This window comes from Acinetobacter sp. WCHAc010034, from assembly GCF_001696615.3.
Taxonomy (GTDB): Bacteria; Pseudomonadota; Gammaproteobacteria; order Pseudomonadales; family Moraxellaceae; genus Acinetobacter.
Window position 1 is genome coordinate 1,710,987 of the sequence record NZ_CP032279.1, and the last position, 230,686, is coordinate 1,941,672.

At 50.8% G+C, this 230,686-nt stretch carries 187 protein-coding genes, 4 tRNA genes, 6 rRNA genes, 2 pseudogenes and 1 riboswitch (2 of these 200 only partly in view); of the genes and pseudogenes, 82 read left to right on the plus strand and 117 right to left on the minus strand.

The window, feature by feature from the left end:
- From mdtD to BEN74_RS09890, 9 genes are all read left to right on the plus strand, one after another.
- Positions 1-1,381, plus strand: partial view of a multidrug transporter subunit MdtD gene (mdtD, locus tag BEN74_RS09850; RefSeq protein ID WP_068907992.1) — the 3' portion only. Its footprint begins 11 nt before the window's first position; only the last 1,381 of its 1,392 coding nucleotides appear in the window; its start codon lies off the left edge, out of view; it ends in the stop codon at positions 1,379-1,381.
- A 78-nt stretch (positions 1,382-1,459) separates the two neighbouring features.
- Complete coding sequence (locus BEN74_RS09855) at positions 1,460-2,245, plus strand: GH25 family lysozyme (protein ID WP_086374328.1); 786 nt, start codon at positions 1,460-1,462, stop codon at positions 2,243-2,245.
- Between the two features lie 124 nt (positions 2,246-2,369).
- A complete protein-coding gene (gene dinB / locus BEN74_RS09860; protein ID WP_068908094.1) occupies positions 2,370-3,425 on the plus strand; it encodes a DNA polymerase IV in 1,056 nt (351 codons plus the stop codon).
- Positions 3,419-3,613, plus strand: a complete 195-nt coding sequence (locus BEN74_RS09865; RefSeq protein WP_068907988.1) for a hypothetical protein — start codon at positions 3,419-3,421, stop codon at positions 3,611-3,613. The genes dinB and BEN74_RS09865 overlap by 7 nt, the downstream gene beginning before the upstream one ends.
- 471 nt (positions 3,614-4,084) lie before the next feature.
- Positions 4,085-4,813, plus strand: a complete 729-nt coding sequence (creB, locus tag BEN74_RS09870) for a two-component system response regulator CreB (protein WP_068907986.1) — start codon at positions 4,085-4,087, stop codon at positions 4,811-4,813.
- Positions 4,814-4,823: 10 nt separating this feature from the next.
- The gene (creC, locus tag BEN74_RS09875) at positions 4,824-6,290 is read left to right on the plus strand and encodes a two-component system sensor histidine kinase CreC (RefSeq protein WP_068907984.1); all 1,467 of its coding nucleotides are present in this window, start codon (positions 4,824-4,826) and stop codon (positions 6,288-6,290) included.
- 168 nt (positions 6,291-6,458) lie between these two features.
- Positions 6,459-7,871 (plus strand): cell envelope integrity protein CreD, encoded by a 1,413-nt coding sequence (gene creD, locus BEN74_RS09880; RefSeq protein WP_068907982.1) that lies wholly within the window; start codon positions 6,459-6,461, stop codon positions 7,869-7,871.
- A 56-nt stretch (positions 7,872-7,927) separates the two neighbouring features.
- A complete protein-coding gene (locus BEN74_RS09885) occupies positions 7,928-8,146 on the plus strand; it encodes a hypothetical protein (RefSeq protein WP_068908092.1) in 219 nt (72 codons plus the stop codon).
- Positions 8,147-8,207: 61 nt separating this feature from the next.
- Positions 8,208-8,564 (plus strand): RidA family protein, encoded by a 357-nt coding sequence (locus tag BEN74_RS09890; RefSeq protein WP_068907980.1) that lies wholly within the window; start codon positions 8,208-8,210, stop codon positions 8,562-8,564.
- A gap of 62 nt (positions 8,565-8,626) precedes the next feature.
- On the opposite strand, the gene BEN74_RS09895 is transcribed toward BEN74_RS09890, so the two are convergent.
- From BEN74_RS09895 to BEN74_RS09905, 3 genes are all read right to left on the minus strand, one after another.
- Positions 8,627-9,166 (minus strand): DUF2726 domain-containing protein, encoded by a 540-nt coding sequence (locus tag BEN74_RS09895; protein ID WP_068907977.1) that lies wholly within the window; start codon positions 9,164-9,166, stop codon positions 8,627-8,629.
- Between the two features lie 422 nt (positions 9,167-9,588).
- Positions 9,589-12,000, minus strand: coding sequence for a YgiQ family radical SAM protein (locus BEN74_RS09900; RefSeq protein ID WP_068907975.1), 2,412 nt, complete (start codon positions 11,998-12,000; stop codon positions 9,589-9,591).
- A 233-nt stretch (positions 12,001-12,233) separates the two neighbouring features.
- A complete protein-coding gene (locus BEN74_RS09905) occupies positions 12,234-13,937 on the minus strand; it encodes a GGDEF domain-containing protein (protein WP_068907972.1) in 1,704 nt (567 codons plus the stop codon).
- A gap of 1,230 nt (positions 13,938-15,167) precedes the next feature.
- Between BEN74_RS09905 and omp33-36 the strand changes: the two genes are divergently transcribed.
- Positions 15,168-16,052, plus strand: coding sequence for a porin Omp33-36 (omp33-36, locus tag BEN74_RS09910; RefSeq protein ID WP_068908089.1), 885 nt, complete (start codon positions 15,168-15,170; stop codon positions 16,050-16,052).
- A 72-nt stretch (positions 16,053-16,124) separates the two neighbouring features.
- On the opposite strand, the gene BEN74_RS09915 is transcribed toward omp33-36, so the two are convergent.
- Positions 16,125-18,095: a BCCT family transporter gene (locus BEN74_RS09915; RefSeq protein ID WP_068907969.1), complete on the minus strand. Its 1,971-nt coding sequence runs from the start codon at positions 18,093-18,095 to the stop codon at positions 16,125-16,127.
- A gap of 169 nt (positions 18,096-18,264) precedes the next feature.
- Entirely contained in the window at positions 18,265-18,957 is a 693-nt protein-coding gene (locus BEN74_RS09920) for an ion channel (RefSeq protein ID WP_068907966.1), read from the minus strand.
- 252 nt (positions 18,958-19,209) lie between these two features.
- Here BEN74_RS09920 and BEN74_RS09925 point away from each other — a divergent pair, with 252 nt between their 5' ends.
- Positions 19,210-19,590: a hypothetical protein gene (locus BEN74_RS09925; RefSeq protein WP_162898168.1), complete on the plus strand. Its 381-nt coding sequence runs from the start codon at positions 19,210-19,212 to the stop codon at positions 19,588-19,590.
- Between the two features lie 84 nt (positions 19,591-19,674).
- Here the strand turns inward: BEN74_RS09925 and BEN74_RS09930 are convergent, their stop codons facing one another.
- Together BEN74_RS09930 and BEN74_RS09935 are read right to left on the minus strand one after the other, a co-directional pair.
- Positions 19,675-21,390 (minus strand): cation acetate symporter, encoded by a 1,716-nt coding sequence (locus BEN74_RS09930; protein ID WP_068907962.1) that lies wholly within the window; start codon positions 21,388-21,390, stop codon positions 19,675-19,677.
- A gap of 1 nt (position 21,391) precedes the next feature.
- Entirely contained in the window at positions 21,392-21,724 is a 333-nt protein-coding gene (locus tag BEN74_RS09935; RefSeq protein ID WP_068907960.1) for a DUF485 domain-containing protein, read from the minus strand.
- 184 nt (positions 21,725-21,908) lie between these two features.
- Between BEN74_RS09935 and BEN74_RS09940 the strand changes: the two genes are divergently transcribed.
- The gene (locus tag BEN74_RS09940; protein WP_068908087.1) at positions 21,909-25,400 is read left to right on the plus strand and encodes a PAS domain-containing hybrid sensor histidine kinase/response regulator; all 3,492 of its coding nucleotides are present in this window, start codon (positions 21,909-21,911) and stop codon (positions 25,398-25,400) included.
- Positions 25,401-25,823: 423 nt separating this feature from the next.
- Positions 25,824-26,591 (plus strand): hypothetical protein, encoded by a 768-nt coding sequence (locus tag BEN74_RS09945; RefSeq protein ID WP_068907957.1) that lies wholly within the window; start codon positions 25,824-25,826, stop codon positions 26,589-26,591.
- A 64-nt stretch (positions 26,592-26,655) separates the two neighbouring features.
- Here the strand turns inward: BEN74_RS09945 and BEN74_RS09950 are convergent, their stop codons facing one another.
- Complete coding sequence (locus tag BEN74_RS09950; RefSeq protein ID WP_068907955.1) at positions 26,656-27,306, minus strand: response regulator; 651 nt, start codon at positions 27,304-27,306, stop codon at positions 26,656-26,658.
- Positions 27,307-27,682: 376 nt separating this feature from the next.
- Here BEN74_RS09950 and msuE point away from each other — a divergent pair, with 376 nt between their 5' ends.
- The gene (gene msuE, locus BEN74_RS09955) at positions 27,683-28,414 is read left to right on the plus strand and encodes an FMN reductase (protein WP_068907952.1); all 732 of its coding nucleotides are present in this window, start codon (positions 27,683-27,685) and stop codon (positions 28,412-28,414) included.
- Between the two features lie 310 nt (positions 28,415-28,724).
- On the opposite strand, the gene BEN74_RS09960 is transcribed toward msuE, so the two are convergent.
- The 10 genes from BEN74_RS09960 to BEN74_RS10005 all read right to left on the minus strand — a co-directional run bounded on the left by BEN74_RS09960 (position 28,725) and on the right by BEN74_RS10005 (position 36,917).
- Positions 28,725-29,144 carry a F0F1 ATP synthase subunit epsilon gene (locus tag BEN74_RS09960; protein WP_068907949.1) on the minus strand — a complete coding sequence of 140 codons (420 nt, stop codon included), beginning with the start codon at positions 29,142-29,144 and terminating at the stop codon, positions 28,725-28,727.
- Positions 29,145-29,170: 26 nt separating this feature from the next.
- Positions 29,171-30,565, minus strand: a complete 1,395-nt coding sequence (gene atpD, locus BEN74_RS09965; protein WP_004684425.1) for a F0F1 ATP synthase subunit beta — start codon at positions 30,563-30,565, stop codon at positions 29,171-29,173.
- Between the two features lie 26 nt (positions 30,566-30,591).
- Positions 30,592-31,461: a F0F1 ATP synthase subunit gamma gene (atpG, locus tag BEN74_RS09970; RefSeq protein ID WP_068907947.1), complete on the minus strand. Its 870-nt coding sequence runs from the start codon at positions 31,459-31,461 to the stop codon at positions 30,592-30,594.
- 88 nt (positions 31,462-31,549) lie between these two features.
- Positions 31,550-33,094 carry a F0F1 ATP synthase subunit alpha gene (gene atpA / locus BEN74_RS09975; protein ID WP_068907945.1) on the minus strand — a complete coding sequence of 515 codons (1,545 nt, stop codon included), beginning with the start codon at positions 33,092-33,094 and terminating at the stop codon, positions 31,550-31,552.
- A gap of 44 nt (positions 33,095-33,138) precedes the next feature.
- On the minus strand, positions 33,139-33,675 hold the full coding sequence (locus BEN74_RS09980) for a F0F1 ATP synthase subunit delta (RefSeq protein ID WP_068907943.1): 537 nt from the start codon (positions 33,673-33,675) through the stop codon (positions 33,139-33,141).
- Positions 33,676-33,687: 12 nt separating this feature from the next.
- Complete coding sequence (locus BEN74_RS09985) at positions 33,688-34,158, minus strand: F0F1 ATP synthase subunit B (RefSeq protein WP_068907941.1); 471 nt, start codon at positions 34,156-34,158, stop codon at positions 33,688-33,690.
- Between the two features lie 38 nt (positions 34,159-34,196).
- Positions 34,197-34,442 (minus strand): F0F1 ATP synthase subunit C, encoded by a 246-nt coding sequence (gene atpE / locus BEN74_RS09990; RefSeq protein WP_004750052.1) that lies wholly within the window; start codon positions 34,440-34,442, stop codon positions 34,197-34,199.
- A gap of 85 nt (positions 34,443-34,527) precedes the next feature.
- The gene (gene atpB / locus BEN74_RS09995) at positions 34,528-35,403 is read right to left on the minus strand and encodes a F0F1 ATP synthase subunit A (RefSeq protein ID WP_068907938.1); all 876 of its coding nucleotides are present in this window, start codon (positions 35,401-35,403) and stop codon (positions 34,528-34,530) included.
- 105 nt (positions 35,404-35,508) lie between these two features.
- Positions 35,509-35,907, minus strand: coding sequence for an ATP synthase subunit I (locus tag BEN74_RS10000; protein WP_068907934.1), 399 nt, complete (start codon positions 35,905-35,907; stop codon positions 35,509-35,511).
- 170 nt (positions 35,908-36,077) lie between these two features.
- Positions 36,078-36,917 (minus strand): metal ABC transporter solute-binding protein, Zn/Mn family, encoded by an 840-nt coding sequence (locus BEN74_RS10005; protein WP_068907932.1) that lies wholly within the window; start codon positions 36,915-36,917, stop codon positions 36,078-36,080.
- A 139-nt stretch (positions 36,918-37,056) separates the two neighbouring features.
- On the opposite strand from BEN74_RS10005, the gene BEN74_RS10010 reads away from it, so the two are divergent.
- Genes BEN74_RS10010 through znuB form a run of 3 tightly spaced genes read left to right on the plus strand, consistent with a single transcriptional unit; the run spans position 37,057 to position 39,119 of the window.
- Entirely contained in the window at positions 37,057-37,551 is a 495-nt protein-coding gene (locus tag BEN74_RS10010; RefSeq protein ID WP_068907930.1) for a transcriptional repressor, read from the plus strand.
- On the plus strand, positions 37,536-38,315 hold the full coding sequence (znuC, locus tag BEN74_RS10015; protein WP_416240770.1) for a zinc ABC transporter ATP-binding protein ZnuC: 780 nt from the start codon (positions 37,536-37,538) through the stop codon (positions 38,313-38,315). The genes BEN74_RS10010 and znuC overlap by 16 nt, the downstream gene beginning before the upstream one ends.
- A 3-nt stretch (positions 38,316-38,318) precedes the next feature.
- Positions 38,319-39,119, plus strand: coding sequence for a zinc ABC transporter permease subunit ZnuB (gene znuB, locus BEN74_RS10020; protein ID WP_068907926.1), 801 nt, complete (start codon positions 38,319-38,321; stop codon positions 39,117-39,119).
- A 95-nt stretch (positions 39,120-39,214) separates the two neighbouring features.
- Here the strand turns inward: znuB and BEN74_RS10025 are convergent, their stop codons facing one another.
- Positions 39,215-39,742, minus strand: coding sequence for a hypothetical protein (locus BEN74_RS10025; protein ID WP_162898169.1), 528 nt, complete (start codon positions 39,740-39,742; stop codon positions 39,215-39,217).
- Positions 39,743-39,764: 22 nt separating this feature from the next.
- A pseudogene (locus BEN74_RS10030) lies at positions 39,765-40,377 on the minus strand (LysE family transporter).
- Between the two features lie 164 nt (positions 40,378-40,541).
- On the opposite strand from BEN74_RS10030, the gene BEN74_RS10035 reads away from it, so the two are divergent.
- Positions 40,542-41,462: a Dyp-type peroxidase gene (locus BEN74_RS10035; RefSeq protein WP_068907922.1), complete on the plus strand. Its 921-nt coding sequence runs from the start codon at positions 40,542-40,544 to the stop codon at positions 41,460-41,462.
- Positions 41,463-41,645: 183 nt separating this feature from the next.
- Here BEN74_RS10035 and rrf (BEN74_RS10040) read toward each other — a convergent pair.
- The 8 genes from rrf (BEN74_RS10040) to def form a co-directional block, all read right to left on the minus strand.
- Positions 41,646-41,760 (minus strand): 5S ribosomal RNA (gene rrf / locus BEN74_RS10040).
- A gap of 197 nt (positions 41,761-41,957) precedes the next feature.
- Positions 41,958-44,851 (minus strand): 23S ribosomal RNA (locus BEN74_RS10045).
- Between the two features lie 365 nt (positions 44,852-45,216).
- Positions 45,217-45,292, minus strand: a tRNA-Ala gene (locus BEN74_RS10050).
- A 50-nt stretch (positions 45,293-45,342) separates the two neighbouring features.
- Positions 45,343-45,419: transfer RNA gene (locus BEN74_RS10055), tRNA-Ile, on the minus strand.
- A gap of 61 nt (positions 45,420-45,480) precedes the next feature.
- Positions 45,481-47,018, minus strand: a 16S ribosomal RNA gene (locus BEN74_RS10060).
- Together the 16S, 23S and 5S rRNA genes with 2 tRNA genes alongside form the textbook arrangement of a ribosomal RNA operon.
- 758 nt (positions 47,019-47,776) lie before the next feature.
- The gene (locus tag BEN74_RS10065; protein ID WP_068910211.1) at positions 47,777-49,822 is read right to left on the minus strand and encodes a TonB-dependent copper receptor; all 2,046 of its coding nucleotides are present in this window, start codon (positions 49,820-49,822) and stop codon (positions 47,777-47,779) included.
- A 68-nt stretch (positions 49,823-49,890) separates the two neighbouring features.
- Positions 49,891-50,340 carry a DUF2946 family protein gene (locus BEN74_RS10070; protein ID WP_068910214.1) on the minus strand — a complete coding sequence of 150 codons (450 nt, stop codon included), beginning with the start codon at positions 50,338-50,340 and terminating at the stop codon, positions 49,891-49,893.
- 96 nt (positions 50,341-50,436) lie between these two features.
- Positions 50,437-50,967 (minus strand): peptide deformylase, encoded by a 531-nt coding sequence (gene def, locus BEN74_RS10075; RefSeq protein ID WP_068910217.1) that lies wholly within the window; start codon positions 50,965-50,967, stop codon positions 50,437-50,439.
- 119 nt (positions 50,968-51,086) lie between these two features.
- On the opposite strand from def, the gene BEN74_RS10080 reads away from it, so the two are divergent.
- From BEN74_RS10080 to BEN74_RS10090, 3 genes are read left to right on the plus strand one after another with little or no spacing between them, the layout of a single operon-like run.
- Entirely contained in the window at positions 51,087-52,241 is a 1,155-nt protein-coding gene (locus tag BEN74_RS10080) for a LysM peptidoglycan-binding domain-containing protein (RefSeq protein ID WP_068910220.1), read from the plus strand.
- 19 nt (positions 52,242-52,260) lie between these two features.
- Entirely contained in the window at positions 52,261-53,397 is a 1,137-nt protein-coding gene (gene dprA / locus BEN74_RS10085; RefSeq protein WP_068910223.1) for a DNA-processing protein DprA, read from the plus strand.
- Between the two features lie 45 nt (positions 53,398-53,442).
- A complete protein-coding gene (locus BEN74_RS10090; protein ID WP_068910226.1) occupies positions 53,443-54,012 on the plus strand; it encodes an L-threonylcarbamoyladenylate synthase in 570 nt (189 codons plus the stop codon).
- Between the two features lie 395 nt (positions 54,013-54,407).
- On the opposite strand, the gene BEN74_RS10095 is transcribed toward BEN74_RS10090, so the two are convergent.
- Positions 54,408-55,316 carry a DMT family transporter gene (locus BEN74_RS10095; RefSeq protein ID WP_068910318.1) on the minus strand — a complete coding sequence of 303 codons (909 nt, stop codon included), beginning with the start codon at positions 55,314-55,316 and terminating at the stop codon, positions 54,408-54,410.
- 129 nt (positions 55,317-55,445) lie between these two features.
- Between BEN74_RS10095 and BEN74_RS10100 the strand changes: the two genes are divergently transcribed.
- From BEN74_RS10100 to BEN74_RS10115, 4 genes are all read left to right on the plus strand, one after another.
- On the plus strand, positions 55,446-56,225 hold the full coding sequence (locus BEN74_RS10100) for a helix-turn-helix transcriptional regulator (protein WP_068910320.1): 780 nt from the start codon (positions 55,446-55,448) through the stop codon (positions 56,223-56,225).
- 265 nt (positions 56,226-56,490) lie between these two features.
- Entirely contained in the window at positions 56,491-57,036 is a 546-nt protein-coding gene (locus BEN74_RS10105) for a glutathione peroxidase (RefSeq protein WP_068910322.1), read from the plus strand.
- A gap of 155 nt (positions 57,037-57,191) precedes the next feature.
- On the plus strand, positions 57,192-57,761 hold the full coding sequence (locus tag BEN74_RS10110; RefSeq protein WP_068910228.1) for a hypothetical protein: 570 nt from the start codon (positions 57,192-57,194) through the stop codon (positions 57,759-57,761).
- Between the two features lie 114 nt (positions 57,762-57,875).
- Positions 57,876-58,319, plus strand: a complete 444-nt coding sequence (locus tag BEN74_RS10115) for an AAA family ATPase (RefSeq protein WP_068910324.1) — start codon at positions 57,876-57,878, stop codon at positions 58,317-58,319.
- A 7-nt stretch (positions 58,320-58,326) separates the two neighbouring features.
- Here the strand turns inward: BEN74_RS10115 and BEN74_RS10120 are convergent, their stop codons facing one another.
- Positions 58,327-58,629, minus strand: coding sequence for a hypothetical protein (locus tag BEN74_RS10120; protein ID WP_068910325.1), 303 nt, complete (start codon positions 58,627-58,629; stop codon positions 58,327-58,329).
- A 189-nt stretch (positions 58,630-58,818) separates the two neighbouring features.
- Between BEN74_RS10120 and BEN74_RS10125 the strand changes: the two genes are divergently transcribed.
- Positions 58,819-59,751: a chromate resistance protein ChrB domain-containing protein gene (locus BEN74_RS10125; protein WP_068910230.1), complete on the plus strand. Its 933-nt coding sequence runs from the start codon at positions 58,819-58,821 to the stop codon at positions 59,749-59,751.
- Positions 59,748-61,118 (plus strand): chromate efflux transporter, encoded by a 1,371-nt coding sequence (gene chrA, locus BEN74_RS10130; protein WP_068910232.1) that lies wholly within the window; start codon positions 59,748-59,750, stop codon positions 61,116-61,118. Before BEN74_RS10125 ends, chrA begins: the two co-directional genes overlap by 4 nt.
- A 161-nt stretch (positions 61,119-61,279) precedes the next feature.
- Here chrA and acs read toward each other — a convergent pair whose 3' ends face one another.
- A complete protein-coding gene (acs, locus tag BEN74_RS10135; protein ID WP_068910234.1) occupies positions 61,280-63,223 on the minus strand; it encodes an acetate--CoA ligase in 1,944 nt (647 codons plus the stop codon).
- Positions 63,224-63,560: 337 nt separating this feature from the next.
- On the opposite strand from acs, the gene BEN74_RS10140 reads away from it, so the two are divergent.
- A complete protein-coding gene (locus tag BEN74_RS10140) occupies positions 63,561-64,526 on the plus strand; it encodes a mechanosensitive ion channel family protein (protein WP_068910236.1) in 966 nt (321 codons plus the stop codon).
- On the opposite strand, the gene BEN74_RS10145 is transcribed toward BEN74_RS10140, so the two are convergent.
- From BEN74_RS10145 to prfB, 5 genes are all read right to left on the minus strand, one after another.
- The gene (locus tag BEN74_RS10145) at positions 64,512-65,219 is read right to left on the minus strand and encodes a 16S rRNA (uracil(1498)-N(3))-methyltransferase (protein ID WP_068910238.1); all 708 of its coding nucleotides are present in this window, start codon (positions 65,217-65,219) and stop codon (positions 64,512-64,514) included. The two genes, BEN74_RS10140 and BEN74_RS10145, sit on opposite strands and share 15 nt — an antisense overlap.
- Before the next feature lie 118 nt (positions 65,220-65,337).
- Positions 65,338-66,618: a 3-deoxy-D-manno-octulosonic acid transferase gene (locus BEN74_RS10150; protein WP_068910240.1), complete on the minus strand. Its 1,281-nt coding sequence runs from the start codon at positions 66,616-66,618 to the stop codon at positions 65,338-65,340.
- Between the two features lie 86 nt (positions 66,619-66,704).
- Positions 66,705-67,796 carry an alkene reductase gene (locus BEN74_RS10155; protein ID WP_068910244.1) on the minus strand — a complete coding sequence of 364 codons (1,092 nt, stop codon included), beginning with the start codon at positions 67,794-67,796 and terminating at the stop codon, positions 66,705-66,707.
- Positions 67,797-67,826: 30 nt separating this feature from the next.
- Positions 67,827-68,126 carry an ArsR/SmtB family transcription factor gene (locus tag BEN74_RS10160; protein ID WP_068910246.1) on the minus strand — a complete coding sequence of 100 codons (300 nt, stop codon included), beginning with the start codon at positions 68,124-68,126 and terminating at the stop codon, positions 67,827-67,829.
- 156 nt (positions 68,127-68,282) lie between these two features.
- Positions 68,283-69,378, minus strand: a protein-coding gene (gene prfB, locus BEN74_RS10165; RefSeq protein ID WP_100249731.1) for a peptide chain release factor 2 whose coding sequence is annotated in 2 segments (ribosomal slippage) — positions 68,283-69,305 and positions 69,307-69,378 — 1,095 coding nt in all. Because the reading frame shifts where the segments join, the coding sequence is not laid out codon by codon here.
- Positions 69,379-69,923: 545 nt separating this feature from the next.
- Here prfB and BEN74_RS10175 point away from each other — a divergent pair.
- Positions 69,924-70,709 (plus strand): putative porin, encoded by a 786-nt coding sequence (locus BEN74_RS10175; RefSeq protein WP_068910251.1) that lies wholly within the window; start codon positions 69,924-69,926, stop codon positions 70,707-70,709.
- A 71-nt stretch (positions 70,710-70,780) separates the two neighbouring features.
- Here the strand turns inward: BEN74_RS10175 and recJ are convergent, their stop codons facing one another.
- From recJ to BEN74_RS10230, 11 genes are all read right to left on the minus strand, one after another.
- Entirely contained in the window at positions 70,781-72,484 is a 1,704-nt protein-coding gene (recJ, locus tag BEN74_RS10180) for a single-stranded-DNA-specific exonuclease RecJ (protein ID WP_068910253.1), read from the minus strand.
- Positions 72,485-73,141: a pyridoxamine 5'-phosphate oxidase gene (gene pdxH / locus BEN74_RS10185; protein WP_068910255.1), complete on the minus strand. Its 657-nt coding sequence runs from the start codon at positions 73,139-73,141 to the stop codon at positions 72,485-72,487. It abuts the gene before it with no gap.
- An 11-nt stretch (positions 73,142-73,152) separates the two neighbouring features.
- Positions 73,153-74,484, minus strand: coding sequence for a phosphoglucosamine mutase (glmM, locus tag BEN74_RS10190; protein ID WP_068910257.1), 1,332 nt, complete (start codon positions 74,482-74,484; stop codon positions 73,153-73,155).
- 128 nt (positions 74,485-74,612) lie between these two features.
- Positions 74,613-76,079 carry an IMP dehydrogenase gene (gene guaB, locus BEN74_RS10195; protein ID WP_068910259.1) on the minus strand — a complete coding sequence of 489 codons (1,467 nt, stop codon included), beginning with the start codon at positions 76,077-76,079 and terminating at the stop codon, positions 74,613-74,615.
- A 136-nt stretch (positions 76,080-76,215) separates the two neighbouring features.
- Positions 76,216-77,028: an MBL fold metallo-hydrolase gene (locus BEN74_RS10200; protein WP_068910261.1), complete on the minus strand. Its 813-nt coding sequence runs from the start codon at positions 77,026-77,028 to the stop codon at positions 76,216-76,218.
- A gap of 275 nt (positions 77,029-77,303) precedes the next feature.
- Entirely contained in the window at positions 77,304-77,669 is a 366-nt protein-coding gene (locus BEN74_RS10205) for a YkgJ family cysteine cluster protein (RefSeq protein ID WP_068910264.1), read from the minus strand.
- 95 nt (positions 77,670-77,764) lie between these two features.
- Complete coding sequence (locus BEN74_RS10210; protein ID WP_068910266.1) at positions 77,765-78,562, minus strand: MBL fold metallo-hydrolase; 798 nt, start codon at positions 78,560-78,562, stop codon at positions 77,765-77,767.
- A gap of 184 nt (positions 78,563-78,746) precedes the next feature.
- Positions 78,747-79,322 carry a TMEM165/GDT1 family protein gene (locus BEN74_RS10215; protein WP_068910269.1) on the minus strand — a complete coding sequence of 192 codons (576 nt, stop codon included), beginning with the start codon at positions 79,320-79,322 and terminating at the stop codon, positions 78,747-78,749.
- A 17-nt stretch (positions 79,323-79,339) separates the two neighbouring features.
- A riboswitch (yybP-ykoY riboswitch) is annotated at positions 79,340-79,541 on the minus strand.
- A gap of 139 nt (positions 79,542-79,680) precedes the next feature.
- On the minus strand, positions 79,681-81,633 hold the full coding sequence (locus tag BEN74_RS10220; protein WP_068910271.1) for a 2-oxo acid dehydrogenase subunit E2: 1,953 nt from the start codon (positions 81,631-81,633) through the stop codon (positions 79,681-79,683).
- A 2-nt stretch (positions 81,634-81,635) separates the two neighbouring features.
- Positions 81,636-84,338, minus strand: a complete 2,703-nt coding sequence (gene aceE, locus BEN74_RS10225) for a pyruvate dehydrogenase (acetyl-transferring), homodimeric type (RefSeq protein ID WP_068910273.1) — start codon at positions 84,336-84,338, stop codon at positions 81,636-81,638.
- A gap of 316 nt (positions 84,339-84,654) precedes the next feature.
- A complete protein-coding gene (locus BEN74_RS10230; protein ID WP_068910275.1) occupies positions 84,655-85,344 on the minus strand; it encodes a M23 family metallopeptidase in 690 nt (229 codons plus the stop codon).
- A 109-nt stretch (positions 85,345-85,453) separates the two neighbouring features.
- On the opposite strand from BEN74_RS10230, the gene BEN74_RS10235 reads away from it, so the two are divergent.
- Complete coding sequence (locus BEN74_RS10235; protein WP_068910277.1) at positions 85,454-85,894, plus strand: DciA family protein; 441 nt, start codon at positions 85,454-85,456, stop codon at positions 85,892-85,894.
- Positions 85,895-85,991: 97 nt separating this feature from the next.
- On the opposite strand, the gene lpxC is transcribed toward BEN74_RS10235, so the two are convergent.
- The 7 genes from lpxC to murG all read right to left on the minus strand — a co-directional run bounded on the left by lpxC (position 85,992) and on the right by murG (position 94,100).
- Positions 85,992-86,894 (minus strand): UDP-3-O-acyl-N-acetylglucosamine deacetylase, encoded by a 903-nt coding sequence (gene lpxC / locus BEN74_RS10240; RefSeq protein WP_068910279.1) that lies wholly within the window; start codon positions 86,892-86,894, stop codon positions 85,992-85,994.
- A 126-nt stretch (positions 86,895-87,020) separates the two neighbouring features.
- Positions 87,021-88,208 (minus strand): cell division protein FtsZ, encoded by a 1,188-nt coding sequence (ftsZ, locus tag BEN74_RS10245; protein WP_068910281.1) that lies wholly within the window; start codon positions 88,206-88,208, stop codon positions 87,021-87,023.
- Between the two features lie 160 nt (positions 88,209-88,368).
- Positions 88,369-89,631, minus strand: a complete 1,263-nt coding sequence (gene ftsA, locus BEN74_RS10250; protein WP_068910283.1) for a cell division protein FtsA — start codon at positions 89,629-89,631, stop codon at positions 88,369-88,371.
- A gap of 68 nt (positions 89,632-89,699) precedes the next feature.
- A complete protein-coding gene (locus tag BEN74_RS10255; RefSeq protein WP_068910286.1) occupies positions 89,700-90,554 on the minus strand; it encodes a cell division protein FtsQ/DivIB in 855 nt (284 codons plus the stop codon).
- A 3-nt stretch (positions 90,555-90,557) separates the two neighbouring features.
- Positions 90,558-91,487, minus strand: a complete 930-nt coding sequence (locus tag BEN74_RS10260) for a D-alanine--D-alanine ligase (protein ID WP_068910288.1) — start codon at positions 91,485-91,487, stop codon at positions 90,558-90,560.
- Between the two features lie 54 nt (positions 91,488-91,541).
- Positions 91,542-92,990: a UDP-N-acetylmuramate--L-alanine ligase gene (gene murC / locus BEN74_RS10265; RefSeq protein WP_068910290.1), complete on the minus strand. Its 1,449-nt coding sequence runs from the start codon at positions 92,988-92,990 to the stop codon at positions 91,542-91,544.
- Between the two features lie 12 nt (positions 92,991-93,002).
- Entirely contained in the window at positions 93,003-94,100 is a 1,098-nt protein-coding gene (murG, locus tag BEN74_RS10270) for an undecaprenyldiphospho-muramoylpentapeptide beta-N-acetylglucosaminyltransferase (protein WP_068910292.1), read from the minus strand.
- A 546-nt stretch (positions 94,101-94,646) separates the two neighbouring features.
- On the opposite strand from murG, the gene ribBA reads away from it, so the two are divergent.
- From ribBA to BEN74_RS10365, 18 genes are all read left to right on the plus strand, one after another.
- Positions 94,647-95,768, plus strand: a complete 1,122-nt coding sequence (ribBA, locus tag BEN74_RS10280; protein WP_068910297.1) for a bifunctional 3,4-dihydroxy-2-butanone-4-phosphate synthase/GTP cyclohydrolase II — start codon at positions 94,647-94,649, stop codon at positions 95,766-95,768.
- Positions 95,769-95,779: 11 nt separating this feature from the next.
- Complete coding sequence (ribE, locus tag BEN74_RS10285) at positions 95,780-96,250, plus strand: 6,7-dimethyl-8-ribityllumazine synthase (protein WP_068910300.1); 471 nt, start codon at positions 95,780-95,782, stop codon at positions 96,248-96,250.
- 4 nt (positions 96,251-96,254) lie between these two features.
- Complete coding sequence (gene nusB / locus BEN74_RS10290) at positions 96,255-96,704, plus strand: transcription antitermination factor NusB (protein ID WP_068910301.1); 450 nt, start codon at positions 96,255-96,257, stop codon at positions 96,702-96,704.
- Between the two features lie 17 nt (positions 96,705-96,721).
- Entirely contained in the window at positions 96,722-97,639 is a 918-nt protein-coding gene (thiL, locus tag BEN74_RS10295; RefSeq protein ID WP_068910303.1) for a thiamine-phosphate kinase, read from the plus strand.
- A gap of 22 nt (positions 97,640-97,661) precedes the next feature.
- On the plus strand, positions 97,662-98,138 hold the full coding sequence (locus BEN74_RS10300) for a phosphatidylglycerophosphatase A (RefSeq protein ID WP_068910305.1): 477 nt from the start codon (positions 97,662-97,664) through the stop codon (positions 98,136-98,138).
- A 21-nt stretch (positions 98,139-98,159) separates the two neighbouring features.
- Complete coding sequence (gene glmU, locus BEN74_RS10305; RefSeq protein WP_068910307.1) at positions 98,160-99,524, plus strand: bifunctional UDP-N-acetylglucosamine diphosphorylase/glucosamine-1-phosphate N-acetyltransferase GlmU; 1,365 nt, start codon at positions 98,160-98,162, stop codon at positions 99,522-99,524.
- A 13-nt stretch (positions 99,525-99,537) separates the two neighbouring features.
- A complete protein-coding gene (gene glmS, locus BEN74_RS10310) occupies positions 99,538-101,376 on the plus strand; it encodes a glutamine--fructose-6-phosphate transaminase (isomerizing) (protein WP_068910309.1) in 1,839 nt (612 codons plus the stop codon).
- A 152-nt stretch (positions 101,377-101,528) separates the two neighbouring features.
- A complete protein-coding gene (locus BEN74_RS10315; protein WP_002132325.1) occupies positions 101,529-102,362 on the plus strand; it encodes a heteromeric transposase endonuclease subunit TnsA in 834 nt (277 codons plus the stop codon).
- Positions 102,346-104,436: a DDE-type integrase/transposase/recombinase gene (locus BEN74_RS10320; RefSeq protein WP_068910311.1), complete on the plus strand. Its 2,091-nt coding sequence runs from the start codon at positions 102,346-102,348 to the stop codon at positions 104,434-104,436. Before BEN74_RS10315 ends, BEN74_RS10320 begins: the two co-directional genes overlap by 17 nt.
- Positions 104,437-106,083 carry an AAA family ATPase gene (locus tag BEN74_RS10325; RefSeq protein WP_068910313.1) on the plus strand — a complete coding sequence of 549 codons (1,647 nt, stop codon included), beginning with the start codon at positions 104,437-104,439 and terminating at the stop codon, positions 106,081-106,083.
- Positions 106,084-106,096: 13 nt separating this feature from the next.
- The gene (locus BEN74_RS10330; RefSeq protein WP_068910316.1) at positions 106,097-107,620 is read left to right on the plus strand and encodes a TnsD family Tn7-like transposition protein; all 1,524 of its coding nucleotides are present in this window, start codon (positions 106,097-106,099) and stop codon (positions 107,618-107,620) included.
- A complete protein-coding gene (locus BEN74_RS10335; RefSeq protein ID WP_228200340.1) occupies positions 107,613-108,878 on the plus strand; it encodes a hypothetical protein in 1,266 nt (421 codons plus the stop codon). The genes BEN74_RS10330 and BEN74_RS10335 overlap by 8 nt, the downstream gene beginning before the upstream one ends.
- Positions 108,879-108,901: 23 nt before the next feature.
- A protein-coding gene (locus tag BEN74_RS10340) for an IS3 family transposase (RefSeq protein ID WP_228200337.1) occupies positions 108,902-110,052 on the plus strand; the annotation gives its coding sequence in 2 pieces (ribosomal slippage) (positions 108,902-109,142 and positions 109,142-110,052; 1,152 coding nt in all).
- On the plus strand, positions 110,043-110,450 hold the full coding sequence (locus tag BEN74_RS10345; RefSeq protein WP_228200341.1) for a Tn7-like element transposition protein TnsE: 408 nt from the start codon (positions 110,043-110,045) through the stop codon (positions 110,448-110,450). Before BEN74_RS10340 ends, BEN74_RS10345 begins: the two co-directional genes overlap by 10 nt.
- 105 nt (positions 110,451-110,555) lie before the next feature.
- Entirely contained in the window at positions 110,556-111,818 is a 1,263-nt protein-coding gene (locus BEN74_RS10350; protein WP_068908913.1) for a DNA cytosine methyltransferase, read from the plus strand.
- Positions 111,808-114,201 carry a sensor histidine kinase gene (locus BEN74_RS10355; RefSeq protein WP_213072359.1) on the plus strand — a complete coding sequence of 798 codons (2,394 nt, stop codon included), beginning with the start codon at positions 111,808-111,810 and terminating at the stop codon, positions 114,199-114,201. Before BEN74_RS10350 ends, BEN74_RS10355 begins: the two co-directional genes overlap by 11 nt.
- A complete protein-coding gene (locus BEN74_RS10360; RefSeq protein ID WP_068908909.1) occupies positions 114,198-114,884 on the plus strand; it encodes a hypothetical protein in 687 nt (228 codons plus the stop codon). The genes BEN74_RS10355 and BEN74_RS10360 overlap by 4 nt, the downstream gene beginning before the upstream one ends.
- Position 114,885: 1 nt before the next feature.
- The gene (locus tag BEN74_RS10365) at positions 114,886-115,533 is read left to right on the plus strand and encodes a hypothetical protein (protein ID WP_068908907.1); all 648 of its coding nucleotides are present in this window, start codon (positions 114,886-114,888) and stop codon (positions 115,531-115,533) included.
- A gap of 4 nt (positions 115,534-115,537) precedes the next feature.
- Here the strand turns inward: BEN74_RS10365 and BEN74_RS10370 are convergent, their stop codons facing one another.
- Positions 115,538-115,750 carry a helix-turn-helix domain-containing protein gene (locus BEN74_RS10370; RefSeq protein ID WP_068908905.1) on the minus strand — a complete coding sequence of 71 codons (213 nt, stop codon included), beginning with the start codon at positions 115,748-115,750 and terminating at the stop codon, positions 115,538-115,540.
- 89 nt (positions 115,751-115,839) lie between these two features.
- On the opposite strand from BEN74_RS10370, the gene BEN74_RS10375 reads away from it, so the two are divergent.
- A complete protein-coding gene (locus BEN74_RS10375; RefSeq protein ID WP_068908903.1) occupies positions 115,840-116,322 on the plus strand; it encodes a hypothetical protein in 483 nt (160 codons plus the stop codon).
- 226 nt (positions 116,323-116,548) lie between these two features.
- Positions 116,549-117,919: a phosphomannomutase/phosphoglucomutase gene (locus BEN74_RS10380; protein ID WP_068908900.1), complete on the plus strand. Its 1,371-nt coding sequence runs from the start codon at positions 116,549-116,551 to the stop codon at positions 117,917-117,919.
- Positions 117,920-117,965: 46 nt separating this feature from the next.
- Here BEN74_RS10380 and galE read toward each other — a convergent pair whose 3' ends face one another.
- The 20 genes from galE to tviB all read right to left on the minus strand — a co-directional run bounded on the left by galE (position 117,966) and on the right by tviB (position 142,117).
- Positions 117,966-118,985 carry a UDP-glucose 4-epimerase GalE gene (galE, locus tag BEN74_RS10385; RefSeq protein WP_068908898.1) on the minus strand — a complete coding sequence of 340 codons (1,020 nt, stop codon included), beginning with the start codon at positions 118,983-118,985 and terminating at the stop codon, positions 117,966-117,968.
- Complete coding sequence (gene pgi / locus BEN74_RS10390; protein ID WP_068908896.1) at positions 118,978-120,648, minus strand: glucose-6-phosphate isomerase; 1,671 nt, start codon at positions 120,646-120,648, stop codon at positions 118,978-118,980. Before pgi ends, galE begins: the two co-directional genes overlap by 8 nt.
- A complete protein-coding gene (locus BEN74_RS10395; protein ID WP_068908894.1) occupies positions 120,645-121,898 on the minus strand; it encodes a UDP binding domain-containing protein in 1,254 nt (417 codons plus the stop codon). The genes pgi and BEN74_RS10395 overlap by 4 nt, the downstream gene beginning before the upstream one ends.
- A 15-nt stretch (positions 121,899-121,913) precedes the next feature.
- Complete coding sequence (galU, locus tag BEN74_RS10400) at positions 121,914-122,789, minus strand: UTP--glucose-1-phosphate uridylyltransferase GalU (protein ID WP_068908892.1); 876 nt, start codon at positions 122,787-122,789, stop codon at positions 121,914-121,916.
- 18 nt (positions 122,790-122,807) lie between these two features.
- Complete coding sequence (locus BEN74_RS10405) at positions 122,808-124,682, minus strand: polysaccharide biosynthesis protein (protein WP_068908890.1); 1,875 nt, start codon at positions 124,680-124,682, stop codon at positions 122,808-122,810.
- A 129-nt stretch (positions 124,683-124,811) separates the two neighbouring features.
- A complete protein-coding gene (locus BEN74_RS10410; RefSeq protein ID WP_068908888.1) occupies positions 124,812-125,981 on the minus strand; it encodes a DegT/DnrJ/EryC1/StrS family aminotransferase in 1,170 nt (389 codons plus the stop codon).
- A 30-nt stretch (positions 125,982-126,011) separates the two neighbouring features.
- Positions 126,012-126,668: a NeuD/PglB/VioB family sugar acetyltransferase gene (locus BEN74_RS10415; RefSeq protein WP_068908886.1), complete on the minus strand. Its 657-nt coding sequence runs from the start codon at positions 126,666-126,668 to the stop codon at positions 126,012-126,014.
- Positions 126,661-127,272 carry a sugar transferase gene (locus BEN74_RS10420; protein ID WP_068908884.1) on the minus strand — a complete coding sequence of 204 codons (612 nt, stop codon included), beginning with the start codon at positions 127,270-127,272 and terminating at the stop codon, positions 126,661-126,663. Before BEN74_RS10420 ends, BEN74_RS10415 begins: the two co-directional genes overlap by 8 nt.
- 3 nt (positions 127,273-127,275) lie before the next feature.
- Positions 127,276-128,487, minus strand: a complete 1,212-nt coding sequence (locus tag BEN74_RS10425; RefSeq protein ID WP_068908881.1) for a glycosyltransferase family 4 protein — start codon at positions 128,485-128,487, stop codon at positions 127,276-127,278.
- Positions 128,484-130,280 carry a heparinase II/III domain-containing protein gene (locus tag BEN74_RS10430; protein ID WP_228200342.1) on the minus strand — a complete coding sequence of 599 codons (1,797 nt, stop codon included), beginning with the start codon at positions 130,278-130,280 and terminating at the stop codon, positions 128,484-128,486. Before BEN74_RS10430 ends, BEN74_RS10425 begins: the two co-directional genes overlap by 4 nt.
- 8 nt (positions 130,281-130,288) lie before the next feature.
- A complete protein-coding gene (locus tag BEN74_RS10435; protein ID WP_068908877.1) occupies positions 130,289-132,427 on the minus strand; it encodes a bi-domain-containing oxidoreductase in 2,139 nt (712 codons plus the stop codon).
- A 10-nt stretch (positions 132,428-132,437) separates the two neighbouring features.
- The gene (locus BEN74_RS10440) at positions 132,438-133,433 is read right to left on the minus strand and encodes a glycosyltransferase (RefSeq protein WP_068908875.1); all 996 of its coding nucleotides are present in this window, start codon (positions 133,431-133,433) and stop codon (positions 132,438-132,440) included.
- Positions 133,433-134,497: a glycosyltransferase gene (locus BEN74_RS10445; protein ID WP_068908873.1), complete on the minus strand. Its 1,065-nt coding sequence runs from the start codon at positions 134,495-134,497 to the stop codon at positions 133,433-133,435. The genes BEN74_RS10440 and BEN74_RS10445 overlap by 1 nt, the downstream gene beginning before the upstream one ends.
- 7 nt (positions 134,498-134,504) lie before the next feature.
- The gene (locus tag BEN74_RS10450) at positions 134,505-135,002 is read right to left on the minus strand and encodes an acyltransferase (protein ID WP_068908871.1); all 498 of its coding nucleotides are present in this window, start codon (positions 135,000-135,002) and stop codon (positions 134,505-134,507) included.
- The gene (locus BEN74_RS10455; RefSeq protein WP_068908869.1) at positions 134,999-136,129 is read right to left on the minus strand and encodes a glycosyltransferase; all 1,131 of its coding nucleotides are present in this window, start codon (positions 136,127-136,129) and stop codon (positions 134,999-135,001) included. Before BEN74_RS10455 ends, BEN74_RS10450 begins: the two co-directional genes overlap by 4 nt.
- The gene (locus tag BEN74_RS10460; protein WP_068908867.1) at positions 136,122-137,318 is read right to left on the minus strand and encodes a hypothetical protein; all 1,197 of its coding nucleotides are present in this window, start codon (positions 137,316-137,318) and stop codon (positions 136,122-136,124) included. The genes BEN74_RS10455 and BEN74_RS10460 overlap by 8 nt, the downstream gene beginning before the upstream one ends.
- 2 nt (positions 137,319-137,320) lie before the next feature.
- Entirely contained in the window at positions 137,321-138,430 is a 1,110-nt protein-coding gene (locus BEN74_RS10465; protein ID WP_068908865.1) for an O-antigen ligase family protein, read from the minus strand.
- Complete coding sequence (gene wecC / locus BEN74_RS10470) at positions 138,427-139,689, minus strand: UDP-N-acetyl-D-mannosamine dehydrogenase (protein ID WP_068908863.1); 1,263 nt, start codon at positions 139,687-139,689, stop codon at positions 138,427-138,429. The genes BEN74_RS10465 and wecC overlap by 4 nt, the downstream gene beginning before the upstream one ends.
- Before the next feature lie 15 nt (positions 139,690-139,704).
- Positions 139,705-140,829, minus strand: coding sequence for a non-hydrolyzing UDP-N-acetylglucosamine 2-epimerase (wecB, locus tag BEN74_RS10475; RefSeq protein ID WP_068908862.1), 1,125 nt, complete (start codon positions 140,827-140,829; stop codon positions 139,705-139,707).
- Between the two features lie 10 nt (positions 140,830-140,839).
- Positions 140,840-142,117 (minus strand): Vi polysaccharide biosynthesis UDP-N-acetylglucosamine C-6 dehydrogenase TviB, encoded by a 1,278-nt coding sequence (gene tviB / locus BEN74_RS10480; protein ID WP_068908860.1) that lies wholly within the window; start codon positions 142,115-142,117, stop codon positions 140,840-140,842.
- A gap of 437 nt (positions 142,118-142,554) precedes the next feature.
- Between tviB and BEN74_RS10485 the strand changes: the two genes are divergently transcribed.
- From BEN74_RS10485 to ahr, 12 genes are all read left to right on the plus strand, one after another.
- Positions 142,555-143,634 (plus strand): polysaccharide biosynthesis/export family protein, encoded by a 1,080-nt coding sequence (locus tag BEN74_RS10485; protein ID WP_416240776.1) that lies wholly within the window; start codon positions 142,555-142,557, stop codon positions 143,632-143,634.
- The gene (locus tag BEN74_RS10490) at positions 143,634-144,062 is read left to right on the plus strand and encodes a low molecular weight protein-tyrosine-phosphatase (protein ID WP_068908856.1); all 429 of its coding nucleotides are present in this window, start codon (positions 143,634-143,636) and stop codon (positions 144,060-144,062) included. The genes BEN74_RS10485 and BEN74_RS10490 overlap by 1 nt, the downstream gene beginning before the upstream one ends.
- 18 nt (positions 144,063-144,080) lie before the next feature.
- A complete protein-coding gene (locus BEN74_RS10495; protein WP_068908853.1) occupies positions 144,081-146,273 on the plus strand; it encodes a polysaccharide biosynthesis tyrosine autokinase in 2,193 nt (730 codons plus the stop codon).
- Between the two features lie 213 nt (positions 146,274-146,486).
- Positions 146,487-147,200: an FKBP-type peptidyl-prolyl cis-trans isomerase gene (locus tag BEN74_RS10500; RefSeq protein ID WP_068908851.1), complete on the plus strand. Its 714-nt coding sequence runs from the start codon at positions 146,487-146,489 to the stop codon at positions 147,198-147,200.
- A gap of 55 nt (positions 147,201-147,255) precedes the next feature.
- Positions 147,256-147,948, plus strand: a complete 693-nt coding sequence (locus BEN74_RS10505; protein WP_068908849.1) for an FKBP-type peptidyl-prolyl cis-trans isomerase — start codon at positions 147,256-147,258, stop codon at positions 147,946-147,948.
- Between the two features lie 184 nt (positions 147,949-148,132).
- A complete protein-coding gene (locus BEN74_RS10510) occupies positions 148,133-148,873 on the plus strand; it encodes a dienelactone hydrolase family protein (RefSeq protein WP_068908847.1) in 741 nt (246 codons plus the stop codon).
- 56 nt (positions 148,874-148,929) lie between these two features.
- Entirely contained in the window at positions 148,930-149,289 is a 360-nt protein-coding gene (locus BEN74_RS10515) for an HIT family protein (RefSeq protein WP_068908920.1), read from the plus strand.
- Between the two features lie 202 nt (positions 149,290-149,491).
- Positions 149,492-150,520, plus strand: coding sequence for an A/G-specific adenine glycosylase (mutY, locus tag BEN74_RS10520; protein ID WP_068908845.1), 1,029 nt, complete (start codon positions 149,492-149,494; stop codon positions 150,518-150,520).
- A 56-nt stretch (positions 150,521-150,576) separates the two neighbouring features.
- On the plus strand, positions 150,577-151,119 hold the full coding sequence (locus tag BEN74_RS10525) for a M23 family metallopeptidase (protein ID WP_068908844.1): 543 nt from the start codon (positions 150,577-150,579) through the stop codon (positions 151,117-151,119).
- Between the two features lie 16 nt (positions 151,120-151,135).
- Entirely contained in the window at positions 151,136-151,381 is a 246-nt protein-coding gene (locus BEN74_RS10530; protein WP_068908842.1) for a hypothetical protein, read from the plus strand.
- Positions 151,382-151,399: 18 nt separating this feature from the next.
- Positions 151,400-151,972, plus strand: coding sequence for a DNA-3-methyladenine glycosylase I (locus tag BEN74_RS10535; protein WP_068908840.1), 573 nt, complete (start codon positions 151,400-151,402; stop codon positions 151,970-151,972).
- Positions 151,973-151,987: 15 nt separating this feature from the next.
- Positions 151,988-153,010 carry an NADPH-dependent aldehyde reductase Ahr gene (ahr, locus tag BEN74_RS10540; protein ID WP_068908838.1) on the plus strand — a complete coding sequence of 341 codons (1,023 nt, stop codon included), beginning with the start codon at positions 151,988-151,990 and terminating at the stop codon, positions 153,008-153,010.
- Here the strand turns inward: ahr and BEN74_RS10545 are convergent.
- Positions 153,007-154,440, minus strand: a complete 1,434-nt coding sequence (locus BEN74_RS10545; protein ID WP_068908836.1) for a PLP-dependent aminotransferase family protein — start codon at positions 154,438-154,440, stop codon at positions 153,007-153,009. The genes ahr and BEN74_RS10545 overlap by 4 nt on opposite strands.
- A gap of 99 nt (positions 154,441-154,539) precedes the next feature.
- Between BEN74_RS10545 and BEN74_RS10550 the strand changes: the two genes are divergently transcribed.
- Entirely contained in the window at positions 154,540-154,947 is a 408-nt protein-coding gene (locus BEN74_RS10550) for a hypothetical protein (protein WP_068908918.1), read from the plus strand.
- A gap of 29 nt (positions 154,948-154,976) precedes the next feature.
- Here BEN74_RS10550 and BEN74_RS10555 read toward each other — a convergent pair whose 3' ends face one another.
- Both BEN74_RS10555 and dapB read right to left on the minus strand, forming a co-directional pair.
- Entirely contained in the window at positions 154,977-155,621 is a 645-nt protein-coding gene (locus tag BEN74_RS10555) for an START domain-containing protein (RefSeq protein ID WP_068908915.1), read from the minus strand.
- A gap of 59 nt (positions 155,622-155,680) precedes the next feature.
- Positions 155,681-156,502: a 4-hydroxy-tetrahydrodipicolinate reductase gene (dapB, locus tag BEN74_RS10560; protein WP_068908834.1), complete on the minus strand. Its 822-nt coding sequence runs from the start codon at positions 156,500-156,502 to the stop codon at positions 155,681-155,683.
- Positions 156,503-156,711: 209 nt separating this feature from the next.
- Between dapB and BEN74_RS10565 the strand changes: the two genes are divergently transcribed.
- Complete coding sequence (locus BEN74_RS10565; protein WP_068908832.1) at positions 156,712-158,361, plus strand: PglL family O-oligosaccharyltransferase; 1,650 nt, start codon at positions 156,712-156,714, stop codon at positions 158,359-158,361.
- Between the two features lie 57 nt (positions 158,362-158,418).
- Here the strand turns inward: BEN74_RS10565 and dnaJ are convergent, their stop codons facing one another.
- The 4 genes from dnaJ to BEN74_RS10585 form a co-directional block, all read right to left on the minus strand.
- Positions 158,419-159,534, minus strand: coding sequence for a molecular chaperone DnaJ (dnaJ, locus tag BEN74_RS10570; RefSeq protein WP_068908830.1), 1,116 nt, complete (start codon positions 159,532-159,534; stop codon positions 158,419-158,421).
- 105 nt (positions 159,535-159,639) lie between these two features.
- Positions 159,640-160,017, minus strand: a complete 378-nt coding sequence (locus BEN74_RS10575) for a hypothetical protein (RefSeq protein WP_068908828.1) — start codon at positions 160,015-160,017, stop codon at positions 159,640-159,642.
- Between the two features lie 133 nt (positions 160,018-160,150).
- Positions 160,151-163,294: an efflux RND transporter permease subunit gene (locus tag BEN74_RS10580; RefSeq protein WP_068908825.1), complete on the minus strand. Its 3,144-nt coding sequence runs from the start codon at positions 163,292-163,294 to the stop codon at positions 160,151-160,153.
- Positions 163,291-164,403 carry an efflux RND transporter periplasmic adaptor subunit gene (locus BEN74_RS10585; RefSeq protein ID WP_068908823.1) on the minus strand — a complete coding sequence of 371 codons (1,113 nt, stop codon included), beginning with the start codon at positions 164,401-164,403 and terminating at the stop codon, positions 163,291-163,293. Before BEN74_RS10585 ends, BEN74_RS10580 begins: the two co-directional genes overlap by 4 nt.
- Before the next feature lie 150 nt (positions 164,404-164,553).
- Between BEN74_RS10585 and BEN74_RS10590 the strand changes: the two genes are divergently transcribed.
- The 7 genes from BEN74_RS10590 to BEN74_RS10630 all read left to right on the plus strand — a co-directional run bounded on the left by BEN74_RS10590 (position 164,554) and on the right by BEN74_RS10630 (position 174,377).
- Positions 164,554-165,168, plus strand: coding sequence for a TetR/AcrR family transcriptional regulator (locus BEN74_RS10590; protein WP_068908821.1), 615 nt, complete (start codon positions 164,554-164,556; stop codon positions 165,166-165,168).
- A gap of 147 nt (positions 165,169-165,315) precedes the next feature.
- Positions 165,316-168,000, plus strand: a complete 2,685-nt coding sequence (gene ppc, locus BEN74_RS10595; RefSeq protein WP_068908819.1) for a phosphoenolpyruvate carboxylase — start codon at positions 165,316-165,318, stop codon at positions 167,998-168,000.
- Between the two features lie 298 nt (positions 168,001-168,298).
- Positions 168,299-169,603 carry a solute carrier family 23 protein gene (locus BEN74_RS10600; RefSeq protein WP_068908817.1) on the plus strand — a complete coding sequence of 435 codons (1,305 nt, stop codon included), beginning with the start codon at positions 168,299-168,301 and terminating at the stop codon, positions 169,601-169,603.
- 567 nt (positions 169,604-170,170) lie between these two features.
- Positions 170,171-170,548, plus strand: coding sequence for a hypothetical protein (locus BEN74_RS10610; RefSeq protein ID WP_068908812.1), 378 nt, complete (start codon positions 170,171-170,173; stop codon positions 170,546-170,548).
- Positions 170,542-171,717 carry a CsgG/HfaB family protein gene (locus tag BEN74_RS10615; RefSeq protein WP_068908810.1) on the plus strand — a complete coding sequence of 392 codons (1,176 nt, stop codon included), beginning with the start codon at positions 170,542-170,544 and terminating at the stop codon, positions 171,715-171,717. The genes BEN74_RS10610 and BEN74_RS10615 overlap by 7 nt, the downstream gene beginning before the upstream one ends.
- A gap of 83 nt (positions 171,718-171,800) precedes the next feature.
- Positions 171,801-172,418 carry a hypothetical protein gene (locus tag BEN74_RS10620; protein WP_068908807.1) on the plus strand — a complete coding sequence of 206 codons (618 nt, stop codon included), beginning with the start codon at positions 171,801-171,803 and terminating at the stop codon, positions 172,416-172,418.
- 567 nt (positions 172,419-172,985) lie between these two features.
- On the plus strand, positions 172,986-174,377 hold the full coding sequence (locus BEN74_RS10630) for a glutamine synthetase family protein (protein ID WP_068908803.1): 1,392 nt from the start codon (positions 172,986-172,988) through the stop codon (positions 174,375-174,377).
- A gap of 389 nt (positions 174,378-174,766) precedes the next feature.
- Here the strand turns inward: BEN74_RS10630 and BEN74_RS10635 are convergent, their stop codons facing one another.
- From BEN74_RS10635 to BEN74_RS10685, 11 genes are all read right to left on the minus strand, one after another.
- Positions 174,767-175,054 carry a chorismate mutase gene (locus tag BEN74_RS10635; RefSeq protein WP_068908801.1) on the minus strand — a complete coding sequence of 96 codons (288 nt, stop codon included), beginning with the start codon at positions 175,052-175,054 and terminating at the stop codon, positions 174,767-174,769.
- Positions 175,035-176,357, minus strand: a complete 1,323-nt coding sequence (locus BEN74_RS10640; protein ID WP_068908799.1) for a hypothetical protein — start codon at positions 176,355-176,357, stop codon at positions 175,035-175,037. Before BEN74_RS10640 ends, BEN74_RS10635 begins: the two co-directional genes overlap by 20 nt.
- Before the next feature lie 72 nt (positions 176,358-176,429).
- Complete coding sequence (gene ilvD, locus BEN74_RS10645) at positions 176,430-178,115, minus strand: dihydroxy-acid dehydratase (protein WP_068908797.1); 1,686 nt, start codon at positions 178,113-178,115, stop codon at positions 176,430-176,432.
- 161 nt (positions 178,116-178,276) lie between these two features.
- Positions 178,277-181,201 carry a DUF11 domain-containing protein gene (locus BEN74_RS10650; RefSeq protein ID WP_068908794.1) on the minus strand — a complete coding sequence of 975 codons (2,925 nt, stop codon included), beginning with the start codon at positions 181,199-181,201 and terminating at the stop codon, positions 178,277-178,279.
- Position 181,202: 1 nt separating this feature from the next.
- Complete coding sequence (locus tag BEN74_RS10655; protein WP_068908792.1) at positions 181,203-182,282, minus strand: OmpA family protein; 1,080 nt, start codon at positions 182,280-182,282, stop codon at positions 181,203-181,205.
- A gap of 3 nt (positions 182,283-182,285) precedes the next feature.
- Positions 182,286-188,327, minus strand: a complete 6,042-nt coding sequence (locus BEN74_RS10660) for an SdrD B-like domain-containing protein (protein WP_068908790.1) — start codon at positions 188,325-188,327, stop codon at positions 182,286-182,288.
- 97 nt (positions 188,328-188,424) lie between these two features.
- Positions 188,425-191,232, minus strand: coding sequence for a DUF11 domain-containing protein (locus BEN74_RS10665; protein ID WP_068908788.1), 2,808 nt, complete (start codon positions 191,230-191,232; stop codon positions 188,425-188,427).
- Between the two features lie 42 nt (positions 191,233-191,274).
- Entirely contained in the window at positions 191,275-191,769 is a 495-nt protein-coding gene (locus tag BEN74_RS10670; RefSeq protein WP_228200343.1) for a hypothetical protein, read from the minus strand.
- A 677-nt stretch (positions 191,770-192,446) separates the two neighbouring features.
- Complete coding sequence (locus tag BEN74_RS10675; protein WP_067668587.1) at positions 192,447-192,590, minus strand: methionine/alanine import family NSS transporter small subunit; 144 nt, start codon at positions 192,588-192,590, stop codon at positions 192,447-192,449.
- A gap of 1 nt (position 192,591) precedes the next feature.
- The gene (locus BEN74_RS10680; protein WP_068908784.1) at positions 192,592-194,079 is read right to left on the minus strand and encodes a sodium-dependent transporter; all 1,488 of its coding nucleotides are present in this window, start codon (positions 194,077-194,079) and stop codon (positions 192,592-192,594) included.
- A gap of 345 nt (positions 194,080-194,424) precedes the next feature.
- Positions 194,425-194,991 (minus strand): DUF1287 domain-containing protein, encoded by a 567-nt coding sequence (locus tag BEN74_RS10685; RefSeq protein ID WP_068908782.1) that lies wholly within the window; start codon positions 194,989-194,991, stop codon positions 194,425-194,427.
- A gap of 198 nt (positions 194,992-195,189) precedes the next feature.
- Here BEN74_RS10685 and BEN74_RS10690 point away from each other — a divergent pair, with 198 nt between their 5' ends.
- Entirely contained in the window at positions 195,190-195,882 is a 693-nt protein-coding gene (locus tag BEN74_RS10690) for a TIGR04219 family outer membrane beta-barrel protein (protein ID WP_068908779.1), read from the plus strand.
- Between the two features lie 316 nt (positions 195,883-196,198).
- On the opposite strand, the gene BEN74_RS10695 is transcribed toward BEN74_RS10690, so the two are convergent.
- From BEN74_RS10695 to BEN74_RS10720, 6 genes are all read right to left on the minus strand, one after another.
- Positions 196,199-197,560 (minus strand): MFS transporter, encoded by a 1,362-nt coding sequence (locus tag BEN74_RS10695; RefSeq protein ID WP_068908777.1) that lies wholly within the window; start codon positions 197,558-197,560, stop codon positions 196,199-196,201.
- Between the two features lie 536 nt (positions 197,561-198,096).
- A 5S ribosomal RNA gene (rrf, locus tag BEN74_RS10700) occupies positions 198,097-198,211 on the minus strand.
- A 197-nt stretch (positions 198,212-198,408) separates the two neighbouring features.
- Positions 198,409-201,302 (minus strand): 23S ribosomal RNA (locus BEN74_RS10705).
- 423 nt (positions 201,303-201,725) lie between these two features.
- Positions 201,726-201,801 (minus strand) — tRNA-Ala (locus BEN74_RS10710).
- 50 nt (positions 201,802-201,851) lie between these two features.
- Positions 201,852-201,928, minus strand: a tRNA-Ile gene (locus tag BEN74_RS10715).
- Positions 201,929-201,989: 61 nt separating this feature from the next.
- Positions 201,990-203,527, minus strand: a 16S ribosomal RNA gene (locus BEN74_RS10720).
- 98 nt (positions 203,528-203,625) lie between these two features.
- On the opposite strand from BEN74_RS10720, the gene BEN74_RS19420 reads away from it, so the two are divergent.
- Entirely contained in the window at positions 203,626-203,937 is a 312-nt protein-coding gene (locus BEN74_RS19420) for a hypothetical protein (protein WP_162898171.1), read from the plus strand.
- An 819-nt stretch (positions 203,938-204,756) separates the two neighbouring features.
- Here the strand turns inward: BEN74_RS19420 and tyrS are convergent.
- Entirely contained in the window at positions 204,757-205,989 is a 1,233-nt protein-coding gene (gene tyrS, locus BEN74_RS10725; RefSeq protein ID WP_086374373.1) for a tyrosine--tRNA ligase, read from the minus strand.
- 63 nt (positions 205,990-206,052) lie between these two features.
- On the opposite strand from tyrS, the gene BEN74_RS10730 reads away from it, so the two are divergent.
- Positions 206,053-207,180, plus strand: coding sequence for an anhydro-N-acetylmuramic acid kinase (locus BEN74_RS10730; protein ID WP_068910517.1), 1,128 nt, complete (start codon positions 206,053-206,055; stop codon positions 207,178-207,180).
- A gap of 386 nt (positions 207,181-207,566) precedes the next feature.
- Here BEN74_RS10730 and BEN74_RS10735 read toward each other — a convergent pair whose 3' ends face one another.
- From BEN74_RS10735 to BEN74_RS10750, 4 genes and pseudogenes are all read right to left on the minus strand, one after another.
- Entirely contained in the window at positions 207,567-208,859 is a 1,293-nt protein-coding gene (locus BEN74_RS10735) for a lytic murein transglycosylase (protein WP_068910516.1), read from the minus strand.
- 627 nt (positions 208,860-209,486) lie between these two features.
- A pseudogene (locus BEN74_RS10740) lies at positions 209,487-210,611 on the minus strand (5-(carboxyamino)imidazole ribonucleotide synthase); the annotation flags it as partial.
- Positions 210,612-210,622: 11 nt separating this feature from the next.
- Positions 210,623-211,135, minus strand: a complete 513-nt coding sequence (purE, locus tag BEN74_RS10745) for a 5-(carboxyamino)imidazole ribonucleotide mutase (RefSeq protein ID WP_068910514.1) — start codon at positions 211,133-211,135, stop codon at positions 210,623-210,625.
- A gap of 273 nt (positions 211,136-211,408) precedes the next feature.
- Positions 211,409-211,747: a DMT family protein gene (locus BEN74_RS10750; RefSeq protein ID WP_068910513.1), complete on the minus strand. Its 339-nt coding sequence runs from the start codon at positions 211,745-211,747 to the stop codon at positions 211,409-211,411.
- A 255-nt stretch (positions 211,748-212,002) separates the two neighbouring features.
- On the opposite strand from BEN74_RS10750, the gene mpl reads away from it, so the two are divergent.
- Positions 212,003-213,370, plus strand: a complete 1,368-nt coding sequence (gene mpl / locus BEN74_RS10755) for a UDP-N-acetylmuramate:L-alanyl-gamma-D-glutamyl-meso-diaminopimelate ligase (RefSeq protein ID WP_068910512.1) — start codon at positions 212,003-212,005, stop codon at positions 213,368-213,370.
- A 48-nt stretch (positions 213,371-213,418) separates the two neighbouring features.
- Here the strand turns inward: mpl and BEN74_RS10760 are convergent, their stop codons facing one another.
- From BEN74_RS10760 to BEN74_RS10770, 4 genes are all read right to left on the minus strand, one after another.
- Positions 213,419-214,171, minus strand: a complete 753-nt coding sequence (locus BEN74_RS10760; RefSeq protein ID WP_228200344.1) for a hypothetical protein — start codon at positions 214,169-214,171, stop codon at positions 213,419-213,421.
- 36 nt (positions 214,172-214,207) lie between these two features.
- On the minus strand, positions 214,208-214,336 hold the full coding sequence (locus tag BEN74_RS19815; protein WP_265936563.1) for a hypothetical protein: 129 nt from the start codon (positions 214,334-214,336) through the stop codon (positions 214,208-214,210).
- A 102-nt stretch (positions 214,337-214,438) separates the two neighbouring features.
- On the minus strand, positions 214,439-214,723 hold the full coding sequence (locus BEN74_RS10765; protein WP_068910511.1) for a GNAT family N-acetyltransferase: 285 nt from the start codon (positions 214,721-214,723) through the stop codon (positions 214,439-214,441).
- A 335-nt stretch (positions 214,724-215,058) separates the two neighbouring features.
- A complete protein-coding gene (locus BEN74_RS10770) occupies positions 215,059-215,340 on the minus strand; it encodes a GNAT family N-acetyltransferase (RefSeq protein WP_068910520.1) in 282 nt (93 codons plus the stop codon).
- Between the two features lie 445 nt (positions 215,341-215,785).
- Here BEN74_RS10770 and BEN74_RS10780 point away from each other — a divergent pair, with 445 nt between their 5' ends.
- Positions 215,786-216,751 carry a TerC family protein gene (locus BEN74_RS10780; RefSeq protein WP_068910509.1) on the plus strand — a complete coding sequence of 322 codons (966 nt, stop codon included), beginning with the start codon at positions 215,786-215,788 and terminating at the stop codon, positions 216,749-216,751.
- Between the two features lie 51 nt (positions 216,752-216,802).
- Here the strand turns inward: BEN74_RS10780 and BEN74_RS10785 are convergent, their stop codons facing one another.
- Positions 216,803-217,438, minus strand: a complete 636-nt coding sequence (locus tag BEN74_RS10785) for a nucleotidyltransferase family protein (protein ID WP_068910508.1) — start codon at positions 217,436-217,438, stop codon at positions 216,803-216,805.
- A 186-nt stretch (positions 217,439-217,624) separates the two neighbouring features.
- Between BEN74_RS10785 and guaD the strand changes: the two genes are divergently transcribed.
- The 3 genes from guaD to BEN74_RS10810 all read left to right on the plus strand — a co-directional run bounded on the left by guaD (position 217,625) and on the right by BEN74_RS10810 (position 220,096).
- Positions 217,625-218,956, plus strand: a complete 1,332-nt coding sequence (gene guaD, locus BEN74_RS10795) for a guanine deaminase (protein WP_068910506.1) — start codon at positions 217,625-217,627, stop codon at positions 218,954-218,956.
- A 177-nt stretch (positions 218,957-219,133) separates the two neighbouring features.
- The gene (gene hpt / locus BEN74_RS10805; protein ID WP_068910504.1) at positions 219,134-219,661 is read left to right on the plus strand and encodes a hypoxanthine phosphoribosyltransferase; all 528 of its coding nucleotides are present in this window, start codon (positions 219,134-219,136) and stop codon (positions 219,659-219,661) included.
- Positions 219,662-219,838: 177 nt separating this feature from the next.
- Positions 219,839-220,096 carry a GlsB/YeaQ/YmgE family stress response membrane protein gene (locus BEN74_RS10810; protein WP_068910503.1) on the plus strand — a complete coding sequence of 86 codons (258 nt, stop codon included), beginning with the start codon at positions 219,839-219,841 and terminating at the stop codon, positions 220,094-220,096.
- 467 nt (positions 220,097-220,563) lie between these two features.
- Here the strand turns inward: BEN74_RS10810 and BEN74_RS10815 are convergent, their stop codons facing one another.
- Positions 220,564-221,265, minus strand: a complete 702-nt coding sequence (locus BEN74_RS10815) for a DsbC family protein (protein ID WP_068910502.1) — start codon at positions 221,263-221,265, stop codon at positions 220,564-220,566.
- A 99-nt stretch (positions 221,266-221,364) separates the two neighbouring features.
- Positions 221,365-222,342, minus strand: coding sequence for a CDF family Co(II)/Ni(II) efflux transporter DmeF (dmeF, locus tag BEN74_RS10820; RefSeq protein ID WP_068910501.1), 978 nt, complete (start codon positions 222,340-222,342; stop codon positions 221,365-221,367).
- 55 nt (positions 222,343-222,397) lie between these two features.
- Between dmeF and BEN74_RS10825 the strand changes: the two genes are divergently transcribed.
- Positions 222,398-222,664 (plus strand): metal/formaldehyde-sensitive transcriptional repressor, encoded by a 267-nt coding sequence (locus BEN74_RS10825; RefSeq protein ID WP_068910500.1) that lies wholly within the window; start codon positions 222,398-222,400, stop codon positions 222,662-222,664.
- A 120-nt stretch (positions 222,665-222,784) separates the two neighbouring features.
- A complete protein-coding gene (locus BEN74_RS10830) occupies positions 222,785-223,966 on the plus strand; it encodes an MFS transporter (RefSeq protein ID WP_068910499.1) in 1,182 nt (393 codons plus the stop codon).
- 47 nt (positions 223,967-224,013) lie between these two features.
- Here BEN74_RS10830 and BEN74_RS10835 read toward each other — a convergent pair whose 3' ends face one another.
- The 6 genes from BEN74_RS10835 to rpmH form a co-directional block, all read right to left on the minus strand.
- A complete protein-coding gene (locus tag BEN74_RS10835) occupies positions 224,014-225,204 on the minus strand; it encodes a Fic family protein (RefSeq protein WP_068910498.1) in 1,191 nt (396 codons plus the stop codon).
- 446 nt (positions 225,205-225,650) lie between these two features.
- Positions 225,651-227,006: a tRNA uridine-5-carboxymethylaminomethyl(34) synthesis GTPase MnmE gene (gene mnmE / locus BEN74_RS10840; protein WP_068910497.1), complete on the minus strand. Its 1,356-nt coding sequence runs from the start codon at positions 227,004-227,006 to the stop codon at positions 225,651-225,653.
- 92 nt (positions 227,007-227,098) lie between these two features.
- Positions 227,099-228,862 (minus strand): membrane protein insertase YidC, encoded by a 1,764-nt coding sequence (gene yidC / locus BEN74_RS10845; RefSeq protein ID WP_068910496.1) that lies wholly within the window; start codon positions 228,860-228,862, stop codon positions 227,099-227,101.
- Positions 228,863-228,867: 5 nt separating this feature from the next.
- Positions 228,868-229,188 carry a membrane protein insertion efficiency factor YidD gene (gene yidD, locus BEN74_RS10850; protein ID WP_086374374.1) on the minus strand — a complete coding sequence of 107 codons (321 nt, stop codon included), beginning with the start codon at positions 229,186-229,188 and terminating at the stop codon, positions 228,868-228,870.
- 9 nt (positions 229,189-229,197) lie between these two features.
- Entirely contained in the window at positions 229,198-229,590 is a 393-nt protein-coding gene (gene rnpA / locus BEN74_RS10855) for a ribonuclease P protein component (protein ID WP_068910495.1), read from the minus strand.
- A gap of 29 nt (positions 229,591-229,619) precedes the next feature.
- Entirely contained in the window at positions 229,620-229,754 is a 135-nt protein-coding gene (gene rpmH, locus BEN74_RS10860; protein ID WP_000831329.1) for a 50S ribosomal protein L34, read from the minus strand.
- A 661-nt stretch (positions 229,755-230,415) separates the two neighbouring features.
- Between rpmH and dnaA the strand changes: the two genes are divergently transcribed.
- Positions 230,416-230,686 carry the beginning of a chromosomal replication initiator protein DnaA gene (gene dnaA, locus BEN74_RS10865; protein WP_068910494.1) on the plus strand. Its footprint extends 1,109 nt past the window's final position, so 271 of the gene's 1,380 nt are visible here — the first part of the coding sequence; its start codon is at positions 230,416-230,418; its stop codon lies off the right edge, out of view.

The following is a 230,686-nucleotide window of genomic DNA, read 5'->3' on the forward strand; positions in this document are numbered from 1 at the left end:
CACTTCACATCAAGCGCTGCAGCCGGAATTCAGGCTGCTGGTGCTGCTGGTTTCCATCGGCTTTTTCATGCAGGGCCTGGACACCACCATTGTCAATACCGCCATTCCCGCCATGGCCGCAAGCCTGCATGAAGACCCGCTGAACATGCACAGCGTGGTGGTGGCCTATGTGCTGTCTGTGGCGGCCTGCATTCCGCTCAGCGGCTGGCTGGCGGACCGCTTCGGCGTGCGCAACACCTATTTCGCCGCCATCATCATTTTTACTCTGGCCTCGCTCGGCTGCGGCCAGTCCGGCAGCCTGAATGAGCTGCTGCTTTACCGGGTTCTGCAGGGCATCGGCGGCGCGCTGCTGCTGCCGGTCGGCCGCCTGGCCATGCTGAAAGTGATTCCGCGCAGCCAGTTCCTGTCCGCCATGAGCCTGATGAGCCTTGCCGGCTTAATTGGCCCGCTGATTGGCCCCACGCTTGGCGGCTGGCTGGTGGAAGCCGCCACCTGGCACTGGATTTTCCTGATCAATATCCCGATGGGCATTCTGGGCTGCCTGATCATCTTCAAAGCCATGCCGAATGTGGCTGAACCCAGCGTGGCGCGCTTTGATTTTCTGGGATTCCTGCTGCTGGTCATAGCCATGGCGGGCCTGTCTTTAGGCATTGAGAACTTTGCCGGCGCGTCTGATTCGCTGTACTGGGGCATTGGCCTGACCGGTTCAGGCCTGCTGGCCTGCCTGCTGTATGCCCTGCATTCGCACAGCAGCCGCAATGCGCTGTTCCGCAGCCAGCTGTTTCAAAACCGGGTGTATGCCATAGGCATCCTCGGCAATTTTTTTGCCCGGCTGGGCGGCAATGCCATGCCGTTTCTCATGCCGCTGATGCTGCAGGTGGCATTCGGCTTTCAGCCCTTTGTCACCGGCCTGCTGATGATTCCGACTGTTTTAGGCTCGCTGGCCTCCAAGCCGCTGATCCGCCCTATTATCCAGCGCTTCGGCTACCGCCGGACGCTGCTGGCCAATACCCTGCTGGTCGGCGCCTGCATTGCCAGCTTTGCCCTCAGCTCGGCGGATACGCCGGCATGGCTGCGCGCGCTGCATTTCTTTGCCTTCGGCATGCTGAACTCCCTGCAGTTCGTCGCCATGAATACCTTGACCCTGAAAGACCTGCCGCAGCAGGATGCCAGCAGCGGCAACAGTTTCCTGTCGATGATCATGATGGTATCGATGAGCATTGGCGTGGCTTTGGCGGGCACCCTGGTGAATGCCTTCAGCGCTTATTTCGGCGCCGGGCAGACCACCGCCGCCTTTCACGCCGCCTTAATCTGCCTCGGCTGCATCAACCTGATCGCAGCTGCGGTTTTCTGGCGGATTCCTGAAGATGCGGCAGCTTAAGCGCGGCGCAGAAACGCCATAGTTTAGCCCGCCGGTTCGCGCTATCATGAAGCCCGGACATCCACCTGTATGCTGCACATGAAAAAACGCCAGCCGGCCCCTTCCGCTTTAAAGACCTACAGCCCTTTGATTGGGCTGCTGGGCTTTGCAGCCGCCGCGCTGCTGGCCTATGCGCTGCTGATGCCGCACCGCTTTGCATCGGCGGAAGAATATCCGGTCAAAGGCTTTGATGTCTCGCATCATCAGGGCGATGTGCAATGGCGGGAAATTTCCCCGCAGGCCTACCGCTTTGTGTATCTGAAAGCCACTGAAGGCGGCGATTTTAAGGACACTAAATTTCAGGACAACTGGCTGCAGGCGCGTGAACAGGGCTTTTTAGTCGGCGCCTATCATTTTTACCGGCTGTGCCGCGGCGGCGCCATTCAGGCGCAGAACTTCATTGAAACCGTGCCGAAAAAGGACGACGCCCTGCCGCCGGTGATTGATCTGGAATATGACAGCAAATGCATCAACACCTACAGCAAAGAGCAGCTGCTGCAGGAAATTCAGGCCATGCATGACCGGCTGCAGCAGCATTACGGCAAGCAGCCGATTTTCTATATTTCCAAATCCTTCTACAATATTGTGCTGGCCGGAGAATTTAAAGCCACCCCGCTTTGGGTGCGCGAATACCGGGGCAAGCCGGATTTAAAGAACAATCCCGACTGGCTGTTCTGGCAGCATACCAATCAGGGCCAGATTCAAGGCATTGCTAAAGCTGTGGATTTGAATGTCTTCAATGGCGCTGAAAAAGACTGGCAGGCCTTCCTGCTGCGGAACGGCTTAAGCCCGGCCGCGCCGGCGGAACAGGCCGCGGCGCAATAGCCGGAGCTGTTGCCCAAGCAGCTTTAGCCAGTCAGCCTGTGTCGCGCCAAATACAATGCCGCTGACCTCTGCCGGCAAGCTGTGCGATACTGCGTGCATCAACCTATTCCGGCCATGCCGCTGCATGAGAAAAATCATTCATATTGATATGGATGCCTTTTATGCATCTGTAGAACTGCGCGAGCGCCCTGAGCTGCGGCATCTGCCTGTGGTGGTGTCCTCGCACCATCCGCGCGCGGTGATTTGCGCTGCCTCCTACCCTGCGCGCGAATTTGGCCTGCGTTCCGCCATGCCGATGAGTCAGGCCCGCAAGCTGTGCCCGCAGCTCACGGTCATTGAGCCGGATTTTGAAAAATACCGCGCCGTTTCCGCGCAGATTCATGCGGTGTTCCAGCGCTATACCGCGCAGATTGAGCCGCTGTCGCTGGATGAAGCCTATCTGGATGTGACGGAAAACCTGCAGAACATCGCCAGCGCTACCGAAGCCGCCATGCGCATCCGCGCAGAGATTTTTCAGGCCACCGGCCTGACCGCCTCCGCCGGCGTGGCGCCGAATAAATTCCTCGCCAAAGTCGCTTCGGACTGGAACAAGCCGGACGGCATCTGCGTGATCAAGCCCTCCAAAGTTCAGGCCTTCATTCATGGCCTGCCGCTGCATAAAATTCCCGGCGTGGGCAAAGTCACGCAGCGGAAGCTGCACAGCATGCAGCTGCAGACCTTGGGCGATTTGCAGGCGATTGAAGAAGCCGTGCTGATCCAGCATTTCGGCAAATACGGACGGCAGCTGTTTCTATATGCGCAGGGCATTGATGAGCGCCCGGTTCAAACTGAGCGCGAACGCCAGCAGATTTCCAAGGAAACCACCTTTGATGATGACCTGAGCCTGGCGCAGTGCGCCGCCTATTGGGACAGCCTGATTGAGCGGGTCTGGCTGAGCCTGGAAAAAAAGCGCCTGCAGGCGCGCGGCGTAACGGTCAAGCTTAAGCTTAAAAATTTTCAGGTTCTGCAGCACAGCAGAAGCTTTAAGCAGGCGCTCAGTTCGCAGCAGGAAATGATTCAGGCCGTGCAGATGCTGCTGAAGGAAATGCAGATTCCCGCGCAGGATCAGTTCCGCCTGATTGGCGTCGGGCTGTATCAGCTTGCAGAACAGCAGGATGAAGCGCAGCTGCTGCTGTGGTAAAGCTCAAAAATATGATGCCAGGCTTTGGCTGCAGCCCCTGCATTATTCATGCTGAAAGCCCGCTTTGCCGTATAAGCGTCATGCCGGATTCGGCCAGCGTGATGGGCGGCAGGGATGCCGCCGCTGGACTGGGGGATAAGGACATCCCCTCAGTCCAGCAGAAGATTTTTGTTACTTTTCATCTTTGAAAAGTAAGGCATGGCCTGCGCAAACCCGGTAAAAACCCTGCGCTGCATTTGCGGCTGCGCCTATTCACCTTGCTATTTGCCTAAGCGCACATGCGGCCGCAGCAATTGCATGAAAATAAAAACAATCTGAACGATTTGAGTGTTTTTTAGGCAAAAGCTCATCCTTCGACTAAATACTTACCCATCTGCTCAAAAAATAGCGTAATCTAGTCCGCGCAATGCATTACCCATGCAGCTGCCGAGATGCCGCAAGTCACCAATACTTGTAGCATGCTGTCCTGTAATTGGCGTGACGATCAAATCCGAATATTGCAGGGCGCTCAAACATCAACATGGGTAAGCGCCCGCTTCAAATCTTCCCACCTCCCCCCGCAGCCTTCATAAAGCGCATACAGACTTCACTTAAAGTTCATTCGCCTAAAAAAAATAATTTAAGTACACTGCAATAAATTCCAGCAAATTCACAGGCTCATGAATAACAAAAGACAAATTCTGTGCGTAGAGGATGACGCCGCAATTCTCATGCCCCTGCGCTATGCCCTTGAGCGTGAAGACTGGCAAGTCAGCTGGGCCAGCGCCGGCCTGCAGGCCATTCAAATGCTGCAGCAGCAGGACTTTGACTTTATTATTTTAGATGTCGGCCTGCCGGATCTGAACGGCTTTGAAGTCTGCAGGAAAATCCGCAGCTTCAGCCACACGCCGCTGCTGTTCCTCACCGCGCGCGATGATGAAATAGACCGGATTGTCGGGCTGGAAATCGGCGCCGATGATTACTGCGCCAAGCCGTTCAGCTCGCGTGAAATTGTTTCACGCATCAAGGCGATATGGCGCAGGATGGAACTGCAGGCGCAGGCTTCGCCCCTAGGCCGCATGAGTCTGGCTGAAGCGGAGGGTGTGCAGGCGGCAGCCAAAACATGGCGCTGCCTTGATGAATCACTGCAAATCCATTTTCTCGGCACCGCCCTGCAGCTGACCCGCTACGAATACCGCCTGCTTAAGCTGCTGATTGACCACCCTGAACAGGTCTTCAGCCGCCAGCAGCTGATGGACCACATCTGGGAACATCCGGAACACAGCCTGGAGCGCACCGTCGATACCCACATCAAAGGCCTCCGGCAAAAACTCAAGCAGGTTTCAGCCGCCCAGGACCCGATTGTGACGCACCGCGGTTTCGGCTACAGCCTGAAGCGGCTGGATTAGGCCAGCCGGCATGTCAATCTTCATCCGCATCTGGTTCTTCTTCGGCCTGGTGATCCTGCTCGGGCTCTGGTTCATGTCCTATGCCTTCAACCAGCAGGTCAAGCCGAATGTGCGCCAGGTGGTGGAAGACACCCTGGCCGAAAACGCCAATATCATCGCCATGCTGGTGGCGGAAGATGTCTATGCGCAGAAGGTCGCCACAGCGCAGTTTGATGAAAAAATTCAGAATGCGCTGAACCGGAAAATCAACGCCAATATCTGGCAGCATAATAAAAAGGAAATCAACCAGCAGATTTACATTACCGATGCGCAAGGCAGAGTAATTTATGATTCCCAGGGGCTGGCGGCTGGCCAAGACTATTCCCGATGGAATGACGTCTACCTGACGCTGCAGGGCAAATACGGCGTGCGCTCAACCCGCAGCAATCCCTATGACGCCGGCAGCAGCACCATGTACATCGCCGCCCCGATCTACCATCAGCAGCAGCTGATTGGCGTGGTCAGCATCGGCAAGCCGAATATTTCCGTGCAGCCGTATATCCAGCGCGCCGAAGACAAGCTGTTTCAGCAGGCCATCTGGATTGCCCTGCTCAGCCTGTTTCTGGCCAGCCTGGTGGCGTACTGGCTGAAGCACAGCATTGACCGGGTGCGCAGATACGCGCAGGCGCTGGCGCCGGTAAATCAGACGCCGCATTTCCATTCCGCAAAGGAGCTGAATCAGGTGGCGCAGGCAGTTGAAACCATGCGGGAAAAACTTGAAGACCGCGCCTATGTGGAACACTATGTCAACACCCTGACCCATGAGCTGAAAAGCCCGCTCAGCGCGATTCAGGCCAGCGCAGAACTGCTGAATGAAGCGCTGCCGCTGCAGGATCAGCAGCAGTTCGCCGCGCATATCCATGAGCAGAGCCAGCGCCTGAGAAGCCTGATTGACCGCATGCTGCTGCTGACCCGGCTGGAAAAATCCAAGCATCCGCTAGACCTGCATGAATTTGATTTGGCGCAGCTGATGCAGCAGGTGCTGGATCAGCAGGCCAGCCGGATGCAGAACCGGCGGATTGACTGCCGGCTGGAGCTGCAGCAGCCCTGCCGCATTCAGGCGGACCGCTTCTGGCTGCAGCAGGCGCTGTCCAACCTGCTGGACAATGCCCTGGATTTTTCCGCCGAAGGGGCGAAAATGCTGATCCGGCTGCGCGCCCAGCCAAACCGGACGCTGCAGATCCAGATTTTCAATGAAGGGCCGTGGATTCCTGAATTTGCCTTAGATCAGCTGTTTGACACTTATTTTTCCCTGCCCCGGCCGGATACCCGGCAGCGCAGCTCCGGCATCGGGCTGAGCATTGTCAAGCAGGTGACTGAACAGCATCACGGCCAGATCCAGATTCAGAATATCGATGCAGATCAGCTGCATGAACTTCGCCCGCACCTGCAGGGCGTTGCGGTCAGCATGCAGCTGCCGCAGTTGCAGCACCCTTAAGCCCGCCGCTTAAAGCCAAGGCTGTTCCTGCTGCCCGCTTCCTGAGCCGAAAAAACAGGGCTACCGGCGGCTTCACCGAAACTTCACAGAAAAATCAACGCCGGTTCAAATAAAGCACACCGCCCTTGCGCACACTGTTCCCATCAGCAGCACATATAAGGAACAGCAATGCGCGCAAGCTTTCTCAGCATCAAACTCATCGCCATCATTATTCTGATGGCGCTGTTCTGGGTCGGCCTGATTTTCATCTCAGGGCTGGTTTCAGAGCGGCAGGGCTATCAGCAGGCCTTCCTCAGCGATATTGCCCAAAGCAGCATCAGCCCACAGGCGATTATTTCACCCTATATCCGGGTACCCTATCAGGAGCAGAGCACCTGCCTGAATGAAAAAAATCAGCAGTATGCCTGCACCCTGAACCGTTTTGCGCTGATCGGCGCAGACAGCACCGACTGGACCGCGGCATTCAATGTGTCGGATCAGGCCTACAAGCGCACCATTTACCGCGCCGTCAGCTATCAGGCGGATTTAAACGCGCAAGGCGTGTTTCAGAAGCCGGAAATCGCCGGCCAGCAGTATCAGTGGGATAAAGCCGAAATCGTGCTGCCGGTGCATGATCCGCGCGGGCTGGACAGCAATCCCAGCATTAAAATCCTGAATAAAAGCTATCAGTTTGAAATAAGCCCGCAAGGCAGCGCCGGCTCAGGCTTTGATTTCATGGCCATCTCGGTGCAGCAGCGCCCCGAACTGCTGAGCGCTATTCAGAACGGCTTTAAATTCAGCCTGCAGGTCAACAGCGCCGGCTTGGGGAAATTCACCCTGATTCCGGCCAGCCGCCAGGTCACTTACGCCGCCCAAGGCAACTGGGCGGATGCCAAATACGACGGCCAAAGCCTGCCTTATGAAAAAACCAGCAGCCCGCAGCGGTTTACCGCGCAATGGAAGAATATCGCCTTAGGGCAGCAGAACCTGAATAAGCTGGCCAGCTGCAGCAGCAATGACTGCATCCGCCAGCTCGGCAATGCCAATGCGGAGCGCGAATCAGCCTACAGTGAAGGCCGCGCGGACAAAACCGGACTTTCCACTGAGTTTCTGGAGCCGGTGAATGCCTATACCCTGACAGACCGCGCCCTGAAATACGGCATTGTCATCATCCTGATCACTTTCGGCTGCTTCTTCCTGTTTGAAGTCCTGAAAGGCCTGCGCATTCACCCGGTGCAATATTCCCTGGTGGCGATGGCGCAGGGCATCTTCTTTGTGCTGCTGCTTTCCATCAGCGAATACTATGCCTTCGCCTGGGCCTATGCGGCGGCCGCCGCGGCCTGCGTCAGCCTGATGACTTGGTACCTCTGCTTTGTCATGAACGGCATAAAAAACGCTGCGCTGTTCGGCATCATCCTCAGCGCGCTGTACGCGGTCATGTACCTGCTGCTGCAGTCTTCAGGCAAAACCTTCCTGATCGGCTCGGTGATTTCCTTCATTGCGCTGGCAGCCGTGATGTTCCTAACCCGCCATGTGGACTGGTATCAGCTCAGCAGCCGGCCTGAGCGCGGGCCGAAGCCTGATGCGCAGCAGCAATCCTGACCGCCAACCCGCGGATGCCGGTTCAGACATCCGCCATTTCTGCAGAGGCCGAAAAAATGCATCTCCATCCGCCATCCAGCAATGCCCTTCTGGCCTTAGAGCAGGCCTGCCCAATGCACAGCTCAATTGCATTCTGCCTGAACCGGCTCAGGGCAGCGCATATTCAGTTTCTGAATCTGGGCAATCTGATCATCTGCCCCAGCCATAACGGCCTGATTATTTTCCAGTCCCGCCTGCGGGTCCGGATTGAAGCGCTGGCGCCGCAGCAAAGCTGATTTGCAGAACCGCCCTGATCACGTAAACTTAGCGCATAGCTTTTAAAACTCAGGATTGATCATGACTGTACAGCGACTGCATGTAGAAAAACGCTTTTCGGAAATCGCCATTTCCGGCAATTTGGTGCATTTGGCCGGCCAGCTGGCTGCAGACACCAGCTTGGATATTCAGGGCCAAACCCGGCAGACGCTGGACATCATTGACCGCTTTCTGGCGGATGCCGGCACCGACAAAAGCCATATCATGTCGGTGATGATTTTCCTCAAGGACATTGAACAGGACTATGCCGGCATGAATGAAGTCTGGGATGCCTGGGTCAGCGGCATGAACGCCCTGCCCCGCACCTGCGTTGAAGCCAAGCTTTATGCGCCGGATGTGCTGGTTGAAATGACCGTGGTTGCGGTCAAGCCTGAATAAAGCCCAGGCTGCGCCCGCAAAAAAAAGCATGCCGTTCCGGCATGCTTTTTCATTTCAGCTTCTCAGCTGAGCAGCTTGACCTTTTTGCGTTTCAGATCTGAATAAAGGTGGTACTTCTTCAGGCCGCTTGCCGGCGCAGCCGGCAGCAGTTTGGCATGCTCAGGCAGAAAATCTTCCCGCAGCTGATAATACTCAGGCACATCCTCATAGCGGATGACGCGGTAGCCGGCCATTTCCAGCAGCGCATCCTGATACTGCGCGCGCTGCGGGCGCTTCAGCACCATCGGGTCATCCAAAGCGACAATCGCAGCCACCTGCTGGTTTTTATCCAGCACCACAAAGTCCGCCACCATATTCCGGTACTTATTGCGCGTGCGGTAATATTTGGTAGTCAGCAGCGCATCAAAGGAAACATGCGCCAAAATCATATGGCCGGGCAGAATCTCCTTCAGGCGCGTATAGGTCCGCTGCTCATTGATATTGAAAATAGCGCGCTGCTTCAATGCGCTATCCTGCTGCCTGGCGTTATTTTCCAGACTGCTCCAAGCCATTATGAGCATGCAGCCAAGTAAAATACTCGCGATCACAATATAAATTGCCATCTCTCATAATCCTTTATCTTTCTTATAATCGTTTTTTAGCCGTAAACTTATGACTTGCTCCAGTATACAGCGGGTCTTATTGTTAAAATTTTCAATTAAAAAAATTCCCCTCAAGCTTACACCAAACATGCGTCAAAATTGACAATTCGCTGCACAGCAGCCGCCATCTCTGGAATGTCCGATGCTTCAGGGCAATAGCCCATCATCGGCTATTCCGGCTAATGTATGCCATCCGCGGAAAAGCTGGCAAGGCCGTTTCTGACCGCTGTCAGCCAATTCCGATAAGCTGTTACTGTTTTAGCATTATTCTGTCCCTGAATGCCGCCTAAATTGCTGCAGTTTATGTAAATTGGCGCTTCACGCCGCGCAGCGCAAAAAAAAGGATGCCTGCGCATCCTTCTTCTTCAATCATCCCGCTTCAGTCAAGCGCGGGATTTCGGCCGGGCTTTGCCTTTCGGCTTGGCGCCGCCAAACGGCTTTTTATCGCCGGTTTCACGCGGCGGCAGGCCGGTATGCTGGGTCAGCAGCTGGCCGCGCTCCGGGCGCTTCTTGCTGTTGGATGGGCGGGACTGATTTTTCGCTTGCTGATTGCGGCTCTCTCCATTCCGCTTTTGCGAATCGCCGTCAACCGTGGAGTTTTTCTTGCGCGCCGACTGATACTGGCCTTCGGCTGCGCCTGCAGGCTGATAGGTCGGAATCAGGTGCTGCTTCGAGTTGCCGATCAGGTCGGCGCGGCCCATGTCTTTCAGCGCCTCGCGCAGCAAAGGCCAGTTGTTCGGATCATGATAGCGCAGGAAGGCCTTATGCAGGCGGCGGCGCTTTTCGCCTTTGACGATATCGACATTTTCCGTATAGCGCGCCACTTTCGCCAGCGGGTTTTTAGCGCTGTAGTACATGGTGGTTGCGGTCGCCATCGGCGACGGGTAGAAGGTCTGCACCTGATCGGCGCGGAAGCCGTTCTTCTTCAGCCAAACCGCCAGATTCATCATGTCGTAGTCGGTGGTGCCCGGATGCGCGGCGATGAAGTACGGAATCAGGTACTGCTCTTTGCCGGCTTCCTTGCTGAAGCGCTCAAACATCTGCTTGAAGCGGTCATAGGTGCCGATGCCCGGCTTCATCATCTTGGACAACGGGCCTTTTTCGGTATGCTCAGGGGCAATCTTCAAATAGCCGCCGACATGGTGCTGCACCAGCTCTTTGACATATTCGGGGTTCAGCACCGCCAGGTCATAGCGCAGGCCGGAACCGATCAAGATTTTTTTAATGCCCTTGATCGCGCGCGCCTTGCGGTACAGCTGGGTCAATGGCGCATGGTCGGTATGCAGGTTCTGGCAGACGCCCGGATAGACGCAGGACGGCTTGCGGCAGTTCTTTTCAATTTCAGGGTCTTTGCAGTGCAGGCGGTACATATTGGCCGTCGGGCCGCCCAAGTCTGAAATAATACCGGTAAAGCCCGGCGCGGTATCGCGGATTTTTTCCACTTCGCGCAGGATGGAATCTTCAGAACGGTTCTGAATAATCCGGCCTTCATGTTCGGTAATGGAGCAGAAGGTGCAGCCGCCGAAGCAGCCGCGCATGATGTTCACCGAGAACTTGATCATGTCGAATGCCGGGAAGCGCGCTTCGCCATAAGCCGGATGCGGCAGGCGCGCATACGGCAGGTCAAACACATAGTCCATTTCTTCCGTAGTCAGCGGAATCGGCGGCGCGTTCAGCCAGACATCGCGCTCGCCGTGCTTCTGCACCAGCGCACGCGCATTGCCCGGATTGGTTTCCAGATGCAGGATGCGGTTGGCGTGCGCATACAGCACCGGGTCAGCAGCCACCTCTTCAAACGCCGGCAGGCGGATCACCGCCAGCTCACGCGGCGGCAGCTTATGCTTGATGGCTTTGGAGGCCGGCTGCAGCTGCACAATCTGGGTATCGGCATCCAGATTGTCGCCTTCACGGACAATAGGGTTGGCCACCAGTTCTTTCTGGAAATTCTGATACTGGGTTAAGGAATTGCCTTTGTCTTTTTCAATTTCGCAGCCGTCCAGATCTTCCGTCATCACATAAGGGTTGATAATTGGGTCGACGCGCCCGACGGCATCCACATCATTGGAAGCGATTTCCACAAATTTGGCTTTGGAGGCGCGGTTGTTTTTATTGACGATGAATGCGGTGCCCCGCACATCGGTAATTTCGTGGATTTTCTGGCCTTTGGCCAGGCGGTGCATGACTTCAACAATCGAGCGCTCGCCATTGCCGTACATCAGCAAATCAGCCTTGGAATCCATCAGCACCGAACGGCGGACTTTGTCTGACCAGTAGTCATAATGCGCGATGCGGCGCAGCGAGGCTTCAATGCCGCCCAGCAGCACCGGCACATCCGGAAAGGCTTCGCGGCAGCGCTGGCAGTATACTGTCGCCGCGCGGTCCGGGCGCTTGTTCGGCACATTGTCCGGAGAATAGGCGTCATCCGAGCGGATTTTGCGGTCAGCCGTATAGCGGTTGATCATCGAGTCCATATTGCCCGCGGTCACACCCCAGGCGATATTCGGCTTGCCCAGCGCGCGAAATGCTTCAGCATTGGTCCAGTCCGGCTGCGCGATAATGCCGACGCGGAAGCCTTGCGCTTCCAGGGTGCGGCCGATAATGCCTGAACAGAATGAGGGATGATCGATATAGGCGTCGCCGCAGACCAAAATAAAGTCGCAGCTGTCCCAGCCGAGCTGATCCATTTCTTCACGCGACATCGGCAAAAATGGCGCAGGATCAAAACATGACGCCCAATATTTGTCGTAATCAAACAGCGCTTTAGGCGCTGTCTGCATGGTATAAGCAGTAGACATGGCTAGCAATTCTCGGCTGGCAGATGAAAGGCCTGAATATCAGGCCTAAGATGAAAGCCGATCATTTTAACATGAATTTCATTCATCTTGCTTGACTATAATTTATGCAAGTCCAGCGCATTCATAATGGCTTTGCGCGGATACAGCGCTGAAGCGCCTGGGCAGGCTTCAAGCCTTTTGCATTGCTGAGCGGCCTGCGGCGCGCAAAAGCGCCCTTCAGCAGGCGGGCCGGATCAGCTCGAAACCGTATTCTTGCCTTTCGCCTTCGCCCTGAACAGCGCCTCATCGGCTTTTGCCAGCAGCGCCATCCAGCTGGCCGCGCCAACCGCGACCCCCGCGCTGATTGACACATTCACATCGGCCAGCTCTTCGCACTGGAAAATCTCCGACGCCAGAACGCTCTTGCGGATTTTCTCCGCAATTTTCAATGCCGTTTCCAGGCTGATGTTTTCCATCAGCACCAGAAATTCATCGCCGCCATAGCGCACCAGCAAATCAGACGCGCGCACGCTGCTTTTCAGGTTTTCCGCAACCGCCTGAATCACCTGATCGCCGACGATATGCCCGCAGCTGTCATTCACCCGCTTAAAGTTATCAATATCAATAATCATCAGGCAGGATTGCTTAAACTGGCTGGGCTGTTTTTCTAAAAGCTTAATGTATTCATCCAGCGCAAAGCGGTTGGCTATGCCGGTTAATGAATCTGAATGCGCAATATGCTTCAGCTGGAACTCCAAAGCTTCGCGCTGCTGCAGCTTTTTCTGCAGGCGGCTGATGGCGTCAAAAATGCTGGAGCCCTGCCGGTGCCGGCTGCTTTCCGCGGCCGGCCGGTCCTCCAGCTGCGCCAGCTCAAACAGCTGCCGGCGGGCGGCGATTAAAGGCTCAAACACCCATTTCCGGGCATAAATCATGGTCAGCACCACCGCCAGCAAAGAAACCAGCACCATTAAAATGGCATATACCAGATTTTTCTTCGCCTGCCGCTGCTCATGCTGCGCCGCCTCTACGCTGTACTGCAGAATATAGTCCTGCAGCGCCACCACGGTGCTGAATTTGCCCACAATCGCCTGCGTCAGCTCCGGGCCGGTCATACTGTACGGCTGCCCCTTCAGGCTTTCATCCACTAGGCCGGCAATAATCGGCAGGCCCTGATCCAGAAACTCGCTTTTTACCCGCCGGTGCAGCGCCTGAAACTGCGGCGTTTTATCATGCTCCGGCTGCACCACATTGACCAGCTGCCATAAATACTGCGTTTGGCGCTGGGTCTGCATGAAGCGCGCCAGATTTTCCTCCGGCACCGGCTCATTGAAGGTCACGGCCGCCATGATATTCGACGCCGTCCTTCCGGCCTGATCACGCAAATCGGCCAACAGCAGGATCAGGGTATAGTAATTGGACAAGGCCGTATCCTTGCCCTGGGAGCGGCTTACCACATGCTGCAGCACCTCATGGCTTTTATCCCAGGCCATGAACATTGAGGCAATCGCCTGATCCAGCTGCTGCGGCCGCCGCTGCTCATCAGGCAGGGCAATATAGCCATCGACCGCCCGGCGTCCAAACGCCAGAGCCGGCTTGAGATTCCGCTCCAGCTCCAGCGCTGCAGGCGCAAAGCCGCTCCGCTTCAGCACCTCTGCCGTGCGCTGAATCTGCAGATCAACTTCTGCGCGGTATTCCCGCAAGGCCTGCAGCTGCTCCGGCAGCGCTGCCCGCGGGCTGGACATGGCATTATTGGCCGGCGCGCGCTCTCTGGAAATTTTATTGGACAGCTCCGCCAGCATTTTCAGGCTTTGAATTTCCTGCAGCGCTTCCGCGCTGCTCCGGTAGCTGCGGTAGCTGCCGGCAATCAGCGGCAAGCTAATCAGAGCCACAGACAGCACGATGACCAGCATCGCCAGCCATAGGCGCCTGCTGAGCTGTTCAGAGCGCAAAGCATTCATGGTTCTTTTTACGCTCCACACTCAAACTGATGCATGCCTCAAAGGCGCAGCCTTGGCGCCGGGAGCGCAGGCATTGACGCATCTTTTAATTCTTCTAAGCGCCGCCTGCATTAAAAAATGCAGATCGGCACCGCCAATTCAAAGCCGGTATCATGCATGGCGGATTCCGCCTGCGCAGATGCAGATGCAGATGCAGATGCAGATGCAGATGCAGCGGAGCAAAGCGCCGGTTAAATCAGCCTGCCATAGCCTCTCCCCCTTGCCGCGCTCAGTATATGCAATTGCCCCAGAAAAGGCATTAGCCGCTACATAATTTTTTTACCTTATATTTCATTTAGATACAAAAAATTGAACTATTTTTCATACAGCTGCCGAAGAACATATTTACACACGCCACAATTCAGTGCATAATGCACCTCATTAGGGCATTCTAAAGTTTTCCTCAGCAGAAACTTTAGATTTCCCGCAAATTTTGGCAGGAAAATCCCGGTTTTGCATAAAAACCGGGATTTTTTTTGCCTAAATTCAGCTAAGCTCAGAATTCTCAAGGATAAACCGCACCATTAATGTGCGTATTTTGCGCCATTTTTTCCAAGCCGCAGGAAGCGCTGTCCAGCCGAATTCCGGACAAAAAAAAGCCCAACCTTGGGGAAAGCTGGGCGGATAAAACAAAAATTGTGGAGAACCAGTCAGCGTTCACAAAATACGCCTGATCTGATAACTGGATTATGAGAACTATTGCAGAATAAGTAAAGTATATTAATTTACTATGTTTTGAACTGAATCACAGTTTTTCATATTTTTTGCAAAAAAAGCCGCAATAAAATAAAAAGAATGGCTTTTTTATAATCAATTTTCATTTTTTTAAACAGCTGGTTCGGCTTATTTTCAGGGAACTGCACAGTAAAGCGCAGTTTTTGCGTTTAGATTACTTAATCTATAATTGTTATTTAAACTCAAATAACACATATCAATTGTTTTTTACAATCAACAATCCGCCCTTCCAGGCTGCGGATTTGCAGCTTTTTGAGTAAAAGCCCCACAGAGAGTCATTGTTATGAATCAACTTTTTTCAGGTTGACAGAGTTTTTACCTTTCAGTAAATATTTGAACAAAAAATAAGCTTGTTACATATCTATAAAATAATCGCCTTTAAGATCATTGACTTAATAAAATGTTACAATACAATGCTCAATGTTTAATCCATTTGCAATAGAACTGGTATTTATCATGAAAAAACTCGGTTTAGCCTCCGCTTTACTTTTAGCCATGACCGGTGCACAAGCGTACCAAGTAGAAGTACAAGGTCAGTCAGAATTCATTGACAACACTGTAAATGACAAAAACTTCACTGGCGCGGTTCAGGGTACTTACTACTTTAAAAATGTTGATGCATCTAAAGGCCCATTGGCTGAAGCAGCTTTCTTAAACCAGGCTTCCAGCGCATCTTTAGCTTATAACTACGGCGAATATGACGTTGATGCAGACAACAATGCCAACTTCACTTCGCACACTATCGGCGCTAAAGCTGAAGCTTATGTACCGACTAAATTTGTTCCTGTATACGCCAGCGCGTCTTACAGCAACACAATTACAGACAAGAAAAATAACCGTGCAGATGACCACGGCGACCGCTATGCAGTTGAAGTCGGCGCGGTTGTTGTTCCTAACTTCCTGGTTGCAGTCGGCTACACCAGCGTGCCTAACCAAGTGTCTTATGACGCTTTCAACATTCTGGCGAACGGCGTTGTCAAAGCCGGCCTAGAATCAGATACAATTGCCCGTGACCAAGACGCAGTTACTGCGCGCACCAAATATGTAGGCGCGATTGACGGCACCAATATGGCTATTGGCTTTGAAACCAACCTGCTGTTCGCTGAATACAAAGCTTACGGCTTGAAAACTGATTTATTTGTAAACCCTCAGTTAAGCGTTGGCGCATCTTATGCGGAGTCAAGCTTTAAAGAATCTCCAAACAAAGCTTGGGGCGCGAATGTCAACTACTTCATCACTCCAGCTGTTGCAGTAGGCGCTTCTTATGTAAACGCCAATGCTGAAAAAGGTTCTGTATACGATACAGAAACTGTTGGCCTAAATGCTAAATTCCGCTTCTAATTCATTTAGCAGCCGGATTTAAAAAAGGACGCTGAAAAGCGTCCTTTTTTAATGGCCTTGCGCAGCTGAAATTTACTCCGGCAGGCGCACCAGATTTAAGAAATGCAGATGGCGCTCATACTGGTCAATAATGTCCTGCAGCAGGTCTTCCTGCGTCCATTCCATCACATCATAGTTTTGCCCGCCTTCTTTTAAAAACACTTCGGCCTGGTAGTATTCCGCGCCCTTAGCCTGCAGATCCGCCATAAAGCTCGGCGGCAAGGTTTCCCGCGCAATAACCTGGTAAATGAAGTTAATTTCATTGTGGTGATCAACCCGGAGCTTGAGGCCTTCATCCAGATCAATAATTTCAACGGTCAGTTCACGGCGTTCAAATTCTTTCTGAATGCTGCGGAAAGCCCTTAAAACCTGCTCCTGGATAAACTGCTCCACTTCGGCTTTTGAATGCGGATAATGCATAATCAGGCCCAGCCGCTGCTGCCAGCTGCGCGGATTCTGAATGGCCCTGGGCGTAATGCGCGCCGCCTGCAGGGCCTGCATTTTCACCACATCCAGGCGCAGCGCTTTCAGCAGCCCCCAACAAATCAGCAGCATAATCAGGGTGAACGGCAGGGCGCTGAGCATGGTTGCAGACTGCAGCGCGCCCAAGCCGCCTGCCAGCAGCAGCACAATCGCCAGCAGCGCCATCAGCACCGTCCAGAACAGGCGCTGCCAGACCGGAGAATTTTCAGACTTGGAGCTTAAGTAATCGGTAACCAGCGCGCCGGAATCGGCCGAAGTGACAAAGAACAGCATCACCAGCACAGTGGCCAGCAGGCTCATCACCCCGGAAAACGGCAGCCCGTGCAGAAATTCAAACAGCGCCACCGAAGAGTCGCGCTGCACCGCAGCCACTAAGCCGGCATTGGCTTCATGCAGAATGCTGTGCAATGCGGCATTGCCCATAAAGCCCATCCAGATCAGGGTAAATCCCGATGGAATCAGCAGCACGCCGACAATAAACTCGCGGATGCTGCGCCCTTCCGAGACCAGCGCAATAAACATGCCGACAAATGGCGACCATGAAATCCACCACGCCCAGTACATGATGGTCCAGCCGCCAATCCAGCCATTCGGCTGATAGGCATACAGGTTGAAGGTCATGCTGAATAAGTTGGAGATGTACTGGCCGGCATTCTGAATAGTGGTCTGCAGCAGGTAAATGCTGGGGCCGGCGAAGAATACAAACAGCAGCAGCGCCAGGGCCAGCATCAGGTTCAATTCGGACAGGCGCTTGATGCCTTTGTCCAGGCCCAGGAAGATTGACAGCGAGGCCATGGCGCTGACCGCAATAATCAAAATAACCTGGGTCTGGGCCGACTGCTCAATGCCGATCAGGTAATTCAAGCCGGAGTTGATTTGCGTCACGCCAAAACCCAGCGTGGTGGCCACGCCAAACACCGTGCCGATGGTGGCAAAGGTGTCGACAGCATCGCCGATCGGGCCATGAATTTTCTTGCCGATCAGCGGATACAGCGCCGAACGGATTTTCAGCGGCAGCTGATGCCGGTAAGCGAAATAAGCCAGCGCCAGGCCGACTATGGTGTAAATGGCCCAGGCATGCAGGCCCCAGTGGAAAAAGGTGACGCGCATGGCCTGCTGGGCAGCTGAAATAGTTTCCGGTTCGCCTGCAGGCGGCGAAACATAGTGCATCACCGGTTCCGCCACCCCGAAGAACATCAGGCCAATGCCCATGCCGGCGGTAAACAGCATGGCAAACCATGAGGCGTTGCTGTAGGACGGCAGGCTGTGGTCTGGCCCCAGCTTGATTTTACCCATGTCAGAGATGGCGATATAAATCAGCAGGATCAGGAAAATCGCCACAGACAGCACATAAAACCAGCTGAATGAGTCGGTCACCCAGCGGTTCAGCTGCTGGGTAATCAGGTCAAATGAGTTCGGCGCCAGAATGACAATGGCCAGAAACACGCCAATCAGCATGACCGTACTTAGAAACACGCTTGGATTCACATTGGAATACCAAGATGCAGATTTGGAAGACATAAAGACCCCATCTTCATTATTTTGTTTATCAGACAGACCCGGAGGTCAGGAAGCATTCACGCGGAGTGAACAAAAAGACGAGTTCAGTAAATAGAAAAGACTCAGCAGTATTTTAAATTAATGATAAAAATAAATATGTTAGGCTCATGTTACTTTATCGTAACACGGCTCAGCGCTCTTTATCCTGCGGCTTGGGCAAATGCGCAACGTAATTCAGGGCAATCAACCGGGACACAATCACCGCCAGATACATCACGCCGCAGAACATCTGCAGCACCGCCAAAACCCGCGCCGGCGGGCTGACCGGCATCAGATCCGATAGCCCTGTCGCCGACTGCAGGCTGAAGCTCAGGAACAGCAGATCCAGCCATGACTGCTGCCCCGGAACCGCCGGATTGTAAAAGCTGCCGGGATACATCAGCTGGCACACGCCGTAAAGGAAGGCGAAGCCCCAGGCGATTAAAGTGAAGACCGCGCCGGCAGCAAACAGCTCATCGCGGGTTAGGTAGCGGTCTGCAAACATGTAGCGGAGCAGGCCGTAGGCTGCGCTGAAATACGCCAGCGCTTCAAAGCTGTGCGCAATCATTTGAATCTGCGGGTCGGCAGCGCCAAGAATCATCATGGTGGAAAAAATGACCGCGCCGCCGACAAAGCTTAATCCTAAAATAGTGAACATCGGCGTCTGCTGGATGACTTTGGCGATCAGCAGCAGTACCAGCACGCCCAGCACCCAAAGCAGCGCGCGGTACGTCAGGCTGGAATCCGGCACAGCGGTCAGTACCAGAACCAGCAGCTGAAGCAGCAGCAGCCACGCTGACGGCAGCATCTTAAAGCCTGTCCAAAAATCGCTGAATGCCTGCATGCCGCCCTTCCTGCGCGCTGTCTGCAGCCGCGCTGCTGTATTTATTGCAGCCCCTCATCAGCCAAGCGGGCCGCATGAAACTGCGCCGGCTTTTGCTGTTCCTTCCTTCTAACTTAACATGAAGGCGCCGCGCTGCGGTGAATAAATTTGCAGGCCCGGACGGATGAATTACAAAATCTGAAGCAAAGCCTGCTGTAAATTACACAGCAAAAGCGCACATTGGAAATCATTCCTGCGCATTTGAGTCCGCCCATGAATATCCGCCTGCTGTTTCTTGCGCCGCTCTGCGCCCTGCTGATCAGCGCCTGCACGCAAACCGATCCCCTGCTGGAAAACCGTCAAAGCTATGTCGGCGCATGGAAAAATGAGCAAAGCGAGTTGATCATCAAAGCCTCCGGCGAAGTGCTGTATTCGCATAGAGAATCTGCTGCACATCACCGCGCCAGAGAAGCCGGCAGCAGCAGCGCTTCGGTCTTCATCAAGGCCAATATCAGCAGCTTTGATGATCAAAGCTTCAGCATCGGCCAGGGCCAGGGCGAGCTGTCAAAGCGCTTTGCCATTGACCGTGCGCCTTACCGCGACAAAGGCCAGTGGAAAATGACCCTCAACGGCGAGCATTTTATCCGCCAGTAGCGCAGCGCTGCCTGAAGCCGGAAAAAGCGCCGGCAATAAAAAAAGCCCCTTGCGGGGCTTTCCTGTTTCAGCTTAATCGGCAGATCAGTGATCTGATGCGCCGGAGATGCCGATGCCGGTTTGTGAGCGTACAAACTGCGCATCGAAAGCTTTGCGTTCAGCATGCGCCTGCGCAGAGCTGTCTGTTACTGAGAATAACCAGCAGCAGAAGAATGACAACGGCATTGCAAAGATCGCCGGGCCATTGAATGGGTTAATCGGGGTTTCAGAAATGCCCAATGTATCCACCCAAACCGCTTTCGCAAGCACAATCAATGTTACTGCAGTCACCAAGCCCACTACGCCGCCAACTACTGCGCCGCGGGTGGTTAAGCCTTTCCAGAACATTGACAGTACAAGCACCGGGAAGTTTGCGCAGGCAGCCACAGAGAATGCCAAGCCAACCATGAAGGCAACGTTCTGCTTCTCGAACAGAATGCCCAGGATCATTGCGAAAACAGCAAGGCCCAAAGTTGCGATTTTAGACATGCGCAGTTCAGATTCAGGCGTAGTCTGGCCTTTCTTGAATACGTTGGCATACAGGTCATGCGAAATTGCAGATGCGCCAGACAGCGTCAGGCCCGCTACAACCGCAAGGATGGTTGCGAATGCCACTGCTGAAATGAAGCCCATGAACAGGTCGCCGCCCACTGCGTCAGACAGGTGAACCGCAGCCATGTTGTTGCCGCCCACCAGTTCCAGCTTGCCGGTAACCGCCATTTTCGCAACGTCAATGAATTGCGGGTTGTTGGATACGTAAAGGATCGCGCCAAAACCGATGATGAAAGTCAGCAGGTAGAAGTAGCCGATGAAGCCGGTTGCAACCACAACAGATTTGCGCGCTTCTTTTGCGTCTTTCACGGTGAAGAAACGCATCAGGATGTGCGGCAGGCCGGCAGTACCGAACATCAATGCCAGGCCTAAAGAAATCGCGTCAATCGGGTTTGCCGCCAGTTTGCCCGGGCCCATGATGTTGGCCGCTTCAGTCAGGCCGATATCATGCACTTTAGAGAATACCTGAATCGACTGCTCAAACATGTTGGTGAAGCTGAAGCCCACGCCTTTCATTACCATGAAAGCCATGAAAGTTGCGCCGGACAGCAGCATCACCGCTTTGATGATCTGCACCCAAGTGGTCGCCAGCATGCCGCCGAAGATCACGTAGGCCATCATCAGCAGGCCGACAATCACCACCGCGATGTTGTAGTTCAGGCCGAACAGCAGCTTGATCAGCTGGCCTGCGCCAACCATCTGCGCGATTAAATAGAATGCCACTACAACCAGCGAACTGACCGCAGCCAGAGTACGCACTGGCTTTTCTTCCAGGCGGAATGAAACCACGTCAGACAAGTTGTATTTGCCCAGGTTGCGCAGGCGTTCCGCCACCAGGAACAGCACGATCGGCCAGCCGACCATGAAGCCCAGCGAGTACAGCAGGCCATCAAAGCCTGAGCTGAACACCAGTGCGGAAATGCCGAGGAAAGACGCTGCCGACATATAGTCGCCGGCAATCGCCAAGCCGTTCTGAAAGCCGGAAATGCCGCCGCCGGCAGTATAGAAGTCCTGCGTGCTGGTGGTTTGGCGCGCAGCCCATTTGGTGATAAACAGCGTCAGGCCCACAAAAATTGCGAACATGATGATCGCATGCCAGTTGGTGGCCTGCTGTTCAGCTGCGCCTAAATCCGGGCCGGCCATCGCCATGCCTGACATCAGCAGCGCCGGGGCTGCCAGCGCTTGCGCTTTCAATGAATTCCATTTCATCTTAGTGCTGTCCTTTTCCTTGAGTAATCGCTTCAACTTCGCGCATTGCTTCTTCATTCAGCGGATCAAGCTTATTGTTTGCAATATACGAATAAACACCGCATAAAAGGAAAGACAATACAATAATGCCCAAGCCTAATGGCATGCCGATGGTGGTCACGCCGCCGCTGAATGAACTCATTAAGAATTCTTTGTTGTAGCCGACTAAAAGCATGAAGCCTACATAGACAATCAGCATGACGCTTGTCAATGTCCAGCTCAGCCTGCTTTTTCTGTTGACCATTTCTTTAAATTTTGGATTCTGTAGAATACGATCTACCTGTGCTTCATCCATAACCCTGCTCCTGTTAACACCCAGCCGTGGGCGCAATTTTTTAATTCGAATTATTTCGTTCCTAAAGTTACCAATCTTGCAGGGGTTTTGTAATTTAGACTTTGGTCGTTAAATTTTGATCAACCCCGGCAGCATGCAGGCGGATAAGGTATCATGGGCCGGAGATTCAACTGCTGCGGGCACTATGAACAGCTGGCTTATCATGGGGGTGCTGGCCCTCTATATCGCATTACTCTTTATCTGCGCTTTTTTCGGCGAAAAGCACGCCAGCCGGCTCAGCACCCGCGGCCGCATGCTGCTGTTCAGCCTGACGCTGGGCGTATACTGCTCATCATGGACCTTTTACGGCGCCACCGGGGCCGCCGTGCGCGAAGGCATTATTTTCCTGCCAATTTACCTCGGCCCGCTGCTGTTTGTCGCGCTCGGCTATGACATCTGGCGCCGCCTGGGGCGCGTCCGCCAGCATCACGCCATTTCCTCGATTGCCGACTTTGTGGCGGCCCGCTACGGCAAGAGCGGCCCGCTGGCTTCGCTGGTGACCATTCTGGCGGTAATTGCGATCATTCCCTATCTGGCGCTGCAGCTGCGCGCCATTGCGCTCAGCGCGTCGGTGATTCTCGATCCGGCCGCCGGCATTACCGGCACCACCAACGGCGTGCTGTTCCTCACCGGCATTCTGGCGATACTGGCAATGATGTTCGGCACGCGGCAAATCGCCAACACCGAACAGCACGGCGGCCTGATGCTGGCCGTAGCCTTTGAGTCCTTTGTCAAACTGTTTGCGCTGCTGGCGGTGGCGTTTTTCTTTGTCTTTGAAGCGCCGCAGAACCTGCACCAGATCAGCGCGGACATCAGCTCAACCTTCCATGACGTGCAGCTGTTCGGCGTGCCGGAAAGCTTCTGGATTCAGACCCTGCTGGCCGCGCTGGCGATCATCTGCCTGCCGCGCCAGTTCCATGTGGCCGTGGTTGAGCTGCGCGATGAAAAGCATATCCGCGGCGCGCGGCGCTGGTTCGCCGTTTATCTGATTCTGACCATTGTGGCGATTATCCCGATTGCCAGCTGGGCTCTGCACGCCGCGCCGCAGTATCTGGCGATACCCGATGTCGCCGTGCTGTCGCTGCCGCTGAGCTACAATCAGGACTGGCTGACCCTGCTGGCTTTCCTCGGCGGCTTCTCGGCATCCACCGGCATGCTGCTGGTGTCTTCGGTGGCCCTGTCGATCATGCTCAGCAACGACCTGATCATGCCGGCGCTGTGGCGCAGCAACCTGCTGTCGCGCCATGACAAGCGCCTGCCGCTGGTGCTGAAATTCACCCGCCGCGTCTGCATTCTGGCGGTGATGCTGCTGGGCTTCCTGTTCTTTCACTTCTTCAACGATATTGACCAGCTTTCGGTCTTCGGCCTGCTGGCCTTCAGCGCGGTGGCGCAGTTCTCTCCGGCGCTGATCGGCGGCCTGTACTGGCGCGGCGGCAGCAAGCAGGGCGTCTACGCCGGCCTGCTGACCGGCTTCGCGCTGTGGGCCTATACCCTGCTGCTGCCGACCGTGCTGCGCAGCCTGCCGGATCAGTTCAAGGCCTATACGCAAAGCGTGCTGGATTTCGGCCCGCTCGGCATTGGCTGGCTGCGCCCGGAAGCGCTGCTGGGCTTTGAGTCCTTTGATCCCCTGACCCACGGCGTGGTCTGGTCGCTGGGCCTGAACATCATTCTGTACATCTGGATTTCGCGGGTGTTCCGCCCCAGCATTGCCGAGCAGATTCAGGCGGAAAGCTTTTTCTACTATGAAACCAAGCCGCTGCCGTCGCACAATACCTCCAGCGACATCAACTACCTGCACCATGACGTTGCGCGCCTGAAAGTCGGCGACCTGATCACGCTGGCCAAGCGCATTACCGGCGAAGGCGCCGCCACCCGCGCCTTCCAGCAGTTCTGCATGCAGAACAATGTCAGCCTGAATGAAAACAGCAGCGCCAACGGCATGTGGTGGCGCTTTACCGAGCAGTATCTGGCCGGCACCATCGGCGCGGCTTCCGCCCGCACCCTGCTGACCACCGCAATGGTCAATAACGGCTTGGCGCTGGGCCAGGTCGCCAACATTCTGGATCAGGCCTCGCAATGGCAGCGCTTCAACCAGAACCTGATCATGACCATGATTGACCATATGACGCAGGGCGTCAGCGTGGTCGATGAAAACATGTGCCTGGTGGCATGGAACAATCAGTATTTGAAGCTGTTTGACTATCCTAAAGACATTGTCTATGTCGGCTGCCCGATTGCCGACCTGATCCGCTACAATGCCGAACGCGGCGAATGCGGGCCGGGTTCGGTCGAAGAGCATGTGCGCAAGCGCATCCACTGGATGCAGGTCGGCAGCTCGCATGAATTTGAACGCATCCGCAAAGACGGCCGGGTGATTCAAATGCGCGGCAACCCGATTGAAGGCGGCGGCTTCGTCACCACCTTCGCCGACATTACCGCCTTCCGCGAAAATGAAGCCGTGCTGGAAGCGCGCGTGCAGGACCGCACCCAGCAGCTGGCCAATGCCTTGGCCGAGCAGCAGCTGGCGCGGGAAGCGGCCGATAAAGCCAATATGTCCAAGAGCCGCTTCATCGCCGCCGCCAGCCACGACCTGCTGCAGCCGATGCATGCCGCCCGCCTGTTCAGCACCGCGCTGGAGCAGAGCGTGCAGAGTGAAGAAGACCGCAAGACCCTGCAGCAGCTGGACCGCGCGCTGCACGGCGCGGAAAGCATGCTCTCCGCCCTGCTGGATATCGCCCGCCTGGAAGGCGGCACCATTCAGCCCAAGCGCCAGTCTTATCCGCTGCATGACCTGCTCAGCGACCTGGAGCTGCAGTTCAAATCCATCGCTGCTCAGCGCGGCATTAAATTCAGCGTGCATGACGCGCAGTTCTGGATTGACACCGACCCGCAGTGGATCCGGCGCATCATTCAGAACTTCGTCAGCAATGCGCTGCGCTATACCGCCCGCGGCCGGGTGATTGTCGGCGTGCTGCGCTGCGCAGCCAAGCCGGATCATATCCGCATCGGGGTCTGGGATACCGGACCGGGCGTTGCCGAAGAGCAGCGCATCAAACTGTTTCAGGAATTCGAGCGCTGCGGCCACACCTCGCCTTGGGGCGAACAGGGCCTCGGCCTCGGCTTGGCGATTGTGCAGCGCATGACCAGCCTGCTGGACTATCCGGTGCATGTCTATTCGGAACTGGGCAAAGGCTCCTGCTTCATGATTGAAGTGCCGGTCGTCGAAGCGCCGAAAATCACCGCTGCGCCGGTGCAGGCGGTGCCGCTGAAGGCCAAGGCCTATAAGATTTTGTGCCTGGACAATGATGAAACCATTCTGGAAGGCATGTCGACCCTGCTGAGCAAATGGGGCTATCAGGTGTTCAAAGCCACCGAACCGGAACAGGCGCTGCAGATGATTCAGCAGGAAAGCATACAAGTCTGGCTGGTCGATCAGCACCTGAATGACGGCAAGGCCGGCCTGGACTTTATTTTGGCCAGCCGCCAGGAAAAAGTGCCGGTGGCGCTAATTACCGCAGACTCCGATCCGGAACTGCCGCAGCGCCTGAAGGAGCTGAATATTGTGCTGCTGAAAAAGCCGCTGAAGCCGGCTTCGCTGCGCTCCTGGCTGTCCGGGCTGAAAATCTCCGGCAGCTAAAATCCGGCGCAGAACGCCTAAAACCCGCCCATTTCATTCACATGAAATGGGCTTTTTTTATGCCGGGCCAATTGCCGCATTTTTCCAGCTGGCCATTTATTCCGGCGCATAGGCAAAATGCCTCAGAAATAGCGCCATAAGGCGCTGAAGGGTTGGCCAAAAAGATCAAATGCGTTTTGCCTATGGCAAAAGCTGACCATTGTTTAAGTGAACATTCGTATACTTAGTTACAAATTAAAAAAACATTGTTTTTAATAAAAATAATATGATTAAACCCGCAAGCTATAACTTTAGTCGTATTTTTATTCACCGCCAATTCAGCCTAAAAATAGGCCATGAAACGGTCAGTTTCCCGCCGCTTTAACAGCGCATGCTCCATTTGAGAAGCGAAGCTGATCTGAATGCCTCAACCGGAGTTTGATTATGAATATTTATGAAACTGTCCCGCAAGGCGCCAGCAGCACCCAGCAATTTCACCGCGAATACGGCGCCAATGCCCTATTGCCGGATATTGACTGGACCAGCGCCTTTAAATACAGCAGGCTGAATGACACCCACCTGCAGGCGCTGGACGCCCTGTATCAAAGCGCCGTGCCCCTCGCCCTGCAGGTTTTTGACGAACTGGAATTTGATGTTTTCGCCCCATCGGCCTATCAGCCGCATGGCCTGGGCCTGTTTGAGCGCTTGGCGCAGCAGGAGGAAAAGCTGCTGAGCCGCCTGGACGCGGAAGCTCAGAACCTGAGTGAGGCGGCGCGCCATCAAATCTGGAGCATGCTCCTGCGCGGCGGCGCGGTACTGGTGTTCAAGGCATGGCTGGGCAAAGTCAAAACCGGCCAAGACCAGCTGGATACCTCGCAGTTTGATGAACTGTCGGATCTGCTGTTTATTAAAACCTCGCCTTTTGAACTGGCGGAGCGCCTGGATATTGACCCCGAATCGGCGCAGGATCATATTTTCCTGATGCACGGCAATGAAGTCTACCTCGACCGCTTCAACAGCCTTGAAACCGCCGCCCTGTTTGTCGATCTGGGCGTCTATGACGCCGCTTTCCTGAGCCTGCGCGACGACCGCGTGGCGGAATACCTCACCCGCAAAGGCTATGTCACTGCAGAGCAGATTGATGAGCTGCAGTGCGCCTTGAACCCGCTGTTCTGCACAGACTTAACCCCTAAGCAGGACTGCATCGCCTAAGCCGCAGAAACAAAACGCATAAAGAAGGCCTCAAATGAGGCCTTTTTTTAACGCTGCGCGCAGCTTACATTTTCTTTTCTTCAATATTCAAGGCATTAATCGCCAGCACGGCCTGCGTGCGGTTCTGCACGCCCAGCTTGCGGAAAATCGCCGTGACATGCGCTTTAATCGTGGCTTCAGAAACATCCAGCTCATAGGCAATCTGCTTGTTCAGCAGGCCTTCAGCCACCATCATCAATACCCGGAACTGCTGCGGCGTCAGAGACTGAATGCGTTCCGCCAGCGCGGTTTCATCGGCTGCCCGCGGGTCAAAGCTGACATTGGCCGGCAGATTCGGCGGCAGCCAGATCTCGCCTTCCAGCACCTGGCGGATCGCTTCGCCGATATGGCTCGGATGCGCGGATTTCGGAATATAGCCCATCGCGCCGTGCGCAATCGCGCGCTGAATAATCGAGGTTTCTTCATGCGCGGAAACCACAATAATCGGCAAGGACGGATACTGCGCGCGCACATGCACCAGTGCGGAAAAGCCCGATGCGCCCGGCAAGTTTAAATCCAGCAGCACAAGATCCGGTTCCGGGCCATTTTCCAGGCGTTCATAAAACTCATTTACCGCCGCCGTTTCATTAATCTGGGCTTGCGGCAGGCTGTAGCGGACAGCTTGAATTAAAGCATGGCGGAACAGCGGGTGATCATCAACGATTAATATATTCATAAGCAGCGTGAAAGATCTTGTGCACAGTGGCCCTATTTTAACCACACATGCTGCCTTAAGGATATGCAAGTTATAACTATTTTTTAATTAATCTGCAGCTTTGCAGCAGAAAATATTGGCTTTCCCTGATTTTCTGCAATTGTTCAATTCAAATCACTTTTTCATATAAATTTTAGCTGCGGATGGAACAAGCTTATCTGCATCTGAGATAAATTTAAAATTCAATCAATTAGATACAAGTAGGCATTCAATATTTCACATAATTCCATATAGCTTAAAAACAGATAAGTTCCGGCATTTTGCTTATTTTACAGCAGCCAGCGCGCTCGGGATTAATACAAGGCATTCCCCTTAACCCATATTTCAGGTTGTAAAAATGTCTATTTCAAATCAGCAGAAGCCGCTGAATATCGTTGCTGTTTCAGGCGGACTTAATCACCCTTCAAAAACCGAAGCGCTGGTGCAGGCCATTATTGACGAGCTGGCTGAAGCCACGCCGGTGCATGTGCATTTCATCAAATTCAGCGAAATTGGCCCCCTGCTGGGCGGCGCCATTTACCGCAGCCAGCTGCCGCAGCGCGTGCAGGATGACCTGGCCGCGGTTGAAGCCGCCGATGCCCTGATTGTCGGCACGCCGGTTTACCGCGCGTCATTTACAGGATTATTCAAGCATTTTTTTGACTTTGTGGAGCAGACTGCGCTGGCGGATGTGCCGGTGCTGCTGGCCGCTTCCGGCGGCAGCGACCGCCATGCCTTGGTGCTTGAGCATCAGCTGCGCCCGCTGTTCAGCTTTTTTCAGGCGCAGACCTTGCCGATTGGTGTATATGCCACAGACCGCGACTTCACTCCGGAATACAGCATTCACAGCCAGCTGCTCCGCGACCGCATCACCTTAGCGGTGGCCCGCGCGCTGCCGATTGTGGAATGGGCGCCGGCCAAAGGCCAGCGTGCGGAAGCCGTGAAAGAGAAATCGCAGCAGGCCAGCCAGAATCTGGGCATCAATAGGCAGATTGAGCAGGATGAAGTGCTGCCATCGGCTGCGGTGCCAAGCCTGAACGCTGCCGAAGCGCGCCTGCATCACAACAAGCCGAAAAGCCACGTAGCGTAAACCCTGCCGCATCTAAAGGGTGCGGATATGCCGCGGCTGAGCCAGAAGATTGCGGAGCGCATTATTAAACTGAAAGCAGCGTGCTGCCCGTACTGCCGCCGCCAAATCCGCCTAAGCTTTTATTTAAGCGGATTTCACGAAAGACCATAATAGCCATAACGCAGGCAGCGGCTGTTTTCCCTCAAGGCTCGGCTTGGGGGATTTTTTATTGCCCGGATGAAGTGCAAAGCTGCATCAGGCTGCCTTAATCCTGTATTTTTTCTATAAAAAAACCGCCCTTTCGGGCGGTTTTTCAATCTCGAACCGTCTCTTACTGAGCGCGGTTTTTGATTTTGCGGATGGTTTCCAGCTGTGCAGCAGTTTCTGCAAGAGCAGCAAGCGCAGCAGCAGAGTCCAAGTCGCTCTTTTGATTGGCCAGCAATTGTTCAGCGTGTTTACGCGCTTCAATAATTGCAGCTTCATCCAAGTTTTCTGCACGGACTGCTGTATCAGCAAGAACCGTAACAACATGCGGCTGAACTTCTAGAACACCACCAGATACATAGATCAACTCTTCTGTACCGTTTTCAAGCAGGACGCGGATTGCGCCCGGCTTGAGTAAAGTTACCAGCGGCGCGTGGCCAGGCATAATGCCCAGCTCGCCGCCTGCACCTTTAGCAATTAGCATCGTTACCGCGCCAGAGTACAAAGACTCCTGGACACTTACAACATCACACTGCATAGTCGACATGAGAATCTCCTAAATTAGGTAACTAATTAAAGTTTCTCAGCTTTAGCAATAACTTCGTCAATACCGCCAACCATGTAGAACGCTTGTTCCGGGATGTGGTCGTATTCACCAGCTAAAAGACCTTTAAAGCCACGAATCGTTTCTTTAAGCGGTACAAGTTTACCAGGCGCGCCAGTAAACACTTCAGCTACGTGGAACGGTTGAGAGAAGAAACGCTGGATCTTACGTGCACGGTATACAGTAAGCTTGTCTTCTTCAGCCAATTCGTCCATACCAAGAATTGCGATAATGTCTTTCAATTCTTTGTAACGCTGAAGAACGTTTTGAACTGAACGGGCGATTTCGTAATGCTCAGCACCTACTACAAGCGGATCCAGCTGACGTGAAGTTGAGTCAAGCGGATCGATCGCTGGGTAAATACCAGAAGATGCGATGTCACGGCTCAATACTACAGTTGCGTCCAAGTGAGCAAATGTTGTTGCAGGCGATGGATCTGTCAAGTCATCGGCAGGTACGTATACCGCTTGGATAGACGTAATCGAACCAGACTTAGTCGATGTAATACGTTCCTGAAGAACACCCATCTCTTCTGCAAGCGTAGGCTGGTAGCCTACAGCAGACGGCATACGGCCTAGAAGCGCTGATACTTCAGTACCTGCCAGTGTATAACGGTAGATGTTGTCTACGAACAACAGTACGTCACGGCCTTTGCCGTTTTCGTCTTTCTCGTCACGGAAGTACTCAGCCATCGTCAAACCAGTCAACGCTACGCGTAAACGGTTACCCGGCGGCTCGTTCATCTGACCGTAGACCATTGCTACTTTGTCTAGAACGTTTGAGTCTTTCATCTCGTGATAGAAGTCGTTACCTTCACGGGTACGCTCACCAACACCAGCGAATACAGATAAACCTGAGTGCGCTTTAGCGATGTTGTTGATCAACTCCATCATGTTTACAGTTTTACCAACACCGGCACCACCGAACAGGCCAACTTTACCGCCTTTAGCGAACGGGCATAGTAAGTCGATGACTTTAATACCAGTTTCTAAAAGGTCAGTAGAAGCTGCTTGTTCAGCATAAGAAGGCGCTTGACGGTGAATCGGCAAACGCGCTTCAGTCGCAACTGGACCAGCTTCATCGATAGGACGGCCTAAAACGTCCATGATGCGGCCAAGAGTCGCTGTACCTACTGGTACAGAGATTGGTGCGTTAGTATTCGTTACGTTCAAACCGCGCTTAAGGCCTTCAGTAGAACCCATTGCAATAGTACGAACTACGCCATCACCAAGTTGTTGCTGAACTTCTAATGTAGTTTCAGTGCCATCAACGTGGAGAGCGTCATAGATCTTAGGAACGCTGTTACGTTCAAACTCGACGTCGATAACCGCGCCGATGATCTGAATGATACGACCGCTACTCATTGCTGTCTCCTCAATTCAAAATAATGTTAAACGGCAGCGGCACCACCAACGATCTCAGAAATTTCCTGAGTAATCGCGGCTTGACGCAGCTTGTTATAAATAAGTTGCAGGCTCTTGATGAGGTCACCCGCGTTATCCGTTGCAGCTTTCATTGCAACCATACGCGCTGACTGCTCACATGCGATGTTTTCAATCACGCCTTGATACACCACAGACTCGATATAGCGAACCAGCAAGCCATTTAAAAGCTCTTCAGCTTCAGGCTCGTAGATGTAATCCCAACCGTATTGACGGTTAAGAGTCTTGTCTTCTTCAGCAGCGGCTAAAGGAACAAGCTGTTCGATTTTCTGATCTTGAGTCATGGCATTGACAAAGCCGTTTGACACGAGATAAATGCGGTCTAACTCGCCTTTATCAAACGCATCCAACATCACCTGTACAGAACCAGTTAACTGTTCAAGGCTTGGCGCATCGCCGACATTTGTCGTAGCGCCCAGCACTTTACCGCCGTAGTTTTTAAAAAACGAAACCGCTTTTTGACCAATTAAAGCAAATTGAACTTCAATTGACTGCTCTTGTTGCTGCTGTACGTGTTTTACCACTTTTTTGAACAGGTTAATGTTCAAACCGCCAGCAAGGCCGCGATCCGAAGACACAATAATATAGCCAACGCGCTTAACCGGGCGTTCAACCATATAACGGTGCTTGTATTCAGGATTCGCTTGTACCAAATGAGCAATTACACGGTGCATATTTTCGGCATACGGACGGCCTTGAGCCATGCGCTCTTGCGCACGACGCATCTTAGAAGCTGCTACCATTTGCATCGCGCGAGTAATCTTCTGCGTGCTCTTGATACTAGCTACTTTGGCGCGAATTTCTTTTAAATTTGCCATACGCTTAACCTAGTATTCGAAAGCCCTTTCGAGCTTTCGAAGGTTGATCCGTGAACCAAACCAGAACTAAATCCAACTCAGTTGAATCTTAGTAAGTTTGAGTCGCTTTAAAGCTTTCAATACCTGCTTTGATTGCAGCTTCGATGTCTTTGTTGTAATCACCAGTTTCATCGATTTTTTGCATTAACGCAGCATTTTCTGAACGGAAGTAAGCGATCAGCGCAGCATCAAATGCAACGATTTTCTTCACTTCAACGTCAGCCATGTAGCCTTCGTTAGATGCATAAATTGAAACAGCCTGGTCAGCAATTGAGTAAGGAGCATATTGCTTCTGCTTCATTAACTCAGTTACACGCTGGCCATGCTCAAGCTGCTTGCGGGTCGCTTCGTCAAGGTCAGAAGCGAACTGAGCAAACGCTGCCAATTCACGGTATTGCGCCAAAGCAGTACGGATACCGCCAGACAATTTTTTGATGATCTTAGTCTGCGCTGAACCACCAACACGGGATACAGAGATACCCGCGTTCACAGCAGGACGGATGCCCGCGTTGAACAATGATGTTTCAAGGAAGATCTGACCGTCAGTGATCGAAATTACGTTCGTCGGTACGAATGCAGATACGTCACCCGCTTGAGTTTCAATGATTGGTAATGCAGTTAATGAACCAGTTTGGCCTTTAACTTCACCATTCGTGAATTTCTCAACATAGTCAGCAGAAACGCGCGAAGCACGCTCAAGCAGACGGGAGTGAAGATAGAATACGTCGCCTGGGTATGCTTCACGGCCTGGTGGACGGCGTAATAGCAATGAAATTTGACGGTAAGCAACAGCTTGCTTAGACAAATCATCATAAATAATTAGTGCGTCTTCACCGCGGTCACGGAAGTATTCACCCATTGTACAGCCAGAGTATGGAGCCAAGTACAACATTGCTGCTGGATCGGCTGCAGCTGCTGCTACAACAGTGGTATACGCCATAGCGCCAGTTTCTTCTAGCTTGCGTACAACGTTAGCAATAGTCGATTGTTTTTGACCAATAGCTACGTATACGCATTTAATGCCGGAATTTTTCTGAGCGATGATCGCATCGATCGCCATCGCTGTTTTACCAGTTTGACGGTCACCGATGATCAGCTCACGCTGGCCGCGGCCTACAGGGATCATTGTATCTACTGATTTATAACCAGTTTGTACAGGTTGATCCACTGATTGACGCCAAATTACGCCTGGTGCTACTTTTTCAACAGCATCAGTTAATTTTGCATCAATTGGGCCTTTACCATCAATTGGGTTACCCAAAGCATCTACTACACGGCCTAAAAGTTCTGGACCAACCGGAACTTCTAATACACGACCTGTGCAGCGCGCTTTTTGACCTTCTTGAAGGCTTAAGTAGTTACCTAAAACAACGACGCCCACTGAATCCTGTTCTAGGTTCAGTGCCATACCGTATAAGCCGCCGTCGAATTCGATCATTTCACCGTACATTGCATCAGCAAGGCCGTGAATACGCACAATACCGTCGGAAACCATAACAATGGTCCCTTCGTTCTTAGCGGTCGCGCTGGTGTCCAGATCGCCGATACGCTGTTTAATGAGCGCACTGATCTCGGATGGATTCAGTTGTTGCATTGCGCTATACCTCAATCTTTTTTAAGTTCAGTCTTCATATGCAATTAAGCCAGAAGACGAGTCCGCATTTTTTCAAGCTTGTTAAGCGCAGAATCATCTATCACTTGGTCGCCTGCACGAATAACCACGCCAGCAATTAGCTCTGGCTTAACTTCTACAGAAACATTTACCGCTGCTTCGAATTTCTTCTCTAATGCATGCGCAAGCAATTGTTCCTGTACAGAAGTCAACGGGAATGCTGATTCAATCACAACATCCACAGTATTGTTATTCTGTGATTTGAGCTGTTCGTATTCTGCAGCGATTTCAGGAAGAAGCGCCAAACGGCCGTTTTCAGCCAGCAATGTCAAAAAGTTTGACACTGCCTGAGTCTGGTCTTCACCTAAAATTTTCGCAAAAAGACTTACCTGCTCAGCAGGAGTAAGCTCAGGGCGATTTAAGAAAGCTGAAAATGCTTCGTCTTGCACCGCAGCACTGAGCAATTCAAGCGCTTGTGACCAAGAGTCAGCTGCGCTTTGCTCAGAAGCGTAAGCAAATGCTGCTTTAGCGTATGGGCGTGCCAACGTCAAGAGTTCAGCCATAATCCGCCTCTCTTAAAGTTTAGCAGCCAGCTGAGTCAGCATGGCATTGTGAGCTTCTGCGTCAACTTGCTGGCTAAGAATTTTCTCAGCGCCAGTCACTGCCAGGGCAGCCACTTGTTGACGTAATTCTTCGCGGGCAGCATTGATTTCAGTATCAACAGCTTCTTTCGCCTGTTGACGGATGCGCTCACCTTCAGCAGATGCCTGAGTGCGCGCTTCTTCTACCAATTGCGCACCGCGACGGTTCGCTTGTTCGATCAATTGAGCCGCTTGCGCTTTCGCCGCGTCCAATTCAGCTTTCACTTGAGCCTGCGCATCCGCTAGGTCAGCTTTGGCTTTTTCAGCAGCATTTAAGCCATCAGCGATTTTACGCTGACGCTCACTAATCGCATTGATTAGTGGTGGCCATACAAACTTCATGCAGAATGCGACAAACACCGCAAATGCAATCGCTTGGCCAATCAATGTGAGGTTGATATTCATTGCTATTCCTCAATAGTTTAATTTAGGAATTAAGCTGATTAACCTACAAATGGATTAGCGAAGATGAAGAACAAGCCAATACCAACACCGATCATAGGCACAGCATCAAGAAGACCCGCGATTAAGAACATACGAGTTTGTAATTGCGGAGCCAATTCTGGCTGACGAGCAACAGCTTCAAGGAAGCGACCACCCAAAAGACCAAAACCAATCGCAGTACCAAGAGCACCAAAAGCGATTAAGATTGCAGCAGCAATTGCAACTAAACCTGGAACGATAGACATGAAAAATTCCTCAGAGGTTAGGTTTATACCAAATTAAATTAAAAAATTATGAGCCCAACCGCCCATCGGCAGTTAGGCAATACTATTAATGCTTTTCGCTTGCCATGCTCAAGTAAACGATGGTCAGCATCATGAAAATGAATGCCTGCAGCGTAATAACAAGAATGTGGAAGATCGCCCAAGGCACAGACAACGCCCATTGGATCCAGAACGGCAGCAGCGCGATAAGGATGAAGATCAATTCACCCGCATACATGTTGCCGAACAGTCGAAGAGCCAATGAAACTGGACGTGCAAGGAAAGTTACCAATTCAAGAATCAAGTTCACTGGAATAAGCAACGCTTTTGCAACTGGGTTACTTGGGTTAAATGGGTTCAGTGCCAACTCACCGACGAAGCCGCCAATGCCTTTTTCACGGATGCTGTAGAACAAGATCAGCGCAAATACGGACAATGACATACCAAGGGTAATGTTAGGGTCAGTAGATGGAACAATCTTGAAGTAAACGTGATGAGGATCCATGCCAAACACATTTGCGCCAATCAGTTGAGCCGTATACGGGATAAAGTCAACCGGGATTAAGTCCATCGCGTTCATGAGGAAAATCCACACGAAGATGGTTAATGCCAAGGGCGCAATTAAGCGTGATTTGCCATGGAAAGTGTCGCGGACACTTGAGTCAACAAACTCGATGATCATTTCGATTGCAGACTGGAACTTGGTTGGAACACCAGAGTTTGCGGCTTTAGCCACACACCAGAACAGCAAGCAGAAAATCACGCCAAGCGTAATTGACCAACCCATTGAATCCAAGTGAATAGCAGTGAACCCCATCTGTTGAGCTTCATCAGCAGTCTCAGCCAATTTCCATGAACCGTCCGGCATTTTGCCATAGGTCATATTGGTCAAGTGGTGCTTGATATACTCGGTCGAAGTAAGGGCATGTTCTTCAGCAGCCATAAATCACACCTGGTCAATGTCAAAAAACTAAATGGAACTTACGAATATCGCGTGCTGCCTGATATCTCGCCGGTTCCTGAAAAAACTTTTCAATTTCCGCTGCGCTTAAACCCGCTTCTGTAGACGTGACGCCCAAAATGGAGCGACCCACGTCATGGCCTGAACGAGGATAAAGCCGCAAAACAATGCCGCCGGTGACAGAGGCTTGACATTGCTTAAAATTAAAATGAATCCAACAATCACTATTGCAAACTTGCCCATCATGCCACGATACATATTGGCCAGCACCTGCTTGGTGGCCCGGGCGCCAGCGGCCCGGAATGACTGCCATGTAAAATAGCAGTTTGCCAGCCAGCATACCAGCGCACCCAAGGCTGCGCTCAATGCGGCGGCTGCGTCCTTCAGGACCCATCCAATCAAGGCTGAAACAGGAATCATTAATGCTTGCAAGATGATCAAAGCTTTCGCTAATCGTCGATCAATCAAGCGACTAGTTCGGCTCATTTTTGTACACTCACAGCAATTATGCTTGACAAGTTTAGCTGATGATTATTTTTAATCGCAGGCATTATAGAGTTACACCCCTGAACATGCAATCTTTTCCCGACCTAAGTCGGGTTTTTTTCAATGATTAAAGCGCTTTTAAACGCCGCAGCCGCTGCTTATTTTTTGCATTATTTCCGTGCATTTAGCACACAGTTCTGCGTTTGCTCCGCCAGCGTTTTCCAGGCATGGATAAAACTGGCCTCCGCGTTCATGCTTTCATCGACCGGCTGGAAAGCGATCGGATTCAGCTTCTGGTACTGGCTTTTGCTGGCATGGCCTTCCGCCAGCAGGCACATTTTCGCGTTTGGCCGGCTGTCCTGCAGGTATTTGATTTGCGCAATGGTCGGCGCGGCGTGCGGGTCATCGGTCAGGGCGCCGGCGAATTTCAGGTTCAGCGGGCGCTCAAGGTACTGATAGGCGTCATGATAGGACCAGTACGGCTGCGCCTTGGCGCTGACATTCAGCTTCTGCGCGGTCAGCAGCAGGCTGTGCGCAAAGGCCCGGGCATTGGCCCAGTAGCGCTCGCGCTGCGCCGGCATCTGCTGCGAGCGCAAAGCCGCGATAAAGAAGCCGATGCGCACGGCATTATTCGGCTCCAGCCAGACATGGGTATCGACCGTATTCGGCAGGGCCTGCCCGCGCGGATTGCGCAGCGGCAACGTAGAAACAATGCCTGAATCCAGCAGCGCAATGCTTTTCGGGCTGCCGGCCAGCAGCTTTTCCAGCGGCGCTTCATGCGCCTTGCCCAGCCAGATCACCAGATCCGCATCCTGCACCATTTTGCGGTGCATCGGCGTCAGGCTGACATCATGCCCGGACTGATGCTGCAGCAGCAGCGCCGGCTGCTCCACCCCTTTGGTGACTTCCTTCGCAATCAGGTAGATGGGCTGCGTGGAAACCACTAAGCCTTGCGCCCAGCTGGCGGCGCTGAACAGCGCAAAGGCGCAGAATGCAAAGAAACGGGACATGCCGGGAAATCACCAAAAACTGAATGGTGTTATAGTATAACAAATTCGCAAAAATGCCTACGCCTGATCGAAACTTGCTGCGCTTCATGCTAAGCTTTACAGTCTTTTTCTTTTTGCAGTTTCGTACTTGAGGTGAGTAATGAGCTCTTGTTCGCACGGACATCACAATGCATTGCATGGCGTACATGACCATCCGAATGCGGCGCAGCGCCTTGCCGAAGCTGAAAGCCTGTGCTCGGCGGCCGGCGCGCGCCTCACCCCTTTGCGCAAGGAAGTGCTGGAGCTGATTTTAACCGCGGCCGGGCCTATGGGCGCCTATGACCTGCTGGCTAAAATTAAAAGCGAATCAGACCGACCGGCAGCGCCGCCGACGGTGTACCGCACGCTGGATTTCCTGCTGGAAAAAGGCCTGATTCACCGCCTAACCTCAATTAACGCCTATATCCCCTGCTGCCATCCGCGTGAAGGGCATCAGGCTGCCTTCCTGATCTGCACCGAATGCAGAACCGTGAAGGAGGCATCCGCGCAAGGCCTTTTGCAGCAGCTCGATGAATTGTCCGCTTCCGACCATTTCACCGCGCAGCACAGCATTATTGAAATTTCAGGAATCTGTCAGCAGTGCAGCAAGCCCTAAATGCAGCCGGCTTAATTGAGCTGAAGAATATTTATGTCCGCATCGATCAGCGCGACATCTTGAAGAATATTGATTTCACCCTGCATGAGCGTGAAATTGTCACGCTGATTGGCCCGAACGGCGCCGGAAAATCGACCCTGATTAAAGTCCTGCTGGGCATTTTGAAGCCCAGCTCAGGCCAGATCATCAGCGCGGGAAAATTGAAGTTTTCCTATGTGCCGCAGAAATTCAACCCTTCGCACAGCCTGCCTTTGCGGGTCTGCGACCTGCTGGCTTTAGAAAAATGCCAAGCTTCTGTAAAGGAAGAGATTATCCGCGACACCGGCATCGCCAGGCTGCAGCAGGCCAAAGTGCAGCAGCTGTCCGGCGGCGAGCGCCAGCGCGTGCTGATTGCGCGCGCCCTGCTGCGCCAGCCGGATGTGCTGGTGCTGGATGAGCCGATGCAGGGCCTGGACATTCAGTCTGAAGCCGAACTGTATGACTATGTGCGCAGCCTGCCGGAAAAGTACGGCTGCGCTGTGCTGATGGTGTCGCATGACCTGCAGTGGGTGATGCAGGGCACGCACCGCGTGGTTTGCCTGAACAAGCACATCTGCTGCAGCGGCCTGCCGGAAAATGTGCAGCAGCATCCTGAATATCAGGCGATCTTCGGCACCAACCGCGCGTTCTATCAGCATCACCATGACCACTGCGCGCACGGTGACTCCGCTGCCCCATGCCAGCATGATTCCCGCCCGCACATTCACCCCGAACCGGAAGCTTAAGCCATGATGGAATGGTTACAACTGCTGCTGCCAGCATGGATTATGGGAACGCTGCTGGTGTTTCTGACCGCGCCTTTGGGCTGCCTGATGCTGTGGCGCCGCATGTCGTTCTTTGCCGACACCATGGCGCACGGCACGCTGCTTGGCGTCGCGATTGCCGGCGCGCTCAGCCTGCCGCTCTGGGTCGGGGTGACGCTGCTGGCCGTGATGCTGGTCGGCATTCTGTGGATTCTGCATGATCCGCGCCTGCCGAATGATGCGCTGCTGGCGCTGTGCTCAGCCTCCCTGCTCTGCTCAGGCCTGCTGCTGATTCAGCACTTGCCGGATTTGCGCCCGGAACTGCTCAGCTATCTGTTTGGCGACCTGCTGACCATTTCATGGGCCGACCTGCCGGTTTTCGCAGCCGTGATTATCGGCGCTTTGGCCGTGCTGCATAAGTACTGGCAAGCGCAGATTCAGATTGCGATTGACCCGGATATTGCGGTCAGTGAAGGTATTAACGCCAAATGGCAGCGCTTGATTTTCATGCTGCTGCTGGCGCTGTTTACCGTATTGGCCTTGCGCGCGGTCGGCTCTTTGCTGATGGGTGCGCTGCTGGTCATTCCGGCCTTAACCGCGCGCCTGATGGCGCACTCGCCTAAACAGATGGTGCTGTGGGCATTTGGCTTTGCGCAAGTCGGCATTACCGTCGGCTTGTGGTCCAGCGCCGGCCTGAATGTATCGACCGGCTTAAGCATTGTGCTGACCATGGCGATGCTGTTTGCCGTAATTTTTACGCTGCAGAAATTCAGCAAATCAGCTTAACAAATTCAGCTTGAATGAAAGCCATGCTGCGGCATGGCTTTTTTAACAGTATGCCCCCTAAGTAAGTGTCTAACTCCAAATATCGGACGCCCTTTTTAATGCTGAATAATGCGCTTATTTTGCTGCTGTAAATAATCCTCTAGAAGTACGGCTTCAAGGCGCTTGTTCGATTTAAAGCGGATCCAGCGTTCGCCATCCCAGCCCTCTGGAAAGATGCCAAAACCCAGCAGGCAGTCATCTTGAGTAAATTCCGGATACAGCGCCATCACAATTAACCTATAGCGGCTATAGTCATCATGCGGATCAGCGTACGGCAATACTTCCTTATACGAAAGATCAAAGGGCTTAATGAATAAAGCATAATCGCCATGATCAGTCTGAATCAGATCGGCAGGCATTTTATTAAAGCGCTGCTGAAACTGTTTTCTTGCAAAAGCTTTAAAATTCATCCGGGTTTCAGCTGTACAGGATTCCTCCTTAACTACATGAATATCCTTCATAATAAAATTATTATCAAAAGGCTCTATAAACTCTCCGGCGCCAGCCTGCAGCGGCGCACCACCTAACATCAAGTTAAAACACAGCATGCTGTAAAAACTCATGCTAAATACAGGTTTTTTCATTTTGAACTATCTTACTGTTAAGTTACTGATACACCAAACTGAGCAGTCCGGCAGCGCAGCTGAACAGCACCGCAAAAGCCCGGTTCATGTATTTCTGCTGCCGCGGCGATTTAAGCAAGCGCAAAACTTTAGCAGCCAGTCCGGTATAGCCCGCCATGACAATCAAGTCAATGCTGATCATGGTCACAGCCATAACCGCATACTGGGGCCACTGCGGCTTGGATAAATCCAGAAACTGCGGCAAAACTGCCAGCAGGAAAACGATGGCTTTAGGATTGCTCAGGTTGACCAGAAAGCCGTACAGCGCCAGCTTCGCGCGGGACTTCTGCTGAACATCCTGCTGAATTTCAATAACCTGAACAGGCGCGCGCCACTGCATGCAGGCTAAATACAGCAGATAGCCCACGCCAAACCATTTCACCAGCAGAAATGCCCAAGGCGTAGAGGCAAACAGCACCCCTGCCCCGGCAGCCACAATGCCGATCTGCACCAGAAGCGCCAGCTGCAGGCCCAAAGCATTCCAATAGCCGCGCTTAAAGCCGTAATTCAGGCCGCTGGACATCGACGCAATTGCACCGGCGCCCGGAGAAAGACTGATGAGCCAGCATATAAGCCAGCCAAATTTGGAAGGACATAAAACCAATGCTTTTTAGAAGGGATATGAATTATATGACATTTACAGCTTTTAAGCGGGACGGAACTGCAGATTAAAAATGCAGATTCAGACTACCCAGTGCACGGCCGATAAGGCACAATAGCAGCAGCTACGCAAAAAATACCAATATTTTAGGAGCCATGAATGACCGCCCAATCTGTAATTTTGCCATTACCTTCAGATCATGCCCGCTTTATTGTCCTTCGCTTAAAAGACTTAACGATTGAAGAATTAAAAGAAAAACTCGCGGATCTATTCAGCACGCGCGACCGCTTGATCACCCAGCATCCGCAGGCGCAGATTAAAACAGCCGTGGCCTTTGGCCCCGAACTTTGGGCAAAGCTTTACCCTCAGGCGCCAGAAGGCTTTAAGCAGCTGATGCCGATTGCAGGCTCTTTTGAAATGCCGGCTGTTCCTGCCGATGTGCTGATTCACATCGCCGCCCAGCGCGCAGACATCTGCTTTGCGCTCAGCCAGTCATTCTTTGAAGGCATTCAGGACAAAGCTGAAGTTCTGGATGAGCGGGTTTGCTTCCGCAACTTTGACGGCCGCGACCTGACCGGCTTCATAGACGGCACAGAAAATCCGCAGTTCCCGGATGACCGCGCGGAGACTGCGCTTTTGGCTGAAGATGCGGGCGTATTTGCCGACGGCTCATTCATTTTTGCGCAGCGCTATGCGCATAATTTAGACAAATGGAAAAAACTGAAAGTCGATGCGCAGGAACAGGTGATGGGCCGCACAAAACTTGAATCGATTGAGCTAGATGATGAAGTAAAACCGGAAAATTCCCACGTTGCGCGCACCGTAGTTGAAGACAGTGAAGGCGAAGAACTGGCGATTCTGCGCCACTCGCTGCCTTATGGCGACGGCCGCGGCGATCAGGGCCTGTTCTTTATCGCCTACACCAATGACTTAAGCATCATCGACAGCATGCTGCTGCGCATGTTCGGCACCAGCGGCGACGGCATTCATGACCGCCTGCTTCATTTCGTAACGCCAATGGATGGCGCCTATTACTTTGCGCCAAGTGAAGAATTGCTGGAAGAAGTTTTGGAAGGTTAAGCAGAAGGGGCTCCGGCCCCTTTTTTAATCACCGCCAATCAAGCGCCAACATCTTGATTTAAAAAATTATTCCGCATGAAAACGATAACGCTCGATGCGGCATAGGCATTTTTCCAGCCTTTTCTATTTTTTATACGCATAAAAAACCCCCTCCGATTTTATCGGAGGGGGTTTTGAATAATGAGCTGGCGATGACTTACTCTCACATGGGTAACCCCACACTACCATCAGCGCAAAGAGGTTTCACTTCTGAGTTCGGGAAGGGATCAGGTGGTTCACTCTCGCTATTGTCGCCAGCACAACTGTTATGGATACTCGCTTGGTCTTATCTGTTCACTTTTCAGTGCATGCCAAGGTTTTTTCCAAATGAGTTATTAACAGGTATATCTGAGTTTATGCAATTTGTTCAATTTTACTTAGCTTTTCAACTAAATCAAGTTTGATCGTTTGATTTCGAATCAATTGATGCTTCGTATACAACTGCTTGGGCGTTGTATAGTCAAGCCTCACGAGCAATTAGTACTGGTCAGCTTCATGCGTCGCCGCACTTCCACATCCAGCCTATCAACGTCGTAGTCTTCAACGGCTCTTTAGAGGAATAAATTCCTAGGGAAATCTTATCTTGAGGTAGGCTTCCCGCTTAGATGCTTTCAGCGGTTATCCCTTCCGAACATAGCTACCCGGCGATGCGACTGGCGTCACAACCGGTACACCAGAGGTTCGTCCACTCTGGTCCTCTCGTACTAGGAGCAGATCCTCTCAAATTTCCAGCGCCCACGGTAGATAGGGACCGAACTGTCTCACGACGTTCTAAACCCAGCTCGCGTACCTCTTTAAATGGCGAACAGCCATACCCTTGGGACCTGCTTCAGCCCCAGGATGAGATGAGCCGACATCGAGGTGCCAAACACCGCCGTCGATATGAACTCTTGGGCGGTATCAGCCTGTTATCCCCAGAGTACCTTTTATCCGTTGAGCGATGGCCCTTCCATACAGAACCACCGGATCACTAAGACCTACTTTCGTACCTGCTCGACTTGTGGGTCTCGCAGTTAAGCGCGCTTTTGCCTTTATACTCTACGCGTGATTTCCGACCACGCTGAGCGCACCTTCGTACTCCTCCGTTACTCTTTAGGAGGAGACCGCCCCAGTCAAACTACCCACCAGACATGGTCCTCGTCCCGGATAACGGGACAGAGTTAGAACCTCAATATTACCAGGGTGGTATTTCAAGATTGGCTCCACCGGGACTAGCGTCCCGGCTTCAAAGCCTCCCACCTATCCTACACAAGTAAGATCAAAGTTCAATGTCAAGCTGCAGTAAAGGTTCACGGGGTCTTTCCGTCTAGCCGCGGGTACACCGCATCTTCACGGCGAATTCGATTTCACTGAGCCTCTGCTGGAGACAGCGCCCCCATCATTATGCCATTCGTGCAGGTCGGAACTTACCCGACAAGGAATTTCGCTACCTTAGGACCGTTATAGTTACGGCCGCCGTTTACTGGGGCTTCGATCAAGAGCTTCGCTTACGCTAACCCCATCAATTAACCTTCCAGCACCGGGCAGGCATCACACCCTATACGTCCACTTTCGTGTTTGCAGAGTGCTATGTTTTTAATAAACAGTTGCAGGGGCCTGGTTTCTGTGGCTGCCGGCAGCTCAGGAAGCAAGTTCCATCACCGCCAGCAGCGTACCTTCTCCCGAAGTTACGGTACCATTTTGCCTAGTTCCTTCAGCAGAGTTCTCTCAAGCGCTTTGGTCTACTCGACCTGACCACCTGTGTCGGTTTAGGGTACGATTCCAGTATAACTGAAGCTTAGAGACTTTTCCTGGAAGCATGGTATCAGCCACTTCACTGCACAAGTGCAGCTTGCTGTCAGTTCTCAGCATAGAGTACCCCGGATTTGCCTAAGATACATGCCTACAACCTTTCACCTGGACAACCAACGCCAGGCTGACTTAACCTTCTCCGTCCTCTCATCGCATTATACTGAAGTATTGGAATATTAACCAATTTCCCATCGACTACGCCTCTCGGCCTCGCCTTAGGGGTCGACTCACCCAGCCCCGATTAACGTTGGACTGGAACCCTTGGTCTTTCAGCGAACGGGTTTTTCACCCGTTTTGTCGTTACTCACGTCAGCATTCGCACTTCTGATACCTCCAGCAGACTTCTCAATCCACCTTCATCGGCTTACAGAACGCTCCCCTACCACTTGCAATAAATTGCAAATCCGCAGCTTCGGCATATAGTTTTAGCCCCGTTACATCTTCCGCGCAGGCCGACTCGACTAGTGAGCTATTACGCTTTCTTTAAAGGGTGGCTGCTTCTAAGCCAACCTCCTAGCTGTCTATGCCTTCCCACATCGTTTCCCACTTAACTATAATTTTGGGGCCTTAGCTGGCGGTCTGGATTGTTTTCCTCTTGACTACGGACGTTAGCACCCGCAGTCTGTCTCCCGGATAGTACTCATCGGTATTCGGAGTTTGCATCGGTTTGGTAAGTCGGGATGACCCCCTAGCCGAAACAGTGCTCTACCCCCAATGGTATTCGTCCGAGGCGCTACCTAAATAGCTTTCGGGGAGAACCAGCTATCACCAAGTTTGATTAGCCTTTCACCCCTATCCACAAGTCATCCCCTGGCTTTTCAACGACAGTGGGTTCGGTCCTCCAGTTAGTGTTACCCAACCTTCAACCTGCTCATGGATAGATCACCTGGTTTCGGGTCTACACCCAGCAACTAAGCGCCCTATTAAGACTCGGTTTCCCTACGGCTCCCCTATGCGGTTAACCTTGCTACTGAATGTAAGTCGCTGACCCATTATACAAAAGGTACGCAGTCACCGGACTAAGCCGGCTCCCACTGCTTGTATGCATGCGGTTTCAGGATCTATTTCACTCCCCTCACAGGGGTTCTTTTCGCCTTTCCCTCACGGTACTGGTTCACTATCGGTCAGTCAGGAGTATTTAGCCTTGGAGGATGGTCCCCCCATATTCAGACAAGGTTTCACGTGCCCCGCCCTACTCGACATCATCATATAAGCCCTTTCGCGTACAGGACTATCACCTACTGCGGTTGCGCTTCCCAGAGCATTCCGCTAGAACTTATATGACTTAATGGGCTGTTCCCCGTTCGCTCGCCGCTACTGAGGGAATCTCAATTGATTTCTTTTCCTAAGGGTACTGAGATGTTTCACTTCCCCTCGTTCGCCTCGCAACACTATGTATTCATGTTGCGATACCTGCCTTATGGCAAGTGGGTTTCCCCATTCAGAAATCTCCGGATCACAGGATATTTGCCGCCTCCCCGGAGCTTATCGCAGGCTATTACGTCTTTCATCGCCTCTGACTGCCAAGGCATCCACCACATGCACTTAATTACTTGACTATACAACCCCAAACAGTCGCTAATACTTACAAGTAGTATTTCGCGTCGCAAACTTAATTGCCACAGTTAGAGTTTCGTGAACTTAATCACTGTACAGCTTCAATTAGATTCATATACCAAAACGCTTGATTCAGTTAATTTCGCTAGTAACTCATTTCATTCAGCATTAACAATTGCTTGTTAAGCTGGCTAAAACGAGTATGAACAAATTATTTCAACTCAAATATATTCTGTTAATGATTCACTGCATCCTCGTCGGACTGCAGTCAACTGTGATAAATCACAGAACTTAATAAACTAAAATCAAATGATCTTATTTACTAAATTCTATAATCTAACTTCTCAGCTTAATCACTCTAAAGTGATGGTGGAGACTAGGAGAGTCGAACTCCTGACCTCCTGCGTGCAAAGCAGGCGCTCTACCAACTAAGCTAAGTCCCCAGCTTATCATAAGGCCAATGTTTCTGATTCTCTGTTTCAGTTTGCAGATTTGGTGGGTCTGACAAGACTTGAACTTGTGACCCCACGCTTATCAAGCGTGTGCTCTAACCAACTGAGCTACAGACCCTCAGATACATCGTCATGAAGAACAACTTGTTGTGGATTCTTACCGATCGTCAATCTTTCGTTAAGGAGGTGATCCAGCCGCAGGTTCCCCTACGGCTACCTTGTTACGACTTCACCCCAGTCGTCGGCCACACCGTGGTAAGCGTCCTCCTTGCGGTTAGACTACCTACTTCTGGTGCAACAAACTCCCATGGTGTGACGGGCGGTGTGTACAAGGCCCGGGAACGTATTCACCGCGGCATTCTGATCCGCGATTACTAGCGATTCCGACTTCATGGAGTCGAGTTGCAGACTCCAATCCGGACTACGATCGGCTTTTTGAGATTAGCATCCTATCGCTAGGTAGCAACCCTTTGTACCGACCATTGTAGCACGTGTGTAGCCCTGGCCGTAAGGGCCATGATGACTTGACGTCGTCCCCGCCTTCCTCCAGTTTGTCACTGGCAGTATCCTTAAAGTTCCCGGCTTAACCCGCTGGCAAATAAGGAAAAGGGTTGCGCTCGTTGCGGGACTTAACCCAACATCTCACGACACGAGCTGACGACAGCCATGCAGCACCTGTATGTAAGTTCCCGAAGGCACCAATCCATCTCTGGAAAGTTCTTACTATGTCAAGGCCAGGTAAGGTTCTTCGCGTTGCATCGAATTAAACCACATGCTCCACCGCTTGTGCGGGCCCCCGTCAATTCATTTGAGTTTTAGTCTTGCGACCGTACTCCCCAGGCGGTCTACTTATCGCGTTAGCTGCGCCACTAAAGCCTCAAAGGCCCCAACGGCTAGTAGACATCGTTTACGGCATGGACTACCAGGGTATCTAATCCTGTTTGCTCCCCATGCTTTCGTACCTCAGCGTCAGTATTAGGCCAGATGGCTGCCTTCGCCATCGGTATTCCTCCAGATCTCTACGCATTTCACCGCTACACCTGGAATTCTACCATCCTCTCCCATACTCTAGCTTCCCAGTATCGAATGCAATTCCTAAGTTAAGCTCAGGGATTTCACATCCGACTTAAAAAGCCGCCTACGTACGCTTTACGCCCAGTAAATCCGATTAACGCTCGCACCCTCTGTATTACCGCGGCTGCTGGCACAGAGTTAGCCGGTGCTTATTCTGCGGGTAACGTCCACTCATCCTAGGTATTAACTAGAAGAGCCTCCTCCCCGCTTAAAGTGCTTTACAACCAAAAGGCCTTCTTCACACACGCGGCATGGCTGGATCAGGGTTCCCCCCATTGTCCAATATTCCCCACTGCTGCCTCCCGTAGGAGTCTGGGCCGTGTCTCAGTCCCAGTGTGGCGGATCATCCTCTCAGACCCGCTACAGATCGTCGCCTTGGTAGGCCTTTACCCCACCAACTAGCTAATCTGGCTTAGGCTCATCTATTAGCGCAAGGTCCGAAGATCCCCTGCTTTCCCCCGTAGGGCGTATGCGGTATTAGCGTTCCTTTCGAAACGTTGTCCCCCACTAATAGGCAGATTCCTAAGCATTACTCACCCGTCCGCCGCTAGGTTATGTAGCAAGCTACATTTCCCCGCTCGACTTGCATGTGTTAAGCCTGCCGCCAGCGTTCAATCTGAGCCATGATCAAACTCTTCAGTTTAAAATCAATAGTGCTTTATTCAAAACACCAAATCTGGCTCATCAATTTTCTGACATTAATTTCTCAAATAAACTTCGAGTAATTTCTACCATCAATCAATGAAAATTATTTCGATCGATCAACCGGTAAAAATCCACACAAGTTGTTCTTCATATTCTCTTAATGATCTTCTCAATGCTTCGTCAGCATCAAGCTAGGTCGGCTATATTACTCTCTTTCAAAAGAAAGTCAACTGGTTTTGATGATTATTTTTAAACTCATTCAAGATTCAGAAATTTAACCAATCTAGCTAAATCCTTGTTTCTCAACAAGTTTTAATCAACATCACCGCCGATGGATGTGCATTCTACAGCATTTTTAATCCCTTGCAACACTTATTCAGAATAAATATTTCCGTGTGTTTGTTTTTCAAACCACTAAACATTTAAATATCTAATTTATAATTAAACTTTATTTTAGATATTTTCCATTTTTTAATTTCAAAGCTGATCAGCACCACAATAAAACACACAAACCATTGATTAATAAAAATTTAATAAAATCATTAGCTTCCAATATGCGAATTTTGATTATTCAGCACCCGCTTTATGCTTTATTTTTCAGCAATAACTGCATATTTTACGCAAAAACCCGTTTTATCCCTTTATATCAAAACTTTTACATGATGCGGCGCTTCCTGAAAACTTAATTCCTTAAACACAAAGGCCACAGTTAATTCAACTATGGCCTTTGGCTCATTTAATTTAAATTTTCTGGATTTAGAACTTCATGCTGATGCGCGCCCAGTAATTGCGGCCAGCATTATTGAACTGCTGCTCACTGGCGAAACCGAAGCCGGCGCTGCCCGCTTTATTCAAATGCTCGGTATAAGTCTTATTCAAAACATTATCAACCCCCACCGAAAGGTCTACATCGGACTGTATATGGTAGGTTCCATTTAAGGCTAAAGTGCCAAAGCCTTTGCTTTCCTTCATATCATAGCCCACGATATTGCCTTGATGAACGCTGATGCGGCTTTGACTGTCCACAACGCGCCATAATGCGCCCAGGGTGTATTTGTCCTGCACATAGCGCAGGTTTACACGCGCTTCCAAAGGCGCAATCTGAGGCAGCGCTTTGTCATCGTCAGTATTTTTGCCCCATGCATACATCGCGCTGACATCCGCTTGAATAGCATCTGTAAATTGATAGCCTAGCCCAGCTTCTGCTCCTGCAATCACGGCATCGACATTTTTAGCGCCGGCGCTGAAGCTGCTGCCATGACCGCCTGCACTTGGATGATTATGATAGCTCATCAGGATGTAATCATTGATTAAGCCGGCATAGGCGGAAGCCCAGGAACTGAATGCGCCATGCTCATGCTGATAGCCCATATCCAGCTGCAGGGTTTTCTCAGGATTAATGCCGTTGAATGAATTGCTGCTGCCGGCATTGCCGTGCGCGGTGCTGAACAGCTCCCAATAGTCCGGCATGCGCTCTACATAGCCCAAGCCGATATAGCTTTTCGCATCATGATTTGGATAATGGCTTTCCAGGCGGATAAAGGCGCTTGGCAGGGTTTTATCCAGTTCCCGGTTATACCCTTTGTCTAAAGAAGCTGCGCGCAAGTCCTTAACATTCACCTGATCGGCGCGGATTCCGCCAACCCATTTATGCTGTTCGCTCAATTGATAGCTCAGTTCGCCAAAAGCGCCATAAGAGCGGAATTCCATATCCTTAACGCGGGCCTGATCCTGATACGGTTTCACTGAATCGCCGCTGCGCTTAGAATGTTCATTATTTTGACTGTCTAAACCCGCAACAAGCTGCAGCTTGTCCCATTCGCTGGTGACAGCCATGCGCGCATTCAAAGTTTTACGGGCAACGTTGGTTGCCATTTTCATTGCGCCCGGCTTGCGCAGGCTGTAGTTGTCCATCACATGGTCATTAAAGTTATAGTTCAGCTGCGCTTCAATTTTCTTGACTACATCGGTGAGATTGCTCTTCTCGGCGCGCAAGCCCAGGCTTTCACGGGCAAACATTGAGCCGTCCATCTTACGGCCGGCATACACCGCTTCGCCGTCCGCTTTGCCTCCGGTCAACTCCAGCCAGGTGTTTTCATCCGGCGTCCAGCCCAGCGCCAAATCAGCATTCCAGCGCTCCCAGTCAGACGGCACAGTCACGCCGCTGCCGTCTTTATAGCTGTCCGCCACGGAGCGGCCGGCATTCAAGCGGATATATTTCTGATCATCCCCGGCCGCAGCCTCAAGATTGTGATCCAAGCGCCCAAAGGAGCCCAGCAGCACGCTGGCCTGGCCGCGGTACGGCTGCTCCTGCGACAGCTGTTCAGGCTTGCGCTCGAAAATCACCGTAGCCGCTGAACCGGTATTGGCATACCGCACAGTTTGCGGGCCTTTAATCACCGAAATGCGGTCATAGCTTTCCGGCGAAATGTAAGAGGCCGGATTATCCATGCGGCTTGGGCAGGCGCCCAGATTTTCTGTGCCGTCAGTCAGAATTTTAATGCGCGAGCCGAACATGCCGCGGAAAGTCACATCACCATTCGTCCCTGCACCGCTGTTCACCGAACTGAAGCCAACAATGCTTTGCAGGTAGTCTGCGCCATCGCTTGCCGGAACCGGCTGAATCGGCTGCTTAGGGTCTGCATGCACAATCAGGCCGCTGGCAGCATTGCCCTGCTGGGCGGTGACAACAATAGGCGCTAAGGTTTGCATGCCGTCATGGCCGGCAGCAGCGGAAGCGGAATAGCAGGCGACACAAATCGCGGCCGACAGCGGCTGTAAAAAGAATTTTGGCTGAGCCATATCAATCTCTCTGAATACATAAATAGAACTGCGCCCAAGCGGAAATACTCAGGCGGAACAAAGCGTATTTATGCAAACAGCGGCGGCGCGCGCCCTTGCGGCATCAGGAACAGCCGCTGCAGGACAAACCAGACATAGCTGAATGCCTGCTGAAACGCGACCAGGCGGATCTGAATGCGGTCCAGAACCTGCTTCACCTCAAGTTCCGGCGGCAGCACCAGATTGCCGTATACGGTACAGTACTGGCACTGATGGCTGGCGTCATGATGACCGTGCGCATGGCTATCCTGCTGTTCAGCCTGATGCTGCTGCAGTGCGGAATGCCGGGAAGCGGAATCATGTGCGGAATGCTGCGCGATAGAAGAATGCGCAGCCGGTGCAGGGAGCAAAAGCGCACGCGCAATGGTTTCACAGACCGGGGCAATCTGATACTGCGCCGGAAGCAAAGGCTGTAAAAATACAGCAATCTGTAAAAATACCGCTGTAAAAGACAGCAGCAGGCCACTACGCAAAGGCAAAGGCGCCCCCTAAAATTTATCGGCGCAAGTATAGCAAAGCCCAATCAGAATTGGGCTTCGGGCTGCGTATTTTTTTAATAAAAATCAAAGCTGCATTTAGCGCTTCACGGCGACTTTTTCTTTTTGGCGCTGGCGTACGGTTTTCTCCACCTTTTCACGCGCGCGCTGGCGCTTTAATGGCGATAAATAATCGACAAACAGCTTGCCGTTTAAGTGATCCATTTCATGCTGAATGCAAACAGCGAGAAGCCCGTCAGCTTCCAGCTCAAATGACTTGCCTTCAAGACTGAGCGCTTCAATTTTTACGCGTGACGGGCGCGAAACTTTATCGTATATTTGAGGCACTGACAGGCAGCCTTCTTCATAAGGCTGCGTCTCTTGCGTCAATGGCGTAATTTTGGGGTTAATAAAGACCATGGGCTGATCTTTTTCTTCAGACAGATCCATGACAATCAGCTGAATATGCTGATCGACCTGTGTCGCAGCCAAGCCAATGCCCGGCGCTTCATACATGGTTTCCAGCATGTCCGCCGCCAGCTGGCGAATGTCATCAGTGACTTCTTCGACTGGTTTTGCAATGGTGCGAAGACGGGGATCCGGGAAACTTAAAATAGGTAATAAGGCCATACGGTATCCTCACTTATGCCATTGATCAAAAAACAGAATGAAGGAATGCTTCATCAAAAAATTGTGTGTAATATCGTTATTATAACGCAACTGCATACATAATTTTAGGAATTATGATAATGAAAAAGGTTTTGAAGGGCACGCCGGCTTTGAGTGCCTTGGGGTTTAAAAAACAATTATTGGCGCTTGCCGTCTGTGTAAGCATTGGGGCTGGCCTTGCCGGCATGGCTGAAGCAGCGCCTGCCCGCAACATCAATCCGCCGGCGCTGAAAGCCGGAGCGCCGCAAGTTTATGTGGTGAAAAAAGGCGATACCCTGTGGGATATTTCCAAAAGATTCTTAAAAAACCCGGTGCGCTGGCCTGAAATCTGGGCCAGCAACAAGCATGTGAAAAACCCGCACTGGATTTTTCCCGGCGACCGCCTGCTGATGTGCACCTACAATGGCCAGCCGATTATCGGCAAGGATGAAGGCGACGGCTGTGAAGGCATCATCCGCCGCTATGCCGGCGGCACCAAGCTGCAGCCGCAGGTGCGGATTGAGTCGCTGAACAATGCGATTCCGGTCATTCCGCTGGAATACATCAAGCAGTGGCTGGAACGCAGCATGGTGATTGCGCCGGATGCGCTGCAGGGCACGCCGTACATTTTAGGCACGGCCGATCAGCGCGTGCTGGCCGCTAAAGGCCAGACGGTTTATGCGCGCGGCGGCGGCATGGAAGTAGGCCAGCGCTATGCGGTCTACCGTGAAGGCGAACCGTACATGTTCATGGACGCCGCCGGCAAAAAATTCAATGCCGGCCTTGAATTGACCCAAGTCGCTTCAGGCGTTGCGGTGCGCGGTGAAAATGACATCACCACGCTGGAGCTGACCAGCACCTACAACGGCGAAGTCCGCCGCGGTGACCGCGTCCTTCCTGAATATGACCCGATGCTGCCGACTCTGTTCTATCCGACCAGCGCTGAAAACATTACCGCAGGCGGCAGCATTGTCCGCGTGCTTGGCTCTATCGGCACGGCAGCGGCGCACAGCGTAGTGACCATTGACCGCGGTACGCTTCACGGCGTGCAAACCGGCCATGTATTCAGCGTCAATCAGAAAGGCGAAACCGTTACCGATCCGAAAACCAAAGAGCGCATTCAGCTTCCGGGCCAGCGCATCGGCAGCGTCATGGTGTTCAAGGCTTTTGACAATCTGAGCTACGCCTATGTGCTGGACAGCGAACTGCCGATTAAAGTGGGCGCAGGCATTCAGCCGCCGCTTTTGGATGAATGACCTGAGCTAGGCGGCCTGTATGCTGAATCCGTTATCACAAGCGCAAATTGAAGCAATTACCTTGTGGCATCTGGTTCAGCATTCGCTGGCCGGCTTCCGCAAAATTCAGGCGCATTACCCCAGCCTTGCCGATGCGCTGCAGGCCGGCCAGTTGCCGGTTTGGCAGGCTTTAGGCCTGCATAAAAGCCATCTGCAGCGCTTTCAGGAATTCCATACCGCGCAAGGCCGGCAGCAATTCCAGCGCTGCCTGCAGCAGATTCAGCAGCAGAGCGACTTTGTGCTGACCTGCGCCGATGCGGATTATCCGCAGCAGCTGCTCCCCTATTGCGACCGGCCGCCGGTGATTTTCGGCCAGGGCGATGCGCAAGCTTTGCTGCAGCCTCAAATTGCCATTGTCGGCAGCCGCAAGCCCAGCCCGCACGGCTGCCAGACCGCCTATGACTTTGCTTTCTATTTAAGCGAACAGGGCTTTTACATCTGCAGCGGCCTGGCGCAAGGCATTGACCAGGCTGCCCATCAAGCCGCGCTGAAGCACCGGCGCACCATCGCCGTGATGGGCACCGGGCTGGATCAGACCTATCCGCCGCAGCATCAGGGCTTAAGGCGGGACATTCAGGAGCGCGGCGGCGCCGTCATCAGCGAGTTCCTGCCGCAGACCCGGCCTCTGCCGCAGCATTTTCCGCGCCGCAACCGCATTGTCAGCGGGCTGAGCCTGGGCGTAATTGTCGCCGAAGCCGGCTTGAAAAGCGGCTCCCTCATCACCGCAAAGACCGCAGCCGAACAGGGCAAAGCAGTTTTCGCCATTCCCGGCCATATTTACGGCGAATTTCATCAAGGCTGCCATCAGCTGATCCGCGAAGGCGCAATCCTGATTGACCATCCGCAGCAGGCGCTTGAAGATTTGGCGCTGCCGGCGCAATGGCAAGCGGCGCAGCTGCAGGCTGCAGAGCCCGCCGCGGCGGACGAGCCGGATGTTCCTGAACACCTGCACGAACTGCATCAGCAGCTGGACTGGACAGGCCAGACTTTGGACCAGCTGGCGCAGCGCACGCAGCAGGATGCGCCGGCTCTGACCGCGCAGCTGATGGAATTGGAGCTGCTGGGCCTGGCCCTGCAGCAGGCCGGCTGCTATCTGCGTTGCCGTGCAGGCAAATAAGGTTCACAATAGCTTTCCACTGAATCCGCCTAAGGTACACGCCCCATGATTACCACCTCTGTTGCCGAAGCAGCAGCCTGCCTGAAACAGGGCCAGGTTCTGGCCTATCCTACAGAGGCTGTTTGGGGATTGGGCTGCGACCCTTTCAACGAGCGCGCATTCCGCGAAATTTTAAGCTTGAAGCAGCGCCCGGTTGAAAAAGGCGTCATCCTGCTGGCGGCCCATATTGCGCAGGTTGAGCATCTGCTGGCTGCGCTCAGCCCTGCAATGCGCCAAAAAGTGATCGAATCGTGGAGCGGGCGCGCGCCGACAGAGCGCGCCACTACATGGCTGCTGCCGGCAGGCGAAGAGATTCCCGGCTGGATTAAAGGCAGCCACCCGAAAGTCGCTGTGCGGGTCACGGCGCACTCGCTTTGCGCGGCCCTATGCCACGCCTTTAACGGCTTTATTGTTTCGACCAGCGCCAATCCGGCCGGCCTGGAGCCGGCGCGCTCGCTGCAGGAAGCCAGCCGGTATTTCGGCGCTGAGCTGCATTACCTGAACGGCGACCTCGGCCTCAGCCAGCAGCCCAGCCGCATCATTGATGCCGAAACCGGCGAAGTGATCCGCGCCTAGGCGCGGGTTTCCCTGCATTGGGCGGAAATTGGGAAAAAAAAAGCCCAGCCATATAGGGATGGCTGAGCATAAAAAAGGATGTGCATAAATCACATCCAGAGGGTCTTAAATCTCTGCGAAAATAAGCAAGAAATTATTAAGAATTTCTTCATCATTTTCAGAGCGCTTATTATGCGGCAAAGCGCATGATTAGACAAATAGATATTTCCTATTAATATAAATCCTTCAAATATTAATTAAAGATAAAAAACAGTATTTTATTAAATATATCTTCCTATTTTTGATCATTTTCTCAGAAAATAAAGATTTTATTCGTCTATATCGCGCGATGATATTTAATAAATAAAAGCTATATTTGATAAAAAAATATTTTATCTGTCCTGCTTATCCTTAACTTATTCTGCAATTTCGCGGCGCAGCCCCGGCTTTTTCTGCGCCAGCAGCACGCCCGCGATGGCCAGCGCCGTGCCGATGCTGTGGTAAATGCTCCACTGCTCCGCCAGCCAGAAATAGGCCATCACGGCGGTGAAAATCGGCATTAAATTCATGAAAATGCTGGTCCGGTTCGGCCCCAGCTGCTGCACCGCAATCATCCAAACCAGCGGCGCGGCCAGTGAGGGGAAAATGCCGGCATACAGGACGCTCCATCCATTCTGCGCATTGATGCCGTCCAGGCCAAGCCAGATGACGAAAGGCAAATGGTACAGCAGCGCAAAAAAGATCTGCACATACAGGCTGATGAACAGGGGAATCTGCAGCTGCCATTTTTTCAGAAATACCCCGTAAAAGGCGTAAAAGAACACCGCCGCCACCATGATGACATCGCCGGAATGCCCGCCCAGCGCCAGCAAATTGGCAAAGTCGCCCCTCGCAATCACCAGCAGCAGGCCCAGAAAGGAAATCAGGCAGCCCGCCAGCGCAAAGCGGCTGGGCCATTCCTTTAAAATGAAAATCGACACCACAATGGTGAACACCGGAATAAACGCATTGATGATGCCCATATTGGTTGCGCTGGTATAATGCGCGGCGCTGTAGCTCAGCCCCTGATACAATACCATGCCGAAGGCGGCCAGAACCGCCAGCTGCTTCCAGTGCGCCAGCACCAGCGCGCGCTGGCGCAGCAGCTGCGGCAGCATGAACGGCGTCAGCAAGGCAAACGCGATCAGCCAGCGGTAAAAGCTGATGCTGACCGGAGAAATAAATTCCGCCACATAGCGCGTCACCGCAATATTCAGCGACCAGATGAACACCGCGGTCAGCGGCAGCGCGGCCGCCCATTTAGCCATTTTAGGGTTCAGTTCCATCATTTCATTCTTTACGCAATGCCAGCAGACATTCTGCGCAATGTCCGATATAAATTAAATATTGATTTTCAGACAAATGTATTGCATCGCCGACACGGCCGGGCAATAGCGGATGCGGAGCGGCGCGGAATGACTGCAGGCCTGGAGCAGCGGATAGAAATTACCGAGCTTTTTTATGAAAAGGATGATGTCATCTATCCGCACAGCGGGCTGTGGGGAGATTTCAATTTCTGCCTGAACGGCATTCTGGAATATGAAGCTGCAGGGCAAATTCACTGGTCGCCGCCCAGCTACGGGCTGTGGCTGCCGCCGCATACCGCCCATCACTCGGTGGCGCTGGATGAGCACACCACCCACTATGTTGCGGTGCGCCTTGACCCCGCGCTCTGCCGGGGCTTTTCCGCGCAGGTGGAAGTGCTGAGCATTGCGCCTTTTTTCCGCCAGCTGATTCAGGAAACGCTCCGGCTCTGGCAGCAGGGCAGCTTGAGCCATTACCGCCATGCGCTGCAGATGGTGCTGGATCAGCTGCAGGCCGCGCCAAAGCATGACCATTACCTGCCGCAGTCGCGCCATGCCGTGCTGCAGCCGATTCTGGCGGATCTGGCTGCGCCCGCGCTGTTCACGAAAAGCCTGCAGCAGATTTTAGCGCGCTACGCGCTCAGCGAGCGCCAGCTGCTGCGGCTCAGCCAGGCCGAACTGCAGCTGAGCCTGTCCGAATGGCGCAGCCGCGCCAAAATCCTGCATGCTGCGGCGCAGCTGCGCCAGGGCATTTCAATTAAAGCGCTGGCGGCTGAACTGGGCTATCAGCACAGCTCCAATTTTATTGAATTCTTCAAGCGCTACACCGGGCAGACGCCGGCGCAGCTGAAAGCCGGCGCGACGCTAAGGCGCAGTGCGCCTCACCGTTAAACCTGTTCATTTTATGCACTTAAACAGCTTTCGTCGCAAAAATAGTCCATTTCAAAGACCACTGCTTCGCCTTGCACTGTAAAAAAAGCGGTGCTTTGTTTTACCGCTTCGCCTTGCGCTTTGCAGCTGCGCACTTGATCAAAGCATTCAAGCCCTGAAAAAGCCGGCATACAAAAATTAGCAAAACCCGGCCCGCCGGCACTTGCCGGCGCCGCCGTTTCCGGCTAAAACATTCAGTCAAATCATCAATAATCCGAGTATTTTCATGGCAGCTTCCGTATACAACATTCCGGTCAAGACCATTGACGGCAAAGAAACCACACTGAATCAGTATCAAGGCAAAGCGCTGCTGATTGTCAACGTTGCCTCCAAATGCGGCCTAACGCCGCAGTATGAAGGCCTGAAAAAGCTGTATGATGAGAAAAAAGCTGAAGGCCTGGAAATTTTGGGCTTTCCAGCCAACAACTTTCTGGAGCAGGAACCCGGCTCAGATGAGGAAATCCAGCAGTTCTGCTCGCTGAATTATCAGGTGGATTTTCCCTTATTCGCTAAAATTTCCGTAGCCGGCGCTGACAAGCACCCGCTGTATCAGGCATTGACCCGCGCCATTCCGGAACGCGCCGGCGAAGGCCCGTGGAAGCAGGACCTGATTGACTACGGCCTAACCCCGAATGAGCCGCCTGAAGTGCTGTGGAACTTTGAAAAATTCCTGGTAAATAAAAACGGCGAGATTGTCGCCCGCTTTGCGCCGGACATCACCGCCGACGACCAGCGCCTTGCCGGCGCCATCAGCGCTGAACTGGCGAAATAATTCCGAAAAGAAACAGCGGCCTGACAGCCGGAGAGCGCTTAGGCGCTCTTTTTATTGGCCTTTTTGTTGCTGCTTTGCAGCAATCTATTTTTAATTCACATTCCGCCCCTATATTAATTTTCAAGACACCAGATATACAGAGACAGACTGAAGATATGAAAAAATTCCTGCAAGGCGCGCTGCTCCCTTTCGGCATTTTTGCGGCCGGCATGGCGCTGCTGGGCTGCGAACAGGCCGTTCAGGCTGACGCTCAGGAAACTGAAGGCCGGCAGGCGGAAGCGGAAGCTGCGCCTCAGGCTGAACTGAAAAGCGGCAGCATGCTGTACATGATCCGCGACGTGGCCGACCTGCAGCTGAAAGCCGGCAGCTATGCCGAACAGCTGCAGCAGAGCAAAAGCGAGCTGCAGGATGCGCTGGACCAGCAGGATCACGCCAAGCTGCAGCAGGCCGCAGCCCAGCTGCAGCAGCAGCTGCAGGGCTTCAATCAGGCGCTGAACAGCGTGAACCTGACAACGCAGGAAATTTCCGGCATCCGCCAGAAGCTGCTTGCGGCCAATGAGCAGGCGCTGGCTTCGCCCCTGCTGAATGGCCAGGCCGGCTTCAGCCCAGCCGATTTTAAGAAAATTGAGCAGCAGATCGGCTCGATTCAGTCTGAGATGGTTAAATTGGCCGGCATGCTGATGCAAAGCGGCGGTGACGGCGCTGAATCCGCCAAGAGTTCTTAATCCCCACCGCGCCTTGGCCTGCGCATGGCCAGCCGCGCTTTCAGCAGGATGAAATTGCAGCGCAGTCTGCCGCATGCTTTAATGCTCAAAGCGCAGCCCACCCCCTATTCTGCCATGCAGCTGATTATTTTTACCGGCATTCAAGCTTCCGGAAAGTCGACTTTCTACCAGTCTTATTTTTACAGCACGCATCTGCGGATTAATTTAGACATGCTGAAAACCCGCCACCGTGAAAACATAATTTTTGAAGCGGCGTTGGCCTCTAAAACCAGAATGGTGATTGACAATACCAACCCTGACCGCGAAGCGCGGGCGCGCTATATGCAGCGCGCGAAACAGGCCGGCTTTGAAGTGATTGCCTATTATTTTGACACCGATTTAAGCAGCGCCTTGGCCAGAAACCGCCAGCGCCAAGGCAAAGCCAATATTCCGGAAGCCGGCGTCCGCGCCGCCTATAAAAAGCTGCAGCTGCCCAGCCTGGATGAAGGCTTTGATGCAGTATTTCAGGTCAGAATTGCCGAAAATGGCGGGTTTTCAGTCCATCCGCTTGGCGCATAAGCCGCGGCTAAGGCCGGCGGCTGTCCTGCCACACCTTAAAGGCCGCCTGCATCGCCTGCCGTTCATAAGGCTTCACCAGGCGGCTTTCCATATCTGCAAAGTCCCCTTTATAGGCGGCAGCCACCATGGCTTTCGCCAGCTCCTGGATGCTGGCGCGGCCCCGGTGCTCATAAGCTAAAATCTCGTCCTGAGTCAGGGCCAAGTCCCAGCAGGACACCACCGAGCTCATATCCACCGCAATGCTTAAATAATAGCGCTCAAAATCTTGATAAAGTTCCCAAAAATGCGGCTGGTGTTCAATCAGGTTCATCATAATTCATTAAACTGAAAACTGGACCGGTTTAACATACAGCAAGCGCGGGCTGCAAAGCTATGCCACTTTAGATAATGCGCCCGGCCTTATGCGCGCCAGGAATATGCTTTGCATAAATTGAACTTTACTGCTGTGCGCGGCAGATATAATGTAATAACTATTACTTTTATGTAGAAAACTCTACAAATGAAATACCTGATTCTGATTCTTTCATTGCCGACGCAAAACGCCGCAGCGCGGATGCGGATCTGGCGCGCCCTGAAAAGCTGCGGCGCGGCTGCGCTGCGCGATGGCGTATATGCCCTGCCGGACAGCGCCGGCAGCTCCGCTGCGTTCAAGCCCATTCAGGATGAAGCCGCTGCCGGCGATGGAACCGCCTACGTGTTTCAGGCTGAACCGCCGCCGGATTTAGAACTGGCAGGCCTGTTCAGCCGCGCCGCCGAATTTGCAGCGCTGTCCGTCCGGATCGCGCGTCTGCGCCGGGAACTGGCGGAAGATCAAAAAGACCAAGCTCTAAAGCAGGCCCGCAAGCTCCGGAAGGAACTGGAGAATTTAATCGCCATCGATTTCTTCCCGGAAGCGCCGCAGCAGCAGGTCAGCCATGAGCTGGCTGACCTGGACCGGAGCATCGCCCGGCTGGGAGCGCCGGATGAGCCGGCCTTTATGCCGGGCAGCATTGCTACGCTGAATCTGGCGGATTTTCAAGGCCGGCGCTGGGCCACAAGGCAGCGCCCATGGGCCGACAGGCTGGCTTCAGCCTGGCTGATCCGGCGCTTGATTGACCCTGCTGCTGAAATTCTCTGGCTCAGCGCGCCGCAGGACTGCCCGGCGGATGCGCTTGGCTTTGACTTTGACGGCGCAGCCTTCAGCCACATTGGAGACTGCGTGACCTTTGAAGTGCTGATGCGCAGCTTTGCGCTGGAAACGCCGGCCTTAAAGCGCCTCGCTCATATTGTGCATTTTTTAGATGCCGGCGGCGTTGAGCCGGCGGAAGCTGCCGGCGTGGAAGGCGTGCTGCAGGGGCTGCGCAGCGCCATCAGCGATGATGATCAGCTCCTGCAGCTGGCCGGCCATGTCTTTGACGGCCTGCTGGCCAACTTTCAGAGGGAAAGCGCATGAATCAAACTTCAGGCCTGAATGCGCCTGCGCAGGAAAACCCGGATTCTCCCTTGCCGGTAAGCTTCCGGCAGGCCCTGCGCTTCTGGCTGAAATTAGGCTTTATCAGCTTTGGCGGGCCCGCCGGGCAAATTTCCATCATGCATCAGGAGCTGGTGGAGCAGAAGCGCTGGATCTCTGAAAAGCGCTTCCTGCACGTGCTGAATTACTGCATGCTGCTGCCCGGCCCTGAAGCCCAGCAGCTGGCGATTTATATTGGCTGGCTGATGCACCGCACGCCCGGCGGCATTGCGGCCGGGGTGCTGTTTGTCCTGCCCTCGCTGCTGATTCTGATCTTTTTATCCTGGCTGTATATCGCCTTTGGCCACCTCAGCTGGGTCGCGGGGCTGTTCTACGGCATTAAGCCTGCGGTGACCGCGATTGTGTTCCATGCGGCCCACCGCATCGGCACGCGCTCCTTGAAGAATAAAGCGCTGTGGGCAATCGCCGCTGCCTCGTTTACCGCAATCTTTGTGTTCAATGCGCCTTTCCCGCTGATTGTGCTGGGCGCAGCCATGCTGGGCTATGCCGGGAGCAAGCTGGCTCCGCAGCTTTTCCAGCTCGATGCCGCGCATGGCCAAGGCAAGGCGTCGGCCGCCCGCGCGCTCATTGATGATGATACCCCTGCGCCGGCGCATGCCCAGTTCCGCTGGCGCAGCTTAGCCGTCCTGCTGCTGGCGGGGCTGGCCTTATGGGCCGCGCCGATTGGCCTGCTAACCGCCGCCTGCGGCTGGCAGCATCCGTTTACCCAAATGGCCTGGTTCTTCACCAAAGCCGCGCTGCTGACCTTTGGCGGCGCCTATGCGGTGCTGCCTTATGTCTATCAGGGCGCGGTCAGCCACTACGGCTGGCTCAGCCCGGCGCAGATGATTGACGGCCTGGCCTTGGGCGAAACCACGCCCGGCCCGCTGATTATGGTGGTGGCTTTTGCCGGCTTTATCGGCGGCTATACTCAGGCGGTTTTTGGCGCCGAGCACCTGTTTTTAGCCGGGGCAGCCGCGGCGGTGATTGTCACCTGGTTTACCTTCCTGCCGTCCTTCCTGTTTATTTTCGCCGGCGGCCCGCTGATCGAGTCAACGCATAACGACCTGAAATTCACCGCGCCGCTCACCGCCATTACCGCGGCGGTGGTCGGGGTGATTTTAAATCTGGCGCTGTTCTTCGGCTATCATGTGCTGTGGCCAAAGGGCTTTGAGGGCAGCTTTGAATGGGTCTCCGCCGCCATCGCCCTAGCCGCCGCCACCGCGCTGTTCCGCTATAAGCAGAATGTGATTCATGTGATCGCGGCCTGCGCCATGACTGGCCTGGCCGCAAGCCTGCTGCTGAAATAGCGCAGCTTCCGGCGCAGAAAGGCCCGGCGCTTCCCCAAAGCAGCGCCGGGCCTGAGATGATTTTCTATTTCAGCTTTATTTCAGCTTGAAACGCATTGCTTGGAATCTTAATCAGCTGCCCAATCCGCGCGGGCTGGGCAGCTGATGGCTTGGGCGCGCCTTCAGCGCCCCGGATGCACCGTCACAATCAGATGCTCCACCACCTGCGGCTCAGCCAGGGTCGAGATGTCGCCCAGGCTGTCCAGCTCATCGGCGGCGATCTTCCTTAAAATGCGGCGCATGATTTTTCCGGAACGGGTTTTCGGCAGGGCCGGCGCCCAGTGCAGCGCATCCGGCGTCGCCACCGGGCCTAAAATCTTGCGCACCCATGCCACCAGCTCGGTGCGCAGCGCTTCGGATTCGGCAGCGTCAGCCTGCAGCGTGACAAAGGCGCAAATGCCCTGGCCCTTAATCTCATGCGGCATGCCAACCACGGCCGCCTCGGCCACCGACTGATGCGCCACCAGCGCGCTTTCAATTTCCGCCGTGCCCAAGCGGTGGCCGGCGACATTCAGCACATCATCGACACGGCCGGTAATCCAGTAATAGCCGTCGGCGTCGCGGCGCGCGCCGTCACCGGTGAAGTAAGTGCCTGGATAGGTTGAGAAATACGCCTCAATAAAGCGCGCCGGATCGCCCCAGATGGTGCGCATCTGCCCCGGCCAGGAATCCTTGATCACCAGATTGCCTTCGGCTGCGCCTTCCAGCTCCCGGCCTTCGGCATCAACGATCGCCGGCTGCACGCCAAAGAACGGCCGCGTTGCGGAACCCGGCTTAAGGGCCGTCGCGCCCGGAAAGGGGGTAATCATAAAGCCGCCGGTTTCCGTCTGCCACCAGGTATCGACAATCGGGCAGCGGCCCTCGCCCACTACTGTATAGTACCAGTTCCAGGCTTCCGGATTGATCGGCTCGCCGACTGAACCGAGCAGGCGCAGGCTACTGCGGTCGCTTTCCCGCACAAAGGCGTCGCCTTCGCGCATCATGGCGCGGATCGCCGTCGGCGCAGTATACAGAATGCTGACATTGTGCTTGTCGACTATATGCCCGGTGCGCGCCCATGACGGATACTGCGGCACGCCCTCAAACATCAGCGTAGTGGCGCCATTCGACAGCGGGCCGTACAGCACATAGGAATGCCCGGTAATCCAGCCGACATCGGCGGTGCACCAGAACACATCGTCCTGCTTTAAATCAAAGACTTCGCGGAAGGTGCAGTTGACGTAGGTCAGGTAGCCGCCGGTGCTATGCAGCACGCCTTTGGGCTTGCCGGTCGAACCGGAGGTGTACAGGATGAACAGCGGATCTTCCGCATTCATCGGCTCCGGCGGGCAAATGTCGTTCACCGACATGATTTCCATGTGGTACCACAGGTCGCGCCCGGCCTGCATTTCAATCGGGTTGCCGGTGCGGTGCACCACCATCACCGCCTGCACCGACTCAGTTCCGGCGGCCTGCAGCGCCTCATCGACATTGGCTTTCAGCAGAATCGGCTTGCCGCCGCGCATGCCTGAATCGGCGGTGATGACCATTTTGGCCTGGCTGTCTTCAATCCGGCTGGCCAGCGCATCCGGCGAAAAGCCGCCGAAGACCACGCAATGCACCGCGCCGATGCGGGTGCAGGCCAGCATGGCGATGGCCGCTTCAGACACCATCGGCATGTACAGCACCACGCGGTCGCCTTTGCCGACGCCATGCTTTTTCAGCACATTGGCAAAGCGGCAGGTTTCATCATGCAGCTCCTCAAAGGAAATGATTTTATGCCGTGAGGGATGGTCGCCTTCCCAGATGATCGCCGGCTTATGCGGATGCTCCTTGAGATGCCGGTCCAGGCAGTTGGCGCTGACATTCAGCTGGCCGTCGGCAAACCATTCAATTTTGAAGTCGTCTTGATTAAAGCTGGTATTTTTGACTTGGCTGAACGGCGTAATCCAGTCCAGTTTCTGCGCCTGCTCGGCCCAGAATTCATCCGGCTGCTCCACCGATTTTTTATAGCGTTCGAAGTATTCCGCCTCGGAAATGCGCGCGGTTTTTTTAAAGCTTTCAGGTACAGGATAGATTTCATTCATAATGCTGCTTCCTTGTTTTTTCATCTCATCGCGAGATGCCATGCCACGTTCTTGGTTTTATATTTTCCGCATAGCCCCAGTATTACGGCTATTTTTTAAGCGCCGCAACCCTGCTTTGGTCGTATTTTGATCATTCCATTTAAAACATAGGCTTGGGGCCGAATTCAAGCGCTTCCTGTCTGATTTCGGTATCTAGGCGCGCAGGCGGCGCATATTTTTAAGGCAGCCGCCGGCATTTTCACGGCGCGGGCCTGCGCGCAGCATTTTGCAGCTTAAAGTCCAGCGGCTTTTCAGGCAGAATAGCGCAAAATTATTTTGACTATTATCCGGAACACCCGTGGCTGAAAAAGACAATGCCCTGACTGATGTCACCCAAGGCACCACGCAGCTTTTGCAGGAAGCGACTGAAAAAACCGCGCAGACTGTGATTGCGCATACTGCAAAATACAATGACGCCTACAGCACCATTGATAAATTCGCCGCAGCATTTTGGGAGCGCGTTCCCTACCTCTGCATCGCCCTGATCGTTTTTGCGGTCTTCCTGATGCTGTCCAAGCTGTTTAAGTTTTTTGTCCGCAAAACTCTGGCCGACCGCTCCTACACTAAGCAGAATCTGGTGCTGGTGCTGAACCGCGTCGGCAGTTCGGCGATTATGTTCATCGGCTTCCTGATCGCCATGGTGATTGCCATTCCGGGCTTCACCCCCGGCCAGCTGATGAGCGCGCTGGGCATCGGCTCGGTGGCCATCGGTTTCGCCTTCAAGGACATTTTCCAGAACCTGCTGTCCGGCATTTTAATCCTGCTCAGCGAGCCGTTTAAAATCGGCGATGACATTATTGTGTCCGGCATGGAAGGCACGGTGGAGGATATTCAGATCCGCGCCACCTTCCTGCGCTCGCCGGACGGCCGGCGCATTGTGATTCCGAACGCCACGGTCTACACCAGCGCGGTGACGGTCAATACCGCCTATCCGCGCCGGCGCTGCGAATTTGCAGTCGGCATCGGCTATGAAGATGACGTGCAGAAAGCCAAAGAAATTGTGATGGGCATTCTGGACCGCGATCCGGCCATTCTCAGCCAGCCCGGCTTCAGCGTCAACGTCAGCGCGCTGGCGGATTTCTCGGTCAACCTGACCGTGCGCTGGTGGATCAACACTTCGGAAACCACCATCTCCGGCTCCATCAGCGCCATTCAGGAACGCGTGATTCAGGCCTTTAACGAAAACGGCGTTTCCATTCCCTATCCGGTGCAGGAAGTGAAAATCATCCGCAGCGAGGCCACTGCCGGCTTACAGGCTGAATAAGCGCCCCAGCACATAAGGAATCACCGTTTCGGTGCGGATAATGCGGCTGCCCAGGCTGACGGCCCGGCAGCCGTTTTCCATCAGCAGGTCAATTTCATAGGGAATGAAGCCGCCTTCCGGGCCAATCACAATGCTGCAGGGATGGGCGATGCCGGAGGGCATTTTTTCCGCCGCATAGGGATGAGCGGCGTAGGCCGGACGGGCCGCCGCGATTTCAGGCAGGATATCTTCCACAAAAGGCTTGAAGCGCTTATGCAGCTGGATTTCCGGCGCAGCGGTGTCGCCGGCCTGTTCCAGCCCCAAATCCACATAATGATCCAGCTGCTGCAGGAACGGCGTCTGCCAGTAGCTTTTATCGACCCGGTAGCTGTGCAGCAGGATGATTTTTTCCACGCCTAAAGTCACGCTGTCCATAATCAGGCGGCGCAGCACTTTGGGGCGCGGCAGCGCCACAATCAGCGTCACCGGCAGCTTGGCCGGAACCGCTTCCTCCTGAACCGGCCGGAGCTGAATGCCCTGCTCCGTCACGGCAATGACTTCGGCCAGATAGCGCCCGCCTTCGCGCACCCCCACCTTCAGGGTATCTCCGGCCTGCACATTGAGATGGGTGCGCAGGTGCTCCAGCTGGCGCCGGGAACTGATGCTCCAAATCTCTGACTGGGTTTGGCGCGGATCAAGCAGGACAATATTCATAAGCTTCAGCGGTTAAATCGTTAAAAAAGCAAAAAAATCTGCGCTGCATGTCAAACGCTGACGGCGGCAGTTAAATTTGCGCAGGCTTTAAAAAGGGCAAACGCGGCAAAGCGCCGCATCACAGATACTGGTCAATCACCGCAATATGCTTCTGCAGCGAGCCCTGATTCTTGCGCAGGATCGCCTGCGCCTGCGCATTCATTTGCGCAGCCGCCGCCGGCGCAAAAACAAAATTCAGCAGCTGCTGCGCGGCCTGTTCCGCATCCGCCGCCACGCACAGCGCATCGGCCTGCGCAAATTCATCAATAATGGCCTGAAAATTGAAATAATTTGGCCCAACCACTGTCGCCACATTCAAGGCGATCGGCTCCAGCACATTATGCCCGCCGCCCGGCGCATTCAGCGAACCGCCGACAAAGCAGGCCTGGCTCAGAGCATACCACAGCCACAGTTCGCCCATGCTGTCGGCCAGATACACCTGCGTCTGCGGCTCAATGCGCTGCCCCAGGCTGCGGCGCTGCGCGCTGAGGCCCAGCTTCTGCGCTTCAGCAAATACCGCGTCAAAGCGCTCGGGATGGCGCGGCGCCACAATGCACAGCAGTTCAGGATGCTGCTGCAGCTGCGGCTTGAGCGCCTCCAGCAGGATCTGCTCTTCCGGCGCATGCGTGCTGGCAATGGTGATGATTTTGCGGCCGGCCAAAGGCCAGTCCCGCCGCAGCTGCGCAGCCTGTTCGGCAAAATGCGCCGGCGCCTGTATGTCGAACTTGATGCTGCCGACCACACGGCTCTGCGCCGGATTGGCGCCCAGCGCAATGAACCGCAGCAAAGCCGCCTGATCCTGCGCCAGCAGCTGATCCAGCCCCTGCAGCATCGGCCGGGTCAGGCTGGGCGCTTTGCCGTAGCCGGCGGCCGATTTTTCCGACAGGCGCGCATTAATCAGGATGCGGGGCACATTCAGCTGCCGGGCCTGATCAATTAAGTTCGGCCACAGCTCGGTTTCGACCAGCGCCAGCAGCTTAGGCTGGTATTTTGCAATAAAGCCGCCGGCCAGCTGCTTCTGATCGGCCGGCAGGTACACCGCCTGAAATAAGCCTTCATAAGGCGCTTTTAAAAACAGGGATTTGGCGCGCGCCTGCCCGGTCTTGGTGGTATTGGTCACCAGAACCGGATGGCCCGCCCGCAGATAATGCTCAATTAAAGGCTGGGCGGCGTTGGTTTCGCCCACCGAAACCGCATGAAACCAGAGGGCATGCAAATTTTTAGCCGGCTGAAACGGGCCGAAACGCTCAAGGCATTCTTGCTGGTATTGCGCCGGATTGGCGCCGCGCTTTTTAATGCGCCATTGATACAAAGGCTTAATGAGTGCAAGTGCTGCGTTATACCAAAAAGGAGTAGCCAAATAGTTTGCCCTGATGCGGATTCTCTCGGCAGAATATAGCAGAGCATTATCCGCATGTTAATGGATAATGCGCTGCCGTGGCCAGATTAATGCTGCGCGCAGCCGGCGCCGGCCCTGTCCTGCAGGCTTGGATAGTCGGTGTAGCCTTCCGCAGACTGCACGCCAATCATGCTTTCCAGGCGCAGCTCATTGAAGGGCGCGTTTTCCAGCAGGCGCTCATACAGATCCGGATTGGCGATATAGGCTTTGCCGAAAGAAACCGCATCGGCCTGGCCGGACGCCAGCAGCTGCACTGCATCGGCGCGGCTGAGGCGCATGTTGGCAATGTACGGCACTTTGCCGCCGGAACGCTGCTTCAGGTATGCGCTGATGCTGTCGCCGGCCAGATATTCGCGGGTAAAGAAAAACGCGATTTCGCGCTGGCCCAGCTGCTCCAGCACATAGCCGAAGGTTTCACGTGGATCATCATCGCCCATGTCATGCTCATCGCCGCGCGGCGCCAGATGCACGCCGACCCGCCCTGCGCCCCAGACCTCAATCAGCGCATCCACCGCCTGCAGCAGGAAGCGCGCGCGGTTTTCGGCGCTGCCGCCGTATTCATCTTCGCGCAGGTTGGTGCTGCTCTGCAGGAACTGGTCCAGCAGGTAGCCATTGGCGGCATGCAGCTCAACGCCGTCAAAACCGGCCTCTTTGGCGCGGACGGCAGCCTGCCTGTACTGTTCCGTAATGGCGTAAATTTCAGAAATTTCCAAAGGGTGCGGCGCCACATAGTCCCGCTTAGGGCGCAGCAGGCTGACTTGCCCTTTCTGCTGCACTGCGCTGGAAGAAACCGGCGTTGCGCCGTCCAGCAGGTCCGGATGGGAAACGCGCCCGACATGCCACAGCTGCGCCACAATCAGGCTGCCTTGGTCATGCACCGCCTGCGTGACTTTTTTCCAGCCTTCGACCTGCGCGTCAGTAAATAAGCCCGGTGTATTCAGGTAGCCATTGGCCTGTTCTGATATCACCACCGCTTCAGAGATAATCAGGCCTGCGCTGGCGCGCTGCGCATAATATTCCGCCATCATTGCGGTCGGCACGCGCTCATCTGTTGCGCGGCTCCGGGTTAAGGGCGCCATCACCACGCGGTTTTTCAGGTGCAGTCCGCCAAGGATTAAAGGAGAGTTGAGTTCAGCCATATCCGCCTCATCACCCGCCCTATTCAAGGTTTAGAGCGAGTTTTGCAAGTAGTCAATATACTGCTGAATGAGCGCTTCGTTGCGGGAAAAATACGACCATTGGCCGTATTTCTCAGCCTGAATCAAGCCGGCCTGCTGCAGCACGGACAAATGATTTGACATGGTGGACTGCGAAACCTTGCCGAGCTTTTCGATATTGCCTGCGCAGACGCCGCGCTTAAAGCCGCCGCACTGCTCTTCAGACAAAAACTGCTCAGGATGTTTCAGCCATTCCAGAATCTGCCGCCGGGTCGGATTGGCCAATGCTTTAAAAATTAAATCAATATCCATAATTCAGACAGGTTTAATTAAAAATTAAAAAATCGGCGCAAAGCGCTATTCAGCATCCTGAAAAGCAATATATCGTATTTTTTCGATTTTAATATTGATTATTTTAGATATATTTTCAGAATGCCGTTAGCGCTTTATTTTTTAGATAAATTTAAATTACAGGCCCTGCTTCAGGCTGGCTTCAATAAATTTATCCAAATCGCCGTCCAGAACTGCGCCGGTATTGGAGTTTTCCACGCCGGTGCGCAGGTCTTTAATGCGCGAATCATCCAGCACGTATGAGCGGATCTGGCTGCCCCAGCCGATGTCGGACTTGGTGTCTTCCAGCGCTTTGGCCGCGTCATTGCGCTTCTGCATTTCCAGTTCATACAGCTTGGCGCGCAGCTGCTTCCAGGCATGGTCGCGGTTGGCGTGCTGCGAGCGCTGATTCTGGCAAGCCACCACAATTCCGGTCGGCGCATGCGTCAGGCGCACCGCAGAGTCGGTTTTGTTGATGTGCTGGCCGCCGGCGCCGGAAGCCCGGTAAGTATCGGTGCGCACATCGGCCGGATTGATTTCAATTTCAATATTGTCATCGACTTCCGGAGAGACGAACACCGCGGAGAAAGAGGTGTGGCGGCGGTTTCCGGAGTCAAACGGCGACTTGCGCACCAGGCGGTGCACGCCGGATTCGGTGCGCAGCCAGCCGTAGGCATACTCGCCGTCCACCCGGATGGTGGCCGATTTAATCCCGGCAACATCGCCGTCCGACTCTTCCATCAGCTCGGCTTTAAAGCCGTGGCGCTCAATCCAGCGCATGTACATGCGCAACAGCATCGACGCCCAGTCCTGCGCCTCGGTGCCGCCGGAACCAGCCTGAATTTCCACATAGCACGGGTTCGGGTCCATCGGATTGCTGAACATGCGGCGGAATTCCAGTTTCGCCAGTTCCGCTTCCGCGGTATCCAGCTCCGCCTGCACATCCGCCAGCAGGCTTTCATCATCAGCTTCTACCGCCAAATCCAGCAGCGCCTGCGCGTCTTCAATCTGCGCCGACAAGCCTTCCAGAACGTTCAGCACGTTTTCCAGCTCACCTTTTTCTTTGGCCATGGCCTGCGCGCGGTTCTGGTCATTCCAGATTGCCGGGTCTTCCAGTTCGCGGAGAACCTCTTCTAAACGCTCTTTTTTCAGATCGTAGTCAAAGATACCCCCGTAATGTCTGACCACGGCCGCTTAAGTCTTTTAATTGGTTTAGATAAGGATTGATTTCCACGTGAAATACTCTCAAACAAAAATTGGGCTTAAATAGCCGGCAATTATAGCACAGACCGCCTGCGCAGCTGCAGCCTGTTTGCGCCGCGGCTGCAATTGGCCGCAGCCCGCGCCTGGCGGGCAGCGCGCCGGCATGCAAAACAGGGCTTTATTGTAAAACTTTTTAACAGGCGCGCATTGCGCCGCCTGGCGCCGGCAGGCGCGCACCGCGCTTTTAAGCTGGCTAAAAATGCGACTTTTAACAGCCCTAAGGCATGCGCTGAGGCCGGCGGTTTTGGGCATCCGGCAGGGCAGCATTTGCTTTAAGTTAAAGCTAAATATTGATCAAATCAGCATAAATCCACAATATCCCCACAGTTTCAACAAAACATAACATTTAAATAATTCAGATAAATATCAAACAATTAATAGAATATTTTTTACATAAGCTTACCGCTGCAGCATTTCTGCAACCTTATGGAAATTGACGCGGCGGTTTTTTGCTCTAAACTGAAAGTTGTAACAAGAAATGTATTAATTAAGCCAAATTTCAGAGGGGTATGATCCATGAAAAAATTAGCAATCGCTTCAGCGCTGCTGTCTGCTTTGGCCATCACCGGCACAGCACACGCATACCAGGCGGAAGTCGGCGCTTCAGCAGGATATATCGATCCAGATCATGGCAGCTCTGGCAGTGAATTCGGCGTAAACGGCACCTATTACTTCAACCCGGTGCAAACCCGCAATGCGCCGCTGGCGGAAGCAGCCTTCCTTGACCGCGCCAGCAATGTTAAGGCGCATGCCTCATTTGCTGACCGCGGCGATGTTGATGACAACACCTACGGCGCAGGCATCGAATACTTCGTGCCGAACTCCGATTTTTATGTCAGCGGCGACATCAGCCGCAACAATCTGGAAGTCAAAACGCCGGCAGGCAAAGTAGACCGTGACACCACTTACTATGCGGCTGAAGTCGGCTACCTGCCGGCGCCGGGCTTCCTGGTTGCAGCCGGCGTAAAAGGCTATGACAATGACAAAGATGACGGCGCAGACCCAACCCTCCGCGCCAAATACGTGACGCAGCTGAGCAACGGCAAAGACATCAACCTTGAGGCCGGCGCGTCATTCGGCGATCTGGATGAGTTCAACCTGGCGGCCGATTACTTCATCGACAAAAGCTTCAGCGTCGGCGCGGACTACTACAGCAATGACTTGAAGGATCAAAGCGAATTCGGCATTAACGCCCGCAAATTCTTTAATCAGCAAGTCAGCCTGGAAGGCCGTGTCGGCTTTGGCGAAGTAGGCAGCAATGACTACAACTCATTTGGCGTTGCAGCCAAATACCGCTTCTAATCCAGCGGCTGCGATCCAATCCCAATAAAAAACCGCTCAATTGAGCGGTTTTTTGATGGGCGGCATTTGCCTTACTGTTCAAGGTGCAGCACCCGCAGCTGCAGGCTGGTCACGCCATTGAAGGTGTTTTTATCCAGCTCATACACCAGGCGTACCTGCCCCTGCGCCGGGTCAAAGGCGTATTTCCCGGCCGCATTGAAGGCAATCGCCTCCAGCGCCTGCCCGGAAGCCAGCGCCAGCCGCAGCTTCAGATGCGCGTCTTTCAGCCAGCGGTAATCCAGCAGCTTGAAGCGCCCTTCAAAAACCGGCGCTGGAAACTGCTGCCCCCACGGCGTCAGCTGCTGCAGCGCATCGGCCGTTGCGGTTTGCAAAGCCTCATCCGGCAGCGCGCCATCCGTCCACAGCACAGCCTGAAACAGGCTGCTGTCCTGCCCAGCCATCAGCTGTTCAAACTCAGCCTTAAACGCTGCGAAATTTTCCTTCAGGATGGTCAGGCCAGCCGCCGCCGCATGCCCGCCGAAATGGCTGACCAAATGCGGATGCTGCTCGGCAATCCGCTCAATGCTGTCGCGGATATGAATGCCTTCAATCGAGCGCGCCGAGCCTTTAATATGCCTGCCATCCTGATCGGCGGCAAACACGATTGCAGGCCGGTGAAACTGCTCTTTCAGCCGCCCAGCCACAATCCCGATCACGCCCTGATGCCAGTGCGGCTCAAACATGATCAGCGCCGGCGGCAAGTTATCCTGATCCAGCTGCAGCTTAGCCAATTCCGCCAGCGCCTCCTGCTTCATCTGGCTTTCCACCTGGCGGCGCTCGACATTCAGCTGATTCAGCTGCTGCGCCAAGGGATAGGCGCTTTGCATGTCAGGCGCAAGCAGGCATTCAATGCCGATGTCCATGGTTTCCATGCGCCCGGCCGCATTGATGCGCGGGCCAAGCACAAAGCCCAGATCCTGCGCTTTCAGCTGCGCGGGATCACGGGCGGCGATGTCCAGCAGGGCGCTGATGCCGGCCCGGCCCAGGCCCTGCTGAATGCGCTTTAAGCCGGCATCGACCAGAATCCGGTTGTTGTAGTCCAGGCTGGCCACATCGGCATAGGTGCCCAAGGCCACCAGATCCAGATAGCCGGCCACTTTGGCCGAAGCTTTGCCCTGCCTGGCGCGCAGGCTGGACAGCGCGGCCAGCACATAAAATGCCACGCCCACGCCGGCCAGCGCCTTGCTGGGAAACCCGCAGCCGGGCTGATTCGGGTTGACCACCGCTTCCGCCGTCGGCGTGGCTTTAGTGGTGAGATGATGATCGGTAATGATCACCTGCATGCCGTGCGCCTGCGCCTGCGCTACGCCGGCATGGCTGGAAATGCCATTGTCCACGGTAATCAGCAGATCCGGGCGGAAGGCTTCAAAAGCCAAATCGGCAATTGCCGGAGTCAGCCCGTAGCCGTATTTAAAGCGGTCGGGCACCAGATAATCGGCATGCGCGCCCATTTCGCGCAAAGCCAGAATCATCAGCGCCGTGCTGGTGGCGCCATCGGCATCATAATCGCCGACAATCACAATTTTCTTCTGCTGATCTATCGCCTGATCCATCAGCTGCACCGCTTCCGGCAGCCCTTTCATGCCGGGCGCCAGCAGATGCTTCAGCTTCAGCTCAAGCTCCTGTTCCGACGCCACCCCGCGGCGCGCTAAAATCTGCGCAATAAACGGCGCAACGCCCTGAATGCTTTCAGGGCGCGTGATCAATGGCCTTTGCTGAATTAAAAGCTGCGGCACTTAAGGCATCAGCCGCTGCAGCGTCCAAACGCCATCGGCTTTTTCATAGCGCAGGCGGTCATGCAGGCGGTTCGGGCGGCCCTGCCAGAACTCATAATAGTCCGGCTGCAGGCGGAAACCGCCCCAGAATTCCGGCTTGGCCAAAACCGCCTTGTCCGCCACCTGATCCTGCAGGTCCTGAAACCGGCGCTGCAGCGTTTCACGGCTGTCAATCACCCCGCTCTGCGGCGTGCTGATATGGGCCGCGATCTGACTGTCGCGCGGGCGCTTGCGGTAATAGGCGGCCGACTCGTCTTCAGGGATCTTTTCCACCTTGCCGCTGACCCGCACCTGGCGCTCCAGCTCAGGCCAGTAAAACAGCAGTTCGGCATAGGGATTTTCGGCTAAATCCGCGCCTTTCTGGCTGTCATAGTTGCTGTAAAAGTCATAGCCGGCCTCTGCGGCGCCGCGCAGCAGCACCGTGCGCACATGCGGGCGGCCCTGCGCATTGGCGGTAGCCAGATACATGGCATAGGGTTCATGCAGCTTGGCTTCCAGCGCCAGATTGAACCAGTCCAGAAACTGCGCATGCGGGTTTTGCGCCGCCTGCGCTTCATGCAGCTCGCCTTTCTGATAGCTGAGGCGCAGCTCGCTTAAATCTTTAATGACATCGCTCATGGCATCTCCCCTTAAGCTGCGTTCGCGCGCACGGCATCGGCCAAATGATTCGCCAAGGCCGTCACTTCTTCCAGCTCTTCGCCTTCCACCATCACCCGGATAACCGGCTCTGTGCCGGATTTGCGGATTAAGATGCGCCCGCGCCCTTTCAGCTGCTGTTCCGCTTTGTCAAATTCCGCGGCTAAAGCCGGCACGGCGTAGGGGTCAAACATCTGGCTCAGGCGCACATTGACCAGCACGTTCGGCAGCAGATTGAAGCCTGCGGTCAGTTCATGCAGCGCTTTCTGCTGCGCCACCATTACGGTTAAAACCTGCAGCGAGGCGATGATTGCATCGCCCGTGGTGCTCTTGTCCAGCGTCAGAATATGGCCTGAAGGCTCGCCGCCGATGCTCCAGCCCTTGTCGTCCAGCGCCTGCAGCACATAGCGGTCGCCGACGCTCGCGCGCACAAAAGGCACCTGCGCCTTGTCCAGCGCAATTTCCAGCGCCATGTTGCTCATCACCGTGCCGACAATGCCTGCCGGCTTCTGGCTGGCCTGAGTCGCCAGAATATACAGGATATGGTCGCCGGTCACCTGCTCGCCGTTTTTGTCCACCATAATCACCCGGTCAGCATCGCCGTCAAAGGCAATGCCCAAATCGGCATGATGCTTAAGGACCGCTTTCTGCAGATTTTCCGGATGCGTTGAACCGCAGTCCTTATTGATGTTCAGGCCGTCCGGATCGTTATATAGCGCAATGACTTTGGCGCCCAGCTCGCGGTAGACCGACGGCCCCACGCTGTAGGCTGCGCCGTTGGCGCAGTCCACCACAATTTTCAGATGCGAAAGGTCCAGATGGTAAGGGAAGGTCGATTTGCAGAACTCAATATAGCGGCCATTGGCGTCCTTCACCCGCAGGCTTTTGCCCAGATTGGCCGTATCTTCAATCAGCATCTCCTGTTCCAGTTCCTGATTGATCGCATCCTGCAGTTCATCCGGCAGCTTTTTGCCTTCGCCGGAAAAGAATTTAATCCCGTTGTCAAAATACGGGTTATGCGATGCTGAAATCACAATGCCCAGGCTGGCATGCAGCGCGCGGGTTAAATGCGCGATGGCCGGCGTCGGCAGCGGCCCCAGCAGGTGCACATACACGCCGGCAGCGTTCAGGCCGGCCTGCAGCGCGGCTTCCAGAATATAGCCGGAAAGGCGGGTATCTTTGCCCAGCACGACAATCGGCTTGCTTTTTTTGCTGGTGCGCTTTAAAACCTTGCCGGCAGCGAAGCCCAGCTTCAGCGCAAACTCAGGTGTAATCGGAAGTTCCCCAAACTTTCCGCGAATGCCATCCGTACCAAAATAACTCATCTTCTGCTCACTTTCTTATTAACGTGCGGTGATATTCATCATCCGGTTCAAACTGGATTTACTTTACACCAAAAACAAAAAAGCCGTCAGATAAATGACGGCTTTTTCAGTGCAGCGGTTGCCAAAAATCAGCCAACGCGGTAGTTCGGCGCTTCCTTGGTGATGGTCACATCATGCACATGCGACTCAGACATGCCGGCTGCGGTAATTTTTACAAATTTCGCATTCTGGCGCAGGTCTTCAACCGTTGCGGAACCGGTGTAGCCCATGGAAGAGCGCAGGCCGCCCATCATCTGATGCACGATATTGCCCATCGGGCCTTTGTACGGCACGCGGCCTTCAATGCCTTCCGGCACCAGCTTTTCCTGGCCCGCTTTCGAGTCCTGGAAGTAGCGGTCAGCGGAACCGGTTGCGCCCGCCATTGCGCCCAAAGAGCCCATGCCGCGGTAAGCTTTGTAGTAGCGGCCCTGGAAGAATTCAACTTCGCCCGGCGCTTCTTCAGTGCCAGCCATCAATGAGCCGACCATGATGGTGCTGGCGCCGGCGCCGATCGCTTTCGCCATATCGCCGGAGAAGCGGATGCCGCCGTCAGCAATCAATGGAATCTGCTCTTTCAATGCATTGGCAACGCTGTCAATCGCGGAGATTTGCGGCATGCCGATGCCGGCAACAATGCGCGTGGTGCAGATTGAGCCCGGGCCAATGCCGACTTTCACCGCATCCGCGCCTGCATCCAGCAGCGCCAGCGCCGCATCGCCGGTAGCGATGTTGCCGCCGATCACCTGCACTTGCGGATAGTTGGCTTTCACCCAGCGCACGCGCTCAATCACGCCGGCAGAATGGCCATGCGCGGTATCCACCACAATCGCGTCTACGCCGGCTTCAACCAGCGCTTCTACGCGGCTTGGCGTTTCTGCGCCGGTGCCGACAGCAGCGCCAACGCGCAGGCGTCCTAAGTCGTCTTTGCAGCTGTTTGGATAAAGCTCAGCCTTGCGGAAGTCAGTTACCGTAATCAAGCCTTTCAGCTCGTTATTGGCGCCGACCACAATGACTTTCTCAATGCGGTTTTTCTGCAGCAGCGCCTGAATATTTTCTTTTGATTCGTGTTCGCGGACAGTCACTAGACGGTCCTGGCCAGTCATGATATTGCTCACCGGCTGCTCTAAATTGGTTTCAAAGCGCGTATCGCGCCCGGTCACAATGCCAACCACTTTGCCGTCTTTAACCACAGGCACGCCGCTGATGTTGTTGGCTTGAGTGATTGCGATCAGTTCGCGGACGGTGGTTTCCGGGGTCACGGTGATCGGGTCTTTCACCATGCCGGCTTCAAATTTTTTCACACGGCGCACTTCAGCGGCCTGGGCTGCAATGTCCATGTTTTTGTGCAGAATGCCGATGCCGCCGTTTTGCGCCATAGCGATCGCCATGCGTGACTCAGTCACCGTATCCATGGCTGCGGACACTAAAGGGATATTCAGGTTAATGCCGCGGGTCAGGCGTGTCTTTAGGGAGACATCTTTTGGGAGGACAGTTGAGTAGGCAGGGAGTAATAGGACATCATCGAAGGTTAGCGCGTCTTGAACGATGGTCAGCATAGCAGTCTCACTGGTAATTTCCGTGCGCCATTATAAACAAAAAATCAGGCTAAATTCATGCTTATTCTGGCTGCAATGCAAAAATTCATCCGCACGGCAGCGCGTTTGCTGAAATTCTCATTGAAAATGAAAGGCTTCATTCAATTCCGCTTTTTTCCCTGAAGGGCGCGCGGAAAGTCTGCTTCTCCATCACATCAATTCCGCACGGCAGCTCCCAAAGCCAGTCCAGAAACTGCTCAATGCTGTCGCGGCCGGCAAAAGGCGCGCCATGCTGCGGCACAATCATCTCAATATCCATGTCCTTCACCATGTCCACCCAGTAGCGCAAAATTTTATTGGAGCACATATAGCGCTGATGAAAGCCCCGCATATGCCGGATATGCGCCTGCATATCCGTCACCGGAGTTTGCGGATCGCCGATGGTGGAAGCGCCGAGGTCGCCGGAAAACAGCACTTTTGAAATCGGATCATAGAACTGGAAATTGCCGACGGAATGCAGGAAATGCGCGGGAATGCAATGCAGCTCAGAATTTCCAATCGGCACGCTTAAGCCTTCGTCCGGCAGCTCAATCAGGCGCTCCAGCCATTCGCCGTCCATTTTTTCCGAGGTATATGCCGAATTGAGATGCGGCAGAAAGCGCGCCCAAAGCTTGGAGGCCACAATTTTCGCCTGGGTATGCATCAGCCAGCGCGGCATGGAGGTGATGATGTCCGGGTCCTGATGCGAGCCGAATACATATTTGATTTTATTTAAAGGCAGATATTTCAGCAATTCAAAGGTCAGCGGCGAATAGGTCAGGTCGCCGCCCGGGTCAATAATGCCACCTTCCTGCCCGTTGATTATCAGGAACTGATTGGCCTGAATCCCCTCGCCCTTCACCAGGCTGGTGAAAACAACGCATTTATGCGCGCCGTTGTCGAATAATGTATAAGATGTTGTTTTTGACATGATGCCTGCATTCCTTTTATTAAAATTATGGCTTTAGCTTCCGGTTTTTCTAGGTGCGGTCACATTATAGCCATTAATCCCATAATAAAAATATGCCTTTATGATTAAATAATTATTAAATAAGCATTATTTATATAAAAAAAGCCGATTTCAGGCCATCCGCGCCGCGCTTTGCGCTGAACGCGCGCTCAAATTTTGCGGAATCTGGCGGCCTTATGCGCCGCAGAATGCAAAAAAGCAGGGCCAAGGCCCTGCTTTTGCTGCTTCAGCATGCTTTAACTGACCTGATCAAAGCCGTCATCATTGACCGGAGGCGGCGCATCAAGCGGAATTAAAGCAATCAGGCCGTGGGCTGCCCGCGCCTTATTGCACTGCGCATCGGCAATCTGCACTTCCCTGCAGGACGCGCTGCGGGCCTGATACATGCCGCAGCTGACCTGCCGGCCAATCTCGCCCTGCAGCGCAACGCAGCGCGGCTGCGGATTATTGGTACCCGCCATGCATGAATAAACCGCAGTCACAGGCTCGGTATAATGCTCGGGCATATGCAGCCCTTCCGCCCAGTAAAATGAAACCCTGAAAAAAGCGCAGCAGGCGCCGCAGCTTAAACACGCATCCAGTGTCGGCAATTGAGACAGCATTCTTATAAATTCTCGTCATCAAAAAGTGGTTTTTTGAAGGCTGATTTTAAAAAATGCCGCGCCGATGCTCAAGATTTTTTGATCGATTCCGGCGTTTATTCCGGGAAGGTAAATACCGACTCATCCATCAGGTCTGTGCCGCACTGCAGCGTCTCAATCCAGTCCAGAAACTGATTGATCTGCTCTTTGCCGATAAACGGCGTGCCGTGCTGCGGCACAATCATTTCCACGTCCATGCTGCGCACCATATTCACCCATAAGCGGATGATTTTATTGTTGCACATATAGCGCTGATGGAAGCCTTTCATCTTGGGAATATGGGCAGCGAAATTTTCCAGCGGCCTGGAAGCGTCATCCACCATTGAAGCGCCCATGTCACCGGAAAACAGGATTTTGGCAATCGGGTCATAAAACTGGAAGTTGCCGACCGAATGCAGGAAATGCGCAGGCACCGCAATGATCTTGCTTTCGCCCAGATGAATCACCTGGCCGTGATCCGGCAGCTCCACCAGGCGGTCCAGCCAGTTGCCTTTCATGCGGTCGCTCATAAACGCCGAGTTCAAATGCGGCAGGAAGCGCGCCCAGAGCTTAGAAGCCACCACTTTGGCTTCGGTATAGACCAGCCAGCGCGGCATGGAGGTGATGATGTCCGGGTCCTGATGCGAGGCCATCACATAGTCCAGATTGGTCAGCCGGGTATATTTATTCAATTCCATGGTCAGCGGCACATAAGTCAAGTCGCCGCCCGGATCTAAAACCGCTGCGCGGTTATTATCGATAATCAAGAATTGGTTGGCTTGGACCCCTTCACCCTTGACCAGGCTGGTGAAGCTGATGCATTTATGTATGCCATTATCAAATAAGACCTGCGATGTAGTACGCTCGAACGCCATACCAATTCCCCAATAAATGCTATTTTAAAGATTAGACTTCTAATTCCCTATAACATAAATGGAAATAGGAAAAGTTACAATAAAGATACATGAATCAGATGAAGTATTTTGCAGTTTCAGCCGGCAGCAGGCGCCCGTTAAAAAGCCCAGTGCTGAAACTGGGCCGGAAGCTGAAGCTTAATTTTTAAAACAGGTAATGCTGCGCCAGGGCGCTCACGCCGATCAGCAGAAACACCGCCGCGCCAATTTTATGAATCAGGGCAATCGGCAGCTTGTGCGCCAGCTTATTGCCGGCAAAAACCGCCGGCGCATTGGCGATCATCATGCCCAGCGTCGTTCCCGCCATGACCCAGAATAGGCTGTCAAAGCGGGCGGCCAGCGCAACGGTGGCAATCTGGGTTTTATCGCCGATTTCAGCCAAAAAGAATAAAACGAAAGTGGCGCCGAATACCCCGTATTTCTGCCATTTATTGATGCTGTCTGTTTCATCGCCCAGCTCATCCGGAATCAGCATCCAGGCCGCCATCGCGATAAAGCCCAGCGCCAAAACCCAAAGCAGCACTATTTCAGGCACAACGGTTGTAACCCATTGGCCCAGCGCGGCGGAAACGCCGTGATTGATGATGGTGGCAAGCAGAATGGCGATGAGGATCGGAACAGGCTTGCGGAAGCGCGCAGCCAGCAGCAGGGCAAGAAGCTGGGTTTTATCGCCCATTTCGGCTAGAGCTACAATTCCAGTAGAGAGCAGGAATTCATACATGATGTCTTTCTCTGGCCAGCAATTACAAATACCAATGACTCACCCCTCCTGCCAGCCAAATCTGCAGAGCGGTAAATCAAAGGTCTTGCCAACAAAAGAAAGCTTCAGAAAAGCTCATTTGGTTCTTTGCTATGATGGCCATGCCCGTTTTAGGGCAAATATGTTGACCATCACCTTTTTACGCAGCGTAAAAAGCGGCTACTCCCCAATGAAGTCCGGATATTTTAAAGCCGCGGCTTCAAGAAAGCAAACAGAATTCAGCGCGCTGGCAGCCTCCTCCGGCAATGCATAAGCCCTGCACCAATAAAAAAAACCCTGCCGGAGCAGGGTTGATTGCATTGCAAGATTCAGGCAGCCATTAGAGCAGCAGCGAACGGATATCCTGCAGCAGCTTGGTCAGCTTATTGGTAAAACGCGCAGCATCCGCACCGTTAATCACCCGGTGGTCGTATGACAGGGACAGCGGAAGCATCAGCTTCGGATCAAAGCCCTGGCCATTCCACACCGGCTGCATCGCTGCCGGAGAAATGCCCAGAATTGCGACTTGCGGCCAGTTGACCAGCGGCGTAAACGCTGTGCCGCCAATTGCGCCCAGGCTGGAAATAGTGAAATTCGCGCCCTGCAGGTCTTTCGGCGAAAGCTTCTTGTCGCGCGCTTTTTGACCCAGCACGCCCAGCTCCACCGCAATCTGCTTAATGGTTTTCTGGTCAGGGTTGCGCAGCACCGGAACCGTCAGGCCATCCGGCGTCGCCACCGCAATGCCCATATGGATTTCATTGCGCAGCAGCACCGACTTGCCGTCATCAGCCAAGTGGCCGGCAAACTCGCGCTCTTCTTTCAGCAAGTGCGCAACGGCTTTGATGATGAACGCCATAATGGTCAGGCTGACGCCGTCCTTCTTAAAGCCGCCCTTCAGGTCATTGCGCCATGCTTCAAGCTCAGTGATGTCCGCCAAATCAAACTGGGTAACCTGCGGAATGAAGTTGTTGAGCGACAGCTGCGGAATGGACACCTGCTGCAGGCGCGTGAGAACCTTCTCTTCCACACCGCCGAATGCAGTGAAGTCCGGAAGCTTCGGCAAGCCTGAAGCCTGCGCAGCCGCCTGAGCTGCAGGCGCGGCCTGTGGCGCAGTCAAGCGCGTTTTCACATAGGCAAAGATGTCTTCTTTCATTAAGCGCGCATGCGGGCCTGAAGCTTTGACTTCAGCCAGGACCACGCCTAATTCACGCGCCAGCTTGCGCACTGCAGGGCCGGCATAGACTTTGGCATTGGCTTCATTCTGCGCTTTGCTCAGCTTGTCTGCGCCTTGAACTGCCGGCGCCGCCTGCACAGCAGATGCTGCTTGAGCCGGCGCAGCTTTAGCAGCAGGAGCCGCATCCGCTTTCGCCGCTGCAGGCGCTGGTGCGGCCTGGCCTTCGGCTTCAATGGTCACTAAAGCCACACCTTCGGATACATTTTGTCCCAATGCAACATGAATGGCTTTAATCACCCCGGCTGCTGAACTTGGCACTTCAACCGTCGCCTTGTCTGATTCAACTACAATGATGCTCTGGTCTTTTTCAACCTTGTCGCCCACTTGCACCAGAATTTCAGCCACGGCAGCCTTGTCTACGCCCAAGTCAGGCACGGCAATTTCAATTGCGCCGGCCTGCACAGGAGCAGCTGCCTGCGCGGCGGCTGCAGGTTTTTCCGCTGCCGGAGCTGCCGGCGCCGCGGCCGCTTCAGCTTTTGGCGCAGCTGCTGATCCGGCAGTTTTCACCTTCAGGATCACCACGCCTTCCTTCACGGTGTCGCCTGCTTTAATTTCGATGGCTTCAACTGTGCCTGAAATCGTGCTTGGCACTTCTACCGTCGCTTTGTCTGATTCAACCACCACGATGCTTTGATCAACGTCAATTTCATCGCCCACCTGAACCAGAATTTCGCCCACGGTGGCTTTTTCCACGCCAATGTCAGGCACCTGCACTTCAACTACCGCTGAAGCTGCGGCAGGCGCTGCCTGCGGAGCTTCTGCTTTGGCTGCAGCAGCAGGAACCGCTGCCGGCTGCGCCGCAGCGGCTGGGGCCGGCGCAGGCTCAGCCTGGCCTGCAGCTTCCAGCTCAATCAGCACTGCGCCTTCAGCAACGCTGTCGCCCAGGCTGACCAGAATGCTTTTGACCACGCCGGCTGCCGTGCTCGGCACTTCAACCGAAGCTTTGTCGGATTCGAGCAGCACAATGCTGTCATCCACCGCAATGCTGTCGCCGACTTTCACCAGAATTTCCGCAACTGTCGCCTTGTCTACGCCAATATCAGGAGTCGTAATTTGCATGATTAGTTCTCCTCTTTGTAGTCAGCAACTGGGTGCAGTTCAGGCGTCGCCTGCGGCGCCCAGGCCACTGGACGGTCTGTATCCAGCTCAAAGCTTGAAATCGCGTCTTTCACCAGGCGCGCATCCACTTCGCCTTCATCCGCCAGCTTTTTCAGCGTCGCAACCACAATGTGGGCAGCGTCTACGCCAAAGTAGCTGCGCAGGTTGGCGCGCGTGTCTGAACGGCCATAGCCGTCGGTGCCTAATGCCACAAACGGGCGGCTGTCCGGCAGGTAAGCGCGGATCTGCTCGCTGTAAGCGCGCATATGGTCGGTTGCCGAAACCACAATGCCGTCGGTGCCGCGGAGCTGCTGCGATACCCATGATTCTTTGGCAGCCTCACCCATTGGATGCAGGCGGTTGTATTCTTCGCAAGCCATGCCGTCACGCGCCAGTTCATTGAAGCTGGTCACGCTGTAGACATTGGAATGGATCTGGTATTCATCGCGCAGGATTTTCGCAGCTTTGATCACTTCGCGCAGAATCACGCCTGAACCCAGCAGCTGCACAGTGGCTTTTTCGTCCTGCTGAAGCAGGTACATGCCGCGCTTGATGCCTTCTTCCGCGCCCTGCGGCATTTCAGGATGCTCATAGTTTTCGTTCATTACGGTTAAGTAATAGAACACGCGCTCCTGATTGACATACATGCGCTGCAGGCCATCATGCACAATCACCGCCAGCTCATAGCCGAAACACGGATCATAGGACACGCAGTTTGGAATGGTGTTGGCTAAAATGTGCGAGTGGCCGTCCTGATGCTGCAGGCCTTCGCCATTCAGCGTGGTGCGGCCTGCGGTCGCGCCCAGCAGGAAGCCCTGCGCCTGCGCATCGCCGGCAGCCCATGCAATATCGCCAATGCGCTGGAAACCGAACATGGAGTAGTACATGTACATCGGAATCATCGGCAGGTTATTGGTTGAATAGCTGGTGGCCAAGGCAGCCCATGCGCTCATTGCGCCGGCTTCGTTGATGCCTTCCTGAAGCATGTGGCCGTCTTTGGCTTCACGGTAATGCATCAGCTGTTCCTGGTCTTCAGGGGTATATTTCTGGCCGTGAGCAGCATAAATGCCCAGCTGGCGGAACATCCCTTCCAGGCCGAAAGTGCGCGCTTCATCCGGCACAATCGGCACCACGCGGTCTTTAATGGCTTTTTCTTTCAGCAATGCTGAGATTAAGCGCACCATCACCATGGTGGTGGACTGCTCTTTGCCGCCCGAACCTTTCAGCACGGCGTCAAATACAGACAATTCAGGAATCGCCAGAATTTCGCTTTCCTTGCGGCGCGCAGGCAGGTAGCCGCCCAGCGCTTCACGGCGCGCTTTCATATACTTCAGTTCAGGCGAGTTTTCGCTTGGACGGTAGAATGGAACTTCTTCCAGCTGGTCATTGGTAAATGGCAGATTGAAGCGGTCACGCACATATTTTAAAGAATCAATATGCATCTTTTTGATTTGGTGCGTTTTGTTGACTGCTTCAATTTCTTCAGACAGGCCGTAGCCTTTCACCGTTTTCGCCAGGATCACCGTCGGCTGGCCTTTGGCCTTCATCGCTTCCGCATAGGCAGCAAAGACTTTGTACGGGTCGTGGCCGCCACGGTTAAGGTTGTCGATGTCTTCATCGCTTAAATCTTTCACAAGTTCCGCAGCTTCCGGATACTTGCCGAAGAATTTCTCGCGCGTGTATGCGCCGCCTTTAACCTGGTAGCGCTGGTAATCACCGTCTACCGCTTCTTCCATCACCGCTTTCAAAGCGCCGGTGCTGTCTTTGGCCAATAATGGATCCCAGTGGCGGCCCCAGACCACTTTAATCACGCGCCAGCCTGCGCCGCGGAATAAGGATTCAAGTTCCTGAATAATCTTGCCGTTGCCGCGCACCGGACCATCCAGGCGCTGCAGGTTGCAGTTCACCACCCAGATCAGGTTGTCGAGCTTTTCACGGCCCGCCAGCGAGATTGCGCCGGTGCTTTCCGGCTCATCCATTTCGCCATCGCCCAGATAAGCCCAGACTTTGCGGTCTTCTTCTTTAATCAAGCCGCGGTTCATCAGGTACTTCTGAATGTGCGCCTGGTAAATCGACATGATTGGCCCTAAGCCCATCGATACCGTCGGGAACTGCCAGTAGTCCGGCATCAAATACGGATGCGGGTAGCTCGGCAGGCCTTTGCCGCCGACTTCGCGGCGGAAGTTGTTGAGGTGGTCTTCCGTCAGGCGGCCTTCCAGGAATGAGCGCGCGTAAATGCCCGGCGCGCAGTGGCCCTGGTAATAAATCATGTCGCCGCCGAAGCTGTCGCTGTTGGCGCGGAAGAAGTGGTTGAAGCCAACATCATATAATGTTGCGGAAGACGCGAAGCTGGCCAAGTGGCCGCCTAAGTCATCGCCGGTTTTGTTCGCGCGCAGCACCATCGCCAGCGCATTCCAGCGGATTAAAGCGCGGATGCGGCGCTCCATATCCTGATCGCCGGGCATAGCCGGAGTTTCTTCAACGGAAATTGTATTGAGGTAAGGAGTATTTAGACGCTGAATAGGAACATGCTTAGCAATTGCGCGCTGATACAGCTTTTCAAGAAGGAAGGCTGCCCGCTCCGTTCCCATATGCTGTAAGACTGAATCAAATGCTTCTTGCCATTCTTGGGTTTCCTGCGCATCTGTATCGCCATAGAACGCCATATTTCACCTATCCTGTGTGCCTAATTTTATACCCCTATATGTACCATATTTTCATATAGCCCAGTTATGGCTACAGATGAATACGACAATGGACTAATATTTAGTAAATAAATACTTATTGACTTTTTATTACACAAAGCTGCAAAACAAAGCCAATACAGGGCAAATCTGCATCAAAAATTATGCGCTAAAGTGATAATGTGAAAAATGAAGCGCTGAAATGCGGAACGCCGCTGCAGGAGTCCAGCTCAGGCAGCGGCGTTTCGGCAAAGCGGCTTTATGGCGCTTTCAGCATGGCTGCGGCGCAGCCGGCAGCTTAAGGCAGCATCGCCAGATAAGGCGACGGATTCTTGCGCTGGCCGTCTTTGACTACTTCATAGTGCAAATGCGGGCCGGTGCAGCGGCCGGTGCAGCCGACATTGGCAATCTGCTCACCGGCTTCCACACGGTCGCCGACACGCGCAATCAGGCGCGAAGCATGCGCATAGCGGGTTAAATAGCCGTTGCCGTGGTTGATTTCAACATATTGGCCATAGCCGGTGCCCCAGCCCGATTTGGTCACAATGCCTGGGCCGGTTGCATAAATCGGCGTGCCGCTTGGCGCGGACATATCTAGGCCGGAGTGGTTTTCAGCGCGGCCGCCCATGACGCGGCCGCCGTAATTGGAGCTGATGCGCTTCAAATCCGGAAGCGGATGCGCCACCAGCCAGGAATACGGATTGCCTGAAGAAGCGGTATATGATTTTGAGCGGCTTGAACCGTATTTTTTAGCGAGGGACGCGTTGTTCAGTTCAACGGTCTTTTCACGCAATTGCACGTTCAGCTTAGTTTCGGCAGGAATGTCCATATCGCCGGATTCGGAATAGGCGCCCTGCGCCAAAGTGCGGGTCAGCTGTTCAATGCGGTCGCTGGAACCGTCCTGATTCAGCTCGACCAGGTCCGCGAATGCAACTGACGCAGCAGAAGCGGAAAATGAAAATGCCAGTAAAATACGGCGCAAATGCATAAAAAACCTCACTAAAACTGTTCTTAATCGAGTTCCTTGAGTGATCTCTTCCTTGATATCCACTGAAAGAAGCGCATAAGATTAAGACATAAACATGAAGGAAATATGTATGTCTGAACCCGTCAATGTCTTTCAGCAAACAAGAAAACACATAAAAACAGGAAACTTTTCGTTTCTCTCTGCGCAAGTCGCTGCCTGGCAGAAACTTGCGAAACTCGTCCAACCCTTATTGCCCCAGCCGGAGCAATGGCAAGTTGTTTGTTATCAAAATGGCGTGCTGATGCTGACTGGAGAAAATCAAGCGCTGGTCAGCCAGCTGGCTTATCTTCAAAAGCACTATATTGCTCAGCTATCACAAATACATGAATTGAAAGAATTAAACAAGATACAAGTGCGCTTAAGAGTTCCTTCTCAAACACCGCTGCCCCTTGAAAAAACTTCAAGACCGCTCAGTCCGGAAACGCAGGATCTGCTGCGCAATGCTGCTGACTTTGTGAGCGACCCTAAGCTTAGCCAAGCCATGCTGCGTTTGGCAAGCAATAAAAAGTAACCGCCGGCCAATTCCGCCTTTCTTCCTCCGGTTTTTCTGTGACCGGATTATCAGTTTATTTTGTTATATTATAACGCAATATTTAAAAGACAATGACTTATGTCACGCTCACATAGGAAATCGGGCATGAATCAATGTCATCAAATGTTACAATTTCATAGCTGCTTGGATCTTTTTTAACATTGCGCAGCAGCTGGTTATTCAAAGCGTGCCCGGACTTGTAGGCGTCATATTTGGCGATAATCTGATGGCCCAGCAGGTACAGGTCGCCGACAGCATCTAAAATTTTATGGCGCACGAACTCATCGGCAAAGCGCAGCCCTTCCTCATTGACCACGCCGGTATCATCCAACCCCACCGCGTTGTCCAGGCTGGCGCCCAGCGCCAGGTTATTCGACTTCAGGTAATCCAGGTCTTTCATAAAGCCGAAGGTGCGGGCTTCGCTGACTTCATAGACAAAGGTTTCGGTTGAAAAGTCGATGGAAGCGGACTGGTCTTCCTTTTTAAATGCCGGATGGTCAAAATCGATGGTGAAATTCAGCTGAAAGCCTTCATGCGGGCTGAATACCGCTTTTTTGTCATCAATCAGCGCTTCGACCGGCTTGAGAATCTTGATGAATTTTTTCGGCGCATCCTGCTCCGCCAGGCCACCCTGCATCAGCAGGTAAATAAACGGGCCGGCGCTGCCGTCCATAATCGGCACTTCTGATGCCGACACTTCGATAATCAGGTTATCAATGCCCAAGCCGGCGATGGCGCTCATGATGTGCTCAATGGTGCCGACTTTGGCATTTTCCTGCACCAGATTGGAGCACATGAAGGCTTCCTGAATCAGCATGGCATCCGCCGGAATGTCAATCTGCGGCTCCAAATCGATGCGCCGAAACACAATTCCCCCGTCTGCATGATGCGGCACAAAGTTGATCATGACTTTTTGCCCACTGTGAAGGCCGATTCCACTCGCTTTCACGACGCGCTGCAGGGTACGCTGTTTCAACATGCTCTTTCATTCATCAGTAGATAAAACCGCTATACGTTAGCATATTTAGCCATTGATAAAAAACAAAAAAGGCAGCATTGCTGCTGCCTTTTCAGTTTTTTTCATTGAAAATCAATGCATTTACGCTTACTTGCGCTGCTGGTTTTTCAAATAATCCTGAATGCTCATTGGCGTTGGGCGCGGGCTTGAAACCGACGGCGAGGCGCTGGCCGCTGCGCCGTCAGCCTGCTGGCGCTGAATGGCCGGAACATCGTCTTCATCGGCCGCGCTTTGGGCTGCCGACTGCTGGCGCACGGCCTGCACTCCGGAACGCTTCACCGGCTCCGCAGAATCGGCGGAATTGCGGGTCAAGCCTGTGGCAATCACGGTAACGCTGATTTCATCGCGCGCATCCGGATCAAATACCGTGCCGTAGAAGACCTGGCCTTCATCCAGGTCAACAATCTGGTTGACCACATCGGTGATTTCTTCAATTTCACCAAAAGTCACGTCATCGCCGCCGGTTACGTTAATCAGAATGCCTTTGGCGTTCATGATGGTCACGTTATCCAGCAATGGGCTGCGGATCGCCTGCTCGGCCGCCTGGCGCGCGCGGGTTTCGCCGCGGCCGCTGCCTGCGCCCATCATTGCATAGCCGCGCGTGCTCATTGCGGTTTTCAAATCGGCAAAGTCAAGGTTGATGTGGCCCGGGCGCACCACCAGGTCAAAGATGCTGCGCACCGCGTTCAGCAAAACGTCATCGGCTTTTTTGTAGGCATCCTTCATTGAAATGTCGCGGAACACTTTCAGCAGGCGCTGGTTTGGAATAATGATCAGCGAGTCAACATGCGCTTCCAGAGCTTCAATGCCTTTTTCAGCGGACTGCTGGCGGCGCTTGCCTTCGAAGTTGAACGGCGTAGTGACGACGCCCACGGTCAAAATGCCCATTTCTTTGGCAATTTCAGCAACCACCGGCGCAGCGCCGGTGCCTGTGCCGCCGCCCATGCCGGCAGTGACAAAGACCATGTCCGTGCCTTCAAGGTGCTGGCGGATCAGCTCGCGGCTTTCTTCAGCTGCGGTCTGGCCCACCTGCGGGTTTGCCCCGGCGCCCAGGCCGCGGGTGCTCTGCTCGCCCAGCTGGATCTTGAACTGCGCATTCATGCGGTCCAGCGCCTGCTTGTCGGTATTTGCGCAGACAAACTTCACGCCCTGAATATCTGACTCCAGCATGTGCTGCACAGCATTGCCGCCGGCGCCGCCTACCCCGAATACAGTGAAACGGGCTTGGCCGTTGCTGTCGTTTTGATCATCTTCTAAAAATTCAAATGAGGCCATGACCTGTAAAATTCCTAATCCTAAATCGGCAGCCACTTCAGCCCGTATACTGCCTTAATCTTAATAAAAATTGTTTTTCAGGATGCTGTCCAAGCCCGGACTTGTCAAGTTCAAGCCATGATCCGTACAACTTCCCAACAATATTCCCAAAAACTTCCGCTTAAAAAATGGACTTCAGCGTTTCATTGAAGCCGGACCAGGCGCGCTTAACCCGCTGCATCACCGACAGCCGCTCCGGATCTTCCTGCTCTGCAATCGTATCCTGCGCATCGCTTTGGCTGAACATCAGCAGGCCCGCCGCAGTCGCATACTGCGAACGGCGCAACGCGGCCTGATTCTGCTCTTCCGCATGCACCTGCACCGGCGGATTGCCGAGATGCGCGGAAACGCCTAAGGTTTTGCGCGCAAAGCTGACCATGCCTTCAATCTGGCTGGCATCACCGGTCAGCACAACGCCATGATACAGGCCATGGATGGCGCCATTGCCCTCCAGCACTTCCCGCACCAGCCCCAGCACTTCTTCATAGCGCGCAATAATGATTTCCGTCAGCTCAATCCGGCTGATGGTTTGCGGACCGTCAATGCCCTGAAACTGGATCATATGATCCGGCTTCACCACTTTCAGGTCAACGCAGCCGTACAGCAGCTTAATGCGCTCCGCTTCTTCCGTAGTGGTCTGCAGCACCGCCGCGATATCGCGCGTCACATGCTCTCCGCCACGCTGCAGCGTATGCGTCATGGCCAGGCGCCCATCCAGATACACCGCCACATTGGTGGTGCCTGCACCGATATCCACCAGGCAGACGCCGTACTCGCGCTCATCCTTCAGCAGGCTGGCTTCAGCCGTCGCCAGGCTGGAAATCACCATGCGCTCCACCCCGATATTGGCGCCTTTCAAGGCGCGGTCAAGGTTCTGCATGGTGCTGATCGGCAGCATCATCAGGTGGTAATGCCCGGTCATGCTCTGCGCGGACATCCGGATCGGGTTCAGCACCCATTCCGGCGCGTCATCCAGCTCAAAGCCCAGCGGCACGGCGCTCACCAGATAGTGGTCCGAGGTTAAGTGGCTGGCTTTGGCCAGCTCTAATGCGCGCACCACTTCATTGGTTGTTATAGTCTGGTCGGTGTTTGCGACCGGCGTGCGCCCGGAAGCGTAAAAACTTTTCAACTCAGCGCTAGGAATGGAAATCCAGGCGGAATGCACGCGGCACTCCGCCATGTCTTCGGCTTCCTGTACTGCATTTTTAATTGCGGTAATGACCTTATCGAGACTGACGATTTTTCCTTTATTCATGCCTCGGTTACGAGCGGCGGCCATGCCTATCACCTGGATATTGTCTGGCGCATGGACCTTGCCAATCAAAACTGAAACTTTATGTGTCCCAATGTCAATCGCAACAACTGAGGGAACAGCTTCATTCATTATTTACTACTACCATTTACATTTTCGTTTAATTTATGGCTGGAAGCCTCTATTTATAAAGCCAAACATTATGGCTTCAGGGCTGTTCCATCCGCAATGCCTGTGTCATTAATCGTTACAACAAATTGGCCGCTGGCTATTTTCGGCGGCGCGGCGTTCTTCCACTGAATCGCCAGCCCGTTCCGGTAGCGCAGGTCAATGGCTGAAATATTAGGCCATACCGGCTTTAAATCATTATGCGCCAGATGACTCAAGCGTTGAAGCTTGCTCATGGTCTGATCCTGATCGACAATAATGCGCAGGCCGGAATCAAACTGCATGAACCAGGTCATGCGCTCCGTTAAATATAATTCTTTTAATCGGATGCCGGCCGGAAGGAACAGCTGGTTAATCTCATTATAGCGCCGCATCATCATTTTGGATTGGCTGACCGGCCCATGCAGCAGCGGCAGATTCTGATAATTGCGCGGTGTCACTTCAGTAAACACCTCGCCGCTGTCGCTCAGCAGGCGCCCGGTGCCCCAGCGTGCAATGGCATTGCGCGGCATCACCCGCACGCGGATGGCGTTTGGCCAGGCGCGCGATACCACCACACGGTCCACCCAGGACAGCTCCAGGGCGCGGTCGCGGATCGCCCTTAAGTCCGAAGTGAAGTAATTTTCCGTCACCGCCGGCGCAACATGCGCCAGCACCTGGCTGCGCTCCGCATCTGAGCGGGCGCCGGCGACATTCAGCGCAGCGGTCTGCGCATCGGTCATTACCCGGTAAAAGCCAAACACCCCCGCAGCCAGCACCAGAGCCGCCACCGCCAGCAGCAGCCAGCCGCCGGCTTCCGCAAGCTTCTCCTTGCGGGTCGGAGGCCTGTCATGGATTGAGGTGACTGCAGCCCGCTTGCGGCGCATGGAGGCAGGGAGTTGAGCCATAGCTTAGTGAGCCGCACCGTTCAGTGTCTGTTCCAGAATCGCCAGGCACAAATCATCAAAACTGTAGCCGACCGCATTGGCGGCTTTAGGCACCAGCGAATGGCTGGTCATGCCCGGCACGGTATTGACTTCCAGCAGCCAGAACGCGCCGCTTTCATCCTGCATGGCGTCAATGCGGCCCCAGCCGCTGGCGCCTACAGCCTGAAACGCGCGCAGGCACAGCGCCTGCAGGCGCTTTTCTTCAGCTTCGCTCAGGCCGCAGGGAATGCCGTACTGCACATCATTGCGGTTGTATTTCGCGTCATAGTCATAGAACGCCACGTCTGCCGGCGGCTGCAGGCGGATGACCGGCAGCGGCTGGCCATTCAGGAATGAAATGGTGTACTCGCGCCCGGTGATCCATTTTTCAGCCATGACCACCGCATCGTGCACTGTGGCTTTTTCAATGGCGGCGGCCAGATCTTCAGCTTTTTCCACCTTGCTCATGCCGACGCTGGAGCCTTCATGCACCGGCTTGATAATCAGCGGCAGGCCGAGGCCGGCAATGACTTCGTCTAAATCCGTTTCTTTGCCGATAATGCGGTAAGGCGCGGTCGGCAGTTCTGAACCCTGCCAAACCTGCTTGGTTTTGACCTTATCCATGCCGATTGCAGAACCCTGCACGCCGGTGCCGGTATAGGGGATATTCAGCCATTCCAGCACACCCTGGATCTGGCCGTCTTCGCCGCCGCGCCCATGCAGCACAATAAATGCGCGGTCATAGCCTGCAAGCTCAGTGACGCTTCTTTCCTGCGGGTCAAAGCCTTCCGCATTTACGCCGGAACGGAGCAATGCTTCCAGCACCGCCGTACCGCTATCCAGAGAGACTCTACGCTCAGCGGATTTGCCGCCAAGCAACACAGCAACTTTGCCGAATTTTGAAGCATTTGACACGTTTATATCCTTAAACTTTATAACTGGCCGATCCAACCCAAGCACGCAGGCTGATTATTTTAAATACAAATTATTCTGGGCAAGCTCAATTGAGATTGCTCCAACATTACCCGCGCCTTGCGTCAATAACAAGTCATTCGGCTGCAGCACTTTCTGCACGGCGTGCGGCAGGTTGCCTTCCACCGGATCAATCAGGATCGGCTCAACTTCGCCGCGCAGGCGGATGCTGCGGGCCAAAGCGCGGCTGTCCGCGCCGACAATCGGCTTCTCTCCCGCAGGATATACTTCCAGCAGCAGCAATTGATCAACCTGTGACAAGACTTCTACAAAATCGTCAAAGCAGTCGCGGGTGCGGCTGTAGCGGTGCGGCTGGAACAGCATGACCAGGCGGCGGTCCGGATGGCTGGCGCGGGCGGCCTTAATGGTCGCTTCCACTTCTTTAGGATGATGGCCGTAGTCATCCACCATTTTCACATTGCCGCCGTCCAGCTCAAACTCGCCCTGCACCTGAAAGCGCCGGCCTACGCCGCTGAAGCCTTCCAGCGCGCGGCAGATTGCGCCGTCAGACACGCCTTCATCGGTGGCGATGCCGATAGCCGCCAAGGCGTTCAGCACATTGTGCAGGCCCGGCTGGTTCACCGTCATGCGGAGCGGCTCGCGGCCCTTGCGCAGTACCGTAAAGTGGGTGCGCATGCCGTCCTGATCGACATCCGCGGCGCGCACGTCATTGTCTTCATTGAAGCCGTAAGTCAGCACAGGGCGGCCGATGCGCGGCATGATTTCGCGGATATTGGCGTCATCGCCGCAGACCACCGCCAGGCCGTAAAACGGCAGCTTCTGCAGGAACTGAATAAAGGTATCTTTTAAGGTGTCAAAGCTGCCGCCGTAAGTATCCATATGGTCGGCATCGATATTGGTCACCACGGCAGCCATCGGCTCCAGGAACAGGAACGATGCATCGGACTCATCCGCTTCCGCCACAATAAAGCGGCTCGCGCCCAGGGCGGCGTTGACGCCGGTGCGGTTCAGCAGGCCGCCGATCACATAGGTCGGATCGAGGTTTTCTTCCGCCAGCATGCAGGTGATCAAGCTTGTGGTGGTAGTTTTGCCGTGCGTGCCCGCCACCGCAATGCCGTGGCGGTAGCGCATCAGCTCACCCAGCATTTCTGCGCGGCGCACCACCGGGGTGCGGGTTTCAATCGCGGCTTTGACTTCCGGATTTTCAGGGTCAATTGCGGTGGACACCACCAGCACGCTTGCGCCTTTGATATTTTCAGGCGCATGGCCGATAAACACCTGAATGCCGTTGGCTTCCAGCTGCGCAGTGGTTTTTGAGGCCTTAATGTCTGAACCGGAAACTTTGTAGCCCTGATTTTTCAGGACTTCCGCAATGCCGCACATGCCGGCGCCGCCAATCCCGACAAAATGAATGTGCTTGATGCGGCGCATTTCCGGAACTTTAATTAACTTTTTCGCTTGCTCAGCAGGAGTTGATGGTGACATAGAGTACTCGGTTTACAATTCTTGAATTAAACGAACCACATGCTGCGCTGCATCCGGCTGCGCCTGCCGGCGCGCCTTCACCGCCATTTCTTGCAGCAGCTGGCGGTTCAGCAGCGGCTTCAACAGCGCTGCTAAGCTTTCCGGCGTCATTTCCGCCTGCGGGCAGATTTTTGCGGCGTGGATATCCGCCAGGAATCTGGCATTGGCGGTCTGATGGTCATCCACCGCGCTTGGCAGCGGCACAAATACCGCGGCCAGGCCTGCAGTGGCGACTTCAGTCACAGTAAGCGCGCCGGCGCGGCAGATAATCAGGTCTGCATCTGAATAGGCCTGCGCCATATCTTCAATAAAGGCTGAAACTTCAGCATGCAGCTTGTCCGGCGCGCCGGCATAGCGCGCCTGCACCGCTTCCGCATTATTCTGGCCGCATTGATGGAAAACGCGCAGCGGCACATCCAGCAGCTTTAAGGCTTCCGGCACGCATTCATTCAATGCGCGCGCGCCCAGCGAACCGCCCACAATTAAAATCCGCAGCGGATGCCCGGCTTTTTCCCGCTCCTGATAGCGCCATGACGGGTTCAGGATTTCGGCAATTTCCCTGCGCACTGGATTGCCTGTAGCGACGACTTTATCCTGCCTTGGAAAAGTGCCCGGAAAAGCCTCGCAAACCACTTTGGCCACGCGCGACAGCTGGGTATTGGTAAAGCCGGCCACGGCATTCTGCTCATGGATCAGCACCGGGATGCCCAAGGCCCGCGCCGCCAGCCCGCCCGGCCCGGCCACATAGCCGCCGAAACCGGCCACGGCGTCCACCTTCAGCTGCTTCATACAGCGCATTGCGCTGAGCGTGGCTTTTAAAATTTTGAACGGCGCCAGCATTTTGCGGACCATGCCGTTGCCGCGCACGCCCTGAATGTCAATCTGATAAATTGGAATATTATGGTTTTTCAGCAAGCGGTTTTCCATGCCGGCAGGCGTTGCAAGCCAGGAAACCTGTATTCCTTTGCGCTGCAGTTCTTGCGCCACGGCCAAAGCTGGAAAAACATGTCCGCCGGTGCCTGCGGCCATCATCATTACATGTTTAGGCTGTTTTTGCTGTGCGTCGGTCACGGTCTAATTCTTCAATTCAAATAAGGCTAATGAAAGTTCTTTATAAGCAGACGATTGTAATCACAAACGCATTGCCGTGAAAGTTTATTTGCTTTTTTTCACTGGCGGCGTCATTGTTTTTTTCTGCAGAAATTGAAGTTTAAACTAGTTTTATTATGAATCGGGCTGAATTGGCAAAATTTATACATTTTTACACCTTATAAAGCCGGAAGCGCCGCTTTTCCGCCCCTGCCCTGCATGCCGGCCCGCCTGCAGCAAAGGCGCCGCCGGCATTTTCCGCAGCCGCCGCGCCGGATTTGGCGCAGCTTTGGCCGGATCCGGCCTAAGCCTGTCATTTTTTATGCTTTTCAACCGCTTAAAGATTGCGCGCATAGCGCAGCATTTAAAATAAAGCTGCCTTTTCAGGCGCGCGCGGACTGTGTATAACAATGAACCATTATATGGAAAGCGATAAGCATAGGCAAAGGGCGCAAAAAAACGTTAAACTATGCAGCAATCCAATGCAGGCAATATGTCATTTGTGACAAATAAAAAAGGTGAAGGTTGATGCCGCTCAATACTGTTGAAGAGCTCGTAGCAGACATCCGTGCAGGGAAAATGGTTATCCTGATGGATGATGAAGACCGTGAAAATGAAGGCGATCTGGTAATCGCCGCCACTCACGTCCGTCCTGAAGACATTAACTTCATGATTACCCATGCCCGCGGCCTGGTCTGCCTGACCCTGAGCCGAGACCGCTGCCAGCAGCTGAATCTGCCGCTGATGGTTGACGCCAACGGCGCGCAGCACGGCACCAACTTTACCCTGTCGATTGAGGCAGCCCGCGGCATTACCACCGGCATTTCAGCGGCGGAACGCGCGCATACCATTCAAACCGCTGTGGCGGCGCATGCCAAGCCGGCGGATATTGTGCAGCCGGGGCATATTTTCCCGCTGATGGCGCAGCCAGGCGGCGTGCTGCACCGCGCCGGGCATACTGAGGCGGGCTGCGACCTGGCGCGCCTGGCAGGCCTGGAGCCGGCATCGGTGATCTGTGAAATCATCAATGAAGACGGCACCATGGCGCGCCGTCCTGATCTGGAAGTGTTTGCCGAAAAGCATGGCCTGAAAATCGGCACCATTGCGGATTTAATCCATTACCGCATGACTAATGAGCAGACGGTTGAGCGCATTGATCAGCAGACTTTGGATACAGAATACGGCGCATTTGAATTATTCCGTTACCGCGAAATCGGCAATCCGGACATTCATCTGGCCTTGGTCAAAGGCCAGCCGAAAGACGGCGTCACCACAGTGCGCGTGCACGGCTTCAACCCGGCGCGCGACCTGCTGAAGCTGAACAAGCAGGACGGCGGCACCGCCTGGAATCTGGACAAAGCCTTGAAAGAGATTGCGGCCAGCGAACGCGGCGTGCTGGTGTGGATCGGCCAGCGCCACCTGCAGGATTTAGGCCCGGCGCTGGAGAGCTTAACTGCGCCTAAGCCGGTGAAATCCAGCAGCGCGCTGTCGCAGCAGTATCAGACCATTGGGGTCGGCGCGCAGATTCTGCGTGATTTGGGTGTTGAAAAAATGAAGCTGCTCAGCTCCCCATTGCGCTTCAATGCCTTGTCAGGCTTTAATTTAGAAGTGGTGGAATACCTCACCGCTCATCAAACATCAGATAAATAATCGAGGTTGCTATGGCAGTTCGCCGTATTGAAGGTTTATTACATCTCGCGAGCGAAGGCCGTTACGCGATTCTAGTTGGCCGTTTTAACAGCTTTGTAGTCGAGCATCTGCTGGACGGCGCAATTGACACATTGAAACGCCATGGCGTATCAGAGGATAATATCACTGTTGTTCATGCGCCGGGCGCCTGGGAACTGCCGGTCGTTGCTAAAAAGCTGGCAGCCACCGAACGCTTTGACGCCATCATTGCCTTAGGCGCAGTGATCCGCGGCAGCACGCCGCACTTTGACTTCGTTGCCGGCGAATGCGCCAAAGGCTTAGGCGTTGTGGGCCTCGATACGGGCTTGCCGGTGATTAACGGCGTATTGACTACGGACAGTATTGAACAGGCGATTGAACGCTCGGGTACAAAAGCGGGCAACAAAGGCAGCGAAGCTGCCCTGACCGCAATTGAAATGGTTAACTTGTTAAAGGCTATTTAACGCTATGTCGCAAACACTTCAAGCCGCTTATGCAGCGAAACGCAAAGCACGCCGTTTTGCTGTGCAGGGCATTTATGAATGGCAGATGAGCCGCAATCCAGTGCATGAGATTGAAGCGCGCACCCGCATGGAAAACGCCATGCACAAAGTGGATCTGAGCTACTATCATGAATTGCTGACTCAAGCGGTTGCCAATCATGAAGCTTTGGATGCGCTTCTCATTCCTGTACTGGACCGCCAAATCGAAGCCCTTGACGGCGTAGAACTGGCGACGCTGCGCCTCGGCGCCTATGAATTGAAAGAGCATCTGGAAATTCCATACCGCGTTGTGCTGGATGAAGCGATTGAGCTGGCCAAGCACTTTGGCGGCGCAGACAGTCACAAATACATCAATGGCGTATTGGACCGTTTAGCCAGCAGCCTCCGCGCAGCGGAAAAGCAGCAAGCGCAGTAAGACGCGCGGTAAGCAGTATGGCTGAGTTTTCGATCATCGACACCTATTTCAACCGCAGGAATGCCTGTTCCGCCGATTTAGGCGTCGGTGATGACTCGGCCCTGCTCACCCCGCCGCCGCAGCAGCAATTGGCCATCTGCGCCGATACGCTGGTTGCCGGCAGGCATTTCCCCCTTGAAACCGATCCGCACGCCATCGGCTGGAAATCTGTTGCAGTCAACCTCTCTGACATTGCCGCCATGGGCGCCAAACCGCACAGCATTTTACTGGCGCTGAGCCTACCCCAAATTGATCATGACTGGCTCAAAGGCTTCAGCCAGGGCCTGCATGACTGCTGTGATCAATTCGGCGTGAGCTTAATCGGCGGCGACACTACGCAAAGCCCGCACCTCACCATTACCGTGACCGCCTTAGGCTGGATTGAAGCCGGCAAAGCCGTGACCCGCTCCGGCGCCCAGCCCGGCGATTTAGTCTGCGTCAGCGGCACGGTCGGCGACGCTGCTTTCGGCCTGCAGCATTTAGGCCATCCGCTGCAGAAGCGCCTGGACTACCCGACCCCGCGCTGCCTGCTGGGACAGCAGCTGAAAGGCTTAGCCTCCAGCATGATTGATGTCTCTGACGGCCTGGCGCAGGATTTAGGGCATATCCTGGATGCATCAGGCGTCGGCGCAGTTCTGCACCTGGAAAAGCTGCCCATCGATCCTGAAGCAGCAAAATTAGAACAAGAAAAGCAATGGCATTTGGCCCTGGCGGGTGGAGATGACTATGAATTATGCTTTACAATAAGCTCGCAGAATTACCAAAAACTTTTGCAACAACAATTAGATGTAAATCTTACGATAATTGGGGAAATTACCCAGAATTTGGGATTAACTTTTTTACAGAATGGCGTAAATTGTTCCATTCAATTTCAAGGGTATCAACACTTTGCATAAACCGGCAATCAACTTTAAGCAAATGAGCTGGCTCAACCGCTGTGTTGTTTTCTGCGGCGTCGGCTTCGGCTCCGGACTTGCGCCGAAAGCGCCGGGCACTTTCGGCTCAGCATTTGCCTTACTGTTTATTCCGCTTTGGCTTGTAATCGGCTTTTCTGGCACCATCATTGCAGTTGCGCTGATGTCGCTTATCGGCATTTATATTTGCGGACAAACTGCTAAAGTTATGGGCGTGCATGATGACGGGCGGATTGTCTGGGACGAGTTTGCCGGCCAGTCCCTGACTTTCCTGCCGTTGCTGTACCTTGGAGCAATGAACTGGTTCTGGGCCCTGGCCGGGTTTGCCCTGTTCAGGCTTTTTGATATCTGGAAGCCATGGCCAATCCGCGTGATTGACCGCCAGGTCGGCGGCGGCTTCGGCATCATGCTGGACGATATCATTGCCGGTGCCTGGGCTGCGCTCTGCATCTGCATGTATTTTTATTTCACTTCTATATGATCAATATTCCTGGGATCTGACATGTCTACTAGCGTTATCATTCTTGCCGCAGGCAAAGGAACCCGCATGCGTTCCAGCCTGCCGAAAGTCTTGCAGCCTCTGGCAGGACGTCCTTTGCTTGGACATGTGATTGAAACTGCAAAAAAACTTCAAGCCGATAAGATTATTGCCATTTACGGGCACGGCGGCCCACTGGTTCAAAATGAATTTGCCCAAGAGCAGGTGCAGTGGGTGGAACAGGCCGAGCAGCTCGGCACCGGCCATGCGGTCAAAATGGCGCTGCCGGCCCTGCCTCAGGACGGCCTTGCGCTGATTTTATCCGGCGATGTGCCGTGCATTACTCAGCAAACGCTGCAGAAGCTGCTGGATGCATCGCAGGCCTCGGGCATCGGCTTAGTGACCTTAACCCTGCCGGACGCTTCAGGCTACGGCCGCATTGTGCGTGAAAACGGCAATATTCAGGCGATTGTCGAGCATAAAGACGCCTCCGATGCGCAGCGCCAGATTCAGGAAATCAATACCGGCATTTACTGCGTCAGCAATGCCAGGTTGCATCAGTGGCTGCCGAAGCTATCCAATAGCAATGCGCAGGGCGAATACTACCTGACCGATATTGTCGCCATGGCGATTGAAGACGGACTGGAAGTGGCTTCAGTTGAACCTGAAATGGCATTTGAAGTGGAAGGCGTCAATGACCGCGTGCAGCTGGCAGCCTTGGAGCGCGAATATCAGGCGTTTCAAGCTAAACGGCTGATGCAGCAGGGCGTGCATTTAATCGATCCAAGCCGCTTTGACTTGCGCGGCCAGCTGACTGCAGGCCAGGATGTGCGGATTGACATCAACGTGATCATTGAAGGTGACTGTGAGCTGGGCGATAATGTCGAAATCGGCGCAGGCTGCGTGATCAAGAACACTAAAATCGCGGCCGGCACCAAAGTGCAGCCCTACAGCGTATTTGACAATGCGGTTGTCGGCGAAAATGCGCAGATTGGCCCATTTTCACGCCTGCGCCCAGGGGCGAAACTGGCCAATGAAGTGCATATCGGCAACTTTGTTGAAGTGAAGAACTCCAGCATTGGCCTTGGCTCCAAAGCCAACCACTTTACCTATTTGGGTGATGCCGAAGTCGGCGCCGGCTCCAACATCGGCGCGGGCACCATTACCTGCAACTATGACGGCGCCAATAAATTCAAAACCATTATCGGCGATGCAGCCTTCATCGGCTCCAACAGCTCCTTAGTTGCTCCTGTGGTCATCGGCAACGGCGCGACTGTCGGCGCAGGCTCAGTAATTACGCGCGATGTTGCAGACAACAGTCTGGCATTTGAGCGTTCAAAGCAGGTCGCCAAAGAAGATTACCAGCGTCCGCAAAAGATTAAGAAATAAGAGGGTTATAACTATGTGTGGTATTGTTGGCGGCATTGCTGAACGCAGCATTACAAATGTTTTAATTGAAGGCTTAAAGCGCCTTGAATACAGGGGCTATGATTCTGCAGGCCTGGCGCTGATCAGCCAGGGGCAGGTGCTGCGCGAGCGCCGCGTCGGCAAAGTCGCAAACCTTGAACAGGCTGTGAATGAATCGCAGATTGCAGGCACGCTCGGCATTGCGCATACCCGCTGGGCAACGCACGGCAAGCCAACCGAAAATAATGCGCATCCGCATATTTCCGGCAATGTGGCGGTGGTTCATAACGGCATCATCGAAAACTACCAGGAATTGAAAGATAACCTGGAGTCGCTGGGCTATGTTTTCACTTCGCAGACCGATACCGAAGTGGTTGCTCACTTAGTCAATGATGCGCTGAAAAACACGCCAAGCCTGCTGGAAGCGGTACGCCAGGTGGTTCCGAAACTGAAAGGTGCCTATGCCCTAGGCATCGTGCATACCGGCCATCCGGATGAACTGATTACCGTGCGCGAAGGCTCGCCGCTGGTGATCGGCGTCGGCATCGGCGAAAACTTCATCAGCTCAGACCAGCTGGCCCTGCTGCCGATTACCAACCGCTTCATCTATCTTGAAGAAGGCGATATTGCGCGCCTGACCCGCAGCAGCATTGAAGTTTTTGCAGATGACCAATTGGTAAACCGCCCGGTTAAAGAGCTGGATGCCACGGTCAGCAATGCTTCTAAAGGCGAATACAAGCACTACATGCTGAAAGAGATTTATGAGCAGCCTGAAGCCATCCAGCAGACCATTTCTCAGGCGCTGAACGGCAATGCGCTGCGTCCGGATTTCCTGAAAAATGCCGAAGCGGATTTCAGCAGAATTCAGCAGGTGCAGATTATTGCCTGCGGCACCAGCTACCATGCCGGCATGATTGCCAAATACTGGTTTGAACAGCTGATCAATGTGCCTGCACAGGTCGAAATCGCCAGCGAATTCCGCTACCGCTCGCCAGTAATCGTCAATAATACGCTGTATATCTGCATCTCCCAGTCCGGCGAAACGGCGGATACGCTGGCTGCGCTGCGCGATACCCAGAAGCGCGCCGCCGCCAAAGGCCTGGACATTGCCACAATGGCCATCTGCAACGTCGCGACTTCATCGATGGTGCGTGAAACCCAGCACAACCTGCTGACTTTAGCCGGCCCGGAAATCGGCGTCGCGTCCACTAAAGCCTTTACCACGCAATTGGCCGCCTTAATGCTGCTGATTCTGAAAATCGGCCAAGTGAAAAACAGCATTTCTGCCGGGGAAATTGCAGAAATTACCGCTGAGCTGTGGCATCTTCCGAAAGTGATTCTGGATACGCTGCTGAATAATGAAGCCATTCTGCGCCTGTCGGAACTGTTTAAAGAGAAGCAGCACTGCCTGTTCCTTGGCCGCGGCACGCACTTCCCGATTGCGCTGGAAGGCGCCCTGAAGCTGAAGGAAATCTCCTATATTCATGCCGAAGGCTACGCCGCCGGCGAGCTCAAGCATGGACCATTGGCATTGGTGGACAATGACATGCCTGTGGTGATTCTTGCGCCTCAGGACGATATGCTGGATAAGCTTAAATCCAATATGGAAGAAGTGCAGGCGCGCGGCGGCGAGCTGTTTGTCTTTGCCGATGAAAACAGCGGCATTAAAGATAAAGACCGCCAGCATGTGGTGCACGTGCCGCAGATCAGCGCAGTTCTGGCGCCGATTGCCTACAGCGTGCCGGTGCAGCTGCTGTCCTATCACGTTGCCGTGCTGCGCGGCACGGATGTCGATCAGCCGCGCAATCTGGCCAAATCGGTGACTGTGGAATAATAAATCAATCAAAGGCCGGCCAATCTGTATGAGAGTAATAAAGTTTCATACTGAGTAATAAAGTCTCATACTGAGTAATAAAGTGTAATACTAGATTGCTCAAAAAATCCACACAAGCTATGCTCTAAAAAGCATGTTGTGTGGATTTTTTTATGGCTAATTTTAAGAACACACAAAATCATGAACTCAAAATTCAAAAGTGGATTAAAGAAGGACGAGGACAGGGTTTTGGAAATAACTATAAGCCTTGGATTACAATTCGAGATGTGAGTTCAGAAGGTCGATCTCACCGAGTTTTTGGTCATAAAAGCCAAAGAACCCATCATCTTCTATCTGATCTAGAACTTTCTGCTTTTTTATTACTGGAATGGCATTCCACTACTATCGATATTCGAGAACAATATCCCTTAGATCTCGAACAAACTCTAAAAATTGCGGAGACAATTGGAATCGCTCACCCTAGATTTGGGAAACACTATCAAATCATGACAAGCGATTTTTTAGTGGATACAAATAATTCAATATCTCCTAAATTTGCAATCCAAGTTAAATATTCAAATGCTCTCAATGACCCACGTACAATAGAAAAAATAGAAATCGAACGACAATATTGGAAACAGCAAAACATTCCTTTTTATATTTTTACTGAACACCAAGTTCCTAGAATTGTCAGCCAAAATATTCAATGGATGTACAGCTCAATAAATACTATGAAACTGAGTGAACAAGATACGTTAGATAAACTAAACTTTTATGCAGAAATTTTTAGTAAAAATAAGTCTAAAAAGATTAATGAATTAACGAGAATCATTGATCAAAAATATCATTTTGAAATAGGACAATCTTTAAGAGAAATCAGAGACTTACTTGCTCAGCGGTATTTCATATTTGATCTCAATATTTCATTTAAAGATCTAAGAACAGATCATATTCAATTGGGTCAACTTAATATTTGGAATGAGGTACTTCATGCTGAAAATCAATGAAGTATTAAGTTTTGAAAGTTCTTTATTTAGGATTCTAACTATCCTGCCTCACTCTGTGGTTTGGATTAATCTCGACGTTCAAAATGCTTTTCCCATCGAAATAACTAAAACAGAAATATTAAATGGTTTAGAAGATAGCAGTATCCAAAGAACAGTAGACCCACATGAGCCACTTGTCTTCTTTCAGCCCGAAAAAGGATCTACACAAGAAATAAAACGTGATCAAAATTACACTCTTATTTACCCTCTAATCTCTCATGAATTATTTTTCATTCCCACTCAAAGAGGAAAAATAATTAGTGAAATCATGACTCAGCATGAAGTCACCAAACAAACTCTTTATCGCTTAGCTCGTAGATATTGGCAAAGAGGACAAACACCTAATGCATTACTTCCTGATTACAGAAATAGTGGAGCTAAAGGTCAAAAAAGAATTGCTAAAGACAAAAAACTAGGACGCCCTCGTATCTATAATAGTGAAGAACAAGGCATCAATGTTAATGAAGACATTGAAAAGCTTTTCTATCGCACTATTAAATTATTCTTTTTAAAAGACAATAAACACTCGCTTCCATTTGTCTATCGAAAATTTCAAACCACTTATAAAAATCTCTATCCAGATACATCTGAAGCAGATATTCCGACTATATGGCAGTTTAAGTACTATTACGAAAAGGAATTTAAAAAAATTGAAAGTATTAAATATCGTATTAGTACTTCCAACTACCGTAAGGACTATCGACCTTTACAATCTACTTCTAGTTCTCAAGCATTGGGGCCTGGATCACGTTATGAAATTGATGCAACGATTGCTGATATTTATCTAGTTTCAAACTCAAATCCAGAAAGTATCGTTGGCAGACCTACTATTTATTTTGTAATTGATGTCTTCAGTAGATTAGTCGCTGGCTTTTATATTGGTTTTGAATCACCTTCATATTTAGCGGCGATACAAGCACTGAACACAGCAATGACTGATAAAGTTAACTATTGTGCTAAATATGGGATATCAATTCAGTCAGAAGATTGGCCAGCGATTGGTCTACCTGATGCCCTACTCGCAGACCGAGGAGAACTATTAGGCTATCAAATTGAAGCACTAGAAAAAACCTTCGCTTTGAGACTTGAAAATGCACCAGCTAGACGTGGTGATGCTAAAGGCATCGTAGAGCAAGCTTTCAATACATATCAAGCTTATTTCAAAAAAGAAGGTAAAGGAAAAGGTGTTGTTGAAGGTACTACAGTAAGAAAGGCTGGGGGGAGAGATTACCGTCAAGATGCAACATTAAATATTCATCAATTTACTGAAATCATTCTTGCCTGCATCATCTCACACAATCAATTTCATGTATTAAAGACATATGATCGTGAAGCTGATATGCCTAATGATTTACCAACCATTCCCATACATTTATGGAATTGGGGCATTCAAAATAGAACTGGAAAATTGCGAAGTGTTCCAGAAGAAGCTCTTAGAATCGCCTTATTACCACGCACCAAAATCACAATATCAGATTTAGGTATCAAAGCATTCGGTCTTTACTATCTAGCGAAAGAAATACTCGATCTTGGTTGGTTGCATCGAAAAACAGGAAATGCTCGTCCTCAAAATCTTGAGGCTGCATATGATCCTTATTTAATGAATAAAATTTATATTTTTCCACAGGATAATAGTCTTGAATATTGGACAGGGACTCTCTCCGCTCGATCTAGAGAATTCTTGGATTGTACTTTTTGGGAAATCAAAGAAAAACAAAAAGCCCAGAAAGAGAACCTTGTACAGCATGAATTAGAAGCATCAAAAAAACGAAGAGAACTTGAAGCTTTCATCAGTGAGAAACTTAAAACCAAAAATGTAAAAAGCCCAATTAAACCCTCTCAACGTATCGCTGAAATATCTACAAATAAAGCAAATGAAAAAAATAGGGAACGCAAAGCTCAGGTAAAACAGCAAGAAATAGTAGATACAAATATTATTCCAATGCCTAAAGCCAAAACACCAAGCAGTTCTCTTGAGGCTGAAGCTGTTCACTATCCTGATTTAACTGATGAATTATTTGATGAGGATGACTAAATGAGTTTGCCTTTAAATTTTATTCAAGCACGTTACACACCTAGTTTCGGTGAATATAAAGACAATCCATTTATTGAAGCTCTTCCACCAATCATGCAAGAAATTTCAGATATTAAAGCAAATCTGATTGGTAAAGTAGATTTTAATCCTCAAGATATTCTGAGATCTAAGAACGAAAGAATTCACCTTGCATCCCAACTTCTTCATCAATTTTTTCAACCAATTACTCGCCATATTTCATTAGAGCAAAAAATAGCAATATTAATTCGTCAAGGCTATGTCGGGCGCAATATTGCTGATGGTAAATTGCAACAACATTTACAAAACGGTTATGAACGTATTATGTCGGGAGATATTAATGCCTTTCGTTTTGATGCACCAAAATCTACAGCTTTAAGCTATTCACTGATCGGTTGTTCAGGAAGTGGCAAAAGTACAACCCTACAGCGAATTCTGAACCTTTATCCTCAAGTGATTTATCATGAAAAATATAACTTCACTCAACTCGTTTATCTCAAAATAGACTGCCCTCATGATGGCTCATTAAAAAATCTATGTTTGCATTTCTTTAAGGCGATTGATGTTGCATTAGGAACAGATTTTGAAAGAAAAGTTGCCTTAAAAAGATTAGGAATCGAAGCTCTACTAAACTATATGCGTCAAATTACCAATACCTATGCTATTGGTGTACTCGTCATTGATGAAATCCAACACCTGAGTGTTAAAAATTCAGGTGGTGCTGAAAAAATGCTGAACTTCTTTGTCACCTTAATCAATGTTGTAGGTTTGCCAGTGGTTATGGTCGGCACACCCAAAGCCAAATTTATATTTGATGGAGATCTGCGTTCAGCGCGTCGTGGTGCTGGTTTCGGAGCTGTTATATGGGAACCTATGAAGAACAATCCCCCATTATCAAATACCGCAACGAGAACAGAATGGATGGCTTTTACCAATGCTCTATGGAAATACCAATGGCTAACCAATAAAGAACAACTGAGTGAAGAAATTCGAGATTGTTGGTATGAACTGTCTCAAGGCGTACTGGATATAGTAGTCAAACTTTTTGTTTTGGCTCAATGTCGAGCGATCATGACAGGATTAGAAAGAATAACGCCAAGTTTGCTTAGACAAGTCTATGAGGATGAACTCAAATTTGTCCATCCAATGATAGAAGCACTCAAGTCTGGAGATCCTAATCGCATCGCACTCTATTCTGACTTAACTATTCCATATGTGGACAAAACATTACTTCTACTTCAGAAAAAAATAGAAGAAGAACAAGAAAAAGTTGAACAATATAATGGAAATGTACATGCACAAAGATTGCATAACCTACTGATTGCCACTGGATATCCAGAATCTAAAGTAATTTCTGTAATCAAAAAAGCCTTTGTCGATTTCCCTCATCTCAATATGCAAGAACTCATGCCTATCGTTTCGAATTGGCTCACTGAAGTTGAGGCGGATAAAGAAACTAAACCTGAAAAAATGAATCTCAGAAAAATAAAACAAAGTGAATGGATGAGCTTACCGTCAGATGATTTAAGGTTTAAGTTTTCTCAAAAGGAAAAATCCCAAAATTTTTATGACATTCTTCAATCAAGCGATTTGATTTTTGATACTCAAACTTGGGTGCAATCAATGTAATAGTGGAATTGGCATGTTGAATTTTCCTACACCATATCCCAATGAATTAATTTACAGCACGATAGCACGAGCTGGAATTCACCATGCTATTACAAGTCCTAAGCAATTACTCGAAGAAGTATTTGCTAATCGTAAAGTCATTGCCACGATTGACCTACCTAGCCATCTAACATGTCTTTTAACGCATTTACCACCAAATCATACGCTTGAAAATCTTGCTTATAAACATACGCTTTTTCCGATCCACGCTTTATTTTCTCCAGAAAACACACGTTTAAAATGCCTTCACTGGATGGGGAGTCAATCAAAAGGTTCTATCCATTTAGCATTAGGGGTTGCAGCATCCAAAGTTAAGCAGATAACAACGCATCGATATTGTCACCATTGCTTAGAAGAACAATATCACCAATATGGAGAATTTTTTTGGTCAAGACTTTGGTACATTCAAGGCGCAAATTGCTGTAGCAAACATAAAGTTAAATTGTCAGAATTTTTACAACTAGCCCATTTGAATGGACGACATCAATTTATTCCTGCAAATTTTATCCTGAATCGCAAGCAACCTGATAACCCTGCTCATGCATTAGATCTAATCGTGAGTAGGCGTGTTGATGAGCTGTTAAACCTTCCTTCCACAACATCACCCACGTTTCATCAATGGAGTCAATTTTATCAATGTACTGCAAAACGATTAGGTTTCAACAGAGGTTTTAAACACATTGATCATTCAAAAATCCATGTAGCCGTTATAAAAACATGGGATTTAAAATGGTTACAGCAACATCACCTAGATGAACTGGTGTCTGAAACATGTTGGCTTAGAGCTATTTTTAGAAAGCATCGTAAGTCATTCAGTTATCTTGAACATATTATTGTCTTAGAGGCTTTCTATCCTAAAGGCTGGACGTGGAAATCCATTCTGAGCGAAATCCATCAGTTACCATCTAATCCTTCCAAGACTGATACACAAATTCAAGGAACGGAGTATAAAGACATATCGACACTCACAGAAAAACGTAATGAGTGGGTATCTTTGATCCAAAAATATGGAATAAAACCCTCTAGACTCAAAAATGCCGCTTTATACGCATGGCTTTATCGTAATGATAAAACTTGGCTACTAACGGAAAATAAAAAATTTCATGTTTTATCTACATTAGGCTGTAAAAAAGTTAACTGGCCTCTGAGGGATTGGAAACTGGTAAGACTGCTGTTCAAAATATTCTATAAATCATTAGACGATTTGAGTTTGCCTAGACAATCAAGAAATTGGTATTTAAAACAGTTACCGCAACACTCTACTGTAGAAAAAAACCTACACCGACTTCCTTTAACGAATAAATTTCTGGATATTTATTCAGAAGATGTTAGCAGTTATCAAATCCGAAGAATTACTCGAACTATTATTCAATTTCAAATACTTAATCAGCATCAAGTTGGTTGGAAAATATTACGAAAGTCGGGATTAAGCGAAGAAAGATTTACCGATGAAACTCTTAGATTTCTAAATCAGATTAAAAGGATTAATCATGGCTAAAATAAGTCACATAGCTAAAGACATGAAAATAAAAAAGATTGGCGCTTTATTTAAAAAACATAATTCTACTACTTGGGCTGTTAACTTAGGCCTAGAAAATGAAGATGGTCTGATCTCATCAGACTATACTAATTTTTCCAATGCAAAATTATTGAGAAAAAACAGTCATATCAACCCCACGCAAGAATACACTAAAGGCTACCATTTACGGTTTAAAATCACTTCAACTCAAGATTGGGTGGCCTCTACCTACAATCCAGACTTAACAAAAGGAAAATTTTTAGAACACTATTTCTTATTTGATGCTGTTCGAGTCGATCAGTTTGGGCAGCCAATGTCCGAAACAATCAAAATTCGACTTCCACAATTTGAACTTGCTAGATCACTGTTTTTCTATACTCCATATCTTGCAAGATCAGCAGTTTTAGAAAATAGTCTAAGTATTGATTTTGATATTGTTTCAAACCCAGATCATTACCTCATCAATATTCTGCCTGCTTGTTCATATCCTACCTCTCATTTCAACGATGCAGGTATACGAAGAATCCTATCATGGATTCTACTTGATAGTGATATTCGACGATCTTTTGAAAGTATCAGCCAATTTTGCACTCAGTATGGCCATGACTTTGATCAATATCGTATCTGGAATTTTTGTTTTAACCCACCTCAACTTAGTGGAGTAACTTTTAATGCTTATGGCTATTACAAAGCTGAATCCTCAGAGTTTTTTGTCAATGAAATTGCTGGCTTTCAAAATATCACTAGCCGAATTTCTAAAGAAGTTAAATTTTATAGCGATAAATTCATAGAATCTAAATCAGGGGGGAAAGGCGGAAATTCTTCAGGAACTAAAAATGATGGCAAAGAACCGACCATCAAGGATGATGAGGAAGGTAATAGTGATGATGTACAAATAATAGATGTCGTTCCTACACTTTTCGAATTTCTAGAAGCTATTGAAACAAGTAAAACAACTAAGAAATCTAGACTTAGAAATCATGGTACAAAAGATCAAGACTTACCATCTAGCAATGCAACATCGGAAGTTAGCACCAATGAGCCTATTCCTGAGGGTACTATCCCCTCTGCCGAATTTAATGGTGTTGAAGATGAAACAGAAGATCTTCATCTGTATCTTGATCGCTTTTCAGCATTTCAACAAATGATTGATTTGTTTTGCAAAGAAAATTCTGTCAAAAACCTTAACCTCCAACTGAATAGCCACCGATTTTGTAGACACCTTTTAGTTAGATAAAATGGCTAATTAACGAGGTGCTTATGAGCAGTAGCAAACGATACCCTGAAGAATTCAAAATTGAAGCAGTAAAGCAAGTGACTGAAAAAGGTCATAGCGTGGCTGAAGTTGCCGCACGTTTAGGTACAACCACGCATAGTCTTTATGCTTGGATCAAGCGTTATGCTCCTCAAGAACCTAAAATCACAGACTCTAGGGATGCAGTTTCAGAATTGGCAAAGCTAAAAAAGGAGTTGCAAAGAGTTACTGAAGAAAGGGACATATTAAAAAAAGCCGCGGTGTACTTCGCAAGCCAGTCCAAATGAGGTATGCCTTTATTCAGGACAATCAGCACATATGGTCTGTTCGTCGTTTATGTTCGACTCTAGATGTTCATCACAGTGGTTATTACGCATGGTTGAAACAACCCACTAGTAAAACTGCGAGGAAACGACAACAGCTTTCAGGATTGATTAAACAGTTCTGGCTGGAATCTGGCGGAGTCTACGGCTATCGCAAGATTCACTGTGATTTGAAAGATGTTGGCGAAAATTGCGGTATCAACCGGGTGCATAGGTTAATGAAAGCGAATGGGCTTAAATCACAGCGCGGCTATCGCAAGCCTAGATCTTATGCAGGTACGCCAAGTATTGTTTCCGCAAACACCTTAGAACGACAGTTTAATCCAACTCAGCCTAATCGGAAGTGGGTAACAGACATTACGTATATTCGTACACATGAAGGTTGGTTATATCTTGCTGTTGTAATTGATCTATTTTCACGCCTTGTTGTTGGGTGGTCTATGAAATCAAGAATGACTACAGATCTTGTGCTAGATGCGTTATTGATGGCTTTATGGCGGAGAAAACCAAAGAACAAGGTTTTGATTCATTCTGACCAAGGCAGCCAATATACCAGTCATGAATGGCAAGCATTCCTTAAACAACATAATTTGGAATGCAGTATGAGTCGTAGAGGCAATTGCCATGATAATGCTGTTGCAGAAAGCTTTTTCCAGCTATTAAAACGGGAACGAGTTAAGAAGAGAAACTATGCATCAAGAACTGAAGCGAGGTCAGATATCTTTGAATATATTGAAATGTTTTATAACTCAAAAAGAAGACATGGTTCCAATGGACAACGTTCTCCATTAGATTATGAAAAGTCCCATCAAAAGATGGTTATGTGTGTCTAGAGTTTTGGTGGCTATTCAAACTTCATAAATTACCCAACATTCAAAGTCACTCTAAACATATAAAAACTGATGGTAGCCCTAGATGTGTGGCAGAAGTTAGCTTCCAATTCAATCGTCAAAATATCGTAATCTTAGAAGTAGATACATCCGACAATAAAAAGCCTCTTTCAACACGTGTTTTATCACTTAAAGACATGAATGAATGGAACCAAACTGATCGAGCCAAAGTACTTGAGCTAGTCGTCACCCAATGTCTGCGATGGCCTAAAGGGATCTTTAACAATATTAGTTTTAAAAATAGTACTTTGAATCATCCTAGAATAAATACAATCGAACAGGAAATATCACACCAAGAGTTAATAGGTTGGGCGAGTCGTATGTTTAATATTTTACTTTAAATAGAGTTTTATAGTATTCCCCCGCTGTAGCTTATATCTTTTCGCAAGTAAAATCTTATAATAGGCAATATATCTATGACTCAAACTTCAAGAGAACTTCTGTAAATGCTTAATGATGTTAATAATCAAAAACTAACATACATAGATCTCTTCTCGGGTTGTGGTGGATTGTCTCTTGGACTTGGAAAAGCTGGTTGGCAAGGTATCTTTGCCGTCGAAAAAGACTCTATGGCTTTTGCTACTTTCAAACATAATTTAATTGATAGTCAAAATTCACATTTCTATTGGCCGAGTTGGCTACCTCAAAAAGAAACAACAATTCAGGATATGATTACAACATATTCTGAAAAATTAAAGAGCTTAAAGGGTAAAGTTGATTTAATCGCTGGTGGACCACCGTGTCAGGGATTTTCTTTGGCTGGACAGAGAAATGAAAATGACCCTAGAAACAAACTTTCTGAAGAATACATTAAGATGGTTAAGGTCATATCACCGAAATATTTGCTGTTAGAAAATGTGCGAGGATTTAACTCATCTTTCAAAAACAAAGAGAATGGTAAAATTAAGAAGCCATATTCACTAATCGTAAAAGCTAAGCTGGAGAAACTAGGCTATAAAGTTTTTCATAATTTTGTTTGCAGTGCTGATTTTGGTGTTCCACAAAAAAGAACTCGATTCATTATGATTGGCATTAAAAAAGAGTTGTTATCTTCAAAAAAAAATTTTGACCCCTTTTATCAATTAATTGGATCTAGAAAAAAATTCTTGGATTCGAAAAATTTACCTTTCCGACATATAACGACTGAAGAAGCAATCGGAGACTTACTTGTTAAAAATAATGGTGTTAAATACCATTCAGGAAATGAAATCAGTGGATTCAAACAAATCGATTATAAACCCGTACTTACACCTACTGAATACCAAAATGTAATACGTGAAGGTATTAAGGACTTAGTACCTAATAGTTTGAGACTTGCTAGACATAAAGAATTAACTATTAAAAAATTTAAAGAAATTCAAAAAATCTGTAAACCAGGCACGAGTCTTAATGATGAAATGAGAGCTCATATTGGTACTAAAAAACAGGCAATTACCGTTTTAGATGCATCTCAGCCATCGAGAACCTTAACTACGTTACCTGATGATTTATTACACTATTGTGAACCACGAATTCTAACTGTTAGAGAAATGGCTCGTATCCAATCATTTCCTGATACTTTTAAAATCTTAGGTAAATATACTACTGGTGGTGACCGTAGAACTAGTGAGTGTCCACGTTATACTCAAATTGGTAATGCTGTACCTCCATTCTTAGCAGAAGCATTAGGCTTATTAATTAAAGATATAGAAGATCATTATGCAGAATGAAAATAATCTCCACTTTAACAACAATGAATTAAAAGTTAATTTTATAGCCAACGCTGGTATTAAAGATATCGTTGGTAGAGGTTTAATTTACAATGATAATGTTGCAATTATAGAACTAATCAAAAACTCTAAAGATGCAAACTCTCCTAAAGTATTTCTAGAGTTTGATGATATTACAAGTAAAAATAGCCCATTAGTTTCTGAAGGGAAAATAATAATAAAAGATTTTGGTCATGGCATGACTAAAACAGATATAAAAGACAAATGGCTAAATATTGCATATTCTGAAAAGAAGCATAGTAAATTTAAAGAATATGCGGGTAATAAAGGTGTAGGAAGGTTTAGTTGTGATCGCTTAGGAAGCTATTTAGAACTTTATACCAAATCAAAAAATGATGACTTTCTAAGATTATCAATAAATTGGGAGGATTTTGAAAATAAAGGAAAATCAGATATTATTTCTGATATTGCCTTAAAAATAGAAATTCTTGAAAAAAATAATTTTCTTGAAAAAGTGAATGAATTAGAATTTTATCATGGTACTGTGCTGATTATTAGTAAACTTCGGAGTGATTGGCCAGAGCAGAAATTAAAAAAATTAATTGCTGAAATTGAAAAATTTTCACCCTCTTTAGATGATGATTTTCAAGTCTTTTTCAAATCCAATAGTCGATTCGAAGATAAAGAGCTCACTCAAAAACAAAATAAAAAAATTAATAATAATATTTTAGAAAAATTAGCTTTTAGAACAACATATATAAAATCCTTTATAGATAAAACAGGACAATATATTGAAACTTTCTTATATTTTCAGGGAGAATTAGTATTTAAATATAAGGCCAAAAATCCATATAAATTATTGAAAGGTATTAGTGTTGAATTCCACTATTTAGACTCGTTATCTAAATCATATTTTACAAAGAATTTTGGTATAAAGCCAAATAGCTATGGCTCCATTTTTCTTTTCTATAATAATTTTAGAATATCTCCTTATGGCAATGAAAAAAATGACTGGCTAGGTTTAGATCAGAGAAAATCACAAGGTACTTCAAGAAATTTTGGTACTCGCGAACTAATTGGACGAATAGATATTACAGACCATGATGAAACTTTCTCAGTTATTACTAGTCGTGAAGGCCTAGTTCATAACAATGCATATTTCGAATTAGTAGCTTTCGATCCTGAAGAAAAAGCATTGTTAGACAATGGAAAAAATGAGTATGGTTATGTAACAACCATTATAAGACAATTAGAAAGTTTTGTAGTTAAAGGTACAGATTGGAATAGATTAGAAGATAAATGGGGAAAATTACTATCAGTTTCTTCTGATGATGTTCTAAAAAATCCAGACCGTTTCTATACCAAAGATTTATCTATTGATCTTGTTAAGAAAGAAGTACTAAAAATTAAAGATTCTATATTTGATTTATTAGATTTTGAAATTGATAGTAAGATACTTAGTAAGATTCAATCTATTAATCATGAAAAATATTCTGGATTTTTAGCAGACTTTATTGAAAAAACAGAGGATAAATCATTAGAAGATTTATCACCTAAAGAAAAAGGAATTGTAAAAACTCTTATTCAAGCCACTCAAAAAAAGGTGAATGAAGCTAATTTTGAAGTAAAAAAAGCAAGAGAAGAAACTCAAAAAATTAGTAAAACATTAGAAGTTGAAAAGAAAAAACATGCATATCTTCTTGCTACTAGAAAGACACTTAGTAAAGATGCGGATGGATTGATTCACACTATTAAAATAAATAACTCAGAAATAAATAATGGAATTGATAATCTAATCGATAGTATTGAGTTTAATGAAATTGATAATGATGGAATTATTAAAAAGCTAAACAACATACGTCTTTATGCTTTAAAAACTCTTAAAATGGCTGAACTTGCTATTAGATCTGATTTTGATAAAGACATTGATATAAAGAATGTTAATATTACTCAATATATTTATGAGTATCTTGAAGTTTATAATGAAACTTTTGGAAATCATAATCTAAAATTTACATATAACAAGAGTTTAAATTTCATACGCAGCTTAAGTGTATTAAATTTATCAATTATCTTGGACAATATAATATCAAACTCTATAAAGTGGGGAGCTACACATATAGAGTTTTCGCCATCTATTATTGATGATCAGTTAAGTATTTTAGTTTCTGATAATGGCATAGGTTTATCAAATTTATTCATAGATCAACCTGATGAAATTTTTAATTTGGGAGTACGTGATACCCCTCCCGAGGAAATTTCAGGTTCTGGAATTGGCTTATTCTATTCAAGACAATTACTCGAAGAAATGAATGCTGAAATTAGATTTGTTGGTAATAATGAATTATTATCTGGAGCTTGTTTTGAGGTGGTTTTCAAATGATACTTAGAAAAATATTAATGCTTGATGATGGCAATATTTCTGAATCAATTGAAGGTATTGAGCGGAAATTAAGAAGAGAAGGTATCCAAATTCATATTCAGGTTCTCAATCCTCAAGATCATAAATTTAAGACTGAAGTATCTTCGGGTAATTTTGAAATTGATTTTGATAAAATAAAAAAAGAAATTACTGAAAATCATAAATCAATAAAATATGATGTAGTTGCGTGTGATTTTAATTTTTCCAGTGATACTTTAAATGGTTACATGCTTATTCAATGGCTAATTAACATTGCTAATACCAATCAGTTCCCTTTCAGAAAAGCTAAATTTGTTTGTTACTCTTCTGAAGAGAATAAATTTAAAGATCATATTATTCATAATGATGAGCTAATAAAGTTAATTAAATTAAACATTCATGCTTTCTATCAAAGAAAGAATCTTGTTGATGATATCTCTGCTTTAGTAAAAAAAATTAACAATAATTTTTCAATGTCTGAACATTTAAAAATGCGCCTGAATGAAATGCCTGATTTAAAGTTTCAAAAAATTTACCCAAACTTTAAAAATAAAACTCTATACGAAATATCTGAGGAAATAAATAAAGAATCTCACCATGGACTGTCTTTTCAAAAGTATTTTGTAGACTTAACTTATGCACATATAATAGAGCTAAATAAATAATATGTATTATCTCATTTATCCAGATGATCCAACTATTTACTTTATGAATCCAATCATAAAAAAATTAAAGAGTTATATCGAAAATGGTTCATTAGTCCTTATTAGTTGTGAAGCTGATTTAAATTCGTATAAAGATTCGGTGTCAAAAATTAGAAAGATTCCTGAGAATTCTAAAGTTATTTTTATTGGGCACAGTACAACTTCAATTTTATATGGTGGTCAGAGCACTGACTTTCAGAAGAGGCCTTTACTTGAGCTTTCTCAAATGTCTATCTTTAAAAATATTGAATTATTTTTAATTTCATGTTTTTCAGAAAAACTATTAAAAAGTTCAAGAAGCCAAAGAAACTATTCAAAGTGTTTAGGTTTTGGGCTACTTCCATCAGAGTTACAAGAAGTTGTAGCTCACTCATCTATGAGAAAGTTAGCTCTTGATCAAGATGATATTAATATTTTCAAATTTCATTTAGCTGACATCTTTTGTTCTGTACTTAATTATATGATCTCTAATAATACCTCATTAGATGAGGCTTATAACTATTTCAAAATCATAACTCATAAAAAAACCAATGAACTTATTCTAGTTGACAAAAATGAGAAAGTTGCAGAACTCTTCTTCTATGTTTCTCAAGAAGCACTATTAGATTGAAAAATCAAGGCAACAAATTTTTAGAACTAACATTTAATTTATCTGCTAATTCATAGATTTTTTCCAAAGTAGGATTAACTTCTCCTCTTTCAATTCTACCTAAGTAACTCCGATCCATGTTACAAAGCAATGCTAATTGCTCTTGTGACATGTTTCTTTCTTTTCTGTATTTACGAACCAATTGCCCGAATTGAATAGTAAGTTCTGACATAAACATTCAAATGCTTAAAAAACAGAACTATCACTATTTGAGGATTATATATCCACGGACTATAATCCTCTTTTTGAGTTTTCTAACTTTCCATTATGAAACAAATTACTTCCCCTATCTTTCAATCTTTTCTTTTACTTCTATCTCAAAGCCAAATTGATGGATGGACATCAAACAAAATTTGGAACAAATTGAATCTTTCAAAAGATGAAAAGCAACGAATCAACCAACAACAACTTTATAGACTTCTTAGAAAACTTGTACATCAAGGTCACTTGATCAAAAATATTCATTTAGACAATCCAAGACTTTCAACATTTAATGAAACAAAAAGCATGGATACTTTTAGAAAGCAATTTGACATTAAAACCTTAAAAAATGATGCGGGTAAACTTGGTTTCAAGACTAAACAATTAAAAGAAAAGCAAAAAATTTACGAAAACCAAATAAGAGCCTCTGAACAAGCCCTTATAGACTTCCCAGAGCTAAAAATTGAAATTATGAGAAGAAAAAACCAATTACTTCAAGATATTGAAAAACTAAAAGCTTACACTGATTTTTTAACATCATTGATATAATATGAGATCCGATTCACTGAGTCTAAAGTTTCATTTTAGTATGAAACTTTATTACTAAACTAGTAGTAGGAATTGAAGAAAAAATGATGCTTAGTATGAAACTTTATTTTTTCTTCAATTATTTACAGTTTATAAATATCAATAAGATAAAGCTGGTTTAGTATGAAACTTTATTACTTTCATACACAATCCGGCCTTTTTTAATTGCTTTTGAATGAGAAGAAAGATGACCCAACTGACCTGCTTCAAAGCCTATGACATCCGGGGCAAGCTCGGCACAGAACTGAATGAGGAAATCGCCTATAAAATCGGGCGCGCTTATGGCCAGATTTATCAGCCCAAAACCGCTGCCGTCGGCTGCGACATGCGCCTCAGCAGCGAAGGCTTAAAGCAGGCGGTGATCCGCGGCTTGAATGATGCCGGAGTCAATGTGCTGGACTTGGGCATGACCGGCACGGAAGAGGTTTATTTCGGCGCATTCCATTTAGACGTGCAGGGCGGCATTGAGATTACCGCCAGCCACAACCCTATGGACTATAACGGCATGAAGCTGGTGCGCGAAAATGCGCGCCCGATCAGCGCCGACACCGGCCTGAAGAAGATTCAGGCGCTGGCGGAATCCGGCAGCTTTGCTGAAGCAGCCCTGAAAGGCTCCACTGAAAAATACAATATCCTGCCGGAGTTTGCTGAACACCTGATGGGCTATATTGATCCCGCAAAAATCCGCCCGCTGAAGCTGGTGATGAATGCCGGTAACGGCGCTGCCGGGCATGTGATTGACGCCATTGAAGAAAAATTTCAAGCGCTGAATATTCCTGTGGAATTCATCAAGATTCATCATGAAGCGGACGGCACATTCCCGAACGGCATTCCCAACCCGATTTTAGTCGAAAACCGCGCCAGCACGCGCAATGCGGTTCTTGAGCATAAAGCGGATATGGGCATTGCCTGGGACGGCGACTTTGACCGCTGCTTCCTGTTTGATGAAAAAGGCCAGTTTATTGAAGGCTACTACATTGTCGGCCTGCTGGCGCAAGCCTTCCTGCTGCAGCAGGCCGGCGAGAAAATTGTGCATGATCCGCGCCTGATCTGGAATACCTTTGACATTGCCGGAAAATATCAGGGCATTCCGGTGCAGTCCAAATCCGGCCATGCCTTTATTAAGGATGTGATGCGCGAGCACAATGCGGTATACGGCGGCGAAATGAGCGCGCACCACTATTTCCGCGATTTCGCCTACTGCGACAGCGGCATGATTCCGTGGCTGCTGGCCGTTTCAGTCTTGTCTGAAACTGGACAGTCTTTGTCAGCGCTGGTGGAAGATATGATTGAGAAGTTCCCCTGCTCAGGTGAAATCAACTTTAAGGTGGCGGACACGCAGCAGACCATTCAGAAAATTCTGGTGCATTTTTCCGGGCAGCAGCCTGAAATAGACACCACGGACGGCGTCAGCCTGAATTTTGGCGCATGGCGCCTGAATGTCCGCGCCTCCAATACCGAGCCTTTGCTGCGCCTGAATATTGAAAGCCGCGCAGATAAAAATCCTCGGCCGATGCAGGACTATGTTGGCGAGTTGACTCAGCTGATTCAAAGCTGAGCCGGTAAAATTTAAAAAGAGCCTATTCAAGGCTCTTTTTTACAGCTTATTTCCGGTATCCATTCGGATTCCGCTTTTGCCAGTTCCAGCTGTCCGCCAGCATGTCTTCCAGACTGTATTTAGGCTGCCAGCCCAGCTCCGCTACTGCGCGCGCATTGTCGGCAAACGAAGTCGCCACATCGCCTTCGCGGCGCGGCGAAAACGCATAGCTGACAGGAATGCCGTTAACCTGCTCAAAGGTTTTGACCACTTCCAAAACGGAAGAGCCTTTGCCTGTGCCGATATTCCAGGCGCGGCAGCCGCTATTTTTCAGACGGTTATTCAAGGCGCATAAATGCGCATTGGCCAAGTCAACGACATGGATATAGTCCCGCACGCCTGTGCCGTCAGGGGTATCATAATCATTGCCGAAAATTGCGAGTTTTTCCCGGCGGCCGACCGCCACCTGAGTCACATAAGGCATTAAGTTATTCGGAATGCCCTGCGGGTCTTCGCCCATGCAGCCGCTTTTATGCGCGCCGACCGGGTTGAAATAGCGCAGCAGCGCGATGGACCAGCGCGCATCGGCAGCCGCCAGCTTCTGCAGCAGCTGCTCGGCAATCAGCTTGGTATAGCCGTAGTTATTGCTTGGCATGCCCGTCGGCATGCCTTCATTCAGGGGGGAAATATTGGCTTCATCATATACGGTGGCCGATGAGCTGAAGACCAGCCTGAATACGCCAGCCCGCTCCATCGCCTTCGCCAGACTGATGGTGCCGGCAATATTATTGTCAAAATACGCCAGCGGAATCTGCTGGCTTTCACCCACGGCTTTCAGGCCGGCAAAGTGGATCACCGCATCAACGGCATGGGCTGCAAAAATCTGATCCAGAATCTGCTGGTCCAGAATATCGCCTTCTACAAAGTCCAAATACTTGGAAGTCAGCGCTTTTACGCGGGTCAAAGACTCTTCTGAACTGTTGGATAAATTATCCAGCACCACCACTTCATGCCCTGAATTCAATAATTCAACACAGGTATGCGAACCGATATAGCCGGCGCCACCCGTTACTAAAATTTTAGCCATCTGTTTTTCCTAATAAAATCCGGATTAAGCCTTGAGTCGAAGCATCCAGCTTGGATAAATCAGCCTGCGCGCCGTTTAAAATCGGCAAAAGCTGATTGGCAATTTCCTTGCCTTTTTCTACGCCCCACTGGTCAAATGGATTGATATTCCACAGCACCGACTGCACAAAAACCTTGTGCTCATACATGGCGATCAGCATGCCTAAGCTGTACGGGTTCAGCTCCTGCAGCAGGATTGTCGTGCTCGGCTGATTGCCTTGATACTTTTTATATTCCGGCAAAGATTCCAGTCCGCTTTGATCTAAAGCCTGATTGCCGAAGGCCAGCAGGCGGGATTGGGCTAAGCAGTTTGACAGCGCCAGATGATGCTGCTCAGCCAATGCATCGGCATTGTCCACATAGGTAAACTGCCGGCTGTTATAGCGCTGCACCGGCGCAATAAAGTCGCAGCTGACCGAATGCGTGCCCTGATGCAGCAGCTGGTAAAATGCATGCTGCGCATTCGGCCCAACCTCGCCCCAGACAATCGGGCAGGTATCCCAGGCGGCCTTTTCGCCGCTGCGCTGAATCGACTTGCCGTTGGACTCCATTTCCAGCTGCTGCAGATAGGAGGCAAAATATTTCAAGCGCCCATCGTAGGGCAATACCGCATGCGTCTGGATATCCAGAAAGTTGCTATTCCAGGCGCCCAGCAGGCCCATCAATACCGGAATATTTTTTTCAAGCGGCGCATGCTGGAAATGCTGATCCAGCGCATGCGCCCCCGCCAAAAACTGCCTAAAGCCGGCAGCGCCAACCGTCAACGCAATCGGCAGGCCGATGCAGGACCACAGCGAATAGCGCCCGCCGACCCAGTCCCACAGCAGGAACTGATTTTCCGGCGCAATGCCCCAGGCAGCCATTTTTTCCGGCTTGGTCGACACGCCGATAAAATGATGCTTCAGAATCTGAGGCTCCTGGCCTAAAGCCTTTTCCAGCCAAAGGCGGGCGGTTTGCGCATTCGACAGCGTATCAATGGTGCCAAAGGACTTGGATGAAATAATGAATAAAGTGGTTTCGGGGCGCAGCTGGTGCAGCAGGTCTGAAAGCTGGGTGCCGTCCATCGTCGAGACAAAATGCACCTTCAGCGGTTTAGCCGTATTGACCTTGAAGTCAGACAGCGCATGATTCACCATCAGCGGGCCAAGGTCTGAGCCGCCCACGCCGATATTCACCACATCCTGAATCACCTCGCCTGTCGCGCCGCGGCATTGGCCGGCATGAATTTTTTCCACCAAGGCATACATGCGCTCTGACTGCGCATGCACCTGCCGGGCTAATTCAGGATGCTGCGCATCGTTCTGCGGCAGGCGCAAGGCCCAGTGCATGGCGGCGCGCTGCTCAGTATAGTTGATTTTTTCTTCTGAAAATAAGCGCTTGATCCATGCGTCCAGATCGCGCGCCTTGACCAGGTCCAACAGCGCCCGGATGACGGATTGATCAATGCGCTGCTTGCTGCAGTCAAAAATAATCTCATCAAACTGAATTGAAAAATGCCCGAAGCGCTGCGGATCTTCCGCAAACAGCGCATTGAGATGCTTTTGACCAACGCTTTCACTCAAATCCGTTAAATGCGACTTTGCTGATTTTGCGTCTTTTTTAGGGAAAAGGTGTAAATTCATCATGAGCGCCCGACCCCCATATAGGCAAAACCCTGCGCCTTGACATAGCCGGGATCATAAATATTGCGGCCATCCAGAAGCAGCGGATGCTCCATGCGCTGCTTCAGCTGCCCATAATCAGGCGACCAGTACTGTTTCCATGCGGTCAATAGGCAAAGCGCATGCGCCTGATCGGCAGCCTGATACTGATCCTGGCACAGAATCAGGTCACTGCGTTCCGCATACTGTTCACGGATTTCATCCAGCGCTTGCGGGTCATGCAGCTTGACTGTCACGCCCTGCGCCCACAGTGCTTCCAGCATGGTGTGAATTGGCGAATAATGCGTGCTGGAGCTGTTTTCCTTAAAGGCAGCGCCCCAGATGGCGACCGTTTTTCCGGCAAGGTTGCCATGGAAATAAGCCCACAGCTTTCGGAATAGGAATTCCTTCTGCTGTTCGTTAATGTCCCAGACCTGCGCTAAAAGCTGGCTTTTCACGCCGGTATTTGACACAGCGCTGGTTAAGGTCAAAATATCCTGTGAGAAATTTTCCCCGCCAAAGCCGGCGCCCGAATACAGATAGCCGGCGCCAATCCGGCTGTCCGCAGCCAAGCCCTGGCGCACATTTTCAATATCAATATTTAATTTTTCCGCAACCACAGCCAGGTCATTCATATAGCTGATGCGCGCCGCCAGCATCCCGGAAATGCTCAATTTGGTAAATTCAGCATCCAGCACAGGCATGAACAGGTATTCCTGCGCGCGCGGAAACAGCGGCCGCAACATTTCCTGAATCAGCCGCTGCGCGCGGGCCTCTTCACAGCCGAGAATAAGCCGGCTCGCGCCTGTAATGCTCTGGAATGCTCGCCCTTCCTGAACAGTATCCGGAAAATACGCCCAGTCATCCTGAGGCAGCAGCGCTTTCAAAGCCTGCGTTCCATGCAGCCCAAAGCTGGATGCATTGATCATCAGCTTAGGATGAATAATTGTGCGCTGCTTCAGCTTCTGCAGTGCGCCCCGCGCCAGATGCTCCTGCGCGGTGTTGAAACTGAAAATATAGGCATCCACCTCTAAGCTGAGCTGCTCAAAATTGCAATATTTTAAAAATCCGCTTCTAAACTGCTTTTCAAGCGCGTCCACTACCTCCTGCTCTTTGATGTCAAAGGCTGGCCTATGGCTGGACTCATTGCACACATAAACATCATGCCCGTATTGCGCAAGCAATGACGCCATGACAGCAGCATAAAGTGTTGTTCCAAATATTGCGATTTTCATGATGGATCTCTTCGCCTACAGTTCCAGTCCGCGGATCATCGTTTTAAAGTCTTCGCCCAGTACCGGATGGCTCACGCCGTAATGCAGCACGGCTTTTAAATAGCCGAGCTTGCTGCCGCAGTCAAAAGTCTGGCCTTTCATGCGGTAGGCTTCAACCGCTTCAGCCTGCTGCAGCAGCGCAATCGCGTCGGTCAGCTGAATTTCATTGCCTGCGCCTTTCGGGGTTTTTTCCAGCAGCTGCATGATTTTTGCCGGCAGGATGTAGCGCCCCACCACAGACAGGTTGGATGGCGCTGCGCCCACTGCAGGCTTTTCAACAATGCCCTGCATGGCAATGCTTTCACCCTCATTTGGGGAGCTTGCAACATCTACAATACCATACTGATCGACTAAATCCTCAGGCACAGCCTCCACCATAATCTGCGCCGCCTTAGCTTCACCAAAGCGGCGGATCATGCGCGCGAGATCATTTTCAGCAGTATTTTCTTTTACCAGCACATCCGGCAGCAGCACCGCAAAATCATCATCGCCGACCACGGATTTTGCACACAGCACCGCGTGCCCCAAGCCGAGCGGCTGCGGCTGGCGCACGCTGATCACGCTGACATGCGCTGGTAGGATTTCGGAAATTTCTTTCAGCAGGTCAAATTTCTTTTTATGTTCCAGCGAAGTTTCCAGCTCAAAATTGCGGTCAAAATAGTTTTCTATCGACGCTTTTGATGAGTGCGTCACCAGAATGATCTGCTCAATGCCGGCAGCCACAGCTTCCTTGACCACGTATTCAATGGCCGGGCGGTCAACCACCGTCACCATTTCTTTCGGAATAGACTTGCTGGCCGGCAGGAAACGCGTGCCTAAGCCCGCTACAGGGAGAATGGCTTTTTTGATCATAAATTTAACCGCAAAAAATCAGTTGACTTTAATTTCTTTGCCGCGCCGGTAGCCATCCACATAATGCTCCAGCTGCCGCAGCGCCCAGTCGATATCATCCTGCACCGCGGTCAGTTCATTCAGATGCTCAAAAATCGGATATAGCTCATTTAATGGGAATTGCTTTTCGAATGAACGTAAAATCCGGCTATGCTCCGTCACCTCGGTATTTTCCTGATCAATCAGCAATTCTTCATACAGCTTTTCACCCGGACGCAGGCCAGAATATTGGATTTCAATATCTCCATTTTCTGAGCCCGATTCCCGCACTTTCAGGCCGCTCAATGAAATCATTTGACGGGCTAAATCCTGAATGCGCACAGGTTCGCCCATATCCAGCAGGAACACATCGCCGCCATGGCCGAGCGCGCCGGCCTGAATCACCAGCTGCGATGCTTCAGGAATAGTCATGAAGTAGCGGGTCACATCGGGATGGGTGACGGTAATCGGGCCGCCTTTGGCGATCTGCTGCTTAAACAGCGGCACCACAGAGCCTGAAGAGCCCAGCACGTTGCCGAAGCGCACAATGCTGATTTGAGTCTGATCCTGCGCGGCCGCCAAGGCCTGGCAGTACAGTTCCGCCATGCGCTTTGAAGCGCCCATGACATTGGTCGGGCGCACAGCCTTATCAGTTGAAATCAGCACAAAGGTTTCCACGCCTTTCTTCACCGCGGCGTTGACGCTGAACGCCGTGCCGATGGCGTTATTCTTCAGGCCGGCCAGCGGATTGCACTCCACCAAAGGCACATGCTTGTAGGCAGCGGCGTGATAAACGGTTTGCACGCTGTACTGTTCAATCACGCGTTCTAATTTAGCCTGCTCCAGCACTGACCCCAGAATCGGAATAATTTCAGCCTGGCTGTTCAGGCGCAGCTCTTTATCGATGCTGTATAGCGCGAATTCGGTGAGTTCGTAAATAATCAGCAGCTTCGGCTCATTTTTAATGATCTGGCGGCACAGCTCTGAACCGATTGAGCCGCCGGCGCCGGTCACCATTACCGCTTTATTCTGAATGTTCTTTTTCAGCAGGGATTCTACCGGCGGAACCGGATCCCGCCCCAGCAGGTCAATAATGTCTACTTCCTGAATATCCGAGATGCGGATCTCGCCATCCACCAGTTTAGTTAGGCCAGGAATTTCAGTGATTTTCAAATGCGCCGGTTCCAGAAAATGCACAATTTCACTTTTGCGCACGCGGCTTGCCGACGGCAGGGCGATGAGGATTTCATCAATCTGATGCCGTGTCAGCTGCCTTAAGGCCTGCTCCGCATTGTAAATTTTCAGGCTGGCGATAATCTGGCCGCTTAAGGACGCATCATCATCAATAAAAAATACCGGGAAATGCTCGTCTGAGCGGTTCAGCAATGCCGCCACCTGCTGGCCTGCATAGCCTGCGCCATAGATAGCAACACGCTTGCGCGGAACTTCAGCGCGCATCAGCGACTTGATTACAAAGCGGATGACGCCGCGGCTGAACCAGATCCAAGCAAACATCGCAAAGCCGAACATTACAGGGATAGAGGTTGGAATAAAGGCTGGCGTGCAATAAGCGAGGCCATATAATGCCAAAACCATCAGCCCTGTCGCAAAGGCTGCGCGGGCGAAAAAGGCTTCGTTGAATGAGCGAACAATGAAATGATATGTTCCAGTGACAATCAGAATGGCGACAGCCAAAGCGCTGATCCAGATTGAACCGAAAGCCAGATTCGGAACAACTTCAGCACCGAGATTAAACTCCCGGACAGCGTAGCAGAGCCAGAGCAGAACAGGAAAAACTAAAAAGTCTAAAAGAACCAAAAAGCTTTGTTTCCCAATTCTGGAAGAATCCACCAGTCCAAGTATCAATGATTTCACGGAGTATATCGTCTCTATACTGAATTTTAGTTATAAGGCTAAAAAAACGCCCTAGCCGGTCCTAAATATAAATATTCAAAATATGCTGCATGCAGCTGATGTGAATGAATCCATAAGCTGTTAAAAATGCTAAATCTTGCTCAATACCTGCTGAATAGCTTCAACCGTTTTATTCATGCTTTCGCTGCTTAATGTCGGGTGAACCAGAAACATCAAACTGGCTTCCCCCATCCGCTGCGCATTCTTCAGGCGCTCTGCCGGACGCCATGGCGTATGGTCAAAAGCATGCTCCAGATACACTTCGGAGCAAGAGCCGCTAAAGCACGGAACGCCTAATGCTGCGATTTCATTCATGATGCGGTCACGCGACCAGCCCTCAGGCAAGGCCTCTATATTGACCTGAACATAGCATTTATAGGCTGCATGCACATAATCTTCAGCGGGCTGATAAACCGTCACATACGGTGTATTTTCAAAAGCCTTGTAGATGCGCTGCATATTTTCGCTGCGCGCGCACGTCCATGCAGCCATTCTTTTCAGCTGAATGCGCCCGATCACCGCCTGCATTTCCATCATGCGCCAGTTGGTGCCGAATGAGTCGTGCAGCCAGCGGAACCCCGGCGGATGCTGCTTATTGTAAATGCTGTCAAAGTTTTTGCCATGATCTTTATAAGACCACATTTTTTTCCACAGCAGTTCATCATTGGTGGTGACGATGCCGCCCTCACCGCCAGTGGTCATGATTTTGTCCTGACAAAAGGACCATGCGCCAATATGGCCGATAGAACCGGCTGCCTTGCCTTTGTACTTCGCGCCATGCGCTTGAGCGCAGTCTTCAATCACATACAGGCCTTTCTCTTCAGCCAGCTGCATGATCGGGTCCATATCGCACATCCAGCCCGCCAAATGCACGCAAATAACCGCTTTGGTCTTTGGCGTCAGCACGGCTTCGATGGTGCGCCGGGAAATATTCTGCGAGTCCAGTTCTACATCCGCAAATACAGGATTGGCGCCGGCAGTCACAATTGAACTTGCTGAAGCCAGGAATGTGCGGGACGTCACGATCACATCATCGCCGGCGCCAATACCTAAGGCTTTTAAGGCAACATCTAGCGCCACTGTGCCGTTAGCCAAAGCCACCGCATACTCCGTATCGGCAAATGCTGCGAATTCTTTTTCAAATTCACGGCACTCCTGGCCTGTCCAATAGTTCACTTTGTTGGAAAGCAGCACCTGCGATACAGCATCGGCTTCTTCCTGCGTGAAGCTTGGCCAAGGTTCAAATGCGGTGTTCAACATATTTAATTCCCAGATTAATTTTAAAAGGCTTTATTTCTTCTCTAAAATCCGCGCCGGATTGCCGACAACAGTGACGCCCGCCGGTACGCTTTTCGTCACAACTGCGCCCATGCCAATAACAGCGCCTTTGCCAATCACTAGCGGCTTATCGGGTGTGCCCTGCTTAATCACAGCGCCTGCTCCAATGTAGGCATGATCTTCAATATGAACATTGCCATTGCATTTTGCGCCGGGCGCAAAGGTGACATAATTGCCGATGATACAGTCATGTTCTACATAGCTGTATAAATTGGCATGAAAACATTTTCCGATTTTAATATTTGATGCAATCGTTACAAATGGACTTAAAGCCGCTCCCGGCTCAATTCGAACGTCATCCATAATGACCGTATTATTCGCCTGAACTGCCCAGAGTGCAATGTGATCATGCTCCAGTTTTTCTGCCAGCATTTCACGGATTTTGCTATTCGCAATCGCAATCAGAACATATTTCTTATTCGCTGGATAAGCCTTAAATGTTTCATAATTAACGACCTGATGGCCATTGATCATTGCAGGCGCATTTAAGTCATCATCTATAAATAAAATTTCCGCCTTTGTGCCCAATCGAACTAAATGCTCTCTCGCTACAGGCATGAGGCTGCGCCCGCAGCCGGATACGCCATAAACAGCATACAGCTCAGTCATTTTTTATACCCGGCTTAGATCCTGTAAATTTTGTCATCGTTGCTTCACCTTCAGCGCTGATGTCATCTTTAGCAATAACTTTCTGCACAGTTTTAAACATAATTTTAAAGTCCAGCAGAGTAGACTGATTTCCTACATACCATGTGTCAAGCGTGAATTTTTCTTCCCAGCTGATGGCATTGCGCCCATTCACTTGCGCATACCCTGTCATGCCGGGACGGACATTATGGCGCTTGGCCTGCTCTTCATTGTATAAAGGCAAGTATTCCATCAGTAAAGGACGCGGGCCAACTACACTCATATCGCCTTTAATGACATTCCACAGTTCCGGCATTTCATCCAGACTGGTTGAGCGGAGCATTTTGCCAAAAGGCGTTAAGCGCTCGCTGTCCGGCAATGGGTTGCCCTGAGCATCAGCTGCATCTTTCATCGTACGAAATTTAACCATCTCGAAGGGTTTGCCATTTAAGCCCGGGCGCACTTGGCGGAATAAAACCGGAGAACCCAGGTTTTTCTTCACTTTATAGGCAACAAAGGCATATAAAGGTGATAGTAAAACTAAGGCAGTTGTGGCGATAATAATATCGAATAAGCGCTTAAGCATAAATTATTCCTTTGCGACCCATTCAGAAAATTCCTGTGACAAATCTTTTCGGTTAAATTGAGTACTTGCCACTTGCTGAGCATTTTTCCCCATTTGCGCTAATTTTTCACGATGATCTGCAGCATATTCTAAAGCATCGGCAAATGCCTGCGCATTTTCTGGAGGGACAGCAAATCCGCATTCACTTTTCTCAATTAACTCAGCCAGCCAGCCAGGATAATTATTCAAAACAGGCAAGCCTGCAGCAATATAATCAAAAAATTTATTCGGAGAAGTTCCATAATAAAATGCAGGCACATTCGCTAAGATTTGTAAACCGACATCTGCGCTTGCCATTAAACCCGCCAATTTTGTTTTATTAACTGGTTCATGAAAAACAACATTTTCTAACTGCAACTTTTGCGCACGATCCATTAATGACTTCTTCTGCATGCCGTCACCGACCAGAACGATTTTAATATCTTTCCGCCCTCTTTCATTTAGCTCAATAGCAGCATCAATCACAGCATCCAAGCCATTAGCCAAACCATGTGTACCGGTAAAAATTGCCATTAAATCTGTATCTGTTACAGCTTCTGGGCGCCAAGGCTGATGTTCTTGAGCAAAGATATCAAGATCACACCCATTCGGAATTGATGCTACTTTTTCAGGGTTAACACCGCGCTTAATAATACCTTCTACAATACCTGGAGACAGCCCCACCAAACGGTCTGCAGAATGATAAGACAGCCATTCCAACACCGACATCATCCATAATACTATAGGGTTTTTGATCACCCCCATTGCCTTTGGCAGCTCAGGCCATAAATCACGGACTTCAAAAACAAAAGGTTTTCGGCGGAACCATTTAGCAAAAATTCCTGGAATGCCTGCTGTTAATGGCGTCGTAGTCGCAAATAGCACGTCATAATTTTCTGTAAAAGCAACTTTGATTGATTTAAATGCAAAGCTTAAAAAAATCAAAATCCGTTTAAAAAACGACAGACTATTTGAATATGGCAGCTCGAATTCAATAATGTCAATTCCGTCCACATTCCCTTTCCGGATACCATTATTAAATGCTTCTGTTAGCCCCGTTTGCCCTGCGCCAAAAGAACCGCAAACCATAGTTACCTGATGGCCATTGCGGATAAGCGACTGTGCCATGGCATAAGAACGGATGCCTGCCGAACCTTTCGGAGTTGAGAAATGCTGATGGAAATATAAAATTTTCATGAGATATCTTTAATTACGGTGATAATTGTTGACGGCTGCTTTACCCTAACTTCCAATACAGGCAAAACAGTTTTTTGATAATAGTATCGGGATTCAGCACCCTCAGACATATATATTTCAGCATTGCTTTCTGTTTGAATTTCGATCTCAATTTTACCATTGCTCAGTATATGGCCATTCAAAATCCATTCACCCGGCTGCAAACGCCATCTTAAGATAGCTTCATCTTTAAAACCTGAAATCTGATCTGAAATACAAATGCTTCCACTCTTTAAATCGATACATCTGAGATGCTCACAGCCCCAAGCATCTTTATAACTGCAGGAATATTGATCTTTCTGATATTTTAAACTCTTGGGTTTTAGCCATGCGCCAAATAAGAACCTGCTTAATCTTGGCATCTGTAAATGCTGGTCAAACTGAACGGTATTATGGCTTTCTACACCGCTAAAATACTCTAGATCTGAGGATGTCGAATTATAGCTGTATGTTCCGCCATCTCTAAGAATATTTTCTCCTCTGCACCATATATCTAAATGCAGCGCATCACACTGGCTAGGCCTGAATTTAAATATTGGCAATTTAAATGCAAGGAAAAAACTGCTGTGAATAGAGGTAATTAATCCGCTTTGATCAAAAGATTTGTTTTTATCAGGCAAGGCAAAATTTAGTTGATTTTGCTTAGCCAAAGCAAAAAACTCTAAAATTTGATCATAAGCGCCTGGCGCAGCATAATAGCTATGCTGAAAAAATAGCGTGCTCGCCAGCTGTACTGTTGGACGGAAATCACGATAATCCGTTTCACAAACAGGCAATAATCTTGCGCCATCATTTGCGCCCAAATTTGGAGCATCGCCATTCTGCTGCGTCAAAATATACAGCCAGTTTGTCGCTTTGCCAATTTGATCATATAGGCGCTGAGAGAACTCAGGCAAATTCAGCTTCTGCCTTACAATTTCCGCTAAGCAATAAGAGTCCAGCATCACCCGATGGTAGTTCACAGAATACTGGCTAAATCCGCCATCTTGCATAATCAGCTTGGCAGCGCGGTTTTCCAGCCACTTGAGACCAATTGATGACCAAGCACGATTTTGCGCATTCGGCTGTAAAGCATTTAATAAAGAACCGCCAATAAACAGGGCTGCTGCTTCTGATGTGCCATGATTATTATCCTGCGCAATCGCATAATCAATTGTTGGCGCAATGCGCTTTAAGTGAAGCTCAATAAGTGAAAGCACATTAACTGATGGCATTTTTAATTGATTTAAACCGATTAAGGCACTGATTAAATGCATGACACGAATTGAAGCTTCCTGACCGCATTTCCAATTTGGCCCTAAATAAGCTTTATTTTTTCCACACCAGTCATTTAGCCATTCATCAAGTTCTGCAAGGCTGTTCTCATTTTCTTGTTTGCGGAACTTTACAGTAAAGTCCAACACCCAATCAAAACGTGAAGCCTCCCAAATACCTTTAATGTCACCTACTTTTTCATCAAAGTCAGGTATCTTAAACCAAGGCTGATTTACTTTTTGAAATTCAGCCTGAGTTAAAGGGCTGTAAAACCAATTCGGGCACCGATCAATTGAATATGTATACCAGCCAAAGGCCATGAGTTGATCTGTACGTTCAAAATCTGGGTTTAGCAGTATGCCTTGAGAAAAAAAACTGCCTGAAGGCATGTGTGCAGAAAGCTTCTGCACAGAATTTAGGCCTGTTTTTACACCTAAGCGGTAATTTGCCACCCTGACTAAATTAAACAGCCCTAAGCTTAGCGCTGTTTGGGCCTTCATCAGCATGCTCATACTTGAGACCGTAAAATTTCAGCAACCTGAATTGTTGCTAGCGCAACCTCAAAGATTTCATCGGCAGGAATCGGTGTCTCCTTACCATCACGAATACTATCTACAAAAGCAGCGGCGCAAGCTTCTTGCCCCTTATCTTGACGCCATAAGTTCATTTTAGTAAAACCAGGCCATCCAAAACCTTTGAGTTTGCGGAAATTATCAAGCTGCAATACACGCCCAGCAGTGAAAACTTCAACACGCTCCTTAGGGAAATTTGACGCACCATTTGCCAGATAAAAAATAGTACCGAATGATCCGTCTTCAAAACCTAATGTAATAGAAGCTTTATCCTCTAACACTTGTATAGCATCTGTATCCCCCATGCGGCGCGCTTGGATAGAAACAATTTTTGACCCAGCTAAAAAGCGCATTAAGTCAATAAAATGGCAAGCCTCACCAATTATTCGTCCACCGCCCACAGCATTATCCTGTGTCCAATGATCTGCTGGAATGGCGCCTGCATTCATTGTCATGATAAAGCTTTTTGGTTCTTTGACACTGCTGAGTAAAGATTTCATTTTTTGCACTTGCGGCGCAAAACGGCGGTTAAAACCCACCATTACACGTGAAAATTGATTTTTCTTAATGTTTCTATTATAAGCTAGCTCAATTTTTTCAATTTCTTCAACAGTTAAAGCAATTGGCTTTTCTACAAAGACATTCTTTTGTGCAGATAAAGCTTTTTCAACAAAATATGCATGGCTATTATGGCGTGTTGCAATCGCTACAGTATTAATATCAGCATTATTCAATAATGCATCAATATCTGTAGAAGCTTCTGCAAAACCAGCTTTTTCACCATGAATGACTCCATTGATGCCGCCAGACGTTACAATGGTATGCAATTGAGATGAAGCTTTCTTAAATGCCGGAATTAAAATGCGCGAGGCATAGTTCCCTGCACCAATAAACCCAACGACTGCATTTTGGGGTTCTATTCTGATTGGATTTAAAATAACGTGTTTTTCCAATCTTGTTTCTACTGGCGAATTATATTCCAGCAAAATACCTAAGCCTGACTTATCTTGAGTCAAAACATCGTATGCGTTCGGCGCGTCTTCAAATGCAAAACGGTGTGTAATTAGAGGTTCAAGATTTAAAGTGCCTGCAGACATCATATCTAGCACTGCAACGAAATTGCGCTGTTCAGTCCAGCGGACAAAACCTAGTGGATAATCCTGCCCGTTTTCTTCATAAGCTGAATCATAACGTCCCGGACCATATGAACAAGAAACTTGGAAACTCAGCTCTTTTTCATAAAAATCGGCACGGTTTAATTCCAGCCCTGTTACGCCCACTAAAATAATGCGACCGCGCTTACGGCTCATCCGCGCAGCTTGTATCACTGGATCACTGACTTTGGTAGAGGCTGTAATAATCACGCCATCCACACCAGCTCCGCGGCTAAATGCTAAGCCTGCAGCTACTGGATCTTCGCCCCGTCCAGGATTGCAAACTTCAGCGCCAAATTTCTTAGCAAGCTCTAATTTTGACTGATCAAAATCGACTGCCAATACACGGCAGCCGTTTGCGCGAAGCATTTGGATTGTTAACAGTCCTATCAGGCCTGCGCCAGTAACTACAAAACATTCGCCAATTGTTGGCTGCGCTAAGCGGATCCCCTGCAAGCCAATGCTTGCTACAATCGTGAATGATGCAGCCTCATCTGACACATTTTCTGGAATTACTGCACAGAGGTTTTTAGGGACTTTAACCATATCAGCATGCGGGCCATTTGAAACCACGCGGTCACCAACTTTAAATCCCTCTACACTGGCTCCAACTTCATGAACACGGCCCACATTGCAATAACCTAATGGCAAAGGCTGAGCAAGTTTGGATTTCACTGCATCATACGTTGTCAGCAGTCCATCTGTTTGGACTTTTTCCAACACCATTTTTACTTTTTCTGGCTGCTGACGGGCTTTGTCTAACAATGAAGCCTTACCAAAACCAACCAGCATGCGTTCCGTTCCTGCTGAGATTAAAGAAATTGCAGTTGAAATTAATAGATAGCCTTTTGAGCATTGCGGTACAGGCGCTTCAGCAACTGTTGTTCCGCCTTTTGCCATATCTTGAAGAATTTGTTTCATAAAATATACCTTAGAAAAATGCCTGTATTTGATCCCATTCACCTGTAAAGCAGGTATGATTCGAAGGAATTTTTATATTTTTTACCTTCTCCAAATTAAACCTAACCTCTTTAGACTCTAATACGATGAAGTTTAAATCATTAAATTTATTACGAAGATTTCTCACGTACTCTACATTGCTTAAAACCACGGGTAGACCATAATATTGAGCTTCAAAAATTGGGAGCCCTACTGTTTCAAATAAAGAGTTGAAAATTATTAGATTTGATTGACTATATAAAAAATGTAATTCAGAGTAACTACAATTTCCACAAAAATAAAAAACATCATTATTTGAATAGCCATGCTTATCAGAAGTTACAAGCACCTTTATATTTTTATTTTTAAAAAAATCATAAGCGTTGTAAACATCTTCAAATCCCTTGTGTGACATTCTGACGTCAGTATAAGGACATAAAGCGATTATATTTTTAGAATCATAAAAATCATTGAACCATTCAGGCTCAACTCTTTCACGAGGAATTTTTATTCCAGGCCACAAATCAACAACTTTTGTCTTCCCACTAAAATCAAATAATTTTTCAAGATTACTTTTTATAATTTCATTCTGGCAAATAAATACACTTTTAGCCTGAAGCAATAAAAAAAACTTATAAATCATAAATCTAAAGTTTTTCTCTTCGAAAAATTTTGCCTGATGAAAATACGTTATTCTATTAAAAAAAGGAAAACAAATATTTAAGTTCATAAATGAAAAAATAATATTTGTTCTATAAATAATTGAATAATAAAGAATACCAAAAACTGCAAAAAAAACTGACAATAATCCATTTGTTTTTAGTTTAATAATCTCAACATTCTCAGATTCACTTTCAATATCAAATCCTACAATAAAAATATATTTATTATTAAAATCATTCAACTCGACCCATTGAATAAAAGTTTCTACAATTGTTCTAGCTCCACCCACCTTTGCACCAGAAGCATTAACAATAATTTTCTTCATTACCACTCAAACCTATCATCGATACCATTAATGATTGCAATAAATTTATCTGCTGCAACTTTGGGACTTATGCTTTTTTTAGACCAATCAAAGATTTCTTTTCGACTCTTACCCAAGGATTCAACTTGCAAAACTGCATTTATTAAACTTTCATTATTTACTGCTGTTAAAACAAAACCAGCACCAGAAGCAGCTATTAAACAAGATGCTCCAGTTTTTGTTGAACATATAACTTTCAAACCTGACTGTAATGCCTCGTTTACGACAGCCCCCCAACCTTCATCACCAACATTTGGCAACATCAAAACATCATACTCTAATAGCTTTTCTCTCATAATCTTGTTTGTAACAAAATCATATCGTCTGACTCGATCGCTTAGATTATTAATATTTATGAAAGAGTTAATATCATCCTCTAAAATACCATTTCCATAAATATCTAAAGTAAAATCTTTCAATCTATAATCGTTAAAAGCATTAAGCAGTTCCATAATTCCTTTTGATGGAAGTAATCTACCAATAAAAATCATTTTCCCATTAAATGGCTTTTCTAAAATAGATTCCCTAGAGTTATCTTTTGTGAAGTAGCCAAATTTAATTATTTGGCTACTTGGGACACCAACTCTCAAGAACCATTTTTTACCTTTATCACCTATGGCTAAAAATTTAATATTAGAATTCGAAATAAATTTCCATCGTAAAAAATCTCTAAAAATTCTTAAACAACCGCGAAAACCAACATCATCTTTACCCTCAGAATAAATAAAAATTTTCTTATCATTATTTCTGCAGATAGAGAAAGCTTCATTTAAATCTTTATAAGCAAAAAAACCACTAAACACATTGACATCAGATTTAGAAACATAATCTGATATATTAATATCACCAATATATTTTAAATTTATAGAAGAGGATATCTCGGCTTCCCACCCCATTTTTTTTCGTTCGCTATTACTGAGTTCACATACTATAAGATTTACTTTAATATTTTCATTAAGACAGATTTCTTCCAAGAAGGGAAGCTGATGAATACTGAGTACATTTTGCCAGAAGTTAATAATCATAATACTCTCAAATTAATTTCTTCTTAAATCTTGCAGGATTTCCAGCATAAAGAGAGAAAGATTCTACATCTGTATTAACTACGCTACCAGCAGCAATAATTGAACCTTCACCTATTGTGATGCCTGGAAGAATTATACTTCCTGCACCAACCCAAGTTCCGCTACCAATTTTTATATAGCTATTATAACCGGTACCAGCTGCACGCTTAGGTAGTTGATCTATTTTATGAGAACCAGTTAGTAGTTTTACTTGTGGAGCTATATCTACATTATCTCCAAGAATAAACGTCCCATTCCCATAGAAGGAAACATCATGTCCAATAAACGTGTCCTTTCCAACTTCTAATTCACAAATCCCACTAATTTTAACAGATGATACCAAACGGGCACTTTGATGAATGTTAAAACCTAATGAACGTAACAAACTATTTTTAAGCTTATATAACCGAGTATCTGGTAATACTTTAAAAAACATAAGGAAAATTTTCAGCAAATATGATTTCATCGGCTTAAACTCTTAACGATTACTTTATGTAATTTATCCCAATCTAACAGATCTCTAGCCAAGTCTTTATTGATAAGGCTCGTTATTTCAGTCATATTTTCTTTCAACTCTGCCTTTCGATGAATCTCAGAAACCCAAAGATTAATATCATTTTCATCGATTAAAGTTATATCTCCTTTCTTATCAATCAAATCCAAGATATCTCGCAGGCCGTTTGAGTCTACACTTAAAACATGCTTTCCTAATGCTAAATACTCACCAATTTTAATAGGATAAACACAGTCAAGCTCCTCTCTATGTGCAATAGGGAATGTATACATACATACATCCACACTATTCAGTATATTAATCGCCCTTGTCCAATCAACAAAACCATAAAAACAAGTTTTAATAAGATCATTATTATATTTTTCTATTTCATTTTTAAAATTCTCGTCAAAGTCACCAATTAGATGAAATTTCACTTTGGTATTATTATTTTCAAATAACTCTTTTACTATTTTCAAAATCAGAAAGGATCTTTCAAATGAAAGTACACCAACATATCCCAAATGAAGAAACTCTTGCTCGGAAGCTACATCCTTATTATTGGAAATTTTTTTAATTTCAGAGAATGCAACACCATTGATACACTTAATTCTATTCGCATGTAATAAGAATCTAGTTTCATAAATAGCAGATATTAAGATATCTGAGTTTTTAATTGCCTTAACTATATTTCTTTCAAAAAACCTATGATAAACAAACTTAGCATAATTTTTTTTGAATAAATGAATATTTGATGTCAAATTCTCATGATCATACAGGTCTACAATCCATTTAAAATTATATTTTTTTCTTAAATTTAAAACCTCTTTGCTTATAGGCCAACTAGGTCCATGAATGACTGTTAGATCGCTATCGTCAGAAACATACTTAGGAAAAATTTCATCAAGCTCTTTAAAGGAATCTACTTTCATATATTCAGAGTTATCATTGAGAAAGATTGACAAAGAATCTTCCTTATCAATGAACAGTACCTGATCAAAGAAACTTTTCAATACCAAAGCCCGCTGTATAGGTGTAGTATTATATGGCCAAGATTTACCACACGAACCAATAAAAATTAAAATTTTATTTTTACTCATCCAAATACTTCCTTACATACAAAAACTGAATAATCGTTAGAACAATATAAGCACACAACAGACCAAGAAATGGAGACACTAAATTAATAACAATGGATAAATATGTAAACAATATAAAACTTACAGCCCAAATTACGTTAAAGTAAAAACCTACTTTTGTCTTTAGTAGCGAGATTATCTTATTTCCGATCACTGAATTTATTGAAAAAAGTATACTTCCTAGACACAGAATAACGAGATCATTTAAACTAATTAATTCTATATATGAAAAACCTAAAGCTTTTAGAAAAATCAAAAACAAAGATGCGCCTACAGAAATTAAAAAATTAATTAGCAACATATAAAAGAAATTATTTCTAGTATTACTTTCTGATAATATTTTTAAAAAAATAGACCCTAATACTGAAGGAATAAAAATTATTAAATTCCTGATTTGCATTCCGTAGTTAAACACACTAATAACAACAACTGAATTCAAAAAGCCTAAAATATACAGAACCACCATATTCACAGGCATTAAAACTATACCACTAGCCGATGCTGGTACAATAAAAGCAAATAATTCTTTGTAGTAAAGACTAGATGCTTTCACCTTAAATATAGCTTGAACATCTAGTATCTTAAGCAAAAATAATGTTAGAAATAAAAACTCAAAAAGAATGGAGATCAAATAACTATTTAACAAATTAAGATCAAATAAAAAATATCCACTCAATAAAGAAATTGCTGAAAAAAAAGAAGTGACAACTAAATAATTAATTTTCTCTTTAGCATAATAAAATCCTTTAAAAACACCACTAAAACATAAAATAAAAATAAAAATAGCTAAAAACTGATAATTAACAGTAGCACTTCCTATACCTCCCAATACCTTATCTAAAAGAGGATTAATAGAAAACAAAAATGCAACTGAAACAACTAACGCCAAAACGAATGAAATACTGATAATAACTTTTGCATATATATTTTCTTTTTCTTCAAATTTTGGAATATAAGTATTTGCTGCCAAAGACAACCCAGCAACACCCAAAGATTGAAAAACAACTAAAAATGTAATTAATGTAGAGTTAACAGCAAAATCTTTCATATTACTTGATGTTGAAAACATATAGATCAGCAATATGGATAAACGATAAAACCCCTGACTTAATGCATTAAGCCCTCCTAAATTAATAATTTTTTTAATCATAGCTATCTTTCCGAAAGTAAAATTGTATAGGCTATTATGGAAATAACACTACCTACACCTGTCAAATAACCTTCTCCAGAACTTAATGTTAATATTGATAACAAAATAAAATCATTATTATTAAAACTTCTCAATCTAGATATTATAGCCAATATATAAAAAAGCATACCAAACAGACCAACCATTGATAGTAAATCTGTAAAAGAGGCCTCTGCTGGATATCTAGAATAAGGATTACTTTCCTCAGTTAATGCTCCCACTCCAATTAATGGGCTATATAAAAATGCATCTAACTGCCTATCCATAATTTCCTGTCTGGCTCCCAATTCAAATTCACGAACTGTGAAAATTGAATTACTAGCGTCATTATTTCCAATTTCTCTAACTTGAATATTAGAAAAAATTACTCCACCAAGTAAGAAAACAATAAATCCGACTTGAAAGAAGATTTTTTTATTGTAGTTTTTTAAAAGCATTATCGCTGTTATAATTCCAATAGCTAATAATGCACCTCTTGATTGTGTTAAAAATACCATTAGCAGATATGCAACTATCCCTAATAAATCATATTTACTTTTACTCTTTAAATATGAAATAAAAAAAACACTGTATGATAGCATCGAAAAACCGGCGACTATATTAGTATTTTTTGTCCATGCAGCAAATCGCCCCATAATATAAGAATCAGGAATTAATAAAAATGGGATAATAGAAATTAAAAACAATACAGAGAATTTCTTATATGCAAATATGAAAAAATCACTTCTATTTCCATATTGAACTGGATAGGGTAAAAAAGGCAAAATCAATATAAAAACAAATGGAAGCACAGATGAAATTGATTCAAAGCTTAACCCACTAAACAAAATAGTGGAAAGCATTAAGATTAACAGAAATAAAAAATAAAAAATAAAAGACAACCCAATCTTTATAAAAGCTTGGAATTTAAAAAAACAGAAACTTATGAATATATAACCAAAAAAGAATATCCATCTAAATAATTCAAAAAACTCGCTTATTGGTGGCGAATTTGCTAAAGCTAGAGCAAAGCTAAAGTATGTCCCAATTAGGACATACAAAAGCATTTTATTCTTTTTATGCATTGCACTCATTTTAAAAGGCCGCAGCTATCCACAATCATATTTAAGTCAAAATTATGTTTAAATTTTTCAAAATGACGATGTTTTACTAAAATCACATGGATATTTGCAATATTGCTATCTTCCAATGAAATTAACTGAACATTTTCCAGAATATTTTCTGGCAATCTGTCAATATTCGGCTCAATAGCAAAAATATTTAACCCTTGTTCTGCTAAGCTCTTAGTAATTTCTAAAGCAGGGCTTTCGCGCAGGTCATCAATATCCGGCTTAAACGCTAAGCCGTAACAAGCAATAGTTACATCTTTAATGGTTTTTTCAGGGTTTGCTTGCAAGAATTCCGCAATTTTAATTTTAACCTGATCAATCACCCATTCCGGCTTGCTGTCATTCACCTCACGCGCTGTACGGATTAAACGCGCTTGCTCCGGCGTTTTAGCAACAATAAACCACGGATCAACTGCAATACAGTGCCCGCCCACACCGGGGCCAGGCTGTAAAATATTGACACGCGGGTGGCGGTTCGCCAGAGAAATCAACTCCCAAACATTAATGTCTAATTTATCGCAGATAATTGACAGTTCATTTGCAAATGCAATATTGACATCACGGAATGAGTTTTCAGTCAGCTTGCACATTTCAGCTGTACGCGCATTTGTTTTTATACACTCCCCTTTTACAAAGGTTTTGTATAGTTCACAAGCAGCTTTTGAACAGCGGGGTGTCATGCCGCCAATAATGCGGTCATTGCTGATCAACTCCTGCAGCACCTTGCCCGGCAATACGCGCTCAGGGCAATGCGCTATTAAAATATCCGCATCCTCACCGGCTTGCTGCGGGAAAGTTAAATCAGAACGAGCTTCTCTTAACCATGCGGACATTTGCTCAGTTGCGCCGACAGGTGAAGTAGATTCTAAAATAACTAAATTGCCTTTCGTTAAGAATGAAGCCAAAGCTTTGGATGCAGCTTCAATGTATTTTAGATCAGGCTCATGATTATCTTTAAATGGTGTAGGTACAGCAACAATATAGACATCAGCTTCTACCGGCATAGTTTGAGCAGACAGCTTTTTTTGCGCCACTACATCACGGACTAATGCATCAAGGTCTGGCTCTACAATATGAACCTTCCCTTGATTAATCATATCAACAGCATGCTGATTCACATCAACACCTGTCACTTTTATCCCATGCGCAGCAAACGTCGCAGCAGTCGGCAAACCTATATACCCCAAGCCAATAACGCAAATATGTTTAAATTGATTATTCATACTACTTACACTTACTCAGTTATTCTTTAAAAAATCTATAATTTGCTGACATGAAGTGCCATCACCATATGGGTTGTGCGCTTCAGCCATAAGCTTATAAAGATCATTGTTTTCAATTAAATCTATTACTGAACGCTCAATAATCGAAGCATCTGTGCCAACCAGCTTAACCGTGCCTGCTTCCACAGCTTCCGGACGCTCTGTTGTATCGCGCATAACAAGCACAGGCTTGCCTAATGATGGCGCTTCTTCTTGAATGCCACCGGAATCCGTCAGAATAAGATAACTGCGATTCATTAAATACACGAAAGGCAAATAGTCTTGCGGCGCAATTAAATGAATATTTGAAATGCCGGATAACAGTTCATTTACCGGTTTTTGCACATTCGGATTTAAATGCACAGGATAAACAATCTGCACATCAGCATATTTTTTGGCAATATTCGCTAAAGCAGTGCAGATATTCAAAAATCCTTGACCAAAATTTTCGCGGCGATGCCCGGTTACCAGTATCAGTTTTTTACTGCCATCCAAAAAGCTGAATTCCTGTTCAAAATTTTTAATGATATTTTGATCTGTCTCAACTTTTTCTTTTACTTTCAATAACGCATCAATAACCGTATTGCCTGTAACCGAAATTAATGCGGGATTTATATTTTCTTTGATTAAATTATTATAGGAAGACTGTGTTGGGGCAAAGTGATAATTGGCCAAAGCACCGGTCAATTTACGGTTTGCTTCTTCAGGCCAAGGAGAATAAATATCTCCTGTACGCAGGCCTGCTTCCACGTGGCCAATTTTCACTTTATGATAATAGGCGGCCAATGATGCGGCAAATGTTGTCGCTGTATCGCCATGCACCAGCACAATATCAGGCAGCCACTCTTCAAACACCTGCTCCAGGCCTTTCAATACACCAGAAGTTACATCTGAAAGCGTTTGGCCAGGCTTCATTAAATTCAAGTCAAAGTCCGGTGTTAACTGAAACAGCTCCAGCACTTGATCCAGCATTTGCCGGTGCTGCCCTGTAACACATACTTTTGTTTCAAAGTCCCCATTTTGTTCTTTTAACATCAGCGCTAAAGGCGCCATTTTAATGGCTTCAGGACGCGTGCCAAAAACTAAAAGTATTCTTTTCACTATAATTGCCTTATAAACGAAGTGAGCTTTCTTGCTGATCTAATATATATTTCAAATCATATAAAACATGCTTAGGCTTGCCTAAATCATGCATATCCTGCGCCGTCATGGCTTTAAACTGATCATGCGCAACGGCCAAAATCACCGCATCATATGTATTTGGCGCCAGATGCAAAACTGGAGCAAAGCCATATTCATCTTCAACCTCTTCAGGGTCTACCCAAGGATCATAAATATCCAGATCCAATTCATACTCTTTTAATGCTTTTACCATATCCACAATTTTTGTATTGCGGATATCCGGGCAGTTTTCTTTAAAGCTAAGGCCCATCACCAAAATTTTAGAACCAACCACCTGAATGCGCTGCTTCACCATTTCCTTAATTAATTGAGTAGCAACATACTCGCCCATGCGGTCATTTAAACGCCGCGCGGCTAAAATAATTTCAGGATGAAGGCCAATTGACTGAGCTTTATGGGTTAAATAATATGGGTCTACGCCAATGCAGTGGCCGCCAACCAAGCCGGGGCGGAATGGCAAAAAGTTCCACTTGGTTCCCGCCGCTTTGAGCACTTCTTCAGTATCAATACCCATCTTATTGAAGATCAGCGCCAGCTCATTAATCAGCGCAATATTGACATCACGCTGGGTATTTTCAATCACTTTAGCCGCTTCAGCAACCTTAATGCTTGAAGCTTTGTATGTGCCGGCCTGAATAATCAGCTTATAAACCTGATCAATAAACTCAGCGGCTTCTAGCGTCGAGCCCGAGGTGATTTTTAGAATATTAGTTACGCTGCGGTTTTTATCTCCAGGGTTAATGCGCTCTGGGCTGTAACCTGCATAAAAATCCTGATTAAACTTCAAACCTGAAATTTTTTCCAGTACAGGAATGCAGGCTTCTTCTGTCGCGCCTGGGTAAACCGTTGATTCATATACAACGATATCGCCTTTTTTCAAGACGCTGCCAATGCTTTCCGAAGCTTTGATTAAGGGGGTTAAATCCGGCTGCTTAAAATCGTCAATCGGCGTAGGCACAGTCACAATAAAAAAGTTGCTGCCTTTTAAATCACCTGAATTTGCAGAATACTGCAAATGTGTTGACTGAGCTAATTCTTCCGGCGAAACCTCTAAAGTATGGTCTTGGCCGCTTTTCAGTTCATCAATGCGCTTTTGATGAATATCAAAACCTACTACAGGCACTGTTTTGCCAAACTCCACAGCCAAAGGCAAGCCAACATAGCCGAGTCCAATAATTGCAATTTTCAGTTCAGCGAGCTGTAACATTCTATTCTAAGCCTTATATGTTATTTTTTATGCCTATATTTAAGCACAAATTAAAAACCGGCTTAATATAGCAGAAAATGATTAATTTGATATCGCAAAAAATTATTTTTAGAAGGCGATATAGAAAACAGCAGATTAACTGAATACTGTCATAACAGCATAATAATCACCAGCACAGAAACGAAGCAAAATAGAATTGCAGATGCACTGCATAATCTTGACAGCCAATAAACAGCACCCAAAAGTCATAATAAATATTATTATTCATGCATTTACATAGCATAAACAGAATTCCCCCATCAGCGCTAGGCTGGCGGAGCTTCTTAGTATAAAATACCCGCGCTATTATATTAATTTTTAAGCATGCTTCGGCCTCATTGAATATTTATTATTTATATAAAACAGGATTTAGAGTGAGTTACTACCGTTACAGCATTATGCTGGCATTAATTTTAGGAATGACGGGCTGCGCCATCACCTCCGGCCTGCAGACTTATGACCTTCCGGAAGAGGGCGTTTACCAAACCGACTTGGGCACGCAAGTGAATGTGGTAAAGCTCACTCAAGATACCCTGGCGGCGGTTCAGCCGGCGCAAATCAATCAGCAAAGCTATGCGCAGCTATTCAATGCCGGCCATCATAAAAATTACCGGCTCAGCCCCGGCGATATTCTTTCCATTTACCTATGGGCATATCCAGAAATCACCCCGCCAACCAATACCATCAGCAATGAGCTGAGCGTTCAATCCAACGGCTATCAAATTGACCAAAGCGGCTATATTCAGTTTCCGATTATCGGGCGCTACAAAGCCGCCGGAAAACCGCTGGCTCAGATCAATAAGGAACTGCGCAGCCAGCTGTCGCGCTATTTAAAAACTCCCGATGTGATTGCGCGGGTGCTGTCCTATCAGGGCCAGCGCTTCTCCGTACAGGGCAATGTAATGAAGGGCGGCCAATTCGCCTTGAGCGACCAGCCTGTGAGCGTATACACTGCGCTGGGCATGGCGGGCGGCGTGAACACCCAATTGGGCGACAACACCTCCATTACTCTGGTCCGCCAGGGGCAAACTTACAATTTAAACAGCATCGAACTGGAAAAAGCTGGCTATTCGCTGCATAAGCTGCTGCTTCAGCCGGATGACACAATTTACGTCAATTCGCGCGAAAATCAGAAAATTTACGTGATGGGTGAATCAGGACAGAATAAACCGGTTCAATTGCGTGATCAAGGCATGACCTTAAGCGATGCGCTGGGTGAAAGCCTGGGACTCAACCCGCTTTCAGCCAGCCGCAGCAAAATTTATGTGGTACGCAGCAGTCCGAATAACCCGATGACTGAAATTTATCACTTGAATTTAACCAGCATCGGCGACTTCGGTCTGGCTAATCAGTTCAAAATGCGCAGCAATGACATTATCTATGTCGATGCCTCTGGCCTGGCGCGCTGGCAGCGTGTTGTCAATCAGGTTATCCCCTTCTCTAACATGATTTATAATGTTGACCGGCTGGGGCAATAATGCAAATTAAAAATATTTTAGTGGTCTGCATTGGCAATATCTGCAGAAGCCCGATGGCTGAGTATTTTTTAAAGCGGGAATTTCCGGACTTGAAAATTCATTCAGCCGGCATTTCCGGACTGATTGGCCAGCCTGCTGACAGCAAGGCGCAGCTGTGTATGCAGCGCCTGGGCATTGATATGTCAGGGCATATTGCGCGCAGGCTGAATGCCGAATTAATCAAGCAGGCGGACTTGATTTTAGTCATGAGCCAGAACCAGCAAAAGCATATTGAGCAGGCATGGCCTTTTGCCAAAGGCAAAGCGTTCCGCCTGGGGCACTGGCAGGGCAAAAATATCGCAGACCCCTACCGGCATGACCAGGCCGTATTTGATGAAGCCTGCCAGCTGATTCAGCAGTGCGCTGCAGACTGGAAAAAACATATTTAACTATTTTGAAATCCCATTATGAGCCAAAATACCAATACCGAAGATACCATTGATTTAAAAGAGCTGTTTTTTTCGCTGATTGCGCAATGGAAGCTGATTGCGCTCTGCGTGATTTTAAGCCTGGTCTGCGCTCTTCTGTATTTGCGCGCAACGCCGGACACCTATGCGGTCGATGCCCTGGTGCAGGTCGAAGAAAATAAAGGCGCATCGGCTGCGCTTTTAGGCGATCTATCCACAATGATTGACCAGAAGCAGCCGGCTCAGGCTGAAATCGAAATTTTAAGATCCCGCCTGGTCTTAGGCGGCGTCATTCAAAGCCTGAATCTGGACCTGAAAATTTCAGGCACGCAAAATTCCTTCGCCGACCGGCTGTTCAGCCCGCATGCTTATGTCACTGATTACCTGACAAAATCAGTTGTATTTAAAGATGATGCAAAGTCTTTTGAGGTGCGCAGCTTCGACATCCCTGCTACCTACTGCGACAAGCCGCTTGAGCTGCGCTTTGACGGCAATAAATTCAATTTAACAGATGCAAGAACGCAACAAGCGGTGTTCAGCGGCGCCATCAATGCTGACAATAAATTGCAAACAGCACAAGGTTTGTGGCGCATCGCCATTTATACGCAAGACCAGTTTAAAGATGCCTATTCAATTCAGAAACAATCCTTGCCGGCTGCCGTTAACGGCATACTAGCAAATTATTCTGTGGCGGAAAAAGGCAAAATGACCGGCATTCTCAGCCTGAATTACCAAGGCCAGGATAAAGCGCATATCACCAAAGTCCTGAACTCAATTTTGGCAGCCTACAGCCAGCAGAATATTGAACGCCGTTCCGCGGAAAGCGCGCAAACCCTGAAATTCCTGGATGAACAGCTGCCGGACTTGAGAAAGCAGCTGGATACTGCGGAGCGCGAATTCAATAAATTCCGCCAGCAGCACAATACCGTGGATGTGACCAAAGAGTCTGAACTGTACCTGACTCAAAGCGTGGCTTTGGAAACCCAGAAAGCCGAGCTGGAGCAGAAAGTCGCCGAAGCTTCCGCCAAATACACCAGCGAGCATCCGGTGATGCAGCAGATGAATGCGCAGCTGGGCGCCTTGAATAAGAAACTCGGCGAGCTGGAAAGCACCCTGAAGCAGCTGCCGGACTTGCAACGCCGCTACCTGCAGCTGTACCGCGAAGTTGAAGTGAAAACCCAGCTATATACAGCCCTGCTGAATTCATACCAGCAGCTGCGCATCGCTAAGGCTGGGGAAATTGGCAATGTACGCGTAGTGGATACCGCAGTCGAACCAATTAAGCCGATTGCGCCGAAAAAGCTGCAAATTTTAATCCTTTCCATTTTCCTCGGCGGCTTCCTCGGCACCCTGCTGGCCCTGCTGCGCAACATGATGCGTTCAGGCATCAAGGATTCATCGCAGATTGAAAATGAACTGGATCTTCCGGTTTATGCGACCGTGCCGCGCTCGCCGATGCAGGAAAGCCGCATCAAGCTGCTGAAAAAGAAAAAGCATATTCCTGTTCTGGCAGTTAAAAACGGCGATGACATCGCTATTGAAAGCCTGCGCAGCATGCGCACCGCGATTCATTTTGCCCTGAGCGCCGCCCGCAACAACCTGATCATGATTTCAGGCCCGGCGCCGGAAGTCGGCAAATCCTTTATTTCCACCAACCTAGCAGCCATTCTGGCGCAAAGCGAAAAGCGGGTTCTGATTATTGATGCCGATTTGCGCCGCGGCTACCTGCATAAATACTTCAACCATGACAACCAGCCGGGCCTGGCCGACTACCTGAATGGCCAGCAGAGTTTAGACGCAATTGTCAAATCCACTGAAATTGCCGGCCTGAGCGTGATTGCGCGCGGCAAGAGCCCGGCCAACCCGTCTGAACTGCTCAGCTCCGCTAAATTCGCAGCCCTGCTTGAACAGCTTTCGCCACTGTATGACCATGTGATTATTGATACGCCGCCGGTGCTCGCAGTGACGGACGGCATCATTATTTCGCAGTATACCGGCGTAAACTTAGTCATCGCGCGCTATGCGAAAACACAGATGAAAGAGCTGGAGCTGACCGTCAGCCGCTTTGAGCAGGTCGGCGTGAAAGTCAACGGCGTCATCCTGAATGATATTCAGCGCAGCGCCGGCAGCTACGGCTACGGTTACGGCTATAACTATTCTTACGGCTACAAAGCCGCTAAGGATCAGGACTGAGCGCCGGAGGCTTTTAGCATGCTGCGGCGGGCCAAGCCGGCCCGCCGTATTTGTATGAAAAATGTTTTATGTATTCAGCATTTTATAGAATATTGAACTAAACATGACTATGATATTTTTCTCAGCCGCAAGGATATTAGAAAGCTGCGGCCGGGAAAAGTCTGCTAAAATTTCGGCAACTTTTTTACCTATAAAATAATTGTGGGAAAATTTATGAGTAAGGCCCTACCCATTGCTGTCGCTGTTGTTCTAGGCGGTGCTGCGCTTGTTCCTGTTTACTATGCAACTCAAAAGCCCGCTGTGCAGGCTGCCACATCTACGCAGCCCGCTGCCGGCGCATCGGCGGTCGAGAAAATCAGCTATGCGTTGGGTTATGAAGTCGCGCACCAGACGCCGCCTGAATTGAATATTGACAGTTTCGTCACAGGGGTCCGCGCCGGACATGCGCGCGCCAAGCCGGCCTATAGCGAAGAAGAGCTGCAGCAGGCCTATGTGCAGTTCCAGCAGGAAATGCAGCAAAAGCAGCAGGATCAGTCCAAGCAGGCAAAATCCGGCAGCGACTCTTTCCTGACTGAAAATGCCAAAAAGCCGGGAGTAAAAACCACGGCATCGGGCCTGCAGTATAAAATCATCCAGGAAGGCAGCGGCAAGCAGCCGGCAGCCAATTCCATGGTTACCGTGCACTACAAGGGCCAGCTGGCTGACGGCAAAGTCTTTGACAGCTCAATTGAGCGCGGCGAGCCGATTGAGTTCCCGCTAAATCAGGTCATTCCAGGCTGGACTGAAGGCCTGCAGCTGATGAAGGAAGGCGGCAAAGCCACGCTGTACATTCCGTCACAGCTGGGCTACGGCGAACAGGGCGTTCCGGGCACGATTCCGCCAAACAGCACTTTGATTTTCGATGTTGAACTAATCAAAGTGAAATAACAGAGAATTTAAGGAGAGCGCATGCTCTCCTTTTCTTTATAACTTGAGACGCCTTATGAAAATTAAAATCACCCTGCTCAGCCTTGCGCTCTGCGCCGGCGGCGCTTATGCCAAAGACATCAGCAGCAAAAGCAGCGCAGCCGAACAGATCGGCTACAGCTTCGGCTATCTCATGGGCCGCAGCAATGCCGACGCCATGAAAGATATGGATGTCGACGCTTTTGTTGAAGGCCTGAAAGCCGCTTCTCAGGGCAAGGACGCAGCGCTCAGCGACGAGGAAATGGCCCGCGTGCTGACCCAGTATAAAAAGCAGGCCGAAGCCAAGCAGCTGATTGAGCTGAAGCGCAAGGCTGAACAGAATGCGAAAACCGGCAGCGCCTTCCTGGCGGAAAATGCCAAAAAGGCCGGCGTTAAAGCCACCCGCTCCGGCCTGCAGTATCAGGTGCTGCAGCCGGGCAAAGGCAAAACCCCAAAGGCCAATTCAACGGTGAAAGTCAGCTACGAAGGGCGCCTGATTGACGGCACCGTATTTGACAGCTCAATTGCGCGCAATCAGCCCGCCAGCTTTCAGGTCAGCCAAGTAATTCAAGGCTGGAGCGAAGGCCTGCAGCTGATGCAGGAAGGCGCCAAATACCGCTTCTTTATTCCCGCCCATTTGGCTTATGGGCAAATCGGTTCAGGCGATGTGATTGAGCCGAACAGCACGCTGATTTTTGATGTGGAGCTGCTTGAAGTGGCGCCGAAATAAAGCCTTGCAGTTTTTGCCCCGGTGCGCAGCAGGCTTTTATCCGCAGCAGCTGCGCATGCCTGCGCCGGGCTTTTTTTCTTTTCCGCCCCGGCTGCATCAAATGCAGCCTTTAGCTAAAATTTCATAAATAAAATCATCTTATTATGCTTTAATCATGCTATTCCAAAATAACAGAGGCAGAGCTATGGCGCTGACAATAAAAACCCGTGAAATTGAATACACCGCCGCCGACGGCGCAAAGCTGATCGGCTATTTCGCTGCGCCGGAAAGCGCAGCCCCGGTTCCCGGCGTGATTGTGGCGCCGGAATGGTGGGGGCGCAATGAATATACCGAACAGCGCGCGCGCGAACTGGCGCAGCATGGCTACGCAGCCCTGGCCATAGACATGTACGGCGCCAAGAAATCCACTGAGCAGGCCAGCGAGGCTTCGGAGTGGATGATGCAGACCTTTGCAGATCCGGAAACAATTGTGACCCGCGCGTCTGCGGGATTAAGCGCATTAGCGCAGCAGCCTGAGGCAAATCCGGATAAACTGGCAGCAATCGGCTTCTGCTACGGCGGCAAAGTCGTGCTGGATTTAGCCCGCTCCGGCGCCGGCCTGCGCGCCGTGGCGACTTTCCATGCTGCTTTGGCGCCGAAAGCGCCGGCGCAGGAAGGCGCAGTTCAGGCGGAAATTTTAGTCATGCATGGCGCGCTGGACAGCATGGTGACGCTGGATGACGTGGCCGCCTTCCGCGCAGAAATGCAGGCCGCCAAAGTCCGGCATGAAGTGCTGATTTTTGCAGGGGCCAAGCACGGCTTCAGCAACCCTTTGGCGGATGAGCGCGCCAAGGCCAATGGCGTTGACTTAGGCTATAACGCAGCCGCTGAACAGCAGAGCCTGGAAGCCATGTATGCGCTGCTGGCGCGCAGCCTTAGCGCCTGAATAAGCCCGGCGCCGGGCCGGCGGAAATAAATTCAATCACTTTGGAGGAAAAAACGATGACTGACAACAACTGCCCATACTGCAATTATGATGAATATGAAGTGATTGCAAAAAATGATTTTGGCGTCGTGCTGCCTGAACCGAAAAGCCTATCCAAAGGGCATTGCGTCATTATTCCTTTGCGCCATGTCAGCTCTTTTTTTGACGTGACGGACAAGGAGCGCAAAAGCCTGCTGTCTTTGCTGGAACAGGCGCGCAATGAATTGAACATGCTGCACCATCCGGCAGGCTTCCATATCGGCTTCAATGACGGCGCGGTATTTGGCCAGGCGGATGAGCATCTGCATATCCATATTATCCCGTGCTATGAAAATCAGGCTTTGCAGCTGGACGCGCGCTGGGGCTTCACCGGCTGATTCCCGCCGGCGCAGCAAGGTTCCTCCGCGGAGCCTCCTGCGCCTCGCTTCAGCCCTTCCCTTCAAGCCGCCTACCGGCGCGGCCGCATTCCGCATGCCTTAAACCGGATCAGCGTTTTTCCGGATTATTCCGCTCCGGCGGAAATTTCACTCAATAATTCCATGTATACTGAAGCAGTTTTCCTGCGTGCTGTCCTGCTTTATGTTTGTATTTTCTGATGCCCTGCTGGCCTGGTTTGACGTGCACGGCCGCCATGACCTGCCGTGGCAGACCGCGGATGACCCTTACAGAGTTTGGGTCTCTGAAATCATGCTGCAGCAGACCCAGGTCAAAACCGTGCTGCAGTATTTTGGGCGCTTCATGCAGCGCTTTCCTGCGGTGCAGGATCTGGGCCGGGCCAGCTGGGATGATGTCGCCCCCTATTGGGCCGGGCTGGGCTATTACGCCCGCGCGCGCAACCTGCACAAGGCTGCCGGGATTGTCGCCCGCCAGGGCAAATTCCCTGAAACGCTGGATGGCTGGATTGCGCTGCCCGGCATCGGCCGCTCCACCGCCGGCGCGCTGATGTCGCTGGGCCTGCGCCAGTACGGCGTGATTATGGACGGCAATGTCAAGCGGGTGCTGGCGCGGTTTTTTGCCATTGAAGATGACCTGTCCAAGCCGCAGGCTGAGCGCGCAATGTGGGCCCTGGCCGAACAGCTGTGCCCGCAAAGCCGCAATCATGACTACACCCAGGCCATTATGGACTTGGGCGCCACCGTCTGCACGCCGAAAAAGCCGCTGTGCCTGTACTGCCCGATGCAGCAGCGCTGCAAAGCCCATCAGCAGGGCATGGAAACTGAACTGCCTTTCAAAAAGCCGAAAAAAGCCGTGCCGGTGAAAGACGGCCAAGTGCTGCTGCTGTGTTCAGGCGGGGAATGGCTCTGGCAGCAGCGCCCGGACAGCGGCTTATGGGGCGGCCTGTGGAGCCTGCCGGTTTTTGAGCAGGCGCAGGAGCTGCAGCAGGCCGCGCAGGGCTTTGGCTTAAAGCCGGCGGCGGCGCGCGCGCGCATTACCCACAGCTTTACCCATTTCACCTGGCAGCTGGAAGCCTTGACCTTCCATGCGCCTGAAGATCAGAAAGAGCATCTGGCCATAGAGCTGAACGGGCAATGGCTCAGCCCGGAAAGCGCCGCGGCTCTGGGCATTCCGGCAGCCATGAAAAAATTGATCTCTGCAGTGAATCTGTGACATAGTCAAGGCAGGCCCAATGAGGCACTGACAATAACCACAGAAAGGAAAATTCCGTGCTGCGCCTTACCGCTGCTGCTATTATCGGACTGCATATTTTACTGCTCGCTGCCTGCACCTCGGCGCCCAAGCGCCCTGCTTCCGGCGGCCTGCCGCCCGCTCAGGTGCAGAAGCTGAAAAGCATGCTCCTGCCCGGCAGCCTGCCGCTGCCGGTCGGCAATGCCCAGCGCCAGGCGCTGCAGGACACCTGGGGCGCATCGCGCAGCCGGGGCCGCGCGCATGAAGGCATCGACATCCAGGCTCCACGTGGAACCAAAGTCTACAGCGCGACCGATGGCCTGATTGCCGACCTGCGCAGCAATAATCTGGGGGGCAAAGTGGTCTGGATCATCGGCCCGGCCGGATCATGGCACTATTATGCGCATCTGGACGGGCATAAGCGCGGGCTGAATGTCGGCGACAGCATTAAAAAGGGCGACCTCATCGGCTATGTCGGCAACAGCGGCAACGCGCGCCATACCGCGCCGCATCTGCATTACGGAATTTATCTGGACGGCAAAGGGCGCGGCGCAGTCAACCCATTTCCCTATTTACGCTAATTATCAGGAATTATGCATGTCAGAAGCATTGATCAACCGCCTAGTCGAATTTGCCGAATCAGGCAATCAGCAGAAAATCGTCTTAGCCGGGCAAAGCCATCAGGGCTGGATTATGGAAATTACCGAAGAAGCCCTGCTGATCAGCACCGGCTATGCCGACAAGTCCGGCAAGGATGTCTGGATCCAGTTTGCGGATCTGGATCAGGCGTCTCTATTTTACTGGGACAATAACAATGACCAATGGGCTGCATTCCAGCTTTAACTTTCAGGGAGGCTGCTTATGACGCTGCAGCGCTGCGGCTGGTGTTCCAACGACCCGCTTTATATGCAATACCATGATCAGGAATGGGGGCGCCCGGCGCATCAGGAGCAGCATTTATTTGAAATGCTGTGCCTGGAAGGCCAGCAGGCGGGACTGTCCTGGATTACCGTGCTGAAAAAGCGCGAAGCTTACCGGCAGCACTTTTTCCGCCACAGCATTGCGGATATCGCCGCCATGAGCGACAGCGCGCTGGAAGGCAAGCTGCAGGACGCCGGCCTGATCCGCCATATCGGCAAGCTGAAAGCCATCCGCGACAACGCAGCCGCCTGGGAGCGGATGAAGCGGGAGAATACCGATCCTGCGCAGTGGCTCTGGTCATTTACCCGGCAGCAGAGCCTGGACAATGATGTGCCGGACTATAAGGCGGCCCCGGCGCAGACGGCGGAAAGCCTGCAGATGTCGAAAGCCTTAAAGAAGCTGGGCTTCAAGTTTGTTGGCCCGACCACCTGCTATGCCTTTATGCAGGCGGTGGGCATGGTCAATGACCATGAAAACCGCTGCAGCTTTAAATACCCCTTGAATTCCGAATAAGCCAGGAGCCCCGCAATGTCCAGCAATCTTATCCGCGCTTACGCCGCCATGCAGGCTGGAGCCGCGCTGCAGCCCTATCAGTTTGACGCCGGCGAACTGCAGCCGCATCAGATTGAGGTTAAAGTTGAATACTGCGGGCTGTGCCATTCCGACCTTTCCGTCATCCAGAATGACTGGCAGTCTTCGGTTTATCCTGCGGTTGCGGGCCATGAAATTATCGGCACTGTCATGCGGCTGGGCGCTGAAGCCAAAGGCTTAAAGCTGGGGCAGCGCGTCGGCATCGGCTGGACGGCGGAAAGCTGCCAGCACTGCGCGCCGTGCATTTCAGGCCGGCAAGTCCAGTGCAGCGGCGGCAAAACCGCAACTATTATCAGCCATGCCGGCGGCTTTGCCGATAAAGTCCGCGCCGGCTGGCAATGGGCCATTCCCCTGCCGGATGGCCTGGACCCCGCGTCTGCCGCCCCGCTGCTGTGCGGCGGCATTACCGTGTTTGACCCGCTTCTGGCGCATAATATTCAGGCGGTGCATCATGTCGGCGTGATCGGCATCGGCGGCCTGGGCCATATCGCCATTAAGCTGCTGAAAGCCTGGGGCTGCGAAATCACCGCCTTCAGCTCCAGCCCGGATAAAACTGCGGAGCTGAAAGCGATGGGAGCTGACCATGTCGTGGACAGCCGCGACGCGGCAGCCCTGAAAGCGCAGCGCGGCAAGTTTGACCTGATTCTGAGCACGGTGAATGTCACGCTGAACTGGAGCGCCTATTTAGCCGCGCTGGCGCCAAACGGCGCCGTGCATATGCTGGGCATGGCTTTGGAGCCGATGCAGATTCCCGCCGGCATGCTGATCAGCGGGGCAAAATCGCTGACGGGCTCATCAACAGGCTCGCCGGCGGCGTTGCGCCAGCTGCTGCAGTTCGCAGCCCGCAAGAATATCACGCCACAAATTGAGCTGTATCCGATGTCGCAGATTAACGCGGCCATTGCGCGCCTGCATTCCGGCCAGGCGCGCTACCGGATTGTGCTGCAGGCGGATTTTTAAGCCGCCTGCCCATCCTGCAGGGCCGCTCTGACCCAGTCCGCCAGCAGCAGAATCGCCGCCTGAATTTCAGCCGACAGCTCATGGCCGGCGTTCAGGCGGATGCAGTTGCTGTAGCGCCGGTCTTCGCCGAACAGCAGCCCCGGCACAATATTGATGCCCTGCTCCAGCGCATAGCGGTACAGCGCCATGCTGTCAATCTGCGCAGGAAACTGCAGCCAGAGCACATAGCTGCCTTGCGGCTGATTCAGGCGCAGTTCTATGCCATGAAAGGCCTGAATGATGAACTGGCGGTACTGCTGCGCCTGCTGCATCAGCTTCGGGCGCAGCTCCCCCAAATGCTGGCGGTAAGCGCGGCTGTAAATCAGGTCCGCCAGCCCCAGCTGCAGCGGGGTATTGACCGAAACATTCTGCGTAATCAGCCGGGCGTGCAGATGCTGCAGGCGCTGCGGCATGCAGAACCAGCCGACGCGGTAGGCGGAAGACAGCGATTTCGACACCGAGCCGCAGTAAATGACATAGCCGGCGTGGTCCCAGTACTGGATCGGCAATGGCCGGGCGGCCGTGAAGCTGCATTCGGCATAGATGTCGTCTTCAATCACATGGCACTGATATTCGGCTGCCAGCCGGGCGATTTTTTCCTTGTCCGCATTGCTCAGGCAGAAGCCCAAAGGGTTCTGAAAATTCGCCGTCAGCAGGCAGGCTTTGGCGCCCGACTGCTGCATCGCCTGCTCCAGCCGCGCTAAGTCAAAGCCTCCGGTATTGGCCGGGATTTCTATGATTTTGCGCTTCAGCAGGGCCAGCAGCTGCAGCTGGCCGTTATAGTTCGGGGTCGGCACAATAATGCTGTCGCCCTCTGCGGTCAGGCTCTGGATCACCACCGAAAGCGCCGGCATGCAGCCATTGCTGATATAGACCTGCTCCGGCGCAATGTGAAAGCCGTCCTCGGCCCAGTGCGCGGACAGGGCTTCCCGGAGCTGGGCATGCCCCTGCCGGTCGCTGTAGAGGAAATCTTCAGGCCGGCAGCGCTTTAAGGCGCGCTGGATGGAGCGGCGCAAAGCCTCCGCCGGCACCAGATTCGGCGAAAGCTGGATGGAGCCTAAATGAATCAGCCGGCTGTTGATGGCCGCGGCCTGAATCTGAATCTGCAGCTCCAGATTCGAAACATCCCGCGCATTGGCCTGAAAATCCGGATGCTCCGGCACAGCTACGGGCTGATTCTGCGCCTGCGCAAAATAGCCCAGTTTCGCTTTTGCATAAATCAGGCCCTGCGCTTCCAGCCATTCATAGCAGCTTTTTGCGGTATTCAGGCTGATCCGCTGCTGCTGCGCAAACTGGCGCAGCGGGCTGAGGCGCTGTCCCGCGCTGATTTCGCCGCGGTAAATTTTCTGCGCAATCTGCTGCGCCAGAAGCTGATACTGAAACGCTGCCATCTTCCTGTACCCATTTTTTAATATTTGCTGTATCTGTACCCGTTAAATTAACAGATTTAAGCTTGCCGTACAGTTTTTCAGTACAGGATGGCGCCTTTCATGCAAAAAATAACAGCAGCTTCAAATGCTTTGATCATCTGCCTGAGCTTGGCGGCCTGCCAGCCTGAAGCCGGAAATGCGCAGGCGCAGCAGCGGAATTTTGTCTGCAAGGCGCTGATTGAGGGCTTTTTAAGCGCGCAGCAGCTGAACCGGTACGAGCTGCATCAGATTCAGCCGGCGCAGCAGGGCGCTGAGCTGTATATCTATAAGGCCCAGCCAGAGCATAGCGCAAGCGTGATGCCGCAGCAGCGGAAGCTGCATTTCGCCTGCCAGCAGGCATCCGCCCGGAAATTTCAGATTCAGCTGTCCGGCCCGCAGCAGGAAAATGCGCAGGCGCTGCTCAGCGTGGAGCTGCCGGAACCGGCGCAGCTGAAAGCGCTGACGGCTTTCAGCCTGAACCCGCAATAGCGGCGCAGCCTGCAGGCCGCGCCGGCGCCTTATTTCAAAATTTCCGGCAAGGCCGGCTGCGCATTGCCCTTGGCCAGTTCCGCCTTCATTTTCTGCAGCATCTGATAAGGCTGCTGCTGCACAAACATATTCACCACCGGCAGCGGAATAGAGCCTTCGGGATTGGCATAGCCGTAGGTGGAAACCTTGACCTTCTGCGGGCCTAATTTCTGAAAAGTCCAGTCGCCTTCATACTGGCTGAGGCGCACATAAGCGCTGTTCGGCTGGGCCGCCTTTTTCACGGCCTTATTCTGAATGCTGACAATGCCCTGCGCATCCTTGCGCATTGTGCCCTGCACAATCAAATCGCGGTCCTGCAGCGGAAAAGGGAAATCCAGCACCATATGCAGCTGGAATTCGCCTTTTTTATCATCCCTGGACAGCAGCTTGACGCTGCCCAGATAGGGCACCCAGTCCGCCGCATGCTCGACATTCAGAATCAGCGCCACCGCCTGCTCAATCGGCACATTCAGCGTGGTTTCCGCCCTGTACATGAAAACCGGATTCCGGCTGTCCTGAAAGGTCCAGACCTTAATATTGTTTTTATTGATGCTGAGCTTGGCAGGCGCTGCCGGCTTGGCCAGCGCTGCGGCGCTGAAAGCCGCGGCGCAGGCCAGCAGTAGGATTTTTTTCATTGCATTCTTCATCTTATTTTAGTTTTGCATTGTTATTTTAAAGCAGTTTGAAGCCGGCTTCAGGCCTGAATATCATTGAAGCCCAGAACGTCCTTCATGTCGTATTTGCGCGCTTCGCGGCCGACTACCCAGGCGGCTGCCCGCACTGCGCCGGATGCAAAGTTCATGCGGTTGGTGGCTTTGTGGGTAATTTCAACGCGCTCGCCTTCGCCAATGAACATCACGGTATGCTCGCCGACAATATCGCCGCCGCGGATGGTTTGAAAGCCGATGCTTTGGCGCTCGCGCGGGCCAGTGTGGCCTTCACGGCAGTACACAGCGTCCTGCTTCAAATCGCGTCCAAGCGTTTCCGCAATCGCCTCGCCCATCATCAATGCCGTGCCGGACGGCGCATCGACTTTATGGCGGTGGTGCGCTTCAATCACTTCAATATCCACCGTGTCGCCGAATACTTTGGAGGCCAGCTCCAGCAGCTTAATCGAGACATTGACGCCGACAGAATAGTTGGCGGCGTAAACCACCGGAGTGTGCTGCGCGGTTTGATCCAGATGGGCTTTCTGCTCATCGTTCATGCCCGTGGTGCCGATCACAATCGCCACGCCGGCCTGGCGGCAAAGCGCAAGGTGCTGCGCTGTGGCAGCCGGCGCGGTAAAGTCAATCACCACATCGCAGTCCTGCAGCACATCTTCCAGGCTGCCGGAAACTTTCACGCCCAATGCGCCAATGCCCGCCAGCTCGCCGGCGTCCGCGCCCACCAGGCTGCTTTCCGGACGCTCAACCGCCGCCGCCAGCTGATAGCCCGCCTGCTGCACCGCCTGAATTAAGATGCGCCCCATCCGGCCGCCTGCGCCCAATACGCCAATACGCGGGTTTGCTGACATAACATTTTCCTGATGCTGATTCGAAATTGCTCTTACTATAGCAAAACTCCCAAGCTTGGCTAAGTTCAGCGCAAAAAAATCCTGAAAATTATCACTGCCCTATGCAGGCCCCAGCGGATGCAGCCGGCCGCGCAGGCAATTTCCGGCTTTTTAAATGCCGGGCTGCATTTCGATGTATCATAAGGCGGTTTTTTCCACGATGATCCGGCATGAAGAACTTACTGTTTGCCTGCGCCGCCGCATGCATATTTTTAGCTTGGCTGCTTCCCATCCATTACCGCCCATGGGCCACTTATACCGGCGAACTGTACGCTTTTTTTGCCTTATTTGCGCTGGCCGGCGCATTTCTGAAGCAGAAGCTGCTGCTGCCTAAAATTGCGCTGCCGCTATTCGGCCTGGCGCTGATTCCGCTGATTCAGTTCACTTTCGGCCAGGTGTATTATTTCAGCATTGCGCTGCTGGGCTTCCTGTATGTCTTCGGCTTTGGGCTGGCCGTGGCGATAGGCTTCAGCCTGTGCCGGGATTCAGGCCAAAGGGAAAAAACCTTCGCCTATTTAAGCTGCACCTTTCTGGCTGGCGGGGTCTGCACAGGCCTGATCGCCATCTGCCAGTGGCTGAATCTGGACAGCCGGCTGACCGCCATCATGATGGATATTCACGGCAATGCCCGGCCCTTCGCCAACTTTGCCCAGCCCAACAACATGGGCACCTTCCTGCTGATGGCGCTGATGGCCTGCCTGTATCTGCATGAAACCAGGCGCCTGCCGGCCAAATGGCTGGTTCTGGCGGCGGCCCCGATCTTAATCGGCGTAGCGCTGAGCCAGTCGCGCACTTCGTGGGTGGCCTGCCTGTGCATCATGGCCTACCTGTCCTATCAGCAGTACCGGCATGTCATCCGCCTGCCTTGGCGCTATAACCTGCTCTGGCTGTCGGCCTTCGCAGCGCTGATTTTCTTCCTGCCGCACATCGGCCAATGGATTGCGCAGGCTTCGGATGTGCAGATTATTGAAAGCCGCGAGCTGGCGGAGCGCGCCGGCGGCGATATGTCGCGCCTGGCCATCTGGCAGCAGATGCTGCACGCCATAGCGGCCCAGCCGTGGTTCGGCTACGGCTGGTATCAAACCAGCAGCGCCTTTGTCAGCATCAGCGATACCTTCCAGGGCCCGGTCTGGATCCGCAGCGCGCATAATTTCATTCTGGATTTCCTGCTCTGGAACGGCCTGCTGATCAGCCTGCCGTTTCTGGCCTATTTCGGCTATTGGGGCTGGCAGCTGCACCGGCGCGCCAATTCTGCCGAATCCGTAACCGGCCTGCTGATGGCGGGGGTATTCATCATCCACGCCATGCTGGAATTTCCGCAGAACTATGCCTATTTCCTGCTTCCGGCCGGCTTTATTTTAGGCGCGGTTCAGGCGCAGAAAGCCGATACGGCTGTGCTGGCCCTGCCGCCAGTGTTCATGCGGGTGGCCTTCGCCGCCGGCGCCATTCTGCTGGCGGTGATTTACCGCGATTACGCGGTGCTGGTGCCGAAGCTGAATCAGGCTGCGGCCTATGAGAAAACCCCGGAAAAAATCACCCGCAATGAGCGCATTTACCTGCTGAGCGAATTTGACCACCGCATTAATTTCATCCTGATCAACCCCTACAGCAAAATGACCCAGGCGCAGCTGGATGAAGCTGAAAAGCTGGTGCGCAGCTATCCGACCAAATACCATTTGGTCAAGTATGCCAAAATGCTGGCCTACAATGGCCATGAAGCCGAAGCCCGGCATCAGCTTTGGCGCCTGAAAGCCATTCACAAGAAAGAGCTGAGCTGGAGCGAGCTGATCAAAGACCAGCCGCGCTCAGCTGAAAGATAAAAAAATAGCCTGCATATTGCAGGCTATTTTTTCAGGGCTGGACAAGCCTAAGCTGGCTTAGTCAAACAGGCCGAAGAATGATTTTTTCTTCGGCGATGAGCCGCTGCCTTCGCCGTCCATCGTTTCCTGCAGCTCTTTCAGCAGTTCACGCTGGCGCGCCGTTAAATTCACCGGCGTTTCCACCACAATGCGGCAGAGCAAATCACCCTGCATGCTGCTGCGCACCGGCTTCACGCCTTTGCCGCGCAGGCGGAACATTTTGCCGGTTTGCGTGCCTTCAGGAATCTTCAGGCTGACGCGGCCTTCAAGGGTCGGAATTTCAATTTCCTTGCCCAAAGCTGCGTCGGCAATGCTGACAGGCACATCCATATACAGGTCTGCGCCGTCGCGCTGGAAGATTTCATGCTCGCGCACCACCACTTCCACATACAGGTCGCCGGCCTGGCCGCCGCGGATAGCTTCGCCCTTGCCGCTTAAGCGCACGCGGTCGCCGTTGTCCACCCCGGCAGGAATGGTGACTTCCAGTGTCTGCTGGCGGTCCGACACGCCTGAACCGTGGCATTTGCCGCATGGGTTCTTGATGATTTTGCCCTGGCCGCGGCAGGTGCTGCAGGTCTGCTGCACCGAGAAGAAGCCCTGCTGCATGCGCACTTGGCCTGCGCCGTGGCAGGTTCTGCAGGTTTCCACATCATTCGGGTTCTTAGAGCCTTTGCCGTCGCAGGCATCGCATGGCGCCGGCGCGGTAAAGGTGATGGTTTTTTTCACGCCTTTAACCGCTTCTTCCAGCGTCAGCTCCATCACATAGCGCAGGTCTGAGCCTTGGCGCGCGCGCTGCTGGCCGCGGCCGCCGCCGCCGAATGCGCCGCCGAAGATATCGCCAAACTGGCTGAAGATGTCTTCCGCGCTGAAGCCGCCAAAACCGCCGCCAGCGCCGCCGCCCATGCCGCCTTCAAAGGCCTGATGGCCCATGCGGTCATACATGCTGCGCTTTTCGCCGTCCGACAGCACTTCATAAGCTTCGGCCGCTTCCTTGAATTTTTCTTCCGCTTCCGGATTGTCCGGGTTGCGGTCAGGGTGATACTTCATCGCCAACTTACGGTAGGCTTTTTTAATTTCATCATCACTAGCGGTTTTAGCGACGCCCAAAACCTCATAATAATCACGTTTAGCCATGTCTGGCGATGCTCCTCACGGAATTCTGTTGAATACTTAACTGTGGTGTGAAATTGGGGCCAAAGCGGCTTTTACAAGGGCAAATGCTGAAAAAATTCAGCCGGCTTAGAAAACTGCCTTGTTTTTGAAAAACTTAGTGATGCCTTTAATCCAGGCATTCAGCAGGTACAGGAAGGCGGTGCCGGAGAATACCACGCCGGCCACGGTGCAGCCGGTGACCCATAAATAGGTGTCCCAGTAGTAGAAAAACAGCGGGATGAACCACAGCGCGGCGAAGCAGGCCAGAATCGTGTAAATCACCACGCTGCGCATCACCCAGAAGGCCTGAGCCTGGATCCAGACTTCAGCAGAGTCGAGCTGGGTGACTTTGCGCGCCAGCCAGTAGGCGAAAAAGCCGCTGACCACGGTAAACAGCGCGAAAAACATGAAGACATAAGAAATCGCAACATAGCGGCGATACTTGATAAGGCTGTCTGTCGTCATGTCTCATTTAACCCCATACACTGCTCCAAAACGCCCGAATGCGCGCAGCGGTTTACTTATTAAAATTGTCAGTAAAGATCAGGTGCTACTATATTGAAAAAAACCCTATTCCGCACCCATTTTTATGACACTTTTATATATTCTGCTGAATTTTTTTCACCTTAAACCACTGCGCATACAGCGCAGGCAGGAAAAACAGGGTCAGCAGGGTCGCCACAATCAGGCCGCCCATGATCGCAACCGCCATCGGCCCGAAGAAAATGCTGCGCGACAGCGGAATCATCGCCAGCACGGCGGCCAGCGCGGTCAGCACAATCGGGCGGCAGCGGCGCACGGTGGCGCCGATAATCGATGACCACGGATCATGCCCAGCCTGAATGTCCTGCTCAATCTGATCGATCAGGATCAGCGAATTGCGCATGATCATGCCGGACAGCGCAATGGTGCCGAGCATGGCCACAAAGCCGAAAGGCTTGTTGAACAGCAGCAGGAACAGCACCACGCCAATCAGGCCCAGCGGCGCCGTCAGGAACACAATAAAGGCGCGCGACATGCTTCTGAGCTGAATCATCAGCAGCGTCATCACCACGGCCAGGAACACCGGCATGCCGGCATTCACCGAAGCCTGCCCGCGCGCCGATTCCTCCACCGTGCCGCCGGTTTCCAGCAAATAGCCGCCCGGCATTTGCGCGCGCAGCTGCGCCAGCGGCTCAGACAGTTCCTTCACCACCGTCGCCGGCTGCAGCTGGCTGCGGATATCGGCGCGCACGGTAATGGTCGGCAGGCGGTTGCGGTGCCAGATCAGGCCTTCCTCAAAGCTGTATTCAATGCTGGCGATTTGCGCCAAAGGCACGGAGCCGCCGCCGGCGGCCGGCACGGCCAGGCTGCTGAGCGCAGCCGCATCCAGCCGTTCCGCCTGATCGCCGCGCATGCGGATTTCAATCAGCTCGCGCTTTTCGCGGTACTGGTCCAGCGCTGCCCCGCTGAGGGAACTGTTGAGGAAATTGGCCAAATCCAGGCTGGAGACGCCCATTTGGCGCGCGCGGTCCTGATCAATCTGCAGCCGGATCACCTTGCTCGGCTCGCCCCAGTCCAGATGCACATTGGTGGTGTTCGGATTTTCAGCGACTGCAGCCGCCGCTTTCTGCGCCCATTCGCGCACGGCAGCCAAATCCTCGCCGGAAACGCGGAACTGCAGCGGATAGCCGACCGGCGGGCCGTTTTCCAGCAGCGAAACGCGGGTGCGCGCCTCCGGCAGCAGCTGGCGGATTTTTCCGCTCAGCGAACGGCGGATTTCATCGCGCTCATCCAGTGAAGAAGCCAGTACCACGAACTGGGCAAAACTGGCCTGCGGCAGCTGCTGGTCTAAAGGCAGGTAAAAGCGCGGCGAGCCGGTGCCGACATAGGCGGTAAAATTGTCAATTCCCGGCTGCTGCGACAGGAAGCGCTCGACTTTTTCCACCGCCGCCTCTGTGGCCTGCAGCGATGCGCCTTCTTCCAGCTTGATATCCACCAGAATTTCGGCGCGGTTGGAAGGCGGGAAAAACTGCTGCGGCACGGCTTTAAACAGCAGCGCCGACAGCACAAAAATCCCCGCCGTGGCGGCGATCACGGTCTTGCGGTAAGTCACGCAGGCATCCACCCAGCGCCGGAAGCCTTGGTAAAACCGGGTCTGATAAGGGTCGTGATGCCCGCCGGCAGGATGCTCCGGCGGCTGCGGCTCCGGCTCCGGCTGGCGGCGCAGCCGCGCCCACAGGCGCTGATGCCACGGCGCTTTCCGGGCCGGGCCTGCATTGAAGTCCGGCAGCAGCTTATCGCCCAGATAAGGCACAAACAGCACGGCGGCAAACCACGACACAATCAGCGCGATAGTCACCACCTGAAAAATTGAGCGGGTGTATTCGCCGGTGCTGGAGGCCGCGGTGGCGATCGGCAGAAAGCCGGCGGCGGTAATCAGGGTGCCGGTCAGCATCGGAAAAGCGGTGGTGCGCCAGGCGTGGCCGGCGGCCTGCAGCCGCGAATAGCCCTGCTCCATTTTAACCGCCATCATTTCAACCGCGATAATCGCGTCATCCACCAGCAGCCCAAGCGCCAGAATCAGCGCGCCGAGTGAAATCTTATGCAGGCCGACATCAAACAGCTTCATGCCGGCAAAAGTCATCGCCAGCACCAATGGAATCGACAGCGCCACCACCAGGCCGGTGCGGAAGCCTAGCGAGAAAAAGCTCACCAGCAGCACGATGATCACCGCTTCCGCCAGCACTTTCATGAACTCGCTGACGCTGCGCTTGACGGCTTCAGGCTGATCCGAAACTTTCTGCAGCTGCATGCCCAGCGGCAGGCCTTTCTGCAGGCGCGCAAATTCAGTTTCCAGATTTTTGCCCAGCGCCAGAATATCGCCGCCTTTGCGCATGGAAACCGCAATGCCGATGCCGTTTTCGCCCATAAAGCGCATGCGCGGCTGCGCCGGCTCGCTGAAGCCGCGGTAAATTTCCGCCACATCGCCCAGCTGCACGGTTTTGCCGCCGGCCAGCAAGGGCAGGCGCTTCAGCTCATCCACGCTGTTCAGGCCGCCGCTGACCCGCACCTGAATGCGGTCAGAAGCGGTTTCAAAAAAGCCGGCGCTGGCCACGGCATTCTGCTGCTGCAGCGCCTGCTGAATCGCGCTCAGCGGAATGCCCAGCTGGGCCGCCTTGGTGTTGGAAATTTCAATCCAGATGCGCTGATCCTGCAGGCCGATCAGTTCAACTTTGCCTACATCCTTGACCCGCTGCAGCTGCAGCTGCAGACGGTCTGCGTATTCCTTTAAGGCGGCGTAGTCAAAGTCATTGCCGCTCAGCACATAAATGTTGCCGAAAGTATCGCCGAATTCATCGTTGAAAAATGGCCCCTGCACGCCGCCGGGCAGCTCATGGCGGATGTCATTGACCTTCTTGCGCACGCTGTACCAGACATCCGGGATGTCTTTGGAGCGCAGCGAGTCTTTGGCCACAAAGGTCACCAGCGATTCGCCCGGGCGCGAATAAGCCATGATGCGCTCATAATTTCCGGTGCTCATCAGCTCTTTTTCAATGCGGTCAGTGACCTGCAGCGAAACTTCCTTGGCGGTGGCGCCCGGCCAGTAGGTTTGCACCACCATCACCTTAAAGGTGAACGGCGGATCTTCGCTTTGCGACAGCTTGGCATAGGACAGCATGCCGACGATGCCGAGCAGAATCATGAAATACAGAATCAGGCCTTTATTTTTCAGCGCCCATTCAGACAGGTTGAAATTCATGGCTGCCCCCCTGCCTGAATTTTCACGGCGCGGTTGTCGCGGTCCACCGGATTGACTTTCTGCTTGGCGCGCAGCAGGTGCACCCCGCCGATCACTACATAATCGGCCGGATTCAGGCCGCTGAGCACCGGCGCGCTGTCGCGGCCGTATGCGCCCAGAACTACAGGCACTTTGCGCAAGCTATGGTCAGCATTGACAGTAAAGACATAGGGCTGCCTGTCAGCCGCGTCGGCTGAAATGCTGGACAGCGGCACGCTCAGCCTGGCGCCCGGCGCGGCGCTGAAAAATACCCGCGCGCTTTGCCCCAGCTGAATGCCTTCGGCGGCGGGCAGCGCCACTTTCACGCTGTAGGTGCGCGACTGGTCGGCAGCCGGCGAGATTTCCCTGACCGCCGCATCGAATTTTTCTTCCGGCTTAGACCACAGCGTGACCTGCGCCGGCTGGCCCGCTTTGATTCCGCCGATCGCCTGCTCCGGCACGCCGATCACCACTTCACGCCCGCTGCCGATTGCCAGCTGATAGGCCGCCTGCCCGGCAGCGACAACTTGCCCGGCTTCAATATTGCGCGCGGTAATCACCCCGCTTTTGCTGGCCGTCAGCTGATTGTACTGCGTCTGGTTGCTGCTGACCTGATAGTTGGACTGCGCCTGCTTCAGGCTGGACAGGGCCGCCTTGTACTGGTTGTCCACGGCATCGTACTGCGAGCGGCTCACCGCATTGACCGGCAGCAGCTGCTGAAAGCGCTTCAATTCATCTTCAGCAATTCTGGCCGCCGACTGCGCGCTTTCCAGCTGCGCGCGGGCCGCGTTCAGCTGCAGCTGCGCGTCCTTGACATCCAGCCGCGCCAGCACCTGCCCCGCCCTGACCTGATCGCCGACATCGGCATAGCGTTCAGCAACCTGCCCGGCAACGCGGAAGGCCAAAGCGGTCTGCTCCTGCGCCTGCACATCGCCGGCATAGCTTTTCTGTTCCGGCTGCGCGGCGCCGGGCTGCGCCACCATCACCACGGGGACTTCCTGTTCGGCCGGCGCTTTATCCCTGCTGCATCCCCACAAGGCCAAACTGCAGGCGGTAATCATGCTGACAACGGCGGTTTTTATCGTGCTCATGAAGCTCGCTCTTATTTAAATCGGTTTTTTAGGGCAAAATAAGGCTTATTAAGCTGGCTGTTTTTTAATTAATAAACCACAGGGTACATTAATTAAAAACGTGAACTGAAATCAATAACCTTATTTGATTTTTTTTGGAATTTTTTGCACATGAATGCCGGACGCCCGAAAGACCTGGAAAAGCGCAGGCGCATCCTGGAAGCCGCCAAATGCCTGTTTTTAGCATGCGGCTATCACGGCTGCAGCATGAACCGCATTGCGCAGGAGGCCGATGTCAGCAAGCTGACGGTATACAACCACTTTCAGGACAAGGAAACCCTGTTTACCAGCGCGATTGCCGAAACCTGCGACAGGCTGCTGCAGGCGCGCCCCATCCACCTGTCGGCAGGCAGCGATTTTCAGCAGGCGCTGCAGCAGGCCTGCGAGCTGTCGCTGAATATTGTCAATTTGCCGGAAGCGCTGAAGACCGAATACCTGCTGCTGGAGCTGGCCTCGCAGCGCAATCCGCTGGCGCAGCAGTTTTACAATGCCTCGCATGAAAAGCTCAGCGCGCTGTGGGAAAGCTTTTTTGCGCAGGCGGCCGCGCTGCGCTTCATCCGCACGGATGCGCCGCGCCGGCAAGCCGCGCTGATTTTCTCGCTGCTGCTGGGGCAGCGCCACCATGAAGTGCTGATGGGCATCCGTCCGGTTCCCGATCAGGCGGAGCGCGCCGGCATCATTCAGGACAGCATTGAGCTGTTCCTGCTGCGCTACGCCCTGCCCTGAACGCCTGAAAAGGCCCGGCGTCAAGCCTGAACTGCATCCGCCCTGCTGCTTTTCAGGCAAACTGAATCCAACTTTTGTCTGTGCCCCGCTTGGATTGTCACTGAATCAGAGTATAGTCAAGTCAGGAACAACCGGAGAATGCTAAAAATGATTCAACAAATTGACGCTCCTTTACGCGATGATGTGCGCTTGCTGGGCAATTTACTCGGCGAAACCCTCAAGCAGCATGCCGGACAAGATTTGTTTAATCAGGTTGAACAGATTCGCGCTTTAGCCAAAGGCGCGCGCGACGGCCAGGCCGAAGCGGAAAAGCAGCTGGAGCAGCTGTTTTTAAGCCTGGAGGATGAGGAAATCCTGCCGCTGACCCGCGCCTTTACCCACTTTCTGAACTTCGCCAATATTGCCGAGCAGTACCATGCCGTGCGCAGCCGCCGGCAAAGCGAATTTGATGAAAATGCGCCGTCGCCTAATCCGCTGGATCATTTATTCCAGAAATTCAAAGCCCATGAGATTTCATCAGACGCGCTGTATCAGCAGATTTGCGAGCTGAAAATTGAACTGGTGCTGACCGCGCATCCGACCGAAGTCAGCCGGCGCACGCTGATTCAGAAATATGACGGCATCAATGACTGCCTGTTTAAATTCGACCAGCAGAAGCTGACCCCGCGCGAGCGCCAGGCCGTGCTGGAAGACTTAAAGCAGCTGATCTGCTCGGCATGGCAGACCGATGAAATCCGCCAGCACCGCCCGACCCCGGTCGATGAAGCGAAATGGGGCTTCACCACCATTGAGCAGACGCTGTGGAATGCCGTGCCGAAATTCATGCGCGAACTGGACGGCATGGTGCATGAGCACTGCGGCCAGCGCCTGCCTTTGACCATTGCGCCGGTGCGCTTCGCCTCCTGGATGGGCGGCGACCGCGACGGCAACCCGAATGTCACCCACAACATCACGCAGGAAGTGCTGTGGCTGTCGCGCTGGAAAGCCGCTGACCTGTATGTGCGCGACATTGAAGCCCTGCGCTGGGAACTGTCGATTGAACAGTGCAGCCCGGAATTGCGCGAAGCTTTGGGCCAGGATCACCCGGAACCCTACCGCGAATACCTGCGCGAAACCCGCCAGCGCCTGAAAGCCACCCGGCACTGGCTGGCGGAAAAGCTGCGCGGCGCAGACGCCGACGACAGCCAGGCCATCAAGAGCAAGGATGAACTGCTGCAGCCGCTGCTGCTGTGCTACCGCTCGCTGATGGACTGCGGCCTGCCGGAAGTCGCCAACGGCAAGCTGCTGGACTTCATCCACCGCGTCAACTGCTTCGGCATTGAGCTGCTGAAGCTGGATATCCGCCAGGAATCCGGGCGCCACCGCCAGGCCATTTCCGCCATTACCGAATATCTGGGCCTCGGCAATTTTGAAACCTGGACCGAACAGGCGCGCCAGAACTTCCTGCTGCAGGAGCTGCAAAGCAAGCGCCCGCTGCTGCCGAAATTCATCAATGAGCCGAAGCAGAGCCTGATTGAGCATCCGGATGTGCAGGAAGTCTTCGCCACCATGCGCACTTTGGCGGAGCAGCCGCCGGAAAGCCTCGGCGCCTACATTATTTCCATGGCGGAATATCCGAGCGATGTGCTGGCGGTGCTGCTGCTGCAGAAAGAAGCCGGCATTCAGCATGCGCTGCGCGTTGTGCCTTTGTTTGAAACCCTGAAGGATCTGGACGGCGCCGCCGCCACCATGAACACCCTGTTCGGCATGCACTGGTACAAGCAGCATATTCAGGGCAGGCATGAAGTGATGATCGGCTATTCCGACTCGGCCAAAGACGCCGGCTTCATGTCCGCCAACTGGGCGCAGTACCGCGCGCAGGAAGAGCTGACCGATGTGGCGAAAAAGCACGGCGTGCAGCTGACCCTGTTCCACGGCCGCGGCGGCTCCATCAGCCGCGGCGGCGCGCCGACCCAGCAGGCGCTGTTCTCGCAGCCGCCGGGCTCAATTTCCGGCGCCATCCGCGTGACCGAACAGGGCGAAATGATCCGCTTCAAGTTCGGCCTAGAAGGCATTGCGCTGCAGAATCTGGAAATTTATACCGCAGCCACGCTGGAAGCCACGCTGCTGCCGCCGCCGGAGCCGAAAGCGGAATGGCGCGCGCTGATGCATAAAATGACCGACCTGTCGGTGCAGGTGTACCGCCAGACCGTGCGGGAAAATCCGCATTTCGTCAAATACCTGCGCACCGTGACCCCGGAGCTGGAACTGCAGATGCTGCCTTTGGGCTCGCGCCCGGCCAAGCGCAAAGTCAGCGGCGGCATTGAATCGCTGCGCGCCATCCCCTGGGTATTCGCCTGGACGCAGATCCGCCTGATGCTGCCGGCATGGCTCGGCACAGGCGCTGCCATCAATCAGGTGATTGATCAGGGCCAGAAAGGCGCGCTGGAAGACATGCTGCAGCACTGGCCGTATTTCCAGACCTTGATTGACATGCTGGAAATGGTGCTGTCCAAAGCCGACAGCCATGTCGCCTTATATTACGAGGCGCATTTAACCGATGACGAAGACCTGAAGCTGCTGGGCGAGCAGCTGCGCCAGCGCCTGCGCGATGCGGTGCAGACCCTGCTGGCGCTGAAAGGCGAATCGCAGCTGCTCAGCAGCAATGACGTGCTGGATCAGTCCATGAAGGTGCGCAAGCCTTACCTGCTGCCGCTGCACCTGCTGCAGGCGGAGCTGATGAAGCGCCGCCGCGCCTATCTGGCGGACCGCCAGGCGGAAAACACCCCGGTCGATCATGCGCTGATGGTCAGCATCGCCGGCATCGCCGCCGGCCTGCGCAATACCGGCTGACGGCTTAGGCCAAAAGCACCGGGCGCATCTTGATGATGCGCCTTTTTATTGACCGCTTATTCTATAATGAAGTTTTTTTCATAACTGGAATCAAAAATATTCATGAATGGCGCTGCCCGCAGCAGGCTGCGGTTAACGGCTGATTTAACGCTGTTTTTCACACTGCAAACTTTTACCGCGCGGTAAAAAATAATGAAAAGTCATGGAATTAGTTTTAACATTTTTTTTACCGCGGTGATTAAATCTTGCAAAAAAGAAGCGTATGATGTGCGCAGTTTATTTTTCGAGTGCTCATTTTATGTCCAATTGGTTTCCCCAATGGCGCCCTTATGCCGGCAGCATTGAAGCGCGCCCTGTAGGCACCAATGAGTACCTGCCGCCGGCGCAAAGCGCCGTGCTGGGCATACAGCACGCTTTCGCCATGTTCGGCGCCACCGTGCTAGCGCCCTTCCTGATGGGTTTTGACCCGAATCTGGCGATTTTAATGTCAGGCCTGTGCACCATCCTGTTCTTCTTTATGACCGGCGGGCGCGTGCCGAGCTACTTAGGCTCGAGCTTCGCCTTTATTGGCGTGGTGATCGCCGCCACGGGCTACGCCGCTTCTGGCACCGGCGCGCCGAACGCCAATATCGCTTTAGCCGCCGGCGGCATCATGGCCTGCGGCGTGCTGTACGCCATTTTCGGCCTGATTGTGATGGCCACGGGCACGCGCTGGATTGAAAAGCTGATGCCGCCGGTGGTGACGGGCGCCGTGGTGATGATCATCGGCCTGAACCTTGCGCCGGTTACGGTGAAAGGCGTGATGGGCAACAGCTTCAATATGTGGATGTCGCTGGTGACGGTGCTGTGCATGGGTTCGATTGCGGTCTTCACCAAAGGCCTGATGCAGCGCCTGCTGCTGCTGCTGGGCCTGCTGCTGGCCTATCTGCTGTATTACCTGGTGTCGAATGTCATGGGCTACGGCGCGCCGATCAACTTTGCGCCGATTCAGCAGGCCGCCTGGTTCGGCGTGCCGCAGTTCCATGCGCCGCAGTTTGACTTCAACGCCATGCTGATTATTGCCCCGATTGCGCTGATTCTGGTGGCGGAAAATCTGGGCCATATTAAAGCCGTCAGCACCATGACCGGCGAAAACCTTGACCCGCACATCGGCAAAGCCTTTGTGGCGGACGGCGTTGCAACCACGCTGTCAGGCGCGGTCGGCGCTCCGGGCATGACCACCTATGGCGAAAACATTGGCGTGATGGCGGTAACCCGCGTGTATTCCACCATCATCTTTGTGATTGCCGGCGTGTTTGCAGTGTTTCTGGGCCTATCGCCTAAATTCGGCGCAATCATCCATACCATTCCAAGCGCGATTTTAACCGGCGCATCGATTGTGGTCTTCGGCCTGATCACCATTGCCGGCGCGAAAATCTGGATTGAAAACAAAGTCGATTTTTCTAAAAATAAAAACCTGATGGTGGCTGCGGTAACCATTATTTTAGGCACAGGCGACTTTGCGCTGCAGTTCGGCAGCTTCAACCTCGGCGGCATTGGCACGGCGACTTTCGCTGCGCTGATTCTGAACTGGTTCTTCAGCTTAGGCGATAAATCGGCATAAGCCTGCTCCGCGCTTTTAAGCAGCCTTCCGGCTGCTTTTTTTCCGCCTCAGTTTTTCATCCAGGCATTCCGCCACGGCCTGTTTTTTTTGCGGGAGGCCCGGCTGCAACGGAAAATTCAGGGCCGGTGATTTTCAGGAATTTGAATAACTTTCATTCTAAAAATAATACAAATTAAGTCAAACGCTTAACTGCTTTTACAGGCATGCTCCCGCCGGCAGCGCTGCGGATTGCAGGTGCCGGATGCGGGCTGCCCGGCATGCTCCAATTGAATAAGCCCAGCCGGCAGCTTGAAAAGCCTGCAAAACCCCTGCAAATCACACCCTGCCGCGGCGCGGATTTTGGCCAGCGCAGCAGACCTAATAATTTTTTACAATTTGGAAGTCAAAACTAAGCCGCCATTTTTAATAGGGAAACCGCGGGATAAATTTAAAAAAATACGTGAATATTGACACTATTCGCATTTTACTTTTTTTGTGTGATCTAATACTCATTAACGACATAAAACACTACTGAAATAACAAATAAATGCAGATGAAAACATTTCAGATCAAAGGACGGTAAAGATTATGAAAATATCAATGATCAATGTCGGTTTATTTTGTTTGTGTTTCCTGAGCAATTCTTATGCAACATCTGATGAATGGAGCCAGCGCTGGAAAGCTTCAAGCAGCCGCGCCAATGACAACTTGGTTCAGGCCAACCTGATTGAGCTCAAGGATTCGGATTATTATAACGGACTAGGCAAAACCACCATCAACAGCACCTCAACCAGCTCCATCGGCACAGTCAATTCATCCACCAGCAACGTCAATATCAATGGCTCAAACAACGGCGTAGACATTTCAAATGATACCGCGAATGACGGTTCGGTCAATTCCAATACCACGCAGAATAATCAGCAGTGCCTTAACTTAAGCACGCAAGCGGGGGATACGCCATGTTAAATTTCCCTCAATTCAAGCGCAGGAAAACCGCTTCGCTAAGCGCCGTGATTGTGTTCAGCCAGCTTCTGGCGGGATGCACCGGCATGGCGCTTAGCAACAAGGAGCCCGCCAGCCTGGTGCAGGGGCCGCCGATCACCGATATTTTCACGCCTTTTGACATGGCCCTATCCTGCCTGAAAGGGCAGCTGCGCAATGATGTCAGCTTCTCCGTCGGAGCGATTCTGGATCAAACCGGCAAAGACGTGGTGACCAACGGCGGCAGCGGCAAAATGGTGACGCAGGGCGCCGGAGACATGGTGCAGTCCGCGCTGTTTCAGGCCGGCGTCAGCCTGCTGAACCGGCGCGACCCGCGCATCATTGAAAGCGAAGCCAAGTGGGGCATCCGCGACCCAAGGCAGATTCAGGCGTCGGACTACTATGTCACGGGCAGCATCAACAGCCTGGACTTTATTCCCGGCGGCGGCTTTGACATGCAGGTCGGCGGCGTCGGCCCAAGCTACAGCCAGACCCGGATTATGGTCGGCCTGGATTTATCCCTGACCGACACCCGCAGCAGCAAAGTCGTCGCCAATGTTTCCCTGCAGAAGCAGATCGCCGCGCAGGACTACGGCATCAATGCAGGCCGGTTTGCCGGCCATACGCTGCTGAACATTCAGATCGGAAAGGGAGAACGCGAAGCGACCAACTTCGCCTTGCGCCAAATGCTGAATCTGGCCACCTTTGAGCTGCTCAGCCAGGTCATTCCGCCCTCGACATTTGAAAGCTGCCGCGCAGCGATCCCGCCGGAATTCGGGCGCTTAAGCCTAACGCGCAGCTCTGTCGCCCTGTACAAGTATCAGGAGAGCCGGCAGCAGAATGCAGCCCCGGGGAAGCCGCTGCTGGAAGCGCCTTCAGATAAAGCGCATGCATCCGGTGAAAGAAACAAATCATCGAACTCGCCCAGCAAAGATACCCTGCCGCCCAAGCATAAAGAATCTGAGCTGATTCAAAACCCTGAAGGCGATGCCGAAATGAGCAAGCAGGAACTGATTAAATACATCAGCATGAAGCGGCGCGGCGCTGCAGGCAAAGCGCATGACGGCCAAAAACAGGATGAAAAAGCCGAGATGCTGTGGGATGCCAATCCGGCGGTGATTGAAAACTACTGGTCATCAACGCAGCGCGATTAAAAGCTGTAAAAAATGGGCTCGCTCCCATGATAAGAAAGAAGCGCTTAGCGAGGGGCGCTTCAAAACTAGAAAGGAAAACAACTATGAATAAGACTATCAAAACCATCGCCTTATCTGCTGCCTTCCTGTCCAGTGCAGCCATGGCAAATTCACAGGGCACACATGTCAATGTAGATACCGGCCTGCAGTCCACCCTGCACCTTTTATCGCAGCATGTCAAAAATGGCTCAGCCCTTAACCTTGCGATCAATACCAACAATATTGACGCAACCGTCAATACACACAGCGGCTTTAATTCGATGAATAATGTCGGAGACAAAATCGCGGTGGAAACTTCCGCAATCGGCGCAGTCAATACCGGCAGCATCAATCTGCAGCAGGGCAGCCTGAGCGCTGTCAATACCGGCTCATTGACTGCGGGCTTCCATGCCGGCGGCAACGCATGGGAAGAAGTGGAATCACACCGCTCTCCTGACTACTCCTCAGGGATTGAAGGCCACGTCAGCGCAAGCCTCAACACCAGCTATTATGACCGCTTCTCTGAAACGATGAGCAATTACAGCGCAGCCAATCTGGCCTTTAACTCCGGCGCAATTGATGCCTCTGTAAATACAAAGGCATTTAAGAACCATATTGACGGCATCAAAACTTCTGCAATCGGTGCAGTGAACACCGGCAGCATTACGGTTACTGTAAAGTAAATCCGCCCTTCAATATGATCCGAGGCCTGGCTATTAACGGATAGCCGGGCCTTCCTTATTCTGGAATAAACCGGCACTGGAATGCAATTGCTTTTACTGGCGGAACTGCTGAAAAAGCACGCCGCGCAGCAGCCGGCCATCCATGCGGCGCCGGCAGCAAAACCGGTTCCATGCGCCTGATTTTAAATGGCTGGATTTTATAAACAGCCAAAGTACGCCTTAAAGAATAAAAAGCCGGAAGATGGATTTTCAGATGCAGGCCGGAAAGCTGTTTTTTCAGGCCCGCATTTAAGACTTGGGAATAAAAACCCGGCCAGCGCAGGAAATTTTACGGAATTTTTGCTCCGCGCCGCAGCCGCGGATTCCGCTTCCCACCCGCCTCAGCCAAGGCCAGAACCTGCACGGCAAGAGGAATGCATCATTGGCCTGCGGCGCGCTTCCGCCGGCGGCTCAGGCTTCATCCGATTGGCCGCATAAATTGCCGGAAAATAAATTTACGCTCATTTTACGTTACTCCCCGCGCCGGCCTTCCTATACTTTTTTTATCTGATCACTGAAGATAACAACATGAATATGCCGATTCAAAATTCGCCCCTGACGCGCCAGCTGCCGCAAGGCCCGGCCTTAGAGCACGCGGATGCCGATGCCTTTGAACAGGAAATTGCGCAGTATCTGGGGAAATACCCGCAGACTGAGCATATTGATATCTGCCTGCATGACCTGAATGGCCATATCCGCGGCAAGCGCATCGAGCTGAACGCCCTGAAAAAGCTGGCCAAAGGCTGCTATTTCCCGCTGTCCGTATACGCCATGAACCTTGAAGGCAAAGTAGTTGAGGAAAGCGGCCTGGGCAAATACATCGGCGAGCCTGACCGCCTGTGCCTGCCGGTTGCCGGCTCATTGCGCCCCTGCGCCAGCCAGCCGGAAAAGCATGCGCAGCTGTACCTCACCATGAAGGCGGAAGACGGTTCGGACTGCATTCATGAACCGCGGAATATCCTGAAGCGGCTGCTGCTCAGCCTGAATCAGATGGGCTATTTCCCGATGATGGCCGGTGAAATTGAATTCTACCTTTACCCGCAGCAGGCCAATCATGGGCAGGACGCGCACGCCATGCAGTGCTTTGATGTTGACCGGCCGGATCAGTATCAGGCGGTTTTAGAGCGCATTGAAAGCGAAGCGAAAAAGCAGCAGATCGCCCTTACGGCAATCGTCGCGGAAAGCTCGGCCAATCAGTTTGAAATCAATATCCAGCACAGCTGCAGCCTGCTCCAGCTCTGTGACGACATTCTGGCGATGAAAAGGATTGTGAAGCAGATCGCCGCCATGCATGGCTTAAGCGCCTGCTTTATGGCCAAGCCCAGCATGGCGGCCGCAGGCAGCGGCCTGCACTTTCATATGAGCTTGCTGGACCACCGCCGGCTCAACCTTTTCGGCATCCAGAACAACGATTTTCCCAATTCCTTAATGTACCGCGTGATTGCCGGCCTGATTGACCTGCTGCCCGCGTCCATGGCGGTGCTGGCCCCGAATATCAACTCGTTCCGGCGCTTTCAGTTCGGCCAGCATGTGCCGCTGGAAGCCAGCTGGGGCGTCAACAACCGCAATGCCGCGATCCGCCTGCCCTGCTCAGACCCGGAAAACCACCGCCTGGAATACCGCGTTGCAGGTGCGGACGCCAACCCCTACCTGTGCATCAGCGTGATTCTGGCCGGCGTGCTGCATGGCTTGACCCATCTGCTGAAGCTGCCGAAGGCCGTGCATGCGCTGCAGCCGGATGATCCGCGGATTCTGCTGCCGGACAGCCAGCCCGAAGCGCTGCGCCTGTTTCAGCAGCATGCGGTGCTCAGACAGTATTTAGGGCCGGACTTTGTGCAGCTGTGGGCCGCCTGCAAAAAGCAGGAGCACCAGTCGGTTTTAAATAAAATCACCGATTCGGAGCTGAAATGGGGACTGTAAGCCTAATGCTGATCAGTTAAGGAGTTTCACCGTAAACTTCTTAATTTTGGAGGCTATTCACGGCGGAGTCTTACCTCTTTTAAATCAAATTTTTGGAGCTCGTTTTGTTCCTTGCGAAACAATGTTTCTCATTCGCCAAATGAGAAGCGAAGCTTCGCAAGGAAAGCATCTTGCGGCGCAGTGCGCCTCACCGCGAAACCTGTTCACTTTCTGCACTTAAATAATTTTGTTGCAAAAACAGTCCATTTCAAAGGTCTGATAGGTTGCAGATGACGCTTCCGCGTATCAAACAAAGCTTTGAATTTAAAAAATAAAAATCCAGTCAGCTTCTTAACTGACTGACATTAGGCTGTATGCAATGCGCGCTGTTCAGGAGGCAGCGCGCCTATTCAGGGGCGGATTTCCTTCAGCTCACGGCGGATAAAGTGCTGAATCATTTCCCGGTAGATGCTTTCGACCAGATCCGGATCTGTGCCCTGTTCAATAGCCGCGGCCCGCACTTTTTTAATCACTTCTTCAACCCGCTCCGGCGCCTGCACATCCTGCACCGTGCGCTTAAAGCGCGCGGCCTGATCGACATAAAACTGGCGCGCAGCGATCAGCTCTATCAGGGCGCCGTCAATGGCGTCAATCTGCGCGCGGGCCTGCGGCAAGGATTCAATCTTTTCTTTCTTCATTGGCTTTGGATTCACTTTCAGCAGTATTTTCAGTCTTGTACCTCTCTTCTAACACATTACTGAAAATACTTTCAATCATCCAAACGCGGTATAGGCTGTTGAATACATAGCTTTGGCCGTCAATGCGCAGCTCCAGCACCGGAAAGTCCGGCTGCGACTTCATTTCGCAGTGCATATCATTTTCTTTCAGCAGCGCCTGAAAATCTTCTGAGGTCAGTGCGCCAAGCGCCAGCTCATGCTGCAGCTGCTGGAAATGCGCCTTGCAGGACAAGTCCCTGCCCCTGGTCCAAACCGCCTGCAGGATCTGATACATGGCCTCAATGCGCTGCTCTTCCGGCGCGCTGTAGTACAGCTCAGCCATCTTCAGCGTGGCGGCTTCGGTCGGGCGGCAAAACGGGGTAAAGGCCACCTCGGTGCGCTTCGACAGGCGCGTGGCCAGGCTCCAGTCAAACAGGTCGCGGCCATGGTAGCTGAGCGGATAAACCTTCAGCTGAATATTGTAAAAATCGGCCAGCTCTTCCTTAATATAGGCCAGCAGCAGCCAGGACACCGGGTCTTCCAGGGCAATGTATAAATCCAGCTCTGGATCCAAAGCCTGAATTTCATTCAGCTCTTCCGCATCGCTGATCAAGTGCTCACGCCATTCAATATGATTGATCAGAAAAATCGGATTGCCGGTCAGCAGCTTCTGCTGCTTGAGGCGCCGGGTCAGGCGCAGCAGGTCATCTACGGCATGGTATTTGCGTTCGCCGAATTCAAAATAGCTGGCCAGCAGCGGCGCATCATTGAAAATCCGCTCCGGGAAATGCTGCGGCTGATGGTGGCGGCTGGCCATGGCGTGCAGGGTGCGCAATTTTCCGTACTGCTTTTGCCACAGCATATGGAACACGTCTTCCAGCAGGTACAGAAAGTCCTGCCCGCGCAGCGGGGTATTGCGCAGAATGGTTTCCGCCTGCTGCAGCGCCTGCGGCGACGGCTGCTCCGGCGCGTCATGAAAGCTGAAGCGGTGCTGCCGGGCCAGAATTTTGGCGTCATTCAGGCAGTACTGTTGCCATTCGGCGGCGGACATATGGTTGGGCGGCTCAGCGCTTTGGCTGGAAATCACCACCCGCAGCGGCTTCAGCTCCGCGCTGAGGATTTCTTCCAGCTGCGGCAGCTGCTGCGCGGCCAGATAGCTGTAAACATCGTCTAGGCGCAGGTGGATGCTCAGGCCCTTGTCCGTGGGCAGCACCGCTTGACGAGCCGGCTTCCGGTAAAACCAGCTCGACCGGATCGGATCAAACCAGCGGCGCAACAGTGACATGAGATCAGCCTCGAAAAAATAAACCCTTGCAGTACTACAAGGGTTTATAGCAATTTGTTGGGGAATGATCAATTATACATCTAAATTCAGATCCGTAACCGCTCCTTTCTCAGCCCCTGAGGTCAATTTTGCGAACTTCGCCAAGGCGCCATGGCGGTAATTCGGCTGGGGCTTGACCCAGGCCGCCTTGCGCGCGGCGATTTCAGCCTCAGAAATATGCCAGGTCATTTCGCGGGTTTCGGCATTAATGGAAATTTTATCGCCGTTTTTCACCAGGCCGATCGGCCCGCCTTCATAGGCTTCCGGCGTGACATGGCCAATCACAAAGCCGTGGCTGCCGCCGGAAAAGCGCCCGTCGGTCAGCAGGGCCACCGACTGGCCCAAGCCCTTGCCGATAATCGCCGAGGTCGGCTTGAGCATTTCCGGCATGCCCGGCCCGCCTTTCGGCCCGACCCCGCGGATCACCACCACTTCGCCTTCCTGCACTTCGCCGTCCAGAATGCCGCGCATCGCGCCCTGCTCGCCTTCAAAAACCCGCGCCGGGCCGGCAAAGAACAGGCCTTCTTTGCCGGTAATTTTCGCCACCGCGCCGGTCGGCGACAGGTTGCCTTTCAGCACCACAAGGTGCGAATCTTTTTTAATCGGCGCATCAAAAGGCAGGATAATCTGCTGGCCGGCAGGATAATCCTCCACATCGGCCAGATTTTCCGCCAGAGTCTTGCCGGTCACGGTCAGGCAGGAACCGTCCAGCATGCCGGCGTTCAGCATGCGCTTCATTAAAGGCTGAATGCCGCCGATCGCGATCAGCTCCGACATCAGGTATTTGCCCGACGGGCGCACATCCGCCAGCACAGGAATGTCCTTGCCGATGCGCTCAAAATCATTCAGGCTCAGTTCAACGCCTGCGGTATGCGCCATGGCAATCAGGTGCAGCACGCCATTGGTGGAGCCGCCCAGCGCGATCAAGACTTTAATGGCGTTTTCAAAGGCGGCTTTGGTCATGATGTCGCGCGGCTTAATGTCCAGGCGCAGCAGGTTCATCACCGCTTCGCCGGCGCGCCGGCAGTCGGTTTTTTTATCTTCCGACACCGCCTCCTGCGCGGATGAACCCGGCAGGCTCATGCCCAGGGCTTCAATGGCGGAAGCCATCGAATTCGCGGTATACATGCCGCCGCAGGAGCCCGGCCCCGGCAGCGCCACTTCTTCAATATGCTTGACCTGAATCGCATTGATTTCGCCTTTGGCGTGCTGGCCGACCGCTTCAAACACTGAAATCATGTCGGTATGGCCCTCGCCCGGCTGAATGGTGCCGCCGTAAATGAACAGGCCCGGGCGGTTCAGGCGCGCCAGGCCCATAATGCAGCCGGGCATATTCTTGTCGCAGCCGCCAATCGCGATGACGCCGTCATAGGCCTGGCAGCCGACCACCGTTTCAATCGAATCGGCGATGATTTCCCGGCTCAGCAGCGAATATTTCATGCCTTCGGTGCCGTTGGAAATGCCGTCTGAAATGGTGATGGTATTGAAAATAATGCCTTTGCCGCCGGCCACATTGACGCCGCCTTCGGCTTCGCGCGCCAGTCCGTCTATATGCATATTGCACGGCGTAACATTGGCCCAGGTCGATGCAATGCCGATAAACGGGCGGGTGAAATCATCATCCTGAAAGCCTGTAGCGCGCATCATGGAGCGCGCCGGCGCATTTTCAATGCCTTCATAGACAGGTGCTGAATGTTCGCGGAGGTTGTCTTTACTCATGGTTGTTCCTTGGCGATGGCTGGCTGCAACGGCTGCCCGGGCAATTTATTCTGGATTTATTGTATAGAAAGCAGGCGCAGTGTAAAAGAAATAAGCGCGCTGCCTTTTTCCCGCAAAAAAAAGGAACCGCAATTGCGGTTCCTTTTGCTTCAGCTGGACAATCACTGCATTTTGATTCCAAAATACAGTGACTTTTCCTGCTGTGGCAGCAGCTCTTTCAGAATTGCTTTGATTTTGGCGCTACCGTCATCTTCAATTTTATTATTCACGCCGTCAGTAACGTTTTGGCCATTGCTGCCGATAATCGGCAGGATGTTGGCAGGCGCCCACTGCTTTGTATAGGCGGGATACATATCATTGATCGTCACATTACTTAATGTGGCGCTACCGGAATTTTTCACCATAATCCGGTAAATCAGGCATTGATCCGGCTTAAGGCTGGCATTCTGCACTGTATAGGCAGCGCTGATCACCGCTTGAGCATTCGTCATGCTGCAGCTTGCAACAGGCAGCTGCGACTTCAGAATCTGCAGCTGATTTGGGCTTACGCTAATCAAGTCGGTATTGCTCAAGTCCGCCAGCGCAATTTCTTTGCCGGCATTGTTCGGCACAGCAATCAATTTGACCTGGCTGCTCATGCCGTTGGCAGCGGTGGCCGGCGCTTCAACTTTAATGAAGAGCGTCATAGACTGATTGGGCTGAATGATGAAGCCTGTAACGTCGGCTTCTGTTCCAGTCACCAATAAAGTATCACCGGCATCCAGCGCATCGCTTTTGTTCTTGTCCAGAAACAGGCTGTACAGGAAACCGTCATTCGGCAGCGTCAGGCTCAGCCTGCTGACCTTTTCATCTTCTATGCCGTAGTTGGTAATGCGGTGCAGGAATACGTAGGTTCCGCCAACTGCGACCTGCGCCGACTGATCATTGGCCAGTTCCAGCAGGCGCTGCTTTGGCTGCGGAATGACTGCGTCCAAAATAATGTCACCCAAGCCGGACTGCAGCGATTCAATGGCAAACCAGATATTGGTTTTTGCGCTTGCCGATGCATAAGCTGTAACGACTGCACAGACTTGGCCGGTAGCGTTGGCCGCCACATTCAGCTGGCTAATCTGCTGGCTGCTGATGCCCGCTTTGCACTGCCCGGCGTCGGCTTGATAGAATTCAACTTTCAGGCCCGAAGTAAATGGGCTGATCCCGCTTTTTACCAGCGATGAATAGTCTCCGCTGCTCACTGCTGGTGCAATTGCAGTGCTCGATGCATACAGCTGGTAATCCTGCGCCAGATTGCCGTAGTTCTGTATATTCAATGGAAAGTAGGCTTTTCCGCTGCTGTCTGCTGTCTTAGTCCATAGCGGTGTGGCGCCAGTTCGGCCTTCCTGCGCAATATTAAACATGCCAACGCCGGTTTCAGATGCTGGCGCGCCTGCTTTGTTATTGGACAAGTCATTTTTGGCAGCATACAGCGTTCTTACTGCAGAAGTATTATTGGCAAGATTCTGATCGGTGGTTGATGTGACGGTTGCCGTATTAATAATATGTCCCGCATCCCCCCCCGTCTCTTGATCACTTGACTTGACTTGTAAATTTTTGACCGTAAATTTATATTTTTTATTCTTTTCGACACCGCCAGTTAAGTTCAGCCCAGAACCGGTCAGATCTGCTAATTTACCGGCAGCAGTCCACGATGCAGGGCATACTGCAGGCGCACCCGCTGCGGTTACATCTTCGCAAAGCAGTTCAGTTATGCCATTAACAGTCTGCAAGTTCTTGCCCAATACATCTTTCAGGATAACATTTTGCGCATCAACAATTGTTTTGTTATTTAATTCAACAGTATAGCTTATATAATTTCCCGGTTGCGGAATTGAGCCGGCGGTTAATGTCTTGATGACTTCTAAATCAGTATCATCATCCTTAAGCGTTAAATTAAAACTGTACAATGGATTGCTGCCGCCGCAGGATTCCATATTGGTCGTAACAGCGCCGCTGTTCTTCGTCAATGCAAAGGCCAAAGGTAAGGTTTTATCCCCCTCAATATTTTTATTATCCGTAAGCTGAATGACCAAATCCTGAATCAGCACTCCCTGCGCATAATCTAAGCCGCTATTGTAGGTTGGCCGATATTTAAAAGTGATATTGCCTTTTCCATCATTGGTATCGGGCGTAATGATCACAGTCGAAGCGCTACTACGCCTAGCCAGCACATAATCTGTGCCATATATTGCGCGCTGCGCCAAAGGTATGCCCGCATCATACTGAATTTTAAACTCTAATTCCGGCATGTCAGCAGCGCTTAGAATCTGCCCGACGAGCTTGAATGGAACGCTCTGCGAACTGCTGTTATTTTCAACATAATTGCCGTTTTGCGTAGAGAATTCAACCGCTGGTTTTAAGTTAATTTTAACATTATCAATGAAGTTCCCTTGACTAGCAGTAGCTCCAGCAACTTTTGCTTGAAAAACAAATGAATAGTTCGCAGCTTGAGTTATATAAGCTGCCATATTTACTTTAGCCACTGAGGTCTGTGTCGCCCATGTACGAACTGTGCTGTGGACAGGGCTAAGTCCTAATGGAATTTTTCCATTCCATGTGCTGCGGCCGCTCAACTGGCCTAAAAAGAACTCTGCTGTTTCTTCTTTTTTATCCCGAGTCGCATGGTCAAAGCTCCAGCTGAACTCATCGTCAGGAACTAGGCAGACGGTTTGATAAATGTTGGAAGACTCCATCGCATTAAGTTCAGCATATTGATTATCTGCATAGCTTGTTGTTGATGGACGATTAGGGTTGTCCGCAATGCCGGTTGCCCCAGGCCCTTTCCAGAATTCAACAGGATACTTATTATTTGAGCTCTGCGAGTGGGTAGTTCTCCATCCTGGTACATACATTGCTGTACCAATAAGAGCAGGATCTGCATCTAAATAAGTCCATGAACTTGAAATTACGGGCTTTTGTATATCCAAATTGACAAAGCTACGCTGAATTCTCGTAGTTGAAGGAGGCAAATTGGCATCTGCCGCATAAACCTCAGCAGCGCCAGCCAGCACAAGCGAAGACGCCAAAACATGACCTAAATATTGCTTCATCATTTTAGTTTACCTTCACTTTTTGCTGATCTGATTCTATCTGTAAATCTTGCCACTGCGGTTCTAATTTTACTGCAACCTGACCGCTGCTGAGCTGCAGCACCACCCGGCGGCTTTTGGCCGCGGCCAGCCGGAGGTCTGCATCGGCCTGCAAATCCACAGCGCCTTTCGCCTCTGACTGCATGCGCTGCGCAGCAATGCCCCGCGCTGCCAAATAATCCTGCACGGACTGAATGCGGCGCTGCGCAAGCGCGAGATTGTATCTCTCCGTCGCGCGCTTATCGGTATAGCCCAGCAAAGTGACCTGCATTTGAGGGTACTGAGTGAATACCGCAATAAACTGGTCTAAAACTTTTTGGCTTTCACTGCTCAAGTCCGCGCTGTCTAAAGCAAAATGCACCACGTTGCTTAAGCGCACGCCAGCCGCAGCCGGATCTGCAACCAAAGGCCAAAACTCCGGGTTGACGCCGGAACAGCCCTGCCCATTCAGCTGCTGCAGCGCTGGAAGCTGTTCAGGATGCCAAGCCGGCGCAGCTGCGCCGGGCTGAGTGGCGCTGGCCTGCGCCACTTGATAAACGGCGCGTTCCGCGGCCTGAAAGTGCTCTCTGGCATGGCGCCAGCCAAGTTCGCAGTATTCCGCTGCAGCCCACACCAGCATGACTTCCGCCTGTGCCAGCGGCTCCGGCGCGCGCTCCAGCGCACCCTGCTGCTTGAAATATTCAATCTGCTGCCATAAATCGCGGCGCATCACTTGGGAAACGCTTAATACCGGCGTCGCTAAAGGCAGAGGCTGACGCTGCTGCAGGGCCTGAGCGATGCCTTGCGCCTGCTGCCAAGCCTGCTGCCCTGCGCTGCTCAGGCTGCCTTCAGAGATTTCATGGCGCGCATAGCTCAGCCACATTTGGCCTTTATAGGCCTGATAACGCTCCTGCCCCGATGCGGCTTGGCGCTGCTGTTCCAGTGCAGCCGCCAGCTCATCTATTTGCGCCGCAGCCGGCGGATAACTGCCGTTCTGCAGGCCGCCTGCCAGCGCTGCGCTGAGGCTGCTCCCCAGAACGGCCAGGCATAATAAAGCTACTTTCATGGTTTACTGCCCCTGCCCCGGCTCTAAAGAAAAGTTAGCACCTGCCGAACGGCGTCCAAATAAATCTTCATCAAATTTGAATCTGAATCGGATATAAGCGCCCTGGCCGGTAGAGCTGGTATTCGCCAGTTCGTCATCCTGATAGCCAAGGAAGTTGTAGCCAGCAGAAAGCCAGAGGTTGGCTGCCGCCAAATAGCCGACTTCCGCCCCAAGCAGGTAGCGCGTTCCCGCGCCGCGGTTTGCCCAAAGCGCCCCGGTTTGCAGGCTGGCATCCCAGCGCTCATTGATGTCATAAAGCGCGCGGCCGCTGACCAGTTGCGTCAATGCGCTGCTGCGCACATCATATTCATCCAGAACCGACCACTTGGCCGCATAGCGCCCTGACAGGGTAAACTGGCGCAGCGGATGCCAGTTGACATGCGTGGAGCTGACATAGGCGCTGCGCTTGAACTCAGCTTCCAAATCAGTTGCGTTATCTTCATAGTAGTGCTCTATTTTAGCCAGCACATCCAGTTTATTCTGCTCAAAGTCGCGCCATGCCATACCCAGCTGGAAGCGGTTTCTCAAATGGTCGCCCTGTTCAGCATCTTTGCTGTCAATAAAATTCAGCGTGTTTTTAGCCAGCACGGTTAAATCTTCATTCAGCTTGCGCGCATAGCCCACTGTATTGATCAAGGTATCTGAATTGTCTGAACGCCGGCCTTCCAGGCGGGTCATGGCTTTCCAGTCATCATGGGCTAAATATTCCAAGCCCAAAGTGGCGGCTGTAGAATCCTTGCCGTCATTTTCCGGATTTTTAGAAACGGTCTGGATGCGCTCGAAGCTGGTGCTCAAGTACACTTTCGGCATAAGCTGCCAGCGGTTGCGCAAGCCCAGGGCAGCTTCCGCTTCCCGGCTGCTCATTCCATCCGCCACCCGGTATTCGCTGAATGCGGAACCGTCTTTCATGTAATTGCTGCTGATGCCGAATATGGTGCTGTTGGTTTCTTCCGTAGTATTCAGCGAATATAAGCCGTCAATTGATGAAATCACCTCATGGCGCGCATACAGCTCAGTATTCGGCAAGACCTGCATGGTGCCGCCCAGCGCCACCACCTGCTTCTCTGAATCAGACACATCCTGTTCATATTCTGCAAAAACGCTCGCGCCTTTCCACGGGAGCTTGCCTGTAAACTTCACTCTGGCGGTGGTGCCGTTATAGGCTCCCATGTTTTCAGTGGCCTGTGTCGCAGCCTCGCTGCTTTCATCGTAATAGCGCAGGCCCAGTTCAACAGCAAGTACCTTAAAGAAGCTGCGTTCAATGCTGGCAGATAAGCCTGTACGCACGCCGCTGTTATTGCGGTCTTCAGTCCGGATCGCTTCAGCGCGCGCCAAACCGACCTTCGGAATCGGCAGAGAAGCCTTCAGGCCGCTTTCCATGCGTCCAGCGCTGATGGTCGCCGCATCATTCTGGAAGCCTTCCTGCGCCTGCTGATGGTAGATGCGCAGGCTGCCGGCGCTTGGCGCATATTCAAATTCAACCCGCGCCGCCGTGCCTTCATCTTTGGCTGCAGCCGGTGCAGCGCTGCTGATTTGCGCAATCTGGTCTACATCTGAAGCGCTATTTTTTGACTGCGCAATTTCAGCAATAAACTTGCCGTGCTGCCCGACTTTAACCACGGTATTGACGCTGGCAATCTGCTCTTCTTTGAGCGGATCGGCGCTTTTCACAAAAGAGCCGCCCAGCTTTAAATGGCTCTTGACTGCATAGCTGAAGCTGACCCCGCCCACCTGATATTCTTCGCCGATATCTTCCGCTTCCACGGTAATGCGGACATAGTTCGGGTTCAGATCAGCATCAACACTGGAAACAGCCTCTTTCAAATAGATGCTGCTGCTGTACGTGTCGACTTCATAGTCCGCAAAGCGCGTCAGTGTTTTGCGTGAAATAATCAAGCCCGGGTTATTGCGGTCGCGGGTTAAAATCTCGACTTTTTCACTGTTTTCCAGCATCTGGTCATTGCTGATCGCGCCCAGGCTGTAAGGCCCGGTGATGCCCATCGCGCGGTTTTCCGTCACCACCTGGCGCGATTTGGTTTCGGCGCCAAAAGCGGCGGCCTGCAGCTTATCGCCGTCATGCCCCAGCTTGAAGCCGGTCAGAGAGCGGTTGTACTGGCCGAGCGATAAGCCTTCGTCTTTCTCTGTGCGGGTCACATAGTCGCCGTACATGGCGTAAGAGCGCCCTTTATCCACGCGCACATACAGTTTGCTGGTCGATTGGGCTTCAAAGCCTTTGGCTGCCGCATCGCCATACACCGGATAATATTCGTCCGGCTGAATGTCGCGAAATAATCGCTGCTTCGAGCTTTTATCCGAATCATAGGCCAAAGTCAGCAGGTAATCGCCCTTGACCTTGCCTTTTAAAAACATGGCGGCGCGCCCGTTCAGGCTGGTATCGCCGCCCCAATCCGCAATTTCAGTCAGCTGGTCTTCAAAGCCGTCATCGCGGTTAACGCTGTGCAGCTTATTGCGGTCAAAATTATTAAAGTTGACCGATCCTTCAATTAAGCCCACAGCAATCAATGGACGCAAATCCGCCAGAAACTGGATGTCGATTTCCTGCTTCAGCAGGCCGCTGCTGGCGCGCAGCTTGCCGCGGCCCGGCGCGTTTGGCGCAAGCACCGGAATCACCATTTCTCCGCCTTCAATAAAGGTCTGGATGCCCGGCTCATTCGGATTCAGATCCTGCAGGTCAATCAGTCCGATGTCGCTTTCCAGCGTGATTGCCGTACGGGCTGCGATTTTCACCCCGTCTTTATCCTGCAGGCGGAGCACCAGCTGCAGAACATCTTTGCCGTTGGCGGCCGCTGCGGCGGCTGCAGCATGCTCCAGCTGCAGGCGCTGGATTTCGCCCGGAACTACTACCTGGATCTGCTGACTTTCACGCACATTGCCCATAAAGTCCAGCTGCTCGACCCGGATTTCATTTTTCCCGGTGTTCAATTCAACGCCGATGAATTCCTTGCCCTGCTTCTGCTGTTCTGCTAAGACCGACAGTTTGCCTAGGCGTTTTTCAGATACAGCTTGGCCATTGACCAGCACGCGCTGATCAGCTCCCGCTGTGCCCTGAAGCTGAATGGCAGTTTGCGCAAAAGGTAAAATCTGGCCGTCTTTCAGGTTTAAAATGCTTAAAACATTGCTGTCGCTGCGCTTCAAGTACTCTTCTAAATTAACCAATGCCGGCGGCTTGACCGGGTCAATCGCCAGCTGCCGGCCTTTAGGCGCATCGGCAACGCTTTTATTTAAAATGCAGCTCTGATCATTATCATTCGCTAAGCAGCCATTTGTATTATCCGAACGGCTGCTCTGTTCAATATACGATGGCGCATCAATCGACAGCTGCTTGCTAATGGCTTTTTCTAAATTTAAATTGCTTTGATTGATTTTTTCCTGGCGCTGCTTCACCGCCTCAGTCAGCGGCGCTGAACAGGCTCCCGCCTGATCCGCCATGGCGAAATCGGCGCGGTGCAGCTCACCGCGCTTTACATCAACAAAGCGGCTTGACGGATCTCCGGCATTGCGGTTTGACTGAATGACCAGCTCCGCGCCGGCTGGCAAAGTGGTACGGTCCAGTTTCAGCACATGGGTTTTCGGCGAAACGCCGTAAAAGTCATATTTGCCTTCACGATCGGTGACGACATAACTGCCGTCTTCCATATACAGGCGCACACCTGGAACGCCTAATTCGCCTTTGTCCTGCATGCCGTTGCGGTTGCAATCCGTATACACTTTGCCAATGACAAAAGCGTCTGAGCTGAATACGCCCGGACGAACCTTCACTTTAGCCTGCGCTTCATTCGAATTCAGGCCGTGGCTCACCGCGCGCGCGCGGTTAATTCCGTCGCCATTCAGCGCATTCGGGCCGACCAGCACCCGGTATTCAATTTTTGCGCTGGCGTTGACCGCCAGATCACCCAAGCCTAGGGTTAAATACGGCCCTTTTCCGCCTTCAGGTTCAGCTGCCGGCTTGCCATCAACCCGCAGGGTGTTCGGCACATAGCTGAAGCCGCGCGGCAAGGTATCCTGAACCTTAACATCTTTGGCAATGTCATCACCCTGATTGCTGACGGTAATACTGTAACTGGTAAAGTCGCCCAGTTCCACACTGCTGTCGCGCGCGGTTTTCTTCACCATCAGGCTTTGGCCCGAACTGAGCGGATCAATTGGAATATCAATATTCAGCGCTGGGCTGGTTAAATCCAGCTTAAAGCTGCGCCCGTACGAATAATCCGGATCTACTGCAGTAATGCCGAAAGCCTTAAACGAGCTGACCGGGTAGGCATTCTGATCACTGCTGAACTGGTAGCTTTTACCGTTAATCGGGGCTGAAGTATCAACCAGCAGCGTATATTCACCGGGCAGCACAAATGGATAAATGAATTCCCCTTGAGCATTGGTCTGCTGTTCAGCCGGAATGCTGCCAGTCATGTTTCCGTCAGCATCCTGGCCAAAAGCCACATTAGCTGCCACAGGCCGGCCATTTTTATCCGCCAAAGTCACCCGGGCATTTGCCACCGGCTGTCCTGTTTTTGCATTAAAAACAATGCCGTAAGGGTCAATCAGAATATCAGTTGAAATGTCCGGTTTTGGCGTATTGGTGCTGTTGCCGTTTTGATCCAGGCAGTCAATAATCGTTGCCGTGACTTTGTCGCGGCGCACGGTTTGCAGAATGTCATCCTGGGTATTTGGCGCTGTGCCGTCCCATGCTGCCGTATTAACTTCAAAGTGGAAAACTCCGCTGTTGGCTTCGGTTTCTTTGCCGTTCGTATACAGGAAATCGCCGGTCAGCGCCGATTTAACCAGAACCTTAACCTGATCCTGATTATGCGAAGCATTGCAGATTGCTGCATTGGCTTTCAGATAAACCGGCTCTTTGACCTTGCCCGTTTGAATCACATTCTTGTAATCGGGCGTTGTGCCATCAAGCGTTGCGTCAGCAGCTTCAATTATGGTTTGCACTAAATCTGAAGGGGTTTTTCTTTGCTGATTGGCCGCGCTGTTCCATGAAAACAGATAAGCTTGATTTTTCAGCACGCTGTAGCTTAAGTTGGCGGCTGTTTTAACCTTCAGGATAATTTTGCTTTCCTGCCCGGCAGCAAAGCTTCGGTAGCCGACAACCGCATGGCTGATCTTATTCTTATTGGCAGGCTGGGCCGATACATAGCGCCCTTCGCCGGTTTTATACAGCACTTTGGCTTCGGCCGTGCTGACTGAAACTTCATCATACAGCGTATTTCCCGGCAATGGATCTTCAACAATGATCCATTCGCCCTGCACGCCGTCTACATGGACGGATAGCGGTGCAATCGGCAAATTGCCGCTGTTCTTAACCATCAGGCTGTAGGTAATGGCTTCCTGTCCGCCCGCATACTGAATATTGGTTTTATCTACAGCCTTATGAATGCTCAGCTGCGGAACAACAATAGTGGCAGGGTCATCCGCCGTGCTGCTTGGCTGCGGGCCTTCCTGAATGACTGCGGTCACCGGCATTTTAATCTGGGTATTATGCGGTGTGTCTTTAGAGGTATCCGCAACAACCCACAGATAAGCTTTTTCGCCCGGCTGAAGCGCCAAGCCCTGGCTGAGCAGTGTATCCAAGCCAGTATAAAATTGATCATCGCCATCATCCACATAAATGCGGATATTGGATAAATGGCTGGCATTGTCCGCGCTTAATTTGAATGTTGCCGGCGCATTGCTTAAGTTCACCAGTTCATTGAACCAGTAAACTGCGGTGCCCGCTTCAACGACCTGATGCGCGCTTGGAGAAAGCTTAAGTGCGTATAATTCTGAAACTCTGACTTCTACTTTATTGGACTGGACATCTTTTGAATGCAGCAGCCCGTCGCCGCCCAGCACTTCATACTTTGCATAGGCGATATTTGGAATAATTGTGCCAGCATTTGGCATAGTCGCAGCAGCATGTCCGTATTGAGCAAAAAATAAAGCAGACGCAAGTGCAGACAGCGACAGCGCCTCGACTTTTCTATCCATTGCCTTTTTCATTGACAAGCCCCAAAACAAAAAAAATAAAATACAAACAAGTAAAAAAACAGCTGCGCTCCCCTTTCTTAAAAGAGGAGTGCAGGCTTAAAAGGATGAATTATGGAGCGGCTTTATCAACCGTAACGGCGAACTTCAATGTCGCAGAAGTGCCTGGAGTTAAAGTGCCGACCTTGTAATTTACATTGCCGCCAGATTCCGTCGGCGCATCGCCCTGGGTTAATGGATTCCGCGCAATAGAGCCGGTTTTGTATGTTGTATATGCAGGCACGGCATCATTGATTACAACAGCTGTTGCGTCAGCATTACCTTGGTTGGTTGCTGTCACTTTATAGAATACACACTGGCCCGGTTTAGCATTCTGCAGATTTACAGTGTAATCAGCGTCAGCCGGCGCAGCCGTACAGTCTGCAGCAAACTGGAATTTCTCCAAGCGGACTGAACCCAAGTTGATTACTGTGCGGTCTGTAATCGACAGAATGCTGTTTGAACCTAATGCAGCGCCTGATTCAGGCTGAATTTGCACTGTAGACGTATAAGACTGGCCAGCAGTTGCTGTTGCAGCCGCTTCAACTTTTACATAAACAGTAACAGACTCACCTTGCTGTAAGCCTGCCAGTCCAGCTTTATCAAATTTTGCATTTTGCAGAATGCTGTTTAAGGTGCCCGCGCCAGTGCCTGTTACACGCTCTTTAACATCATCCAGCAGGCCATCACCATTCACATCTACATAAACAGTAACTGTTTCACCAGCTGTCGGCGTTGGTAAAGCAAAGTTCAGTGTTTTTCCGCCAGCTGCTTCAGCTACGTTACCAATGTTGGTTAGAGTATGGCTGTAAATAATGCTGCCGCCTGGCGCCAGCTGGCCTTGACGGTCCGGCGTAAAGCTGATGGCGCGCTGTTCTGCAACCGTCAGCTTAAATCCAATGCTGTCGTTGCTGCCGGTAGATGGCGAACTGATCTTGACTGTAATGGTTTCAGGAACACTTGTTGCTGGCGTGCCGTCTGGCGCAGTAACGACTAGACAGTAGCTGCCCGTACTGCCATTCGCAATCGTGCCTGAGTTGGTTACTTTCGTATTTGTACAGTTGCCGGCAGCGTCTTTTCCAAAGACCTCTGCTGTCCAGCCCGTTGGAACGCCTTCAACAGCAATATTGTAGTTGTCCGGCGTGCCACCTGTATTCTGGATGGTAACGTCCAGCGGCTTAGATGTGCCCGGGACTAAAGCCGTGTCAGGAACGCCTGTGCTGCTGTTCGCGCCGTCGCCGACATAGTCTGGTGTGCCTGCTGTACCTTTATTATGCACCAAGTCTACAGCGCTTTTCGTAAAGGCATCAACAACTAGAGAAATGGTATCTTTATTGCTGCTGTTGTTGGCTGAAGTGCTAGTCATGGTCAGCGTAGTGCCGTCCGCTACTGTGCCGTTAGTTGGCAAAGTAACGCGCACCACAAATTTCAGGCTGCCGCCAGCCTGAATTGGGCCTGTATTGTTGTCTGTCACCGGAGTTTTTCCATCCGCTTTCAGAATTTCAACAATGCTGCCGGCCGGCAAAGATGAGCCAGCGGCTGTAGCAACATTCAGATTATAGCTATCTGTAGTTGTGCCGGAGTTGTGAACATAAATAACATCGCCACCTGTAGCGTTATTGCCGAAGACAATAGCCTGGCCTTGCGAAGCTGTTGTATGAACTTGGTCGTCAATGCCTGCAGCACTGCCGGCTGGAACATTGTTGTCAATCCAAGAGGCAGATGCATCATCGTTAATCGAGTGTGCTGTTGTGCCTACAACAGTGACATTGTTCGGGTTGGATGGAACAAGACTCGTGTCTGGAGTTGCCGGCGGAACAGATGGGACATTATCCGGCGTTAATGGCGTATTTGTACCTGGCGTAAAGCCATCAGTATCTGCGTATGCGGTGTTGGTGATTTTCTCGCCATTGGCAGCAGCCGTTTTTACTTTAACAGTAAAAGTTAACTTACCGGTTGAACCGGCAGCAAGCTTGCCTGCATTAAAGGTAAAGGCCTCTTTCGCATCGCTACGGCCACTAGCTACATAAGCAAATTTATCACTATCTGTACCATCACGAGTTAATGCTGAAGTGCTGCCATTATAATGCGCAGTTAATTTGGCATCAGCCGTATCAGCAAATGTTACATTGCTTGGCAACACGTCATAGATAATGACGTCTGATGCAGCGGCTGCTGTGCCTTTATTCTGGAAAGTCAAAGTATAGGTAATGTAGCCATTCGCACCAATTGTGCTGACGCTGGCTTCTTTTTTAATTTCAATGACTGCGCCGGTAATAATAGTCGCTTTATCAGTATTGGACGCTGTATTTTTGCCGGCATCATATAAAGCCGTTGTTTTTGCTGTTGCAGTTAGAGTTAGGCTGTCATTCTGGCCTGCCGCTGCCGCTAGCGGCGTTTTAGCAACCACAACCAGGCCGATAGATTCGCCAGCAGCTAATTCAATCGCTGTTGTTGGAGTTAAAGCAGCAGCGCCATTATCCGCTACGCCATCCTGATTGCGGTCAATATAGACATCATAGCTGGCCCAGTCGAAAGTGCCGGCATCATTTGCAATGCTGAGCGTGAATGAGTCTGTGCCATTACCAGTGTTGGTCAAGATATGCGGGAAGCTTACACTACTGTTGGCCGCTGTCTGACGTTCGTTAGACTGCACAAGAGTAAAGCTGCCTACTTGCGCTACAAGGGTTTTAACCACGTTAGACGTTACAACACGCTCAGTCTGCGTATTGTCTGTATACGTTGCGGTTGCAACGTTACTGATATTTTGACCTGCTAAAGGCGTAGAAGCTGCGGCCATCGCAGAACTGCCAAACAGAGATACCCCACCCGCAACTGCTAAAGCAGCCGCGACTTTACTTAATTGAAAATGTTGTTTCATAAGAAAACTCAACAATAAAACGTTTTAAACGACGAGAAAAAATTATTCGGAAGCATTGACACGAACTTGAGCGGAAACCGAAATTTTTTGTTTTGGCTTCAGCTCATTCACATTCCATTGCAATGCACGATACTCACGCAGCGGAACATTTACTTTTTTGCCATTTTCGATACGAGTCAGCGGCGCTTTAGCAAAGCTTTTCCCATCTAAAGAGGCATAAGTATCTTTTGGTGCACTTTGGCCGGTATAAGTGACAGACTCTGGAAGCGGCAAATTCAATTTCAGATTTTTCAGGCTATTCGAAGATACATTCGAATAATCAACGCGGTATTCCAATACATCCTTCGGCTTGACCTGATCAGTAGCCTTAAGTTCCTTTTTATTTTTCTTGCCGGCATCCACCTGAAATACTTTCATTTCAGCTTTTAATGGCGCGTCATTGGCATATGCCAAATTCGCCACACCCAGCGCCGAACTTGAAAGCAAAACTAAACAAATGCCTTTCTGTACTTGTGTAACCATAAGAAATTGCTTCAATTTTTTAAATTATGTACATTTTTACTACAGTTAAGAAAAAAAACAAACATAAAAATGCAGAATTCATCACGTTTTTTGTTTTTTTTGATTGTTTTGCTGCATTTGGGAGTGGGTAGAAAGAAATTTGAAACTATTTAAAGCCCTCTGCATACCATAAAATTAAAGCGGCATGCATCACATAAAAGGCATGAAATTCAATTTTATATTTATAAAAATGCATAATTCATCACATCAAGTCTAAATTTTGATTTTTTTTACGCATAAAAATGCATAAACATGACAAATATAGAAAAATATCGACAAAATGAAGAATATTTACTGTAACGGCTGCTTTAGCCAAATGAATCCGCCTGAAATATAAACCATACAGCATTGGACATGGTTTTAATTAATAAGAAAAACTTAACAATAAGGTTGATTCAAAACAGCTTTCTCCTCTAAAATTTATTTTTACAACAGCAGGGAAAAGCATCAGAAGCGGAATTTAAAACTCAAAGCATATGCAGAGCACAATGGATTTCCTAAAAATACCATCCTGAATTACTCCAGCTCCATTTTTCCCAGATTCCCCCCCCTCCGCTTCAATGCAGATAAGTAGCAGTAGCCTTTCCCTTCCCTGTAAAACAAACGCATAAAAAAAGCAGGCTTAGGCGCCTGCTTTTCTATATGGGGCAGCATCACAGCGTATGCTGATCCTTCACGTCTTCCAGCACATCATCCAGCTCTTCAGGATTTTTCATCAAGTGCAGGATAGACAGCGCCAGCCCGCCCCACAAAAACAGCATGGAAATAATCATCATCACAATTGCGGAAGTATTCATCTTAACGCTCCTCGCGGTCTTTCATTTTTGACAGAATCACAGCAATGACCGCACAGAAAATCACGCTGCCCCAGCCAAATACGCCCTGCAGGCTCATGCTATAAGTATCGTAACCGTTTTTCACTAAGTTAAATAGGGTCATGCTCAGCGTGGTTAACAGGATCAAAGAAGTGATCACGGTTAAAGTGAATGCCCAGCCTTTGCCCAGCTGAATGGTGGAAATACGGTTGACGTGATCACGCAGCTCAATCAATGCGGAACGCTTAAACCACGCAATGCTGATGATTGAAACCAGCGCGCCACCGATAATGCCGATGTTATTGATAAAGTGATCCACAATATCCACCAGCTTGATCGCATTCACGCTGGAGAATAAGATCACTGAAACCAGCGCGCTGCCGCCGCCGATAATGGTTACCGCTTTTTTACGGCTCCATTTCAGCTTGTCCTGCATGGCTGCAATCGGCACTTCCAGGATGCTCACCATGGAAGAAATGCCCGCGACAAACAGCGAAGAGAAGAACAGCAGGCCGAATAAATCAGCGCCCGCGCCTAAGCTGGAAATGATTTTCGGGAAGGCAATAAAGGCCAGGCCAATACCGCCGCTCACCACGTCTTGAACTTCTTTGCCTGCGGCATGCGCCATAAAGCCCAATGCTGCAAAAATGCCAATACCCGCCAAAATCTCAGTGGATGCATTGGCAAAGCCAACGATCAGGCCTGAGCCTGTCAAGTTGGTTTTCGGCTTTAAATACGATGCATAAGTCACCATGATCCCGAAGCCGACCGACAGCGAGAAGAAAGTATGGCCATACGCCGCCAGCCAGACTTTATAGTCCATCATCGCAGACCAGTTCGGGGTAAAGAATGCATTCAAGCCTTCCGCCGCGCCCGGTAAACGCAGTGACTGCACCACCAAAACCGTGAATAAAACGAATAATAAAGGCATGAAAATCTTATTCGATAATTCAACGCCTTTTTTCACCCCGCCAAACAGGATGATTAAGGTCAGCGCCCAAATTCCCACGATTGGCCAGAATAAATGGCTGACAAACTGCAAGTCAAAGCCTGATGCTTTCGAGGTCTGCAGATAGGTATTAAAGAAGAAGCTTTCAGGGTCGCTGCCCCATGCCTGGCCAATCGAGAAGTAAACATAGCTTCCCGCCCAGGTCAGTACGCTGGCATAGTACAGGCCAATGATGATGCACACGCAGACTTGCCACCAGCCCAGCGTTTCCCCGCCTTTGAATAAAGCGCGGTAGGCTTTGGGCGGAGAGCCCGTACTGCGGTGCCCTGTTGCATAATCTAAAAATAACAGCGGCAAGCCGGCAGTAATCAGCGCCAATAAATAGGGAATTAAAAATGCGCCGCCGCCGTTTTCATAGGCGACATAGGGGAAACGCCAAATATTGCCTAAGCCTACAGCCGAACCTACAGCTGCAATAATAAAGCCGGACCGCGATGTCCAGTTTTCACGATTTCCTGACATAAAACACCTAAACCTTAGGCGTCTTTTTATGCTGCTTATTGTATGGCTTATATCGCAGGCAGAAAAAGCGCCATTCAAAAAATAATTTTTGTGTTTGAAGCTAGAGTTCACCTTTTGGGTGCAGTGTTCTAATTTGCAAACAGGCAAAGCGCATAAAATCTTGCTTAAAGGCTTTTAGCGCGCGCCGCCCTTTGTATGGTTCAACAATACTGGCTTTTTCGCACTTTTTCTGTAAGTTCTGGATGAAAGATGCTGTTTCGCAATTTGTTTTGCATTCGAATGTTCAAATAAACAGCGCGCCCAGGCAGAAAACCGGCGGCATTTCACCCCCCTTTGCCGCCGGCATCAGCGCTGCACCCGGTAATGCCCGGTAATTGCATACTGATGCAGGATATTTTCTTCGCGCGCGCCCTGCCCGATATTGTGAATAATCAGCGGAGTCCGGCTGAAGGCCTTGCGGTCTGAAACAATGCCGATATGCGCCAGGCCGCGCCCCAGATCCCAAGTGACAATATCTCCGGGCGCATAGCGCTGATCCTGCACAGCATAGCCCTGGCGCTGCAGATAAGCCTGAATATTCGGCACGCGCCGGTGATCGATATTGCTGTCCGGCGCTTTCAGGCCCCACTTTTGCGGGTAGCGCTTAAAGTTGGCGCGCATGTCCTCATGAATGCCTTGCTGCAGGTCCATGCCCTGCCGGCGCAGCGCGCGGATCACCACATCGGTGCAGACGCCCTTCACCAGCGGCACATCGCCCATCGGGTAGCGCAGCGCGCTGTACGCCGGGTCATAATACAGGGTTTTCCCGATCTGGCTCCGCGCATCCGCCACCAGCTGCAGGGCATCCAGCGCCCAGCAGGCCTGCGCCGCCGGCAAAAGCAGCAGCGCGAACAGTTTGGCTTTTATGGTCATTTTTCAATCTGCATCCTTTAAAATATTGCTTATTCAAAGCGCTAAAATCTTCCGCCCATGCCCTGCCGGATTTTTTACTTAAGCGTCAATGCAATTTTCCGGCTTTCACTATATGATGCGCTGAACTGGACATCAGTTCCTACTCTGTAAGCGGAAGCTTATTTTTTTCAGATCATAAATCATACGACGGACAGCCCTATGAAAGCTTTAAATTTACTGTATGCATTGGCCGGCCTGGCTGCAGTCCATACTGCCCATGCCGATGTGATTGGGCTGAAAGGCAGTGTTGATTTCTGGAGCTACAGCGCGGACTTGAGCCATCCGCATGAAGCCCAGCCCCAGTCTCAGCTGGGAGATGACCATGGCCTGTCATTTTCAGCTGCGCTTGAACATCCTGTGCCTTTGCTGCCGAATATCAAAATCAAGCATGCCCGCCTGCAGGCCGACAGCGATGAAAGCGCTTCAGGAACGCCGCGCAATCAGCTTGACCTCAATTATTCCGACTTCATTCTGTATTACGAGCTTTTGGACAATATCATCAATGCCGATGCCGGCTTGGGCCTGAAGCGGCTGGAAGGCGACATCCGCCATAACTATGCAGCTGCGCAAGACGTCAGCGCCAGCATTCCCATGCTTTACGCGCAGGCCGGCGTCAAGCTGCCCTTTACCGGCCTGAGCGCCAATGCCGAAGTCAGCGTTGCCGGACTGGATGATGAGCGCGTCACCGATGCGCAAGCCGAACTGAAATACAATTTCATCGATTCCGCTTTAGTCGATGCCGGCGCCAAACTGGGCTACCGCATTCTGGATATTCAGCTGGAACAGGACAGCAGCCGGGAAACCAAGCTGAAATTCAAAGGCCCCTATATCGGGCTTGAAGCGCACTTTTAATTCTGCGCAGCCCTGTGCGAAATTGCGTACAGGGCCTGCAGTCAATCGGCGCTGTACAGGGCCATCCAAAGCGTCTTATATTTAAGCCATACCGGGACAGGAAGTCTCAGAATAAAAGAATAAAAACAATCAAATTAAGCAAAGCAGGATGCTGAGGCAGAACAGGAGTACTGCCCTTAACTGATACGGAAAAGCCCCGGCAGGATGCCGGGGCTTTTTTATCGCCGATTGTCCCGCCTTAGATCCAGCCGGCAGGCCGCAGCCCTTTAAAAAAAAAGAAAGCCCGGAAAATGGGCTTTCTTGGCGCTGAGCGGATTTAATCCGCTGTAAGGACGCCGGCCTTTAATGCTTTTTCTGCAGCCGGTTCAGCTGCTTTCTTCTCCACGCGGATAAAGAAAATAGCAATCGCGCCGATAATTCCAGGAATGGCGACCGCGATAAAATTCCACTTATGCGGCAGTTCCATGCCCAGGAGCAGGCCAATCACGATTGGGCCGACAATTGCCCCAGTGCGGCCGATTGCCGATGCCCAGCCAATGCCTGTAGAACGGACTGCAACCGGATAATACTGCGCCACATAGCTGTAGAGTAAAATGCTGCAGCCAATCGATGACGCGCCCGCCAGGCTGACCAGCAGATAAATAACAGGCTGCGGGGAATTGAAGCCTAAGCCTACCAGAGAAAGTATGCCCACCGTCAGCATGCTGATTAAAACCGGTTTAAAATCAAAGCGGTCAGCCAGAACACCGCCGCTTACAGTGCCAATGACTGCCCCGATATTCAAGGCCAGCAGGAACATCAAGCTGCTGCCTAAAGAATAGCCGGCGGCCATCATCAGCTTCGGCAGCCAGCTGCCTAAGGCATACAGCATTAATAGGCACATGAAAAATGCCAGCCAAAACAGCAGTGTGCCGGCTGCTCGGTTTTCACTGAACAAGGCCTTGACTGAAGCGCTGGTGGTTTGATCATTCGAGGACAGCACCAGCTGCGTATCTGCTGTAACTTGCGCGGCCGGCTCAACTTTCTGCAGGAAATAGCGCGCCTGATCCTGCTTTTTCGCCTTGACTAAATAAGTTAAAGATTCCGGCAGGAATTTCCAGAATAATGGCACAAACAGTAAAGGAATGATCGCAATATAGAACATGATTTGCCAGCCATGATCAGCAGCAAGCCATGAACCGCACAAAGCCGCCATGATGCCGCCCATTGCGTAGCCGCTGAACATCGCCGTTACCAGGGTGCTGCGCAGGCGCTGCGGCGCATATTCTGAAGTTAAAGCCACCAGGTTCGGCAATACGCCGCCAATGCCGAGGCCTGCAATAAAGCGCAATATTCCAAACTCTGTTGGATTGGATGCGAAACCGCCTAAAAAAGTAAACAGGCTGAATAATGAAACGCAAATTAAAATAACTTTTTTGCGGCCAATTTTATCCGCCAGCATGCCAAAGCTCATTGCGCCAAACATCATGCCGGCCAATGCGGTACTCGCCAGCATGCCTGCCTGCACTGCGCTCATGCCCCATTCCTTCATCAGCAGCGGCAGCACAACGCCGTTAATCGCCAAATCATAGCCGTCAAACAGCACGATAAACAGGCACCAGAGCACAATTTTCATATGAAAGGATTTAAATTTCGCCCGATCCACTACAGCATTCACATTCATTGTTTGTACTGTCATTTTATACCCACCTCCAATTGTGAGACTTATTTTGAGACTTGCAGTCAACATACAATGCGTTTTTGCTGTTAAATTGTCCAAAATTACAAAGGTATGAAACGATACCTTTTAGATATGCAGCGCAGGATTGGTAAGAAAATGTCAGAAAAAGCTATAAAAATTGGAAATATTTGCTTAAGCATTAAATGATGAACCGAGGGTACAGTTTTTATTTTTAATAAATATCAATAGCTTATAAATACAGCTTCAGCAATCAGACAATAGATGATTTGATATAAAAATTGTCAGATTTAAACTTTAATTTAATTGGTAATCATCAGGATATAAGCTTTTAGTCGCATGCCTGCAGGCGGCCTGCCAGCGCAGCGGCGCGCTAAACCCGTACCTAGATGCACATTACAGAGCTGACCGTTTTATCAAAGGAAAAGAATGCTCCGGCAGCTGTAGGCTTTGCGGACTTCCGGGATGCCCTTTTATTTGTTTATATGCATAAAAAAAGCCCCTTCACATAAATGTGAAGGGGCTTTTGAATAATGAGCTGGCGATGACTTACTCTCACATGGGTAACCCCACACTACCATCAGCGCAAAGAGGTTTCACTTCTGAGTTCGGGAAGGGATCAGGTGGTTCACTCTCGCTATTGTCGCCAGCACAACTGTTATGGATACTCGCTTGGTCTTATCTGTTCACTTTTCAGTGCATGCCAAGGTTTTTTCCAAATGAGTTATTAACAGGTATATCTGAGTTTATGCAATTTGTTCAATTTTACTTAGCTTTTCAACTAAATCAAGTTTGATCGTTTGATTTCGAATCAATTGATGCTTCGTATACAACTGCTTGGGCGTTGTATAGTCAAGCCTCACGAGCAATTAGTACTGGTCAGCTTCATGCGTCGCCGCACTTCCACATCCAGCCTATCAACGTCGTAGTCTTCAACGGCTCTTTAGAGGAATAAATTCCTAGGGAAATCTTATCTTGAGGTAGGCTTCCCGCTTAGATGCTTTCAGCGGTTATCCCTTCCGAACATAGCTACCCGGCGATGCGACTGGCGTCACAACCGGTACACCAGAGGTTCGTCCACTCTGGTCCTCTCGTACTAGGAGCAGATCCTCTCAAATTTCCAGCGCCCACGGTAGATAGGGACCGAACTGTCTCACGACGTTCTAAACCCAGCTCGCGTACCTCTTTAAATGGCGAACAGCCATACCCTTGGGACCTGCTTCAGCCCCAGGATGAGATGAGCCGACATCGAGGTGCCAAACACCGCCGTCGATATGAACTCTTGGGCGGTATCAGCCTGTTATCCCCAGAGTACCTTTTATCCGTTGAGCGATGGCCCTTCCATACAGAACCACCGGATCACTAAGACCTACTTTCGTACCTGCTCGACTTGTGGGTCTCGCAGTTAAGCGCGCTTTTGCCTTTATACTCTACGCGTGATTTCCGACCACGCTGAGCGCACCTTCGTACTCCTCCGTTACTCTTTAGGAGGAGACCGCCCCAGTCAAACTACCCACCAGACATGGTCCTCGTCCCGGATAACGGGACAGAGTTAGAACCTCAATATTACCAGGGTGGTATTTCAAGATTGGCTCCACCGGGACTAGCGTCCCGGCTTCAAAGCCTCCCACCTATCCTACACAAGTAAGATCAAAGTTCAATGTCAAGCTGCAGTAAAGGTTCACGGGGTCTTTCCGTCTAGCCGCGGGTACACCGCATCTTCACGGCGAATTCGATTTCACTGAGCCTCTGCTGGAGACAGCGCCCCCATCATTATGCCATTCGTGCAGGTCGGAACTTACCCGACAAGGAATTTCGCTACCTTAGGACCGTTATAGTTACGGCCGCCGTTTACTGGGGCTTCGATCAAGAGCTTCGCTTACGCTAACCCCATCAATTAACCTTCCAGCACCGGGCAGGCATCACACCCTATACGTCCACTTTCGTGTTTGCAGAGTGCTATGTTTTTAATAAACAGTTGCAGGGGCCTGGTTTCTGTGGCTGCCGGCAGCTCAGGAAGCAAGTTCCATCACCGCCAGCAGCGTACCTTCTCCCGAAGTTACGGTACCATTTTGCCTAGTTCCTTCAGCAGAGTTCTCTCAAGCGCTTTGGTCTACTCGACCTGACCACCTGTGTCGGTTTAGGGTACGATTCCAGTATAACTGAAGCTTAGAGACTTTTCCTGGAAGCATGGTATCAGCCACTTCACTGCACAAGTGCAGCTTGCTGTCAGTTCTCAGCATAGAGTACCCCGGATTTGCCTAAGATACATGCCTACAACCTTTCACCTGGACAACCAACGCCAGGCTGACTTAACCTTCTCCGTCCTCTCATCGCATTATACTGAAGTATTGGAATATTAACCAATTTCCCATCGACTACGCCTCTCGGCCTCGCCTTAGGGGTCGACTCACCCAGCCCCGATTAACGTTGGACTGGAACCCTTGGTCTTTCAGCGAACGGGTTTTTCACCCGTTTTGTCGTTACTCACGTCAGCATTCGCACTTCTGATACCTCCAGCAGACTTCTCAATCCACCTTCATCGGCTTACAGAACGCTCCCCTACCACTTGCAATAAATTGCAAATCCGCAGCTTCGGCATATAGTTTTAGCCCCGTTACATCTTCCGCGCAGGCCGACTCGACTAGTGAGCTATTACGCTTTCTTTAAAGGGTGGCTGCTTCTAAGCCAACCTCCTAGCTGTCTATGCCTTCCCACATCGTTTCCCACTTAACTATAATTTTGGGGCCTTAGCTGGCGGTCTGGATTGTTTTCCTCTTGACTACGGACGTTAGCACCCGCAGTCTGTCTCCCGGATAGTACTCATCGGTATTCGGAGTTTGCATCGGTTTGGTAAGTCGGGATGACCCCCTAGCCGAAACAGTGCTCTACCCCCAATGGTATTCGTCCGAGGCGCTACCTAAATAGCTTTCGGGGAGAACCAGCTATCACCAAGTTTGATTAGCCTTTCACCCCTATCCACAAGTCATCCCCTGGCTTTTCAACGACAGTGGGTTCGGTCCTCCAGTTAGTGTTACCCAACCTTCAACCTGCTCATGGATAGATCACCTGGTTTCGGGTCTACACCCAGCAACTAAGCGCCCTATTAAGACTCGGTTTCCCTACGGCTCCCCTATGCGGTTAACCTTGCTACTGAATGTAAGTCGCTGACCCATTATACAAAAGGTACGCAGTCACCGGACTAAGCCGGCTCCCACTGCTTGTATGCATGCGGTTTCAGGATCTATTTCACTCCCCTCACAGGGGTTCTTTTCGCCTTTCCCTCACGGTACTGGTTCACTATCGGTCAGTCAGGAGTATTTAGCCTTGGAGGATGGTCCCCCCATATTCAGACAAGGTTTCACGTGCCCCGCCCTACTCGACATCATCATATAAGCCCTTTCGCGTACAGGACTATCACCTACTGCGGTTGCGCTTCCCAGAGCATTCCGCTAGAACTTATATGACTTAATGGGCTGTTCCCCGTTCGCTCGCCGCTACTGAGGGAATCTCAATTGATTTCTTTTCCTAAGGGTACTGAGATGTTTCACTTCCCCTCGTTCGCCTCGCAACACTATGTATTCATGTTGCGATACCTGCCTTATGGCAAGTGGGTTTCCCCATTCAGAAATCTCCGGATCACAGGATATTTGCCGCCTCCCCGGAGCTTATCGCAGGCTATTACGTCTTTCATCGCCTCTGACTGCCAAGGCATCCACCACATGCACTTAATTACTTGACTATACAACCCCAAACAGTCGCTAATACTTACAAGTAGTATTTCGCGTCGCAAACTTAATTGCCACAGTTAGAGTTTCGTGAACTTAATCACTGTACAGCTTCAATTAGATTCATATACCAAAACGCTTGATTCAGTTAATTTCGCTAGTAACTCATTTCATTCAGCATTAACAATTGCTTGTTAAGCTGGCTAAAACGAGTATGAACAAATTATTTCAACTCAAATATATTCTGTTAATGATTCACTGCATCCTCGTCGGACTGCAGTCAACTGTGATAAATCACAGAACTTAATAAGATGCGCATTATACGCTTTTTCTTACTAAATTCTATAATCTAGGGCTTCGTTTGCTTAAAGCCTGCGCGAAGCACAGCTTCTTGCTTAAATTCTCGGACAAAGCGTTGCTTTGTTTTTCCTCGAATTTGGTGGAGACTAGGAGAGTCGAACTCCTGACCTCCTGCGTGCAAAGCAGGCGCTCTACCAACTAAGCTAAGTCCCCAGCTTATCATAAGGCCAATGTTTCTGATTCTCTGTTTCAGTTTGCAGATTTGGTGGGTCTGACAAGACTTGAACTTGTGACCCCACGCTTATCAAGCGTGTGCTCTAACCAACTGAGCTACAGACCCTCAGATACATCGTCATGAAGAACAACTTGTTGTGGATTCTTACCGATCGTCAATCTTTCGTTAAGGAGGTGATCCAGCCGCAGGTTCCCCTACGGCTACCTTGTTACGACTTCACCCCAGTCGTCGGCCACACCGTGGTAAGCGTCCTCCTTGCGGTTAGACTACCTACTTCTGGTGCAACAAACTCCCATGGTGTGACGGGCGGTGTGTACAAGGCCCGGGAACGTATTCACCGCGGCATTCTGATCCGCGATTACTAGCGATTCCGACTTCATGGAGTCGAGTTGCAGACTCCAATCCGGACTACGATCGGCTTTTTGAGATTAGCATCCTATCGCTAGGTAGCAACCCTTTGTACCGACCATTGTAGCACGTGTGTAGCCCTGGCCGTAAGGGCCATGATGACTTGACGTCGTCCCCGCCTTCCTCCAGTTTGTCACTGGCAGTATCCTTAAAGTTCCCGGCTTAACCCGCTGGCAAATAAGGAAAAGGGTTGCGCTCGTTGCGGGACTTAACCCAACATCTCACGACACGAGCTGACGACAGCCATGCAGCACCTGTATGTAAGTTCCCGAAGGCACCAATCCATCTCTGGAAAGTTCTTACTATGTCAAGGCCAGGTAAGGTTCTTCGCGTTGCATCGAATTAAACCACATGCTCCACCGCTTGTGCGGGCCCCCGTCAATTCATTTGAGTTTTAGTCTTGCGACCGTACTCCCCAGGCGGTCTACTTATCGCGTTAGCTGCGCCACTAAAGCCTCAAAGGCCCCAACGGCTAGTAGACATCGTTTACGGCATGGACTACCAGGGTATCTAATCCTGTTTGCTCCCCATGCTTTCGTACCTCAGCGTCAGTATTAGGCCAGATGGCTGCCTTCGCCATCGGTATTCCTCCAGATCTCTACGCATTTCACCGCTACACCTGGAATTCTACCATCCTCTCCCATACTCTAGCTTCCCAGTATCGAATGCAATTCCTAAGTTAAGCTCAGGGATTTCACATCCGACTTAAAAAGCCGCCTACGTACGCTTTACGCCCAGTAAATCCGATTAACGCTCGCACCCTCTGTATTACCGCGGCTGCTGGCACAGAGTTAGCCGGTGCTTATTCTGCGGGTAACGTCCACTCATCCTAGGTATTAACTAGAAGAGCCTCCTCCCCGCTTAAAGTGCTTTACAACCAAAAGGCCTTCTTCACACACGCGGCATGGCTGGATCAGGGTTCCCCCCATTGTCCAATATTCCCCACTGCTGCCTCCCGTAGGAGTCTGGGCCGTGTCTCAGTCCCAGTGTGGCGGATCATCCTCTCAGACCCGCTACAGATCGTCGCCTTGGTAGGCCTTTACCCCACCAACTAGCTAATCTGGCTTAGGCTCATCTATTAGCGCAAGGTCCGAAGATCCCCTGCTTTCCCCCGTAGGGCGTATGCGGTATTAGCGTTCCTTTCGAAACGTTGTCCCCCACTAATAGGCAGATTCCTAAGCATTACTCACCCGTCCGCCGCTAGGTTATGTAGCAAGCTACATTTCCCCGCTCGACTTGCATGTGTTAAGCCTGCCGCCAGCGTTCAATCTGAGCCATGATCAAACTCTTCAGTTTAAAATCAATAGTGCTTTATTCAAAACACCAAATCTGGCTCATCAATTTTCTGACATTAATTTCTCAAATAAACTTCGAGTAATTTCTACCATCAATCAATGAAAATTATTTCGATCGATCAACCGGTAAAAATCCACACAAGTTGTTCTTCATATTCTCTTAATGATCTTCTCAATGCTTCGTCAGCATCAAGAGCTGGACTGGATAAACTTAACAACTCAGCGCTTCGCGCTTCGTCCGTTTCCGCCTATCTCGTCGGTATGGGGTGCATTCTAGAGGATTTAGAAATCATTGCAAGCCCTAAAATCATTTATTTATCACGCATGTATTATTTTTCATCAAAAATGGCAAAAAAAGCCGTTTTTCTTTCACTTTTTAGCCAATTACTATCTGTTTTTTATAAAAACTGAATGCATTTTCTGAAAAATATATTTTTCATGCAAAAAAATTCCTTCCATTTAAAAAGGATTTTTTGCGCAGTTTCTGAGATTCCGCCCTTTTCAGCTGCCGGCTGCTATTTTCAACGCCACGCTGGATGGATGCAGAAATGCGCCGCGCTTTCCTTCTCTCATATCTACATCGCCCGCTCTAAACCCAATAAGAGCGCCTGCTGTTGAGCAGCTGAACTCCATCACCGCACCCGGCGAATCATGCATCAACCCCATGCCTTCCTGCCTATTATGTATAGAGAGACCTTTTGAAAAAATATTTGACCGCTGATTGCAGGGCCTTAAAAGCGCCTGAAGCTTGCCGGCGGATTAAACCCTGCTTAATAGCTCAAAATTATTAATGACAGGCTTATGCTGGAATTCTCTGTAAAAATGCGGGATGGATGCGCCGGCAGCGGCGTTATGGAAAAAATCAGCAAATAAAAAAGGAAGAGATCTCTCCCAAAATCTCTCCCTTGGAGTTGAATCTTTACTCGATCCATCGCATTGTTATTATAGTTATTCTTAAAAACTATTTAAAAAAAAGAGTCCCTTGGGGAAGAGACTGTAAAACTGCGGAGCTGTTATGCATATCCTTAGATACGCTTTTATATTTGGCTGCAAGAGTTCCAGATGAATAAATCTTATACATAAGCCGAATAAAATGCAAGCCGTTTGGAAAAATTTAACTGTTGTTTTTATAGGGTTTTTTTTGATTTGCTTATTTATTTAATTAATATACCAATTTAACAAAAAAAAGCAGGCCAAAGCCTGCTTTCTTTTCAATAAGTTAGCTTAAAATTAATCGGTAAAAATCACTTTTGCGATGGCTTTTTTGCTGGCCTGAACAACTAAAGTGGTGTTTTCCTTGACAGAGAATGACGCATCCACCGTATTCCAGTCGACCTTCACCGCGCCGCGGGCAACCGCATCTTTCGCCTGAGCCGCATTTTTTGTCAGGCCGGCTGCGCGCAAAATAGAGGCAATAAAAATTTCACCGCCATATTCCGCGCGGGAAACCGTCACTTCCGGCGTGCCTTCCGGCAGCTCGCCTTCGGTAATCAGGTTGCCTGCGCCTTTATGCGCATGCTCCGCTGCTTCTGCGCCATGGAAACGCTCAACCAGCTCCAGCGCAAGAATTTTCTTAATTTCCTGCGGATTGCGGCCTTGCGCCATTTCCGCCAGCAAAGCTTCAATGTCCTGCAGCGATTTAAAGCTGAGCAATTCAAAATAGCGCTCAATCAGGCTGTCCGGCATTGACAGCACTTTCTGGTACATCGCGCCCGGCGCGTCGAATACGCCAATATAGTTGCCTAAAGACTTGGACATCTTATTGACGCCGTCCAAGCCTTCCAGAATCGGCACGGTAATGCAGACTTGCGCTTCCTGATCGAAACGGCCCTGCAGAGTGCGGCCCATCAGCAGGTTAAAGGTTTGGTCGGTGCCGCCTAGCTCGACATCCGCCTCAAGCGCAATCGAGTCATAGCCCTGAACCAGCGGATACAGGAATTCATGAATCGCAATCGGCTGATGGTTGTTATAGCGCTTGGTGAAGTCGTCGCGCTCCAGCATGCGCGCAACCGTCTGCTGCGAAGCCAGCTGAATTAAGTCCGCTGCGGTTTTCTGCGCAAACCATTCGGAGTTGAACACCACCTTGGTTTTATTCGGATCAAGGATCTTGAACACCTGCTCCTGATAAGTCTTGGCGTTTTCCAGCACCTGCTCGCGCGACAGCGGCGGGCGCGTCGCGCTCTTGCCGCTCGGATCGCCGATCATCGCGGTATAATCGCCAATCAGGAAAAAGACTTCATGGCCCAAGTCCTGAAACACTTTCAGCTTATTGATCAGCACCGTATGGCCCAGGTGCAGGTCAGGCGCAGTCGGATCAAAACCCGCTTTGATTTTAAGCGGACGGTTCTCTTTTAATTTCTTCAGAAGATCTTCTTCAGAAATAATTTCATGCGTGCCCCGTTGAATGAGAGCAAGTTGTTCTTCAGCCGGCAGGAAATTTGACATCACAAAACCCAAACACATCAGTTATTCAATTTGTGCGATATACTAACATTTTTTCAGCACATTGCAGGCTTTAGAATAATCATGACAGCGATCTATATTGGCGTAATGACCGGCACAAGCATGGATGGTGTCGATATTGCCGCTGCTTCTTTTGATCCTCTGCAGCTTCATGCAGCGCTGACCCTTGAATTCGACCCGCAGCTGCGCGATGAACTGATGGCGCTGACCCTGCCCGGCGACAATGAAATTGACCGCATGGGGCAAGCCGACGCCGCTTTGGCAAAGATGATTGGCCACGGCATCAACCGCCTGATTGAAGAAAATAATTTAGACCGCAGCCGGATTAAAGCCATCGGCTCGCATGGACAGACCATCCGCCACCGCCCGGAACACGGCTTTACCCTGCAGATCGGCGACCCGAATATCATTACCGAAATCACCCAGATTCCGGTGATTTCCGACTTCCGGCGCCGCGACATGGCGGCCGGCGGCCAAGGCGCGCCGCTGGTTCCAGCCTTTCATCAGGCCTTATTTCAGCATACAGACATTCACCGGGTGATTTTAAACTTAGGCGGGATTGCCAATGTCAGCCTTTTGACCGCCGGCGATCCGCAAAGCGTCTGCGGTTTCGATACCGGCCCGGCCAATATCCTGATGGATGCCTGGTGCCACCGCTATACCGGCCAGCCTTATGATGAAAATGGCAACTGGGCCGCTTACGGCGCCCCGATCCGCAGCCTGCTTGACCGCCTGCAGGCGCATGATTTTTTCGCCAAGGAGCCGCCGAAAAGCACCGGGCGCGAAGATTTCAATCTGGAATGGCTGGATGAACAGATTTCTGACTGGCGCAGCGCCCTGGAATACGATGAGCTGGAAGATACGCCTGAGAATGTGCAGGCTACTTTATTAAAGCTGACCACCCGCGCCATTAAGAAAGCTATTTACCGTTCAGGCATGGATACCGGGGAAGTGTATGTCTGCGGCGGCGGCGCCTACAACTCGCATCTGCTGGAACAGCTGCGCTGGCGCCTGCGCAAGCACCAGTGGACGGTGCAAAGCACTGCAGACCTGGGCCTAAGCCCGACCTGGGTGGAAGCCGTTGCCTTCGCCTGGCTGGCAATGCGCTTTATGAATCAGCTGGCAGGAAACTTGCCTGCAGTGACTGGCGCTCAAGGTTATCGCGTTCTAGGCACGATCACTGCGGTTTAAAGGATAGCCTGTTAAAGGCCTTCATCAGCATAATGCTGATCTGTTAAGCGTAATTTCATTATTCCTTATTAAATTTCTTTCATAAGTCATTTTTTAAAAAATATTTAATTCACAATGGGAGTTCCCTCTTCTTTTTAAGGAGAGGGCTAGGGTGGGGATTTTATTGAAAAAATTCCCTCACCCTAACCTTATCCCTGAACCATATACAGCGCAAGAGAAGGAAATTTCAATAGTAATTTTACTGCCAATTAATAGTCACTTATTGATTTATGAAAGATATCTATTTAAGAGATTCTAGAATTGAAAAAGAAAATGCCAGTCAGTTTATCAACTGACTGGCATTATGCATCAGCAGGCCTTTTTACCAGCACCTATACTCAAAACCCTTAACGCATCATAGTTTTTGCATGTTCATTTCGGAATGCCTGCAGAATCTGCTGCCCTGCGCGGCCTGTCGGATTCAAGCCCAGACGGCTCTGCTCCTGACGGATCGCCTGGCGGGTTTTATCGCCGATCAAGCCGTCCGCAGCGCCAATATCATAGCCGCGGCTGAGCAAAAACTGCTGAATTTCACGGCGTTCCGCCCTTGAAGTGCCGGCATCATCGGTTGGCCAGGCTGCGCTGAACGCGCCCTTGCCCTGCAGGCGGTCAGATAAATGCGCAATCGCCAAGGCATAGCTTTCCGCCGCGTTATAGCTGTAAATCGCGTCAAAGTTTTTAAACACCAGGAATGCCGGGCCATTGGCGCCCGCCGGCGCCATCAACCCCGCCTGCGAACTGTCAAATAAACCGCCCTGCACCAAGGGCGAACCGTCTGCGCGCATAAGGCCCTGGCTTGACCAGTAGAATAAAGGCTTCTTATTGCGCCGGCCTTCGCCGCTTATGGACATGCCCTGCGGGACTTTCACTTCAAAGCCCCACGGCTGCCCGGTTTGCCAGCCGCGCTTTTTCAGGAAATTGGCCGTTGACGCCAAGGCATCTGAAGTACTGGACACCAAATCGCGGCGCCCGTCGCCATCAAAATCCACCGCCAGCTCTTCATAGGTTGAAGGCATGAACTGGGTATGGCCAAATGCCCCGGCCCATGAGCCTTTCAGCTGCTGCTCGGTCAAATCGCCGCGCTGCAGTATGCGCATGGCCGCGAAAAATTCGCCGCGGAAATAGCCTTGGCGGCGCCCCTCGCAGCTCAATGTGCCGAGTGACTGCAGCAAAGGATATTTACCCGAAATATCACCGAAATTGCTTTCCACGCCCCACACCGCCACCACGGTTTCCGCCGGAACGCCGTAAGCGGCAGCCACGCGGTTCAATACTGCGCGGTGCTGCGCTAATTTCTGCTGCCCCAGCTGCACCCGCTCTTCATCCACCAGGCCGGACAGATAGTCCCAAATCGGCGTTGAAAACTCCGGCTGATAGTTGAGTTTTTCAATCACCGAATAATCTGGCGTCAAATTCTGCGTATAGCGGTCATAGGCCGCGCCGGAAATGCCAGCACTCACCGCCCGGCCGCGCAGGCCGGCAAGGCAGCCCTGAAAATCATTTTGAGATGAATAAGCGTATGAATTTGGCACGGCGGGCGCTGCCGCCACGGCTGCAGGCTGGCCATTAATAATCAGCTCCGCCTGAGCCTGAGACATTGCAAGTACAGCGGAACCGAAAACCCATGCTAATTGGCGCATAACATCCTTTATCTATCTTTAAATTCAAATCGTGATTACACCATAGCATTGCTGTACTGAAATGACAGATGAAGATCTGTAAATTTAAATTCATAATTTATTTTTGAATTTAAAAAACTTATCCACAGCAGCGCCAGCCCGGAACTTTTAAATTTAAATTCAAAACCGAAATTTTCAGGCGGAAAAGTTATCCACAGCACATCAAAAACCAGGCGCAGGAAAGAATTTTCATTTTAAATTCAAAAGACTTATTTATGAATTCAAATGCGGTTTCAGCCAGCTGTTTTGAATTCAAAGGCAGACTGCAGGTTTAAATTTATTATTCTGAATTTAAATTCAAAGTTTGAATTTATTCTAAAAATTTATGAATTCAAACAGCGGTTCTGAATTCATATTTTTTTGAATTCAGAATCTTCCGCAACGATGCTGCTGTTCAGAAATGCGGTGCGGTTTTTATTATTTTGATGCAAGGCAAATGGATGCAGGCGCATCAGCCGCCTGCAGAATATCGGCTTTTGCGGCCGCTGCATGGCGCGCTTTTGCAAAAGAGGCGCAATCATGCCTGAACTGCAGACGTAAAAAAAGCGGCCATTGCCATGACCGCTTTTTTATCACTCAAAGCAGGGCTTAAATGCTCATATCTTCGCTCAATGCCAGCGGATTCGGCAGAATTGCCGCCAAAGCGCGGCACAGCGCAGTCAATTCAGCACTGTCATTCGGCATTAAAGTAATATGGCCGATCTTGCGGCCTTCGCGCTCAGCCTTATTGTACAAATGCACATGCGCGCCGTTCAGCGCCAGCACATCTGCAAGCTGCGGATACTGGCCGATAATATTGACCATCACCGACGGGCGGACCACTTCTGTTGAACCCAGAGGCAGGCCGGCAACGGCGCGGATATGGTTTTCAAATTGCGAGCAGACCGCGCCTTCAATTGACCAGTGCCCTGAGTTGTGCACGCGCGGCGCCATCTCATTGGCGCACAGGCCGGCATCGGTGACAAACAGCTCCAGCGTCAGCACGCCGACATAATCCAAATGCTGCAGCAGGCGGGTGATGTAGTCCTGAGCCGCAGGCAGCAGCGCTGCGCTGTTCGGCGCAGGCACAATTGAATGCGACAGAATGCCATTATGGTGATGGTTTTCCGCCAAAGGCCAGGTTTTGACATCGCCATCCTGGCCGCGCACCGCAATAATCGATACTTCACGCGAAAAGGCCACAAAGCTTTCCGCCACCAGTGCGCCGGCAGGGCCGAGTTCAGCCCAGGCCTGATCAATCTGATCTGCAGAACGCAGCACAAACTGGCCTTTGCCGTCATAGCCGCCGGTTGCGGTTTTCAGCACAATCGGCAGGCCCAGCGCAGCCACAGCAACCTTTAAGCTGTCCAGCGAATTCACCGCCTGATACGGCGCAACAGGAATGCCCAGCTCATCAAACAGCGCTTTTTCCAGCAGGCGGTTCTGCGCAGTCGCCAAAGCCTGGCGCGGCGGATGCATATCTTTCTGCTTGGTCAAAACATCGACATCAGCCAAGGGAGTATTTTCAAACTCAAGGCTGAATACGTCGGCGCTGCCGATAAACTCCTGCAGGCCATGTTCGGCAGTGCTGGCGATGACCGGACCCAAGGCAGCCGATGGGCAGTCTGTGCTGGCGTCAAAAAAAGTGCATTGAATATTCAGCGGCAAGGCAGCTTGCGCCATCATGCGGCCGAGTTGACCACCACCAAAAATACCGATGGTTTTATTCATAAGATCTGTCCCGTTTAAGCTTGGCCCGGAATATTTTTGCTTGCCACTTTGTCTGTCTGCGCCGCGCGGAAATCGGCAACATTTTTGGCGATGTCCGGGCGCGTCAAGCCTAAAATCTGCGCCGCCATCAGCGCCGCATTGGCTGCGCCGGCAGGGCCAATCGCCAAGGTGCCGACCGCAATGCCTGCAGGCATCTGCACAATTGACAGCAGCGAATCTACGCCGTTTAAAATTGAAGATTTGACCGGCACGCCCAGCACCGGCAGGTCGGTTTTAGCTGCGCACATGCCCGGCAAATGCGCTGCGCCGCCGGCGCCGGCAATAATCACCTGAATGCCGCGCGCGCGCGCGGTTTCCGCATATTCAAAAAGACGGTCTGGAGTACGGTGCGCAGACACCACTTCCGCTTCAAAAGGGACGCCAAGCTGCTTGAGCATATTGGCAGTGTGTTCCAGAGTTGCCCAATCAGATTGGGACCCCATGATGATTCCAACTAGGGGAGCGTCTTGTGCAGCGGCCGCATTCATTGCAAATATTCCAGAGATTAGATGAGGAAAGAAAAATCTCGACGAAAGCCAGGCTTTAGAAGAGCCGATATTATAGACCGTTTTTTCATCCCGCCAAAATTTAACAGATGCAGGCGGGCGTTATTTTCAGTATTTTTTCGGGAAATAGAAAAAGTTTCCCTAAAATATCCGGCAGCCCCGGCTGCGGCCTGCAGCGGGCGGCCATCCGGCCATTCCGTCAGACAGCAGGATAATGCCCAAGAGGCGTCCGGCGCGGGGAGGACGCAGCCAGGGCTACTGGCTTCTGAAGACAAAGTACACGCAGCCGATCAGGCACAGCCCCGCCCAGACATAGTCCAGCTTAAACGGCTGCTTGAACAGAAAGATCATAAACGGCACAAACACCAGCAGCGTCACCGCTTCCTGAGTGATTTTCATCTGGCCGACTGACCAGCCTTGGGCCGCCAGCAGGCGCGTGGCCGGAATCATAAAGCTGTATTCCAGCAGGGCAATCAGCCAGCCGAATAAAATGGCCTGCCACAGCGGCGCGCCATGCAGGAATTTCAAATGGCCGTACCACGCCAAAGTCATAAAGCAGTTGGAAATAATCAGCAGCATTAAGGGCAGGGACATGGCGGCGCTTTCTCTTATCAAACCGCGCTTATTTTACGGTTTTCTTTTTAAATTGCATGCTGTTTATGCTGCGGATTAGCTCATGCAAGGCCGGCCGGAGCGCCCGGAAAAAAATGCTTTTAAAACGCCGGCAGCGATACAAGAAAAACTATCTTTTCAGCTATAGCCTTGCTATCGTTGCTGGCAAATTGAATCAATCACGACAGCACCACAACAGTGAAGTGATGTGTCTATAAACGCAGTGGAGTTAAGCGTATGCATCTGCATATTTTGGGTATTTGCGGCACTTTTATGGGCTCTTTGGCGCTGCTGGCCCGCGATCTTGGACATAAAGTCACCGGCTCAGATCAGAACGTTTATCCTCCGATGTCAACCCAGCTGGAAAATGCCGGCATTGGCTTAATGCAGGGCTATGACCGCAGCCACCTGCAGCCGCATCCGGATCTGGTGATTGTCGGCAATGCCATGAAGCGCGGCATTGATGCAGTGGAATACATGCTGAATGAAGGCCTGCCGTATATTTCCGGCCCGCAGTTTCTGGCGGACCATGTGCTGCAGGGCAAGCACGTTTTAGGCGTGGCCGGCACGCACGGCAAAACCACCACCACCACCATGCTGGCCTGGGTGCTGGATCAGGCTGGCTTAAACCCGGGCTTTTTAATCGGCGGCGTGCCGCTGGGCTTCAGTGAAAGCGCGCGCATGGGCGGCGGCAAATACTTCTGCGTTGAAGCGGACGAATATGATTCCGCCTTCTTTGACAAGCGCTCCAAGTTCGTGCATTACCGCCCGAAGACCGCCATTTTAAACAACCTTGAATTTGACCATGCCGACATTTTTGATGATCTGGCGGCGATTCAGAAGCAGTTCCATCATCTGGTGCGCACCATTCCAAGCGAAGGCCGGATTATTGCGCCGGTTACCGAAACCCATATTGATGAAGTGCTGGAGATGGGCTGCTGGACGCCTGCAGTGCGCACTTCGCTGCAAGCCAACAGCGCGGCGGAATTCCACGCCGAACAGCTGGCTGCAGACGGCTCGCACTTTAAAGTGCTGCAGCGCGGCGCAGTCAAAGGCGAAGTGCAATGGAGCATGACCGGGCAGCATTCTGTGGCCAATGCTTTGGCAGCCATCGCCGCCGCGGAGCATGTTGGCGTGCCTGTTGAAGCCGCCTGCGCAGCGCTGTCGAATTTTGGCGGGGTCAAGCGCCGCATGGAGCTGCTGGGCACAGTCAAGGGCATTGAAGTCTATGATGACTTTGCGCATCACCCAACCGCAATTGACACCACGCTGGAAGGCGCGCGCAAGCGCTTAGGCCAGCGCAAGCTTTGGGCGATTATTGAACCGCGCTCCAACACCATGCGCATGGGCAGCCATAAAGACGGCTTGGCGCATTCTGCGCGCCTGGCGGATGAAGTGATCTGGTATCAGCCTGAAGGCCTGGATTGGGACCTGCAGCCGGTAATTGAAGCTGCACCCAACAAGGCGGTAGTTGCGCGTACGCTGGATGACATTATTCAGGCCGTCACTGCGGAAGCAGGCGAGGGCGATGCCGTGGTGATTATGTCAAACGGCGGCTTTGGCGGGCTGCATCAGAAACTGATTGCAGCGCTGAAAGCAGAATAAACCGCACCTAACTAGAAAAAACCCGCAAATCAAATTGCGGGTTTTTTCTTATATCAAAATTTTATGAACATGTGCTTTCCATGATTCGTCATGAATAATTCTCTCCAAATATAAAGCTCCAGAAATTATTTCAGTTTTAGACAGCTTTGATAAATCTTCCCACTTCTTAAGTTCAAAAACATAAGTTGCATTATTAAGATTCTCACTTTCTAAAACAGATAATCCTTTTTTGGGAAAGTTATAAACTACATACCCCTTATAACCACCAAACCCAACAGCAATTTCATCTGGCTCATAGTTATTAATTGTAGACATTCTTCGTTCAACTACGGGACGAATCGAAGCTTTTAATTTTGGCGATAAAGATTTCTTTATAGCTTCTTCGATTTCTAATTTTGTCCCTTTAGATAAAATGATCCAATCAACAAAGCGTACTTTTGCTGGTAACGCAACAAAGCCATCTTGAGCAGCAACATGAATATCCAATTCACTGCCAAACAGCTCCAAAGCCAAATTCACTTTGTGAAGAAAAATATCATCACTATCAAGTGGATCCATTTTTATAAAAAAATATTTTTCACTTTCATACTCTAAAACTAATACAGCAATATTTTGTGCTTGAATTAATTCGCGTGGATAACGTTCATATGTTCTAGTCACAAAATCTGAAACTGTTGTGCGACTATCTCTACCATCAAACTGGGATTTCGTTGTCCAAAAGCTACGAGTAACTTTCTCTTTTGGTAAATCCCTACGTACCAATTCTCTCCCATCAGCATTTCGGATACTAAAGCGTCCCACTTTATTTGGTAAAAAACTTTCCCCATGTAACCATTCTTATTTATCTGAAATACTTAAAATACGGTCTGTCTTTAAAGCAGATAACTTAATCCCCAGTAAAAAATCCCTTCCAAATTGAGAAAGACTACTTGGAACTTTTCTAAATGACTTTTGCTTAAATTTCATAAATTTTCCAACCAAATAAAAGTTTATTTTTTATTCAATTTGGTGGTCTATAATTTAATTCAAGTCATTATTTAAATTAAAAAATAATGACTTATTATTTTATTAAGCCGCCACATCGGCAAAGCTTTCATCGCGCTTGAACATCACTTCAACATAAGTGCAGGTCGGCACAATTTTCAGCTGCTTTTCACGCGCAAACCCGGCCAGCACATCCAGCAGCTCGCGCGCGGCGCCCTGGCCGCGCAGGGAATCATCCACCCAGGTATGATTGGCTTCAATCTGCTCCCCGCCATTCCAGATGTAGCTGATTTCCGCGACACGCCGGCCTGAAGCGTCGGCTTTAAAGAATGCTCCGGTTTTTCCGTTATCTGAATGCTGCATCGCCATCTCCTCAATACTCCTATTGCCCCAGCTTCACGCTGCAGCATGATTTAAATATAAAACTTTGTTATATCAGAAGTTTGAAAAATACCCAATTTCAGGGATAGCAGCGCAGGCCGCTAAGCACTAAATTTCATAGCATCAAAACCTGACTTCTGTATTTTATTCTGCTGGGGGATTGTATGGATATTTACCTGATTGCTGTGCTGTTTTTACTGCTGATCGCGCTGCTGCTCGGCATCTCAATGTATAAATCACGCTTCTGATCCTGCCGGATCCGCTGATCCGGCGCGGATGCCCTGCAACCCGGCTGCCCTGACAGATTAAAGGCTTTTTTGCATTTAGACTAAAACATCCCGGATAGACGCATCCTTGGCAAATACAGATTTGGCAAAGGGGCATAGGGGAATAATTTTGACTTGCCGGCGGCGCGCAAACTGCACAGCCGCATCCAGCAGGCGCCGCCCTGCGCCTTGCCCGCGCAAAGCGTCGCTGACATCGGTATGATCAATAATAAATTTATCCGTTCCCGCCCATGAATAGGTCATTTCCGCTAAGCGCTTATGCTTCCGCTCAATGAAAAATGCGCCTTTTTTGCCGTTATCATCCTGCTGCACAATCATTTTTCCGGCCTCCTGATCATTATTTTTTAAAGCTCCCGCATTTGTTGTATTGAATTCCGCCGGCCGCATCAATAGCGCTTAACAATTCATCACCATGTTTTCAATACAAGCGCCGGTTTTATTCATCGGATGCGCTGATAAAAATACGGCGGCCGGATTGCTTATTGGCTAAAAATCTGCCATGCTTCAGGCATATTTGGACAGCGTCCAAAGCAGAATTTAGCTGAACAAGGGGAGTAGCCTCCTCCAAGCGCTTTGCCCAAGCCGGGTAAATGCGTGTCAGAATATCGTCATTACACTTTGCAAAAAGTCGGTATCTGAGCATTGATCATCATCCAGATGGCAATGTAGGCAAGACCTTGATCATGTTGTTACAGATGTTTTTATTCATCTGGCAGCAGGTCAGGGTTTTTTTATGGCCGGTTGCCAGATGTGGAGGATTCACATGGAAACTATCGGCACATTGTGGCTGTATGCAGCATTCTTCGGATTAGTCACCGTTATGCTGATCATCGACTTTTTAGGCTTTAAGCAAAACAAGGGCCAGGAAGTCAAAGTTAAAACCGCTGCCTACTGGAGCATCGCCTGGGTTTCAGTCGCGACCTTATTCGGCGGCGCGCTCTGGCTGTACCTGCAGCAGACCGCTGGCGCGGCGGTGGCCAACACCAAAGTCATGGAGTACTTTGCCGGCTACCTGCTGGAAAAATCCCTTGCGGTTGACAACGTCTTTGTCTGGCTGATGATTTTCGCAGCCTTTGCAATTCCGCCTGCGCTGCAGCGCAAGCTGCTGCTGTACGGCGTGCTGGGCGCGATTGTGCTGCGCACCGTCTTTATTTTCATCGGCGCATGGTTCGTGCAGGAATTTTCCTGGGTGCTGTACATCTTCGGCGCGTTCCTGGTGTATACCGGCTTCAAATTCCTGAAAGGCCAGGATGATGAAGAGAAGAACCTTGAAGATATGGCCATTCTGAAATGGCTGCGCAAGCACATGCGCATTACCCCGCAAATGCATGGCGATAAATTCTTTGTGCGCCAGAATGGCATGCTGTGGGCTACACCGCTGTTTCTGGTGCTGATTTTAGTTGAAGCATCCGACGTGATTTTCGCCGTGGATTCCATTCCGGCTATTTTCGCCGTGACCAGCGACCCGTTCATTGTCCTGACCGCAAACTTAATGGCGATTTTAGGCCTGCGCGCAATGTTCTTCCTGCTGTCCGGCGCTGCCTCTAAAATGCATTACCTGCCGTATGGCCTAGGCATCATCCTGCTGTTCATCGGCTTTAAAATGCTGATGCTGGATGTGTTCCATATGCCGATCTGGATTTCACTGAGCTTTATTGTACTGGTGCTGAGCATTACCGCATGGCTGTCGATCCGCCACAGCAGAAAGCACCATGAAACCACGCTCTAAGCTGTAAATGGCAAGGCGCTGTAAAATTTGCAGCGCGATGGCATTAAAGCTTTAGTCCGCAAAAGCCTTCCTGAATGGAAGGCTTTTTTGCCGGCGGCGGTAAAAAAATGCCGGCGCCAGTTTCAGTTTTGGCCATTTATCTAAAAAGCCTTTGGAACGGGCTCTGTCCAAAAATACAGCGCAGCTGACCAAAGCCGGATTCCATCTTAAGCGCAGCTGAAACAGGTCCGCCAAGCCCAAAGGGGCCAGTATCTGCAAATTCCCCTGCGCATCCAAGCGCACAGCCACAGCGGTTGCAGTTTCAGGCCATAAAGAGACGGCATGGAAAATTGAACGCAGCGGCTGAATCGATACTCCATTTTCCAGCCGGTACCAGCGGTGCACCAGCGCCTGATTGACCACATCCCACGCAATGCCGGGAAAAGCATGCTTCAGCCGCTGCTGCAGCTGCGCCGCGCGCGGCCCGTCATCCTGCGCATCATAAAAAATCACATCAATTTCCGTCTGCTCCAGCGCATAGCGCTGGCCATGCAAATGCGCCCAAACACTATTGCGGATCACGCCCGCAGCCAGATAGGCCTGCGGCTCCAAGGCTGCCAACTGCCGCAGGATGCGCATGCATTGCGGATCAGCAGCGATCAGCCGCCGCAGCCGGCTTGCATATCCCGCCGATTCAAGCGTACTCATGCTGTTCAATCACCGGCTCATCTCTGCTGTATTTTACAAGCGCTGCCGAATCCGCTGCATGCCTTTGTTCTGCAATGCAGTTTATCTCAGAACCGGCATTGAACTGCAGTCAAAAGCGCATCAGGCATGCCCAAATTCAGCTTATACGGTACAATCAACCGAAAAAATTCAAAATGCAGGTTTTCAATGTCTTCTGTAGTTGCTACGACGGCGGTCCGCGGCCGCTTCCTCGATATTCAGAATACGGTTGCCCAAGCGCGTGAAATTCACGACCAAGTGCGCTATGTAGAAGATGGTTTGCTGATTGCCGAACACGGCAAAATCAGATGGTTCGGCGACTGGCAAAGCGGGCAGGCGCATCTGCCGGACGGCGTGCAGGTGAAGCATTATCCCGGCCAGCTGATTGTTCCGGGCTTTATCGACACCCATATTCATTTTCCCCAGACCGAGATGATCGGCGCTTACGGCGAACAGCTGCTGGAATGGCTCAACACCTATACCTTTCCGACTGAAATGCAGTTTGCCGATCCGGCCTATGCGCAGAAAATTGCGCAGTTTTTTGTGCAGGAGCTACTGAAAAACGGCACCACGACCGCGCTGGTGTTCTGCACCGTGCATCCGCAGTCGGTCGACGCGCTGTTTGAAGCAGCCGAACAGCATCAAATGCGCCTGATTGCCGGCAAAGTGCTGATGGACCGCAATGCGCCTGAAGGCTTATGCGACAGCGCGGACAGCGCCTACAGCGACTCCCGGCAGCTGATTGAGAAATGGCACGGCAAAGGGCGCAATCTGTATGCGATTACCCCGCGCTTTGCGCCGACCTCTACGCCTGAGCAGCTGGCGCGGGCAGGGCAGCTGAAAGCGGAATATCCGGATGTGTATGTGCATACCCATCTCAGTGAAAACAAAAACGAAATTGCCTGGGTCAAGGAGCTGTTCCCTGAACAGCAGGGCTATCTGGATGTCTACCGCCATTACGGCCTGACCGGCGCCAAGTCGGTGTTTGCGCATTGCGTGCATCTCGAAGAGGATGAATGGGACTGCATGCATGAAACCGGCTCCGCCATCGCTTTCTGCCCGACCTCCAACCTGTTTCTGGGCAGCGGCTTATTTCCGTTGAAGAAAACCTGGGAAAAGCAGGTCAAGGTCGGCTTCGGCACCGACATTGGCGCGGGCACATCGTTCAGCCAGCTGCAGACCATTCAGGAAGCCTACAAAGTGCAGCAGCTGCAGGGCGACAAGCTGTCGGCATTTGAGGCGCTGTACCATGCCACGCTTGGCGGCGCCAAAGCGCTGGATCTGGACGGCAAGCTGGGCAACTTCAACCCGGGCAAAGAAGCCGACTTTGCGGTGCTGGACCTGCAGCCGACCGCCCTGCAGCAGCTGCGCCAGTCGCGCGCCAAAGGCCTGGAAGATGCGCTGTTCGCGCTGATGATGATGGGCGATGACCGCAATATTCACAGCACCTATGTATACGGACAGCTGGCCTATGCCAAGCCGCAGGCCGGCGCGCAATAAGGCCCCGCAGGCAGGGCAGGGCGCCGCCGCGCTGCCCCTGCAAAGCGCGGTGATTACATTTTCAACGGCAAAAAAGATGCATCCCCAATCAAGTTGTATTAAAATCGGGCCATCTTTAAAGGTGTTGCCAGTCAACACCTTTTTTATTTTTTGATTTGCTTTTTTAGGTATCTACCCATGACTGTTCAAATGAGCGTATTGATTTCCACTGAAGAAATTCAAGCGAAAGTAAAAGAGCTTGGCGCCATCATTGATGCGCACTATGCCGGAAGCGGCAAAGAACTGGTGCTGATTGGCCTGCTCCGCGGCTCGGTCATTTTCATGGCGGATTTATGCCGCGCCATTGCCAAAACGCACGAACTCGACTTCATGACCGTTTCCAGCTACGGCGGCGGCACGGTTTCCAGCCGTGATGTGAAAATCCTGAAAGACCTGGACGGCGACATCCGCGGCAAAGACGTGCTGGTGGTGGAAGATATTATTGACTCCGGCAATACGCTCAGCAAAGTGCTGGAAATCCTGCAGACCCGCGGCCCGAACTCGATTGAGCTGTGCACGCTGGTCAGCAAGCCTTCGCGCCGTGAAATTGCGCTGAATGTGCGTTTCCTCGGCTTTGAAGTCGAGGACAAATTCATTGTCGGCTACGGCCTGGACTACGACCAGAAATACCGCCACCTGCCGTTTATCGGTGAAATCGGCCTCTAAGGCAGTCCAGATGCCTGAAAGCGGCCGCAGGCCGCTTTTTTTTATTTTTCAGGCGCATAGAGAACAAAAAACCAACAGCAAATAGCAGAATAGGTCTTTCGCGCCGCGCCGAATTCATCAATCATAAGCATTGAACCTGATGCTAAAACCAAGGCATGCTGAGAAGGGGGAACGCCTATGTGGTCACTGATTACTGCGGTTATTGTCGGCTTTATTGCTGGCCTGATTGCCCGCGCCATTCATCCCGGAGACAATAAGGCCGGCTTTATTGTGACTTCCCTGCTGGGGATTGCCGGCTCGCTGCTGGCGACTTACGGCGGGCGCCTGCTCGGGCTGTACAGCGAAAATGCAGCCGCGGGCTTTATCGCCTCGGTCTTCGGCGCGCTGCTGATCCTGTTTGCGTACAACAAGCTTTCCAATAAGCCGGCGGCCTGAAGCCGCGCCAGCCGCCGATAAAAAATCCCCAAAGGCTATTTGTAATGCTGATCAGTTAAGAAGTTTCACCACAAACTTCTTAATTTTTAGGGCTATTCACGGCGGAGTCTTACCGTTTTGAAATCGATTTTTTGGAGCTCGTTTTGTTCCTTGCGAAACAGTGTTTCTCATTCGCCAAATGAGAAGCGAAGCTTCGCAAGGAAAGCATCTTGCGGCGCAGTGCGCCTCACCGCGAAACCTGTTCACTTTCTGCACTTAAACAGCTGTCGTCGCAAAAACAGTCCATTTCAAAGACCACTGCTTCGCCTTGCACTGCAAACAAAGCAGTGCTTTGTTTTTGTTCAGGTTGCGGATGACGCTTCCGCGTATCAAATAAAGTCTAGAATTTAAAAAAGAAAAAGCCAGTCAGTTTCTTAACTGACTGGCATTACAAAGGCTATTTGGGGATTTTTCAATGCGGGCTGCCGCTACAGGCCCAATTCTTTCCAGATTTTTTCAATTTCCTGCGCCGGATAAGCGCCCATCAGCTTGGTGCCGTTGGAAAAAACAATCGCCGGCGTGCCGTTCAGGCCGAGGCTTTTCGCCAGCTGCAGGTTGCGCTCAACCGGATTCGCGCAGCTTTTCTTGCCGGCTGGCTGAATGCCTTTGCTCACCAGATTGCTCCATGCCAGCGCCGGATCCTTTTCGCAGAACAGCTGCTTGGACGGCGCCACAGACTGCGGCTTCAGCGGCAGCACAAAAGTATACAGGGTGACATCATTCAGCTTATTCAGCTCTACTTCAAGCTGTTTGCAATACGGGCAATTTGGGTCAGAAAACACCGCCAGCTGGCGCTTGCCAGTCCCCCGGACGCTTTTCACCGCATCTTTCAGCGGCAGTTTTTTCCAGTCCAGCTGATTCTGCGTCAGCATCAGCGCATTGGTTAAATTCTTCTGATCCTTCAGGCGGATCATTGAGCCGACTAAAATATGCTCAGCGCCTTCGCCGGCATAGATAATCTGGCCGCCGACAGAGCCGCTGTAAATTCCCGGCATTTCGGTGGCTTGAATATTTTCAATCTGCAGCGCCGGATACTTCGCTTCCAGCTGGCGCTGCACCGACGCCGCGTCCGCCACCGCCCATTGTGAAAGCGCGCCTGCCAAAAGCAGGGCGCAAGCTTTTTTCATCATCGTGTTCGCCTTAGGGATTTTTATGCCCCAAATTCTACTTGCAATCCGGCGCTGAACCTATTGTTTTTTCAGACGCTTACCGAAAAGCAACAGCAGCGCTCAGGCAGTTTCACGTGGAACATATCCAGCATATTCTGGCAGGTTGATTTCGACCGACACATGCGCAATCTCTGCATGAACCGCTAAAGCCCGGCGCACCTGATCGGCAGTCAGCGCCTGCTCAGCCTCCAAGGCCAGAATGCAGGAAAACTGCCCGCGGGCGACTTTCCAGACATGCAGGTCAGTAATCTGCGCCGGCACCGGCAGGCCGCCAACCGCTTCGCGGATTTCCTGCACCACTGGATGATCCATTTCCGCATCCAGCAGGGTTTTTCCGGTTTCCTTAATTAAGCCAATTGCCCAGCGCGCCACCAGCACCGAACCGGCAATGCCCAGCGCGGCATCCAGAAAATCCCAGCCCATGAATTTTCCGGCAGCCAGCGCGATAATCGCCAAAACCGAAGTCACCGCATCCGCCACCACATGCAGGAAGGCCGCTTTCTGATTTAAATCATGATGATGCTCATGCGCATCGGCTGCGCCGTGATCATGGCTATGCCCGTGATGATGATGGCTGTGATGGTGATGGCCATCATGCAGCAGCCATGCGCAAATCAGGTTGACGATCAGGCCGGCAGCCGCAATCGGAATCGCCTGGCTGTAGTGGATTTCCACCGGATTGAACAGGCGCTCTGCGGAATGCAGCGCCATGAAAGCCGCCACCACCAGCAGCAGAATGGCACTGCTGTAGCCGGCCAGTATTTCAATTTTCCAGGTGCCGAAGCTGAAGCGCCGGTCCTGCGCATAATGGCGCGCCGCCCGGTAGGCCATATAGGCCAAGCCCAAAGCCAGCATATGCGAGCTCATGTGCCAACCGTCCGCCAGCAGCGCCATGGAATTGAAAATCCAGCCGCCAATGACTTCTAACAGCATCATCAATGCAGTTAATATAGCAGCCAGCAGAATGCGTTTCTGCGCCAGCGGGTTGCCTTCATCAAACTGATGCGAGTGAATGCGCGGGGATGGGGATTTTTGCATTATCTTAAACTTTTAATATACTCCCCCATAGTATATTTATTTTTGGAGCATTGCGGTGGGTCATTTGCATCAGGATAAAAAAATATTGAACCGGGTCAAGCGCCTGCAGGGCCAGATCAATGCCGTAGAGCAGGCGCTGCTGCAGCCTGAAGCCGGCTGCATCGAAGTGCTGCAGCAGGCGGCCGCCATTAAAGGCGCAGTCAACGGCCTGATGAATGAGCTGATTGAAGCGCATTTGCGCCATCACGTGCTTGCCGGCGCGGAGGCGGTGAATGAAGAGGAGCTGGCGGAATTCCTCAAGCTGCTGAAGCGCTATGCTTAAGCGCCTGCAATTGATGAATTGACCGGCGCGCGCTGCGCTCTTACACTGTGGCTGTATTCTTCTATTTTCTCACAGCATGCATTTTTTACCGCAGCTGCGTGAAGCTATGCGGCCTGCTCAATGACAAATTCTCAATCCTGGCGCCCTTTCACCATGGTCAGCCTTGCCCTGATTATGGGAACAGTCGGCACGGCTTTGGCCAGCCCGCTGTATCCGGTTTATCAGCAGCTTTGGCATCTGCAGCCTAGCCAGATCACCTATATTTTTGTGGCCTACATGTTCGGCTGCCTGGCTGCCCTGCTGTTTTTGGGGCGCGCCAGCAACAGTTTCGGCTTTTTAACCACGCTGCAGGCCGGCCTGCTGTTTGTGATTGCCGGACTTGCGCTTTCCGCAGCCTCTCCAGACGCACTCAGCCTGTCATTTGCGCGGTTCCTGATTGGCATTGCATCCGGCCTGATCAATACTTCAGCCATGCTCGGCCTGATTTACACCATTCCGGACAGCCATAAGCACAGCGCGCCGCAGCTCAGCTCAATCATTACGGTAATCGGCTTTGGCTTAGGCCCATTGATCGGTGGCGCGATTGCGCAGTTTTCTTCCCGCCCGCTGGTGATGCCGTATTTACCGGTGATTGCAGGCGCCGCGCTGTGCCTATTCGGCCTGTTTTCCGTCAAAATCCGGCCGGCGCAGAAGCAGCCGTTTTCCGTGGCGCCGCACCTGCAGCTGCCGGCGCCGGAATATCACGGGCCGTTTTATATTGCGGGCTTTACCGCATTCAGCGCTTTTGCCTCATTCAGCCTGTTTGCCTCACTGGCGCCATCCTTCGTCAAGGAAGTCATTCCCTGGCATGGGCCTTTGGTCAGCGGCACCGCGATTGCCAGCATTTTGATGCTGTCCGCATTGGCGCAGTTCACTGCCAAAAAGCTCAATCCGCAGGCCGCGGTGCGCGCGGGGCTGATTTCACTGATTATCAGCTATGTCCTGCTGGGCGCCTGCATGCAGATGCACTGGAGCATGCTGTTTTTTGCCAGTGTCCTGTTCGTGGGCATAGGGCACGGTTTAGGCCTGCTCGGGGCTTTCGGCATGATTCACGGCATGACCGTTCCGGATAACCGCGCAGCCGTAATGTCGACCTACCTGTTTATCGGCTATTTGGGCACTATTTTGCCGATTATCGGGGCCGGCTATCTGTCCGATCATTTTGGCCTGGGCGTAGGCGTTTCAGGCTTCTGCATTGCTGTTGGGCTGCTGTGCGCAGGGTTGCTGCTTTTCCAGCGCAGGATAAAACAGGCAGCGCAGTAAAAGCGGCGGATATCAAAAAGCCCCTATTAAACTGCGCTGCCTTTCAGTCAATTTCCGACAATCAGAAGCCCGTCCTGCTCGGACAGGAAATCCAGCTCAATCAGCTTTTCTATGTCCCGGTAAAATGTCCTTTCCACCTTTCCGCTGTATAAAGCCTGAATTTGCGGGATGCGGTACAGATCAGCCTTGGACAGGAATTTGCTATTTTCCCCAATTGCCCGCATCAGGTTATGAATTAAGTTGAATTGGCGGTCTGAAATCTTCCTGCTGAATTTGGCATCATTCAATGCGGTTTGATAAAGCAGAAAGTGAATCAGCGTATTGCTTTGATCATGCAGATATTCAATTGTTGCAAACATCCCTTTGAGCACAAATTCAATGAACATCTGGTTCGGATAATCTTCTTTCCTTGCGGCCTGCTGCCTGCACTGATTGAACAAAGCAAAGTATTCATGAATATTGGTTTGATAATATTTCCAGATGGCGGATGAGCTGAATCTGTACCCGGACTGCTCAAGAATGAACATTTCAATTAGGCGGCCAGTACGCCCATTGCCGTCCCAGAATGGATGAATCAGCTCAAAATAGTAGTGCGCCAGGCAAGCTCTGACAATCGCAGGCTGGCTGATGACATGAGGGCTATTCAGCCACTCCACCCAAGCCTGAATAAGGTACTCAATATCCTCCACGCATTTGGGCGGGCGGTATATGCCTCCATGCGCGTCATTGCCAACAACCGTTTTCTGGCCGGGCCGGTTATTCCTTAATTGCCCTGCAGGATTATGCTGTTCTGCCAAGTTTTGCGAAACCAGGGTATGCAGCTGAAACATGGCCGAAAGCTCAAAAGCCTTGCCACTCAAAGGAGCCAATTGCTTTGAACTGGATTTCTTGACCCATTCAATAGACTCTTTTAAATTCGTAAGGCGCTTTTCTTCCGACTTCTGAATCGTTTTCGGGTCCTGCTTTAAGATGTCGGCGGTTTCCTGCTCCGTAAACTGGCCGCCCTCAATCGTATTGGTGCTGTAAATGCTGCTGGCAAGCACCTTATCCTGCACCTGATCAATAATTAAAGGCAGGCTGGGCGTTTTATTGAAGCGGTTCTGTGAATCGTTGACGCGGTCAAGCAGCGCCTGAACCTGATTCAGCTCAAAACCCAGTTGAAATATAAAAGGGCCGGACTTATACGTCATGACTCTCAATGTGGTGTCATCTATCCATACTTTACTCTGTTCAGGCATATTCTGTCAGGAAAAATGTCAAAGGAAATGTCAAAACATTAATATTGTATTTCATATATTTAGTCAATTTTTTATCAAAAAAATGTCAGAGAAAATGTCAGAGAAAATGTCAGAGAAAATGTCAGAAAATACATGTTTATTTTTTAGTATGGAATATCAGCAGGTTAAGGCTTGCATCAAAGCTGCAGCCGCGCATCAGCTGTATTTCTATCCCGCTTTGCGGATGCTGCTCCAAGCCTCCGCCATTGAGGAAATCCTATCTTAGAGTCACGGCCCGGCATGCCCCCCCATTGCAGTAAATTTATCCAGCTGCTTGTCTGATTTGCTATTTTTATAAATGCGGGTATTTTTAAGCAGATTAAAAATCATCAAGCACTTAAAACCTAATGCTTTTTAACCCGCAAGCAAACGCTTCACAGCTGACTGAGCATAAGCTGAATTTAAAATTACTTTCCGATGCAGAATGAGCCGAAAATTCTTCCCAGCAGGTCATCCGCGCTGAAATCACCGGTAATTTCCCCCAGGGCATTCTGCGCCAGGCGCAAAGATTCCGCGACCAGCTCGCCGGCATGGTAAACCGTCAGCTGCTCGCGCGCTTCCGCAAGATAGCGCTGCGTGCGCTTCATTGCGTCCAAATGGCGGGTGCGGGCAATAAAGGTATCTTCTTCAGGCTGGAAGCCTGCATGCGCTGTAACCGCATCAATCAGCGCCTGAACGCCGGTTTCCTGCTTGGCGGACACCGCAATATGGCGGAAGCCCTGATAGTCGCTGATCTGCGCTGAAGCGCCGGTTAAATCGCATTTATTGCCAATCAGCATCAGACGCTTCGGCTCAAGATGGGCCGCAAAATAGCGCTGCGCCAGCTGCAGCGGGTCTTCGCCTTGGCTCAGGTCATATACCAGCAGCAGCAGGTCGGCCTGTTCAATTTCCTGAATGGCGCGGCGGATGCCTTCCTTTTCCACCACATCACCTGTTTCGCGCAGGCCTGCAGTATCGGTCAGGGTAATCGGCAGGCCATTCAGGCTGATGGTTTCATGCAGCACATCGCGGGTGGTGCCGGCAATATCGGTGACAATCGCGCGCTCAGTGCCCGCCAGCGCATTCAGCAGGGAAGACTTGCCGGCATTCGGCTTGCCGGCAATCACCACCTGCAGGCCTTCGCGCAGAAGCTGGCCTTGGCGCGCAGACTGCTGCACCTGCGTTACCGATGCGCTGACCTGATCCAGCAGCGCCAAGATTTTGCCGTCCGCCAGAAAGTCGATTTCCTCTTCCGGAAAATCAATGGCCGCTTCCACATGCAGGCGCAGGTAAATCAGGTTTTCCAGCACCGCATTGACTTTGGACGAAAATGCGCCCTGCAGGGAACGCACCGCAGAGCGGGCCGCCGCCTGAGAAGTCGCGTCAATCAAGTCGGCAATCGCCTCGGCCTGCACCAAGTCCAGCTTGCCGTTTTCAAAGGCGCGCATGGAAAATTCGCCGGCTTTGGCGGCCGCTGCGCCCAGCTCCAGCAGGCGCGCCAGCAGGGCATTTTGAATCACCGGGCCGCCGTGGCCCTGCAGCTCCACCACATCTTCGCCGGTAAAGGAGTGCGGATTGGGAAAGCAGATCGCAAGCCCCTCATCCATCACTTCGCCGCGCTCATCCAGAAATTGGCGGAAGCCGGCATAGCGGGCCTTGGGCAAGGCCTTCTGCGTCAGCGCTTCGGCAATGGCGTAAGCTTTAGGTCCAGACAGGCGAATGACCCCTACGCCGCCGCGGCCCGGCGGTGTGGCGATTGCAGCGATAGTGGTTCGATTTTGCATAACATACACCTAAAAATACTCAAACAGCGGCCAAAGAAAAATCCGCCTAAGATTACCATCTTAAGCGGATTTATTCAGCTCGTCAGCAGCACTTAGTTTGCTGAGTCCGCTCCGTCACGCTTATCGCGCTCTTTAGCCACGCTCTTGTTGATCAGGCTCTGCTGCAGAATCGTGATGCTGTTGTTGACAATCCAGTACAGCACCAGGCCTGCAGGGAAGAACAGCATGAAGACAGTGAAAAGAATCGGCATGATCTTGAACACTTTCGCCTGCATCGGATCGGCCGGCTGCGGGTTCAGGCTCTGCTGGATGAACATGGTCGCGCCCATCAGCAGCGGCAGGATGAACCACGGGTCCATTGCCGACAAATCCTGAATCCAGCCCAGCCACGGTGCATGGCGCAGCTCAACCGATTCCATCAGCACCCAGTACAGCGCAAGGAAAATCGGCATCTGCAGCAGCAGCGGCAGGCAGCCCGACAGCGGGTTGACTTGCTCGCGCTTGTAAAGCGCCATCATTTCCTGAGAGAAACGCATGCGGTCTTCGCCGAACTCTTCCTTCATGCGCTGCATTTCCGGCGCAATCACGCGCATTTTCGCCATAGAGCGGTAGCTCTTTGACGACAATGGCCAAAGGATCAGCTTCACCAGCACAGTCAGCAGAATGATTGACCAGCCCCAGTTGCCTATCAGGCCGTGGAAGAACTGCAGGCCAAGGAACAGCAGCTTGGCGATTGGCCATAGCCAGCCGTAATCCACAGTCTGGTTCAAGCCCACAGCCAGGTCTTTCAGTTCAGACTGGATTTTAGGGCCGGAATAGAACGTCGCATCCACTTCCGCTGCCGTGCCTGCAGGCACATTGATGGTCGGCGAAGTGAAGCCGATGATGTTCATGTCATCATTGGACTTGCGTGATTCCAGCTTGGCTGCAAAAGGCTGGCCTTCAGCCTGAGTCAGCTTCAGCTCACCCGGCACCCATGCGCTGACAAAATAGTGCTGCACCATGGCAACCCAGCCGCCTTTCGCTTCAACGCTTAATTTCTCATCATTGAAGTTGGCGAATTTCAGCTTGTTGTAGTGCTCATCCGGCGAACCCCAGGCGCCGCCCAGAAAAGTGCCCAGCGTGAAAATGCCCTGATCGGATTTGCCCGGATCTTCAGAATTGTCGCGCTTCAGCTGGCCGAACATCTGGCCTTGCCAGTTCTGGCCGCTGCGGTTGACAATCTTATGGCTGACCGTAATCGGATATTCGCCCTGCTTAAAGCTGAAGGTTTTAATCACTTCTACGCCATCGGCAGTTTTAAACACCATCGGCACCGTCAGGACCTGTTCCGCCTTGCCGTCTTTGCCCTGTACAGATTTAGCGTCAGCCAGGCTGTAGGATGATTTTTCAATCTCATACGCCGGGCGGCCGCTGCGGCTGCTGTCAGGGCCATTCAGGCCGATTAAGCCGGACTGGGCAACATAAGTGCGCTTGGCATCGCTTTCCAGCATGACAAACGGCTCATCGCTGTTTTTGTTTTTGTCATGATTGAGCAATTCAACACGGACGATATCACCGCCTTTAGGATTAATCCAAAGATGGTAAAGGTCAGTTTTCACTGAAATAAGCTGTTGACTTACAGGTGCAGTGGCGTCTGCTGTCTGCTGCGCTGCGATATTTGCCTGCGGCACATCTGATGATGCGGCAGCCGTTTGGCCATTTGGCAGGTCTGCAGATACTTCATGCGACACAACTGCAGCTTTTTGCTGCGCCTTGCTGTCCGCATGACCGTAATCTTTTTGCCAAGCCAAAATGAGCAAATATGCGACAACAAACATGGCCCCGAGAATTGCAATCCTGGCCCATTGTTGCATATCTATTACCCCAAGTGGTGAGAGTGATTTTGGTTCAATAAACGATCACGAAAGGGTACAGCAACGTGAAGCGTTTGAGAATCTATTTGCTGAAATGAAATAAAACGAAGTGCTTTGGGCGGCACCGGATCATAGCCTGATCCGCCCCACGGATGGCAGCGGCAAATACGCCGGGCAGCCAGCCACGTTCCGCGCGCAGCGCCATGCATATGGACTGCTTCCAATGAATATTGAGAACATGTGGGAATATAGCGGCAGCGGGGTCCAAGCAGCGGACTGATCGCAACCTGATAAAAACGGATTAACCAATGCAGCAAATGTACCATTGGCCGTCTCTACTTTTGCGGGGAGGAAGCTGTTTTTGAATGCTTTTTGGCAAGGCGGTTCAGCTTTTGCCAGGCAAATTGTAATTGCTGATGCAATTCAGCATTAGGCACAGCATCAATGCCGGCTTTCGGCATCACCACTATATCTAATTCATCTAATTGCTGCTGATGCAGGCGAAAACTTTCGCGGGCAAGACGTTTTACTCGATTCCGTTCATGTGCGCGGCGCACTTTTTTCTTGGCAACAACAAGACCCAAACGGCTGTTCGGCTGTTCGGAGCGTTTTGCAAGAAATAAGAAATGGGGCTGATGCACTTTAAAAAGCGCACCGTCAAACACACCTTTATAATCGGCAGCACAGCGTATGCGTACAGCTGTGCTGAAGCCATAAAGCGGTGTCATAGCGCCCAAGTCGTTGCAGCTTTAACTGATTAAACAGTTAAGCTATGACGGCCTTTAGCACGGCGGCGAGCCAGTACTTGGCGGCCGGCTTTAGTCGCCATGCGCGCACGGAAACCGTGAACACGTTTACGTTTCAATTCAGAAGGCTGGAAAGTACGTTTCATGTTGAAACTCCAAAATTGATCTTTCTATAAAGGTTCGCGATTTTAGTGCTCATTGCTTGAGCTGTCAATGAAAAACAGGTTTTCTTGCAAAAAATGATCAGATTGAAGCAGAATTAATAGAATAAGCAGAAACAGGCTTATTGCTGAACTCCATCATTATGCATAAAGCAAACTATTGTTCTTTAAGCATTAAATACTTATCCATAATCTTATCATCAGAGTTATCCACAAGATGGAGTTAAATCCTGCTTTGTTCTCTGTTTTGAATTTGAATTTAAACCTTGGCTGAAGTTATCCCCAGAAAGCCAGACTCTTATTATTAAATTCAAATTTTAAAATTTAAATTTATTATTATTAGGCAGGGGGTTTTCTGTGGAAATCCTGCTTTTAAATTTTAAAAACAATAATATAAGCTGTGAATAACTATGTTTTTATAATTTTGACACATTGTGGATAACTTTGTGATATATTTTATCCACAGCTTGCTGCTGAAGTTATCCACACTGGCTTTTAAATTTAAAAATAAGCTTGAAATGCGGTTTTTTAGCCAAAAACGCTGAATTGGCCATGACAGATGTGGATAACTTGGTTAGAATGGCGACCCGCTCGGGCGGGCCAAAATATTTTTTTATGCGCAATGGACTGAAAATAGGGGTTTCACATGCTTTGGACAGACTGCTTAACTCGCTTGCGTCAAGAGCTGTCCGGCAATGTCTTTACAATGTGGATCAGGCCTCTGGTTGCTGAGGAGGCGGAAGATACGCTGCGCCTGTTTGCGCCGAATCCTTACTGGACGCGCTATATTCAAGAGCATCATTTAGAGCTGATTGCGATTCTGGCGGAACAGCTGTCCGAAGGGCGCATCCGCAAAGTGGAAATTCTGGTCGATTCGCGCCCCGGCGCAATTCTGTCCGCCAGCGAGCAGCCGGCGA

Bases quoted from the DNA above. Each gene is read 5' to 3' on its own strand.
- BEN74_RS09855 (WP_086374328.1), top strand. From the start codon at position 1,460: ATGAAAAAACGCCAGCCGGCCCCTTCCGCTTTAAAGACCTACAGCCCT.
- dinB (WP_068908094.1), top strand. From the start codon at position 2,370: ATGAGAAAAATCATTCATATTGATATGGATGCCTTTTATGCATCTGTA.
- creB (WP_068907986.1), top strand. From the start codon at position 4,085: ATGAATAACAAAAGACAAATTCTGTGCGTAGAGGATGACGCCGCAATT.
- creC (WP_068907984.1), top strand. From the start codon at position 4,824: ATGTCAATCTTCATCCGCATCTGGTTCTTCTTCGGCCTGGTGATCCTG.
- creD (WP_068907982.1), top strand. From the start codon at position 6,459: ATGCGCGCAAGCTTTCTCAGCATCAAACTCATCGCCATCATTATTCTG.
- BEN74_RS09885 (WP_068908092.1), top strand. From the start codon at position 7,928: ATGCATCTCCATCCGCCATCCAGCAATGCCCTTCTGGCCTTAGAGCAG.
- BEN74_RS09890 (WP_068907980.1), top strand. From the start codon at position 8,208: ATGACTGTACAGCGACTGCATGTAGAAAAACGCTTTTCGGAAATCGCC.
- BEN74_RS09895 (WP_068907977.1), bottom strand. From the start codon at position 9,166: ATGGCAATTTATATTGTGATCGCGAGTATTTTACTTGGCTGCATGCTC.
- BEN74_RS09900 (WP_068907975.1), bottom strand. From the start codon at position 12,000: ATGTCTACTGCTTATACCATGCAGACAGCGCCTAAAGCGCTGTTTGAT.
- BEN74_RS09905 (WP_068907972.1), bottom strand. From the start codon at position 13,937: ATGAATGCTTTGCGCTCTGAACAGCTCAGCAGGCGCCTATGGCTGGCG.
- omp33-36 (WP_068908089.1), top strand. From the start codon at position 15,168: ATGAAAAAACTCGGTTTAGCCTCCGCTTTACTTTTAGCCATGACCGGT.
- BEN74_RS09915 (WP_068907969.1), bottom strand. From the start codon at position 18,095: ATGTCTTCCAAATCTGCATCTTGGTATTCCAATGTGAATCCAAGCGTG.
- BEN74_RS09920 (WP_068907966.1), bottom strand. From the start codon at position 18,957: ATGCAGGCATTCAGCGATTTTTGGACAGGCTTTAAGATGCTGCCGTCA.
- BEN74_RS09925 (WP_162898168.1), top strand. From the start codon at position 19,210: ATGAATATCCGCCTGCTGTTTCTTGCGCCGCTCTGCGCCCTGCTGATC.
- BEN74_RS09930 (WP_068907962.1), bottom strand. From the start codon at position 21,390: ATGAAATGGAATTCATTGAAAGCGCAAGCGCTGGCAGCCCCGGCGCTG.
- BEN74_RS09935 (WP_068907960.1), bottom strand. From the start codon at position 21,724: ATGGATGAAGCACAGGTAGATCGTATTCTACAGAATCCAAAATTTAAA.
- BEN74_RS09940 (WP_068908087.1), top strand. From the start codon at position 21,909: ATGAACAGCTGGCTTATCATGGGGGTGCTGGCCCTCTATATCGCATTA.
- BEN74_RS09945 (WP_068907957.1), top strand. From the start codon at position 25,824: ATGAATATTTATGAAACTGTCCCGCAAGGCGCCAGCAGCACCCAGCAA.
- BEN74_RS09950 (WP_068907955.1), bottom strand. From the start codon at position 27,306: ATGAATATATTAATCGTTGATGATCACCCGCTGTTCCGCCATGCTTTA.
- msuE (WP_068907952.1), top strand. From the start codon at position 27,683: ATGTCTATTTCAAATCAGCAGAAGCCGCTGAATATCGTTGCTGTTTCA.
- BEN74_RS09960 (WP_068907949.1), bottom strand. From the start codon at position 29,144: ATGTCGACTATGCAGTGTGATGTTGTAAGTGTCCAGGAGTCTTTGTAC.
- atpD (WP_004684425.1), bottom strand. From the start codon at position 30,565: ATGAGTAGCGGTCGTATCATTCAGATCATCGGCGCGGTTATCGACGTC.
- atpG (WP_068907947.1), bottom strand. From the start codon at position 31,461: ATGGCAAATTTAAAAGAAATTCGCGCCAAAGTAGCTAGTATCAAGAGC.
- atpA (WP_068907945.1), bottom strand. From the start codon at position 33,094: ATGCAACAACTGAATCCATCCGAGATCAGTGCGCTCATTAAACAGCGT.
- BEN74_RS09980 (WP_068907943.1), bottom strand. From the start codon at position 33,675: ATGGCTGAACTCTTGACGTTGGCACGCCCATACGCTAAAGCAGCATTT.
- BEN74_RS09985 (WP_068907941.1), bottom strand. From the start codon at position 34,158: ATGAATATCAACCTCACATTGATTGGCCAAGCGATTGCATTTGCGGTG.
- atpE (WP_004750052.1), bottom strand. From the start codon at position 34,442: ATGTCTATCGTTCCAGGTTTAGTTGCAATTGCTGCTGCAATCTTAATC.
- atpB (WP_068907938.1), bottom strand. From the start codon at position 35,403: ATGGCTGCTGAAGAACATGCCCTTACTTCGACCGAGTATATCAAGCAC.
- BEN74_RS10000 (WP_068907934.1), bottom strand. From the start codon at position 35,907: ATGAGCCGAACTAGTCGCTTGATTGATCGACGATTAGCGAAAGCTTTG.
- BEN74_RS10005 (WP_068907932.1), bottom strand. From the start codon at position 36,917: ATGTCCCGTTTCTTTGCATTCTGCGCCTTTGCGCTGTTCAGCGCCGCC.
- BEN74_RS10010 (WP_068907930.1), top strand. From the start codon at position 37,057: ATGAGCTCTTGTTCGCACGGACATCACAATGCATTGCATGGCGTACAT.
- znuB (WP_068907926.1), top strand. From the start codon at position 38,319: ATGATGGAATGGTTACAACTGCTGCTGCCAGCATGGATTATGGGAACG.
- BEN74_RS10025 (WP_162898169.1), bottom strand. From the start codon at position 39,742: ATGAAAAAACCTGTATTTAGCATGAGTTTTTACAGCATGCTGTGTTTT.
- BEN74_RS10035 (WP_068907922.1), top strand. From the start codon at position 40,542: ATGACCGCCCAATCTGTAATTTTGCCATTACCTTCAGATCATGCCCGC.
- BEN74_RS10065 (WP_068910211.1), bottom strand. From the start codon at position 49,822: ATGGCTCAGCCAAAATTCTTTTTACAGCCGCTGTCGGCCGCGATTTGT.
- def (WP_068910217.1), bottom strand. From the start codon at position 50,967: ATGGCCTTATTACCTATTTTAAGTTTCCCGGATCCCCGTCTTCGCACC.
- BEN74_RS10080 (WP_068910220.1), top strand. From the start codon at position 51,087: ATGAAAAAGGTTTTGAAGGGCACGCCGGCTTTGAGTGCCTTGGGGTTT.
- dprA (WP_068910223.1), top strand. From the start codon at position 52,261: ATGCTGAATCCGTTATCACAAGCGCAAATTGAAGCAATTACCTTGTGG.
- BEN74_RS10090 (WP_068910226.1), top strand. From the start codon at position 53,443: ATGATTACCACCTCTGTTGCCGAAGCAGCAGCCTGCCTGAAACAGGGC.
- BEN74_RS10095 (WP_068910318.1), bottom strand. From the start codon at position 55,316: ATGGAACTGAACCCTAAAATGGCTAAATGGGCGGCCGCGCTGCCGCTG.
- BEN74_RS10100 (WP_068910320.1), top strand. From the start codon at position 55,446: ATGACTGCAGGCCTGGAGCAGCGGATAGAAATTACCGAGCTTTTTTAT.
- BEN74_RS10105 (WP_068910322.1), top strand. From the start codon at position 56,491: ATGGCAGCTTCCGTATACAACATTCCGGTCAAGACCATTGACGGCAAA.
- BEN74_RS10110 (WP_068910228.1), top strand. From the start codon at position 57,192: ATGAAAAAATTCCTGCAAGGCGCGCTGCTCCCTTTCGGCATTTTTGCG.
- BEN74_RS10115 (WP_068910324.1), top strand. From the start codon at position 57,876: ATGCAGCTGATTATTTTTACCGGCATTCAAGCTTCCGGAAAGTCGACT.
- BEN74_RS10120 (WP_068910325.1), bottom strand. From the start codon at position 58,629: ATGAACCTGATTGAACACCAGCCGCATTTTTGGGAACTTTATCAAGAT.
- BEN74_RS10125 (WP_068910230.1), top strand. From the start codon at position 58,819: ATGAAATACCTGATTCTGATTCTTTCATTGCCGACGCAAAACGCCGCA.
- chrA (WP_068910232.1), top strand. From the start codon at position 59,748: ATGAATCAAACTTCAGGCCTGAATGCGCCTGCGCAGGAAAACCCGGAT.
- acs (WP_068910234.1), bottom strand. From the start codon at position 63,223: ATGAATGAAATCTATCCTGTACCTGAAAGCTTTAAAAAAACCGCGCGC.
- BEN74_RS10145 (WP_068910238.1), bottom strand. From the start codon at position 65,219: ATGAATATTGTCCTGCTTGATCCGCGCCAAACCCAGTCAGAGATTTGG.
- BEN74_RS10155 (WP_068910244.1), bottom strand. From the start codon at position 67,796: ATGGCTGAACTCAACTCTCCTTTAATCCTTGGCGGACTGCACCTGAAA.
- BEN74_RS10160 (WP_068910246.1), bottom strand. From the start codon at position 68,126: ATGGATATTGATTTAATTTTTAAAGCATTGGCCAATCCGACCCGGCGG.
- BEN74_RS10175 (WP_068910251.1), top strand. From the start codon at position 69,924: ATGAAAAAATTAGCAATCGCTTCAGCGCTGCTGTCTGCTTTGGCCATC.
- pdxH (WP_068910255.1), bottom strand. From the start codon at position 73,141: ATGAGCGATGTCATTAAAGATTTAAGCGAGCTGCGCCTCAGCTATCAG.
- glmM (WP_068910257.1), bottom strand. From the start codon at position 74,484: ATGAGTTATTTTGGTACGGATGGCATTCGCGGAAAGTTTGGGGAACTT.
- guaB (WP_068910259.1), bottom strand. From the start codon at position 76,079: ATGCTGACCATCGTTCAAGACGCGCTAACCTTCGATGATGTCCTATTA.
- BEN74_RS10200 (WP_068910261.1), bottom strand. From the start codon at position 77,028: ATGTCAAAAACAACATCTTATACATTATTCGACAACGGCGCGCATAAA.
- BEN74_RS10205 (WP_068910264.1), bottom strand. From the start codon at position 77,669: ATGCTGTCTCAATTGCCGACACTGGATGCGTGTTTAAGCTGCGGCGCC.
- BEN74_RS10210 (WP_068910266.1), bottom strand. From the start codon at position 78,562: ATGGCGTTCGAGCGTACTACATCGCAGGTCTTATTTGATAATGGCATA.
- BEN74_RS10215 (WP_068910269.1), bottom strand. From the start codon at position 79,322: ATGTATGAATTCCTGCTCTCTACTGGAATTGTAGCTCTAGCCGAAATG.
- BEN74_RS10220 (WP_068910271.1), bottom strand. From the start codon at position 81,633: ATGCAAATTACGACTCCTGATATTGGCGTAGACAAGGCGACAGTTGCG.
- aceE (WP_068910273.1), bottom strand. From the start codon at position 84,338: ATGGCGTTCTATGGCGATACAGATGCGCAGGAAACCCAAGAATGGCAA.
- BEN74_RS10230 (WP_068910275.1), bottom strand. From the start codon at position 85,344: ATGCATTTGCGCCGTATTTTACTGGCATTTTCATTTTCCGCTTCTGCT.
- BEN74_RS10235 (WP_068910277.1), top strand. From the start codon at position 85,454: ATGTCTGAACCCGTCAATGTCTTTCAGCAAACAAGAAAACACATAAAA.
- lpxC (WP_068910279.1), bottom strand. From the start codon at position 86,894: ATGTTGAAACAGCGTACCCTGCAGCGCGTCGTGAAAGCGAGTGGAATC.
- ftsZ (WP_068910281.1), bottom strand. From the start codon at position 88,208: ATGGCCTCATTTGAATTTTTAGAAGATGATCAAAACGACAGCAACGGC.
- ftsA (WP_068910283.1), bottom strand. From the start codon at position 89,631: ATGAATGAAGCTGTTCCCTCAGTTGTTGCGATTGACATTGGGACACAT.
- BEN74_RS10255 (WP_068910286.1), bottom strand. From the start codon at position 90,554: ATGGCTCAACTCCCTGCCTCCATGCGCCGCAAGCGGGCTGCAGTCACC.
- murC (WP_068910290.1), bottom strand. From the start codon at position 92,990: ATGTCACCATCAACTCCTGCTGAGCAAGCGAAAAAGTTAATTAAAGTT.
- ribBA (WP_068910297.1), top strand. From the start codon at position 94,647: ATGCCGCTCAATACTGTTGAAGAGCTCGTAGCAGACATCCGTGCAGGG.
- ribE (WP_068910300.1), top strand. From the start codon at position 95,780: ATGGCAGTTCGCCGTATTGAAGGTTTATTACATCTCGCGAGCGAAGGC.
- nusB (WP_068910301.1), top strand. From the start codon at position 96,255: ATGTCGCAAACACTTCAAGCCGCTTATGCAGCGAAACGCAAAGCACGC.
- thiL (WP_068910303.1), top strand. From the start codon at position 96,722: ATGGCTGAGTTTTCGATCATCGACACCTATTTCAACCGCAGGAATGCC.
- BEN74_RS10300 (WP_068910305.1), top strand. From the start codon at position 97,662: ATGAGCTGGCTCAACCGCTGTGTTGTTTTCTGCGGCGTCGGCTTCGGC.
- glmU (WP_068910307.1), top strand. From the start codon at position 98,160: ATGTCTACTAGCGTTATCATTCTTGCCGCAGGCAAAGGAACCCGCATG.
- glmS (WP_068910309.1), top strand. From the start codon at position 99,538: ATGTGTGGTATTGTTGGCGGCATTGCTGAACGCAGCATTACAAATGTT.
- BEN74_RS10315 (WP_002132325.1), top strand. From the start codon at position 101,529: ATGGCTAATTTTAAGAACACACAAAATCATGAACTCAAAATTCAAAAG.
- BEN74_RS10320 (WP_068910311.1), top strand. From the start codon at position 102,346: ATGCTGAAAATCAATGAAGTATTAAGTTTTGAAAGTTCTTTATTTAGG.
- BEN74_RS10325 (WP_068910313.1), top strand. From the start codon at position 104,437: ATGAGTTTGCCTTTAAATTTTATTCAAGCACGTTACACACCTAGTTTC.
- BEN74_RS10330 (WP_068910316.1), top strand. From the start codon at position 106,097: ATGTTGAATTTTCCTACACCATATCCCAATGAATTAATTTACAGCACG.
- BEN74_RS10335 (WP_228200340.1), top strand. From the start codon at position 107,613: ATGGCTAAAATAAGTCACATAGCTAAAGACATGAAAATAAAAAAGATT.
- BEN74_RS10350 (WP_068908913.1), top strand. From the start codon at position 110,556: ATGCTTAATGATGTTAATAATCAAAAACTAACATACATAGATCTCTTC.
- BEN74_RS10355 (WP_213072359.1), top strand. From the start codon at position 111,808: ATGCAGAATGAAAATAATCTCCACTTTAACAACAATGAATTAAAAGTT.
- BEN74_RS10360 (WP_068908909.1), top strand. From the start codon at position 114,198: ATGATACTTAGAAAAATATTAATGCTTGATGATGGCAATATTTCTGAA.
- BEN74_RS10365 (WP_068908907.1), top strand. From the start codon at position 114,886: ATGTATTATCTCATTTATCCAGATGATCCAACTATTTACTTTATGAAT.
- BEN74_RS10370 (WP_068908905.1), bottom strand. From the start codon at position 115,750: ATGTTTATGTCAGAACTTACTATTCAATTCGGGCAATTGGTTCGTAAA.
- BEN74_RS10375 (WP_068908903.1), top strand. From the start codon at position 115,840: ATGAAACAAATTACTTCCCCTATCTTTCAATCTTTTCTTTTACTTCTA.
- BEN74_RS10380 (WP_068908900.1), top strand. From the start codon at position 116,549: ATGACCCAACTGACCTGCTTCAAAGCCTATGACATCCGGGGCAAGCTC.
- galE (WP_068908898.1), bottom strand. From the start codon at position 118,985: ATGGCTAAAATTTTAGTAACGGGTGGCGCCGGCTATATCGGTTCGCAT.
- pgi (WP_068908896.1), bottom strand. From the start codon at position 120,648: ATGATGAATTTACACCTTTTCCCTAAAAAAGACGCAAAATCAGCAAAG.
- BEN74_RS10395 (WP_068908894.1), bottom strand. From the start codon at position 121,898: ATGAAAATCGCAATATTTGGAACAACACTTTATGCTGCTGTCATGGCG.
- galU (WP_068908892.1), bottom strand. From the start codon at position 122,789: ATGATCAAAAAAGCCATTCTCCCTGTAGCGGGCTTAGGCACGCGTTTC.
- BEN74_RS10410 (WP_068908888.1), bottom strand. From the start codon at position 125,981: ATGTTGAACACCGCATTTGAACCTTGGCCAAGCTTCACGCAGGAAGAA.
- BEN74_RS10415 (WP_068908886.1), bottom strand. From the start codon at position 126,668: ATGACTGAGCTGTATGCTGTTTATGGCGTATCCGGCTGCGGGCGCAGC.
- BEN74_RS10420 (WP_068908884.1), bottom strand. From the start codon at position 127,272: ATGCTTAAGCGCTTATTCGATATTATTATCGCCACAACTGCCTTAGTT.
- BEN74_RS10425 (WP_068908881.1), bottom strand. From the start codon at position 128,487: ATGAAAATTTTATATTTCCATCAGCATTTCTCAACTCCGAAAGGTTCG.
- BEN74_RS10430 (WP_228200342.1), bottom strand. From the start codon at position 130,280: ATGAAGGCCCAAACAGCGCTAAGCTTAGGGCTGTTTAATTTAGTCAGG.
- BEN74_RS10435 (WP_068908877.1), bottom strand. From the start codon at position 132,427: ATGAAACAAATTCTTCAAGATATGGCAAAAGGCGGAACAACAGTTGCT.
- BEN74_RS10440 (WP_068908875.1), bottom strand. From the start codon at position 133,433: ATGAAGAAAATTATTGTTAATGCTTCTGGTGCAAAGGTGGGTGGAGCT.
- BEN74_RS10445 (WP_068908873.1), bottom strand. From the start codon at position 134,497: ATGATTATTAACTTCTGGCAAAATGTACTCAGTATTCATCAGCTTCCC.
- BEN74_RS10450 (WP_068908871.1), bottom strand. From the start codon at position 135,002: ATGAAATCATATTTGCTGAAAATTTTCCTTATGTTTTTTAAAGTATTA.
- BEN74_RS10455 (WP_068908869.1), bottom strand. From the start codon at position 136,129: ATGAGTAAAAATAAAATTTTAATTTTTATTGGTTCGTGTGGTAAATCT.
- BEN74_RS10460 (WP_068908867.1), bottom strand. From the start codon at position 137,318: ATGATTAAAAAAATTATTAATTTAGGAGGGCTTAATGCATTAAGTCAG.
- BEN74_RS10465 (WP_068908865.1), bottom strand. From the start codon at position 138,430: ATGAGTGCAATGCATAAAAAGAATAAAATGCTTTTGTATGTCCTAATT.
- wecC (WP_068908863.1), bottom strand. From the start codon at position 139,689: ATGAATAATCAATTTAAACATATTTGCGTTATTGGCTTGGGGTATATA.
- tviB (WP_068908860.1), bottom strand. From the start codon at position 142,117: ATGTTACAGCTCGCTGAACTGAAAATTGCAATTATTGGACTCGGCTAT.
- BEN74_RS10485 (WP_416240776.1), top strand. From the start codon at position 142,555: ATGCTGGCATTAATTTTAGGAATGACGGGCTGCGCCATCACCTCCGGC.
- BEN74_RS10490 (WP_068908856.1), top strand. From the start codon at position 143,634: ATGCAAATTAAAAATATTTTAGTGGTCTGCATTGGCAATATCTGCAGA.
- BEN74_RS10495 (WP_068908853.1), top strand. From the start codon at position 144,081: ATGAGCCAAAATACCAATACCGAAGATACCATTGATTTAAAAGAGCTG.
- BEN74_RS10500 (WP_068908851.1), top strand. From the start codon at position 146,487: ATGAGTAAGGCCCTACCCATTGCTGTCGCTGTTGTTCTAGGCGGTGCT.
- BEN74_RS10505 (WP_068908849.1), top strand. From the start codon at position 147,256: ATGAAAATTAAAATCACCCTGCTCAGCCTTGCGCTCTGCGCCGGCGGC.
- BEN74_RS10510 (WP_068908847.1), top strand. From the start codon at position 148,133: ATGGCGCTGACAATAAAAACCCGTGAAATTGAATACACCGCCGCCGAC.
- BEN74_RS10515 (WP_068908920.1), top strand. From the start codon at position 148,930: ATGACTGACAACAACTGCCCATACTGCAATTATGATGAATATGAAGTG.
- mutY (WP_068908845.1), top strand. From the start codon at position 149,492: ATGTTTGTATTTTCTGATGCCCTGCTGGCCTGGTTTGACGTGCACGGC.
- BEN74_RS10530 (WP_068908842.1), top strand. From the start codon at position 151,136: ATGTCAGAAGCATTGATCAACCGCCTAGTCGAATTTGCCGAATCAGGC.
- BEN74_RS10535 (WP_068908840.1), top strand. From the start codon at position 151,400: ATGACGCTGCAGCGCTGCGGCTGGTGTTCCAACGACCCGCTTTATATG.
- ahr (WP_068908838.1), top strand. From the start codon at position 151,988: ATGTCCAGCAATCTTATCCGCGCTTACGCCGCCATGCAGGCTGGAGCC.
- BEN74_RS10545 (WP_068908836.1), bottom strand. From the start codon at position 154,440: ATGGCAGCGTTTCAGTATCAGCTTCTGGCGCAGCAGATTGCGCAGAAA.
- BEN74_RS10550 (WP_068908918.1), top strand. From the start codon at position 154,540: ATGCAAAAAATAACAGCAGCTTCAAATGCTTTGATCATCTGCCTGAGC.
- BEN74_RS10555 (WP_068908915.1), bottom strand. From the start codon at position 155,621: ATGAAAAAAATCCTACTGCTGGCCTGCGCCGCGGCTTTCAGCGCCGCA.
- dapB (WP_068908834.1), bottom strand. From the start codon at position 156,502: ATGTCAGCAAACCCGCGTATTGGCGTATTGGGCGCAGGCGGCCGGATG.
- BEN74_RS10565 (WP_068908832.1), top strand. From the start codon at position 156,712: ATGAAGAACTTACTGTTTGCCTGCGCCGCCGCATGCATATTTTTAGCT.
- dnaJ (WP_068908830.1), bottom strand. From the start codon at position 159,534: ATGGCTAAACGTGATTATTATGAGGTTTTGGGCGTCGCTAAAACCGCT.
- BEN74_RS10575 (WP_068908828.1), bottom strand. From the start codon at position 160,017: ATGACGACAGACAGCCTTATCAAGTATCGCCGCTATGTTGCGATTTCT.
- BEN74_RS10580 (WP_068908825.1), bottom strand. From the start codon at position 163,294: ATGAATTTCAACCTGTCTGAATGGGCGCTGAAAAATAAAGGCCTGATT.
- BEN74_RS10585 (WP_068908823.1), bottom strand. From the start codon at position 164,403: ATGAGCACGATAAAAACCGCCGTTGTCAGCATGATTACCGCCTGCAGT.
- BEN74_RS10590 (WP_068908821.1), top strand. From the start codon at position 164,554: ATGAATGCCGGACGCCCGAAAGACCTGGAAAAGCGCAGGCGCATCCTG.
- ppc (WP_068908819.1), top strand. From the start codon at position 165,316: ATGATTCAACAAATTGACGCTCCTTTACGCGATGATGTGCGCTTGCTG.
- BEN74_RS10600 (WP_068908817.1), top strand. From the start codon at position 168,299: ATGTCCAATTGGTTTCCCCAATGGCGCCCTTATGCCGGCAGCATTGAA.
- BEN74_RS10610 (WP_068908812.1), top strand. From the start codon at position 170,171: ATGAAAATATCAATGATCAATGTCGGTTTATTTTGTTTGTGTTTCCTG.
- BEN74_RS10615 (WP_068908810.1), top strand. From the start codon at position 170,542: ATGTTAAATTTCCCTCAATTCAAGCGCAGGAAAACCGCTTCGCTAAGC.
- BEN74_RS10620 (WP_068908807.1), top strand. From the start codon at position 171,801: ATGAATAAGACTATCAAAACCATCGCCTTATCTGCTGCCTTCCTGTCC.
- BEN74_RS10630 (WP_068908803.1), top strand. From the start codon at position 172,986: ATGAATATGCCGATTCAAAATTCGCCCCTGACGCGCCAGCTGCCGCAA.
- BEN74_RS10635 (WP_068908801.1), bottom strand. From the start codon at position 175,054: ATGAAGAAAGAAAAGATTGAATCCTTGCCGCAGGCCCGCGCGCAGATT.
- BEN74_RS10640 (WP_068908799.1), bottom strand. From the start codon at position 176,357: ATGTCACTGTTGCGCCGCTGGTTTGATCCGATCCGGTCGAGCTGGTTT.
- ilvD (WP_068908797.1), bottom strand. From the start codon at position 178,115: ATGAGTAAAGACAACCTCCGCGAACATTCAGCACCTGTCTATGAAGGC.
- BEN74_RS10650 (WP_068908794.1), bottom strand. From the start codon at position 181,201: ATGATGAAGCAATATTTAGGTCATGTTTTGGCGTCTTCGCTTGTGCTG.
- BEN74_RS10655 (WP_068908792.1), bottom strand. From the start codon at position 182,282: ATGAAAGTAGCTTTATTATGCCTGGCCGTTCTGGGGAGCAGCCTCAGC.
- BEN74_RS10660 (WP_068908790.1), bottom strand. From the start codon at position 188,327: ATGAAAAAGGCAATGGATAGAAAAGTCGAGGCGCTGTCGCTGTCTGCA.
- BEN74_RS10665 (WP_068908788.1), bottom strand. From the start codon at position 191,232: ATGAAACAACATTTTCAATTAAGTAAAGTCGCGGCTGCTTTAGCAGTT.
- BEN74_RS10675 (WP_067668587.1), bottom strand. From the start codon at position 192,590: ATGAATACTTCCGCAATTGTGATGATGATTATTTCCATGCTGTTTTTG.
- BEN74_RS10680 (WP_068908784.1), bottom strand. From the start codon at position 194,079: ATGTCAGGAAATCGTGAAAACTGGACATCGCGGTCCGGCTTTATTATT.
- BEN74_RS10685 (WP_068908782.1), bottom strand. From the start codon at position 194,991: ATGACCATAAAAGCCAAACTGTTCGCGCTGCTGCTTTTGCCGGCGGCG.
- BEN74_RS10690 (WP_068908779.1), top strand. From the start codon at position 195,190: ATGAAAGCTTTAAATTTACTGTATGCATTGGCCGGCCTGGCTGCAGTC.
- BEN74_RS10695 (WP_068908777.1), bottom strand. From the start codon at position 197,560: ATGACAGTACAAACAATGAATGTGAATGCTGTAGTGGATCGGGCGAAA.
- BEN74_RS19420 (WP_162898171.1), top strand. From the start codon at position 203,626: ATGAAAATTATTTCGATCGATCAACCGGTAAAAATCCACACAAGTTGT.
- tyrS (WP_086374373.1), bottom strand. From the start codon at position 205,989: ATGTGTTTGGGTTTTGTGATGTCAAATTTCCTGCCGGCTGAAGAACAA.
- BEN74_RS10730 (WP_068910517.1), top strand. From the start codon at position 206,053: ATGACAGCGATCTATATTGGCGTAATGACCGGCACAAGCATGGATGGT.
- BEN74_RS10735 (WP_068910516.1), bottom strand. From the start codon at position 208,859: ATGCGCCAATTAGCATGGGTTTTCGGTTCCGCTGTACTTGCAATGTCT.
- purE (WP_068910514.1), bottom strand. From the start codon at position 211,135: ATGAATGCGGCCGCTGCACAAGACGCTCCCCTAGTTGGAATCATCATG.
- BEN74_RS10750 (WP_068910513.1), bottom strand. From the start codon at position 211,747: ATGTCCCTGCCCTTAATGCTGCTGATTATTTCCAACTGCTTTATGACT.
- mpl (WP_068910512.1), top strand. From the start codon at position 212,003: ATGCATCTGCATATTTTGGGTATTTGCGGCACTTTTATGGGCTCTTTG.
- BEN74_RS19815 (WP_265936563.1), bottom strand. From the start codon at position 214,336: ATGAAATTTAAGCAAAAGTCATTTAGAAAAGTTCCAAGTAGTCTTTCT.
- BEN74_RS10765 (WP_068910511.1), bottom strand. From the start codon at position 214,723: ATGGCGATGCAGCATTCAGATAACGGAAAAACCGGAGCATTCTTTAAA.
- BEN74_RS10770 (WP_068910520.1), bottom strand. From the start codon at position 215,340: ATGATTGTGCAGCAGGATGATAACGGCAAAAAAGGCGCATTTTTCATT.
- BEN74_RS10780 (WP_068910509.1), top strand. From the start codon at position 215,786: ATGGAAACTATCGGCACATTGTGGCTGTATGCAGCATTCTTCGGATTA.
- BEN74_RS10785 (WP_068910508.1), bottom strand. From the start codon at position 217,438: ATGAGTACGCTTGAATCGGCGGGATATGCAAGCCGGCTGCGGCGGCTG.
- guaD (WP_068910506.1), top strand. From the start codon at position 217,625: ATGTCTTCTGTAGTTGCTACGACGGCGGTCCGCGGCCGCTTCCTCGAT.
- hpt (WP_068910504.1), top strand. From the start codon at position 219,134: ATGACTGTTCAAATGAGCGTATTGATTTCCACTGAAGAAATTCAAGCG.
- BEN74_RS10810 (WP_068910503.1), top strand. From the start codon at position 219,839: ATGTGGTCACTGATTACTGCGGTTATTGTCGGCTTTATTGCTGGCCTG.
- BEN74_RS10815 (WP_068910502.1), bottom strand. From the start codon at position 221,265: ATGATGAAAAAAGCTTGCGCCCTGCTTTTGGCAGGCGCGCTTTCACAA.
- dmeF (WP_068910501.1), bottom strand. From the start codon at position 222,342: ATGCAAAAATCCCCATCCCCGCGCATTCACTCGCATCAGTTTGATGAA.
- BEN74_RS10830 (WP_068910499.1), top strand. From the start codon at position 222,785: ATGACAAATTCTCAATCCTGGCGCCCTTTCACCATGGTCAGCCTTGCC.
- BEN74_RS10835 (WP_068910498.1), bottom strand. From the start codon at position 225,204: ATGCCTGAACAGAGTAAAGTATGGATAGATGACACCACATTGAGAGTC.
- mnmE (WP_068910497.1), bottom strand. From the start codon at position 227,006: ATGCAAAATCGAACCACTATCGCTGCAATCGCCACACCGCCGGGCCGC.
- yidC (WP_068910496.1), bottom strand. From the start codon at position 228,862: ATGCAACAATGGGCCAGGATTGCAATTCTCGGGGCCATGTTTGTTGTC.
- yidD (WP_086374374.1), bottom strand. From the start codon at position 229,188: ATGGTACATTTGCTGCATTGGTTAATCCGTTTTTATCAGGTTGCGATC.
- rnpA (WP_068910495.1), bottom strand. From the start codon at position 229,590: ATGACACCGCTTTATGGCTTCAGCACAGCTGTACGCATACGCTGTGCT.
- rpmH (WP_000831329.1), bottom strand. From the start codon at position 229,754: ATGAAACGTACTTTCCAGCCTTCTGAATTGAAACGTAAACGTGTTCAC.